Raw genomic sequence first — 205,116 nt, 5'->3', positions numbered from 1 at the left:
GGCCGAGTGGGATGCCGGGGCGCTCGGTCTGCCGGGGATCTTCGTCGGTCTGACCCGTCATGGGTGTCGCGATCTCGCCGGGGGCGACCGAGTTGGCCGTGATGCCGTAGCGGCCGAGCTCGAGCGCGATGGTCTTCATGAGTCCGCCGAGACCGTGCTTGGCGGCGTCGTAGGCGCTCGACCCGACGCGCGGTTGGTGTTCGTGCACGCTCGTCACGGCGATGATCCGGCCGCCGTGGCCGGACTGCACCATGCGCGCGGCTGCCCGCTGCAGGCACACGAACGCGCCGTCGAGGTCGGTGGCCACGGTGTGCCGCCAATCGGCGAGCGACATCTCGAGGAACGGCGCGTTGTCGCCCGTCCCCGCATTGTTGACGAACACGTCGACGCCGCCCAGCTCGTCGGCGAGCGCATCGATGACCGAGCCGGCGGACTCCAGATCGGTCGTGTCGAGGTGTCGCACCGCCGCCGTGCGACCGAGCGCCCGCACCTCCTCGGCCGTGCCCTGCGCGCCCTCTTCGTCGGCGTGCCACGTGATGCCCACGTCGAGACCCGCTTCGGCGAGAACGACGGCCGTGGCCTTGCCGATGCCCGAGTCGGCGCCCGTCACGATGGCGACGCGCGGTCGGAACTCGGGCGAGCGCTCGACCCGGACTCCGGCATCCGCGCCGCTCTCTTGGCCGTCACTCATTCGCCGCTCACCGCCTGGGTGACGGCGGTCGGGGCGTCGAAGTCCTGCTCGGGCAGACCCTTCAGCGCGTCGAGCACCTCGTCGCCGGCCCCGTTCTTCTCGGCCGCCGCCACCAGGTCGTCACGGTTGGCGGGGTAGTCGACGCCGCCCAGGTGCTTCTGCAGTTCGATCGGATTGACCGTCATCGTTTCCTCCTCGGATCGACAAATTGATGCCACCAGAAAACCCCCGAACGGGTGACAGCGAAAGACCCTTGACGAACCGGCGGTGGCGGCTTTAATCGCCTCGGCGCATGATGGGCCGAATCCGCTAGCCCATCCACGGGGATTTCTCGCCCCCTTTCGCGGGTCGCGGCGTGCGCAGTACCGTCTAACCGGCCTCGAGGCCACGCCCCACACGAAAGACGACAATCATGAGCGACAAGACACGCCCCGCCGCCGGCCCGGGTTCCTCCGTCTCGGCCTCCGACACCGATTCGGGCTCCGGCTCGAACTCCGGCTCCAAGCTGAAGCAGGGCATCACGGGCCCGCTCCTCTTCCTCTTCATCCTGGGCGACGTGCTCGGCGCGGGCATCTACGCCCTCATGGGCAGCCTGTCGGCGGATGTCGGCGGCGCGCTCTGGGCCCCGCTCGCCGTCGCGCTCCTCCTCGCACTCCTGACGGCGGGCTCCTACGCCGAACTCGTCACGAAGTACCCCAAGGCCGGCGGAGCCGCCATCTTCGCCGAGCGTGCCTATAAGCAGCCCCTCATCTCGTTCCTCGTCGGCTTCAGCATGCTGGCCGCCGGCGTGGTCTCGGCCGCCGGTCTCGCGCTCGCTTTCGCGGGCGACTACCTGTCGGTCTTCATCGACCTGCCGCCCATCCCGACGGCCATGGTCTTCCTGCTGCTCATCGGCGCCCTCAACGCGCGCGGCATCTCGGAGTCGATGAAGAGCAACCTCGTGATGACGATCATCGAGCTCAGCGGCCTCGTCATCGTGATCGTCGTCGTGGCCGTCATGCTGGGGCGCGGCGACGGCGACGTCAGCCGCATCGGCGAGTTCCCCGAGGGTTCCGTGCCGGCCCTCGCCACGCTCAGCGCCGCCATCGTGGCGTACTACTCGTTCGTGGGCTTCGAGACCTCGGCCAACGTGGCCGAGGAGGTCAAGAACCCGAGCAAGGTCTACCCCCGAGCTCTCTTCGGCTCGCTGGCCACGGCCGGTGTCGTCTACATCCTCGTCGGCCTCGCGAGCGCCATCGCTCTGCCGCCGGCCGACCTCGAGGGCTCCTCCAGCCCGTTGCTCGACGTCGTGGCCGCGACCGGCGTGGGCATCCCCAACTGGATCTTCAGCCTCATCGCCCTCGTCGCCGTCGCCAACGGCGCGCTCCTCACCATGATCATGGCCAGTCGCGTGACCTACGGCATGGCCGAGCAGGGCCTCCTGCCGAGCGTTCTGGGCAAGGTGCTGTCGAAGCGCAAGACGCCGTGGACCGCCATCCTGTCGACCACCCTCGTCGCCATGCTGCTGACCCTCGTCGGCGATGTCTCCACGCTCGCCGAGACCGTCGTGCTGCTGCTGCTCTTCGTGTTCATCAGCACCAACGTGGCCGTGCTCGTGCTGCGCCGCGATCCGGTCGAGCACGACCACTTCCGCGTGTGGACCTTCGTGCCCGTGCTGGGCGTCGCCTCGTGCATCCTGTTGCTCACGCAGCAGAGCCCGCAGGTGTGGCTGTTCGGCGCCATCCTGCTGGCCGTGGGTGCCGTGCTCTACTTCGCGGCTCGTTTCACCCGCAACCGACAGGATGCCTCGGCGCGACGCGACGTCTGAGCCGACGAGCCGCCCGCGCCGCGGGCGCTTCGGTCGCGGGCGCCTCAGTCGCGGGCGCCTAAGCCGAGGGTTCGACGCCGAGGGCCGCGGCCAACCCGCGTCGTGACGCCACCCCGAGCTTCAGGCGCGCCTGGTAGAGGTGCGACTCGACGGTGCGCACCGACAGGAACAGCGTCTGCGCGATCTCGCGGTCGCTGCGTCCCGTGGCCGCGAGGGTCGCGACCTCGAGTTCGCGGCGGGTGAGAGCGGCCGCGGTCTCGGGTTCGACGATGGGCACCGGCAGGGCACCTTGGTCGCTGGCGCGCCGCCACTCCTGTCGTTCGGCGTGCGCACGGCTTTGCTGGGCGGCCGCATGGCCCCCCAGAGAGGCATGGATGACCGCAGCGTGACGCGAGGCATCGGCGGCGAGCCCGAACGCGTTCATGCGCGCAAATCGACACGCCGCTGCATCCAGCCGGCCCGGATCGCCCTGGACAAGGGCACGCGCGTAGGCCGCCTTGGCGTGCAGAAGCGGCGCGTCGGTGAGCGATGCGACACGCTCGAGGCGGTCGACCACACGCTCGCTCTGCGCCCCCAACCGGAAGAGTTCGAAGATGCCCCACGCGCCGACGGCGCTCCCCATCGGGTCATCCTGATCGAGCATGAGCGTGATGGCGCGATCCCGTTCGGTGCGGGTGTCGGCCCCTTCGCCCGGAACGAATGCGAGGATGGCGTTGAACCAGGCGTGCTGACCCTCGAGCGTGGTGCGCCCGATCGAGGCGGCCAACTTGCGCCGTGTCGCGGAGGCGTCACCCCGGCGTGCGGACACGAGGGCGAGCTGCACGAGCATCCAGGGTCGCCATCCCGCGATGTCGAAGGGGTCGAGGCGCTGCTGGGCGCTGCGCAGCTCGACCGTGGCGCGGGCGTCGTCCCCCTCGTGCAGCGCCACGAGCGCCGCGACCATGCTGATGGCCGCGAGCAGATAGCGATCGTCGAGGGCGTCGGGGCGCGACAGCAGCTCGACCGTGCTGTCGCTGGCGAGGCCCACGTCGAAACCGGCTGTGCACCGGATGACGGCCTCGGTGCCCCGCACCTTCGCGCGGTAATCCACCGACCCGAAGGCGACGGTCGCGGGCGAGATGTCGTCGATCAGAGTGTCGAGCACGTCGATGGCGTCGAGCGCCCGCTCGCAGCGGCCGGTGTGGCAGAGCAACAGGGCCGTCAGGCATCCGGCGACGATGCGGGTGGCGAGATCGGCCGAGGGGTCGCGCAGCAGGGGATCGCCGAGTCGGATGGCCGCCTCCTGGTCGCCCGTCACGTTGGCGCGCACCACGGCGACGCCCGTCGCGAGACACGGGCCCGCGAGGCCGTCATCCACCCACGAGGTGACGATGTCGAAGAGGCGGCCGAGTTCGGTTTTCGGGTCGGGCAGAGACACGGCCAGCTCGGACCACCAGATGACGAGACGGGCGAGCTCGGGCTGGGTTGCGCCGCGCACATCGGCCTCGGCCAGCACGGTCAGGGCTGAGCGCTGACGACCCCGCTGGGCGAGAGAGCGGGAGCGCTCGACATCCGCCAGGACCGACGTGTGCAGGCGCCGACTGCGCAGGGCGAACCGTTCGGCGCGCACATACTCGCCCTGGCGGTTCGAGCCCGACGCGGCGGCCAACAACACTTCGGCCACACGCTCCTCGCCCCACTCCGCGAGGGCAGCGGGCTCTTCGTCATACCCCCACTGCCCGGCGATGGCGATGGCCTGGGCAGGGCTCGGCAGGTGATCGAGGTCGCGCAGGATGGACTCACCGAAAGCGCCCGTGACCTGGTGCACGCGGTCGGGGTCGGCGATCTCGAAGGCCGCACCGGCGAACAGGGCTCCTGGCACGACGAGCTGCGTGGAGGCATAGTCGGAGGCGATGAAACCGTGCTGTGACAGCACGCGCAGATCGCCACGGGACACCGCGGCTCCGAGCACGCCGAGCGGGATCGCCCCGGTCACGTGCAACGCAGCGAGCGCCGTCAGCTGCCGCTCGGTGAGCACGCGCAGCTGGTGCTCCAGCAGGTCGAGGATGCGGGGCGACTGGGCCGGCAGGTTCGAGAACGCGGCGATGGGCGATTCGCTCGGGTCGAGCGCGTGCACGGCCGCCGCGAGCTCTTTGATCAGCTGGGGCGAACCGCCGCTGTTGGCGAAGATCAGCGCACGCGACACGGTGTCGAATACGGCGTCGGGCATCACCTGTGCCAACAACTCGTCGGCCTCGCGGGCGGTGAGGGGCGCCACGTCGACGCGTTCGGCACCGCGCTCGATCCACAGCTCGTTGATGGCCCGCACGGTGTCGCGGTCGTAGCGGTGATCGCCTTCGGGTGCACTTCCGGACGCACTCCCGAGTGCCACCGGGGTGGAGGTCAGCAGGAGCGCCACCGTCCCGGCCTCGGCCAGTTCGGTGAGGCGGCGCATGATGCGCGGGTGCAATGTCTGGGCGTCGTCGACGTGGACGACCACGGGCGCAACGGATGCGGGCGGCCCCGCCTCTATGCGTTCGGTGATGACGCCCAGCGCATCGTCCAGCCCTCCGGCCCGGGGCGATCCGTCGAGCGCCGTCGTGCCGTCGCGCTGCAGGCCGAGCAGGGTGACGGGTTCGATGCCCTCGGTGCGCAGCAGTTCGGCCACGGCCGACGCCAGGTAACTCTTGCCGAAGCCGAATTCGCCGACGATCACGACGCTGCGGCCCGCCATCAGACACTCCGAGAGCCTCCTCGGGTTTTTCCCCCGGCCCACCATGCGATGGCTCCCCGGCCACCGTCTGACGGATATCGGAGCCGTCCCTCGCTCTGCGTCATTCATCGCACTCGTCCCCCAAAGACTCGCACTCGGGTATTGCTCCGGTGCGGCGACGCTGCTGCCCCTGAGCCTGTTTCTTTCACCCCAGTATGCCGAGAATTTATCCCGATTATCTCGTCCAAGTACTGAGTTCGACCACTGAGTTGTCCCAGTAGTGCGTGGCGAATTCGGAGAACACGGGCCCGGCGGCCGCCAGAACTGCGGGGGCGAGCGGCCCCGACACGGGGGTAAACACGGAGAACGCGGGGACAGTATGGTCGGCCGCGCTCCGAAACCAGAAGCTTTCCTCAGCTACCCCGTCCGGGGTGGCACACGTGATGTGACGCAGCTCGACGACGGGCACGTCACCGTGCATCAGCAAGGGGAAAACCATGGCTCAACACGTTTCCGCACCGCGCAGCTCCCGTCGAGGAAAGGTCATGGCCATCGCGGCCGGCGGCCTCGTCATCGGGCTCGCGACCGCCGCCACCCTGGCCGCCTGGACCGACACCGAATGGGTGTTCGGCGGCAACGCCGCGGGCGACGGGCCCGGCGTCGGCACCAGCGCCTTCGAGGTCGAACAGAACGTCACGGCACCGTTCGCCGCCGCGGGCTTCGTGCAGGACGAGGAGAACCCGGGCTCGCCGCTCACGTTCGGCCTCGACGCCCTGAGCCTCAGCCCCGGCGACTCCGTCTACGCGCCCGTCGCCCTGCGCACGGTCGACGGTTCCATCGGCGGCACCATCGACCTGCAGTCGGCCGTCGCCGCCGACGGCATCACCGTGACCGACGCCGACGACGTCCTCTTCGGAGCCCTCGAGCTGCGCGTCGCCGTGAACGCGACCGCCGTCACCTGCGACGCCGGCGCCTTCACTGCCACCAGCACCATCGCCGACGGCACGCTCGCCGCCGCCGAAGGAAACGCCGCTCAGGCCCTGACAGCCGACTCGGGCAACACCCAGTACTACTGCTTCGAGCTGACGCTGCCCGATGCACCCACCCTGCCGACCGGCACCACTCTCGACGACCTGCAGGGTCGCACCGTGGCGCCCGCGTGGGAGTTCGCCGCGGAATCCGAGTAACCCGCATCATCCGCTGAGGCACATCACACACGAGCACGACGAGACGGGCGGGACGGACACCATGAACACGGTCGGTACGACTGCCACGCACGACCGTGACGGGTCGGATGTGGGCGGCGAGACCCCCATCGCCCCCGCATCCGCCCCCCTCCCGACCCGTCGGTCGCTCTCGGGCCGCGCACCCCGGCGCCCCCGCGCCAACGGCTCGCGCGCCACCCGCCTCATCAAAGAAGTCCTGCTCCTCATCGCCGGGATCGGCGGCATCCTGTCGATCCTGTGGCTCATCGCCTCGCTCGTCTTCGGCCTCTCGATCGTGATCTTCATGACGGGTTCGATGTCGCCGACGCTGCCGACGGGCGCGGCCGCCATCGTGAAGGATGCCGTGCCCGCCGCCGAGTTGCGGGTCGGGGACGTCGTCACGGTCCCCCGCGAGGGCCAGCCGCTGCCCGTGACCCACCGCATCGTCGACATCTCCCCCGTCGACCCGCTGTCGGGTGCCGGACCGGAGGCCCGCGAGCTCACGCTGCGCGGCGACGACAACGACACCAACGACCGCGACACCTACATCGTCACCGCCGCCGACCGCGTCATCGTCGGGGCTCCGTTCATCGGTCACGCGCTCACCATCATGCAGACACCGATCTTCTTCGGCGCCCTCACCCTCGGGGTCATGCTGCTCGTCATCTGGGCCTTCTGGCCCGTCCGTACATCCTGAGGAGGATTCGTGCACACCATCGGCGCATCGACGAAGCTGCACCGAGCGTGGAGCCCGCTGCGGCTCGTGCTCGCCAGCGTCGCCACCCTCGTGCTCGTCGCCGGGGCCAGCCTGTTCTCGGTTCGCGCGTTCGCCGTGCTGAACGACGTGCCCGAGACGGGCATCCCCGGTTATCTCTCCCTGCGGTCGGATCCCCACCCCGCGCAGTTCCTCGAACTTTCGCCCGGCTCGCCCGCCCGCTGGCAGATCGCCGCCGATCTGCGTGATGCCGAGACCGCCCGGCTCACGCTCGAGATGCGCAAGGACGGCGAACTCGTCGACCACCCGCGCGGCCTCGAAGTCACGGTCGAGCGCTGCGACGCCGAATGGACAGGTTTTCCGGATGCTCCCACGTGCGCCGCCAACCCGGTGCTCGTCACTGAAGCCACACCGCTCGACGACTACTCGTCCACGAGCCCCGTCTTCGACCTGGATGGCCTCACCGCCGCCTCGGGCACATACCTGCTCGTGACGCTCGCCGTCGAAGACTCGCCCGAGGCCGCGGCCGACGAGAGCCTCATGAATCTCACGGGGGACATCGCGTTCGCCCTCACGGCGACGGGTGACAGCATCGGGGCCACGCCCACGCCGACACCCACGCCGAGCACGCCCCCGACGCCCGGCCCGAGCGCCACGCCCGGCGCCCCCGCCCAACCCGGGCAACCTGCCCAGCCCGGCCAGGGCGGCCAACCCGGCGCCAACGGCCGCTCGCCCCTCGCGGCAACGGGCGTCGACATCGTCGCCCTCGTAGCTCTGGGCGCTGGAGCCATCGGCCTCGGCCTCGTGGTCTCGTCGGCCCGCACGGCCGGCCGACGCAACGCCGCCGCTGCCCCCACCGGCGCCCCCCTCATCACCGACGACCGAGGAGACCTGCGATGACCCGCACGACACCGTCCCGGCACGGGCTCGCCCCGGCACCCCGCTCCCTGCGGGGCCGGCTACGCAGCGTCACCGCCAACAACCGCCTGCTCGGCTCGCTCGCCGGGGTGGCCGCCGCCGCCCTCGTGGTGGCCACCGTGCCCGCCACCGTCGGCCAGACCGTCGCGTCGTGGGGTGACAGCGAGTGGGTGCACGCCCCCGCCGTCGGCACCTCGGCGTTCGACTGCGGCACCGACACGAACTACCGCACCACGTCGTCCGGCACGTTCCTGAGCGGCCAGCTGCTCGGCATCGACCTCGACGACATCGCCGAGCTGAGAGACATCCGCACCGTGCGCGAACCCGGCCAGCCCGCCGTCGTCGACCCGCCGAACGCCGTCGATCTGGGCGGCACCAACCCCGAGGTCAGCACCTACGCCAACCCGCTCGCCGTGAGCGCGCTCGACGACCTCGTGGTGCTCGACCTCACGGGCCTCAGCGTCGGCCTCCCCGCCGGTTCGACGGGCGCCGTCAACCAGTACAGCCAGTCATCCACGCTCGGCACCTCGGCGGGTGCGGCGGGCCTCGTGACCAACTCGGGCGGGGTCGGCGTCACCTCGAGCACGCCCGACTCCGAGCTGCCCGAACCCGCCACACTGCAGCTCTCGAACGTTCTCGGCCCCCTCACGGGCGTCGGTGATGTCTCCCTCGAGGTCGGCGCGGTCGCGGCGTCATCGGCCCTCGACTGGTGTGCCACCCGCGAGAGCGACGAATGGGGCGACGGCAGCGTCACGGGCGTCACGCGCGACTACGGCATCGCCGGGCTCGACCTCGTCGTCGACAGCCCCCTCGTCTCGGGCCTCGTCACCGAGGTCAACGACACCGTCACCGATCTGAACACGGCCGTCACGGCACTGTCCGGTGTGAATGGCGGCATCGCCAACCTCGTGCGGGCACAGGTCGCCGCCAACCTCCCGGGGCTGCTGGGCGTCAACCTCGGCGGCAACGTGACCATCAGCAACCTCAACCTCACGGGCGCCGTGCAGAACCTGCTGACCACGCCGCTCACCGACGGAACCGTCACCATCGATCTGAGCGCCGGCACCGTGTCGGTCGACCTCGCCACGCTGCTGGGCGACGGCGCCGACGGGCTGAACGAGCTCGCCCCCAACACCGAGCTGCTCATCAACAACGCCGTGCTCAACCCGCTCGTCGACCGGGTCGGAGACCTGCTGGATGCCTGGACCACTCAAGTCACGCAGGCCCTCACCACGGCCCTCGACAACGCCACGGTCACCATCGACCTCGCGGGCGCCGTGCGCATCCTCGGCACCGGCCCGAACAGCGGCCTGCAGGTGGCCACGCTCGACGTAGACGTGAACGCGAGCATCGCCTCCATCCGCGCCGGCACCGCACCCGTCGTGGTCAACACGGATGTCGTGGGCGCCGTGACGGTGGTCAACATCATCCTCGGCGGGCTCGGCCTCCCGACCATCACGACCATCCTGAGCACCCTCACGTCGGGCCTGACCACGGGCCTCCTGGCCCCGATCGCCGCCACGCTGAGCACGAACCTCTTCGGCCTCGTCTCGACGCTCGGATCGACGCTCGCCACCGCGGTGAACCCGATCCTGACGGCCGTCGGCGGTGTGTTCAACGCCCTGCCGAGCGTGCTGTCCCTGGGCGTCAACGTGCAGCCCGATCAACCGAACCCGTTGCCTGGCAGCACCTTCGACCCGGGTGCGGTGCCGCTCGAGAGCCCCGAATACGCGGTCTCGGCACTGCGCATCGGCCTCGTCGACGCGGCCGCCCCCACCAACGGGTTCGTCTACTTCTCTCTCGCTACGGCCACCGCCGGGCCCACTGTCGCACTCCCCTAGCGCGTCGGGCGCGGGGCACGCGATTGAGAGAAGATCGGCGGGCCGGATGCTGGGCGAACAGCCCCGCATCCGGCCCGCCTTTTCGTGCGAGACGAACGGGGCTAGGCGTACTCGATGCCGTAATCGCGCAGATCCGGGATGTCGTCCATCTCGAGCGGCCACGCCGGACGGCTGGGGTCGAGTTTGCGGGTCTCGCGCTCGAATGACGCGATCGCCTCGGCATCCACCGGGTCGTCGATGCTGTCCGAGACGGGCGTCGAGAAGATCTGACTGGCGGGCCCCACGAGCAGGTGCGCCTGGCCGCGCGTCCCCTCCTCGGTGAGCACGGGAATGGTGATGACATCGGATTTGCCGGCATTGGCGAGGGCGCGGGCATAGCGGAGGACGGCCTTGCAGAGAAGATCCCCCGTGAGCAGCTGACCGCCCGAATAGTGAATACGTCGCATACGAAAATTGTCGGAGAGGGCCGTGTACCTCACAAGGGGGTAGAGACGTGCGAGTGGCCTCCGCTAGCGACGGCCGATTTGGCCCTCTCGCAGCCGCGTGTTAGTTTTCTCGCGGACATGTGACTGGTCATGCAGGCAGGATCCGACAATTCGTGCACGTTGCGCGAGGTCGGGTCCTTTTTTTGTGCCCAGAACAGTCCTGACAACCCCGGTTCAAGGAGGATCCATGACGACCACAGAGAGCGCGCAAGCGATTTTCGACAATGTCGGCGGTGCCGCCAACATCTCGAAACTGCAGCACTGCTCCACCCGACTGCGCTTCGCGTTGGTCGACGACACCCTGGCCGACGAGGCCGCACTGAAGGCCGTTCCCGGCGTCATCGGCGTGGTCAAGGGCCCGCAGACGCAGGTCATCGTCGGCAGCAAAGTCGCCGAGATGTACACGGCGGTCGAGAAGTTGCGCACGTCGGGCGGCCCCGCTGCCGGCGCTGCGGCGGATGGCTCGGGCGCGGGTGGCTCGGCCACGACGGGCAGCGCGGCATCCGGTGGCCCTGGCGGCCGCAAGCCGTTCTCGTGGAAGCGCACGGGTTCGGTCTTCATGGACTTCGTGGTCAGCGTCTTCACGCCCATCATTCCCGCCATCGCCGGCGCAGGAATCTTCAAGTCCCTGCTCGTGCTCGCGTCGGCCCTCGGCTGGCTCGACCCGGCCACCGACAACTTCAAGCTGCTGAGCGCCATCCCCGACGCCGTCTTCGGCTTCCTGCCGCTGCTCGTCGCCTACACGACCGCCAAGAAGCTCGACGTGAACCGGCCCGTTGCCCTCGGCCTCGTCGGCCTGCTGCTGTTCCCCGCGTTCACGGCGCTCGTGGCGCAGGAGGGCGGCGTCTCGCTCTTCGGCCTCACGGTGCCCAACGTCAACTACAACGCGCAGGTGTTCCCCGCCATCATCTCGGTCGTCGTGCTGTGGGGTGTCGAGCGCCTGTTCACCAAGATCACGTGGGCGCCGATCCGCACGTTCTTCGTGCCGCTCATGGGCTTCATCATCGTCGCGCCGCTCATGATCTTCGTGCTCGGCCCGCTCGGCTATGGCCTCGGCACGCTGCTCACGGGCGCCATGTTGGGCCTCTACAACACGCTCGGATGGGTGGCCGTGATGCTGCTCGCCGGCGTGCTGCCGCTCATCATCTCGGTCGGCATGCACAAGGCGTTCATCCCGCCGACGCTCGCCACGGTCGCGGCATCCGGCAAGGACTCGTTCTACCTCGTCGCGTCGCTCGCCCACAACATGAGTGAGGCCGGCTCGAGCTTCGCGGTCGCCCTGCGCACCAAGAACCGCACGCTGCGCGCCACCGCTATCTCGGCCGGTGTCTCGGCCCTCTTCGGCATCACCGAGCCCGCCCTCTACGGTGTCACGCTGCAGAACCGACGCGCCCTCATCTCGGTGGTCGCGGGTAGCATGACCGCCGGTGCCTACCTCGGCCTCACGCAGGTGTCCGCCTTCGCCGTGGTCAGCCCCGGTGCGGCCAGCATCTCGATGTTCATCGACGGCGCCAACCCGTGGAACTTCCTCAACGCGCTCATCGGCCTCGTCATCGCCATCGCGGTCTCGTTCACGGTGTCGGCCATCCTGTGGCGCGACTCCGACTCGGGCACCGTGCGCGCCCTCGAGAACGCCAACGGCGGGCGGGATGCCGCAGCCACGGGCACCTCGACCGCAGCCGTCCCCGCCGCATCCGTCGTCGCCGGCACAGCAGCACCGCGCCACGCCGCCTCGGACGCCGCCGTTTCGAACACGGCCTCGTCGGCCAACGCCGACGCCGACGCCGACGCTGAGGCCCCCGCGGCCGACGCCTCGGCCGCCGCGGCCGGCACCACCATGACGGCCCTGCTCAGCCCCCTCACGGGCGAGGTCGTGCCGCTCGACAGCGTCGACGACGCGGTCTTCTCGGCCGGCATCCTCGGCCAGGGCGCGGCCGTGCGACCCACCGACGGCGCCGTCCGCGCCCCGCTCGGCGGCACCGTCACGGCGCTCATGGACTCGAAGCACGCCGTGGGCATCCGTGGCGACAACGGCGTCGAGGTGCTCGTGCACGTCGGCCTCGACACCGTGCAGCTCGAGGGAGCCCCGTTCACCGCACACGTCTCGATCGGCGACCGCGTCGACGCGGGCCAGCTGCTCGTCACGGCCGACCTCGACGCCATCCGCGCGGCCGGCTACGACACCATCACACCGGTCGTCGTCGTCAACAGCGACGACTACACCGTCACGGTCGACCAGACCGGGGCCGTTCAGGCGGGCGAACCGCTCGTCTCGGTCACAGCGAAAGAGAAGGAGAACGCCCATGGCGCTGCCTAAAGGTTTCCGTTGGGGTGGCGCACTCGCCGCCAACCAGGTCGAGGGCGCGTGGCGCGAGGGGGGCCGCGGGCCGGCCGTCTCCGATGTCGCCACCTACAAGCCCAAGGCCGACCCCAAGGAGTACGCGCTCCACCACGTCAACACGGTCGCGAGCATCACGGCCGCCCTCGAGGACGACGACACGGTCTACTACCCCAAGCGCCGCGGCATCGACTTCTACCACCGCTACCCCGAAGACCTGGCGCTGTTCGCCGAGATGGGCTTCACCACCCTGCGCGTCTCGATCGCGTGGACCCGCCTCTACCCGACGGGCGAGGAACTCGAACCCAACGAGGAGGGCGTCGCCTACTACCTCGCACTGTTCGAAGAGATGCAGCGCGTGGGCATCGAGCCCCTCGTCACCCTGTCGCACTACGACCCGCCCATCGCCCTGGCGCTGAAGCACAACGGCTGGGTCGAGCGCCGCACGATCGAACTCTTCGAGCGGTTCTCGCGCACATGCTTCGAGCGCTTCGGTCACCTCGTGAAGATGTGGCTCACGTTCAACGAGATCGACGGCATGATCCGCCACCCGTTCACGTCGGGCGGCATCATCGAGGAGACCGTCGAGGGCAGCGTGCTGCAGGCGTCGTACACGGCCCTGCACCACCAGTTCGTGGCATCCGCGTCGGCCACCCGCATGCTCAAGGAGCTGTGGCCCGAGGCGCAGATCGGATGCATGCTCACCATGTTGACGACCTACCCCAACACCTGCCACCCCGACGACGTGGCCGCCACCCAGGCCAAGGAGCGCCTGCTCTACCTGTGCACCGACGTGCAGGCCGCGGGCGCCTACCCCTCGCTCGCGCTCAACGCGCTGGGCCGCATGGGCGTCGAGATCCCGTTCGTCGAGGGCGACGTCGAGCTGTTGCGCGAGCATCCCGTCGACTTCATCTCGTTCAGCTACTACATGACCATGACCGAATCGGTGAACCCCGACGCCGAGCGCACCCCCGGCAACACGGTCCTGGGCGTGAAGAACCCGTTCCTCGAGTCGAGCGAATGGGGCTGGCAGATCGACCCCGTCGGCCTGCGCATCTCGCTCATCGACCTCTACGACCGTTACAACAAACCGCTGTTCATCGTCGAGAACGGTCTGGGCATGCGCGACGAGCTGACGGATGACGGCAGGGTGCACGACCCTTACCGCATCGACTACTTCCGCCGGCACTTCGAGCAGATGATCCAGGCCGTCGATGAGGGTGTCGACCTCATGGGCTACGTGAGCTGGGCTCCCATCGACCTGATCAGCGCATCGAGTTCTCAGATCTCGAAGCGATACGGTTTCATCTACGTCGATCAGGACGACCTCGGCAACGGTTCCGGCGACCGGCTGCGCAAGGATTCGTTCTTCTGGTACCAGAAGGTCATCGCCTCGAACGGCACCGACCTGGAGTAGTCGCCCCGCCGCCCGGTGCGGTGGGTGTCGATGGAGTCACGCATGCAGATCATCAAGAAGGTGCTCAACTCGTCCGTCGTGCTCGTCGAAGACGAGCGCGGCGTCGAGCGGGTGCTGCTCGGCAAGGGCATCGGTTTCGGTCAAAAGGCCGGAACCGCCCTGCCGTCGACCGCCGCGGACCAGGTGTTCGTGGCGCTCGACGACTCCGACCACCGCAACCTCGTCGAACTGCTCGCCCAGATTCCCGCCGAATACGTCGAACTGACGCGCGCCATCGTGGCGGATGCCGAGGCCTCCGGTCTCGAGCTCGACCCGCACATCTACCTGACGCTCACCGACCACCTGCACTTCGCCGTCGACCGGCAGCGTCGGGGTCTGTTCGTGGCCAACCGCCTCGCGTGGGAGATGCGCACCGTCTACCCCACCGAACACGCCGTCGGGGTGCGCGCGGTCGACCGGCTGCGCGAGCGCCTGGATGTCGAGCTGCCCGCCGAGGAGGCCGCCAACGTGGCCTTCCACCTCGTCAACGCCGAGGTCGGCAAAGTGGGCATCGACTCGCAACGCGTCGTGCAGCTCATCGCGCAGGTCACCCAGATCGTGTCGCACACGAGCGGCGTGCGCGTGAACCGCGACGACCTGCACTCCTCGCGGTTCGTCGCGCATCTGCAGTACTTCGCCGAGCGGTTCTTCGCCGGCAAGCTGCTCACGAGCGAGGACGACTTCCTGTTCCGCAGCCTGAGCGAGCGCTACCCAGCGGCCGTCGCCTCGGCCGAGCGGGTCCGCACCTTCGTGCGCCACGAATATGACGCCGGCCTCCCCAACGAAGAGGTCGCGTTCCTCGCCCTGCACATCGCACGGGCGTCATCCGAATAGATTTGATCACAGAAGAAAGGCACCACCCATGGCACAACGCACCACCACCGTCGCCTCGTCCGTCGGCCTGCACGCCCGCCCCGCCGCCGTGCTCGCCAAGGCCGTCGCCAAGACCGGCCACGAGGTCACCCTCACGGCCAAAGGCAAGACCATCGACCCGAAGAGCCTGCTCTCGGTCATCGCGCTGTCGATCGGCCACGGCGACGAGGTCACCCTCGACGTGACGGGCGACGACGCCGAGCGTGTCGCCGACGAACTGCAGGCCCTGCTCGAGTCGGACCTCGACGCCTAGTGCCCTCCGTCGCGCGCATCCATTTCGTCCGGCACGCCGAGACGCTGTTCAACGTCAACCGCCAGCTGCAGGGGTGGTGCGATTCGCCGCTCACCGAACGCGGTGAACGCCAGGTCGCCGCGCTGGGCGAGTGGATGCGTGGGGTGCCGCTCACGGCGGCGTTCATGAGCGATCTCACGCGCACGCGCACCACCATGGCGGGCGCGCTGGTCGGCCACCCCGACCTCGATCCCGTGCCCATGACGGCGCTGCGCGAGTGGCACTACGGCGGATGGGAAGGGCAGCCCAACCCGGACATGTGGACGCCCGTCTACGCCGACCACGGTTTCACCTACAAACCCGGTTCGGGCAGCTGGCCCGCGCTCACGACCGACAGCTTCGACCACGTGATCGACTCGATCCACGCGCACGACCCGCTCGGCCGGGCCGAGACATCCGCTCAGGTTCGCGCGCGCGTCGAGACGGCTTTCGAGACCATCCTGGCCGAGGCTCGCTCGGGTTCGGGCGACGTCATCGTGGTCACGCACGGCACCATGCTGGGCAGCCTCCTGCGGCATCTCGTGCCCACCAATGTGGCGCCGCCGTCGGGTTATCCCAACTGCGGCATCGTCACGGCCACGGTCACCTGGCCCGACGCCGACGCCCCGGATGACGCGGCCTCAGCTGCTGCGCTCAGCTACACCGTCACGCTCGCCGACGTCGACGGGTCGAACGCGACCCCCGCCTGACCGGGTTCGCAACGCTCGGGCGGCGAGGCCGAGCGCGGCGACGACGATCGCGAGGGCGACGTAGCGCAGCGAGACGCCGGGCTCGAGAAGCGCGGCCTGGAAGACTTGTAGGCCGTATTCGAGCATCTCTGCGGGGTAACGGGCGAGGCCGCGGGAGCCGATGGACGACGTGACCGCCGTGAAGGTGACCGGGCCGATCCACAGCACGAGGAGGCTGAAGAGGGCGGCCACGATGCGGCCCGCCGACCCGAGCCCGCACCAGGCAATCGTGAGCCCGACGACGATGGCGGGGATCCACACTGAGGCCGACTGCAGGAACGCGAGGAACTCGGGCGGGACCGGCTGAAGCGTGTGCGGCAGAATGAGGCCGCTCAGCCAGGGGCCGAGCGCGACGGCGGCGAGGCTCGTGCCGACCAGGACGCCCGCGGCGGGGGCGGCGGCGATGAGGCCGAGCACGAGCATCCCGATCACGATGGATGCCACGGCACCGCCCGTCAGGCCGTAGAAATAGAGCTCGGTGGCGCTGGTTTCGCGCAGACCGTCCTCGACGACGGAGGCGGTCTGGATGACGGCGATCAGCTGCACGAGCAAAACCCCGACGGCCACCGCTGCCGTTCCAAATCGCGGCCGGTGCTGCTTCGTCAGGCGCGCGACGAGACCGCCGAGCGCCGAACCCACCGCGATCACCCCGATGAGCAGCGTCACGAAGTACTGGCTGAAGGGCAGCAACACGAACGGCATCGGCTCGGCGAGCCCGGCCCCCTCGTCGGCCCACAGGTTCTGCAGCGGCAGCCGCATGCCCGTGATGATCCAGGGCAGAAGCCCCACCACGGCGGCCCCGACGCCCATGAGCACGTAGAGCCACACGTTCCAGGTCTTCGCCGTTGTGGTGGCGGTAGCGGTACCCGCAGCGGTCACACTCATATCGTCAGAACTCCCCCGGTCATGCACGCCGTCAGCCTAGCGGCCGTGACGCCTGAGGCGACCCGGCCAGCAACTGCGTTTCCGTCCCGTGAGTATCCGAGTTACTCATAAACTCGGCGGCGCTTTTTATGAGTAACTCAGTTACTCATAATCTCTGGGCTGACGGTTATGAGTAACTGGGTCAGTCGGCCCAGGCCTGGCGCTCGGAGCGGATCGCCTCGCCCGTCTCGGCGGCGCGGTGCATGAGCATCCCCAGGTAGTGGTCCTGGCTGGCCTCGGCGAGGCTGTAGAGCGCGGGGCCGCCCGCGATGTGGTCGCGCATGCGCACGAGGCAGCTGGCGATGGCGATCTCGTCGTCGTTGAGGCGGGCGGGTGCGAACTCGTTGACGTACTCCCACGACGAGCCCACGAGGATGCCGCGCAGGAACATGCCCTCGAGGTTGCCGCCTTCGCCCGTCGCCACGCGGCGGAACTCGGTGAACACGGGCGTGCGGAAATCGTCGAGGTAGGCGAGGTCGAGGTTGTTGATCTCGCCGCGGTCGCCACGGATGAGGATGCGGTTCGCGCGGATCCACGAGAAGTACTGCTCGTCGGCGAAGTCATAGACACCGAGGCGGTCGCCGAAGTCGAGGCGGGCCGAGAGCTGACGGGCGGTCACGTGCGACTCCTCGCGCGGGTCGCCGTCGCGGTCGGGCCCCTGCACGAGCGGCGACGCGAAGAGCGACGCGGTGATCACGGCATCCTCGAAACCGATGCCGAGCGCCCGCCGCAGCACACTCACGCCGTGATAGTCGTGGCACTGCGCGACCAGGGCCGAACTCACCGTGCCCAGGCGACCGGATGCCGCCACCCCGAGTTGCGCCCGCAGCAGCGGGGACAGGTGATACTGCTCGGCGACCTGGATGATTGCGCCCCCGAGCACGAGCTCGTGCAACCGTTCGAGCGCCGCGACGTCGGAGGCCGGCGGCGTCTCGGTGAGCACGGGAATGCGGCGTTCGGCGAGTTGCGCGATGATCGCGGGCGCGGCGTCGCGCGGCACGGAGACGACCACGAACTCGGGGGTCGAGGCATCCAGGAGCGCGTCGATGTCGGGAAAAGCTCGCACGTTCCACTCGGCTTCGATGGCGCGGGCCGTGTCGGGGTTGCGCGTGACGAGGCCCGTGACCTCGAAGCGGTCGGGCAGGGCGCGGGCGATGCGCAGGAAGAACTCGCTGCGCCATCCGCTGCCCACGATGCCGAATCGGATGCGGTCGCCGTTGTCGCTCATGCGTCCAGCCTAAAGTCGGTCGCCGGCTGGCGCGAGGTTCGGGCACCGGGCTGCCCGCGAGGTTCTCTCAGCGAGGAGGCCCGCTCAGGGGACGAGGCGTTGCGTGATGCGGGCGGATGCGGCATGCCACTCGACCTCGGCGAGCGCGCCGTTGACGAGCGGCAGCTGCGGCGGTTCGTGGCCGAAGTCGGCGTCGTACAAGACCGGGATGCCGAGGCCGCCGAGCGTGTCGGTCAGCGCCTGCAACCGCGGGTAGCCCGGGCTTTCGGGCGCCGGGGTGCGGCCGATGAGCACGGCATTGGCGTGGTCGAACCAGCCGGCGAGGCGCAGGCGGTGCAGCAGGCGCGCGGTTTCGAGGGTGTCGGCTTCGGCCGCCTCGAGGTAGACGAGCAGGCCCTCGGGGGCGTGGCGGCGGGCGAATCCGTCGAGGTCGCCGTAGGGGGTTCCAGGCAGGAGCGCGACGGTTTCCAGGCATCCGCCGATGAGTCGTCCCGCGACCGTGACGGGGTCGTCGCCGTCGAGGCGGCGCCAGCGCGTGGGCTCCTCGTAGGCGTCGTCGCGCGTGCGGGGTTCGGTGGCCCAGGGACCCCAGGGCCGGATGCGGCGGCGAGGGGCGGCCGATTGCACGAGGGTGGCCCCGGCCGGCGCGGTGACGACATCCATCCAGCTGGAGAATTCGACGGGCAGCTCGTAGGGCGTGTCCATGAGGTTTGCTCCATGCAGCGTGGCGACGCCTGTGGCGAGGGTGAGCGGCGTCATGAGCGTGGAGAGGTCGGAGTAGCCGATCAACCAGGTCGGGTCGACGGCCAATGCGTCGACGTCGAGGCGGTCGAGCAGGTCGACGGCGAGGTCGCCACCCCACGGCGGGATGACGGCGCGGACGGACGGGTCGGTCATCATCGCGGTGAGCTCGGCGGCCCGGGCCTCGGGCGGGCCCGACGTCACGCCGTTCACGCGGGCCAGCTCGCCGACACGTGTGCGGAAACCGTGCGCGGCAACCGCTTCGAGCGCCGCGTCGAGCCGGTCGTGCAGCGACCCGGGCACCCCCGAAGACGGTGTCGCTACGCCGACGAGATCGTCGGCGACGAGGGGGCGTGGATAGCGGATTCCGACCATCGCCACAGCCTAACGACCGGGCGCGGGCACGACGAAGGGTGCGTAGCCCGCGGGTGCCGGCTCGACGCGCAGATCGGAGAATACGAGCGTCAGCGTGTGCCCGTTCGCCTGCGCTCGGACCTCGTGAAACGGGATCCCTACCTCGGTCGACCAGGAGCGCGCGAGCTCGGAATCGGGTACGAACGCGAAACCGGGGTAGAGCGCCTGCCACTTCACGCCCCAGACATACCCGTCGAGGTCGATCCCGGTCGACACATCGATGAGGCGCTCGTCGAGCGAACCCGCCCAGCCGGCCGGGCTCAGGGCCGTCGCGACCTCGGCGCGCACGCAGTTCACGAAGAGGAACCGAAGGAAAGCCGTGGGAATGCCGGTGCCCGGCGCGGCACCGGTCTCGACCACGACCTCGTAATCCCTCATGTACGTCGTGAAGCCGTGGAAGACGATCGCCTCGTCGAACACGTCGTCGAATGCCGCCTGCATCTCCCCGATATCCATGAGCCCCAGGGTAAACCGCCGGATAAGAGCTGCGACGGCGTGTCGCCGCCGAGCCGGACCTCGGCGGGTGCCGGACCGATTGCTCGTGCCGGGAATGAGCGAGCGCGCGGCGTCCGTTACCTTTGACACACTGAGCGCGGCCGATGCCCGGGCCGCCGCCGACGAAGGGACCGCCATGTCCGCGAACAGCACGCCCTCCTCATCCGCCTCGTCTTCGCGGCCGGCGGGCTCACCGTCAGCTTCAACGTCGGCCGCCGATGCCGCCAGCCGCACGCTCGGGGTCGAGCTCAATGGCATCAACGTCGTGCACGAGAGCGAGCACAAGGGGCGCCCGCGCGACCTCTTCTGGCCGTGGTTCGCCGCCAACGTGTCGGTGCTGGGCGTGAGCTACGGCTCGTTCCTGCTCGGCTTCGGCATCTCGTTCTGGCAGGCCACCATCGTGGGCCTCATCGGCATCGTCGTGTCGTTCCTCTTCTGCGGCATCATCGCGCTGGCGGGCAAACGTGGCAACGCGCCGACCATGACGCTCAGCCGCGCGCCCTTCGGCGTCAACGGCAACCGCGTTCCCTCCGCGATCTCGTGGGTGCTCACAGTTGGTTGGGAGACCGTGCTCGCGTCGCTGGCCGTCCTCGCCACCGCCACGGTGTTCGAGGCGCTCGGCTGGGAGGGCGGCGTCGTCACGAAGGTCGTCGCGCTAGTGGTGGTCGCCGCGCTCATCGTGGGCGGAGGCATCCTCGGTTTCGAGTTCATCATGAAGCTGCAGATGTACATCACGATCGTCACGGGCGTGCTGACGGTGGTCTACATCGTGCTCGTCGCGCCGACCATCGACTTCGCGGCCGTCTCGGCCATCTCGGCGGGTTCGGCCCCCGCATTCATCGGTGCGCTCGTGTTCATGATGACCGGTTTCGGCCTGGGCTGGGTGAACGCCGCCGCCGACTATTCGCGCTACCTGCCGAAGTCGGCCTCCAGTCGCGGCGTGGTGTTCTGGACAACGTTCGGCGCCTCGCTCGCACCCCTGCTGCTGCTCTTCTTCGGCCTGCTGCTCGCGGGCAGCGACCCTGAGCTCAACGCCGCCATCGCCTCCGACCCGATCGGCGCGCTGACCACCATCCTGCCGATCTGGTTCCTCGTGCCGTTCGCCATCGTCGCCATCCTGGGCCTCGTCGGCGGCGCCGTGCTCGACATCTATTCGTCGGGCCTGGCGCTCCTGAGCACGGGCCTCAAGGCCCCGCGTTATGTTGCCGCCTCGATCGACGGCCTGCTGATGATCGCCGGTGCCATCTACGTGGTGTTCTTCGCCGCCGACTTCCTCGGCCCGTTCCAGGGGTTCCTGATCACGCTCGGCGTTCCCGTCGCGGCGTGGTGCGGCATCTTCATCGCCGACCTGCAGCTGCGCAAGAAGGACTACGCATTGGCCGAGCTGTTCGACCCGAAGGGGCGCTACGGCAACTGGAACGTGCGCGCCATCCTGCTCATCGTCGTCGGCGCGGTCGTCGGCTGGGGCTTCGTCGTCAGCTCGTCGCCCGGTTTCGAGTGGGAGGGCTACCTGCTGGGTCTCGTCGGCGGCAAGGACGGCGAGTGGGCCTACGCCAACCTGGGCGTGCTGTTCGCCCTCGTGATCGGATATCTGGGCACACTCGTCTTCGGCCGCGCCTCGGTGCGCCGCCAGGAGTCGCTGCCGACCGACAACGAGAAGATCTCGGGTGCGGCCGCCGAGGCCACGACGCCGACGGGGCTCGAGCGATGACCAGCACGCTCATGATCATCGACATGCAACGCATCTTCGGTGAACAGACGAGCGGATGGTTCACGCCCGAGTTCGCGGCCGCGTCGGAGGGTTCGCGCCGCCTGCGTGCCGCCTTCGGGCAACGCGTCGCCCTCACCCGGTTTGTCGCCCCGGCCGACCCGCAGGGCGCGTGGGTGCCCTACTACGAGGACTGGCCGTTCGCCCACGATCCCGCCAACGCCGCCCTCTACGAGCTGATGCCCGAGTTCCCGATCGACGACGCCACGGTCATCACGCGCACCACGTTCGGCAAATGGGATGCCGACACCCGGGTCGCGCTCGGCAACCCCGACAGCCTCGTGCTCACGGGCGTGTCGACCGACTGCTGCGTGCTTTCGACGGCCCTCGCCGCCGCGGATGCCGGGGTGCACGTGCGCGTGGCCGCCGACGCGTGCGCGGGCGCCAGTGCCGCCGACCACCAGCGCGCGCTCGACGCCATGGCGCTGTACGCGCCGCTCATCGAGCTGACGACGGTCGACGACGTTCTCGCCGACATGCGCTGAGACCGCAGGCGATCAGCCCCCGCGCCGGTTTCGGCCCGCCTCGGGCACATCGAACCGATTCGCCTCGACTACGCGCCGGAAGACCACGACGCCCACCTCGGCGGTGCCGGGGCGGGCGTCGTTTCGACAGATGCAGAGGTTACGCGTTCGCGCCTTCACGCGACTCGGTGGCCTCGGCCAGCGTCGGGTAGTCGGTGTAACCGTGCGGGCCGGGCGAGTAGAACGTCGACGGGTCGGGCTCGTTGAGCTCGGCATCCTGGGCCCAGCGCTCGGCCAGGTCGGGGTTGGCGATCGCGAGGCGACCCACGGCCACGGCATCGGCGTGGTCGCCGCCGACGAGCTCGAGGGCCTCGTCACGCGTCGTCACGACGCCGAATCCGGTGTTGGCGATCCAGTTGCCGCCGAAGCGGTGGCGCAGGTCTTGCACGAGCGAGCCAGTGGGTTCGGCGTGCAGCACGCTCACGTAGGCCAGGCCGAGGGGCGCGATGCCGTCGACGAGGGCCTCATAGGTGGCGCGCACGTCGGCGTCGTCCTTCTCCCAGACATCCTGGATGTTGTGGGCCGGCGAGATGCGGATGCCCGTGCGACCGGCACCGATGGCCTCGGCGATGGCCGTGGTGACCTCGACGCCGTAGCGGGCGCGGTTCTCGGGCGATCCGCCGTACTGGTCCTCGCGCACGTTGGCGACGGGAGACAGGAATTCGTGCAGCAGGTAGCCGTTGGCGCTGTGCACCTCGACGCCGTCGAAACCGGCGCGGATGGCGTTGCGGGCGCCGGCGACGAGAGCCTGCTTGGTGGTCTCGAGCTCGTCGAGCGTGAGCGCGTGCGGCACGGGGAAGGCCTGCTTGCCCGTTGGCGTGTAGAGCTCGCCCTCGATGGCGACGGCGCTGGGGGCGACGATGCGGTCGGTGCCCGTGATGTCGGTGTGGGTGACGCGCCCGCCGTGCATGAGCTGCAGCACGATGGTTCCGCCGGCGGCGTGCACCGAATCGGTGACGACCTTCCAGCCGGCGACCTGCTCGTCGGTCTCGATGCCGGGCTGGCCCGAGTAGGCCTTCGACTCCTGCACGGGGAAGACACCCTCGGTGACGATCATGCCGAGGCCGGCGCGCTGCGTGTAGTGCTCGACGACGATGTCGCCGGGAACGCCGTCTGCGCTCGAGCGCATGCGGGTCAGCGGGGCCATGGTGATGCGGTTGGCAAGGTGGAGGTCGCCGAAGGTGGCGGGCGAGAACAGGTCCATTGATGAAGCCTTTCGAGAGATCGGTACCAACGCTGAAACGCTCGCGCGGCATCCCTATTCCATGTCGGTGGGGTCTGTCAGAGTATTCACATGGCCCAGGATGATTCGGACGCGTTCGGTCGCCTGCCCGTGCGGCAGGTGCGCGAGCTGTCGGTCAAACCGATGGCGCGCACTCGCTGGCCGGCCACCCTGGCGCCCGTGCGGCAGCTGCTCGACGACGGCCTCGAGCTCGGCGCGATCACGGTGCTCGTCGGCGACAACGGCGCCGGCAAGTCCACGATGGTCGAGGCCATCGCCGCGGTCTACGGCCTGAACCCCGAGGGCGGGTCGACGAGTTCGAGATATCAGTCGCGCGTCGACGAATCCGGGCTTGCCGAGCATCTGCAACTCGTGCGCAACGGCGGCGCATCCAAGCGCGGCTTCTTCCTGCGCGCCGAGACCATGCACGGCTTCTTCACCTACCTCGAGTCGATCGGCGATTCCGGGGTGTTCCACGAGCGCAGCCACGGCGAGTCGTTCCTCGACATCGTGGTCGAGCGTTCGCGCATCAGCGGCCTGTGGATCCTCGACGAGCCCGAATCGGCGCTCTCCCTCCCCGGATGCCTGGCGCTCATCGGTCTGCTGCGCGATCTCGTCGCCCGGGGCTCGCAGATCATCCTGTCGACGCACTCACCCGTGCTGGCGGCCATCCCCGGTGCCGAGCTGTACGAGATCGGCGAGTGGGGCATCCGCGCCTGCGACTACGACGACCTCGACCTGGTGCGCAACTGGCGGGCGTTCCTCGACGCACCCGAGCGCTATCTACGGCACCTCGACGACTGACGCCGGCCCGGCGAAGGTCTGCAAACCCGTGACGCGCAGCAGCTCGAGCGTTTCTGCATCCCGGCTGCCGGGAACGGTCGTGTAGACGACGATGCGCAGGTCGCCGCCCGGCACCGCGAGCACATCGCAGTCGATCTCGATGGGGCCGACGGGTGTGCTCACGACCTTGCGGCTCGACCGGTGTTCCGCGATGCGCGCCGAACCCCAGCGCCGCTCGAACTCGGGCGAGGTAGACCGCAGGCGCGCCACGAGCGCAGCGAGCGAGGGGTCGCGCGGGTAGCGACCGACCGCGGCACGCAGGTCGGCCACGAGGTCGCTGGCGAATTCTTCCTCATGGGTGTCGTCGAACTCGACACCGTCGTGCCCGTGCGTGAAGTGCCGCCACACGAGGTTGCGTTCGAGGGCCGACTCGGCCGAGGGGTCGCCGTTGACGGCCGCCCAGAGCGGATTCCACATGATGATGTCGTGCGCCGCGCTGAAGACCGCGAGCGGCACATCGCCCAGCCGGTCGACCAGGCGTTGCACCCCGGGCGTGACGTGGCGGGGCACGAGGTCGCGCGAGGGCGGCGCGGCCCCCGCGACACGGTAGAGGTGGTCGCGCTCATCGACGCTCAGGCGCAGGGCCAGGGCTAGAGCGCCCAAGAGCTGGGGTGACGGATGCTGCGCCCGCCCCTGCTCGAGCCGCACGATGTAGTCGACGCTGACCCCGGCGAGCGCCGCCAGCTCTTCGCGTCGCAGACCGGCCGCGCGTCGCCCCGAACCGGCCGGCAGCCCGACATCCGCGGGGCTGAGCCGTTCACGCCAGGACCTCAGCACACTCGCGAACTCGCTCATGACCCCATCATGCCCCGGTCGCGTGGCCGGTCGGTGGTATCAGCAGTCCTACCGTCGACCAAGGCCTGTGCGCCGGGCCGATCGGGGCGCAGGCTGTGAACATGACAACGACACTCATCACCGGGGCCAACAAGAGCCTCGGCCTCGAAACCGCCCGCCGCCTGATCGACGCGGGCCACACGGTCTATGCCGGCATGCGCGACCCCGCCAACGGTGACGCCGCCCGGGCCCTCGGCGCCCACATCGTGCAACTCGACGTCACCGACCAGGCCAGCGTGGATGCCGCGATCGCCGCCCTGCCGAACCTCGACGTGCTCGTGAACAACGCGGGCATCCTGGGCACATCGTTCGGGGTCGACGACCTCGACGCCGACGCCATGCGCACCGTGCTCGAGACCAACGTCGTCGGAATCGTGCGGGTGACGCAGGCCGCGCTTCCGCTTCTGCGTGCGTCCGAGCATCCGGTCATCGTGAATGTCGCCTCGGGCGTGGGCTGGCCGCGATTCCTGTCCACCGAGACGGCCGACGAGTACCCGGTGAAGGCCGTGCCCTATGCCTCCTCGAAGGCCGCGGTCATCGCGCTGACGGTGCAGTACGCGAAGAATCTTCCCGACTTCCGCGTCAACGTCAGCGACCCCGGTTACACCGCCACGGACTTCAACGGCCACGGCGGCCATCAGACCGTCACCGAGGGAACCGATGCGACGGTCGCCCTGGCCCTCATCGGCGCCGACGGCCCGACGGGCGAGTTCCACAGCCGCCACGGCCGCATCGACTACTAGCCAATCAGAAGGTCTCAGCGCGGCGGTTCACCAGCCCCTTGACGCTGGCGAACTGCCGCGCACACTTGAAGGATGGCTCACAAACAACGCGCGGCGGCCTCCCCCGTGCCCGAAAGCAAGGTCTGCGCCTCCTGCGGCCGCGAGATGCAGTGGCGATCGAAGTGGGCCGACAATTGGGATGCCGTGCGCTATTGCTCGGACGCCTGCCGACGCCGCGGCGTCACCGACGTCGACCGCCGTCTCGAAGAAACCATCATCGAACTCCTCGACAAACGCGCCGCCACCTCCACCATCTGCCCGTCGGATGCGGCGCGGGCCGTCGGCACGAAGGACGACTGGCGCGACCTCATGGAGCCCGCCCGCCGCGCCGCCCGCCGCCTGGTCGAAGCGGGCGTCGTCGACATCACGCAGGGCGGCTCGGTCGTCGACCCCTCCACGGCTCGCGGCCCCATCCGCATCCGCCGCCACCGCGCCTGACCGGGGCTGGCTGAATAATTCGGCATACTCAAGCTCGCATTGGACCCGAGTAGTGTCGGGCCGACGGAACCCGTCGATGGCAGATGGAGGATCACGTGACACCCGCTGAAGAGATCGACGCGCTGATTGCGAAGCATCCCGATTGGCGCGGCGAGGTCTTGGCGCAGGCTCGGCAGGCGATCCTCGAGGTCGACTCCGCCATCGTCGAAGAGTGGAAGTGGATGGGCGCCCCGGTGTGGGAGGTCGACGGCATCCTCGTGGTCGGCAACATCTTCAAGACCAAGGTGAAGCTCGGCTTCATGTACGGCGCCTCGTTGGACGACCCCGACGGCCTGTTCAACGGCGAGCTGGGCGGCAATCAGCGCCGCTCCTACGAGCTCTCGGCCGGCGACACGCTCGACGTGCCCGGATTGCAGGGTCTCGTTCGCCGCGCCATCGAGTTCAACCGCGCGAAACGCGCCGCCAAGCCCGTCCGCGCTGCGAAGGCATCGCAGTAACGATCGACCTGGACTCGCGGCATCCCCGCGGACATTTCTCCCGACCCCACACCCGCGCCCCGCACTAGGCTGAGCGCACGCGCCAGGCGACCGACACCGGGGGTTTCACACGTGTATCTGTTCATCGTCATTCCCCTCGCGATCGTCTACGCCCTCGCCGTAGGTTTCATGACGCGCCGCCTGCTCGGCGCCCCGGTCGGATGGCCGCGCACCTTCGTCGTGGGACTCGTCGTCTTCGCCGCGAGCGTGCCGTTCACGCAGTACACGGCCGGCCAGGCCGGCCTGCTCGACGGTGCCGGCGGCCTCGATGTGCACCCCGTCGTCGCGCTCGCGTTCATCCTGCTGGCCTTCGGGTGGACCTTCGCGTTCGGCGTCGCGTTCCTCGTCGGCAGCGAAGCCATTTGGCCCACCGCGTCGGTGCCGAACCCCATCTACGCGTTCCAGGAGGCCGTTCACCGCCGCCGCCGCACGCAGCGCTACCTGCAGATCCTCGCGATCGCCTCGCGCCACGGCGTCGGGCACGCCATTCACGGTCACCCGCGCCGGCGCACCTCGGCGGATGCGACGGCCGGCGCGTCCGTGGCGACGAACCCCAGCAGCACGCCGTCGCCCTCCGGCGCCTCCCGCTCCCCCGACGCCATCGTCTCGTTCCTCAACGACGCCGGAGTCACCTTCGTGAAACTCGGCCAGGTCATGTCCACGCGCCGCGACCTGCTGCCCCCGCGCTTCATCGAGGCGTTGTCGTCGCTGCAGACGAGCGCCACGACGCTGCCGTGGTCGGATATCGAGCGCGTCGTCGAACGCGAGCTCGGCCGACCCCTCGGCGAGGTCTTCGCGTGGGTGGACCATGAACCTCTCGCCGCGGCATCCGTTGCCCAAGTGCACCGCGCCACACTGCTCGACGGCACCGATGTGGTGCTCAAGGTGCAGAGGCCGGATGCCGAGCGCCAGGTGCGCGCCGATGTCGACATCATTCTGCGCATCGCCGACCGCATCGAGGCGAAAACATCCTGGGGTGCCGAATTCGGGGCCGTGTCGCTCGCCAACGGTTTCGCCAAGACCCTCGAAGAGGAGCTCGACTACCGCATCGAGTTTGGCAACACCGAGATGATCCGCAGCGCCGTCGAGCACACGGCATCCCACGTCTTGTCGGTGCCGCGTGTGTTCGCCGAGGCGAGCAGCCGCCGCGTGCTGACGCAGGAGCGGGTCGACGGCATCCCCCTCGGCAAGGCGCAGGAACACCTGGCGAGCATGCCGATGGCAGACCGCCAGGCGCTGGCCGAGGCGTTGCTGGACGCCGTGCTGCAGCAGGTCATCGTCGAGGGCGTGTTCCACGCGGATCTGCACCCCGGCAACCTCATCCTGCGCGAGGACGGCACGCTCGGCATGATCGACTTCGGTGCCATCGGCGTGCTCGAGCGCAGCATGCGCGAGGCCCTGGCCACGCTGCTCCTCGCCGCGGCGAGCGAGGACGACGTCGCGACGACTGATGCCCTCCTGCTCGTCGTCACGGTTCCCGACGGCACCGACACGCAGGCCATGCAGCGCGAGATCGGAAAGGTGCTCACGTTGATGCGCCACCGCCGCAAGGGCGACGGCTCGATCTTCAGCGTGCTGCTCGACGTCATCCGCGCCTACCACCTGGGGCTGCCGGCATCCCTCAGCTCGGCTTTTCGCACCATCGTCACGCTCGACGGATGCCTCACCCTGCTCGACCCCGATTTCGATCTCGTCGATCACGCCCTCAAACGCGTGCCCCACTTCATGCGACATTTGCTCAGCCCCGAGCGACTGTTCGCGTCGGCTCAGGCGCAGGCCGCGACATCCCTGGCCACCCTGCGCAAGCTGCCGCGGCGCATCGAATCGGTGTCGTCGCGCATCGAGAACGGCACCTTCAGCGTGCGCGTGCGTTCGTTCGCCACGGGCGACGACCGCTGGTGGGTGTCCACGCTCGTCTCCGAGACGGTCGGCGTGCTCATCGCCATCACGGCCGTCGTGGTCGGCATCGTTCTCGTCGTGACCGATTCGGGGCCCTACATCGTGCCCGATGTGCGACTTTTCGCGTTCCTGGGGTCGACGATCGGGCTCGTCGGGTTCATCCTGATACTGCGGTCGTTGCGGCGGGTGTTCCTGACGAAGCCCCGCTAGCGACCCACGCCGATGGAATTCTGACCCCGAAGGGACGTTGTACCGAAGATGACAGTAATCATCGCAGGAGGACACGGAAAGATCGCCCAGCTCTTGGAGCGTCGACTGGCGGATGCCGGCCAGGAGGTCGTCGGAATCATCCGCAACCCCGACCACGCCGCCGACCTCGAGAAGGCCGGAGCGAAAGCCCTGGTGCTCGACCTCGAGTCGGTCGACGCCGACACGCTCGCCCAGCACCTGCAGGGCGCCGACGCCGTGGTGTTCGCGGCCGGTGGCGGAGCGAAGAGCGGTGCCGAGCGCAAGATGACGGTCGACCGCGACGGCGCGATCCTGTTGGCGGATGCCGCAGAGAAGGCCGGCGTCGACCGCTACGTGATCATCTCGGCCATGTCGGTCGATGGTTTCGACGTCGAGAAGTCCACGCTGCCCGTCGACGACAACGACGATGCCGCCGTGTGGGAGGTGTACCGCCGCGCCAAGAGCGAGGCCGACGCCGACATCCGCTCGCGCGACTTCGACTGGACCATCGTGCGCCCCGGCGCCCTGACCGACGACGCCGGAACGGGACAGATCACGACCGGCTCCACCGTCGACCGCGGCGAGATCCCGCGCGCCGATGTCGCCGAGATCGTCGCGACCGCCATTCTCGAGGGAACGGCCGTGCGCACGCAGTTCGAGGTCGTCTCGGGCGAGACGCCCATCTCCGACGCCCTGGCCGAGATCAAGTACTAAGCACGCATCGAGCTGGCCGGGCGGCTCACCATCGCCCGCCCGCCGACGAAAAAGGGACCGATCAAACGATCGGTCCCTTTTTTTGCGTTCAGATATGCCGGCGTTCAGGCCTGCGGCGGCTCCGGCATGATCTGCATACCGTTGGTGCTCGACGCCGAGATGAGCATCGATTCGGCCCACGCGCGGTTCAAAACGGGCTCGCGGCCGCCGAAGAAGAGGAAGTGCAGGGGGATGCCGGGGTGCAGCCAGATGGTGCTGCGGCCGCTGCCCTGATCGTGGCCGTGATCCCACGACAGCGTGAAGGTCTCGCCGCGACGCAGCTTGGTGACGATTGCCACCTTGAGGTGGGCCAGCAGGCGGTCCTCGAATTCGATTTCGGTGCTTCCGTCACCGTAGATCAATTTTCCCATCGTGCCGCGCCAGTCTCCTCATCAAACGATCGAACCAGGCTCCGGGGGTGGGCATGGGGGATCGAATTCCGATCTTATGGAGCCCGCTCCACTTCCAGAAATCTCGTCGCAAGGGGGCGAAATTTGAGGCACATTTGCTCTATAATCTCGGTTTGCAAGGCGCGCGAAACCTTCCGCTCAGACAGACGGCGGAATTCTCGGTGACCAGTGCGTTTTCGCGATTAACGTGGGTCGAGAGCCGGGCTGTTTTGGTAGTGCTCGAACATCACGCTCGTGCGCGTCGAGGCGACGGCCGGGTGGGCCGAGAGATGCGTGACGACGAAGTCACGCAGGTGGTCCGAATCGCGCGTGGCCAGGTGCACGATGAAATCTTCCGAGCCGCCCAGGAAGAACAGTTGCACGACGTCCGGCAGTGAACGCATCTCTTCGGTGAAGGTGCGGATCTGCTGGCGCGCACCGGCCCGGATGTTGACGCTGATGAGCGCCTGCAAGCCGAGACCGACCGCCGCGGGGTCGATGTCCGCTCGGAAGCCCCGGATCGCGCCCCGGTCGACCAGCGATCGAACCCGAGCCACACAGGTCGAGGGCGCGATGCCGACGCGTTCGGCCAGCTGATTGTTCGGCATACGCGCGTCACCGGCCAGCTGGGCCAGGATTGCGCGGTCGATATCGTCCAGGTCGCGCCCCTGATCTCGCCCGCGCTCCGGGCCCCGTTCCCGCACATTCTTCGGCGACACCGTCATCGAAACCCCTTCTCGCCGCACAAAGATGCGAATTGGATGCATCCCACCGCTGATTCTGCACAGTTTACGTCCGTGTAACGCAGAATCCGGAGCATAGATCTGTCGCGAACGACCGGCAACGACGCCGGCGCTGAGACGGCCTCTCGATTGGAGAAACGCATGCGCGTCGGCATCCCCACCGAAATCAAGAACAACGAGAACCGGGTGGCCATCACGCCCGCCGGGGTGCACGAGCTCGTGCGACTGGGTCACGACGTCATCGTGCAACGGGGCGCGGGTCTCGGCTCGTCCATCTCCGACGACGACTACACGGCGGCGGGAGCGACACTCGCCGAGACGGCCGACGAGGTCTGGGCCGCAGGCGATCTCATCCTCAAGGTCAAAGAGCCCATCGCCGAGGAGTACCCGCGCATGCGCTCCGGGCAGACGCTCTTCACCTACCTGCACCTCGCGGCCTCGAAGCCGTGCGCCGACGCCGTGCTCGCCTCGGGCACAACGGCCATCGCCTACGAGACCGTGCAGCTGCCGAACCGGTCGCTGCCGCTGTTGCAGCCCATGAGCGAGGTGGCGGGCCGACTCTCGACCCAGGTCGGCGCCTACCATCTGATGCGCGCGGCGGGCGGGCGCGGCATCCTGCTGGGCGGCGTGCCCGGAACTCAGAAGGCCAAGGTCGTCGTCATCGGCGGCGGCGTGGCGGGCGAACATGCGGCGGCGAATGCGCTCGGCATGGGCGCCGACGTCACCATCATCGACCTGTCCATCCCGCGGTTGCGCGACCTCGAGGTGCGGTTCGGCGGGCAGATCCAGACGCGCGTGTCGTCGACCTACGAGATCGCCGCACAGCTGCGCGAGGCCGACCTGGTCATCGGTTCGGTTCTCATCCCGGGCGCCCAGGCCCCGAAGCTCGTCACCGACGAGATGGTCTCGACCATGAAGCACGGTTCGGTGCTCGTCGATATCGCCATCGATCAGGGCGGATGCTTCGAGGGTTCACGCCCGACCACCCACGACAATCCCACCTTCGCCGTGCACGACAGCGTCTACTACTGCGTGGCCAACATGCCGGGTGCGGTGCCCGAAACATCCACTCGTGCGCTCACCAACGCCACGCTGCCCTACGCCATCGCACTCGCCGAGAAGGGCTGGAAGAAGGCGGTTTCGGATGACGCGGCCCTCGCGCTCGGCCTCAACGCGCACGCCGGTTCGCTCACCAACGCCCCGGTCGCGCGCGCCCTGGGCCTCCCGTCCATCTCCCTCGACGAGGCCCTCGCGCTGAGCTAGCGGACCGCACCGGGCTAGAGTCGCCCTTATGCCAGCGCCGTCGCCGTACGAAGCCACGATCCCCGAGGTTTTGGCGCTCCTGCATCCCCGTCTGCGCCTCTACTTCTCGTCCATCCCGCGTGGGTCGGTCGGCCGGGGCGACGGGGTCTTCCACACGGTCGGCACGCCGCGCCGGTGGATGTGGCCCGTGCTCGCGGTCTTGGCCCGGCGCGGCATCCTCTTTCCCGTGTGGCAGCGCGACGTGCCCTTCACGGTCGAGAACAGGCCCATCGCGGATGCGGGTGGGCACCCCGGGGTCGCGGCCACGCGCACGTTTCGGCTGGCCGGGCGCTCGGGATCGGCCCGCCGCGACCGCGACATGGTGGATGTCATCGCCGAGGAGAACGGCTCGCTGGTCGACCGCCTGGGTGTCGGAGCGCCGCTCTGGGCCCGGTTCGACGCCCGCGCCGACGACGGTGCACTAGCGCTTCGATCGAATGCCGTCGCCCTGCGCCTCGGCTCGCGACATCTCCGCATCCCTCGTGTCGTCGCTCCCCGCGTGACCCTTCGCGAGGCCTTCGACGAATCGAACGATCGGCAGCGCGTCGACGTCACCCTCTCACTCCCGCTCGTCGGGCTTGTCTACGAGTACCGGGGCACATTCCGCTACGAGATCCGCCGGACTGGCCGGGTTCTGAGGGTTCACACACCGCCACTGCCTAGAATCGGCGTATGTCTGGCGCACTGTGGTGGCTTCCCTCGCTCATCGTTTTCGGGGGCGCCGCCATCGCGGCCGTTCTGCTCGTGCGCGGTTTGCGCGCCCGAGGCCGCCGCGTCCTCCAGGCCGAGGGCCGCACTCCAGAGGCCCTCGACCAGCGCGCGGGCCTGGCGCTCGTGCAGGCCGACGACGTCGTGCGGCAGGCCGAGGACGAGGTCGGTTTCGCCGAGGCGCAGTTCGGCAAGTCCGATGCTGCCCAGGTGGCGCGCGCGGTGAGTTCGGCACGGCAGGCTCTGCGCGAAGCGTTCCTCCTTCGGCAGAAGCTCGACGATCATATTCCCGATACGGAATCCGACCGCACGCGCTGGAATACACGCATCATCGAGCTGTGCGCCACGGCCACGCGACTCGTCGAAACCGAGAACTCCTCGCTGAGCGAGCGACGCTCCGTGGAACGCGACGCCCCCGAACGACTCGCTCAGCTGACCGCCGGTCTCGCCGAAACCGAAGCTGCCCTCCCCGCCGCGCAGGCCACGCTCGACGCCCTCGCCCGACGATTCTCGCCCGCCGCGATCGGTGCCGCCGCCGACGCACCGCGCGCCGCCGCGGCCCTGCTCGCCGAAGCGCGACGATCGGCAGATGCCGCGACCGACGCCGTTTCACGTGGAACGCTCGCGGCGCCCCACCTCGACGCCGTCGCGCGCCACCTCGGAACGGCCCGCACCACGCTGGCGCAGGTCATGCACATCGCCGATACGCTGAACGGCGCCGCGACCGAACTCGAGAGTTCGCTCGCCGATACGCGCGCGGGCATCGCCGAGGCCCGCGCCGCGCGCGACTCCAACCCGTTGCCCGACGCGGCCGATCTGATCGGGGATGCGATCGCCGTCGCCCAGCGCGCGGCCGATGACGCCGAGACCCACGTTCGCGCCCTCGCTGCGAGCCTCCCCGCGTCGGGCGCCGGTAGCAACGACACAACGCCGATCGAGGCCGACGGAGACGCGGCGACCGATGCCGAGCGCGAACTCGTTCCCGTCGGCGCGCTCAATCCGCTGCCGGCCATTGGGCGACTGCGCGACGCATCCCTGCAGCTCGACCAGGCGTTGGCCGAGGCCCGCAGCAACGTCGAGCGCATCAAGAACGCACAGGCCGCCCTGCGCGGCGCGGTCTTCTCGGCCAACAGCTACATCGAGGTGGCCGCCGACTTCATCACGTCGAACCGGTCGCGCGTGGGCCCCGAAGCGCGCACGCGCCTCGCCGAGGCGGAACGCCAGATCGTGCTCGCCGGCGCCTCCGCCGACCCGGTCGAAGCGCTCGATATCGCTCGCCGTGCCGCGCGCCTCGCGCAGGACGCCGACGCGCTCGCCCGTTACGACGCGGGGCCGCGCCAGGCTCCGATCCGCGGCTGACGGGCGCGGCCCCCGCCGCTGAACGACTCGGCCACCACGGGGGCCTTCGCGACTGGGTCGCCGAGCGTTCCCCCTTCCGTCCTTCGACGAGGAATCCTTCGACAAATAAGTGTTGCGCGGCCCCGGCCGCACGCACCAGAATCAGCCGCAGGGCACGCGTTGCGCGTTCGCACGGGCGGCGGCCGAGCCATCCGCCGCGCCACCGCGCACCGAACGAAGGGCGAGACCATGGCCGTCATCTCACGCGGGTTCGGCGCACGCCGCCGCGAATCGACACCCGATCTGCCGCCCGGGCAGTTTCTCACCACCGACTTCCCGGTGCTCTCGGCCGGTCCCACACCCGAGGTCGACACCGCGGAGTGGGAGTTCCTCATCCGCACCGAGACGGGCGACGAGAAGAAGTGGTCGTGGGATGAGCTGCAGGCGCTGCCGCAGGAGACCATCGACACCGACATCCACTGCGTGACGCGCTGGTCGAAGCTCGGCACCACCTGGCGCGGCGTCTCGCTCGACACGCTCTTCGCCGAGGTCGAGACCAGTTACGACTTCACGATGGTGCACTCCTACGGCGGCTACACGACCAACCTGCCGCTCGAAGACCTGCTCGACGGCAAAGCCTGGATCGCCACCGAGTTCGACGGTGAGCCGCTCGACCCCGAGCACGGCGGCCCCGCGCGGCTCCTCGTGCCGCACCTGTACTTCTGGAAGAGCGCCAAGTGGGTTCGCGGAATCGTCATGCACGGCGACGACGACCCCGGCTTCTGGGAGCAGAACGGCTATCACACCTATGGCGACCCGTGGCAGGAGCAACGGTATTGGTGACCAGGGCCGAGTGGTTCGTGGGCACGGTGACCGAGGCGACGATGTTGACGCGTACGGGCCGACGCCTGCTCGTCGACGTTCCCGGCTGGCCCGGCAACCGCCCCGGCCAGCACCTCGACCTGCGGCTCACTGCTGAAGACGGCTACCAGGCGGTTCGCTCCTACTCGATCGCATCGTTCGGCCCCGGCCAGGCTGTCGAGCTGGCCGTCGACGAGCTGCCAGACGGCGAGGTGTCGCCCTACCTCGTCGAAGACGTCCTCGTGGGCGATCAGCTCGAGGTGCGCGGGCCGCTCGGCGGCTACTTCGTCTGGGATGTCGAGCAACCCGAACCCGTGCAACTCATCGCGGGCGGCAGCGGCAGCGTTCCGCTCGTCGCCATGGCCCGCGCCCACCACGCTGCGGCGAGCGTCACCCCGTTCCGCCTGCTCTACTCGGTGCGCACCCCGGCCGACGCCTACTTCGCCGACGAGCTGCTGTCCCTGGTCGACCCGTCGTTCGCCCTCGACTGGGTGTACTCGCGCGAAACCCCGAATGGATGGCCTCGCCCCGCCGGCCGTGTCACGCGCGAGTTGCTCGCCGAGACGACGCTTCCGGCATCCGATGCCCCCACCGTCTACGTGTGTGGCCCCACGGGTTTCGTCGAGGCCACTGCGAAGGCGCTCGTCGCCCTCGGCCACGACCCGCAACGCATTCGCACCGAACGCTTCGGAGGTTCGTGATGTCGTCTCACCCGTTCCCGCACCTGGCGGATGGTGTCACCTCGACCGTGGAAAATGTCGACGGTAACGCCCTGGCCGGGCCCCTCTCGGCCCTGTTCGCCGCCGACCTCACGACGGCGCTCGTCACGTGTCGCCACTGCGGCGACGAGGCCCCACTCGCCACGGCCGTCGTCGAGCGGGACGACACGGCCGACATCGTCATCTGCCGCGGCTGCACGCACACGCTCTTCACGCTGCACCGCTCCCCCGCCGGCCTGCGCCTCGACATCGCGGGCCTCGCGGCCCTCGCCTCCGGCCGCTACTGGTAGGTGACTAGGTCGGGCAGCGGCGCGACATCCCGCATCGTCTGGTCGGGCGTGAGCATGGGCTTGTCTTCGTCGTAGAAGTTCTTCCAGCCCCACGCCATGCCCTCGGGGGCGCCCTGGTGCAGCGCCCGCCACGTGGCCTGTTTGTCGGGCTGGCCACCCTGGCCATCGGCGTGGATGAGCATCGCCAGTTCGGGGTGCGACATGTCGAGCGTCTGCCGGTCTTGGATCATGGCGAGACGGAACTGGTGCAGCACGAACATCTTGGGCGGCAGGCCCTTCTCGTTCGTCAGCTGGGCGAGCCACGCCGACACTTCGTTGACCTCGGCGGCCGACACCGACCCGATCTGGCGCAGCGGCACCTGGTCGGGTTTCAACCGCCACTCGGGGTCGAGCGCCAGGCCCACGTTGGGCAGTTCGAGCAGCGACTGGTAGCGCTTGGCCTGGCTGAGGAAGTCGCTGCGGCCGGGCTGCAGGTCGAGCACGACGTATTGCCCGGCATCCGCGGCGGCCTGAATCCAGGGGCGGATGGTTTCGGGGTCGATCTCGTTGGAGTAGTCGCCGTCGGGGCCGGCGGCCCCCGCCGCAACGGTCGCGATGATCTCCATCAGGGGCACGACCGTTTTGTCGCTCAGGCTCTCGTAGGGCGCGGCGACGTCTTTCGCGCGCTGCACGGTGGCCGCGGCATCTTGCTCGCCGAGCACGCCGAGCGCACCCGTGCCGATGGCGCCGTAGAGGGCCACGAACTGGTGGCCGGGAAAGAGGATCTGGCCGCCGCCCGGCAGCTGGTAGCCGGTGCGAGCCGAACGCACCTTCCAGTCGAGCGCCTGCTGATCGGCGAAGGGGGCGCCCAGGGCGAGCACGGCGTCGTCGGGCGCGGCGGCGAGCGCCGTGATGGCGTCGGCGGATGCTTGTGGGTTGGCGTTCGCGGCGGGCACAGCGTGCACGGGCACACCGGCCGCGCGCGCGGTCGCCGCGGCGGCGAGCGCGCTGGGGTCGTCTGTCACGAGGGCGAGGGTCTTGCCGGCGGGTTCTCCGCGTTCGAGTCGGGGCGCGTCGCCGTCGGAGTCGGCGGACCCGGCGATGATGCGGCGTTCGCCCGCCTGCTCCGAGCCCGAGTCGTCTCCGTCGCCCGGAACATCGAGCTGGCGCGCATCCACCGCACCGTAGGTCACCACCGTGTGCGCCTTGAGGCGGTCGAGCTCGTCATCGACAGCGTTGGCCGGCTCGTCGTCGGAGCCATCTTCGGGCGACGCAGAGGAGGTCGACCCCGAGTCGCGAGTCGCCGCGCCCAGCAACAACGGCACACCCAGCTTCTCGGCTTCGGCGGCCCCGGCCCCTTGCGCGTCGGCATCGTCGTTCGCGGCCACGACGACCACGGATGCTTCGCCGAACAGCTGCCGGCTGGCCACGAGCGCGTTCGCCGCGGCATCCCCGTCGGCGACCGTGAGCGGATCGGTGGGTGCCGTGAGCACGGTGCGCGCGGCGGACGGCGTCTTCGGCCCCGTCGGGCTGGATGCCGTGCAGCCGGTCAGGGCCACGAGCCCTGCCAGGGCGGTCGCGGCGAGCGCGGTCGTCGTTCGGTTTCGGGCCATGGTGCACCTCCCAGGTCGCGTCAGCCATGCTACCGGCGGCCCCCGACGGGGTGGCAAACCCGGCCCCCGATCGCGGCGCGTCCACTAGCACGTCATCCGCATTCTTGACACCCCGCGCGCGAAGAGAAGCCCCGGCGTAGCGTCGATATCGATCTCGTAAACCGCACAACGCATAGGAGTATCACCATGACCCAAACGATCGAAACCGTCGACGTCAACGTTCCTCTCTCCGTCGCCTACAACCAGTGGACGCAGTTCGAGGAATTCCCGCACTTCCTCGAGGAGGTGGAGTCGATCACCCAGGTCACCGACACGCTGACGGTCTGGAAGGTCAAGGTCGGAACGGTCGAGCGCGAGTTCGAGGCGAACATCACCGAGCAGCACCCCGACGAGCGTGTCGCCTGGAACAGCACGGGCGGCGAGGTCGACCACGCCGGTGTCGTCACGTTCCACAAGCTGTCCGACACCGAGACGCGTGTCACCGTGCAGATCGACTGGGAGCCCAAGGGCCTGCTCGAGAAGCTCGGTTCGACGCTCGGCGTCGACAACCACGCCATCAAGAAGGACCTGAAGAACTTCAAGGAGTACATCGAGTCGAAGGGCACCCCCGACGGCGCCTGGCGCGGTGACGTCGAGGCCTAAACCTCGCACAGCACGACCACGGCGGCGGCGTCTCGTTTCGAACGGGATGCCGCCGTTCCGCGTGTCCCGGGAAAAACCCTCACGACGTGAGCCCCGCGGGTCTAGTGTGAACCCACCACAGCACCATCGGCGTTATCTGCCGCCCCGAGCGGCCCAGAGACAAGGATGCCCGCACGATGACCGACGCACCGTCCACCCGAACCCCCGGCCGTCCCGCGGTCCCTCCCCAGAACGGCGCGGGCAAGGGCCTCGCGGCTGGCACGCTCGGCACGGCCGGTTCGGTCGTCATCGGGCTCGCTTCCACGGCCCCCGTCTATTCGCTCGCCGCGACGCTCGGCTTCGTGGTGCTGGCGGTGGGCGCCCAGGCGCCGATCGCGTTCATCCTGGCCTTCATCCCGATGCTTTTCGTGGCGTTCGCCTATCGCGAGCTCAACCGCGAGATCCCCGACTGCGGCACGTCGTTCACCTGGGCCACCAAGGCTTTCGGGCCGTGGGTGGGCTGGATGGCGGGGTGGGGTGTCGCTGTCGCCGGCATCGTGGTCCTCGCCAACCTCGCCCAGATCGCGGGCACCTATCTCTGGCTGCTGATCGGCGACGGCTCGCTGGCCGAGAACGGTTTCCTCGTCACGGCCACGGGCGTCTTCTTCATCGCGGCCATGACGTATGTCAGCTACCGCGGGCTCGAGATCGGCGAGAAGCTGCAGGTGGTGCTGCTCGTCATCCAATACGCGGCTCTCGCCCTGTTCGCGATCCTGGCCATCGCGAGCGTCGTCAACGGCACGGCGCCCGACCCGACCATGCCGACGCTCGACTGGTTCAACCCGTTCGCGTTCACCGATGCGACGGGTTTCACCGAGGCCATCCTGCTCGCGCTCTTTATCTACTGGGGGTGGGATGCCTGTCTCGCGCTGAATGAGGAGACGAAGGATCCTCGCCGCATCCCGGGCCGTTCGGCCATCATCTCGACCGTCATCCTGCTGGTCACCTACGTGGGCGTCGCGGTCGCGGCCATGATGTACGCGGGCGTCGGCGAGTCGGGGCTGGGTCTGGCGAACCCCGACGGCTCTGATGACATCTTCTTCGCGCTCAAGGATGCGCTCTTCGGGCCGTGGGCGTGGCTGCTCGTGGTGGCCGTGCTCGTGTCGGCCGTGTCGTCGACGCAGACCACCATCCTGCCGACGGCGCGCGGCACGCTGTCGATGGCGGTCTACAAGGCACTGCCCGCGCGTTTCAGCGTTGTGCACCCGCGTTTCAAGACGCCGTCGTTCTCGACCCTCGTCATGGGCGCGGCGTCGATCGCCTACTACGTGATCATGACGGCGGTGTCGAGCAACATCCTCGCCGACTCCATCCTGTCGCTGGGTCTTGCCATCGCGTTCTACTACGCCATCACGGGTTTCGCGTGCGTCTGGTACTTCCGCCGCAACCTGTTCGACTCGTCGCACAACTTCTTCTTCCGCTTCCTGTTCCCGCTGTTGGGTGCCGTGCTGCTCACGGCCGCGTTCGTGAAGTCGGCCATCGACATGGTGAGCGTCGACTACGGCTACAGCACGCTGCTCGGCATCGGCGGAACCTTCGTCGTCGGCATCGGCTCGCTCGCGCTGGGCTTGGTGCTCGCGATCATCTGGTGGGCGTTCCCGGGCTCGAAGCGTTTCTACCGCGGCGAGAGCCTCAACCGCGAGACGCCCGTGCTGGTGCCGGACTCCCCCGATCTGAGCGTCACGACGCCCGACACCGACCACACCGCCCCGACCGCCCGCCCCGAAGGGAAGTAGTCCATGACCGAGCAACGCCTGCGCATTCTCATCGTCGGAGCGGGAGGCGTGGGCTCGGCGGCCGTGCGCATCGCCGTGCGTCGCCCATTCTTCGAGCTGCTCGTGGTGGCCGACTACGACCCGGCCCGCCCGCAGCTGCTGGTCGATGCGCTCGGCGACGACCGGTTGCGTGCCGCACAGGTGGATGCGTCATCCGCGGATGCCGTCGCCGCGCTCATCCGCGAACACGGCATCACGCATGTGCTCAACGCCGTCGACCCGCGTTTCGTGATGCCCATCTTCGAGGGGGCCTTCCAGGGCGGCGCCACCTACCTCGACATGGCCATGAGCCTGTCGGCGCGGCATCCCGAGCACCCCTTTACCCAGACCGGTGTCATGTTGGGCGACGAGCAATTCGCGGCGGCCTCGACCTGGTCGGATGCGGGGCGCCTGGCGCTCGTGGGCATGGGGGTCGAGCCCGGCCTCTCCGATGTCTTCGCGCGCTATGCCGAAGACGAGCTCTTCTCCGAGATCGAGGAGTTGGGCGTTCGTGACGGCGCCAACCTGACGGTCGAGGGCTATGACTTCGCGCCCTCGTTCTCGATCTGGACGACGATCGAAGAATGCCTCAACCCGCCCGTCGTGTTCGAGCGCGACCGCGGCTGGTACACGACCGAGCCGTTTTCCGAGCCGGAGGTGTTCGAGTTTCCCGAGGGCATCGGCCCGGTCGAATGCGTGAACGTGGAGCACGAGGAGGTCATCCTCATGCCGCGCTGGACGAACGCCCGCAAGGTGACCTTCAAATACGGTCTGGGCGACGAGTTCATCGACGTGCTGAAGACCCTCAACAAGCTGGGTCTCGACAAGACCGAGCCGCTCACGGTGAAGGGTGTGCAGGTGTCACCCCGGGATGTCGTGGCGGCGGCGCTGCCCGACCCCGCAACCCTCGGCGACAAGATGCGCGGGAAGACGTGCGCGGGGCTCTACGTCACGGGGCGCGGCACGGATGGCACCCCTCGGGCCGTCTACCTCTATCACGTGGTCGACAACGAGTGGTCGATGCGCGAATACGGTTCGCAGGCCGTGGTGTGGCAGACCGCCGTGAACCCGGTGGTGGCACTCGAGCTGCTGGCGCGGGGCGTCTGGTCGGGCGCGGGTGTGCTGGGCCCCGAGGCGTTCGACGCGCGGCCGTTCCTCGAGTTGCTGGCCCAGCCGGCACCGGCGGGCTACGGCTCACCGTGGGGCATGGAGGAGCGGGACGCGCCGGAGTCGTAAGCACGCCGAGCGGCGGGGGTTCGGTGCGTCGATGGGGGCGTGAGTGCGACGCGCCGACGTTCTCGGCACATTTCTTCCTTTGCGGACCTTGATATTCTAGAGTGACGCATATGAGCTACCCTGATGCGCCCCAACCCGCGACCCCTCGGCCCCACACGTCGGCCAAACTCCTCGCCGAAGCCGCCGGCACGTTCCTGCTCGTCTTCGCGCTGACCGGCACGGCCACCTTCTCGGCCTTCTTCGGCGTCGAGCCCTCCAACCCCCTCGGCGTCGGCTTTCTGGGCGTCGCCCTCGCCCTCGGCCTGGCGGTCATGATCGGCGCTTACGCGTTCGGCCCGATCTCGGGCGGGCACTTCAACCCCGCCGTCACGCTCGGTCTCGCGGCCGCCGGGCGATTCGCGTGGCGCGAGGTTCCCGCCTACATCGCGGCGCAGGTGGTCGGTGCCATCGCGGGCGCGGCCGCCGTGCTCGCCATCGCCTCGGGCGGGCCGCTCGGCTACCTCGAACGCACGCTCGTCGACGGTTTCGCGTCGAACGGCTACGGCGAGCTGTCCCCCAACCTGTTCTCGCTGTTCTCGGTCGTCATCGTCGAGGTCGTCGCCACGGCGCTGTTCCTCTTCGTCATCCTGGGTGTCACGCACGCTCGTGCCGACGCCGGGTTCGCGCCCATCGCCATCGGGCTCACGCTGACCGTGTTGCTGCTGGTCGCCATCCCCATCGACAACGCCTCACTCAACCCGGCCCGTTCGCTCGCCACGGCCGTCTTCGCCGGCACGCCGTGGCTCGTGCAGGTGTGGGTGTTCCTCGTGTTCCCGAGTCTCGGCGCGCTCATCGCGGGTTTCGTGTACTCCACCCTGTTCGACCGCGAGACACCCGCATCGAACGCCACCGCCCCCGCGGATCGTGCCGCTCCGGCGGCCTGGCAGCCCCCGGCACCCACGCCCGCACCCGCACCCGCAGCCGCAGCACAGGCTCCCGCCGCAGCGCCTGCGCCGGCCGCCACTCCCCCGGCCGCGACTCCCCCGGCCGCGGCTCCCCCGGCCACCGCGCCCGCGCCGACCCCCACCATCCACCCGGGCACGGCTTACGGCTCGACACCCCCGTCGGCCACGAAGCGATAACCCATGCCGGCCTCGGTGAGCAGATGCCGGGGCCGGGAGGGTTCGGCCTCCAACTTCTTGCGCAACTGCCCCATGTAGAGGCGCATGTAACCCGTGTCCTCGGTGTGGTGCGGCCCCCAGACCTCGGTCAGGAACGCGTCGCGCGTCACGAGTTTGCCCGGGTTGCGCAGCAGTAACTCCAGGATCTTCCACTCGGTGGGTGTCAGCCGCACGGGCGCCGAGGTGCCGTCGGCTCCGCGCCGCACGATGTGTTTGGCCGCGAGGTCGACGCGCACGTCTCCGAACTCGATGACGGGTTCGTCGGCCGCGGTGGGCTTGCGCCTCGTCAGGGCCCGGATGCGCGCCAGCAGCTCGTCGATCGAGAACGGTTTGGTCACATAGTCGTCGGCTCCGGCATCCAGAGCATCGACCTTGTCTGCGGCGCCCGTGCGACCCGACACGACCAGAATGGGCACCTCACTCCATCCGCGCACACCCTCGATCACGTCGATGCCGTCGAAATGCGGCATGCCGAGGTCGAGCATGATGAGGTCTGGATGCTGCTCGATGGCGGCATTGAGGGCTTCGCGCCCGTCGGCGGCGGTCACGATCTCATAGCCGCGCGCGCCCAACGTCACGCGCAGGGCCCGCAGAATTTGCGGGTCGTCGTCGGCGATCAGAATCTTCACGGGGTCTCCTCGATGGGTGCCGGCTGGGCGTCGCGGGCACCCGGCTCGCAGCCGAGTTCGGCCGCGGGCAGGGCCACGATCATGGTGAGCCCGCCGCCCGGGGTGTCTTCGGCCTCGAGGGTTCCGCCCATGCCCTCGACGAATCCCTTCGACAGGGCCAGGCCGAGCCCGAGACCCGTGCTGTTGTCGGTGTCGCCGAGTCGTTGGAACGGCACGAACACGTCGGCGCGCCGGTCGGCGGGAATGCCAGGACCCTGATCGCTCACGCGGATCTCGACCCGCCCCCCGAACGAGCTCCCCGCCACACGCACGCGGCTGCCCTCAGGCGAGTAGCGCACGGCGTTCGACAGCAGGTTCACGACCACGCGCTCGAGCAGCACCTGGTCGGCGAGCGCCGCGGGCAGCCCGCTCGGCAGGTCGAGTTCGACGTCGCCCGGCCCGAGGTCGAGCTCGTCGAGCGCGGGCAGCACGGCCTCGGCCACATCGGTCGGCTGCAGCGACACGGCCAGCACGCCGGCCTCGACCCGGCTCACATCGAGCAGGTTGGTGACGAGCACGGCCAACGATTCGAGGCTTTCGGATGCCGTGGCCAACAGTTCGTCGCGATCGGCCGCCGTCCAGGCCACCTCGGTCGACCGCAGACCGCTGACGGCGGCGGTCGCGGCGGTGAGCGGACGCCGCAGGTCGTGCCCGACGGCCGCGAGCAGCGCGCTGCGCATGCGATCGGCCTCGGCCAGCGAGCCCACCACGTCGGCCGTCTCGGCGAGTGCGTTGTGCTCGAGCGCCTGGTCGATCTGTGTCGTGATGACACTCAGCAGCCGCCGCTCCGAGGCCGCCAGGTCGGGGCCGTGCAATTCGAGGATGGCTCGGTCCCCCACGGGCATGGTGGTGACGCGATCGTCGGCGGCCGGTTCGCCGTCGGTGGTGAGAACCGCATGGCTCGATGCATCCAGCAACCGCACGCCCGTCAGCGAGAAGGCCTCGCGGGTGCGGGTCACGAGGGCCTGCAGGGCGTCCTGGCCGCGCAGAACGCTGCCGGCGACCGTTGCGAGCAGCTCGGATTCGGCGGCCGAGCGTCGCGCCGACCGACTGCGACGTGCGGCCTGATCGACCACAACGCTCACGAGCACGGCGATGACGATGTAGAGCAGCAGGGCGAGCAGGTGCAGCGGGTCGCCCACCGTCACGGTGTAGAGCGGTTGCACGAAGTAGTAGTCGAGGGTGAGACCCGAGAGCAGCGCGGCGAAGAGGGCCGGCCAGATGCCGCCGACCAGCGCGACGACGACGACCAGCAGCTGGTAGGACAGGACATCCGAGGTGATCGACTCGTCCGAGCGGAACTGCACGAGCAACCACGTGAGCAGCGGTCCACCCACGAGCGCGACGAGCGCACCCATGATGCGGCGTTTGGGGCTGAGCGATCCGCCGAGCCCCGGCAGCGTGAACCGCGAGCCGGCGGCGCCGTGCGTCACGATGTGCACGTCGATATCGCCCGATTCGCGGATGACGGTCTGGCCGATGCCCGGCCCCGTGACGGCCGCCGCCAGCCGCGACCGCCGGCTCACGCCGATGACGAGTTGCGTGGCATTGGACGCCTTCGCGAAGTCGACGAGGGCGCGCGGCACATCCTCGCCGATCACCTGGTGATAGGTGCCACCCAGCGTGTCGACGAGCGCACGCTGCGCCGCCAGTGCCCCGGGCTGTGCGTCGCGCAGGCCGTCCTGGCTGATGACGTGCACGGCCAGCAGTTCGCCACCCGACGACCGGGCGGCGATGCGCGCGCCGCGGCGCAGCAGCGTCTCGCCCTCTGGCCCACCCGTCAGCGCCACCACCACGCGCTCGCGCGCCTCCCACTTGTGGTCGATGCCGTGCTCCCGGCGATACCGCTTGAGCGCGCTGTCGACCTCGTCGGCCAGCCACAGCAGCGCCAGTTCGCGCAGGGCCGTCAGGTTGCCGAGACGGAAATAGTTCGAGAGCGCCGCGTCGATGCGTGCGGCAGGGTAGACGAGTCCGCCCGACAGGCGATCGCGCAGCGCCTCGGGCGCCAGGTCGATGACCTCGATCTGGTCGGCGCCGCGCAGCACGGCATCCGGAACCGTCTCGCGCTGCGGCACACCCGTGATCTGCTGCACCACGTCGTTGAGCGATTCGATGTGCTGGATGTTCACGGTCGAGACCACGTCGATGCCGGCGTCGAGCAACACCTCCACGTCGTGCCAGCGCTTCTCGCGGTCGTCGCCCGGCGCGTTGGTGTGCGCCAATTCGTCGACCAGTGCGACATCCGGATGCCGCGCCAGCACCGCCTGCGTGTCCATCTCGTCGAGCTCGACACCCCGATGCCCGACCTGTCGCCGCGGCACCACCTCGAGCCCGTCGACGAGTGCGGCGGTGGCCGTGCGGCCGTGGGTCTCGACGATCGCCACGACCACATCGACGCCCTGCTGCTGCAGCCGGTGCCCCTCTTCGAGCATCGCAAACGTCTTGCCCACGCCGGGAGCGGCGCCGAGCAGCACCCGCAGCCGCCCACGTTTCATGCGGTCATCAACCCATCTCGGCGACAGCGGCATTGAGCTGCAGCACGTTCACGGTCGGTTCGCCGAGGTAGCCGGCATCCCTTGCCTGAATCTTAGACTCGACCAGGGCACGCACGTCGTCGGCGCTCAGGCCGCGCTCGGTTGCGACCCGCTGCACCTGCAACAGCGCATATTCGGGGCTGATGTGCGGGTCGAGGCCGGATGACGAGGCCGTCAGCGCGTCGACCGGCACCTCACTGGCCGGCACACCGTTGAATTCGGCGACCTGTGCGCGACGCTCCTCGATGGCGGCGATCAGGTCGGCGTTCTCGGGGCCCAGGTTCGAGCCGGACGAGGACGCCGAGTCGTAGCCGTCGCCCGCGGCGCTCGGCCGGGGCTGGAACCACTCGGGCAGCGGGTTGCCGTCGGCGTCGCTGAACGACTGCCCGATGAGCGCCGAACCGACGGTCCGGCCGCCCACCTCTTCGAGCGATCCGTTGGCCTGGGCCGGCAGCACGCCCTGCCCGATGCCGAGGATCACGAGCGGGTAGGCGAGGCCCAGCACCACCGTGAAGACGAGCATCGCTTTCACCGCCACCCAATACTGTTTCGCTGCGTTCCGGGCCTGGCCCATGATTCCTTCTTCTTTCTCGGATGTTCTGTGACGGAATGTTCGTGTGTGTGTCGTCTGTGGCGAGCGCGGCCGGGTCAGAACCCGGGGATGAGGCTCACGATCAGGTCGATCAACTTGATGCCGATGAACGGGGCGATCACGCCGCCGAGGCCGTAGACCAGCAGGTTGCGCCCGAGGATGCTCGACGCACTCGCCGCGCGATACTTCACGCCTCTGAGCGCCAACGGGATCAGCGCGACGATCACGAGAGCGTTGAAGACGATGGCCGACAGGATGGCCGAGGCCGGCGAGCTGAGCTGCATGATGTTGAGCACCGCGAGGCCCGGGAAGACGCCCGCGAACATGGCCGGGATGATGGCGAAGTACTTGGCGATGTCGTTCGCGATGGAGAACGTGGTCAGCGCGCCGCGCGTGATGAGCAGCTGCTTGCCGATGCGCACCACGTCGATGAGCTTCGTCGGGTCGGAGTCGAGGTCGACCATGTTGCCGGCCTCCTTCGCCGCCGATGTGCCCGTGTTCATGGCCACACCCACGTCGGCCTGCGCGAGCGCGGGGGCGTCGTTGGTGCCGTCGCCCGTCATGGCGACGAGGTTGCCGCCCTCCTGCTCGCGGCGGATGAGTTCGAGCTTCTGTTCGGGCGTCGCCTCGGCGAGCACGTCGTCGACACCGGCTTCGGCACCGATGGCCTTGGCCGTGAGCGGGTTGTCGCCCGTCACCATGACGGTGCGAATTCCCATGGCGCGCAGTTCGGCGAACCGTTCCGCAATACCCTCCTTGACGACGTCCTTGAGGTGCACGACGCCGAGAATGCGTGTGTGGGATGCTGCGGCATCCGTCGGGGCCTCGCGCACGGCGACGACGAGCGGTGTGCCACCCGACTGCGAGATGCGGTTGATCTCCTTGTCGAGGCGCCCGGCCACGCCGGGGTTCACCTCGCCGGTTTCGCGCACCCAGGCGAGCACGGCCGAACCGGCACCCTTGCGGATCTGCTCGCCGGAGGGCAGGTCGACGCCCGACATGCGGGTCTGGGCGGTGAACGGCACGACGACGGTTCCCACCTCGAGTGCCGCGCCCTCCTCGCGCGATCCGAGCCCCTCGTTGCGGGCCAGGTCGACGATCGACTTGCCCTCGGGGGTCGGGTCGGCGTCGGAGGCGAGGGATGCGGCATCCGCCAGTTCGCCGAGCGTGACACCGCCGAGCGTCACGAACTCGGTCGCGCGCCGGTTGCCGTAGGTGATGGTGCCGGTCTTGTCGAGCAGCAGCGTGGTCACATCGCCCGCCGCCTCGACGGCACGGCCCGAGAGCGCCAGCACGTTGCGCTGCACGAGACGGTCCATCCCGGCGATGCCGATGGCCGACAGGAGCGCGCCGATGGTGGTCGGGATGAGGCAGACGAGCAGCGCGATCAGCACGGGCACGCTCACGGCCGCCCCCACATAGGACGCGATCGGGTTGAGCGTCAGCGCGACGATCACGAAAACGATCGACAGGCTGGCGAGCAAGATGTTGAGGGCGATCTCGTTGGGCGTCTTCTGCCGCGATGCGCCCTCGACGAGGCCGATCATGCGGTCGACGAAGGTCTCGCCGGGTTTCGACGTGATGCGCACGACGATGCGGTCGCTCAGGACGCGGGTTCCGCCCGTGACGGCGCTGCGGTCACCGCCCGATTCGCGCACGACGGGGGCCGATTCGCCCGTGATGGCCGATTCGTCGACCGAGGCGATGCCCCAGACGATGTCGCCGTCGCCCGGGATCGACTCCCCGGCGCGCACGATGACCGTGTCGCCGAGGGTGAGCTCGGCCGACGACACCTTCTCGGTGGGCGCGTGTTCGGCTGCGGCATCCGCGTCGGGGTCATAGCTGGTGACGCGTTCGGCCACGGTGTCGGTGCGGGTCTGGCGCAGGCTGTCGGCCTGGGCCTTACCGCGACCTTCGGCGACGGCCTCGGCCAGGTTGGCGAAGAGCACTGTGAGCCACAGCCACACGGCGATGGCCCACGTGAAGCCGCCGGGAACGCTCTGGCCGCCCGAGGTGCCGGCGCCGCCCACGAACGGTTCGGCGATCGCGATGAGCGTGGTCAGCGCCGCGCCCACCTCGACGATGAACATGACGGGGCTCTTCCACATGAGGCGCGGGTCGAGCTTGCGGAAGGCGCCGGGCAGGGCCTGGACGAGTTGCGCGGGCGAGATGGCGCCGACGCGGGGTGCCGGGGCTGCGCCATCCGGTGCCTTCTTCGCGCTGCGATTCGGGGCGCCGAGCTGACGGGCGTCGTGCGCGCCGTCGGCGGCCGGGGTGTTCTCGATCGTGTTCGAGCTGGACATGTTTATGACAACCCTTCCGCCAGGGGACCCAGCGCGAGTACGGGGAAATAGGTGAGTGCGGTGACAATGACCGTCACGCCGACGAGCATGCCGACGAAGAGCGGTCGGTGCGTGGGCAGCGTTCCGGCGGTCGAGGGCACCTTGTCCTGCGCCGCGAGCGAGCCGGCGAGCGCCAGCACGAGCACGATGGGGATGAATCGGCCGAGCAGCATGGCCACGCCCAGGGCCGTGTTGAACCAGGGCGTGTTGGCCGTCAGCCCGGCGAAGGCCGAACCGTTGTTGTTGGCGGCCGACGTGAAGGCGTAGAGCACCTCGGAGAGGCCGTGCAGGCCGGGGTTCCAGATCGACGTTCCCTCCACGTTGCCGCGCACCGCCGGGATGGCGAAGCTGAGCGCTGTTCCCGCCAGCACGAGCGTCGGGGTGACGAGGATGTAGAGGCTCGCGAGCTTGATCTCCTTGGGCCCGATCTTCTTGCCCAGCAGTTCGGGTGTGCGGCCAACCAGCAGGCCGGCCACGAAGACCGCGATCACGGCGAGGATGAGCATGCCGTAGAGGCCAGAACCCACGCCGCCGGGCGCCACCTCGCCGAGCATCATGTTGATCATGGGCATCATGCCGCCGACGCTCGTGTACGAGTCGTGCATCGAGTTGACGGCACCCGTCGACGTGAGCGTGGATGTCGAGCCGAACAGCGTCGACCCGATGATGCCGAATCGCATCTCCTTGCCCTCCATCGCCCCGCCGGCGAGTTGCGGCGCGGTGCCGGCTCCCCCGAGCTCGAGCAGCGTCAGGGCCGTGAACGACGCCAGGAAGATGGATGCCATGGCGGCGAGAATCGCGTAACCCTGCTTGTTGTTGCCCACCATGCTGCCGAAGGTGCGCGGCAGGCTGAACGGGATCACCAACATGAGGAACACCTGCACGAGGCTGGTCCACGCGGTCGGGTTCTCGAACGGATGCGACGAGTTCGCGTTGAAGAACCCACCACCGTTCGTGCCCAGCATCTTGATCGCCTCCTGTGAGGCAACCGGCCCGCCCGGGATCGACTGCGCGTTGCCCGCGAGCGTGTTCACGTCGGTGAACCCGTTCAGGTTTTGGATGACCCCGCCGGCGATGAGCACGACGGCGGCCACGGCGGCGAAGGGAAGCAGCAGCCGCAGGATGCCGCGGCTGAGGTCGACCCAGAAGTTGCCGATGGTGCCCGAGCGGCGACGGGCGAACCCACGCACGAGCGCGATGGCCACGGCGATGCCGACGGCGGCGGAGACGAAGTTCTGCACCGCGAGACCGGCCAGCTGCACGCTGTAGCCCATGGTCACATCGGGCGAATACGACTGCCAGTTCGTGTTCGTGACGAAGGAGACGGCCGTGTTGAACGACAGGTCTTCGGGGATCGCGGGGAACCCGAGCGAATACGGCAGGACCGCCTGGGCCCGCTGCAGCACGTAGACGAACAGCACGCCGACCGCTGAGAACGCGAGCACGCCACGCAGGTAGGCCTGCCACGTCTGCTCGGAGCGGGGGTTCACGCCGATCAGGCGGTAGAAGCCGCGCTCGACCCGCAGGTCGCGATCGGAGGTGTAGATGCGCGCCATGTATTCGCCGAGGGGCTTGTTCACGAGCACGAGTGCCGCAACGAGCGTGGCGACCTGCAGGATGCCGAACCAGGTGTCCATCAGAAGCGCTCCGGTTTCACGAGCGCCCACACGAGGTAGCCGACGGCTGCGACGGCCAACACGGCCGCGAGGATGTTGAAGACGATCACAGTCTCTCGACCCCCCGGGCGACCAGGGCGACGACCGCGAAAACTGCGATCACGCCGACGATATAGAGAACGTCGAGCACGGCAAGACTCCATCCAGGCTTCCTTCGCGCACCTCGCGGCACACGGGCACCCGTTCGGCGCCAGAGCCATCAGACACCCGCCCGCACCTCGCCTAAACGATCCTCACGTTTTCCTCACGCCCCCTCCCCCGCCCCTCACGAAACCAGAACGCTGAAGCCCGTTGCGCGCCCGTCACGCTGCCCCGTCCTGCCTCCTCCAGACCGTCTCGCCCTCTCGCCCCCGCGCCGGCGCCCGTGATACCCGTGCCGCGAGCGCCCCACCTTCTCGACGTCCGAATGCCCGCGCACCGCCCGAGCTCGCTTCACGCGATGTTCCACGTGAAACGTCCGGCCGGTCACCGCCAGGCCGCTCTCCCACGCGCACCGTGCGGACGCACAAGCGCCCGCCCTGCCTTCTCGGCAGAACGGGCGCTCTATATAAGGAGTCAGGCGGTATTACTCGCCGCGCCCCGTCTTCTTCTGCAGGCGATCGATGTGCTCGGATGCCTCGGCCTTCGTCATATCGGCCGACAACTCTTCGTCGGCTTCGCGGGCCAGCGTGTCGAGGTAGCTCTTCTGCGCCTCGGTGATCGGCTCGTCGCCCGTCACCCAGTCGCTCGGATCTTTGCTCGCGCTCGTGTCGGCGTCGGCTCCCCGACCGCCCAGGGTCTCACCACTGTTGTCTGTCATGCCCCCATGCTAAAACGCCCCACCGACATCCCCCAGGCCCTTGCGGAGCGCGCATTCCGCGGTACGAACATGCCGCGTGATGAACGGGCCGCGTGGTGAACGGGCCGCGTGGTGAATAGGCCGCGTGGTGAATGGGCCCCGTGGTGATGGGCCCCGTGGCGAATGACAGAAGGCCCGGCCGGTCTCCCGGTCGGGCCTTCTATTCACTGCGTACGATCTGTGCGCGAGGGGGGACTTGAACCCCCACGCCCTTTCGAGCACTGGCACCTGAAGCCAGCGCGTCTGCCAATTCCGCCACTCGCGCGATCGCGACACGCGAACGTGTCAACTCAGCGAGATTAGCACGTAGACTTCCTCCGCGCCATTTGGCGCAGGGGTCGCCCGGAGGCGGCTCGCAAATAGCCCCCGTCGGGCCGCGTTTCCGTTGCTCTGAACGCGTCTCTCAGTACATCCCACTAACATGTCCCTAGCCGTTTGAGCACGCTTTTATTGGATCGGGAGACCCGTGGGCATACTGGACAACTTCGAGAAAGGTCTCGAGCGCGCCGTCAATGGCGCCTTCGCAAAGACCTTCCGCTCGGGGCTGCAGCCCGTCGAGATCAGCTCCGCCCTCAAGCGCGAGCTCGACACCCGTGCCGCCGTCGTCACGCGCGAGCGCATCCTCGCACCCAACCGCTTTCGGGTGCGCATGGCGACGACCGACCTCACGCGCATGCAGGGCCTCGGCCCGGCTCTGATCGACGAACTCGTCGACGTCGTGCAGTCGCACGCGACCAAGCAGGGCTACCAGTTCGCGGGCGGCGTGCGCATCGACCTCGCGGCCGACGAAACACTGTCGTCGGGCATGGTCCAGGTCGATTCGCAGAATGTGAAGGGCCAGGTCAACTGGACGCCTGTCCTCGACGTCAACGGCAAGCGCTACCCGATCACGCAGAGCCGCACGGTCATCGGCCGCGGCAGCGACGCCGACATCACGATCGACGATTCGGGCACCAGCCGCAAGCACGTCGAGATCCTGTGGGACGGCACCAACGCCCAGGCACGTGACCTCGGCTCGACCAACGGTTCCGAACTCAACGGGCGCCCGTTCACGCAGGCCGCCCTCGAACCAGATTCGGCCATTCAGATCGGCCGCACGCGCATCATCTTCCGCATCCTGCCGCAGTCCGACGACGCAGGCCGCGCGAGCGCCGGCCGAGCCGACGATGTGACGCGCCTCAACGATGTGAACGACGGTTTCTGGGGGCCCGGCCGATGAGTGAACTGACTTTCCTGGTGCTGCGCATCGCCTTCCTGGTGTTGCTGTGGCTCTTCGTGTTCGGCGTGGTCTACGCGCTGCGCTCGGACATGTTCGGTCAGGGGACCCGCAAACCCACCGATGGCAAGGGTGCACGCGCGGCGGGTTCGCCCGCCGCTGCCGGCGCTGCCGGGGCTGGTGCTGGAGCCGGTTTGGCGGCCGCCAACGCCGCCGCCGCAACGGCCAGCAAGCCCAAACCCCGCCAACAGGCAGCTGCGCCGGTCGCGAGCGGCCGACGACATGAGGCCGCCACCATCCACAACACCACGCGGCTCGTCATCACGGCCGGGCCGAAAGAGGGGCTCGAGGTGCCCCTCGGGCGCGAGCCGCTCACGATCGGGCGGTCGAGCGACTCGACGCTCGTCATCCGCGACGACTACACCTCCTCACACCACGCCCGTCTCCTGCTCTGGAACGAAGACTGGATGGTGCAAGACCTCGACTCGACCAACGGCACCTATCTGGGCGGCAAGCGCATCGCCTCGCCCACGCAGATCACGCTCGGCACCCCGATCAAGGTCGGCGCGACGACATTCGAGCTGCGACGGTAAGCACAATGGCCTCAGGCAACAGCGCGGCGATCTCCCATGTGGGCAAGATCCGCTCGAACAACCAGGATTCCGGCTACGCCGGAAACCGGCTGTTCATGGTTGCCGACGGCATGGGCGGGCACGCGGGCGGCGACGTCGCCTCGGCCATAGCCCTCAAGCGCATCATCGAGGCGGATGTCCCCTACGAGACCGCCGCCGAAGCCGAACTCGCCCTGCAAGAGGCCATCACGGCGGCCAACGGTGAGCTGGCCGACACGGTCTTCGAGCATCCGGAGCTCACCGGCATGGGCACGACGGTCGACGCCATCGTCGTGGTCGGCGACGAGATCGCGCTCGCCCACATCGGCGATTCGCGCATCTACCTCTACCGCGACGGTGAGTTGTCGCAGATCACGGTCGACCACACGTTCGTGCAGCGGCTCGTCGACTCGGGCCGCATCACGGCCGAAGAAGCCATGGTGCATCCGCGCCGTTCGGTGCTCATGCGCGTGCTGGGCGACGTCGATTCCGCGCCCGAGATCGACACGCAGGTGCTTATGACGCATCCGGGCGATCGGTGGCTGATCTGCTCCGACGGCCTGTCGGGTGTCATCGACAACGACTCCATCAAAAAGGCCCTGGCCGAAGAGCTCCCGGCCCACCAGGTCGCGCAGAAACTCGTCAAAGACAGCCTCGACCACGGTGCGCCCGACAACGTCACCGTCGTGATCTACGACGTGGGCGCCGAGCCGACGCCGGCCGCGACATCCCCTGTCGTCGTGGGTTCCGCCGCGAAACCGCTCGCGTTCGAATCGCACGAACAGCGCCGCACGGGTTTGTTGCCCTCGCTGCGCCTGCACTCGGGCCGCGCCACGCCGTCCGGCCCCAGCCACTTCGAATCGGCCGCCGAAGACTACTACGACGAGTTGATCGAGGAAGATGCGCGCCGCGCCAAACGCCGGCGACTCACATGGCTGGTCGGCTCGATCGTCATCGCGCTCGCGATCATCCTCGCCGTTCTCCTGGCCTACGCCTGGACCCAGACCCGCTTCTACGTCGGGTCGGACACCAACACGGTCGTGATCTATCAGGGCATCCAGCAAGACGTCGGCCCCATCTCGTTGTCGCACCGGTATGAAGATACGGGTGTGCCCCTGTCGCTCCTGTCCACCTACGACCGCCAGCAGATCGAGGGCACCATCAGCGCCGAATCGCTGAAGGATGCCAAAGACATCGTCTCGAGGCTGCGCACCACGGCGGGGGGCACCGAATGAGCGCGGCAGACAACACACCGACGGTCGGCGTGAACCGCGCGTCGGGGCCCGTCGTCGACGTGCACAACCGCACGAACGAATTCCAGGCAGACACGGGCGTCATCCGCACCATGAAAAAGCTGCGGCTGCCCAAGAAGCTGCGCAACCGCGAGCTCGCCCTGCTCGTCTTCGCCTGCGTCATCAACCTCTCGGCCCTCGTGCTGGTGCAGTTGGGGGCCCTCGGCGCCGTCGAACCCGAGCTACTCATGCTGGGCGCGGGTCTCTGCGCGCTGGTGCTGGCCCTGCACGTGTGCCTGCGCTACGTCGCGCCCAACGCCGATCCGCTGCTGCTGCCCATCGCCACGGTGCTCAACGGCCTGGGCGTCGCCATGATCTACCGCCTCGACATCGCCGAGAAGTACTCGGGGTGGAGCGCCTTCTCCACACGCCAGATCGTGTGGAGCGCCATCGCGATCGTCGCCGCCATCGTCGTCATCCTGGTGGTGCGCAACCACCGCGTGCTGTTCCGCTACACCTACGTCTTCGGCCTGCTCGCGTTCCTCCTGCTGCTGTTGCCGCTCATCCCGGGCATCGGGCGCGAGGTCAACGGCGCGCGCGTCTGGGTCGGCATCGGAGGCGTCCTCAGCTTCCAGCCCGGCGAGATCGCCAAGATCGCCCTCGCCATCTTCTTTGCCGGCTACCTCGTGCGCACACGCGAGAGCCTGGCCATGGTGGGCAAGAAGTTCCTCGGCATGCGCTTCCCCCGCCTGCGCGACCTCGGCCCCATCCTCGTGGTCTGGGCGCTGTCCATGGCCATCATCGTCTTCCAGCGCGACCTCGGAACGGCCCTCCTCTACTTCGGTCTCTTCACGGTCATGCTCTACATCTCGACCGCGCGCCTCAGCTGGGTGCTCATCGGCCTCACGCTGTTCCTCGGCGGCGCGGCCATCGCCAGTCAGTCGCTCACCTACGTCAACGGCCGGTTCAACAACTGGTTAGATGCCTTCAGCCAGCAGGCCTACGACGCGCAGGGTGGCAGTTTCCAGCTGTTGCAGGGCATCTTCGGGCTCGCCCACGGCGGTCTGCTCGGCACGGGCCTCGGACAGGGTCGCCCCCAGATCACGCCTCTCGCCGAGAGCGACTACATCATTGCCAGCCTGGGCGAAGAGCTCGGCCTCGCGGGCGTTTTCGCCATCCTCGCCCTCTATCTGCTGCTCGTGTCGCGCGGCATCGCCATCGGCTTCTCGAGCCAGGATGACTTCGGCAAGCTGCTCGCCGTCGGACTCTCGTTCACGGTGGCCCTGCAGGTCTTCATCATGGTCGGAGGCGTCACGCGCGTCATCCCCCTCACGGGTCTGACGACACCCTTCCTGGCCGCCGGCGGATCATCGCTGGTGGCGAACTGGATCATCGTGGCGCTGCTCATGCGCCTCAGCGACAGCGTCAAACGAAACCAGGGGGTGTCGGCATGAACCGCGAACTCCGGCGCCTGAGCGTCGTCGTCCTGGCCATGTTCCTGGCCCTGTTCGGCAGCACGACGGTCATCCAGGTCATCCAGGCAGAGGCCCTCGCCAAGGATGCCCGCAACACGCGTGCCCTCTACGACTCCTACGACGTCGAGCGCGGCGCCATCCTCGCGAGTGACGGCACCGTGGTGGCGCAATCGGTGCCGACGGGCGACGAGTTCATGTACCAGCGGCAGTACCCGCAGGCCGACCTCTATTCGGCCGTCACGGGCTACTACAACCCCACGCAGGGGTCCACGGGCATCGAGCGCTCGATGAACGAATACCTGTCGGGCACCAGCAACACGCAGTTCTTCGACACGCTCAACCGCATCGTCGCCGGCCAGGCGCCCCGCGGCGCGGCCGTCGAACTCACGATCGACCCCGTCGTGCAGCAGGCAGCCTCCGATGCCCTCGGCGATCGCCGCGGAGCCGTCGTCGCCATGAACCCCACGACGGGCAAGATCCTCGCCATGGTGACGAGCCCCGACTACGATCCCAACTCGCTCGCGTCGCACGACTCGAAACAGGTTCTCGAGCAATACCGGGCGCTCAACGCCGACCCGCTGCAGCCGCTCATCAACCGCGCCATCCAGGGCAACATGAACCCGCCCGGGTCGACCTTCAAGCTGGTCGTCGTGTCGGCCGCGCTGTCCACGGGCGATTACACGCCCGACACCGAGCTGCCCAACCCGGTCTCCTACACGCTGCCCGGCACCTCCACCGAGGTCTTCAATTTCACGCGCGGCGCGTGCGGCCCGGGTGAGACGGTGACGATCGCCGAGGCCCTGCGCCAGAGCTGCAACGTGCCCATGGCCGAGCTCGGCATCAAGCTGGGCGACGACGTCATCCGAGCCGAGGCCGAGAAGTTCGGCTTCAACAGCGGCTTCGACATCCCGACCACCGTCGAGGGCAGTGTCTACCCCGACGACCTCAACGCACCGCAGACCGGGCTGTCGGCCTTCGGCCAATCCGATGTGCGCGCCACGCCCATGCAGATGGCCATGGTCTCGGCCGGCATCGCCAACGGCGGCGACGTCATGAATCCGAGCCTCGTCGACCGCGTCGTCGGCCGAAACTTCGAGGCCCTGCAAACGTTCGAACCCAGCGTCAAATCAACCGCGATCTCAGAGGATGTGGCCAAGCAGATGACCCAGATGATGATCGCCAACGTCGATACCGGCCAGGCCAACAATGCAAGAATAGAGGGGGTCGACGTGGCCGGTAAGACCGGAACCGCGCAGAACGGTGATGACGATCCGTACACGCTGTGGTTCACCGGTTTCGCGCCGGCTGCGAATCCCGAGGTCGCTGTGGCGGTCGTGGTGGAGAACGATGGAAACCTCGGGCGGCACAGCTCGGGCAACATCGTGGCTTCTCCGATCGCCAAGAAAGTCATGGAGGCGGTGCTGAACAAATGAGACCCACAGCAGGGCTCACCTTCGGTGGGCGATACGAGCTGGAGTCCCGGATCGCCATCGGCGGCATGGGAGAGGTATGGCAGGCCACCGACCAGGTGATCGGCCGCACCGTCGCGATCAAGATCTTGAAAGACGAATACCTGGGTGACCCGGGCTTCCTCGAGCGTTTCCGCGCCGAGGCCCGACACGCGGCGCTCGTCAACCACGAGGGCATCGCCAACGTCTTCGACTACGGCGAAGAAGACGGCAGCGCCTTCCTCGTCATGGAACTCGTCCCGGGCGAAGCCCTGTCGAGCCTGCTCGAGCGCGAAAACGTGCTGCCGGCCGACAAGGTGCTCGACATCGTGGCCCAGACGGCCGCGGCCCTGCAGGCTGCGCACGCCGCGGGTCTCGTTCACCGCGACATCAAACCGGGCAACCTGCTCATCACGCCCGACGGCCGCGTCAAGATCACCGACTTCGGCATCGCACGCATCGCCGACCAGGTTCCGCTCACCGCGACCGGCCAGGTCATGGGCACGGTGCAATACCTGTCACCCGAGCAGGCTTCGGGGCACCCCGCATCCCCGACAACCGACATCTACTCGCTCGGCATCGTGGCCTACGAGTCTCTCGCCGGCCGCCGCCCCTTCACGGGCGAGTCGCAGGTGGCCATAGCCATGGCGCAGATCAACGAGATGCCGCCCGACCTGCCCGTCACCGTCTCCGAACCGGTTCGCCGCTTCGTGATGTCGATGATCGCCAAGAAGCCGGCCGATCGTCCCTCCACGGCCGCCAACGTCGCGCGTGCGGCTCAGGCCCTGCGTCGCGGAGATATCACGGCGGCCACCATCGCCGTGCCCGCCATCGCCGGTGCGGCCGCGGGCTCCGATGCGGCCACCACGCTGCTGGCCGCCGGTGGTGCCGACGACGCGACACAGTTGCTCACGGCATCCGAGCCGCCCGTCACCACGGCACCCACGCCCATCGACCCCGAGAAGAAGAAGCGCAGCCCGTGGACGTGGCCGCTCATCGCCCTCGTCGGTCTGCTCGTCATCGTGCTCGTGCTGTCGCTGATCGCCCTGATGAACCAGAACAACGCGTCCACCGACCCCAGCACCACTCCGGCGCCCTCGGTGACCGAATCGCAGCCCGCCGAGACGCCGACGCCCTCCTCGACGCCCACCCCGTCGCTCATCGCGGTCGACCAGGCCGAGTTCGTGGGCATGACGTACGACGAGGCCGCCGCGCGCCTGCAAGAACTGGGCCTCGCCTCCAAGCGCGCCGTCGGAAGCTCTGCCTCGACCGCTGACGACGTCGGAAAGGTCTACTCGATCGAACCCGAGGGCAACCTGCCGCGCGGCTCGGTCGTCACGGTCACGGTCTACGGCGATATCGCGCAGATCCCCACGCCCACGACCAGCCCCACCATTTCGGGATGCTCGGGCGCCGCCTGCACGGTCGAGCCCGGGTCGACCGTCACGGTCACGTGGCCCACCTTCACGGGATGCCCGGCCGGCCAGGAGCTCACGGGCTACCGCCTGACCACCTCCGGCGGCGTCGTGCAGAACGCGCCCGGCGGAGCGGTCAAGTCGAACAGCGCGCAGGTGCTCATCAACGATGCCCCCGGAGCCTTCACGGCCTCCTACTCGGCATTCTGCAACGAGGGCGAGAGCTCGCAGTCCCCGTCGGCCAACGCCACGATCGCCGCGGCGTCGCAACCGACACCCACGCCGACTAATTGACCTAGTATCAAAAGCTAAGACGACCACGATCCTCTCCCCACGGGGAGGCCGGATCGTCGAAGAGAAGGAGTACCTGCGTGGCTGACGATCAACGCGTCCTCGCCGGACGCTATCTCGTCGGCGACCTCATCGGTCACGGGGGCATGGCCGAGGTGTTCCGGGGCACAGACACGCGCCTGGGGCGCACGGTCGCGATCAAGATCTTGCGCTCCGAGCTCGCCACCGACCCCGCCTTCCGCACCCGTTTTCGCCAAGAGGCGCAGGCCGCGTCGCGCATGGCACACCCCACCATCGTGCGGGTCTACGACGCGGGCGAAGAGACGACCACGGCCGACGACGGCCGCACGGTGCGCGAGCCCTTCATCGTCATGGAATATGTCGAGGGGCGCACGCTCAAGGCGATGATCTCCGAGGGCCCCATCGAGCAGTCCGAGGCCGTGCGCATCTCCGAGGGCATCCTCACCGCGCTCGAATACTCGCACCGCGCGGGCGTCGTGCACCGCGACATCAAACCCGGCAACATCATGATCACGCCCGATGGTCGCGTCAAGGTCATGGATTTCGGCATCGCGCGCGCCGTCTCAGACTCGTCGACCACGGTCGCGCAGACCACCGCGATCCTCGGCACGGCCGCCTACTTCTCGCCCGAGCAGGCGAAGGGCGAGACGGTCGACGCACGCACCGACCTCTACTCAACGGGCGTCGTGCTGTTCGAGATGCTCACGGGCCGCGCACCGTTCCGCGGTGACACGGCCGTCGCGGTCGCCTACCAGCACGTCAGCGAAACCCCCGTGAAGCCGTCCTCGGTCAACCCGCAGGTGTCGCCGGCGCTCGACGTCGTCGTGCTGCGCGCCCTGCACAAGGGCCGCAACGACCGCTACCAGACAGCCGCCGAGTTCAGGGATGACCTCGTGCTCGCGGGTTCGGGCAAGGTCCCGCTCTACCGCCGCCAGGAGGACGCCAGCACGGCGCTCTTCGGCACGGCCGTCCCCACGTCCACCAGCACCGAGCAGGCGCTCCGCCAGCTCACCACCGACACCACGGTCACGCGCACCCAGCGCCGACCCCCGGTCGTCTGGATCTGGGCCGGCATCGCCGCCGTGGCCGTCATGCTCGTCGCGGTCATGATCTGGGTGCTCACGCTGCCCACCGGTTCCACGCTCCCCACCGACACCCGCACCATGCCCAACGTGGTCAACGTGGCCGAACAAGACGCGCTCGACACGCTGAACGGGCTCGATCTCGTTCCCGTCGTGCAGCGCGAGGCAAGCGATACCGTCGACCCGGGCATCGTCATCCGCACCGACCCGGCGGCGGGCCTCAAGGTTCCGCGCGAGCAGAACGTGCGCGTCACGGTTTCCTCGGGCCCCGAACAGGCTGTGGTGCCTGAGGTCACAGGCCAGGGCACGGATGCCGCGGTGCAGGCCCTCCAGGCCGCCGGTCTCGTCGCGGGTTCCCAGAATAAAGAGAACTCTCCCACGGTGCCCGCCGACACGGTCATGCGCTCCGACCCCGCGGCCGGCACACCCGTCGGCAAGGGCAGCACGGTCAACCTGATCGTGTCATCCGGCCTCGTGACCATTTCGGATGTCCGCGGCCAAATCTTGTCGGTCGCCACCGAGATGATGTCCGACCCGGCCGTCGGCCTCACGGTCGCGCCCAAGCCCGACCCCTCGTGCCCTGCGCAGGCGAACAGCCCCGTCACGAACCAGTCACTGGCTCCCGGAGATGTGCCCCAGGGTTCGACCATCGAACTCAGCTACTGCTCGGGTGGCGCGCCCTCGACGCCCTCGGCACCGGCGCCCGACGAGGGCTAGCGACGCCGGCTATCGACGCCCTAAAGCTGAACGAGCGGGCTGAGTCCTCGCGCCGTCACGGCGGCCTCGGGCAGACCGGATGCCGCGAGCCAGTTGCCCAGCATCTGATACCCGCCCTGCGTCAGCACGCTCTCGGGGTGGAACTGTACCCCGTAGATGGGTGCGCTCTCGTGTTGCACGCCCATGATGACGCCGCCCTGTGTGCGGCTGGTCACGGCCAGCTCGGCGGGCGTCGTGCCGTCGACGACGGCCAGTGAGTGGTAGCGCGTGGCAGTGAACGGCTGCGGAACGCCGTTGTAGATCACGCTGTCGTCGTGCTCGACGAGCGACGTCTTGCCGTGCATGAGCTCTTCGGCCACCGTCACGGTGGCGCCGAACGCTTCGGCAATGGCCTGGTGGCCGAGGCACACGCCGAAGAGGGGTGTGCCCGCTTCGAGAGCGGCGTGGACCATGGGGATGGAGACGCCGGCATCCGACGGTTTGCCGGGGCCGGGCGACACCAGAACGGCGTCGTATTCAGAGAGTTTGGCGGAAGAATCGCCGGCTGCGAACGCGTCGTTGCGCAACACCTCTGTCTCGGCGCCCAGCTGCTGCAGATAGCCGTTGAGCGTGTAGACGAAGCTGTCGTAGTTATCGATGACGAGTACTCGGGTCATGCGGTCAACCTCCTACGGTGACATCCGTCGCGTTGGTGAGCTCTTGAACCCAGGGGAAGACCCACGTGACGAGGCTATACAACACGATAGCGACGATCACGAGCACGATCAGCAGCCGGATCCACCAAGGCCCGGGCAGGATGCGCCAGAACGCTCCGTACATGTGTTGTCCTCTTCTTACTGGTTCTTACTCGATGAGTGTGGGGGCTACTTCTGCGCCGCGAGTTCGGCGGGCGGGCCGGCGTCCGTCGGCCGCCACGAGTCGAAGACACCGTAGGCGACGATGCGCTCGGCCGTCGAGAGCTTGGGGTTGCAGCTCGTGAGCGTGATGAACGAATCGGTCATCTCGGTCACCTCGGTCTGCGGCACCGGGTTCAAGACGTCGACGGCCTTGGGCGTGACGTACTCGAGCGTGCGGAACTTGTAGGTGTACCAGCCATCCTTCGTCTGCACGATGATGGAGTCGCCCACCTGCAGCTCGGCGATCTGGTTAAGGGGCTTGCCGTAGGTGTTGCGGTGGCCGGCCAACGCGAAGTTGCCGTTCTCTCCGAGCACCTGCGTGTCGGGGTAATGCCCGATGCCGATCTTGTCGAGCGTGCGGGCCTTGCTCACGCCGCCAGCGATGTTCTGGTGATACTCCGAACCGAAACGTGGAACCTGCAACACCGCGAACGTCTCGCCATCGACAGGTTCGGGAGAAACGGGAGGTGCCCCGAAATCGGTCTCGTCGGACCTCGGCAGGTCACCCAGGTCGCCGGTCCAGCTCTCGCTCAACTGCGCAGCGGCGCTGTCCTGCTCCGCACGCACCACGATGTCGTTCCACCACAGCTGCCACACCAGATACAGCATGACGAGCAGCCCGGCGGTGAAGAGGAGCTCGCCGAGCACGCCGAGGAACGTCACCTTGGGCGGCCGCTTGGCCGTCTTGCGGGTGCGACGCTCGCGGCGGGTCACAGGTGTGCCGTGGGCAGTGGTCATGGTGGCGATTCTACCGAGCGCACGCGACGCAAACCCTGCGAGTGCCGTGGGAGCGTCGGTGGCGGGCAGCAGAAGCGTGTCCCGACCAGCACCGTTCACTCAGCGAAGGGGTCGCTCCTCCCGCTACAATGGGCGGCATGGCACGCACCAAGCAGAACACCAAGCCCCTGGCATCCGACACCGAGCGATCGGGCGAGCAGGCTCCGAACCCCGTGTGGTTCAAGCCGGTCATGTTCGGCTTCATGCTCGTGGGCCTCGCGTGGATCATCGTCTTCTACGTCAGCCAGGGCGTTCTGCCCATCCCGGCGCTGGCGTCGTGGAACATCGCGGTGGGCTTCGGCATCGCATTCATCGGCTTCCTCATGACCACCCGCTGGCGCTAGCGAGCCAAGCCACACACGCTTTCGCGCTGCCGAACTTCAGCCGCCGCATCCTGACACCGGGGTGCGGCGGCTTTTTCGTGCCATCGGCGCGGCGTGGGAGTCCCCCGAGCCCATACCGCAATTACACGCGTGTAATTATCCCCAGTGTTAATAAACCTGTGGATAACTTTGTGGCGGTCTACACGAAGACGAACGTCAGGCTCACGGCAACCAACACGACGGCCACGGCGATGAGCAGCGCGATCTGCGTGTTCTTCTGATTGCGTCGACGTGTCTCGAACAGGATGAGGCCGATGATCGCGCCGACGACGAGCCCACCGAGGTGAGCCTGCCACGAGATTCCGAAGCCGGGAACGAAGCCGATCACGAGGTTGATGCCCACCAGAACGAGCAGTCCGGTCATATCGCCGCCGAGCCGCCGCTGGATCACGAGGAACGCGCCCATCAAGCCGAAGATTGCGCCCGATGCACCGACCACGCCCTGGAACGGGTTCGCGAGGAACATGACGGCCAGCGACCCGCCGAACGCGGACATCAGATAGAGCGCCAGGTAGCGGACCCGCCCGAGCATGGGCTCGAGGATGCGGCCGAAGAGGAACAGCGTGTAGAGGTTGAGCGCCAGGTGCAGGAAGTTGCCGTGCACGAACGCGGCGGTCAGCATGCGCCACGGTTCGAAGGCGACCCCCGTGCCGGGCATCGAGTAGGCGCCCGCATACGACAGCGCGTTCGTGACCAGGTTGCCCGTCACCAACTGCAACACATAGACCACGGCGCAGATCGCGATGATGGCATAGGTGACGACAGGTGCCTCGGAAGACGCGGTGAGGATGGTGGGGCGCACCTGTCGCGGCGCCGATCGCCGCTGCTCGGCCATGCACTCGGGGCACACCACGCCCACGGCGGCCGGCGTCTGACATTCGCCGCAGATGGTGCGACCGCAACGCTGGCACAGCACGAAGCTCTGACGATCGGGATGCCGGTAGCAGAAGTTGTCGCGGTCGGGTTGGGCCTGGCTCATGCGAACCTTCAGCTCCTCGAGGTTGGGGCGGATCGACGACGTGCGGTAAGAAAAACGGCCCCGGTGCCGAACCCGACCGCCCGAAGGAGGAAGGAGTCGGCGCCGAGGCCGCGGAAGCGCTGGACGCGCCGGCCGGGGCTTACGCCTCGGTGACGGTGACGTTCTGGATGACGATGTCGTCGAGCGGACGGTCGCGTGCGTCGGTGGGGACGGCGGCGAGCTTGTCGACGATCTTGCGGCTGGCATCGTCGGCGACCTGGCCGAAGATGGTGTGCTTGCCCTGCAGCCACGTGGTCGGGCCGACGGTGATGAAGAACTGCGAGCCGTTGGTGCCCTTGCCGCCGATGGTGCCGGCGTTGGCCATGGCCAGGATGTAGGGCTCGGTGAAGCCGAGCTCAGGGTGGATCTCGTCGTCGAACTGGAAGCCGGGGCCGCCCGTTCCGGTGCCGAGCGGGTCGCCGCCCTGAATCATGAAGCCGGGGATGATGCGGTGGAAGATCACACCGTCATAGAGGGGGCGCTTGGTGGGCTGACCGGAGGTGGGGTCCACCCACTCGATGTCGCCCGTTGCAAGCCCGGTGAAGTTCTTCACGGTCTTCGGTGCGTGGTTGCCGAACAGGTTGACGACGATGTCGCCATAGTTGGTGTGGAGCGTTGCGACAGCGGTGTGCGATGACATGTTCCTAATTCTTACACATGCCCACCTGCGCAACCCATGTGCCCCTCCGAGCATTCAATGGCAAGATGGGGGCATTCGTCCGCACGAAATCGATGATCGATGGAGGTCAGCAGTGAGTCTGTCACGCAAGCGCAAGAAGGAGCTGAAACGGCTCAAGAACCACGCCAACGATCTGTGGCAGTCGCAGCAGGAAATCCTTGACCACGCCAACGCCGTCGCGCGAGAAGCAGGCCGTCAACTGGGAAATTACAGCCGCGAGCAGGTCGCTCCCGTGGTCCGCGGTGCCTACGACCAGCGTCTCGCCCCGGTCGTCGACCGCGGCGTCAAGGTCACGCACAAGGTGGCCGACGAGGCCAACCGTGCATTCAACAAGAACGTTCTCCCCGCTGTAGGAACGGCGCTCGGCGCAGTCCTCAGCGTCGGCGACATCGCTAAGGACACCCGTGTTCGCTCAGCGCTGAACCGTCTGCAGGGCAAGCCTCCCGTCAAGAAGGGTCCCGGTGCGGGCACGGTCATCGCGATCGGTGTCGGTGTCGTCGCCGCTGCCGGCGTGGCCTACGCCGTCTGGCAGACTTTCCGCGCCGACGACGAGCTCTGGGTCGCCGAAGAAGAGCCGGTTCTGCCGAACCTGTAAGACGCTGACCGGCCGCTCCACCAGATCGCGGCCGTCACACCGAAGAAGGGCGCATCCTCATCGAGGGTGCGCCCTTCTTCGTATTCTCGCTGCGCCGAGGTCAGGGTGTCTCGTCGAGCATGCGCATGGCGACATCCACGAGCCCTACGCGCTTGAGCGTCGGCAGCGCCGAGAGCGGGTGCCAGGCGGCATAGTCGGTCGAGCCATCCTCTTCGAACGTGAGGTCGCCACCGGTCACGTGCGCTCGGTAGAGGATGCGGATGGCGTGCAACGGGCCCTCCGCCGCCGGGTCGAGCCGACGCGTCGCGGGCACGACATAGGAGTCGATGCCGATGAGACCGTCGAGTTCGGCTTCATAACCCGTCTCTTCGAAGATCTCACGAACCGCAGCATCCGAGGGATCTTCACCGGGGTCGATGCCTCCACCGGGGAGCGTCCAGCCGTCGTGCCCACGCTCGTTCCAGTGGGCGAGCAGGATGTTGTCGCCCTCGATGATCACACCGTATGCCGCAACCCGAATGTCCATGCGCACAGCCTACGCGGGCATCCCGAGGTCAGACGCGGGGATACCTCACTCGCCGGAGCTACTGCCCCTGCGCCCGCAGCATGTCCTCGAACGACATCTCGAGCGCGAACGGGTCGGCCTGAGGCGTGCGCGGAGACGAGCCGAGCACGGCGTCGGCCAGCTCGCCTGCGGCGCGCGCGATGCGGGAGGGCAGGTCGGCCACCGTGTCGGCACCGTCACCCCAGTCGGAGCTGGCCGCGAACACACCGGTGCTCACGGGCGCCGCGTGCAAGTAGGTGAACAGCGGGCGGATGGCATAGTCGATCGCGAGCGAGTGGCGCGACGTGCCGCCGGTCGCCCCCAACAACACGGGCGTGCCGACGATCGCCTCGCGGTCGAGGATGTCGATGAACGACTTGAACAGACCGCTGTAGCTCGTGCTGAAGATGGGCGTCACCGCGACGATGCCATCGGCCGCCGACAGGGCGTCGAGCGCCTCACGCAATTCGGCCGACGGAAAGCCCGTCAACAGGTTCTTGGTCACATCGAGCGCGTGGTCCCGGAGCTCGATCACACGAACGGATGCCTCGACTCCGCTCTCGGCCAGACGTGACACCGTGGCATCCGCGAGTCGGTCGGCCAGCAGGCGCGTGGACGATGGGTTGCTCAGCCCGGCGCTCAGCACGACGATCTTCTTCTCGGTCATGACGGCCCTCCTTAGGCCACGACGCGCTGGGCGTCGCTAGAACGTGAGTCAGTGTCAGTCGATGCCGCAGCGTCGCTCTGTGCGCCTGCAGCGCCCGCGGCGTCCGCATCGGCTTCGGCGTTGTTCGAGGCTTCAGCGGCCGCGAGCTCGGTGTCGCGAGCAAGGACGAGCGCCTCGTGCGTCGGACCCTCGGGAACGTGGGCGGGGCGCAACTTGGCGAACTCGGCTCGCAGCACGGGCACGACTTCCTCGCCCAGCAGGTCGAGCTGTTCCATGACGATCTTCTCGGGCAGGCCGGCGTGGTCCATGAGGAACAGTTGGCGCTGGTAGTCGCCGAAGTATTCGCGGAACTCGAGCGTGCGGTCGATGACCTGCTGCGGGCTGCCGACGGTCAGCGGCGTCTGTTCGGTGAAGTCCTCGAGCGACGGGCCGTGTCCGTAGACGGGCGCGTTGTCGAAGTAGGGGCGGAATTCGCGCACGGCGTCTTGCGAGTTCTTGCGCATGAACACCTGGCCGCCGAGGCCCACGATCGCCTGGTCGGCGCGGCCGTGGCCGTAGTGCTCGAAGCGCTGACGGTAGAGCTGGATCAGGCGCATGTAGTGCTCCTTGGGCCAGAAGATGTTGTTGGCGAAGAATCCGTCGCCGTAGTAGGCCGCCTGCTCGGCGATCTCGGGGCTGCGGATGCTGCCGTGCCACACGAACGGCGGCACGTCGTCGAGCGGACGGGGCGTCGAGGTGAAGCCCTGCAGGGGCGTGCGGAAGTGCCCCTCCCAGTCGACCACGTCTTCGCGCCACAGGCGGTGCAACAGCGCATAGTTCTCGATGGCCAGGGGGATGCCTTGGCGGATGTCTTTGCCGAACCACGGGTAGACGGGCCCCGTGTTGCCGCGGCCCATGATGAGGTCCACGCGGCCACCGGCGATGTGCTGCAGCATCGCGTAGTCTTCGGCGATCTTCACGGGGTCATTGGTGGTGATGAGCGTCGTCGAGGTGGACAGGATGATGCGGTCGGTCTTCGCCGCGATGTAGCCGAGCATGGTGGTCGGCGAGGAGGGCACGAACGGCGGGTTGTGGTGCTCACCGGTCGCGAACACGTCGAGGCCCACCTCTTCGACCTTTTGCGCGATGCGCAGGGTCGACTGGATGCGCTCACCCTCGGTCGGTGTGTACCCGGTCGTGGGATCGGTGGTGACGTCGCCCACCGTGAAGATGCCGAACTGCATGCTCATCGCCTCTTTCCATGTCTATGCATTTGCATACAAACACTCCAACGCCCGCCACGCAAATCTATTCCCGCCCCTCGCGGCGGCGCAGCAAATTTCCCGGTAGAGGGACCGCTCGAAGCGTCGCACCCAGATCGTCACGTTAAGCGACGAAACCCGCCGGGTGGGGACCGGCGGGTTCAGAAATATGTACGCCCGCCGGACGGGGGCCGGCGGGCCATAGGCACGTGGAGACGAGGGGAATCGAACCCCTAACCCCCTGCTTGCAAAGCAGGTGCTCTGCCAATTGAGCTACGTCCCCGTTGGGGATTGTTGTGATTGGTGAGAATCAGTGACGTTCCCCGAGTGGGGCTACCAGGACTTGAACCTGGGACCTCTTCGTTATCAGCGAAGCGCTCTAACCGCCTGAGCTATAGCCCCGTCTGGGCAGGTTAGACATTACCGGATTTCCGTGGGATTCGTAAATCGGCGCTGCGCCTGGCCCGTTTGTGGTCAGTTGTTGGTGAATCCGACCAGTAGACCGCCCGTGATCTTGACGCTCAAGTTGTAGAGAGCGGCCGTGATCGCGCCGAGAGCGGTGATGACGACGAGGTTCAGGATGGCGAGCACGACGGCGAAGCCCATGACCTGTCCGAGGCCGAAGAGGTCGGTGAGGGTCATGCCTTCACCGGCGACGGTTTCGTAGAGCTTGTCGATCTCGCCGAACAGACCTGTGCGGTCGAGCACCGTGTACACCAGGAAGAAGAACACGATGGTGATGACGGCGAGGGCCACGGCGACGAGGAAGGACAGCTTCACGGCCGACCAGAAGTCGATGTAGACCAGCTTCAGTCGCACCTGCTTGGTGCTGGGTCGCTTGGTCGATTTCTTGGCCAGCTTCTCGGCAACAGTACTCATGTGGTTATTCTTCCTTCTCCGCCTCGGCGACCGGCTCGATCTCGGCTGCGGGAACATCTGCTTCCGCTACTTCGAGATTCCGGTCGCTGTTCTTCGCGAGGGCGATGATTCTGTCTTCTTCGGCGAACCGAGCGAAGACAACCCCCATGGTGTCGCGGCCTTTCGCCGGAACTTCGGCCACGGCAGACCTTACCACCTTGCCTCCGGCGAGAACCACGAGCACCTCGTCGTCCTCCTGGACTATCAGGGCACCCGCAAGTTCTCCGCGGTCTTCACTCAGTTTGGCGACCTTGATGCCGATTCCGCCTCGGTTTTGCAGGCGGTACTGGTCGACCGAGGTGCGTTTGGCGTAGCCGCCTTCGGTCACGACGAACACGTATCCTTCGTCACTGACGACGGATGCCGAGAGCAGCTCGTCATCCCCGCGGAAGTTCATTCCGATCACACCCGACGTCGACCGGCCCATGGGGCGCAGTGTCTCGTCGGACGCCGTGAAGCGGATGGACATGCCCTGGCGCGATACGAGAAGCATGTCGGAGTCTTCTTCGACGAGCAGCGCACCGACGAGTTCGTCACCTTCGCGCAGGTTGATGGCGATGATGCCACCCGAGCGGTTGGTGTCGTATTCGGTGAGAGCGGTCTTCTTGACGAGGCCGTTGCGCGTGGCGAGCACGAGGTACTTGGCGGTCTCATAGTCGCGGATGTCGAGGATCTCGGCGATCTCTTCGTCGGGCTGCATGGCGAGCAGGTTGGCGACGTGCTGGCCCTTGGCGTCGCGGCCGGCCTCCTGCACCTCGTACGCCTTGGCGCGGTAGACGCGGCCCTTGTTGGTGAAGAACAGCAGCCAGTGGTGCGTGGTGGTGACGAAGAAGTGGTCGACCACGTCATCCGCTCGCAACTGGGCGCCCTTGACGCCCTTGCCGCCGCGGTGCTGCTGGCGGTAGTTGTCGCTGCGCGTGCGCTTGATGTAGCCACCGCGCGTGACGGAGATGACCATCTCTTCTTCGGGGATGAGGTCTTCGACGCTCATGTCGCCGTCGTAGCCGAACATGATCTCGGTGCGGCGGTCGTCGCCGAAACGGTCGACGATCTCGGTGAGCTCTTCTGAGACGATTTCACGCTGGCGCTCGGGGCTGGCGAGGATGGCCTTGAACTCGGTGATCTGGCGTTCGATCTCGTCGTGCTGGTCGATGATCTTCTGGCGCTCGAGGGCCGCGAGGCGTCGCAGCTGCATCTCGAGGATGGCGTTGGCCTGCAGTTCGTCGACCTCGAGCAGGTCGATCAGGCCCTTGCGTGCGTCGTCGACGGTGGGCGAGCGGCGGATGAGCGCGATCACGTCGTCGAGGGCGTCCAGCGCCTTCAGGTATCCGCGCAGGATGTGGGCGCGGGCCTCGGCCTCGCGCAGGCGGTAGGTGGTGCGGCGGACGATGACTTCGATCTGGTGGGCGACCCACGCGGTGATGAAGCCGTCGAGCGCGAGGGTGCGCGGCACACCGTCGACGATGGCGAGCATGTTGGCGCCGAAGTTCTCTTGCAGCTGGGTGTGCTTGTAGAGGTTGTTGAGCACGACCTTGGCGACGGCATCCCGCTTGAGCACGATGACGAGGCGCTGGCCCGTGCGACCCGAGGTTTCGTCACGGATGTCGGCGATGCCACCGATCTTGCCGTCTTTCACCATGTCGGCGATCTTGATCGCGAGGTTGTCGGGGTTGACCTGGTAGGGCAGCTCGGTGACGACGAGGCAGGTGCGACCCTGGATCTCTTCGACGCTGACGACGGCGCGCATGGTGATCGAGCCGCGGCCCGTGCGATAAGCGTCGTGGATGCCTTTCACGCCGAGAATCTGCGCGCCGGTCGGGAAGTCGGGGCCCTTGACGCGCTGCATGAGCGCCTCGAGCAGCTCTTCGCGGGGGGCTTCGGGGTTGGCCAGGTGCCACAGGGCACCCTCGGAGACCTCGCGCAGGTTGTGCGGCGGGATGTTGGTGGCCATGCCGACCGCGATGCCGACCGAACCGTTGACGAGCAGGTTCGGGAACCGAGAGGGCAGCACGGAGGGCTCTTGTGTGCGGCCGTCGTAGTTGTCCTGGAAGTCGACGGTCTCTTCGTCGATGTCGCGCACCATCTCGAGGGCGAGCGGCGCCATCTTGGTTTCGGTGTATCGCGGGGCGGCGGCGCCGTCGTTGCCGGGCGAGCCGAAGTTGCCCTGGCCGAGCGCGAGCGGGTAGCGCAGGCTCCACGGCTGAACGAGGCGCACGAGCGCGTCGTAGATGGCGGAGTCGCCGTGCGGGTGGAACTGGCCCATGACGTCGCCGACGACACGCGCGCACTTGGAGAAGGCCTTGTCGGGGCGGTATCCGCCGTCGAACATGGCGTAGATGACGCGACGGTGCACGGGCTTCAGACCGTCTCGCACCTCGGGCAGCGCGCGACCCACGATGACGCTCATGGCGTAGTCGAGGTAGGAGCGCTGCATCTCGAGCTGCAGGTCGACCTGGTCGATGCGGCCGTGCTGGTTGAAGCGCAGCGTTTCGGCGGCCTCGGCCGCGGCGTCGTCGGCTTCGCGGGTGGAGGCCTGCTCGTCGGCGTCGCCGGTCGTGGGGGTTTCGTCAGCCATGTCTTCTTTTCTCGTTCGCTTCGTCTAGCTCAGTACGCGGTCGTCGTCATCGTGCGGGCGAACCCGTTAGATGTCGAGGAACCGCACGTCTTTCGCGTTCTTCTGAATGAATGTGCGGCGGCTTTCGACGTCTTCGCCCATGAGCGTGGAGAAGATCTCGTCGGCGGCGGCGGCGTCATCGAGCGTGACCTGCATCAGTGTGCGGGTCTGGGGGTCCATGGTGGTTTCCCAGAGCTCTTTGTAGTCCATCTCGCCGAGGCCCTTGTAGCGCTGGATGCCGTTGTCTTTCGGGATGCGTCGGCCGGCGGCGATTCCGTCGGCGAGCAGTGCGTCGCGCTCCCGGTCGCTGTAGACGTATTGGTGCTCGGCGTTGGTCCACTTGAGACGGTAGAGCGGCGGCTGCGCGAGGTAGACGTAGCCCTGGTCGATGAGCGGCCGCATGTAGCGGAACAGCAGCGTGAGCAGCAGCGTGGTGATGTGCTGGCCGTCGACGTCGGCATCGGCCATGAGCACGATCTTGTGGTAGCGCGCCTTGTCGGGGTTGAAGTCTTCGCCGATGCCGGCGCCGAACGCCGTGATCATGGCCTGAACTTCGGCGTTGCCGAGGGCGCGGTCGAGGCGCGCCTTTTCGACGTTGAGGATCTTGCCACGCAACGGCAGGATCGCCTGGGTCTCGGGGTTGCGCCCCTGCACCGCCGAACCGCCGGCCGAGTCGCCCTCGACGATGAAGATCTCGGAGATGGACGGGTCTTTCGACTGGCAGTCCTTGAGCTTGCCGGGCATGCCGCCACCCTCGAGCAGACCCTTGCGGCGCGCGGTCTCACGCGCCTTGCGGGCCGCGAGGCGCGCCGTGTTGGCCTGCATGGCCTTGCGGATGATCTCTTTGGCCTGCAGCGGGTTGCGACCGAACCAGTCGCCCAGCTGATCGCCGGCGACCTTCTGCACGAACGCCTTGGCCTCGGTGTTGCCGAGCTTGGTCTTCGTCTGGCCTTCGAACTGAGGCTCGCCGAGCTTGACCGAGATGACGGCGGTCAGGCCCTCGCGCACGTCTTCACCCGACAGGTTGTCGTCCTTCTCTTTGAGGATGCCTTTTTCCCGGGCGTACTTGTTCACGAGCGAGGTGAGCGCGGCTCGGAAGCCTTCTTCGTGCGTGCCACCTTCGTGCGTGTTGATGGTGTTGGCGTAGGTGTGCACGCTCTCGGTGTATGCGGTCGTCCACTGCATGGCCACCTCGAGCGCGATCTTGCGCTCGGTGTCTTCGGATTCGAAGGAGATGACGTCGTCGTGCACCATCTCGGAACGCTTGGCCTGGTTCAGGTATTCGACGTAGTCGACGAGGCCGCGCTCGTAGAGGAACACGTCGGAACGCTCGGCGTTCTCCTCGACCGTGACGTCTTCGCCCTCGGTGGCCGCGTCTTCACCGGTCTCGACGACGACCTGGCCGGCGCGCTCGTCGCGCAGGGCGATCTTGAGGCCCTTGTTCAGGAACGCCATCTGCTGAAAACGCGTGCGCAGCGTGTCGTAGTCGAAGTCGACGGTCTCGAAGATGTCGTCGTTCGGCCAGAACGTGATGGTCGTGCCGGTCTTGTCCGACGCCTCGCCCTTTTCGAGGGGCGCGTCGGGCACACCATTCTGGAAGCTCTGACGGTAGACGTTGCCCTGGCGTCGCACCTCGACATCCAACTTCTTGGAAAGGGCGTTGACGACCGAGCTGCCGACGCCGTGCAGACCACCCGATACGGCATATCCGCCGCCGCCGAACTTGCCGCCGGCGTGCAGGATGGTGAGCACGACTTCGACGGTCGACTTCTTCTCGACGGGGTGGATGTCGACCGGGATGCCTCGACCGTTGTCGATCACGCGGACGGCGCCGTCGGCGAGGATCGTGATGTCGATGGTGTCGCAGTAACCGGCGAGGGCCTCATCGACGGAGTTGTCGACGATCTCGTACACGAGGTGGTGCAGACCGCGGGGGCCCGTCGAACCGATGTACATACCCGGGCGCTTGCGAACGGCTTCGAGCCCCTCGAGAACCTGGATATCGTTGGCGCCGTATTCGTGCTGCGTCGTACCGCTTTTCGGTTCTGATGACATATGAAATTGGGCTCCAAACCGTCTGTTACTCGACAGTCGATTCTATCAGTTGAGTCCCAGTTCACGGGCGTATTTGGCGATCTGAGCCACTATTTTCGCGTGGGTGACCTGTTTTGTCCGGTTATCCGTAGGTATCGCGCACGCCGCGCCCTTGAACCGATCTGAGGCCCCGTTTGAAGGATGGGACGTCCGGCCCGAGAAAGCGGATGCTCTGAACCCCGGCTTCGGGAAAACGCTTCACGATGTGGGTCATGATCTCGACGCGCATCATGCGCAGCTGCGTGGCCCACGCAGTGGAGGCGCACTGCACGATGAGCACGCCCTCTTCGACGCCCACCGGGGTGGAGTGGTTGGCGGTCTCTTCGCCCGCCAGCTCGGCCCACCGATCGACGAGCTCGCTCTGCGCGAGCGGTGAATCCCAACCGAGTTCGGAGGTGAGCGACATGACCACGTCGCCGAGGCCGCGGGGCTCGCGGCCCTTGCCATAGGGCACCGTGTCGGCATCCACAGTCTCGCGCCGTTTGCGTCCCTTATATCTCGGGCGTTCGCCGGCGAAGATCTCTTTGAAGTGCTCGTAGACCCTTACGGCCTCGGTGTTGTCAGCCACGGTCGGCCCCGGGTTCCGCGTCGGCGCCGGCGGCGGCGGCGGTCGAGGGTTCACTCGAGGGTTCACTGGAGGCTGCCGCGCTGGCCGTCGCGTTATCGTTCGAGGCTGCCGCGTCGCTCGTTCCGACGATCTCGCCCGCGGCGATCCGCACGGTGCGCGCCGTGAGCTGCTCGGGCACATCGTCGAGCACGGCCGCGGTGATGAGCACCTGTTCGTAGCCGGAGATGGCCTCGGCCAGGCGGCGGCGGCGCGACTGGTCGAGTTCGGCGAACACATCGTCGAGGATCAACACGGGATCGCCCAGGTTGGATTCGCGGCGCAGCAGCTCGGCCGACGCCAGCTTGAGCGATAACGCGAACGACCAGGATTCGCCGTGGCTCGCGTATCCCTTCACCGGTAGGCCGTTCAATTCGAAGAGGAGGTCGTCACGGTGCGGTCCGACGAGCGTGACTCCGCGGTCGAGTTCTGCGCGGCGACGCTCGGCGATGCGGCGACGGAAAGCCTCGGCGACCTCGGCCGGTGTCGGCAGAGCGGCACCGGAACCGCCGGTCGCGGACGCAGTACTGTCGACGCCATTCGACGCCGGCCCGAACTCAACCAAACCGCCAGACGCAGCGGATGCCGGAGCCGGGGCGTTCGGAAAACCGTCGTCGTCGGCATCCACACCGTCGACCGACATGATGAGACTGATGCGAGGCCCGTGGTCTTCGCCCACGACGGAGCGATAGGCGGCCTGGAGCGGCGCGGCCATCTCGGCCACCAATCGGCTGCGTGCACCGATGATCTCGGTGCCCAGCGTGATGAGTTTGTCGTCCCACACCTCGAGCGTCGACAGTTGAGACTCTTTCAACCCCGACCCGCGGGCGGACTTGAGGAGCGTATTGCGCTGGCGCAGCGTGCGGTCGTAGTCGGCATAGACCCCGGCCATGCGCGGTGTGCGCAGGACGATGAGTTGGTCGGCGAACTTGCGCCTGGCCGATGGGTCGCCGCGCACGATGCCCAGGTCTTCTGGTGCGAACAGCACGCTCGAGAAGTAGCGGGGCAGCTCGCGCGGTTTGATCTGGCCGCGGTTGACCTGTGCCCGGTTGGGAGTGGAGCGGTTGATCTGCACCTCGGCCAGCAGGTCACGCCCGTTGTGTTCGAGGCGGGTGCGGATGATCGCGGAGTCACGGCCGGCCCGGATCATGGCCTGATCCGACGACACCCGGTGCGAACCGAGGGTGCTCAGGTATCCGATGGCCTCGACCAGGTTGGTCTTGCCCTGGCCGTTGCGACCGATGAAAAGGTTGGTGCCGGGCGCGAGTTCGACATCGGCCGCCGCGTAGTTGCGGAAATCAGAGAGGGTAAGGTGCCGAACGATCACGCCGTCACCTTACCCTCGTCATCCGTCACTGGAACCTCGGCCCCAGCGGCAGAGGTGTTAGTCGTTCGCCTTGACCGCGTGGCCGCCGAACTGGTTGCGCAGGGCCGCGACCGCCTTCATGGCGGGCGAGTCGTCCTGGCGCGACACGAAGCGCGCGAAGATCGACGCGGCGATCGTCGGAACGGGCACGGCGTTGTCGATGGCTTCCTCGATGGTCCAACGGCCCTCGCCGGAGTCTTCGACGTAGCCCTCGATCTTGGCGAGCGTCGGGTCTTCCTTGAGTGCACGCACGAGGAGTTCGAGCAGCCAGGACCGCACGACGGTGCCGCGCTGCCAGGCCTCGAAGGTTCCGGGGACGTCCTTGATCAGGTCGCTGCGCTTCTCGAGCAGCTCGTAGCCCTCGGCGTAGGCCTGCATCATGGCGTACTCGATGCCGTTGTGCACCATTTTGGCGTAGTGGCCGGCGCCGACCTCGCCCACGTGCACGAAGCCTTCTTCGCGGGGGCCTTCGGGTCGCAGCGCGTCGAACACGGGCATGACGCGCTCGACCTGCTCGGCCGAACCGCCGACCATGAGGCCGTAGCCGTTGTCGACACCCCAGACTCCGCCAGAGACACCGGCGTCGATGTAGTCGATGCCCTTCTCGGCGAGCAGGGCGGCGTGCTTGAAGTCTTCGGTGAAGCGGCTGTTGCCACCGTCGATGACGAGGTCGCCGGCTTCGAGGTGCCCGTTGAGCTCTTCGATGACCGAGTCGGTGATCTGACCGGCCGGAACCATGACCCACACGGTGCGGGGTGCCGGCAGGGCCTGGACGAGCGCTTCGACCGTGGGCACGTCGGTGACATCGGGGTTACGGTCGAAACCGGTCACCTCGACGCCGGCCTCGCGCAGGCGGGTGCGCATGTTGTTTCCCATTTTGCCGAGACCGATGAGGCCAATGTGCATTGCAATCACGCTTTCTTCTGTTGACTTAGCGCAGCAGCAGGTTGGGCTGCAGCAGGTACTTGTAGCTGTCGGCGCCCGGCTGGTCCTTCGAGCTCTGGCTCGTGATCAACATGGGTCCCGGCTTGTTCGTGTTCTCCGACTTGGTGAACGAGAAGCGCACGAATTCGCTGCGGACGGCGTTCAGACCGTCGATGAGGAACTGCGGCTTGAGTGAGAGCACGATGTCGTCGCCGGTCAGGAGAGCGTCGATGCTCTCGGATGCCTGCGCATGTTCGCTGCCGACGGCCTCCATGATGAGTCCGTCGATGGTGAAACTGAAGCGGAGCGCAGCTTCGCGCTCGAGGACGAGGGATACGCGGCGCACGGCCTCGATCAGCTCGGCCGTGTTGATGACCGCGTAGTTCTCGGTGTTCTCGGGGAACAGGCGGCGCACGGGCGGGAACGAACCCTTGATCAACAGCGAGGTGACGGTCTTCTTGTCGGCGCTGAAGGCGATGAGTTCGCGGTCGTCTTTGTTGGTGAAGCTGACCGAGATGGTGCCGGAGTGCCCGAAGGTCTTGCCGACCTCTTGCAGGGTCTTGGCCGGGACGAGGGCCGTGAAGTCGCCGCCCTCGGATGTCCCGTTGTCCCAGTCGATGTTGCGCACGGCGACGCGGTATCGGTCCGTTGCGACCAGGCCGAGCGAGTTGTTCGAGACTTCGAGCTGCACACCCGTGATGACGGGGGTCACATCGTCGCGCGACGCGGCGACGGCGACCTGGGCGACGGCCGTTGCGAACTCTTCGGCGGGAACGAGGCCCGACTGTTCGTCGACCTGAGGAACGCTGGGGTACTCCTCGACGGGCATCGACAGGAGCGTGAAGTTGGCCGACCCACACGAGACGAGGATGCGGTTCTCGTCGGTGCTGAACTGCACGGGGGCGTTGGGCAGGCGGTTGGCGATATCGGCCAGCAGACGACCGGAGACGAGCACCGTTCCGGCTTCTTCGACATCGGCCTGGATCTGAGTTTGTGAGGAGACCTCGTAGTCGAAGCTCGAGAGCACGAGACCGTCTTCGCGGGCGTCGATGAGAACACCGCTCAGGATCGGAAGGGTCGTGCGCTGGGGCAGGAGCTTGACGGCGAACGAGACGGCTTCGCTGAAGACATCTCTGTTGACGCTAAATCGCACAGTGGTTCCCCTGTCATTTCGAGGTACGAGTCGTCACCATGTTAGCCGGATGCCTGGATTGCTGTAGTTCCACGAACCGACGTCGTTCGGCCCGGCCGCAAAAGGTTGTCGGCCAGAGAAATGTTTAAAGAACTGTTAATGGTGTTAACGCCTGTGGATAATGTGGATAACTCGGTGGAGAGCGCTCAAACACTGGGAACTACAACCGTGTGACTTGTTGACAGGGTGTGAAACGGGTGGGGATGCCGGTGCCGAAGAATTCCGCACAAACACGGGTCTATTCACAGGCCGTGGTCGAGTTTCAACAGACACGCCCGGAGTAATCCACAGTTATCCACAGGTTGTCCACATTGTGTAACACGGCCGTAATTCGCTTCTCCCCAGCCTGTGGATTACTTCTTAGCCTGTGGATAACTCGAGGCGAATCGCCGCGTTTCGGCACCTGTGCGGACGCAATCGTGAGCATGGCTTGTGTGAAACGGGTTCAAGACCGTCAGCGGCCGGCATCCCAAAAAAATTCGAGGCAATCGCGATCTTCCGGTGAAACGTCGTCATCCAGCCCCCGAAGCGCGGTCCCCAGGTTCTCGAGGGGTCGTCGTCCGGGCGCTCAGGATCGTTTCTGGAGAACGTTTTGGTCGTTCTGACGTCGCCGACGGGCGCTGGAACCGCGCAGACGAATGGCCACACAGACAGCGGGGCCGGCAGAGCACGCCGGGGAGGGCGTCGAAGTGCCTCTAGTTTCGGCGCGTGCCGGCGCACATCGAGGCACGTCAGGGAACATCGAGGCACGTCGAAGCAACGAGGTGCCTAGAGCGACGCTGAGACGTGTCAGCGTCAGGAGGGAGCGCAACGAACGGGTGGCCCTGCGGCGCAACAGATCAGTTATTGAAGCGGTGACCCTGCTTGATGCGGCTGGTTAGTTCGGTGACCTGGTTATAGATGGAACGACGCTCCTGCATGAGGTCGCCGATCTTCTTGTTCGCGTACATGACCGTGGTGTGGTCTCTGTTGCCGAACAACTGGCCGATCTTCGGCAGCGAGAGGTTCGTGAGCTCACGACACAGGTACATGGCAATCTGGCGCGCAGTGGCTACGGCTTGGGAGCGAGAGGAACCATAGAGATCGTCGACCGTGAGCTTGAAGTAGGCCGCGGTCGTATTGATGATGTCGACGGGCGCAATCACATTGTCGTCGTCGAGCGTGACGAGGTCCTTCAAGACCGTCTGCACGAGCACCATATCGATGGGCGTGCGATTGAGGCTCGCGAACGCGGTGACGCGAATGAGCGTTCCTTCTAGTTCACGGATGTTCGACGACACCTTGGTGGCGATGAACTCGAGCACCTCATCCGGAATCTGCAGTTTCTCGCTCTGCGCCTTTTTACGCAGGATGGCGATCCGCGTCTCGAGGTCGGGCGCTTGCACGTCGGTGATGAGGCCCCACTCGAAGCGCGAACGCATGCGGTCTTCGAATCCGGTCAGGGCCTTCGGGGGCAGGTCGCTCGTGATGACCACCTGCTTGTTGTGGTCGTGCAGCGTGTTGAAGGTGTGGAAGAACGCTTCCTGCGTCTCGGCGCGACCCTGCAAGAACTGGATGTCGTCGATCAGCAGGATGTCGATGTCGCGGTAGCGCGCCTGGAACACCGAACCGCGGTTATTCGCGATGGAGTTGATGAAGTCGTTCGTGAACTCTTCGCTACTCACATAGCGCACACGCACACCGGGATACAGGCTCATCGCATAGTGACCGATGGCGTGCAGGAGGTGGGTCTTGCCGAGCCCCGACTCGCCATAGACGAACAGCGGGTTGTATGCCTTGGCGGGAGCCTCGGCTACCGCGACCGCTGCAGCGTGGGCGAACCGGTTCGACTGACCGATCACGAAGTTGTCGAACGAATACTTCATGTTCAGGCGCGTGTCGTTTTGCCGGGGCGGCAGAACGGGTTCGGATGGCGCCATGCCGCCCGCTCCCGCATTGACACCGTTGATGCCGCCCATGCCGTTGCCGGGGAACTGCGACTGCGGAGTGTCGATGTAGCCCTGCGGCTCGGAAGCTGCCACCGCGGCGGCCGTCTCGGCATAAGCCTCGTACTCTTCCTCGATGATCTCTGGGTTCACGACCACCGCAAAGGTGCTCGCGCCGTATTGACCTTCGAGGGATGTCAGCGCCTGCAGAAGCGGAGCACGCATGCGCATGTTCAGCTGGCCCGCGGTGAATTCGTTGGGCACCTCGAGGTAGACCGTGCCGGCCATGACGCCCTTGGGCACCACCAGGTTGAGGAAGCCGTGGAGCGGCGGAGTGATGCGTTCGTCAGTGGCGAGTACGCCGAGCACGTCTTGCCACATGCGCGTGGTTGGATCGGTAGCGTCTGACATACATCCTCGGGAAGTTATTCACAGGTTTATCCACCGATGCTCGCACATGCCCGCAATGATCGGGAACTCGGCGCAGAAAGCTGGGGATAACTTCCCCAACGGTAACCACCATGGAGTGATCCGGCCAAATTTACTCCACGAGGCCCCGCGTGTCAGCATCCGATTTCCCCGTGAGTTCGTCCATAATCGTAGATTGGTCTGCCCTCGGTTTGACCGCACGGCTTCGAGGCCGTAGTTTTAATCAGTTGACGTATGCCTCCGGGCGCTAAATCTTTCCCTGTGATCCCTATGTCGCAGTGAGATCCCAAGTGGAGTGAAAACTATGAGCAAGCGAACTTTCCAGCCGAACAACCGTCGTCGCGCCAAGGTGCACGGCTTCCGTCTGCGTATGCGCACCCGCGCCGGCCGCGCCATCCTCGGCGCCCGTCGCCGCAAGGGGCGCACCGAGCTCTCCGCGTAACAGCGCAGCTACGGTTCTCCGTGCTCGCCTCCTCGCATCGAATCACCCGCGGCGACGACTACCGACGTGTAGTGCGACGCGGCAAGAGGCGCGCGGCGGCGAATACGGTCACCTACATCACGATGAACCCGAATGGCGGACTCCCGCGGTTCGGGTTCATTGTTGCAAAAAACGTAGGTAATGCGGTTCACCGCAATCGTGTCCGCCGACGCCTAAAGGCAGCGGCCTATGCGCTCGTTCCCACTGTTGCCGAAGGAACGGATGTGGTGGTGCGCGCTTTGCCGCAAGCATCCGATGCATCGTTCAGCGATCTGAGCGCCGAGCTCGCCCGCGCCATGGCACCGAAGGATGCGCGATGAACGCCGTCGTCGATTCGGTACTGCTCCTCCCCCGCAACTCGGCCGTGGCGGCGCTCAAGGCTTATCGCACAGTGATCTCACCGCTTTATGGCGAGGTGTGCAGGTATTATCCATCGTGTTCTGCATATGCAGTCGCGGCGATCCAGCAGCACGGTGTGGTGATCGGATCGGCGCTCGGAGCCGCTCGTATCGCACGGTGCCACCCGTGGGCGGCCGGCGGGGTCGACGATGCGCCCGCAAGAAAGAACTTCCGTTACGACGTCACCCCGCACGGGTTCGTCATTACGAACAGCCAGAGAAAGGCGTAACCCCGCAATGGACCTTCTGTCGACCATCCTCTGGCCACTCAAATGGGTGGTCGAGCTGTTGCTCGTCGCCTGGCACTGGGTGTTCAGCGCCATCGGCCTCGACCCGGCAGCCGGTCTGACGTGGGTTCTCTCGATCGTCGGGCTCGTGCTCGTCGTTCGTGCCGCGCTCATCCCGTTGTTCGTGAAGCAGATCAAGAACCAGCGACGCATGATGGAGGTCGCGCCCCAGCTGAAGAAGATTCAGGAGAAGTACAAGGGCAAGAAGGACCAGTTCTCGCGTGAGGCAATGAGCCGCGAGACCATGGAGCTTTACAAGAAGACGGGCACCAACCCGCTCGGCTCGTGCCTTCCCCTCCTCGTGCAGATGCCGATCTTCTTCGCCCTGTTCTCGGTGCTGAACGATGCTCAGCATTCCAAGGAGGGTGTCGGACCGCTAAACGCCGAGCTCGCCGACCAGTTCGGCGATGCGTCCCTGTTCGGCTTCGCTCCCCTGCACCTCAGCTTCTCGGGTGCCATGAACGCCGTAGGCGGCCCCGAGGTCGGGGTCATGATCGTCGCAGCCATCATGGTCGTGCTGATGACCGCCTCGCAGTTCATCACCCAGCTGCAGATCGTCTCGAAGAACATCTCGGACGAGACCAAGGCCAGCCCGATGTTCCGCCAGCAGAAGGTCCTGCTCTACATCCTGCCTTTCGTCTTCCTGTTCTCCGGTTTCACGTTCCCGCTGGGCGTCATGTTCTACTGGCTGACCTCCAACATCTGGACGATGGTTCAGCAGTTCCTCATCATCCGCAACATGCCGATGCCCGGAACCGAAGCGGCCAAGCAGCGCGAAGAACGGCTGGCACGCAAGGGAAAGCTCGTTGTCGAGTCCCCGTCGGCCGAGACCGTCGTCGTGCAGGAGAAGAAGCCCACGCAGCGCCAGCAGCCCATGGGCAAGAACCGTGCCAAGAAGACCGGCGGCGCCCCCGGCTCCCCCAACATCAAGAACGGAAGCTAGACGGATGTCTGACACCACCCACGCCGAGGAACGCGTTCTCGACGAAGCCCCCACTCTGTCCCAGCTCGAAGAAGAGGGCGAAGTCGCGGCCGACTACATCGAAGAGTTCCTCGACATCTGTGATTTCGACGGCGACCTCGACATCGACGCTCGCAACGGACGGGCCTACGTGGGCGTCACGGCGACCGACAACAGCAGCCTTCGCGTGCTGGCGAAGACGGATGTCGTGAACGCTCTGCAGGAGCTCACGCGCCTTGCCGTCCAGAGCAAGACTGGCGCTTTCTCGCGACTCATTCTCGACATCGGCGGTTCGCGCGAGGCGCGTCAGCAGGAGCTGACCGAGCTCGTCGAGCGCGCGATCGAACAGATCGAGGCCGGCGCGCAGTCGGCGGCCCTGCCTCCCATGTCGAGCTATGAGCGCAAGCTCGTGCATGACGTGGTCTCCGAGCGCGGCTTCGTGTCGGAGTCCGAGGGTGAAGGTCGCGACCGTCACACCGTGATCACGCGCTCCTGACGTGGCACTCTCTCCCCAGATCCTCGAGGCGCTCGAGCCTGAGCCCGCAGCGGCAGGAACGGTCATCGGCGATCGTCTCGATGCCGTGCGTGCTTTCACGCACAACCTTGCGCAGCACGGCGAGGAGCTCGGTCTCATCGGACCGCTCGAACTCCCCCGTCTGTGGACCAGACACATCCTCAACTCGGCCCTGTTGGGCCCGCTGCTGAGGCCCGGTTTGGTGGGCGATATCGGTTCGGGCGCAGGCCTGCCCGGTCTTGTTTTGGCGCTGCAGCGTCCTGACGTGCAGTTCGTGCTGGTCGAGCCGATGGAGCGCCGCACGGACTGGCTGTCGTCGCAGGCGCGAGAGCTGGGTCTTGAGAACGTCGAGGTGCGTCGTGCTCGTGCCGAGGAGTCTGGTCTCGAAGGTCAGCTCGACCAAGTGACCGCGCGCGCGGTCAGTGCTTTCAAGAAGCTTCTTGCGTTGACTGCTCCCCTGGTGCGTGACGGCGGTGAGCTCGTGCTCCTCAAAGGCGCAAACGCTCAGGCCGAGATCGACGCCGCCGTTCGCGAGATCAAGAGATACCGTGTGAAGGATGTCCGAGTGGAGCTTCTGGGCGAGGGTGTCGTCGCTGAGCCCACCCGTGCGCTGCTGGGTACCGTTCGCTAATAAGCGATGGGGTTGTCCGGGTGGCCGCGGTGGATACGCATTGGGTGCGCCTGCCCGGTGCATCCACCCGTTCTATATTGACGGATTCGATGCCTTTTATTGGCCCCTCATCAGGGTTTTACTGTCCGCGTACGAGGTTGGAGTAGTGGACTTCATTTAGCCGTTCGCGTGCGAGCGTGGGCGAGCACTTCGCCTCCCTTCGGTATTCGCCAGACTGCTCGCGGTGTACGTCTCGCATGGTCAGTCGCCGTCGTCGTGACGTGGAGACCGCGGTCGATCTCAACATCGTATGGAAGCCCCCCCGGCCGCAGGACTAGTGCAGGTGTGGTCAGCTACTGACGGTGAGCGGTTTTCCGAACCGGCGATCCGGCGTTCCCAGCAGCATGTTTCACGTGAAACATGGGCGATGGGTCGCGGTACCTCAATCCGAGTGACGCGCTCTGTCGGGACGATTCGGCTGGCCCTGGGTTGATCGCGTTTTACGGACTGACGGTGGGGATCTCGTTTGAGTGGTTCGCATGGCTCCGTTCAGTTTCACAGAGCCGTTTCACGTGAAACATCCGAGTGGGATCCTGGTACCTCGATCCGAGTGATACACCCTGTTGGGATGGTTGGGATGGTTCGGATGTTCGCTGATTGACCGGGGGTTACGCACTGGCATTGAGGATCTTCTTCGAGCGCTGCGCGGAGTCGGTTGCGGTTCCCCCAGGCCTGCTTCACGCGAAACAAGGGCGGAGGCTGTGAACAATGAGTCGTGCATAGGACTCCAATCGGAGGACTCCGATCGATGCATGTGAGGTGCGGGGCTCGGGCTGACTCGAAAAGCATTAGGGTTCTCGCGGTCGAAGCGGAAACTCCGTATTGCCGGGCCCGGATTCGGGTTGGACAACGTGTCGGCGGGCAATTCGTCGAATTCGCGAACGGTCACTGGGTTGACTGGACAGGCGACGTCAAGCGGGCGGTTTCTACGTATGCTCAGTCGACACCAGAGCCCGTTCTCTTTATGGCGTCATTCCGAGGAGGCCTTCATGTTTCACGTGAAACATATCTGGGGGCGCGGCGCGCTGGCTGAGAAACATGATCCGGCGCCCATATTGCGGAGAGTCACTGGCCGTGCGCCGCGCGCGAGAGAGGCTCGCCCACAGGGCGGGGCAGGGCAGGGCGGCGTTCGGCAGCCGAGCAGTCGACAGGTGATACCCCTCTCCTGTGTTCGGCTGACATCTTGCAAGCGGTTCCGCTTGTCGAGACAAGGGGTCGAAGCGGATTTACGACTGTAAGGACGGTGTCATGTTGGCATGGCTAGGCGACTTGTGCCGAAAAAACCGGGCTGAGATTGATTCTAAGAGCTCCTCGGTTGAACTGACATCAACGAGAATCGCGCCTTCTGGACCGAATATCGACGCTCCCGACCTCGAATCGGATGCCTGACCGTAAGTCTGAGCGTCCGGTGGCGACGGTCATCGGTGCTGTCCGGTACGGTTGATATGACCCCGACACAAGAAGGTTTCACGTGAAACAATCAGAGCCAAGCGGCGACGACATGAGCTTCGGCTCATTCGAGGATTCCCCGCTGGCGCGCGAGCTGGCCGACCTCACGAAGCGACGCAAGCGCGTCGCGGATGTGACGGCACCGCTCCCCCGCACGACCCGAGTCATCACGGTGTCCAACCAAAAAGGCGGTGTGGGTAAGACCACGACGGCCGTTAACGTTGCGGCTGCGATGGCCAAACTGGGTGCGCGCGTTCTAGTGATCGACCTCGACCCTCAGGGCAACGCCTCGACGGCCCTTGGAGTGCAGCATCACGCTGATGTGCCGAGCGTCTACGACGTCCTCATCGACGACTTTCCTCTCACGGAGGTCATCCAACAGAGCCCCGAGTTCGACACGCTCTTCTGTGCGCCCTCCACAATTCACCTGGCTGGAGCGGAAATCGAACTCGTATCGCAGGTAGCGCGCGAGCACCGTCTGCGAACGGCTGTCGAAGACCTGCAGCGCACCGTCGAGCAGCCCTATCACTACATTTTCATCGACTGCCCACCGTCTCTCGGTCTACTGACGATCAACGCGTTCGTGGCGGCATCCGAAGTCATGATCCCGATTCAGTGCGAGTACTACGCGCTGGAGGGATTGAGTCAGCTGTTGGGCAGTATTGAGTTGATTCAGAAGCACCTCAACCCGGCGCTTTCCCTGCAGACGATCCTGCTGACGATGTTCGATGGGCGCACGAATCTGGCCAACCAAGTGGCCGACGATGTGCGCAGCCACTTCACCGACAAGGTGCTGCAGGCGGTCATTCCCCGTGCCGTGCGCATCTCTGAGGCGCCCAGTTTCGGCCAGACCGTCATCTCGTACGACCCGTCATCGCTCGGTGCAATCTCCTACCTCGAAGCGGCCAACGAAATGGCGCGCCGGTACGGCGACAAACTCACAACTTCCCCGCAGAACTAAGGAGCGCAACAAACATGGCGACGAAACGAACAGGACTCGGCCGGGGCATCGGCGCCCTGATCCCGACCGCTCCCGAAGGCTCTGCCGCACGGCCGGTTGATGTGTTCTTCCCGCAGAGTGATGCGTCGAAGGCCACTGCCGCGGCCAAAGCTGCTTCGGCGGCAGAGCAGGCGGAGGGCGATTCAGTCACTTCGGCTGCGGATGAGAATCCGAGCCCGGAGACCAACAACTCGTCGGACCTCGTGGCCGTGCCCGGTGCACGGCTCGCGAGCATCGCGCAGTCCGACATCGTCCCCAACGCCGTTCAGCCGCGGACCTATTTCGACCCTGAGCACATGTCCGAGCTCATCCACAGCATCCGCGAGGTGGGTGTGCTGCAGCCGATCGTCGTGCGCTCACTGCCGGGTTCGGAAGGCAAGTACGAGCTGATCATGGGCGAGCGTCGTCTGCGCGCCTCGCAGGAAGCCGGCCTGACGACGATCCCCGCGATCGTCAAGGACACCGCCGACGAGGACATGCTGCGCGATGCTCTTCTCGAGAACCTGCACCGGTCCCAGCTGAACCCGCTCGAAGAGGCCTCGGCCTACCAGCAGCTGCTCGAAGATTTCGGCATCACGCAGGAACAGCTGGCTGAGCGCATCGGACGATCACGCCCGCAGATTTCGAACACCCTTCGCCTGCTCAAGCTGCCCGCAACCGTTCAGAGCCGGGTAGCATCCGGTGTGCTGAGCGCCGGTCACGCGCGCGCCGTCCTCGCCGCCGGTGATGTCGAGGCCATGCAGAAACTCGCCGACAAGATCGTGAACGAAGACCTGTCGGTGCGCGCGGCCGAGGCCGCCGTGAGCCAGTCCTCGGCGAAGAAGAGCAAGCCGTCGGCCGGCAGCCGCCGCGGGGTTCTGGATGACATCGCCGATCGTCTCGGCGACCGGCTCGACACGCGCGTGCGCATCGGGCTCTCCGCCAAAAAAGGCCAGATCGCGATCGATTTCGCCACTATCGGCGACCTCAACCGTATTCTCGGAATCCTGGGCGAACCCGGTTACGGCGACACGGCAGCTTCGGCAGAGAAGAAGTAGTACAACCAGCTGAACAGGCGTAGTAGGAGGCGGCCGTGGTGAAAACCAGGCCGCCTCTTGTCATGGCCCTGGCGTAGAACCGTGCTCACCCGTCAGGACTTGCGTCGCTACCGTCGACAGGGGAACGTGCGACACTCGCGCTCACCATCCCAATCGGGAATCGGCATGTTTCACGTGAAACACGTCAGGCACCCACCGATGAATCGGGGGCGCCTGACGTGGTGAAGGAGGAGCGGAGTGTCAGCCGCGGGCCGCGAACTCCGCGAGGGCCCCATATGTTTCGGCGAGCGAGCGGCCCGCCGCCTCGATGGCCTGGGGGAAAAGCGATGTCTCGGTCGTGCCGGGAATCATGTTGGCCTCGAGGAACCACACGTCACCCGACGCATCCACGATGACGTCGATGCGTGAGACGTGGCGCAGACCCAGAACCTCGTGCACCTGAAGGGCGACCGCGGATGCGCGAGCCGCCACCGCGTCCGAGACTCGAGCGGGTGCGTAGAACGTGGTCTCGCCCGCGTTGTAGCGCGCCTCGAAACTGTACACACCCGAGACCGGCTCGATCTCGACCGCCGGAAGTGCCTCGGGCCCGTCGCCAGTATCGATGATCGAGATCGCCAGCTCGGTACCTTCGATCTTTTGCTCGACCAGCGCTACATCGGAGTATGTGTAGGCATCGACGAGTGCGCGCGGTAGGTCGGACTCGTCCGCCACGATCGTGACGCCCTGCGCCGAGCCACCCTGCGCGGGTTTCACAACCGACGGTGTGCCGATAGCAGCCGCCAGTTCGACGATCACTCCCCCGGCACCGAGTTCGCGGAAGGTCTCGCGCGGCATGCTGATCCAGGGCGCGGTCTTGATCCCAGCGCGGTCGACCAGGATCTTCGCCGTGGGCTTCGACCAGGCCAGGGAGGCCGCGTGCGGGCCGCTGCCGAGGTAACGGATGCCGCGGGCACCGAGCAGGGCCTGGAGAGCGCCATCCTCACCACTGGCGCCGTGCAGGGCCGGCCACACCAGGTCGGGTCCCGCCTCGAGGATCGCGGCTAGGGTGCCGGCACCCGGATCGAGCAAGCGCACGCGGTGACCGGCGGCCACGAGCTCATCGGCGACGCGGCGGCCAGAACGCAAAGAGACGTCCCGCTCGTGGGAGATGCCGCCCGCCAGGACGACGACGGACAAAGAGTTCTCGGATGACATCGATCGGCCTCTCGGGGATCAGTTCAGGTTCGGCGGGGGTGTGCTGACGTGGCGATCGTTCGAGCGCGACTCGAGCATGCCGGTGCCCGCAAACGTCTCGAGCAGGTCGATCTCGCCGTTGATCACGGTCGCGAGGCGACGGATGCCGACGCGGATGTTCTCGGGCGTCGGGTGGCAGAACGACAGACGCATGGCGTGACGACCGCGGCCATCGGCGAAGAACGCGGTGCCGGGGGTGAACGCCACGAGCTCTTTCACCGCGCGTGGCAGCATCTGCTTGGAGTCCAGCTGATCGGGCAATGACAGCCACACGTAGAAGCCGCCGTTCGGGTCGGTCCACGAGAGGTCGGGCAGGTATTCGGCCAACGCCGACACCATGGCCTTCTTACGCTCGTGGTAGACCCCGCGGAAGGTGTCGATCTGGCCCTTCCAGTCAGCCGTCTTCAGATACTCGGCGACCGTCAGCTGGCTGAACGCGCTGGGCGACAGGATGGCCGACTCGGCGGCGAGGATGAGCTTTTCGCGAATGGCGTGAGGCGCAAGCACCCAGCCCACGCGGAAACCCGGGGCCAGGGTCTTGGAGAACGAGCCGAGATAGATGACACCCTCGTCGTCGATCGAGCGCAAAGCATCCGGAGCAGGTCGATCGAAGTAGAGCAGGCCATAGGGGTTGTCTTCGACCACGAGAATCTCGTTGGCCCGGCAGATCTCGAGAATCTCGGGGCGTCGCTCGGCGCTCAGCGTGATGCCGGCCGGGTTGTGGAAATTCGGGATGGTGTAGAGGAACTTGATGCGACGGCCCTGGCCGCGCAGCTGCGCGATCGTCTGTCGCAGCGCATCGGGGATGAGGCCATCGTCGTCCATGGCGACATGCACGACGGACGCCTGGTAGGACCGGAACACCCCGATCGCGCCGACATAGCTGGGGGCTTCGGCAAGAATTACGTCGCCCGGGTCGATGAAAAGTTTGGTGACCAGATCGAGCGCCTGCTGCGAACCCACCGTGGTCACGACGTTGTCGACGGTGCCGCGGATGCCCTCGAGCGCCATGACATCGAGGATCAGCTCACGCAGAGCCGGCTGGCCGGCACCCGAGCCGTACTGCAATGCCGCGGCGCCCTGCTCGCGCATGACGCGGGCCATGGAGTCGGTGATGACATCGTGCGGCAGGGCCGAAACGTTGGGCATGCCGCCGGCGAGTGACACCACCTCGGGGCGACTGGCCACGGCGAAGAGGGCTCGAACCTCGCTAGCGGACAGGCCGGCGGTGCGCTCGGCGTAGTTCGAATACCACGGGTCAAGGTTGTTCCCGACGGAGCGGGGGGTGCCTGGTTCTTCCACGTCAAATCCGTTCTGATCTCTTCACATGCTATCGGGGCTTCTTGGGTGCTTAAACAAAAGTGACCCGCCCGGCAGATTGCCGGACGGGTCACTCGAGTGCGTCAGGCTATGCCAGGAAGGCGGCCAGGTCGGCCTCGAGGGCGGCTTTGGGCTTCGCACCCACGATGGACTGCACGACCTCGCCACCCTTGAAGACCTTCAGGGCGGGGATGGACGTGATCTGGTAGTCGACGGCGAGTTGAGGGTTCTCGTCGACGTTGACCTTGACGATGTCGAGCTTGTCGGTGTTCTCAGAGGCGATCTGGTCGAGGATCGGCGAGACCATGCGGCAGGGACCGCACCAGGCGGCCCAGAAGTCCACGAGGACCGGCTTGTCGGACTGCAGCACTTCCTGGTTGAAGGACTGCTCGGTTACGGCGCGTGCGCTCATTGTTATCTACTCCTTGTTGGTGGTCGGGTGAGTCTGAACGGCTCGACGTGCGAGCCGGGGATGGTGGCGGCCGGGGAACGCGGCCGGGCCGGTTAGGCGCCGACGGTGGCCGCTTCGCTCGCGCTGGCAGCGGCTCGAGCGCTGGCGCTCTCGACGGCCTCAGCCTCGGCTTCGGCCTCGTGCTCCGCCGGCGCATCGAGGTGGGCCTCGGCCTGCTCGAGCTCGGCGAGGTAGCTCTCCATGTCGAGGGCGGCCACGGTGCCAGAGGCTGCCGCCGTGATCGCCTGGCGGTAGTGCGGGTCGATCACGTCGCCCGCGGCAAAGACGCCCGCGAGGCTCGTGCGCGACGAGCGCCCGTCGACGGCGATGACGCCATCGGAGGTGAGCTCGAGCTGCTGGTGCACGAGGTGCACGCGGGGGTCGTTGCCGATCGCGACGAACAAGCCGCCGAGCGGCAGAACCTGCTCGGAACCGTCGACCGTGTTGCGCAGCGTGACCGACTCCACGGCGTTCTCGCCGTTGATGCCGACGACCTCGTTGTTCCAGAGGAACTCGATCTTCTCGTTCTGGAAGGCACGCTCCTGCATGATCTTGGAGGCGCGCAGCGAGTCCTTGCGGTGGATGACGTAGACCTTCGATGCGAAACGCGTCAAGAAGGTGGCTTCTTCCATGGCCGAGTCGCCGCCGCCGACGACCGCGATCGTCTTCTCCTTGAAGAAGAAACCGTCACAGGTGGCACACCACGAGATGCCGCGGCCGCTCAGACGCTCCTCGTCGGCCAGACCGAGCTTGCGGTAGGCCGAACCGGTGGCGAAGATGACCGAACGGGCCTCGAGGGTGCCGCTATAACCGGTGGTGACCGTTTTGACGGGGCCGTCGAGCGACACCTCGGTGACGTCGTCGAGGATGACTTCGGTGCCGAAACGCTCGGCTTGCTCCTGCATCTTGAACATGAGGTCGGGGCCCTGGATGCCCTGCGGGAAGCCGGGGAAGTTCTCGACCTCGGTCGTGTTCATGAGCTCGCCGCCCGCCTCGACGCTCGACGCGATGAGGACGGGTTTGAGGTTGGCACGTGCGGCATAGATGGCCGCGGTGTAACCCGCGGGACCCGAACCGATGATGATGACGTTACGCACGACGGATGCTCCTCGCTTTTGTGCTCGTGACGGCTAAAACACATCCTAGCCGCGCAGTATTCCGAGGCGCCTGAGCGCCCGGGCGGAGGCTCAGCGACCGAGTCGGCGCAGCACCGGGCGCAGGGCTTGGCGCAGCTCGGGCACCCGGAAGATCGCGAGGAAGAGGACATACACGAGCGTCATGACGGCCCCGATGATGCCCATCGAGACGAGTGCCCCGAACGCGCTGCCGACGGCGAAACCATCCGGGGAATCGATGCCGAGCACGATGCCGACGACGCCACCGGCGACCGCGGCCGGGACGGCAGAGAAGCTGAACAACAGGACGCTGTTGACGACGTGTTGCACATCGAGACCGTTCAGGCGCTGGCGGAGGAGGAAGAACGCCAGGAACATCTGCAGCGTGCCGGCGACGGTGCTCGTCAGCGTCAACCAGAAGGCGATGACATCCGCGGGCAGCAGCAGCGCGACCGAGGCCATGACCGAGAACAGCACGACCTGGAAGACCGTGAAGAAGAAGGGGGTGCGGGTGTCGCCGAGGGCGTAGAACGCGCGCTGCACGACGAACAGGATGCAGAAGGGCACGAGCCCCAGCACATAACCGACGATCAGCAGCGCGAAGTCGACCGTCTCGGCATACGAGCTGGAGAACAGGCTGGCGAAGGGGTACGAGCAGACGATGAGCCCGGCCGCCGCCAACACGATCAACAGCGACACCTGGCGAATGGATGTCGAGACATCCGACCTGAGGGCCACGAAGTCACGTTCGCGCGCATGCTCGGACATCTGCGTGAAGTAGGCCGTGGTCAGCGACACCGTGATGACCGAATGCGGGAGCATGAAGATGAGCCAGGCGTTCTGCAGCGCCAGCACCGACGGACCCTGGCCCGAAGCCACGTTGGCGGTCTGCGACTGCACGAGACCCGCGAGCTGCGTGGCGATGATCATCGCGAAGGTCCAGCCGGCCAGGCGACCGGTCGCGCGGAGGCCCACGCCGCGCCAATGGAAGTCGGGGCGGAAGTGCAGGCCCACCCGGCGCCAGAACACGAACAGGATGACGGCTTGCACGGCGACGCCCACGGTGGCCGATCCGCCCAGCACCGCGATCATGTCGGGCGTGAAATCGCCGGCCTCGCGGGGGCTCACGGCCTCGGCTCCGTAGACGACCTGGAAGACGACGAGTCCGGCGATCGCGACGACGTTGTTGAGCACGGGCGACCACGTGAACGGACCGAAGATCTTGTGGGCGTTGAGGATCTCACCGAGCACCGTGTAGAGACCGTAGAAGAACAGTTGTGGGATGCACCAGTAGGCCAGCGCGATCGTCAAGGCCATCTGGTCGGGCGGCAGGGTTGCGGCGACCAGTCGCACGAGCACCGGAGCGGCGAAGGTGGCGACCACCGTGGCGCCCGCGAGCACAACGATCGCGATGGTCAACAGTTTGTTGATGTAGGCGTGGCCGCGGTCGGCATGCAGGGTGGCGCGAACGATCTGCGGCACCAGGATCGCGCCCAGAACACCGCCGGCGATGATGGCGTAGACGGTGTTCGGCAGTTGGTTCGCGTTGGCGAAGGCGTTGCCGCCGACACTGATCTGGCCGAGCGTGGCGGTGAGGATGATGGCCTTCACGAAGCCCAAGAGGCGCGAGACCAGCGTGCCGGAGGCGAGCAGGGCGCTGGCCCGGCCGATGCTCGACGAACGGTTGCCGCGTGCGGGGCTGGCGGCGTCAGTCATTGCTGTCCGGCTTTCCGGGATCCGCGGGATCCGTGGGTGCGCCGGATGCTGCGGGCGCATCAGGCGCATCAGGCGCGTCGATCCGCTCGACCGTCGGGGATGTCTCGTCGGCCCGTCGTTCGGCGCGGCGCTTCAGGATGGTGCGCACCAGGCCTCCGACGAACAACAACAACACGAACGTGCCGAGGATGATGGCGCCGATGCCCTCCCAGTCGGCGCGCACGACCACGGGAACGAAGGCATCCGAGGCCACACGCACGCCTGTGGCGCTGAACAGCTGCAGGCGCACCGTGACGTCGCCGTTGCCGAGGCGCGCCTCGACGGGCACCGAGACGGTCTCGCGAGAGTTGGCCGGCACCTTCTTGGTGACCGAACCGTCGATGTCGAGACGGGGGTTGCTGGCGCTCGCGTCGAGCCGCACGGTGATGGGATAGCCCAGGTCGTTGCGCACGGCGAAAGGCAGCGACGCCTGCCCGCTGATCATGGTGATCTGGCTGGTCGTCGCCAGTTGCACCGATTGCAGGGTGCGAGAGCTTTGCTCGCGGTGCTTGTCGACCGCGGCGTCGAACGTGTCGGGTGTCTCCTGCCATCCGATCCCGGTGAGGGCCAGCAGTTCGGCGCGTTCTCGGCCGGTCAGCAGCTCGGGCTGGTCGAGAACGGTCGCGAAGTCGGCGAGGCGCGATTCGTTCTTCCAGCGGTCCTCGAGCGAGGACAGTCGGTCGGTCGGTTCGCCGGCGTCCACGATGGCGGTTTCGACGGATGGCTGAGACCGCGCGTCGTCGAGCGTGGCGACACGCGTGCCGGCCAGGCTCTGCAACGAGCCGATGGCTTCGCCGACCCGGAACGAGGTGGGCGGAACGCCGCGGTCGAGCGTCAGCAGCACGACCGTACCGTCGGATGCGGCGTTGCTCGACAGCACCGCTAGGCGCGAGGACAGGGCGTTGAGCGCGTCCTGCTGCTGGTCGGGCGTCACGGCGGTGACGGTCGCAGCGCGGAATTCGGCCGAGGCGGGGGCATCGGACACCAGCAGCGACGCGTCGCCGACACGTGCCGATGCGGATGCGGTGGCGGCGGCATCCAATTGCGTGTTCGTGCTCGACAGGATGGTCTGCGTGGCGCCGGATGCCTGGAAGACGGGCAGGTCGCCCGGCATGACGCTGGTGTCGGCTGGCCACAGTATGCCGTCATCGGTATATGGCCAGTCGACCAGTTGGGCGAGGTCGGGCAGTGCGGGAGATCCGTCGGGCTGAGCGGTCGCCGTGGGGGTCGCCGCCGGTGCATTCTGGGCGTCGTCGGTGCCCGCGGCCGAGGGCTCCGTGGGTTCGGCTGGTGCGGCAGGCGGCGGTGTCATGCCCGCAAAGTCGGCGGCGTTCATGCCGTAGAGAAGCGAGGTCGGCTGCATGAGCGAGCCGAGGTTCATCTGCGACTGAGCGGCAGGGTCGGCGTCGGCATATTGCAACGCGAAGGTCTCGTTGGTGGCCGATTCGAGGCGTTCGAGCCAGGTTGTGGCCGATTCGGGGGCGGCCGTTCCCAGCGCGCGGATGGACGCGATGATGCGGGGGTCGATACCGATCGCGACGGGCCGGTCGCGCACCCCGTCGAGCTGACGTGTGAGCACGCCTGAGGGCCCGGTGTAGGTCTCGAGCAGCTCGGCGGGAATGAGGCCGTCGGCGCTCGCGGGCACGGTCAGAGGCACGGCGACGGCGACTCCGACGGTGGCCGGCGCCGGGGCCGGGGTGAAGATGAAGGTGTCTCGAGATTCGGCGGTGGCGGCGCCAGACGAGAAGGCGGCGCGAATCGGGTAGACGCCGTAGTCGCCGGGCAAGGCCAGCGAGTCGGCGGGCACGAGAACCGCCTCGGTCGAGAAGGATGCTCCGGGCGAGATCTCGTCGACGTCGATGCTCGTGATCTCGTGGTCGGTGCGGATGCCGGCGACCAGCTGATCGGCCTCGGCGGCGCCCTCATCCCCCGCCCCCGGGTTCGTCCCCATCCACGCGTCGAAGGCGTCGGTCGCGTCGATGCGTGACGTTCCGGATGACAGCACGAGACGACCAGCGGGGATGGTCTCGGCCGTTCGGTTCGTCACCGACGCCATGACGGTCATGATGCCGCCCGGCGCGACGGGGCTGCCATTGAGGTGCAGGTTGGCTGTGATGTCGTCCGCCTGGGCGACCGCGGGGGCTATCGCCGACGCCGATGCCGACGCGGATGTCGACGCGGACACCGATGCGGAATTCGCGACCGACGCCACTCCCCCGGGACTCGCCACGGCGATGGCCGCCGAGGCCGGGCCGCCGACGATCAGGGACGCCGAACCGACTGCGAGGGCGAGCACCTGGCGCAGTCGTGCTGCTGATCGGAATGGGTTCATAGGCTGCCTGCCGGCGAGCGACGTTCGAGCCGACATAACTCCCGATTCTAGGGCGACTCGCTGTGCGCCGCCCCCACGGCGCGCGAACCGTGATCCGAAGCATGCTCAGGCGCGACGAATGCGCCCCATCATGGACCAGGCGGCCCTCATGAGTGACGGATGCTCGAGCGCGATGCGTCGCAACAACTCGTACTCCACGTCATCCGCGTTCTGTCGGTGCTGTGCAGCGTCGGGCAGCGAGCTGAGCCCCGCCAGCCGCGCCATGCCGTGTTGGGCTGCCAAACCGGAGTCGTGCAATTCGTCGTCGCGGATGGCGGCGACCACCAGCTCGTCGGCACTCGGCAGTTCGTGCACGAAATCCGCGGGGTCTTCACCCTGACGCGACCGGTGCTCATAGAGAACGTAGAGTTCGAGCCGAGCGTCGGCGCGCATTTTTTCGAGTTGGTGTGGCGCGATCTTCACAATGCGGCCATGTTACGCCCGACATCCGACACTCTGATCGGTCGAACATGGGTCGAATCGTGCTCGAACATCCGCTTCCGTCTTTTGTGTGGCGTTCACCGAATGTTCGGAATAGTCTGCTGAGCTAGGTATTACGAAGGCTTGGGCAGTGGGCTTGGGCCGCTCGACGAATGGGACATCCTGTGGATCTCCGAACGGCCGAATACCCGAGGCCGGACCATTTCATTCTTCACGTGAGTGATACTCACCTGCTGGCCGGCACCAAGCGCCTCTACGGGCAGGTCGACAGCACCGAGTACTTGCGCCGACTCTTCGTCGAACTCGAGGCGTCGCGCGGCCGCCCCGAGGCCATCGTCTTCACGGGCGATCTCGCCGATCGAGGCGAACCCGAGGCCTACCAGCGCCTGCGCGAGATCGTCGAACCGGCCGCCGCCCGCATGGGTGCGCGCGTCATCTGGGTCATGGGCAACCACGACAACCGCGAGAACTTCCGCGAGGGGCTGTTCGACGAGGTGCCGACCATGCGCCCGGTCGACCGCGTCTACGACATCAACGGTCTGCGCGTGATCACGCTCGACTCCACCGTTCCCGGCCTGCACCACGGCGAGATCGCCGACGAGCAGCTCGACTGGCTGGCCGAAGAACTCTCGGTGAAGGCGCCGCACGGCACGATCCTCGCCATGCACCACCCGCCGCTGCCCAGCGTGCTCGACCTGGCCGTGAGCGTCGAGCTGCGCGATCAGGGCGGCCTGGCCGAGGTGCTCGAGGGCACCGATGTGCGCAGCATCCTGGCCGGTCACCTGCACTACTCGTCGAGCGGCACGTTTGCGGGCATCCCCGTATCGGTCGCGTCGGCCACGTGCTACACGCAAGACCTCACCGTGCCGACGGGTGGCACACGGCCTCAGGATGGCGCGCGGGCGTTCAACCTGGTGCACGTCTACCCGTCCACCGTGCTGCACTCGGTGGTGCCTCTCGGCGAGTTCCCAACGCTCGGCTATGTGGATGCCGACGAGAGCGCCAGCCGTCTGTTGCGGGCCGGCGTCACGATCGGCGGACCCGTTACTCGTGCACCGACCCGCGAAGAGCCGTTGATCGTGCCTCAGCCGACTTCGGTGCCGGTGCTTCGCTGACCGCGGCTTTCTCCCACGGCGCCACGATCGGGAAGTAGCGCTCGAGGAAGTCGGTCACGGCTTCTGTGCGCGTTTCGACCGAGATTTCGGGCTTCGACCCGTCGTTGAGGCAGAACATGTCCTGGTTGCGACGTTTCAGCAACCGGTCCATCTGTCGCAGCGACGACTTCAGGGTCGTCTCGATGTACTTCACCTTGGCGTCGGTCTGCACGACGGCCTTGCCCGTCATGAGCGCGTAGTAGTGGTAGAGCGAGTTGGTCACCGAGATATCGGTCGCCGAGCGGAAGCGGCTGGCAGCGGTCTGCTTGAACTCGGTGGGGAACTCATTCTCGAGCTCACGCATGACGCTCTTGCGGAGCGGCGCGGCCGAGTGCTCGAGGTGGCGCGTGGTGACCTTGCCGAAGCGGTCGCGCAGCAGTCGACGGTTCACGCGCGCGGCGTTCTCGAAACCGCTGCGCGACGGGTCGCTGTCGCCCAGGCCGATGCGCGTGTGCGCTTCGACGAACTTGGTGACGCCGCCGGGAGAGAAGAACAGCTGCGGGCCGATCGGGCGCCCGAAGAACATGTCGTCGTTCGAGTAGAGGAAGTGCTCGGCCAGCCCGTCGATGTAGTGCAGCTGCGATTCGACGGCGTGCGAGTTGTGCGTGGGCAGCACCGAGGTGTCGGGGAAGAACGTCTCGCTCGGCACGATGGTGACGAGGGGATGCTCGGCCAGCCACGCGGGGCGCGGCGAGTCGGTGGCGATGAAGATGCGGCGCACCCAGGGCGCGAACATGTAGACGCTGCGCAGCGCGTATTTGAGCTCGTCGATCTGGCGGTAGCGGGCCTCGGAGTCGTCGCCGTCGCCGACCACGTAGTTCTTCATGCGCTTGGCGCGGGCGCGTTGGAACTCGATGTCCGAGCCATCCACCCAGCTGAAGACCATGTCGATGTCGAAATTCAGGTCACTCGCGAGCGGGGCGAACATGTTCTCGAGCGTGGGCCAGGTGCGGCCGAACATCTCGACGGTGTCTTCGACGGCTTCGGAGCGCGGCAGTTCGCGGCGCATGAGCGCATTCTCGGTGGGCGCGACGATCTCGTCGTCGCCGAAACGCCAGAGCTCGAGCTGCAGGGCCGTCTCGGGTCCGTAGCGCAGGCGGCCGAGCGGTTCGACGCGCGGGCGGTAGAGGCGGAAGATGGCGGCCTTGCGGGTGTCGGAAAGGGCTCCGTCGGCGAGCAACACGGGCTCACCGGCATCCCGATCGACGGTTTCTGAATAGAAGGGCTCATTGGCGAACGCGTCGGCGAAGGCGGCCTGCAGCGCGCGGCGCTCTTTGCGGTCGACGGCGATCACGAGGCGGTCGTTGTCGCCACGAACCAAGAGGTATTGGATGCCGGCGGCCTCGAGGGCTTCGCGCACGGCGATGAGGTCTTCGATCATCGAGTCGCGAGGTGTCAGGTGGCCGTTGAGCAGGGCGAACTTGCCTTTGCGCTGCACGATGTCGTCGCGCTCGAGGCGGCGCGGGCGGGTGCTGTTGGCGATGAGGACGAGTTCGGGGGCGGTAGAGATCTGCGATTCCGGCAGGCTCGGGGCTGAGCGCGTAAACGAGGATCCATCTCCTCCGCTTGACTGCGTGCTGGCTTCTGTTGTCATCTGCGTCCCCCTTCCGGTGCGGGTGTTGTGCGAGCGGTTCTCGGGTCGAGTCCGTCCGCCTGCGGTGGCCGCGAGGCCTGTTCCGTGTGCTGTAAACGAGTGGTGCTCACGATGCGCGCCGTTCGGCGGGAGCATCGTCATTGTGTGGCGGGCCGACCGGTGGTCGGATGTCCGCGGCGGCGGAGCTTCGGCTCTCCCCGCCTCGACGTCGTCGTCGCTGCCCTGCACCCTGTCTGGCGCGCGATCGGTGGGATGCGGTGCGCGGACGAGTTCGGGCTCTGTGCTCATCATACGTGCACTGTTCGGTGCGTCGAGTGCGGGGGCATGCAGTTGAATAGTGAGGTGACTGACACCCTCATCGACCGCCTGGCCGCCGACCTCGAGACCTCCGATTTCTCGGTCGGCACGCTGTCCGAACTGTGGGGCGAGCGGGCCGAGCAGGCTCTGCACCGCGGCGAGCGGGTTCCGGCACGTCGTGCGCTCGCTGCTCGACGGGCTGCACAGGGGCCGCAGTACGCGGAGCCGGCGGTCACTTTGGCCTCCCTCTTTCTCTTGGGCGTACCCGTTGACGCGTCGGCGCTCGCCGTAGCCCTTCCGACCCTGGGCCTCGACGGCGCCGTCGACCTGGGCCTCATCGCCATCGACGGCGGCCAGGCGCGCGCTCTCGTCGATCTGCGTCCCTACAGCTTCGTCGACGCGGCCGGCGCCGGCAGCTGGTGGATCGTCTCCGACCTCGGCGAGATGGTGCTCGAGGGCGCACTCACGACCGATCACGTTCTGGGCGTCGGCGGAGCATCCCTCACCTTGAGCGGTCTCATGGTGTCGCGGCCGGTGGAACGCGTGCTCGACCTGGGCACCGGATGCGGCATCCAGGCCCTGCACGCCGCTCGCCACGCCGGGCACGTCGTCGCCACCGACATCTCGGCCCGCGCGCTCGAGATCGCCGCCCTGAACGCGCGGCTCAACGGTGTGCACAACATCGAGTTCCGCCTGGGCGACATGTTCGAACCGGTCGAGGGCGAACGCTTCGACCAGATCGTGACGAACCCTCCCTTCGTCATCACCCCCAGACGAGCGGATGTCCCGGCCTACGAATACCGCGACGGGGGCCGCATCGGCGACGGCATCATGCGCGAGGTCGTCACGGGTGTCGGCCACCATCTGAACCCCGGTGGCATTGCACAGATGCTCGGAAACTGGGAGTACCGGGTGGGCGAAGACGGTTTCGACCGCGTGCGGGGCTGGGTGCAGGCATCCGACACGCCCTTGGATGCCTGGCTGATCGAACGCGAACGCCAAGACCCCGCCGCCTATGCCGAGACCTGGATCCGCGACGGCGGCACGCGCAGTGGAACCCCCGACTTCGACCGTCTCTATGACGCCTGGCTGGATGACTTCGCCGACCGCGGCGTCGAATCGGTCGGTTTCGGCTACCTCACGCTGCGCCGCGCCCCGCAGATCGAGCCCGAGCCCCTGCGACGCTTCGAACGCATGCCCGACGCCCTCGCCGCCTCATCGGGCCTCGGCACCCACATCGCCGCCGTGCTCGAGGCCCACGACTGGATCGCCGCGCACGACGACGACGCGCTCTGGCGCTCCACGCTGCAGGTGGCGCCCGACGTCACCGAGGAACGCAACTACTGGCCGGGCAACGACGACCCCTCGACCATCACCCTGAAGCAGGGCGGCGGTTTCGCCCGAACCGTCAAGCTCGATACGGCGCTCGCCGCCCTCGTCGGCGCATCCGATGGCGAGCTGCCGGTCGGCGTCATCGTCGAGGCCATCGCTCAGCTGCTCGAGGCCGATGTGCCGGCCCTCCGCCAGGAACTCCTGCCCCGGTTGCGCCAACTCATCCTCAACGGCTTCGTGCAGCCCCTCGCCTGACCACTGAGCACTGAGCGCCTGAGCACCCGAGCACCGAGCCCACCGGCCCCCGCGCCGCCCGCTACGATTGGGGGCATGGTGAGCATGGCGGATTCTTTGGCACGCCTCGGCGCACTCGCACAGTCCCCCATCGTGGCCCGGCTCGCCGAGGCATTCGATGCGGCGGGGTTCGAATTCTCCCTCGTCGGCGGGCCCGTGCGCGATGCCATGCTCGGCCGTGAGGTGCACGACCTCGACTTCACGACCAACGCGAGCCCCGACGAGATCCTGGCGGTCATCGCGCCCCTGTCCGACGCGCACTGGGACATCGGCCGCGAGTTCGGCACCATCGGCGCCCGGGTCAGCGCGCGCGATGCATCTGGCGCCACCCTCACCGACCAGGTCGAGATCACCACCTACCGCGCCGACGCCTACGACGGTGTCACGCGCAAACCCGTCGTGGCCTTCGGCGACACCCTCGAGAGCGATCTCGCCCGCCGTGACTTCACGGTCAACGCCATGGCCTTGCGCCTGCCGCAGATGGCACTGGTCGACCCGTCCACGGGCGTCGAAGACCTGCTGGCCGGCGTCCTGCGCACCCCGAGCACGGCCGACGTCTCGTTCGGCGACGACCCTCTGCGCATGCTGCGCGCCGCCCGCTTCGCCGCCCAGCTCGGTTTCACTCCGAGTGACGACACGGTCGAGGCCATGCGCCGCCGCGCCGACAGCCTGTCGATCGTCAGCATCGAACGCGTGCAGGGCGAGCTCACCAAGCTGCTGTGCACCGACACCCCGCGCCCGGGCATCCAGCTGCTCGTCGACACGGGCCTCGCCGACCTGGTGTTGCCCGAGATTCCCGCGCTGCGCCTCGAGGTCGACGAACACCACCACCACAAAGACGTCTACGAGCACTCGCTGACCGTGCTCGATCAGGCCATCGACTACGAGAAGCAGCGGCATCCGGGCACGCCCCCCGATCTCACCCTGCGCATGGCGGCCCTGCTGCACGACATCGGCAAACCGGCCACCAAGAAGCTCGAGTCGGGCGGAACCGTCACGTTCTATCACCACGACGTGGTCGGCGCGAAGCTCGCCAAGAAGCGTCTCAGTGCCCTGCGCTACGACAACGACACCATCAAGAACGTGTCACGCCTCATCGAGCTGCACCTGCGTTTCTTCGGTTACTCCGAGGGCGCCTGGAGCGATTCGGCCGTGCGCCGCTATGTGCGCGATGCCGGGCCGCTGCTCGAGCGCCTGCACATGCTCACGCGCGCCGATGTCACAACGCGCAACCGCCGCAAGGCCGACCGACTGGGTTTCGCCTACGACGACCTCGAGCAGCGCATCGCCGAATTGCGCGAACAAGAAGAAATGGATGCCGTGCGCCCCGACCTCGACGGCAATCGCATCCAAGAGGTCCTCGGTATTCCTCCGGGGCGCGAGGTCGGCGAGGCCTACAGGTGGCTGCTCGAATTGCGTCTCGACAACGGACCGCTCGGTGAGGAAGAAGCCATCCGCCGCCTGCGCGCGTGGTGGGCCGAGCGCTCCGCCTGAAAGTTCGTGCAATCTTCTTCACACCGCTCCCCCTGCGGCGTAGTTTGATGCCATGAGCCACGAGAAGAACGACGACGCTGTCGAATACGAAACCCCGGGCAACCCCGTCCACGAGCAGCAGGAGGGCGACGTCGAGTACACGACGCCCGGCAACCCCCACCGCGATGACGACGACGACAACGACGGTGCGGATGTCGCCACCCCGGGTGTCCCCATCGCGGACGCCCAGCACGAGGCCGAGAAGCACGTGCCGCACGCCACCCCCGGCAACAACTCGGCGATCTCCGAGGACTGACCCCAACTCCTTCCCAGCGTCGGCCGCTCGGGCCGCGCGGTGTTTCACGTGAAACCCCGCGCCCTCGGGCGGCCGTCGTGCGTTACCTGGCGCCCCCATCCGCTCCTGTCCTACAGTGGAGGGAAGTCATAACGGTCAACGGAGAGGAACATCGATGTCGGATCGTCCCAACGACGAAGAGCTGATCGGCCCCGGAAGCACTGCGGATGCCGCCCCCACCTCGCTCGGTCACCCCAGCGAGGCCGACGGCGAGGATGAACCCGCTCTCGGTGCCGGCGAAGGGTCGACCGGTCGCACGCAGCTCGCCGACAAGAACTTCACCCCGACCGATTTGAGCTGATCTGGGGCGGTTTTCAGCCGACTTTACGGTGCGCCTGATAATTTGACCCCTTTGTAGCCCGACGCGCACGATGTGCGCGGTCGGCATCGCGAAGCGGCCGCGGCACCCCACCGCGAGCCTCTGAGAGCACCGCCTGGCGATTACTCGCCGGCGTGCCGCGATGACACACACCCGATAGAAAGCTCCCCATGCGTCACAAACTCCTCCAGTCGGCCGCGGTCGCCCTCACCGCAGCCCTCGCGCTCGCCGGATGCTCGGCCGGCTCCTCCACGTCATCCGATTCGGCCGATTCCAGCGCCGACACGACCGTGACGTTCCGCCTGTGGGACGAGACGGCCGCGGCATCTTACGAGAAGTCGTTCGCCGAGTTCGAGAAGCAGAACCCCGGCATCGAGGTCGACGTCGAGGTCGTGCCCTGGGCCGACTACTGGACCGAGTTGCGTGCCGACGTCGCCGAGGGCAAAGCGGCCGACGTCTTCTGGATGAACAACTCCTACTTCGGCAATTACGCCGACAGTGGCAACCTCATCGACGTCGACACGGCTCTGGGCAAGGACGCCAAGAAAGACTGGACCCCGTCCGTCGTGAAGCAGTTCACGCGGGACAAGACCCTGTGGGGCGTGCCGCAGACCTACGACGCGGGCATCGCCGTCTACTACAACAAGAAGCTGCTCGACGAGGCCGGCATCGACCCGTCGACGCTCGCAGACCTCGAGTGGAACCCCGACGAGGCGAAGGACACCTTCTTGCCCGTCGCCCAAAAGCTCACGAAGGACACGTCGGGCCGAGACCGCCTGAACGGTGAGTTCGATGCCAACGCGATCGCCACCTTCGGCACCAACCTGGGCTACGACCTGCAGGCCATCCTGCTCCCCTACATCGGCTCCAACGGCGGCCAGTTCCAAGACGGCGACAACTTCGACTTCGCTGATGCCAAGACGACCGAGGCCGTCGAGTATGTCGTCAAGGCCGTCAACGACAAGAAGGTCGCGCCCCCGGCATCCGACACCAACGACAACTCGGACTTCAGCCGCGACGCGTTCCTCGAGGGCAAGATCGCGCTGTTCCAGTCGGGCCTCTACAACCTCAAGAGCATCGACGAGGGCGCCGACTTCGAGTGGGGCGTCGCACCCGCGCCCGCCGGTCCCGCCGGCAACGTCACGGTCACGAACGGCATCGTGGCCGCCGGCAACGCGCAGAGCGAGCACCTAGACGCCACCAAGAAGGTGCTCACCTGGCTCGGCTCGACCGAGGGTGACACCTACCTCGCCACCGACGGCGCCGCGCTGCCCGCCGTCGACTCGGCCCAGAAGGTCTTCCTCGACTACTGGAAGAAACAGGATGTCGACGTCACCCCGTTCCTCGACGCCGTGAAGGCCGCGAAGCCCATCGAATCCCCCTCGGGCGTCAACTACGCCGCCGGGTTCGCCGCCTACGACCCCATCTTCAAGCAGATCTTCGCGGGACAGACCCCCGTATCCGATGGCCTGAAGAAAGCTCAGGACGCGGCCAACGTCGCCATCAACAAGTAGGTAATCGGGCCGGAGTCGGCTACGATAGGCAGGTTGCCTGGGCTACGTCTAGCCGGGCACGATGCCACAACCCTCCTGTTGCAGAGAGTCTGCAACCGTTAAGTCCGAAGGAGGTGGGTTAATGACGCATCAGTACGAACTCATGGTTATCTTGGACCCCGAGATCGATGAGCGCACCGTCGCTCCGAGCTTGGACAAGTTCCTCAATGTCATCCGCAACGATGGCGGATCGATCGACAAGGTCGACATCTGGGGCCGTCGTCGTCTCGCTTACGAGATCAACAAGAAGACCGAAGGCATCTACGCCGTCGTCGACTTCACGGCCACCAGCGAAGCCACGCAGGAGCTCGACCGTCAGCTGAAGCTGTCCGAAGCCGTCATGCGCACCAAGGTGCTGCGGGCCGAAGAAGCCATCGCTCAGGTCGCTTTCGAGCAGAAGCGCTCCGAAGAGAAGGCTGCCCGCAAGGCACAGAGCGCCGCCAAGAAGGACGCCTAGTCCCCATGGCCGGCGAAACCGTAATCACCGTGGTGGGCAACCTCACGAGCGACCCGGAGCTGCGTTACACGCAGAACGGCCTCGCGGTTGCCAACTTCACCATCGCTTCCACCCCGCGCAGCTTCGACCGCGCGGCCAACGAGTGGAAAGACGGCGAAGCGCTGTTCCTGCGTGCAAGTGTCTGGCGTGACTTCGCCGAGCACGTCGCCGGATCGCTCACCAAGGGAAGCCGTGTCATCGCCACCGGTCGCCTGAAGCAGCGCTCGTACGAGACGAAAGAGGGCGAGAAGCGCACCAGCATCGAGCTGGAGGTCGACGAGATCGGCCCCTCGCTCCGCTATGCGACCGCTCAGGTTCAGCGCGCCCAGTCCTCCGGAGCCCCTGGTGGCGCCGGCGGCGGTGGAGGTCGCGGACCGGCAGCCGTCCAAGACGAGCCGTGGGCCGCAAGCGCCCCCGCTCAGTCGTCCTCGTCAGGCGCCGACAGCTGGAACACTCCCGGCTCGTACGGCGACGACACCCCGTTCTAAAACTTTAACGAAGGAAACCTACTATGGCTGGAAAGTCTGGCGGCTCAAGCCGCAAGCCCGCCCGCGGTAAGGGCGCAAAGGTCGTCGCACCCGCAAAGGCGATCCGCGTCGGCGTTATCGACTACAAAGATGTCGCAACGCTCCGCAAGTTCATCTCCGAGCGTGGCAAGATCCGTGCTCGTCGCATCACCGGCGTCTCCGTGCAGGAACAGCGCCTCATCGCCCGTGCCGTGAAGAACGCCCGCGAAATGGCGCTCCTCCCCTACGCCGGCTCCGGCCGCTAAGGAGCAACCCCATGTCGAAATTGATTCTGACGCACGAGGTCACCGGCCTCGGTCAGCCGGGTGACGTCGTCGACGTCAAGAACGGCTACGCCCGCAACTACCTGGTTCCCCAGGGCTTCGCTGTCACGTGGAGCCGCGGTGGCGAGAAGCAGATCGAGCAGATCAAGGCGGCTCGCGCCGCTCGTGAGCTCGCGACGCTCGAAGAAGCCCAGGACCTCAAGCAGAAGCTCGAGAACAACAAGGTCAAGCTCACGGTCAAGGCCGGGGCCGAAGGCCGTCTGTTCGGTTCCGTGAAGACCTCCGACATCGCCAACGCGGTTTCCGCGTCGGGCGTCGGCGAGGTCGACAAGCGCAAGGTCGAGATCCCCAACCCGATCAAGGTCGTCGGCGAGCACACCGCCACGGTGCGCCTGCACGAAGACCTCTCGGCCACGATCACCCTTCAGGTGGTTGCAGCCAAGTAACACCACGAAAGCGGGGGTCCGGGTATGTGCCTGGGCCCCCGCTTTTGCGTGCGCTCGAGTGAGTGTCGCTCAGTCGGTGGCCTCGCCCGCGACCTCGTCCGAGTCATCCGGGTCGACCTTCTTGATGACCTCGTTGTCCTCGTCGGCAACGGGAGCCGTCGCCTCGTCCTCTCGCAGGTAGTCGCCCGATGCGATGTCGTCGTCGTGATGAGACATGTGTCGTCCTCTCGTCGTGATGCGGTGCTCGGCTGTGCAGCCGTGCGGTTCGACGCTAAGTGCCCGCTCTCGGGCGCGCAATGGGGTTGTTAGCGCATCATCCGAGGTCTGTCGAGCCGTAGACCGTCGTTTGCGCGTCATCCGATCATGGAGACGTGGCCGCGACGCCTGGCCGCCCGAGGAGGATGACGATGAGCCCCGTATCGCTGTGGAACGCACACGCCCCCGAATTCGTGAGCGACCCGTTCGTCGTCGAAGATCGTGCCGACGTCATCGTGGTGGGTGCGGGCCTCACGGGCCTCATCACGGCCACCCTGCTGGCCCGCGCGGGCGTCGATGTGCTCGTGCTCGAGGCACGCACGCCCGGGGCCGTGACATCCGGAAACACCACCGCCAAGATCAGCGTCCTGCAGGGCACGAAGCTGTCGACCATCCTGTCCCACCACTCCGAGAAGCTGGGCCGCGCGTATGTCGAGGCCAACACCGACGGGCAGGCCCTTCTGCTGGCCCTGTGCGCCGAGTGGGGAGTCCCGGTGGATATCCGGGACTCCTACACCTATGCGGTGTCCGACAAGGGGCTCACACAGGCGCGCAAGGAGTTCGAGGCCAACGAGAAGCTCGGTCTGGGTGTCGCGTGGGTCGAGACATCCGAGCTGCCCTATGACATCAAGGGTGCCGTGCGAATGCCTGACCAGGCGCAGTTCGACCCCATGGACTTCATCCCCGCAGCCATCGCCGACATCCGGGCGCACGGCGGCCGTGTGGTGTCGGGCGTGCGCGTGACGGGCGTCGACGTCGAATCGCCCACCCTCGTCGAGACCGAGCGTGGCGACGTGCACGCCGAGAATGTCGTCTTGGCGACGGGCATCCCGATCCTCGACCGTGGCGGCTACTTCGCCAAGGTCGCCCCCACACGCTCCTATGCCATCGCCTTCACGGGTGCCTCGACGATCCCCCAGGGCATGTACCTCTCAGCCGACACCCCGAGCCGTTCGGTGCGCCAGGCGACAGTGGATGGCGTGGACTACCTCGTCGTCGGCGGCAACGACCACCCGGTCGGCCGCGGTGGTTCGCAACGCGAGAAGGTCGAAGACCTCGTGAGCTGGACGGAGGAACACTTCCCGGGTGCGGAGGTCGCCTACTCGTGGTCGGCCCAGGACTACAGTTCGCACAACCAGATCCCGTTCGTCGGGGCGCTCCCCCGGGCGCGCGGCAAGGTCTACATGGCCACGGGCTACGACAAGTGGGGCATGACCAACGCGGCCGCGGCATCCCTGCGTCTGACGGCCGAATTGACGGATGCCGAGCAGCCCGGCTGGGCGAAGGTGTGGGGCACCCGCATTACGACGCCTTCCGACTTCGCCGAGGGTGCTCTGCACAACGCCGAGGTCGGTGTGGAGATCGTGAAGGGGTGGGCGCATGTGCTCACGGGTGCGCCCTCCGAGGCCCCGGCCGAGGGCGAGGGAGTGGTCACGCGCGCCTCGGATGGACTCGCTCCCGTCGGAACCTCCACGGTTGATGGAAAAACGTGTGCGGTCAGTGCCGTGTGCCCGCACCTCGGGGGTGTCGTGTCGTGGAACGACCAGGAGAGGACCTGGGACTGCCCGTTGCACGGTTCCCGCTTCACGGCGCAGGGTCATCTGCTCGAGGGGCCGGCAGTGAAGGGTCTTGCGGTGCACGAATAAAGTCGCAACGGGAGGGGCCGGTCGGCGGCCTATTCCGCCAGAAAGTCGTCGCCCGGCGTCGCTCGTGTTCGAGCCGCCGGGCGTCGTCGTGCGGGCACACGTGAGCTGTCGTACACCTGGGATGAGTTGCGCGTCAAGTCGATCTATGCACAGGTTAACGGCACGTTGTGAACATTCAAGGTCTGATCGAAAGAGTTTTCCACCGCCCCCCTGTGCACTCTAAATACCCTGTTCAGAAGCAATTTAATTCTCGAAAGTTTCTTGTTATCCACAGTTTTCCACACAGGTTGTGCACACAGCATCCGGCGTTTCGCCCATGTTATGCACATAGTTATCCACAGGCATATTTGCTGTGGAGAGACGGCTGTCCCTAGTGTGGGGCAGCGCCTCGTTCCCGAGCGAAGACGTGAGAACGAATCACCGATCCCGCACTGTCAGCGGTCGGAGGTTTACTAGAGCCGACGCCGCACCCGAAGCGACACGCTGCTCCAGCATCCGTTGATCGTTCCGCGCCTGTGGCGCCCCGAAAACCACGTGTGCACCAGGGAAGGAGACCAGAGTGTCAATCGCCCACCTCGGCCTCGCAGATGATCGCTCGGGCTCGAACCCGTCCTACGGTTCAGACCGCACCCCGCCGCACGACCTGCTGGCCGAGCAATCCGCCCTGGGCGGCATGCTCCTCTCGAAGGACGCCGTCGCCGACGTCGTCGAGGTCGTGCGCGGCCCCGACTTCTACGTGCCCAAACACGAGATCATCTTCGACGCCCTGCTCGCGTTGTACTCGCAGGGCGAGCCCACCGACGTCATCGCCGTCACCGACGAGCTCATCAAACAGGGCGAGCTGTCGCGCGCCGGCGGCGCTGACTACCTGCACACGCTGACGAGCCTCGTGCCCACGGCCGCGAACGCCGGGTTCTATGCCTCCATCGTCGCCGAGCGCGCACTGCTGCGCCGCCTCGTCGAAGCAGGCACGCGCATCGTGCAGATGGGTTATGCCGGCGAGGGCGAAGTGCTCGACCTCGTCAACAACGCCCAGGCCGAGATCTATGGCGTCACCGGCTCGACCGAGAGCGAAGACTACGTGCCGCTCAGCGACGCCGTGGGCGCAGCGTTCGACGAGATCGAGGCCGCCAGCGGAACCGACGGCCAGATGGCGGGTGTTCCCACGGGCTTCATCGAGATGGATGACCTCACCAACGGTTTCCACCCGGGCCAGCTCATCCTGGTCGCCGCCCGCCCGGCATTGGGTAAGTCCACGTTGGCTCTCGACTTCGCGCGCGCCGCCGCCATTCACAACGACCAGCCCACCATCGTCTTCTCGCTCGAAATGGGTCGCAGTGAGATCGCCATGCGACTGCTTTCGGCTGAGGCATCCGTGCCCCTGCAGAGCATGCGTAAGGGAAACGTCGACCAGCGCGACTGGACCAAGCTCGCGTCGACGCGCGGAAAGATCAACGACGCTCCCCTCTACATCGACGACAGCCCCAACATGACGCTCGTCGAGATCCGCGCCAAGTGCCGGCGCCTCAAGCAGCGCGTGGGCCTCAAGATGGTCGTCATCGACTACCTGCAGCTCATGACGAGCGGTAAGCGCGTCGAGAGCCGCCAGCAGGAGGTCTCCGAGTTCTCACGTGCGCTCAAGCTGCTCGCCAAAGAACTCAAGGTGCCCGTCATCGCGCTGTCGCAGCTGAACCGTGGCCCCGAGCAACGTGCCGACAAGATGCCCGCCATCAGCGACTTGCGCGAGTCCGGTTCGCTCGAGCAGGACGCCGACATGGTCATCCTGCTGCACCGTGAGAGCGCCTACGAGAAAGACAACCCGCGCGCGGGCGAGGCCGACCTCATCGTCGCCAAGCACCGTAACGGCCCCACGCGCACCGTCACCGTGGCGTTCCACGGCCACTACTCGCGCTTCGCGGACCTCGCGCCGGGCATGTAGCTCGGCGCGCGCCGTCTCCCGCGCGATCGGCACACCGCCCCCGCTCAGCGCGAGCGCGTAGGATGGATGCATCCCCCCCCGACGAGAAATGAGGCGCCGCACGTGGCACGATCCGCTGTCGCTGAGCCCACGAGCTCGCGTTACTGGATCGCTCTCGTGGTCCGTGCCGTGCTCGCGCTCGTCATCGCCGCCGTCGTGACCTTCTCGGCCGACCACTCCCCCGAATTCGGGCTCACGGTCTTCGCCCTGTTCGCGCTTCCTTCGGGCATCGCAACAGCGGTCCTGGCGCGTCGTGCCGAAGCGGGCAGCCACGTCGACGCGCTGAGCATTCGTCTCATCATGATTTCGGGTGCCCTCACGGCCGTCGCCGGCATTATCGCGTTGATCGTGCGCAGCAACGGCACCAGCGCGCTCATGTGGCTCATCGTCCTCTGGGCCGCCATCACGGGCGCCACCGAGTTCATCGCCGGCGTGCGCGCTCGCAAGACGCTCGCCGCCGCCCGCGAATGGCTCGCCGCCGGAGCCTTCGGGCTCATCCTCGCGATCGCCGTGCTGCTGGTGCCCGGCGGCCTCGACCAACACTTCGTCGGCCCCGACGGCGTCGAGCGCTCGCTCACGTCCGCGGTCGTCACCGTCGGCATGTTCGGCGCCTACGCCGCCGTGCTCGGCGTCTACCTGCTCATCGGCGGGCTCTCCCTCAAATGGGGCGCCTCGGCCGATCGACGCACCGAAGCTACACCCGTGGAGTCCTCCTCATGAGCAAACCGTCCCGTCGCGAGATCCTGAAACCGATCGAACTTCTCGTGATGGCCGCCATCGCGGCCGTTTTCACCGGCGTGATCGTGCTCATGTCCACGCGGGAGCCCGTCATCGCCCTCGTTGCCTTCGGCGTGGCGTTCGTGGTCACGCTCGTCGTCATCGCCATGTTCGTGTTGTCGATCAAACCCGACGACATCGAGCGCCACGAGATCGACGACGAAGACAACGAGTCCCCGGTCTCTCCTCACTAATCACTGGCACACACAGAAGAAGCCCCGACCGCATCCAGTCGGGGCTTCTTCCTATTCAGCGTTCAGAACTCAGGCCTGCGGCAACCGGTCCACCAGCTCGTCGGCCAACCCCACGTACGTGGCGGGCGTCAGCGCAACCAGACGCGCCTTCGCGGCATCCCCGATGTCGAGCTTCTCGACGAAGGCGACCAGGTCGTCGCGCCCGATGCGCTTACCCCGGGTCAGATCCTTCAGCATGGCGTAGGGGTCGTCGATCGACGAACGCCCGGCAACCACCTCGGCGCGGATGACGGTCTGGATGGCCTCGGCGAGAACCTCCCAGTTGTGGTCGAGGTCGTAGGCCAGGGCATCGCGGTCGAGGTCGATCTCGCGCAGGCCGCGCGCCAGGTTGTCGAGCGCCAGCAGCGAGTGCCCGAGACCCACGCCGATGTTGCGCTGCGTGGTCGAGTCGGTGAGGTCGCGCTGCAGCCGCGAGGTGACGAGCGTGGCCGCCAACGAGTCGAGCAGGGCGCTCGACAGCTCGAGGTTGGCCTCGGCGTTCTCGAAGCGGATGGGGTTGATCTTGTGCGGCATCGTGGACGAACCGGTCGCACCGGCGACGGGGATCTGCCGGAAGTAGCCGATCGAGATGTACGTCCAGATGTCGGTCGCCAGGTTGTGCAGCACGCGGTTGGCGTGCGAGACCCGGTTGTAGAGCTCGGCCTGCCAATCGTGCGATTCGATCTGCGTGGTCAGCGGGTTCCACGTGAGCCCGAGCGATTCGACGAACTCCTGCGAGATGGTGGTCCAGGATGCGTCGGGGTCGGCTGCCACATGTGCCGCGAACGTTCCCGTGGCGCCCGAGAACTTGCCGAGGTATTCGGTGCCCTCGATCTGAGTCTCGATGCGGCGCAGGCGCCAGGCGGTGACCGCCAGCTCGCGGCCCATGGTGGTGGGCGTGGCCGGCTGCCCGTGCGTGCGGCTCAGCATGGCGTCGGCGCGGAAGGCCTGCGCCTGACGGGTCAGCTCGGCGATCACGCCGCGGTAGGCCGGCAGCCACACCTCGCGCACGGCCAGCGAGACCGTCAGCGCATAGCTGAGGTTGTTGATGTCTTCGCTCGTGCAAGCGATGTGGGTCAGCTCGGCGATGGACGCCAGCCCGAGTTCGTCGAGGCGGTGCCGCACGAGGTATTCGACGGCCTTCACGTCGTGGCGCGTGACGGCTTCCTTCTCGGCCAGCCAGTCGATGTCGGCCTGCGAGAACTCGGTGTAGAGCGCGCGCAGGCTCTCCTTCTGCGCCGCCTCGAGCGGCGACGAGCCGAACATGCTGTGGTCGGTCAGGTAGATCAACCATTCCACCTCGACCTGCACGCGTGCCCGGTTGAGACCGGCCTCGCTCAGGTATTCGCCGAGCGGCTGCACCGAGGCCCTGTAGCGGCCGTCGAGCGGGCTGAGCGGCTGAGGGGGAAGTGAGGTCATCGGAGGGCTCCCTGTCGGATGGCGGGTTCGAGTTGGCGGAAGAGGTGCTTGCACGCCTGCTCAATCATCCCAAGAACCTGGTCGAACATCGCATCGTCCGAATAGTAGGGGTCTGGCACGTCTGTGAGGTGCGCCTGCCGCGAGTCGAAGCTCAGCAGCATCTGCACCTTGCTGCGCTCGCCTTCGGTGGGCGCCCAGGCCTTGAGGATGCGGTCATGGCTGCGGTCGAGGGCCACCACGAGGTCGAGTTTGCCGAACTCACCGGGATCGAACTGTTTCGCGCGGTGCGCCGAGCCGTCGTAGCCGCGCCGGGCGAGAGCTGCCACGGTGCGGTGGTCGGCCTGCTCACCCACGTGCCAGTCGCCCGTGCCGGCCGAGGTGGTGACGACGTATTCTTCGAGCCGCGCCGCGCGCACCAGCGAGCGGAACACGACCTCGGCCATGGGCGAGCGGCAGATGTTGCCGGCGCACACGAAACTGACGCGGTAGGGGACGATCTCTTTCTGCGGGGGCTCGGCGTCGAGGTCGGCCGTCTGGCCGGTCAACTCAGCGTCGACCTTCGTTCAACTGGGGCTTCAGGATGGCCCCGAAGATCCAGTTGATGATGCCCAGCACGAGGGCGCCGAGCACACCCCACCAGAAGCCGTCGATGGTCAGCCCGAAGCCGAACCACGACGTGACGCCGGCGGTGATGAGCAGCAGGATGCCGTTCACGATGAACGAGATGAGCCCGAGCGTGAGGATGTAGAGGGGGAACGCCACAATGCGGATGAGTGTGCCGATGATCGCGTTCACGATTCCGAACACCAGCCCGACCACCAGATAGGTGACGACCGTGGGCAGGATGCCGTCGTCATAGGGGGTGACATGCACGCCGGCCACGATGAGGGTCGTGAGCCAGATCGCCACGCCGTTGATCACGATCCGTATCAAGAATTTGCCCATGGAACCCACTATCCCATCGGCCTCCCGTCGTGACAAAGCTGTTATTCGCCCGCTGGCCGTATTCCGTGCTCGGAATCTCAGCGCCGTAGAATCGCACAATGACCTCCGCCGAACGACGACCCGTCAAGTTGCGCCCGGAAATCGTCGCCCTGCCCCCGTATAAGCAGGGCAAACCGGCTCCCGTCGACGCCTACAAGTTGTCGAGCAACGAGAACCCTTACCCTCCCCTAGACGGTGTGATCGAGCAGGTCGTGCGAGCGACTTCCTTCAACCGCTATCCGGATGCCACAGCGCTCGCCGTGCGCGAGGTGCTGGCCGAGCGCAATGGCGTTTCGGTCGACGAGGTGCACATCGGTGCCGGTTCGGTGTCGATCATCAGCCAGCTCATCAGCGCGGCCGCGGGAGCGGGCGACGAGGTCGTCTACCCCTGGCGCTCGTTCGAGGCCTACCCGGGTCTCGTCACGGTCGCGGGGGCGACGAGCGTGCAGGTCCCACTGAAAGCGGATGATTCGCTCGACCTCCCGGCGCTCGCCGAGGCCGTGACCGAGCGCACGCGTGTCGTCATCGTCTGCTCGCCCAACAACCCCACGGGCACGGTTGTCGGCGCGGCCGAGTTCGCCGATTTCATGGAATCCATCCCCGACGACCTGCTCGTCCTCCTCGACGAGGCCTACTACGAGTTCATCGACCGCGAAGACGCCGTCGACGGTCTGGCGCTCACGGGTCGCTATCCCAACCTCGTGGTGCTGCACACCTTCTCCAAGGCCTACGGGCTGGCCGGGCTGCGCATCGGCTGGGCGATCGGGCCCGTCGACATCCTCAACGCAGCGCGCGCGAGCGCCATCCCGCTGTCGGTCACCGAACCCTCGCAGGTCGCCGCCCTCGCATCCCTCGAGCGCGACTCCGAGCTGGCCGAGCGCGTGTCGCACATCCGCGCTCGCCGCAATGTCATCCGCGACGGCTTCCTCGACCGCGGCCTGCGCGTCCCAGAAGCGCAGGGCAACTTCATCTGGCTGGGCGCCGGTGACGAGACCGACCGCGTGCAAGACATCCTCTTCTCCCACGGCATCGTGGCGCGCGCCTTCCCCGGTTCCGGCGTGCGCATCAGCATCGGCGAGGAGGAGTCGATCGTGAGCCTGTTCCGCGCGGCCGACGAGATCGCCCAGCTGCTCCCTGCCGCACATCCCCTCTCGACGTTAGGTTAGAACGGTGACAGTACCTCTTCATGAACAGGCTTCGCCTGCCGTGCAGTTCTTGTCGACGGACGGCGTTTTCAGCGTCTCCGAGCAGAGCGAGCAGTACGCTCCCTACCTCGAGCGTCTGACCGAGGCCGACCACCGCCGGTTCTACCGCGACATGTCGGTCGTGCGCGCATTCGACGTCGAGTCGGCCAACCTGCAGCGTCAGGGTCAGCTGGCGCTCTGGGTGCCGAGCTTCGGGCAGGAGGCCGCCCAGGTGGGTTCGGCCCACGCCGCCCGGCCGCAAGACCACCTGTTCCCCTCTTATCGCGAGCACGCCGTGGGCTTCGTGCGCGGCATCGACCTGCTCAACGTGCTGCGCCTGCTGCGCGGTGTCACGCACGGCGGCTGGGATCCGAAGGACCCGACCAACGGCAACTTCCACCTCTACACGCTCGTCATCGGTTCGCAGACGCTGCACGCCACGGGCTATGCACTCGGGCAGAAGCTCGACGGCCGCACCAACACGGGCAACCCCGAGACCGACGAGGCCACCATGGTCTACTTCGGTGACGGTGCCACGAGCCAGGGGGATGTCAGCGAGGCGCTCGTCTTCGCGTCGAGCTACCAGACCCCGCAGGTGTTCTTCCTGCAGAACAACCACTGGGCCATCTCCGTGCCCGTCACGACGCAATCGCGCACCCCGTTGCACCGCCGCGGCGATGGCTTCGGCGTGCCCAACGTGCAGGTCGACGGCAACGACGTCCTCGCGAGCTTCGCGGTCACGGCCAAGCATCTCGACGATGCGCGCTCCGGTCAGGGCCCGCAACTCATCGAGGCGCTCACCTACCGCATCGGCGCGCACACCACGAGCGACGACCCCACTAAGTACCGCACGCAGGAAGAGCTCGACTCGTGGGTGGCCAAAGATCCCATCGCGCGCTTCGAGGCCTACCTGCGCTCGCAAGATGCCCCGCAGTCCTTCTTCGACGATGTGGATGCCGAGGCCAAAGACTTCGCGTCCGACATCCGTCGCCGCACCCTGGCCCTCGAGACGCCCGACATGAGCCTCATGTTCGACCACGTCTACTCCGAGCCGCACCCGCTCCTCGAGGAACAGAAAGCGTGGCTCACCCAGTACGAGAACTCGATGAACGGCGGGGAGTCCGCATGAGCGACACGATGACCAATACTCAGGCCGCCGGCGGCAGCGGAGCCGAGGCCCCGCGCGGCGTCGAGAACCTGCCCATGGTGAAGGCCCTCAACGCCGGGCTGCGCCAGGCCATGCTCGACGACCCGCGCGTGCTCATGATGGGCGAGGACATCGGTCGCCTCGGCGGCGTCTTCCGCGTGACCGAGGGCCTGCAGCCCGAGTTCGGAACCGACCGCGTGCTCGATACGCCCCTCGCCGAGTCCGGCATCATCGGCACGGCCATCGGTCTGGCCATGCACGGTTTCCGCCCGGTGTGCGAGATCCAGTTCGACGGTTTCATCTACCCCGGTTTCGACCAGATCACGTCGCAGCTGGCGAAGCTCACCAACCGGCACGAGGGTCAGCTCAGCATGCCCCTCGTCATCCGCGTGCCCTACGGCGGGCACATCGGCGCGGTCGAGCACCACCAGGAGAGCCCCGAGGCCTACTTCGCGCACACGCCGGGCCTGCGCGCAGTCAGCCCGTCGACACCCAACGACGCCTACTGGATGATTCAAGAGGCCATCGCCTCCAACGACCCCGTCATGTTCTTCGAGCCCAAGAGCCGCTACTGGCCGAAGGGTGAGGTCGACTTCTCGTCCTCGGCCGTGCCGCTGCACGCGTCGCGGGTCGTGCGCACGGGCACCGACGTCACGCTCGTAGGCCACGGCGCCATGGTCACGGTGTTGTTGCAGGCGGCCGAGCTCGCCGCCGCCGAGGGCACTTCGGTCGAGGTCGTCGATCTGCGCTCCCTCTCCCCTGTCGACTACGGTCCCGTCGTCGACAGCGTGCGCAAGACCGGCCGCGCTGTCGTCGCGCAGGAGGCTTCGGGCTTCGCCTCGATCGGATCCGAGATCGCGGCCACCATCACCGAGCGCGCGTTCTATTCGCTGGAGGCGCCCGTCCTGCGCGTGTCCGGGTTCGACACGCCGTTCCCGCCCGCCAAACTCGAGGGTTTGTTCCTGCCCGACGCCGACCGCATCCTCGAGGCCGTCGATCGGTCGTTGGCCTACTAGCCCGGCAGGCCACCACCCAGTCGGCCTCGCGCCGGCGATCCCCGCTTCACCCGCACCGCCCCGAGCGGCACGCACGCACCGAATGGACTAACTCATGAGCGAGATGCGCTTTCCTCTTCCCGATGTGGGCGAGGGCCTGACCGAAGCCGAGATCGTGTCGTGGAAGGTCGCGCCCGGCGACCACGTGGCGCTCAACCAGGTGCTGGTCGAGATCGAGACGGCCAAGTCGCTCGTCGAGCTGCCGTCCCCGTTCGTCGGAACGGTCGGCGAGATCCTCGTCGACGAGGGCACGACGGTCGACGTGGGCACGCACATCGTCACCATCCAGTCGGGCGAGTCGGCGGATGCCGCAGCCACACCCCCCGCATCCGGCCCCGCTTCCTCTGCCACCGCCCCCTCCTCCGGTTCGGGCGGCGACAGCTCCTCTGCGGGCGCTGCGGGCGCAGCCGGCGTGGGCGACATCCCTTCGGCTGCAGCGGCCGCCGGTCCCGCCGAGAGCGCCCAGTTCCGCATGGCGGGCACGGCCGACGTCCCGGCCACACTGGCACAGGCGGAAGCGCAGGCCGAAGCCTCCGCATCGGCCCAGCAGTCCGTCTCCGACACGCGCGACTCCATCGCCTCCGAGGAGCCCAAACAGGGCAGCGTCCTGGTCGGCTACGGCACGGGCGGCCAGGTCTCCAGTCGCCGCACGGCCACCTCACGTCAGAACCTCCGCCCCGCTCCCCCGGCTTCGGTGCTGGCATCGGTGCCGGCCGCTGCGGCCGTCCCCATCATCGTCAAGCCGCCCATCCGTAAGCTCGCCAAGGACCTGGGTGTCGCGCTCGACACGCTCGAGGGCACCGGTCTCGCGGGCGAGATCACGCGTGACGACGTCGTGCGCGCGGCCAGCCAGCCGAAGGTCTTCCGCAACATCGAGACACCCGAGTGGGCGCCCGAGCGCGAGGAGCGCATCCCCGTGAAGGGTGTGCGCAAGGCCATCGCCAACGCCATGGTGCAGTCGGCCTACACGGCTCCCCACGTGAGCTTGTTCGTGGATGTCGATGCCACCCGCACCATGGAATTCGTGAAGCGGTTGAAGGCATCCACCGACTTCGCGGGCGTCAAGGTGTCGCCGTTGCTCATCATGGCCAAGGCCATGATCTGGGCCGTGCGCCGCAACCCGATGGTCAACGCCGCGTGGACCGACGAAGAAATCATCGTGCGCCACTTCGTCAACCTCGGGGTCGCCGCGGCCACCCCGCGCGGCCTCATCGTGCCCAACGTGAAAGACGCTCAGGCGATGACGCTGCTCGAACTGGCCCGCGCCCTCGAGCAACTCACCCTCACGGCGCGCGACGGCAAGACGCAGCCCTCCGATATGCAGCAGGGCACCATCACGATCACCAACATCGGTGTCTTCGGCATGGACACGGGCACGCCCATCCTCAACCCGGGTGAGGTGGCCATCGTCGCCCTCGGCACGATCAAGCAGAAGCCGTGGGTGGTGGACGGCGAGGTGCGCCCCCGTTTCGTCACGACCCTGGGTGCCTCGTTCGACCACCGCGTCGTCGATGGCGACGTGGCCAGCCGCTTCCTCGCGGACGTCGCGGCCATCATCGAAGAGCCGGCGCTGCTGCTCGACTGACGCCCCTCTTCCGCGCTCGAAAGCGCCTCGAAGATAACGGTAGAGCAACAATGACGTTACCCTGATCAGCGACTGATTCGGGGCTTCCTGAAGCCTCGAGCGCAGTGTCATTCGACCCGTATCGATGTCCCCCGAATAGGCGACACCGCCGCCCGTCGTTAGGCTGGACGACGGTCATGACGACCACACACCCAGTCCGCGACCGGGGTGCAGGGCCTCCGGGTCCGCGTGCCGCGGTCGTATGGTCCAGGGCGTTCTGGCCGGCTCCGAAGCAGCCAGACCGCGAACCCGTATCGCCGCGCCGAGTCCGTTCCGCAACGACTCGCGCGCCGCTTGATGTGGCGGGTTCCGACGCGCGCCCCGAGACCCGGCCGTGAGAAACGAAATGCGTTGCCCGCGCCCGGCGTCGGCAACGCGCTGGAGAACACGTGTCAGAAATGGTTGCCGTCAGCGCACGGAATCTATTCAAGGTATTCGGTCGAAAACCGCGGGAGGTGGTGAAGCGCCTCGCGGCGGGAAGTGCGCGCGACGAGCTGACCGGCCTCGGCACAGCCGCGGTCATCGACGCCTCGTTCGAGGTGAAGCAGGGCGAGATCTTCGTCGTCATGGGGTTGAGCGGTTCGGGCAAGTCCACGCTCATCCGCATGCTGAACGGTCTGCTCGAACCGACCTCGGGAGCGGTCGAGGTCATGGGTTCGCCCATCTCTGGCATCTCCGACGCCCAGTTGCGCGAGGTGCGCAAGAAGAACGTCTCGATGGTCTTCCAGCACTTCGCCCTCCTCCCCCACCGCAGTGTGCGCGACAACGTCGCCTACGGTCTCGAGATTCAGGGCATGCCCCTGGCCGAGCGCCGCGAACGGGCCGAGCGCATCATCCAGCGCGTGGGTCTCGACGGGTGGGCCGACAAGCTGCCGGCGCAGCTCTCGGGTGGCATGCAGCAGCGCGTCGGTCTGGCCCGCGCGCTCGCCGCCGACACCGACGTCCTGCTGATGGACGAGGCGTTCTCGGCTCTGGACCCGCTCATCCGGCGCGAGATGCAGGAGCAGCTCGTCGAACTGCAGGCCGAGCTCGGCAAGACCATCATCTTCATCACGCACGATCTCAACGAGGCCATGTTCCTCGGCGATCGCATCGCCGTGATGCGCGACGGCCGCATCGTGCAGGTCGGCACGCCCAACGACATCCTCACCGACCCGGCCAACGACTATGTGGCGCAGTTCGTCCAGGATGTCGACCGCGCCCGTGTGCTTACCGCCGCGGGTGTCATGGAGCCCGCCCGTTCGGTCGTCTCGGTGGCCGCCGGCCCGCGCGCCGCCCTCCGTGCCATGCGCGACCTGCAGACCTCCGCGGCGTTCGTCGTCGGCCCGGGTCGTCGCCTCCTCGGCGTGGTCCGCGACAAGGACGTGCTGCGTCTGGTCAAGGCCAACGAAACCGACCTCAGCACGATCATCCGCAACGACGCCGCCACGGTCACGGGTGACGTCCACCTGACCGACCTGTTCGAGAGCGCCGTCGAGAGCCCGCTGCCCGTCGCCGTGCTCGACGCCGAGAACCGTCTGCTCGGCGCCATCCCACGCGTCACTCTGCTCGCCGCGCTCGGAAACGTGCCGACGACGACATCCGAGCTCGACACCATCGACCCAGCGCCCAGCGTCTCGGTCGAGACCATCACCGAGACTTTGCGCGTCACGGCCCCGAACAGCAGCACAGAAGGGACCCTCGTATGAACGAGTTCCGCATTCCTCTCGGCGAGTGGGCCGAAAGCGTCGTCGATTTCATCACGGATGTCTTCGGCGGCTTCTTCTCCGTCCTGCGAGCCATCTTCGCCGCCCTCTACGACGCGGTGGACCTCGTGCTCGCGGCTCCCCCGTTCTGGGCCATCATCATCGTCGCGGTCGCGCTGGCGTTCTTCGTCCGCGGCTGGAAGTTCGCGCTCGGCTCGGCCGTCGGTTTCCTCCTGATCGTCGGCGTCGACCAGTGGGACAACGCCATGGATACCTTGGCGCTCGTCCTCGTGGCCAGCGCCATCGCGATCGCGATCAGCGTGCCGGTCGGCATCCTGGCGGCGCGTTCCGACACGGCGTCCAAGATCATCAAACCGATCCTCGACTTCATGCAGACCATGCCGGCCTTCGTCTACCTGATCCCGGCGCTCATCCTGTTCCGTGTCGGTGTCGTGCCCGGAATCGTGGCCACCATCATCTTTGCGATGGCTCCCGGTGTGCGGCTCACCGAGCTCGGCATCCGCGGTGTCGACAAGGAGGTCGTCGAGGCCGGTCAGGCGTTCGGGGCCTCCCCGGGTCGCATCCTCCGCCAGATCCAGTTGCCGCTCGCGATGCCCAGTATCTCGGCGGGCATCAACCAGGTCATCATGTTGTCGCTCTCGATGGTTGTCATCGCGGGCCTGGTCGGTGCTGGCGGTCTGGGCGCCGAGGTGGTCGCGAGCCTCGGTCGCGTCGATGTGGGTCTCGGCTTCGAGGCGGGTCTCGCGGTCGTCATCCTCGCCATCTTCCTCGACCGCCTCACGGCATCCTTCGGCACGCGTCGCGCTCGCCGCCCCTCTCGCTCGGAACGCGCAGCGGATGTCGCATCTCCCGCCCCCTCGAGCGCCCCTCTCCCCCCGGCCCCGGCTTCTGACGCCCGCACCCCGGCAGCTGCGTCGCGCTGACCCCGCGGCGCCCCTATACCCCCACCCCCGTCTTCTCTGACGGGACGAAAGGAAACAATGAAGAACCGCACCACAGCAACCCTCGCAACCGTCGCGCTCGCCGGAATGGTCGGCCTCGTCGGCTGTTCGTCCGGCACCGCCGAAACCCTCGACAACGGCGACCAGAAGGATGTCACGATCGCCGTCTTCCAGGGCTGGGACGAAGGGGTGGCCGCCAGCTACCTCTGGAAGGCCGTCCTCGAGGAGAAGGGCTACGACGTCGAACTCGAGGATGCCGACGTCGCCCCCGTCTATGAGGGACTCTCTTCGGGCGACTATGACCTCGTCCTCGACACGTGGCTCCCCCAGACCCACAAGACCTACATGGACCGTTACGGCAAGGATGTCACCGACCTCGGTGCCTGGAACGACGACGCCAAGCTCACCATCGCCGTGAACGAGGATGCCCCCATCGACTCTCTCGACGAATTGGCCGCGAACGCCGACCTCTTCGACAACCGTCTCATCGGCATCGAACCGGGCGCGGGTCTCACCGAGGCCACGCAGGAGAAGGTCATCCCCGGCTACGGTCTGGAAGACATGGAGTACCTGACCTCGTCGACGGCCGCCATGCTCTCCGAACTGAAGTCCCGCACGGATGCCGGCGAGAACGTCGTCGTCACCCTCTGGACTCCGCACTGGGCCTACGACGCCTTCCCCCTCAAGGACCTCGCCGACCCGCAGGGCACGCTGGGGGATGCCGAGAGCATCCACTCGGTATCCAGCAAGCAGTTCGGCGACAAGTTCCCCACGCTCGAGGGATGGATCAAGAACTTCACCATGGACAGCGACCAGCTGTACTCCTTGGAGAACGCCATGTTCAACGAGAACTCCAGCGACGACTACGAGCCCATCGTGGCGAAGTGGATCGAGGACAACCGCGACTACGTGGATTCCCTGACGAAGTAGTAGCGCAGACGTAACACCCCCAGGGTTCACTACCCGCTTGAAAGGCCGTACTCACTGAGTGCGGCCTTTCTCGTTCAACAGAGCGGCAGCGTTGCCCGCGTATCCCCGCCATTCCGCGGATACACGGGGCAGCCGGGGCATCCCGAAAATTCTTCAGAAGTTTTTCCAGAATCACTTTTCCCCGGTAAACAACCCATTCCTGTCCTCATCGTGCCCGTCGAAAAGGCCCGTGTGACAGAAATGGCTTTTACGGCCTCTGAATCTGTCGTACAGTAGACAAGTTGCCGGGGACGGAAGCCGAAAGGCCCAGAACCGAAGTCAACCAAAACCCCCGCTGAGAAGCACAAAATCCGATTACGGATCATCGTGTCAGCGTGGAAAACCCACACAACGAAATCTTCGATGTGAATCAGTCTGCCTGAAAATGACAAACCGGTTCGATTTGACAAGACTTCAAGATGTGGTAGGTTAGAGAAGTTGCCCTGATGAACTGCCTTCGGGTGGGTTTGTTGGGAGCGTCTGATCTTTGAGAACTCAACAGCGTGCACAATGTCAAATGCCAAATAACCTCGGCATCCTTTTTAGGGTGTTTGAGATTTCTTTGAGATTGAAAATGAATGTCAGTTGATATTCGGATTTGGTCAGATTGAACTCGTGTGGATTGTTCGCCTATTCCGGTGGCTTTTCGCACATCTGAATGTGCCGTCGCTTCTTTGGGAGTGGCTGGCAAATAAACATTTACGGAGAGTTTGATCCTGGCTCAGGACGAACGCTGGCGGCGTGCTTAACACATGCAAGTCGAACGATGAAGCCCAGCTTGCTGGGTGGATTAGTGGCGAACGGGTGAGTAACACGTGAGTAACCTGCCCTTGACTCTGGGATAAGCGCTGGAAACGGCGTCTAATACCGGATATGACAACCGACGGCATCGTCTGGTTGTGGAAAGAATTTTGGTCAAGGATGGACTCGCGGCCTATCAGCTTGTTGGTGAGGTAATGGCTCACCAAGGCGACGACGGGTAGCCGGCCTGAGAGGGTGACCGGCCACACTGGGACTGAGACACGGCCCAGACTCCTACGGGAGGCAGCAGTGGGGAATATTGCACAATGGGCGAAAGCCTGATGCAGCAACGCCGCGTGAGGGACGACGGCCTTCGGGTTGTAAACCTCTTTTAGCAGGGAAGAAGCGAAAGTGACGGTACCTGCAGAAAAAGCACCGGCTAACTACGTGCCAGCAGCCGCGGTAATACGTAGGGTGCAAGCGTTGTCCGGAATTATTGGGCGTAAAGAGCTCGTAGGCGGTTTGTCGCGTCTGCTGTGAAATCCCGAGGCTCAACCTCGGGTCTGCAGTGGGTACGGGCAGACTAGAGTGCGGTAGGGGAGATTGGAATTCCTGGTGTAGCGGTGGAATGCGCAGATATCAGGAGGAACACCGATGGCGAAGGCAGATCTCTGGGCCGTAACTGACGCTGAGGAGCGAAAGGGTGGGGAGCAAACAGGCTTAGATACCCTGGTAGTCCACCCCGTAAACGTTGGGAACTAGATGTGGGGACCATTCCACGGTCTCCGTGTCGCAGCTAACGCATTAAGTTCCCCGCCTGGGGAGTACGGCCGCAAGGCTAAAACTCAAAGGAATTGACGGGGGCCCGCACAAGCGGCGGAGCATGCGGATTAATTCGATGCAACGCGAAGAACCTTACCAAGGCTTGACATATACGAGAACGGGCCAGAAATGGTCAACTCTTTGGACACTCGTATACAGGTGGTGCATGGTTGTCGTCAGCTCGTGTCGTGAGATGTTGGGTTAAGTCCCGCAACGAGCGCAACCCTCGTTCTATGTTGCCAGCACGTAATGGTGGGAACTCATGGGATACTGCCGGGGTCAACTCGGAGGAAGGTGGGGACGACGTCAAATCATCATGCCCCTTATGTCTTGGGCTTCACGCATGCTACAATGGCCGATACAAAGGGCTGCAATACCGCAAGGTGGAGCGAATCCCAAAAAGTCGGTCCCAGTTCGGATTGAGGTCTGCAACTCGACCTCATGAAGTCGGAGTCGCTAGTAATCGCAGATCAGCAACGCTGCGGTGAATACGTTCCCGGGCCTTGTACACACCGCCCGTCAAGTCATGAAAGTCGGTAACACCCGAAGCCAGTGGCCTAACCCTTGTGGAAGGAGCTGTCTAAGGTGGGATCGGTAATTAGGACTAAGTCGTAACAAGGTAGCCGTACCGGAAGGTGCGGCTGGATCACCTCCTTTCTAAGGAGCATATGGCGCCTCTTCGTTGAGGTGTCCAGAGCCGCGATCGAGACGAATGTTCTCGCGTGGTGCTCATGGGTGGAACATTGACATTGACATCATCGTGAACGTGTTCACGGCGAGTACGTCTTCTTCGGGAGATTGGAAAGCTGTGGCAGGGGAGTGGTGGTGTATGCACGCTGTTGGGTCCTGAGGGACCAGAAACGTGAAGGCCTCCTATTGAGGGGGATTTGCGGGACTGACTCTTACGGACCTTTTTGGTCTGGGACCTGGGTTGATCGGCATTACTAGCCGGTTGGGCAGGTACCGCCCGTACTTTGAGAACTACACAGTGGACGCGAGCATCTTAGATGCGGAACTTTATGTTCCGTGTCTTGATAAACACAATGATTTATCCAACACTTCGGTGTTGGTGATCCATTGGTCAATTTCTTACGAGAAATTCGATTCGAACTCATGTGATTTCAAGTTTCTAAGAGCAAACGGTGGATGCCTTGGCATCTGGAGCCGAAGAAGGACGTAGTAATCTGCGATAAGCCTCGGGAAGCTGATAAACGAGCTGTGATCCGAGGATTTCCGAATGGGGAAACCCCGCCAGGCCCTTTGGGTGACCTGGTGACTCCCGCCTGAATATATAGGGCGGGTAGAGGGAACGGGGGGAAGTGAAACATCTCAGTACCCTCAGGAAGAGAAAGCAAAAGCGATTCCGTGAGTAGTGGCGAGCGAAACCGGAACAGGCTAAACCGATTATGTGTGATATCCGGCAGGAGTTGCATGGTCGGGGTTGTGGGACTTTTCTTTTCTGTCTGCCGATGGAGAAGGGTTAGAGCGCTGTATAGACGAATGATTTTGAATGATCAGTCAGAGAGGGTGCGAACCCCGTAGTCGAAATGCAGTTATCGCCCGAAGAGTATCCCAAGTAGCACGGGGCCCGAGAAATCCCGTGTGAATCTGTCAGGACCACCTGATAAGCCTAAATACTCCCAGATGACCGATAGTGAACAAGTACCGTGAGGGAAAGGTGAAAAGTACCCCGGGAGGGGAGTGAAATAGTACCTGAAACCGTTTGCTTACAAACCGTTGGAGCCTCCTTGTAGGGGTGACAGCGTGCCTTTTGAAGAATGAGCCTGCGAGTTAGCGATATGTGGCGAGGTTAACCCGTGTGGGGTAGCCGTAGCGAAAGCGAGTCTGAATAGGGCGATTCAGTCGCATGTCCTAGACCCGAAGCGAAGTGATCTATCCATGGCCAGGTTGAAGCGACGGTAAGACGTCGTGGAGGACCGAACCCACTTCAGTTGAAAATGGAGGGGATGAGCTGTGGATAGGGGTGAAAGGCCAATCAAACTTCGTGATAGCTGGTTCTCTCCGAAATGCATTTAGGTGCAGCGTTGCGTGTTTCTTGCCGGAGGTAGAGCTACTGGATGGCCGATGGGGCCCAAAAGCTTACTGACGTCAGCCAAACTCCGAATGCCGGTAAGTGAGAGCGCAGCAGTGAGACTGTGGGGGATAAGCTTCATAGTCGAGAGGGAAACAACCCAGACCACCAACTAAGGTCCCAAAGCGCGTGCTAAGTGGGAAAGGATGTGGAGTTGCACAGACAACCAGGAGGTTGGCTTAGAAGCAGCCACCCTTGAAAGAGTGCGTAATAGCTCACTGGTCAAGTGATTCCGCGCCGACAATGTAACGGGGCTCAAGCACGCCACCGAAGTTGTGGCATTTATATTTTAGCCCGGCCCACTTGTGGGTCCAGGCGTATGGATGGGTAGGAGAGCGTCGTGTGGCGAGTGAAGCGGCGGTGTGAACCAGCCGTGGACGCCACACGAGTGAGAATGCAGGCATGAGTAGCGAAAGACGGGTGAGAAACCCGTCCTCCGAAAGACCAAGGGTTCCAGGGCCAGGCTAATCCGCCCTGGGTAAGTCGGGACCTAAGGCGAGGCCGACAGGCGTAGTCGATGGACAACGGGTTGATATTCCCGTACCGGCGAAGAACCGCCCAAACTAATCCAGTGATGCTAAGAGTCTGAATCCTTGTCACTGATCCCTTCGGGGTGACGGTCAAGGCCTAGCGCTCGACCCTATGCTGGTGCGGTTAGCGTATTAACAGGTGTGACGCAGGAAGGTAGTCGGTCCTAGGCGATGGTTGTCCTAGGCCAAGGTTGTAGGCCGAGAGATAGGCAAATCCGTCTCTCATCAAGGCTGAGAACTTAAGGGGAGCCCGTAAGGGCATGATCCGATGATCCTATGCTGCCAAGAAAAGCATCGACGCGAGGTTCTAGCTGCCCGTACCCCAAACCGACTCAGGTGGTCAGGTAGAGAATACTAAGGAGATCGAGAGAATCGTGGTTAAGGAACTCGGCAAAATGCCCCCGTAACTTCGGGAGAAGGGGGGCCTAAGGCGTGAATGGACTTGCTCCAGTAAGCGCTGCAGGGCCGCAGAGACCAGTGGGAAGCGACTGTTTACTAAAAACACAGGTCCGTGCTAAGTCGCAAGACGATGTATACGGACTGACGCCTGCCCGGTGCTGGAAGGTTAAGAGGAACGGTTAGCCGTAAGGCGAAGCTGAGAATTTAAGCCCCAGTAAACGGCGGTGGTAACTATAACCATCCTAAGGTAGCGAAATTCCTTGTCGGGTAAGTTCCGACCTGCACGAATGGCGTAACGACTTCCCAGCTGTCTCAACCGCGAACTCGGCGAAATTGCACTACGAGTAAAGATGCTCGTTACGCGCAGCAGGACGGAAAGACCCCGTGACCTTTACTACAGCTTGGTATTGGTGTTCGGTGTGGCTTGTGTAGGATAGGTGGGAGACTGTGAAGCGGGCACGCTAGTGTTCGTGGAGTCATCGTTGAAATACCACTCTGGTCACTCTGGATATCTAACTTCGAACCGTAATCCGGTTCAGGGACAGTGCCTGGTGGGTAGTTTAACTGGGGCGGTTGCCTCCCAAAAAGTAACGGAGGCGCCCAAAGGTTCCCTCAACCTGGTTGGCAATCAGGTGGCGAGTGTAAGTGCACAAGGGAGCTTGACTGTGAGACTGACAAGTCGAGCAGGGACGAAAGTCGGGACTAGTGATCCGGCAGTGGCTTGTGGAAGCGCTGTCGCTCAACGGATAAAAGGTACCTCGGGGATAACAGGCTGATCTTGCCCAAGAGTCCATATCGACGGCATGGTTTGGCACCTCGATGTCGGCTCGTCGCATCCTGGGGCTGGAGTAGGTCCCAAGGGTTGGGCTGTTCGCCCATTAAAGCGGTACGCGAGCTGGGTTTAGAACGTCGTGAGACAGTTCGGTCCCTATCCGCTGCGCGCGCAGGAAATTTGAGAGGATCTGACCCTAGTACGAGAGGACCGGGTTGGACGAACCTCTGGTGTGTCAGTTGTTCCGCCAGGAGCACCGCTGATTAGCTACGTTCGGGATGGATAACCGCTGAAAGCATCTAAGCGGGAAGCCGGCCTCAAGATGAGATTTCCATGCCTTCGGGCGAGAGGCTCCCAGCCAGACGACTGGGTTGATAGGCCGGATGTGGAAGAGAGGACTAAAGACTCTCGGAGCTGACCGGTACTAATAAGCCGATAACTTGATAATCACCCACCCCCTTTGAGGGGTGAAGCATGAAATTCGTATCGAATGACATGATGCTACGCGTCCACTCTGTGGTTCTCGATGTACGGTCGAGAACAAAGCAACACAACATAACTGAACAGCTACACCCGTTCAGAACCCCACAACACCCGTGTTGTGGAAGGTCACGGGTGAAGTCTTCGGAACATGAACTGATCGTATGATCCCTAATGTTTCGGCGGCCATAGCGAGAGGGAAACGCCCGGTCACATTCCGAACCCGGAAGCTAAGACTCTCAGCGCCGATGGTACTGCAGGGGGGACCCTGTGGGAGAGTAGGACACCGCCGGACTTAACATTGAAAATGGCCACCCAACACGTTTGGGTGGCCATTTTCGCTTTAACACCACCAGATGAGGTCGCCGAAAGGCGGCCTTTCCGTCGTTAATGAGCTCGAGCTTCCAGCCGCCCCCAGCGCCACCAGCGATTTTGATTACGGTTATCAATAAGGTAGCGTTTTCGGTATGAAGAAGACTGCTCTGGGCGCCATCGTAGCCACTCCACTGGTCGCCGCACTCATCCTGTCGGGATGTTCGTCGACGGGTGGAAGCACGGCTGACTCAGGCAAGGTGCAGATCGTGGCATCCACCAATGTTTATGGCGATATCGCCAAGCAGGTGGGTGGGGACGACGTCGAGGTGACGAGCCTCATCACGAGCGCCGCCCAAGACCCGCACAGCTACGAGGCGAGTGCGCAGGACCGCCTGGCGGTATCCCGCGCAGACGTGGTCATGGAGAACGGCGGCGGCTACGACCCATTCGTCGACACGCTTCTCGAGGCCGGATCGACCGAGGGTGTCGTGGTGATCAATGCATCCGAGCTGTCGGGACTGATGCCCGGGCACGAGGGTGAAGAGCACGACCACGAACATGAGGACTCGACATCCAGCCCGGCCGCCGAGGGGAAGAGCACCGAGGCCGCCGAGGATCACGAGGGGCATGACCACATCGAGGGCTTCAATGAGCACGTGTGGTACAGCTTCTCGGCGATGGATGAGGTGGCGCACGAACTTGCACACGAGCTCGGCGAGAAGGACGCGGCGAACGCCGAGACCTACGAGAAGAACTATGAGGCGTTCTCAGCGCAGCTGAAGGAGCTCGAAGCATCCGCCGCGGCTCTGAAGCCTCAGGCCGACGGCAAGGGTGCCGCGATCACCGAGCCGGTGCCGCTGTACCTGCTCGAGGAGATCGGGCTGCAGAACAAGACGCCCGACGCGTTCAGCGAGGCCATCGAAGAAGGCACCGACGTCTCGCCGTCCGTGTTGCAGGAGACGCTCGCGATCTTCAGCAATCACGAGGTGGCGCTGCTCGCTTACAATGAGCAGACGAGCGGGCCTGAAACGGCTGATGTCGAGAAGGCGGCGAAGGATGCCGGCATCCCGGTCGTGTCCTTCACCGAAACCATGCCAGAAGGTGACACCTACGTGAGCTGGATGACCGCAAACATCGACGCTGTCTCGGACGTGCTCCAGTAGTGAGCCATCCGCACGAAGACCTGGGCGCCACCGCCGAAACGGCCGGTGGCGCTTCGGCGCGCCCCGCATCGTCTGGCGGCATGGGCGAAGGCACTGCGCGATCGGGGGCAGGCGACGCGAACCTGGGCAGGAAGTCGGGGGCCGCGACATCCGCTCTGCAATTGAGTGGGGCGAAGCTCGGTTTCGGCGGGCGGACGCTGTGGGACGGGTTGGATCTCGACGTGCGGCCCGGGGAGTTTCTCGCCGTGCTGGGGCCCAACGGTTCCGGTAAGACGAGCTTGCTGAAGACCATTTTGGGTCAGCAACAGCTGGACGCGGGGAGCGTGCGGGTCGGTGGGCACCATGCGCGCCGTGGGGACCGGCGGATCGGGTACATCCCGCAGCAGAAGTTGATTCCCGCGGGAACGCCCATGCGCGGTCGGGACCTGATTGCGCTCGGCGTGAATGGACATCGATTCGGCATTCCGTTCACGGGTAGGCGGGAGCGCGACGAGGTCGACCGGTTGCTGGCCGACGTAGGCGCCACAGCATACGGCAATGACCCCGTCGGAGTGCTGTCGGGCGGTGAGCAGCAGAGGCTGCGTGTCGGCCAAGCGCTGGCGGGCGACCCATTGCTGCTGCTCTGCGACGAACCCCTGCTCAGCCTGGATCTGCAGCACCAGCGTGGCGTGAGCGAACTCATCGATCGACGCCGGAGGGAGCACGACACCGCCGTCGTGTTCGTCACGCACGACGTGAACCCTGTGCTGGGCATGGTCGACCGAATCCTGTACTTGGCCGGTGGGCAATTCCGGGAGGGGACGCCGGACGAGGTGCTGCGCGCGGACGTCTTGTCGGAGCTGTACGGCACCCCGGTGGATGTGCTGCGTACGGGCGGACGCGTGGTCGTGGTCGGAATCCCCGAGAGCGAGCCTCAGCATCACCACGATTCGGACGTCAGCGGCGGACTCGGTGGCGTGCCACCGCGGCTGCCCGATGTGCAGAGCGGCGGCGGACGATGAGCGGGGCAGTGAGCGTACTCGGCGTGGTCGCCGCCGTGGGCGGTGCCCTGAAGATGGATGATTCACTGTGGGGGCGCCTCTTCAACTTCGAGAACTACGGCGAGCTACTCGGCCTGGTGCAGAACTCGATCATCGCGGGTGCGGTGCTCGGCATCGTCGGCGGGTTGATCGGCGTGTTCGTGATGCAGCGCGACATGGCGTTCGCGGTGCACGGGATCAGCGAGCTGTCGTTCGCCGGAGCATCCGCTGCCCTGCTCTTCGGGGCGAACGTGGTGGCGGGTTCACTCGTTGGGTCGCTTGTCGCCGCCATCTTGATCGGGCTGCTGGGGTCGAAGGCGCGCGATCGCAACTCGATCATCGGCGTGCTCATGCCCTTCGGGTTGGGACTCGGCATCCTGTTCCTGGCGCTGTACCCGGGGCGCAGCGCCAACAAATTCGGGCTGCTGACGGGGCAGATCATCTCGGTCGACGACCCCCAGCTCGGCATCCTCATCGCCATCAGCATCGTCGTCATGGTGGCTCTGCTGCTCATGTGGCGACCGCTCACGTTCGACAGCCTCGACGCGGATGTCGCGGCGGCCCGAGGCGTGCCCACCCGCGCGGTTTCGCTCGTCTTCATGGTGTTGCTCGGCCTCACGGTCGCGGTGTCCGTGCAGATCATCGGTGCACTCCTGGTGCTGGCGCTGCTCGTGACGCCAGCCGCCGCGGCGCTGCGCGTGTCCGCATCGCCCGTCCTCGTTCCGCTTCTCTCCATGATCTTCGGGTTTGTGTCAGCGGTCGGCGGTATCCTGTTGGCGATCGGTGGTTCGCTGCCGATCAGCCCCTACATCACGACGATTTCGTTCGCGATCTACGTTGTCTGCCGGGTCATCGGTTTGAGGACGAGCGCGCGGGCCGGCCGGATGCATCGGCAGAACGTCGGCGCCTGAGCTGGAATGCCGGCGAGGTGCCTGCATCCGGATCGGATCGAGTGCGGCGATAAGCGTTCCATCCCGGGGCGGAGCTAAGGAGACATGATGGTTGCGAAAAGGAACACCTGGCAGCGCGAGGCCGTTCGCGGCGCGCTCGACCAGAACGAGGGTTTCATCAGCGCCCAGAGCCTGCACTCCTCGCTCCGCGACACCGGATCACCCATCGGCCTGGCCACGGTGTACCGCGCCCTGGCCGACCTGCAGGCCGAAGGCGAGGCCGATTCGCTGCAGTCGCCCGAGGGGGAGAGCCTCTACCGCGCGTGCGAGTCGACCGCTCACCACCACCACTTGATCTGCCGCAACTGCGGGAAGACGGTCGAGATCGAGGCGACGGAGGTGGAGCAGTGGGCGCACCGGGTCGCCGGCGAGCACGGGTTTACCGAGGCGCAGCACATCGTCGACATCTTCGGACTCTGCGAGGTCTGCTCGCAGAAGGCGGCCGCGGCCCACCCCTCCGCCCGCTAGTCCGGCGACGAGAGTTGCGGCATCCGGGTGTCTGCGTCTAAGCTTGATGTTTGGCTGGGTGGATTCCGCCGCCTAGACCGCACATATACCCCTTTTCTTTCAGATCAGGGATGAACTGTGCCGACAAGAGATCTTGGGCAGAGCACTCGCTCTGCGGTAATTGGAGGAAACCATGGCAGCAAACTGCCAGGTGACCGGCGCCACTCCCGGCTTCGGGCACAACATTTCGCACTCGCACCGACGCACCAAGCGTCGTTTCGACCCGAACATTCAGAAGAAGACGTACTACGTGCCGTCCCTGCGTCGCAACGTGACTCTCACGTTGAGCGCTAAGGGCATCAAGGTCATCGACGCACGCGGCATCGAGTCCGTCGTCAAGGACCTCCTGGCCCGTGGGGAGAAGATCTAATGGCAAAGCACCAGGACGTACGTCCGATCATCAAGCTCCGTTCGACGGCTGGCACCGGTTACACCTACGTGACCCGCAAGAACCGTCGCAATGACCCCGACCGTCTCGTGCTCAAGAAGTACGACCCCGTAGTGCGCAAGCACGTTGAATTCCGTGAGGAGCGCTAAACATGGCTAAGAAGAGCAAAATCGCCAAGAACGAGCAGCGCAAGGTTATCGTCGAGCGTTACGCCGCCAAGCGCCTCGAGCTGAAGAAGGCGCTCGTCGACCCGAACGGCACCGACGAGTCCCGCGAGGCCGCACGCCTCGGCCTGCAGAAGCTTCCCCGCGACGCTTCGCCCATCCGTCTGCGCAACCGCGACGCGGTCGACGGTCGTCCCCGTGGACACCTCTCGCGCTTCGGCATCTCGCGCGTTCGTTTCCGCGACATGGCGCACAAGGGCGAGCTACCCGGCATCACCAAGTCCAGCTGGTAATCAGCAGGCATTCACGTTCCGAAAGGGCGATCGACATCACGTCGGTCGCCCTTTCGGCGTTCCGGCGCCTCCACGTTTGCTGGGACACGCCGACGGAAAACGCCTTTTAGGCCCAATGAACCGCGAAAACGCGGGGAATCCTGGTACATTCGAGGCGGTCGATGAGACCGGTAAGGATGTGACCCAGGTCGCATCGATTCGTCTACAACAAACTCGCTGTGCAACACAGCACGTCCGAGGAGGACAACTCAATGGCTGATAAGACGCTTAACAAGACCGAACTGGTTGCCAAGGTCGCATCCGAGTCCGGCCAGAGCCAGGCCGCCGTCAGTGGCGTCCTCGACTCCCTTTTCTCCGTTCTCGCCGACTCGGTGAAGAACGACGTCAAGGTCACCATCCCGGGCTGGCTCGCCGTCGAGCGCACCTCGCGCGCTGCCCGCACGGGCCGCAACCCGCAGACCGGCGCTGAGATCGCCATCCCGGCCGGCCACTCGGTCAAGGTTTCGGCTGGTTCGAAGCTCAAGGCTGCCGTCAAGTAGTCTCACCTGCACTGTTCGGAAGGGGCGTCGCGAGAGCGGCGCCCCTTCTGGCGTTAACGCACGGTTTGCGTGCAGGCCGCGCGGTTTGTGTGCCGGCCGCGCCGTTTGTGTGCCGGCCGCGCGGTTGAGCTGCGGGCAGGGAACGCTCGGGTGAAGAGCGTAGGCTTATCTGGTGCCACGCCTACCCCGTATCGCCGCGCCCGCGGCCCTTCTGGTGGTCGCATTCCTCGCGCTCATCGCCGCACTCGCCTATGGCGGGGGTGCGACGGCGCAGTTGCTCGCCGACCCGGGCGCTCTCGTGCGCTGGGGGCTGCCGGCATCCAAGATGCTCGTCAACATCGGCGCGGCCGTGATGATCGGATCGGTGGCGCTGGCACTCTTCGCGCTCAGCCCGAAACGCGACGAATACGGGCATGCGCTCGACATCGCCGCTGCAGGCGCCGGCTTCTTCACCGTGGCATCCGGTCTGACGGGTTTCTTCACCTTCCTGAGCGTCACGAACACGGCGCTGTCGTTCGACGACTCCTTCGGCGCCAAGCTCGGGCTGTTCTTCACGCAGGTCGAGGTGGGCCAGGCCTGGCTCGCCACCACGCTCATCGGCGCGACGGTCACGGTGCTGTGCTTCGCCATCCGTGGGCAGACGCTCATGTTCTTCGTGGGGCTGCTGGCCGTTGCCTCGCTCATCCCCATGGCCCAGCAGGGGCACGCGGCCGGCACCTCCGGCCACAACGCGGCCATCACGGCGCTGGGGCTGCACCTGCTGTTCGCGGCCGTGTGGCTGGGCGGCCTGATCACCCTGGTCTTCATTCGCAAAGACCTCGAGCAGGGGCGACTCATCGCGGTGCTGCGACGCTACTCCACCCTGGCGCTCGTCTGCTTCATCGTCGTAGCGGTCTCGGGCTACGTGAGCGCCGAACTGCGCATCGGCAGCCTCGACCGGTTGCTCACCCCGTACGGCGTGCTGGTGCTGGTCAAGGTCGCGGCGCTGATCGTGCTGGGCATGTTCGGCGCGCTGCACCGCAACTGGGTGATCGACCGCATGGCCGCCGCGAGCACGTCGGTGACAGCATCCATCACCGCTCGTTTCTGGTGGCTGGCAACGGCCGAGCTGGCCTTCATGGGTGTGGCATCGGGTGTTGCCGCCGCATTGGCCCGCACGGCGACGCCCGTAGGCGAAGAGGTTCCGCCCGAGCAGACGCCCGCGCAGCTGCTCACCGACGAGCCGCTGCCGGCGCCCCTCACCTTCGTGCGTCTCTTCACGACGTGGGACTTCGACCTCATCTGGGTGCTCGTGTGCGCCTTCGGCATCTTCTTCTACCTCGCCGGCGTGCGACGCCTGCGCAAGCGTGGGGATGCCTGGCCCGTCTACCGTTCGGTGCTGTGGGTGCTCGGCATGCTCGTGCTGTTCTACCTGACCAACGGTGGCATCAACGCCTACCAGGACTACCTGTTCAGCATTCACATGCTCGGTCACATGGGCCTCACGATGGCCGTGCCCGTGCTGCTGGTGCCGGGAGCGCCCGTCACGCTGGCCATGCGGGCCATTCAGAAGCGGTCGGATGGCTCACGCGGCGCCCGTGAGTGGATCCTGTTGGCCGTGCACTCCAAGTTCGCCGGTGTGATCGCGAACCCGCTGGTGGCGGCCGTGCTGTTCGCGGGCTCGCTGTGGGTGTTCTACTACACGCCTCTGCTGCGCTGGGCCATGACCGACCACTTCGGACACGAGTGGATGATCATCCACTTCCTCATCGTGGGCTTCCTCTTCGTGCAGTCGCTGATCGGCATCGACCCGGTGCCGTACCGCTTGCCCTATGCGTTCCGGCTGTTGTTGCTGCTGGCGACCATGGCGTTCCACGCGTTCTTCGGGCTCGCGATCATGTCCAGCACAGGGCTGTTCCTCGCGGACTGGTTCGGGGCCATGGGGCGCACATGGGGTGACACGCCGCTGATCGATCAGCAGACCGGTGGTGGCATCGCCTGGAGCGTCGGCGAGATCCCGACCGTGGCGCTGGCGATCGTCGTCGCCATCCAGTGGGCGAAGAGCGATACGAAGGAACAGAAGCGCGTCGACCGCAACGCCGACCGCACCGACGACGCCGAGCTCAAGGAGTACAACGAGCGGCTCGAGAAGATGGCGGCGCGCGACTCCCGTTAGCGAGGGCTAGTTGCGGCGGGAGCTGGGGGCCGGTTCGGTGACGACCGTGACCTTCTGATCGCCCGTGACGAAGACCGAGCCGACCATGTCGAAGTCGACGTCGTCGTCGAGCTGCTTGACCGAGCCGTCGAAGAGTGACTGGACGGTGACCTCGATCTGCGCGGTGCCGGGCGTCGACGGGATGCTCCAGGCATCCTCACCGGCCTCGATCTCGATCTCGGGGTATTCGGTCATGGACCAGGCCGCTTCGCCCTGCACGCGGTCGTCGATCGTGGTGCCGAAGGGGCAACCGGTGGGCAGGAGGACCGTCTGTTCGGCGCAGGCGTCGAGTTGGTCGTCGACGGCCTTCTGCACGGCGTCGACGAACGCGTCGGTGGGGGCCGTGGTGACCGTGGCTTCGTCGACGGCGGCCGGCTTCTCGACGAGGAGCTTGTCGGGGGAGGCCGTCAACAGGTCGGACTCGTGGTCGAAGGTATAGCGGCCGGGGGTGAAGACCTGCAGGTTGACCACGTTGTCGAAGGCCGGCTGTTCGCCCTTCGGGGCTACCTGACGCGTGTCGACGTCGAAGCCGTTGGCGCGGAACGACGTCGAATGCTCAACCGTGAGGTTGACGACCGAGAGCGGGCTCGTGTGAAAACGCCAGGCGGGGATGAGGGGGAACCGGGTTCCGGCCGATTCGACGTCGAAGGTCGACTCGCCGAACACGCCGCCCGCGTTGTAGGAGTAGCGCACCTCGTGGCGGCCGTTGCCGCGATCGGTGTCGGAGACGAGCTCGATGTCCGTGAGGGTGCCGAGGGCGGCGCGGCGGAGGAGCGCATCGGAGGCGTCGGCGGGCAGCTCGTCGGCGGCCAGCTGTTTGGCCGAGACCGCGACCCCGGGCACCGCGAGGGCGGCTGCGGCATCCCGCGCGGTGAGGTGGCCGAGGTAGGTGCGCACGAAACCGGCTGCCGAGTAGAAGTCGCGGTTGAGGGCGCCGATCGTGGCGCCCACGGCTGCGAGGAGGAGGGCGGCGACGACGATGAGGGCGATGACCGTGCGGCGGCGGGAAGCGGGGGTGCGCGGCGCGGGGGCGGGGGCGGAGCCGTAGGGCGGCTGCGGGGGGCCCGCGGGGGGCATGGACGGGCGGGGCGGAATGGGCGCGCCGGCGGCGTACGGGCCCGCTGGCGCACCCGGCGCCGGCGTCGGCGCGGCGGAGGCGGGGTCAGTCGGGCGGTCGTTGCTCACCCGGCTATCATAAAGGAGCCCGATCGCCGCACTACGAAGGCAGCCGTGAAGAACAAGATCACCCTCTCCGCCGAACAGCAGGCGGTGTTCGAGCGGATCGAGGGCACGCGTGAGAATCTGTTCATCACGGGCCGCGCCGGCACGGGCAAATCGACGCTCCTCAACCACCTGTCGTGGAACACCGAGAAGCAGATCGTCATTTGCGCGCCGACCGGGGTGGCGGCCCTCAACGTGGGTGGCCAGACCATCCATTCTCTGTTTCGGCTGCCCATCGGTTTGATCGCCGACCACGATCTCGACCAGCCCGACAACGTGCGCAAACTGCTGAACAGCATCGACACGCTCGTGATCGACGAGGTCTCGATGGTCAACGCCGACCTGATGGATGGCATCGACCGCAGCCTGCGCCAGGCACGGCAGCGCCGCCTCGAACCCTTCGGCGGCGTGCAGGTGGTGCTGTTCGGCGATCCCTACCAGCTGGCACCCGTGCCCGGCCGCGGCGACGAGCTCGAGTACATCAACGACAACTACCGCTCGTTCTGGTTCTTCGACGCGAAGGTGTGGCAGGAGACCCCGCTCAACGTGATCGAGCTGGGGCAGATCCACCGGCAATCCGACGACCACTTCAAGTACATGCTGAACGCCGTGCGGCACGGGCAGGTGACGGCCGAGATCGCCGGCGTGCTCAACAGCACGGGCGCGCGCACGCCCCCCGACGACGGCACCATTACGTTGGCGAGCCGCAACGACGCCGTCAACCGCATCAACCACGCCTCGCTCGCCAAGCTGCCGGGCCGCGCGCTGACCGCCAAAGCCGAGGTGTCGGGCGACTTCGGCAAGGGCGCCTACCCGGCCGATGAGGCGCTCGAGCTGAAGGTCGGGGCCCAGGTCATGTTCCTGCGCAACGACGCGGGCGGCGGGGGCGACGGGCAGCGCTGGGTGAACGGCACCATCGGGCAGGTCACCAAGATCGACGCCAACGTCTGGGTGGATGTCGAGGGCCACGAGTTCGAGGTCGAACCCGTCGTCTGGGAAAAGTACCGCTACACGTACTCGGCCGCGACGAAGCAGCTGCGCAAAGAGATCGTTGCGGAGTTCACGCAGTTCCCGTTGCGCCTGGCGTGGGCTGTGACCATCCACAAATCACAGGGCAAGACGTATGACAGTGCGATCGTCGACCTCGGGGCGCGCGCCTTCAGTCCCGGCCAGACCTATGTGGCGCTGAGCCGGTTGACCGCGCTCGAGGGGCTTTACCTCACGCGGCCGCTGCGGCCCTCCGACGTGATCGTCGACAAGGACGTCGAGCGGTTCATGCGGGGCATCGAGCGCTAAGAGCGCGCACTCGGCGCCGTCTGGAGGTGGCCTTCGAGGAAAGCGCGCCTGGCAAGGCCGACACGCGCCACGGCCGTGAGCACGCGTCCTCTACGGGGAGAGGACGCGGGGAGCGCAGCTAGGCGACGACGGCTTCGGTGGACGTGCCCTCACGGACGGCCTTCTGCTCGGCCAGGTCGATGAAGAGCTCGGTGTTGAAGCGGTAGGCGAGCATGACCTCGTCGATGACACGGTCGCGCTCGGCGTCGTCCCACGGCACGGCGTCGAGCTGCGCGCGGTAGACGTCTTTGAACTCGCGGGGCTTGGCGATATCGCCGAAGAGGTAGAAGCCGACGCCGTTGGTGTCGAAACCGAACTGGCGCTGCATGAGCGTGCGGATGATCTGGCCGCCCGACAGATCGCCGAGGTAGCGCGTGTAGTGGTGCGCGACGAAACCGCCGGCCCAGGTGGCACCCACCTCGTTGATGCGAGCGACGTAGGCGCGGGTCGTGACGAGGGGTTCGATGCGCTCGAGCCAGTCGTCGCCGATGAGGAAGCGCAGATCTTCTTCGATGGCGGGCAGACGCGTGAGCTTCGAGGAGATGAAGGGGGCGGCAACCGGGTCGTTCTTCATCTGCTCGGCCGAACGCTCGATGGCCTCATAGATGAAGTAATGCTGTGCCACCAGGGAGACGTAGTCGTCGCGTGTGCCCTTGCCGCTCATGAGATCGCCCATGAAGTCGGCGCCCTCGCTGGAGGAGTGACCCGTGCGGGTGCGCTCGCGGAGGGCGGCGGAGAAGGGGATTACGGGTGTCATGGCGGCTCCCAGAGACAAAGCGAAGTTAGGTAAGGCTTAGTTTAGTGGGAGGGGAAGTGTCGTTGTCCAGTGGTCGGGCGAAAACGAAGCGGGCGCCATCCTGACCCGAAGTCTGGATGACGCCCGCTGCGCCGGACACCGCGCGGCCGAAACCGCGGATGCCTCAGTGGTTGCTATGACCCCCATCGGTCACGTCGAATCCGTGCGAGCCGTGAGGCACGGCGTACTGGCCGGCATTCGTGGCGGCCAGTGCCGGCGTGACCATGCCCGAGACGAGCAAAGCGCCGAACACCAGGCCGAGAACGTAGCGGCCCGCCTGGGGCTGACCCGCCGCCGCATCCGCCCACGTCGACGACGACACGGATGCCGCAGCATCCGACTCGCGATCGAAACGTCGGCGGGCCACGGCGAGCGACCCCGACACATACAGATTCAACAGGGACCCGACTGCCATCGGGAGGAGGGGAACGGTGGAAGCCAGGGATGAACTGCCCGCCACGATCGAAACCGTGAGAAGCAGCGCCCAGAGCGCGACCGGGATCAGTGAGGCCACCATGACGGTGCGCGGCAACACAGTGTGCGCACGAGCCATGATCGACAGGCCCCACACGATCTCGGCCACACCGAAACCGATGAGGAAGATCGCCAGGGGGAGAGGGGAGCCCGCGCCGATGGCGAGGTGCACGAGACCAGCCCCCAAGCTGGCCAATGCCATCCAGATTCGCGTCGTGTGAGACACGGTGACTCCTCTCTCCGTTATTCCTGGCCGAATCGTGATGCTGTGTGCCGGTTAGACGGCAACCGAACGGGGCGTGGCCTTGTCGGCGGCGAGACCGACACCGAGCAGCACGATGGCGCTGGCGAGGTGCAGGAAGTGGTCGGCCGTGTTCAGGGCGAGGATGTTAAGGCTGGTGCCGACGAGGAAGAACCCGACGATACCGAGCAGCAGGTAGACGGCACCGATGGTGACGTTGACCGACTTGGCGGCGGCCGTGTTGGACAGACCGGCGATCAACAGGGCGGCACCGATGAGCAGGTGGGCGATGTTGTGCAGCGGGTTGACCTCGAAGATGCCGAGCAGCAGGCCACCCTCGGTGGCGATGAAGCCGACGCCACCGGCGACGACGAAGCCGAGCAGGCCGACGAGCAGGTAGACGGCACCGAAGATGGTCGCCACGAGGCGGTTAGGTGATGTGCGCATTTGAGTTCCTCCAAATAACTGAGTGCAACGGTTGTTTGCACATGCTATTCATTCGGAGGACTCACAGAATAGGTTTGGTGCCAATTCATGGGGGGCCTGGCGTGTACGCGGGGGCGTGTGGTAGGCGCGCTAAAAAAGCCCGATCAAGGGATGATTCGGTTGGAATCGCTTGGTGCAGTGCTCAGTCGTGCGGGCGGGGCGTGACGCCGAGCTTCTCGCACGCACGGTCGTAGAGGACGACGATCTCTCGACGAATTTCCGAGCGTTCCGTGATAGCGCCCGACCAGGGCACCCGGACGTCGGCCGTGGCCGTTCCTGACCGCACCTGCCAGAGACCGCCGTCGCCGTCGAGACCCGTCATCGTGGCGCCATCCGCTGCCTCTGTCGCAAAAGCACGTGCGATGAGCAGGTTGTCTTCGGGGTGGTCCTCGTTCATGTGCTTCAGGACGGCATCGACGATCGCGGGCTCGAAGGAGAAGGTCATGGGTGCGATGTTAGCCCGTGGCGGGATGTCGGGGGAGGGTGGCGGTTGTGGGGCGGCGGTGGCGCGGCATCCATTCATAAGGTGTGGACATGACGATCGAGCCTGATACCAAGAACTGGACCTGGGTGCTGGAGCGGCGGTGCGACGAGTGCGGTTTCGACTCGTCGGCCACCCCCTATGACGCGGTGCCCGGCCTCGTGCGCGAGAACGCGCAGGCGTGGCCCGCCCTGCTGCAGCGCGCCGATGTGGCCGAGCGGCCGGATGACGCGACGTGGTCGGCCCTCGAGTATGCGGCGCATGTGCGCGACGTGTTCCGCCGGTTCGACACGCGGTTGGCGCTCATGCTCGAAGAGGACGCGCCCGAGTTCGAGGACTGGGATCAGGACCGCACGGCCGTGGAAGAGAACTACGCCGCGCAGAACCCGGCTGTGGTGGCGCGGGAACTCGTCGCCGCGGCCGAGCGCGTGGCGGCCGACTTCGAGCGTGTGCCCGCCGAGCTGCGCGACCGCACGGGGCTGCGGAGTGACGGCTCGCGCTTCACGGTGGAGACGCTGGCGCGGTACTTCGTGCACGACCCGGTGCACCACCTGTGGGATGTGACGCGCTGAAAAAAGAGAGCGGATGACGGGAATCGAACCCGCGCTATCAGCTTGGGAAGCTGAAGTTCTACCATTGAACTACATCCGCGAAGAGTCGGGCCGGGGCCCGGGGCGGCGCTCGCCGCAAGGGTGAGCGCTTCCGACATCCTAGCAAGTGTGTCAGCGGGGGCGGCTCGGCCGTCGATAAACTGTGCGCGTGCTGCTATCCGACAGGGACATCAAGACTCAACTGGCCTCCGGGCGCATCGGGCTCGCGCCCTCTGACGACGCGATGGTTCAGCCATCCAGCGTCGATGTGCGCCTCGACCGCTACTTCCGCCTCTTCGACAACCACAAGTACCCGTTCATCGACCCGGCCGAAGACCAGCCAGAGCTGACGCGTCTGATCGAGACGAAACCCGACGAGCCCTTCATCTTGCACCCCGGCGAGTTCGTGCTGGGCGCGACCTATGAACAGGTGACGCTGCCGGATGATGTGGCCGCCCGCCTCGAAGGCAAGAGCTCGCTCGGTCGGCTCGGCTTGCTCACGCACTCGACCGCCGGCTTCATCGACCCCGGTTTCTCGGGCCACGTCACGCTCGAGCTGAGCAACGTGGCGACGCTGCCCATCAAACTGTGGCCGGGCATGAAGATCGGGCAGCTGTGCTTTTTCCAGCTGTCGTCGCCGACCGAGAAACCGTATGGTTCGGCCGAGTACAGCTCGCGCTATCAGGGGCAGCGCGGGCCCACGGCATCCCGCTCGTCGTTCAACTTCCACCGCACCGATGTCAGCGTGACCGACGCGGGAGCGACCGGGGCCTAGACCGCGTGCAGGGCCGCCATGACGCCCGGCAGCTGCAGCGTGAGCCACGGGCTGAACGCGAAGGGCGTGGCCTCGACGGCCGACAGCAGCGTGTGCGGCTCGGCCCAGAAGTATTCGGCGACCTCGTCGGCGCTCGGCTGCAGCGCGCTCGCATCGACGATGGCGCGGTAGACGGGGCAGATCTCGTTCTCGACGACACCCGAGGCGTCGACCGCGCGATAGCGGAAATCGGGCAGCACGGCCTCGAGAGAAAGCAGCGCGCCGGCGGGGATGCCGAGCTCCTGTTCGGCGCGTCGGTGCACCGCCTCGGTGAGGTCCTCGCCCGGGCCGGGGTGGCCGCAGAACGAGTTCGTCCACACACCCGGCCAGGTGAGCTTCGAGAGCGCCCGTCGGGTGACCAGGATGCGGCCGGCCTCGTCGAACACGTGGCACGAGAAGGCCAGGTGCAGGCGGGTATCGAGATCGTGCACGGTGGCCTTGTCGGCGACGCCGATCGGGGCGCCGTCCTCTGCGAGGAGCACCACTTGTTCGACGGACGAAGTCATACCCCTATTCTGCGCCACGGCAAGGGGTGCTCCAAATGGTCAGCCAGCGTACTAATTTCTCAGAACGATGAAGTAGCCTCAAAAGCATGGACCACCCCGATCTGGTCGAGAGCTCCTCTCGCGGACTGCAGCACGCGGAAGAGGCACTGGAACGCTACTTCGTGCTCGCGAAACGCCGCGCAGAACAGTGGGGCGACGGCTACCTCAAACTGTGGAACGTCATCGAGCAGAACACCTCGGGCGGCAAGCGTTTTCGGCCCCGTATGGTGATGACCGCCTATGTGTCGCTGGGCGGGGACGACCTGCCCGCCGCGGGACAGCTCGCGGCCGCCTACGAGATGCTGCACACGGCCCTCATCGTGCACGACGACGTGATCGACCGGGACTTCGTGCGCCGCGGCATCCCCAATGTTTCTGGCAGCTATCGCGACCAGGCGACGACCGCCGGGTTTGCCACCCCCGCCGCCGAACACCGCGGCATGTCGGTGGCCGTCATCGCGGGCGACCTCGCCCTGTCGGGCGCCTATGGCCTCGTCGATCGCACCGGCGCGGATGACGTGACCCGCCTGCGTCTGCGCGAACTGCTCGACGGCGCGGTGTCGGCCTCGGCCGCGGGCGAGCTGGCCGACGTGGACTTCTCGCTGCGCCCCGAAGCCCCGACCGTCGACGAGGTCGTCGACATGGAACGGTTGAAGACGGCCGTGTACTCGTTCGAGGCGCCCCTGCAATCCGGAGCCGTTCTCGCCGGCGCCGACGACGCGACCGTCACGGCTCTCGGCGAATTCGGCCGGCTCATCGGCATCGCCTACCAGATCGTCGACGATGTGCTCGGGGTGTTCGGCGACGAGCGTTCGACCGGCAAATCGACCATCGGCGACCTGCGCGAGGGCAAGCGCACCGTCCTGGTGTCCTACGCCTCGACGTGCGAAGAATGGATGCGCGTGCGCGAACTGTTCGGATCGCCCGCCCTCGAGGAGGACGGCGCCGAGAAGATCCGCGCGGTGCTCGAGGAGTGCGGCGCGCGGGCATACACCGAAGCCCTGGCGCGCGACTATGCGAACCGGGCCTGGGAGGCCCTGACGTCCCCGTCGATCCCCGACGCGACGCGCGACGAGCTGCGACCCATCGTGGCGAACGTGCTGGAGCGTGCGCGATGACGCCGCCGAAAGCCCCACGCTCGGGCCAGCCGCTGACGGGCCGCCGCCTCTATGACGAGGTCGCCGTGCAGACCGCCGCCGTGGTGATCAAGCACTACTCGACGTCGTTCGGGCTGGCCACGCGGTTGCTCGGCACGAGCGTGCGCGTGCACGTGCAGAACATCTATGCGCTGGTGCGTCTGGCCGACGAGATCGTGGATGGCGTGGCATCCGATGCCGGCCTCGACGGTGCCGCGGTGTTGGCCGAACTCGACGCGCTCGAGGCCGAGACCGACCGGGCCGTCGAACGCGGGTACAGCACCAACCTGGTCGTGCACGCCTTCGCGCTCACCGCCCGCCGCGTGGGCATCACGCGCGAGCTGACGGAACCGTTCTTCGCGTCGATGCGCGCCGACTGCTCCGAAACCGAGCACACGCCCGAGAGCTTCGACGCCTACGTCTACGGCTCGGCCGAGGTGGTGGGGCTCATGTGCCTCAAGACCTTCCTGCATGGCCACCGCATCTCGCCCGAGCAGGAACGACGGCTCGTGGATGGTGCGCAACACCTCGGAGCCGCCTTCCAGAAGGTCAACTTCCTGCGCGACCTGTCGGCCGACTTCGATGTGCTCGGCCGCAACTACTTCCCCGGCGTGCACCTCGACGCCTTCAGCGACGCCGACAAGAACCGGCTCGTGGCCGACATCGATACCGATCTGGCCATCTCGGCGGCCGTGCTGCCCGAGCTGCCCGACTCGAGTCGCCGCGCCGTGGTGCTCGCGCAATCGCTCTTCGCCGAACTGAACGAACGCATTCGTGCGACCCCCGCCGCCACCCTCGCCAGCACGCGCGTGCGTGTGCCCAACCCCGTCAAGGCGGCGCTCGCCGCGCGCGCCGCGGCCGGAAGGATGCCCCGATGATCGAGATCACCGAGAACGAACGGGTCGTCGTCATCGGAGGCGGCATCACGGGACTCGCCACGGCCGCGCTGCTCGCGCGCGACGGCAAACGCGTCACCCTGCTGGAACGCGGCGACACCGTGGGCGGCCGCGCCGGCCTGCGTGAACGCGACGGTTTTCGCTTCGACGCCGGCCCCAGCTGGTACCTCATGCCCGAGGTGTTCGACCACTTCTACAAGCTGCTAGGCACGACGAGCGCCGAACAGCTCGAGCTGACGCCGCTCGACCCCGGGTATCGCGTGTTCTTCGAAGGGCGGGGGAGCGACACCCTCGACATCCGCTCGGATCGGGAGAAGAGCTTGGCCCTCTTCGACGAGATCGAGCCGGGGGCCGGCACGCGCATGGCCGAATACCTCGACTCGGCGGCCGACACCTACGAGATGGCGAAGAAGCGCTTCCTCTATACGACGTTCCAGTCGTTCCTGCCGCTCCTGCGACCCGATGTTCTCTCGCGCACACCCAAGCTGTTGCGGCTGCTGGCCGAACCGCTGTCGACGTTCACCAAGCGCTATGTCGAAGACCCGCGCCTGAACCAGGTGCTCGGCTACCCCGCCGTCTTCCTCGGTTCGTCGCCGTATTCCACACCCAGCATGTATCACCTCATGAGCCACCTCGACCTCGAAGATGGCGTGCTCTACCCGCAGGGCGGCTTCGTGCGGCTCATCGAGACGATCGCCGAGCTGGCCCGCGACGAGGGTGTCGAGATCGTCACGAACGCGGATGTCACAGCCATCCTCACCGCGGGCGGTCAGAGCCCGGCCGCAACCGGTGTGGCCTATGTGGATGCCGACGGCGAGGCGCGCACGCTCAACGCCGAGATCGTCGTGTCGGCTGCCGATCTGCACCACACCGAGACGCAACTGCTGCCGCCGCACCTGCAGACCTACCCCGAGAAGTACTGGAACAAGAAGACTTCCGGCCCCGGCGCTGTGCTGCTCTATCTGGGCGTGCGCGGCGAACTGCCCGAGCTGCTGCACCACTCGCTCTTCTTCACCGAGGACTGGGCCGACAACTTCGGACGCATCTTCGGCGAGCCGACCTCGGTTCCCGACCCCGCGTCGATCTACGTGTGCCGGCCGAGTGCGACCGACGACACCGTGGCGCCCGAGGGGCACGAGAACCTCTTCGTGCTCATCCCGATCCCGGCCGACCCGAGCATCGGCGGCGCCGGAGATGACCGGGTGCGCCAGATCGGCGACGCCGCCATCCGTCAGATCGCCGAGTGGGCCGGCATCCCCGACCTCGAGGAGCGCATCGTCGTGCGCGAAGAGGTGGGGCCGGCCGATTTCGAGCGGGACCTGAACTCGTGGAAGGGCGGCGTGCTCGGGCCCGCACACATCCTGTCGCAGAGCGCCTTCTTCCGGGCCGGCAACGTGAGCAAGAAAGTGACCGGGCTGTACTACGCCGGCGGGTCGTCGATCCCCGGCATCGGGTTGCCCATGTGCCTGATCAGCGCCGAGCTGGTGCTGAAGCGCGTGCACGGCGACACCTCGACGGGTCCGTTGCCCGAGCCGTTGATTCGACGCCGACAGCGCTGAACCGAATGGGGCTCATCTACCTGGCGGCGCTCGCCGTCTCGCTCACGGGCATGGTCACGCTCGACCGGCGGTTTCACCTCTTCTTCTGGCGCGGGCCCGTGCGTGCGGCCGTGATCCTCGTGGTGGGCGTCGCGTTCTTCCTGGTGTGGGATGTCTTCGGCATCACGTTGGGCATCTTCTTCCGCGGGGAGACGAGCTTTATGACGGGCATTCTGGTGGGGCCGGAGTTGCCGCTCGAGGAAGTGTTCTTCCTGTGCCTGCTGTGTTACTTCGCGATGAACCTGTTCGCCGGGGTGGGGCTGGCGTTGGCGGCCGCGGCGGATCGACGTCGAGCCGCGGGTGCCTCGGGTGCTTCGGGTGCTTCGGGGGCCGACGGAACGGCGCGGCCGGGGGGAACGCGATGACGTATTGGTTGCTCAACCTCTGGTTCTTGGTGCCGGCGGCGATGGTGTTCGTGGCAGCCGTCCTGGTGGCGTCGCGGCGCGGCGGCGCCGGGCGTTTCGTGGGCGCCGTGGCCGGGGCTCTCCTCATCCTGCTGGCCTTCACCGCCGTGTTCGACAACGTGATGATCGGCATCGGGCTTGTGGCCTATGACCCGGCCCGCATCAGCGGCGCATTCCTGGGCGCGGCGCCGCTCGAGGACTTCGCCTACGCGATCGCGGCCGGGCTGCTGCTACCGTCGCTGTGGGTGCTGCTCGGGAGGCGCAATGAAAACCGTTAGAACGCTGCTGCTGTCGTCGCGCCCGATCAGCTGGGTGAACACGGCTTTTCCGTTCGCCGCGGCCTATCTGCTGACGACCGGGCGCCTCGACGTCACCTTCTGGGTGGGCACGATCTATTTCCTGGTCCCCTACAACCTCGCGATGTATGGCATCAACGACGTCTTCGACTACGAGTCGGATATGCGCAACCCGCGGAAGGGCGGCGTCGAGGGCGCCGTGCTCGACCGGCGGCTGCACCGCGTGACGCTCGTGGCCGCCGTGGGATCGAACATACCGTTCCTGGTATATCTCGTGATCGTGGGTTCGCCGCTGTCGTGGCTGGTGCTCGCGGTGAGCGTTTTCGCGGTCGTCGCCTACAGCGCGCCGGGGCTGCGGTTCAAGGAGCGCCCGTTCATCGACTCGCTCACGTCGAGCACGCACTTCGTCAGCCCCGCCGTCTATGCGCTGGCCCTCGCGGGTGCGGATCTCGGCGACCCCCAGCTGTTGTCGCTGCTCGCCGGCTTCTTCCTGTGGGGCATCGCGAGCCACGCATTCGGAGCGGTGCAAGACATCCTGGCGGACCGCGAGGCCGGCATCGGCTCGGTCGCGACCGTCATCGGGGCGCGGCCCACCGTGCGCATGGCGGTGCTCTTCTACCTTGCGGCCGGCCTGCTCATGCTGCCGACCATGTGGCCCGGGCCGCTCGCCGCGCTGCTCGTGCTGCCGTATGCGGCCAACGCCGCGGTTTTCTGGAACGTGACGGATGCCACGGCCGAAACGGCGAACCGCGGATGGCGGCGCTTCCTCACGCTGAACTACCTCACGGGCTTCCTCGTAACCATGCTCATGATCTGGTACTGGTTCCTCATCACCCCTTACGACTTCGCGTTCGTCGGTGGCAAGGGCTGACCTGACCGCAGAGCCCCATCGCTAGGATTGCGGGATGGCCAAGGCACCCACCGTCTATGACGTTGCCGCGCACGCCGGGGTGTCGATCGCCACGGTGTCGCGCGTGCTCACGCGGCCCGACGACGTGCGCGCCGCGACGCGCGAGAAGGTGCTCGCCTCGGTGCGCGAGCTGGGTTACGTGCCGTCCGGGGCGGCCCGCGGACTGGCCGCCCGGCGCACGGGTGTGCTGGGCCTGTACTTCCCGGGCTTCGACGCCATGGATGAGATCGACGACGCCGTGTTCACGGGCGTCGACGATGCCCCGCACGCGACGGGTGCCGAGCTCGTGGACGACATCGGCGGAGCGGCCGAAGTGCGCCCCCTGAACCTCTACTTCGACGAGGTGCTGCGCGGCGCCGAGCTCGAGGCCTGGCGCCGTGGTTTCGTGCTCATGGTCGGCATCGGCCGGGGCGACAACGCCGAGCAGACTGTGCGCGATATGGCGGGTCGCGTCGACGGCCTCGTGATGCTGGCCCAGAGTGTGCCCGATGACGTGCTGGCGCGGTTGTCCCGCCGCGTGCCCGTCGTGGTGGTGGCCGGGCCGCGGCGCGACGACTCCTACGACCACGTGTCGGTGGCCAACACCGAGGGTATGCGCGCGCTCACCGAGCATGTCGCCGCGGGCCTCGAACCCGATGAACTGCTCTACCTCTCGGGGCCGGCCGACTCGCCCGATGACGCCGAGCGGTGGGAGGGGTTCTGCCAGGCCCTCGAGGCCCGGGGCGTCGACGCCTCGACCGTGCCAATCCTGCGCGGCGACTTCACGCGCGAGGCGGGCCGCTCGGCCGCGGCCGAACTGGTGGCGGGCGAGCGGATGCCGCGCGCCATCGTGTGCGCGAACGACCAGACCGCTCTGGGGCTCATGGAGGCGTTGCAGGCCCGCGGCATCCGCGTGCCCGAAGACGTCCTGGTCACGGGTTTCGACGGTATCGAGGCCGGTGCGCTCGCGACCCCGCGACTCACCACGATCCGTCAGCCCATGGACGACCTGGGGCGCGCGGCCATCCAGGTGATGGCCCGCCGGCTCGACGATCGCGAGCAGGCACCGCTCTCGATCCGGTTGCCCGTGAAGGTGCTGCTGCGCGAGTCGTCCGAACGCCGCTAGCGATGCGGCGGGCCCGCGGGTCGTGCAGGCCGCCTCGACATCCGCTCTCGGTATCTGCTCTTGCGTTTCATGAATGTATGCGCTTACACTCAGTTTTGTGGACGCGCCCCCGAGCGTCCGCCGGCAAAAGATCGTCGAGCCCCACAACAGCGCAGCCCCCACGGACTGCCTCGTGACAGAGAAGACATGAGGACGAAACGGTGTCAATGACGCACACACCCCGGCGCGAATCCCGCGCCGACCATCCAGTCCGGTCCGGCCCCCGCCGACCCCGCCGACGCGCGCGTGCCGCGGCCGTCGCACTGCTCACGGCCGTCGCGCTCGTCGCATCCGGCTGCAGCATTCAGATCGAGAGCCAGCCCGACCCGTCGATCCCCGACGACACCATGCTCATCGGCGCCGACAACGGCTCGCCCATGTTCGAGAAGAACTTCAACCCCTACCTCGCGAACAAACGCATCGGCGCGTTCTACATCTATGAGCCGCTGACGGTCATCAACAACCTCGACGGCAAGGGAACGCCGTGGCTCGCGGCATCCACCGAGCAGCCCGACGCATCGACCATCGTGTTCACGCTGCGCGAAGGCGTGAAATGGTCGGACGGCAAGGCCTTCACGGCCAAGGACGTCGACTTCACGTTCCAGCTGCTGAAGAAATACCCGACGCTCGACATGCTGGGCGCCTGGCAGTACATCGACACGGTCGAGACATCCGGCAAAACCGTGACGATCCACCTGAGCCAGCCCGATGTGCCCGCGGCCAACCTCATCGCCCAGACCCGCATCGTGCCCGAGCACATCTGGAAAGACGTGAAAGACCCGGGCACGTTCCGCAACCTGGAGCCCGTCGGCACGGGTCCGTACACGCTCGGCAACTTCGCGCCGCAGCAGTACACGCTCGACAAGAACAAGCGCTACTGGCAGGCCGACAAGGTCGCCGCCGAGCACCTCGTGCTGCCCGCCAGCAACACGCAGCTCGACACGGTCTCGAAAGGGTATGACTGGGCCTACCAGTACATCTCCGACGTCGAGGGCACCTGGGGGGCCGCCAATAAAGACAACAAGTACTGGTTCCCGCCGGGCGGCACCATCGCCATGCTGCCGAACCTGACAAAGGCTCCGTTCAACGACGTCAACTTCCGCCAGGGCCTCTCCCACGCCATCGACCGCGACAAGATCGCCGACGCGGCCACCGAGGGGTACATGCAGGGCGCCGGCCAGAACAACCTGCTGCTGCCCAACCAGAAGGACTACCTGAGCCCCGACCTGCCGAACGACGGCAAGGTCACGCAGGACACCGCCTTGGCGCTCGAATACTTCGCGAAGGCCGGCTACACCCCGCGCGACGGCAAACTCGTCGACGCCGCGGGCAAACCGCTCGAGTTCTCGCTCATGACGGCAAACGGCTACACCGACTGGCTGCGCGCCGTGCAGCAGATCCAGAAGCAGCTCGGCGACATCGGCATCACCGTGAAGGTCGTGCAGCCTCAGCCCGCCGCCTACCAGCTCGCCATGCGCAACGGCGAATACGACATGACCATCGGCGCGATCGGCGGAACCGGTGACGTCTACCGCGACTTCAACGGCCTGCTGTCGAGCGAGTTCGTCGTGCCGGCGGGCGAGGAGGCGACGAACAACTTCGAACGCTTCTCCGACCCGGCCGTCGACGACATCCTCGCCAAGTTCCGCGTGGCCATCGACGAGAAAGACCAGCTCGACTACGGCTACCAGCTGCAGAAGGTCATGTACGACCAGGTGCCCGCCATCGGCGTGTACTACGGCGGCTCATGGGGCCTCTACAACACGACCAAATTCACCGGATGGCCGACCGCCGAGAACCCCTACGCGTCGCTCATGACCTACGAATCCACCCCGCTCCTCATCTTCACGTCGCTGAAGAAAACCCAGAAAGACGGTGAGTGATCCGTGGCCTACGCACTCCGTAAAGTCGGGCTGCTGCTGCTCACCCTGTGGGCGGCCGTCACCCTGAACTTCCTCCTGCCGCGGCTGATGCCGGGCACCCCGGCCGACGCCGCCATCGCCAAGCTGTCGCAGAACGGCCCCGTCTCGGAGGCCACGCGCGCGGCCATCGAAGCCCAGCTGGGTCTGCCGACGGGCAACCTGTGGCAGCAGTACGTGGACTACCTGCGCCAGGTCGTCACCCTCGACTTCGGCACCTCGTTCACGTTCTACCCGCAGCCCGTCTCGGAGCTCGTCACCCAGGCGCTGCCCTACACGATCATCCTCGTCGGCACCGTCACCATCGTCGCCTTCGTGCTCGGCACCCTGACCGGTGTGCTCGCGGCCTGGAAGCGTGGCACCTGGCTCGACGCCCTGCCCACCCTGACAGGCACCTTCGCCAGCGCGTTCCCCTACTTCTGGACCGCCCTGCTGCTGCTCTTCTTCGCTGGCTATGTGTTCCACTGGTTCCCGACGTCTGGCGCCTATGGGCCGACCGCCACGCCGGCCTTCGACTGGGCCTTCATCAGCGACGCGCTCTATCACGCGGCCCTGCCGGCGCTCACGATTCTCGTCACCTCGCTGGGTGGCTGGATCCTCGGCATGCGCAACGCCATGATCAACACGCTCGGCGACGACTACGTGACGTTCGCCGAAGCCAACGGTCTGAAGAGCCGCACGGTCGCCCTGCGCTACGCGGCCCGCAACGCCATCTTGCCGAACCTCACGGGCTTCGGCCTGGCACTCGGCGGTGTGGTGGGCGGCTCCATCCTGGTCGAGCGCGTGTTCAACTACCCGGGCATCGGCTACCTGCTCTACAACTCGGTGGTCAACCAGGACTACCCGCTCATGCAGGCCCTCTTCCTGATGATCACCGTGAGCGTGCTCATCGCCAACTTCCTCGTCGACATCTTGTACGGCGTTCTCGACCCTAGGACCCGCCGATGACCACCACAGAGCAGATCAAGACCGTGTCGGATGCGCCGGTCGGGCGCCCGAGTCGCTGGAAGACCGTTGCCCGCATCGGCTCGACCCTGTGGTCGAACTGGAAGTCGCGCCTCGGCCTCATCATCCTGGGCCTCTTCATCCTGGTGGCCATCTTCGCGCCGCTCATCGCGCCCTACGGGGCCTCGCAGGACGGCTTCGAACGATCGTCGGATGCCTCGGGCGCACACTGGCTGGGCACCACGGCGGCCGGCGAAGACGTGCTCTCGCAGCTGATCTACGGCACCCGTGTGAGCGTGTTCGTCGGTTTCGTCGCCGGCTTCTTCTCCACCGTCGTCGCCGTGCTGATCGGTTTGAGCTGGGGCTACGCGCGCGGCTTCATCGCCGACGTCATCAACTTCATCGTCAACCTGTTCCTCGTCATTCCGGGCCTGCCGCTCATGATCGTCATCGCGGCTTACCTGCAGAACGGCGGCATCGCGATGATCATCGCGGTCATCGTCATCACGGGATGGGCGTGGGGCGCCCGCGTGCTGCGCAGCCAGACACAGTCGTTGCGTTCGCGCGACTTCGTGACGGCCGCCCGGTTCTCGGGCGAGAGCGCCTTCCGCATCGTGTTCCGCGAGATCCTGCCCAACATGACATCGCTCATCGTCGGCAGCTTCTTCGGGGCCGCGACGGCCGCCATCCTCGCCGAGGCGGGCCTCGAGTTCCTGGGGCTCGGCGACTCGACCACCGTGTCGTGGGGCACCATGCTCTTCTGGGCGCAGAACTCGAACGCGCTGCTGACCGGCCAGTGGGTGCTGCTCTTCGCCCCCGGCCTCTGCATCGCCCTGCTCGCGACGAGCCTCACCTTGATCAACTTCGGCGTCGACGGGATCTCGAACCCGCGCCTACGAGAGGGTTCCAAATGACGAACACGGATGCCGTGACCACCCCCGCCCCATCGTCCTCCGAGCCGCTGCTCGAGGTGCGCGACCTGTCGGTCGTCTACGAGTCGCACGACTCCGAGCCCGTTCAGGCCGTCGACCACGTGTCGTTCCAGCTGAAGCGCGGCGAGTTCGTCGGGCTCGTGGGGGAGTCGGGGTCGGGCAAGTCGACGCTGGGCTTCGCGCTCACGCGGCTGCAGAAACCGCCGGCACGCACCAACGGCGGGCAGATCTTGTTCGGCGGCGTCGACATCCGCGAATTGGGTGCCGAGCAGCTGCGTGAACAACGCCAGGGCGGTTTCGCGATGGTGTTGCAATCGGGCATGAATGCGCTCAACCCGGTGCGCACGATTCGCAACCACTTCGTCGACATCTTCAAGGCGCACGGGCATGTGCCTCGCGCCCGCTGGGCCACGCGCGAGGTCGAGCTGGTGACCAAGGTGGGCCTGAAGCCCGAGGTGCTCGACCGCTACCCGGGCGAGCTGTCCGGCGGCATGCGGCAGCGCGTGTCGATCGCGCTCGCGCTCTCGCTCGAACCCCAGCTCATGGTGTTCGACGAGCCGACCACGGCGCTCGACGTGCTCGTGCAACACGCCGTGATGGACACCATCATGGCGCTGCAGAAGAGTGAGAACTTCACGGCCGTGCTCATCAGCCACGACCTGGGCATCGTGCTCGAGGCCACCGACCGCGTGCTCGTCATGCACGAGGGCCGCATCGTCGAGGACGCGCCGTCGATCGACATCCTCGAACGCCCGCAGGATGACTACACGCGCATGCTGCTGAGCCACTACGCCGACCCGCGCGCCGAGGTCGTCGAACTGCCCGGTTTCGTCGACCTGGCCACGCGGAAGGCTCGCGGAACGACGCGCGCCGACGTGGCCAGCTCGCCCGCCTCGGTGCGCACGCGCGGGGCCCGCTCCGCCGACTCGCCCATCGTGGTCGACGCCGTGTCGAAGGTGTACCCGCCGCCGCGCCGGGGCGAGAAGCCCGTGACCGCCGTCGACAACGTGTCCTTCACGCTCGAACCCGGGCAGTCGCTCGCCCTCGTGGGCGCGTCGGGCTCGGGCAAGTCGACCATCGCCAAGCTCATCACGGGCGTCGAGAAGCCGACCTCGGGGGCCGTGCGCTTCGGCGACCTGCAGATCGACAAGCTGGGCCGCCGCCAACTGCGCTCGCTGCACTCGAACGTGCAGATGGTGTTCCAAGACCCGTATGCCGCGCTCAACCCGCTCCACACGGTCGAGTACACGCTCACGCGACCCGTGCTCAACTTCACCGACCTGCGCGGCGACGCCGCCCGGGCCCGCGTGCTCGAGCTGCTCGAGACGGTGGGGCTCTCGCCCGTCGAGCAGTTCGCGGCCAAGCTGCCGCATCAGCTGTCAGGCGGGCAGCGGCAGCGCGTGGTCATCGCGCGGGCGCTCGCGAGCGACCCCCAGGTGCTGATCGCCGATGAGCCCGTGTCGATGCTCGACGTCTCGCTGCGCGCCGGTGTGCTGGCCCTGCTCGAAGACCTGCGCGAACAGTGGGGCGTCTCGATGCTCTACATCACGCACGACCTGCTGAGCGCCCGGCTCGTGACCGACAACATCATGGTGCTGAACCAGGGTCGCGTGGTGGAGCGCGGGGTGACGGCCGATGTGCTGCGGAACCCGACCGATCCGTACACGATCGAGTTGCTCGATGCCGTGCCCAACCCGGCGCGCGCGAAGCGGGGTGCTGCGTAGTGACGGGCTTTCGGCAGATCGCTCCCTTCGGGGCGCTCCCGGTCGGTGAGGGCGTCTCCGTCGTCGCGCTCCCGGCCGCGGTCGGCGAGCTGACGGCGTTCCACGTGAAACCCTCGGGCCAGTCGCGCGGGAAAGTGCTGATCGTGCCCGGGTTCACCGGCTCGAAGGAGGACTTCCGCACCTTCGTGCCCCTGATCGCCGAGCGCGGGTTCGAGGTCTTGGCCTACAGCCAGCGCGGTCAGGCCGATTCAGTGGCACCCGTCGGCGTCGAGAACTACGCGCTCGCCGACTTTGCGCGGGATGCCATCGAGGTGGCCGGGTTCGTCGGTGACGGGCAACCCGTGCACCTGCTCGGCCACAGCTTCGGCGGATGCGTCGCGCGCGCGGCGGCCATCGCCCAGCCCACGGCGTTCCGCAGCCTGACGCTGTTGTGCTCGGGCCCGAACGGATGGCCGGGGCGACACCAGGACACGACCGACGCCGTCGCGGCGGGTGGCAGTGCCGGGCTCTGGTACCGCGACAACCCCGACACGCTCGGGGTATCCGACGCCGACCTCGACCCCGAGCTGGCGTTCCTGCGGCTGCGCGCCGAACGCACGTCGAGCGACAACCTGCTCGCGGCCGCCGACATCTTGCGCAACGACCCCGACACGACCGAGGAGTTGCGGCAGGCCCGCATCCCGACGCTCGTGGCCCACGGGGAGCACGACGACAAGTGGCCCATCGACTGGCAGCGCGACATGGCCGAACGGCTGGGCGCGCAGTACGCCGTCATCCCTGGTGGCGCGCATTCGCCGCAGGTCGAGGCGCCAGAGGCCACGGCCGACACCCTCGCAGATTTCTGGGGCGCGCACGCCGCGGCGTGACGCCCCCTCCCGTCCCCAACCATCAGCTCAAGGAGAATCGTGAAGAGCTTCCCGAACGGATTCCTCTGGGGTGCGGCGACCGCCGCGCACCAGATCGAAGGCAACAACATCAACAGCAACTGGTGGGTGATGGAGCACGCCGAGAACTCGAACATGGTCGAACCCTCGGGTGACGCCATGGACAGCTACCACCGCTACCCCGAAGACATGAAGCTGCTGGCCGATGCCGGGCTCAACTCCTACCGCTTCAGCATCGAGTGGGCCCGCATCGAACCCGAACGCGGCTTCTTCTCGCGCGCCGAACTCGACCACTACCGCCGCATGGTCGACACCGCGCGCGACCTGGGCCTCGACCCCACCGTCACGCTCATGCACTTCACCGTGCCGCGCTGGATGTTCGACGACGGCTTCTGGCGAGCGGATGACGCCGCCGACCTGTTCGCGCGCTACACCGAGGCCGTGCTGCCCATCCTCGACGACGTCACCTACGTGTGCACCATCAACGAGCCCAACATCGCCGCCATGCTGGCCGGTGGCGAGGATGCCTCGAACCTCGTCGCCTTCGGCCTGCCGAACCCCGACCTCGGCGTGGCCGACACGTTGCTCGAATCGCACCATCGCTCGCGCGAGGTGCTCTCGCAGCTGTCGCACGTGAAGAGCGGCTGGACGGTCGCCACGCAGGCGTTCCACTCCACGGGCGAGCCCGGCGCCGACGAGAAGCTGCACGAATACGGCTACCCGCGCGACGACTGGTACCTCGAGCAGTCGGCGGGCGACGACTTCGTCGGCGTGCAGGCCTACACGCGCACGTTCATCGGGCCCGAAGGCCCCCTGCCGGTCTCGGAGGAGGTCGAGACCACGCTCACGGGCTGGGAATTCTTCCCGGATGCCCTGCAGCTGGGTGTGCGGAGCGCGTGGGAGAAGAGCGACCACACGCCCGTCATCGTCACCGAGAACGGTATCGCCACGGCCGACGACACGCGCCGCATCGCCTACACCGAGGGTGCCCTCTCGGGCCTGCACGCGGCCATGGAAGACGGTGTCGAGGTGCTCGGCTACCAGCACTGGTCCGCGCTCGACAACTATGAGTGGGCGTCGGGTTTCCGCCCCACGTTCGGCCTCATCGCCGTCGACCGCGAGACGTTCGTGCGCACGCCGAAGCCGAGCCTCGCCTGGCTCGGGGATGTCGCGAAGCGCGGCGGTCTCGCCTGATCGCGTTCGACTGAGGCCCGGCCTCACGCACGTCGGCGGCCGCATCCACCCGGATGCGGCCGCTTCTGCGTTGAGCGGAACCTAGTTCGCTGCGTCGTGACGGCGTCGGCTGTGGCGCGCCGCGAGGAGCCCGAGTGTGAGTGTCAGCCCGCCGATGAGCGCGGCGACGGCCAACACGATCTCAGACGGACCTGTCAGGGAGAGGAACGGGCGAGCGTGGTGCGGCCATTCGGTGGCCGGGTGCACGTTCGACGCGTCGGCGAACGGGGCTGCGGTGCCCGGCCACGGGGAGACGAGGCCCGGCACGGGGGCGAACGGATCGTTCGGGCGCGGCGCGGCGGGGCCGGCAGTGTCGGGGGTCGGGTCGGTCGGCGTGCCCGGTGACGGCACGGCGGTCGGATCGGGGGTATCGGTCGGATCGGGGGTATCGATCGGTGTCGATGTCGGTGGCGGTGTGGGTGTGGGTGTGTTCGACCCTGTTGCGACAGGTGTCGGTGTGGGGGTGCTCGACGGTGTCGCGGTCGGTGACGGCGTGGCGGTCGGGACCGGCGTCGGCGTGGGCGTAGCCGAAGGCGTCGGGACGACGGTCGGAGTGGGCGAGCTCGTCGGGCTCGGCGCCGGAGTTGCGCTGGGCACCGGAGTGGCCGTTGGGCTGGGCGACGCGGTAGCCGTCGGGCTTGCGGTGGGCGCGGGTGTCGACGTGGGCGTCGGGGTGGGGGCGAGTGTGGGTGTTGGTGTGGGCGTGGGCGTCGGAACCACGGCGACGAGCGAGAGTGTCGCACCGCGCGCCTCGACGCCATCGTCGGCGCGCGAGCTCAGTGCGACGGAATCGCCCACCCCGTCGGTATCGGCGGCCGTGCACGCCCACGTGCCATTCGCGGCGACGACGGCCCGGCACAGCGCATCGGCCGGGGCCGCCGCACCTCCGGGCCCGGAGCTCGAGCCATCCGAATCGGGTTTCGCGCCGCCCGCGCCGACGACGGGTTCTGGAGTGCCGCCCACCGAGACGATCGCGCCCGGTTCTGCCGTGCCTTCGAAATCGACGGGCCCGGCCGGGAGGGGATGACCCGCAGCGGGGGCGGTGAAGGCCGGAGCCTCTGGTTCGGCACTCGAGCCGAAGATCTGGGCCTGCATGAGCGGCCGGATGGCGTTCTCGAATCGCTCGTCGACGAAGTAGCCCTTGAGCGCGTCCCCCCGCTCGGCGTTGAGGATTGCTCCCATGATCATCGACTGGTCGAGCGACAGGTAGCGTTTCGCCACGGTGCCGCTGCGCACGGCGACGGCGTCGTAGAAACCGCCCGGGCCGTAGGACTCGAACTGCGCGCGCAGCCGGCCCAGGTTGTCCAACACTCCCGCGCGGTCATAACCGAGGGCCAGGAAGCTGGCGTGCGGTGTGACGACGCCGTCGCCGAACGTCGGAGCCGGGTTGGCGCCGGTGTTGCAGTCGGCGTGATCGCGGTCGACGTTGGTGCGCTCGCGATCTGAGTGATAGCCGTCGTCCTTGATGCCCAGCTCGTCGACCCCGTATTCGGCATACCCGCCGAACGGGTCACTCGCGGGCGAGAAGCCCCAGAAGCCGTAGCCGGCCTCATCGATGCCGTGCTCTTTCTGGGCCCGCACGGTCAGCGGATGATTGAGTCCCCACGATCGCGGCCCCCACGTCGCCTCAGGCACGAACAGGTCGGGCATGAGCGCCTCGAACATACTGCCGCCCCACCCGGGCACGATGCTCATGCCACGGTAGCGGTAGGTGCCCTCGAAGACTGTGATGCCGTCGTAAGTGCGCGAGACGCCGTGCGGTTTGTGCTCCTGCCAATCGGCGTCGCAGCCCGGCGACATGGTGCGCAGCGTGCCGTAGAACGCGTTCGCGGGCACCTCGCCCTTGTCGATGCCCAGGTAGGTGGTCATCCGCGTCTCGCTGACGGTCGTGTCGTAGGTCGAGCAGTTGTAGAAAAGGGTCTCGGTCTGGCCGCTCTGAAAGTTGCCGGGGATGCTGCACTCGGCCGGCGAGGTGGGCCAGAAGCCATTGCGGTTGAGCCCCGTGCCGCGGGCGCTTGCGGCCTGAGGATCGTAGAAGACCGAGAAGTCCATGCTGTCGTAGAGGGCCGTCGCGCGCGCCGCGAGCGGAGCTTCCGCACCCACGACCACGCGCAGTGCCGCGGCCAGCCAGGCGTTGTCGACCGAACTGGCGAACGGCGGTTTCGACGACCCGTCGGGGTTCGTGTCGATCACCGGTTGCCCGTCGACGGGCCGATACCAGTTCCAGAACATGCCGCTCGCGGCGTGTCGCGGCATGGTCTCGAGGGTGCCGAGCGTGGCGGCCAACCGCTCGCTCGCCTCGCCAGGCGTGATGATGCCGAGGTCGCGCGCCGCGATGGTCGACCAGAGGTAGCCGCCCACGTTGGTGGTGGACGTGTAACCGGACCGGGAATCGTGCGCGAGATCACCCGCGATGCCGTCGGCCGTGAGGCCCGTGCGCTCGTCGGTCATGGCGACGAGAGATGACCAGGTGTCGCGGGCCGTGGCCTCGAGGAGCGGGTCGGAGAGTGCGGTGCTGCGCGCCTGAGCGGGCCCGGCGGCGAGGCCGAGGATCACGGCGCCCGCGGCCACCAGGCTCGCGACCCGGTGGCGGAGGGGGGATCTGGTCTTCACGGCAGCTCCTTCGGTTGGCCGGCAGCCGGCGACACGCGGCAGGTTGGCGAACCCTAGCGCACGCGCCGATGCTCAGACCGTATCAGCTAACATGCTCACGCACCAGAATGTGAATATCAGAAGTTCAACCGTTTACCGAAGGAGCTGCGATGTTCACAGGACTCAGTGCTTTTGCCCCCACCCCGCTCACCGAGGCGGCTATCGGCGAAGCGGAGTACGCGCGCCTGATCTCCCGCCTGGCGCGGGCGGGTGTCGACTCGATCGGTGCACTCGGCTCGACGGGCAGCTACGCCTACCTGGACCGGGCAGAACGGGCGCGTGCCGTGACGGTCGCGGTGCGGCACGCCGACGGGGTGCCCGTGATAGCGGGGGTGGGCGCATTGCGTATGCGCGACATCCTGCATCACATCGAAGACGCCCAGGAGGCGGGGGCGGCGGCGGTCATTCTCGCGCCCATGACCTATGAAGCCCTCTCGGATGACGAGGTCTTCGCGCTCTACGAGGAGGTGTGCGCCAACCTGTCGGTTCCCCTCGCCGTCTATGACAATCCCGTGGCCACACGCGTCACGTTCAGCGACGAGTTGCACAGCCGCGTCGCCCAGCTGCGGCCCGTCGCCGCCATCAAACTGCCGTTGCCGGCCGCCGGCGTGGATGTCCTCGCCGCCCGCGTCGCGCGGTTGCGCGCGCTCATCCCCGCCACCGTGGCCATCGGCGTGAGCGGCGACGACGCGGCCGCCGCGGGCCTCTCGGCCGGATGCGACCTCTGGTTCAGCGTGCTCGGCGGCACGCTCCCGGTCGAATGCCTCGAGCTCGTGCGGGCCGCGCGGGCCGGCTCGGCCGACGACGCGAGCGCTGCGTCCGCTCGGCTGCAACCGATCTGGCAACTGTTCGCCCGCTACGGCACCTATCCTGTGGTCGCGGCCCTCACCGAGCAGCTGGGCCTGGTGCGGCGGATGAATCTGCGCCGTCCGGTGCGGCCGCTCGACGCCGAAGGGATGCGCCTCGTCGCGGAAGCGCTTACGGTCGCAAACATCTCGCTCTGACGGCGATGAGGCGCGCCCCATCGGCTCGCTGAGGCATCCGTGCACGCGATTGTCGCCGGAGCGCACACTCCGACGATCCGGGCCGAGAGAAACGCACAACCGTGCAGTTCTCGGGGCCTCTCCGCGGTTTTCCGGCGGATAGCATCGACAGGGCGCCAGAAACATGGGCGCGCTCGGAATCAAAGGAGATGCACAGCAGTTCATGGATACCTCATCCGCCGGCCGATCGGCCACCCCCTCGCGTCCTCACAACGACGCCCCGGCAACGGGCTCCGGCTCGACATCGCCGCTCCCATTCATCCGCCGCAACAACTTCTGGCTCGCCCTCTCGCTGCTGCTCTGCCTCGTCTCGGCCGTCGGCGCATTCTTCGTGCAGACCAACGGTGCCACCGTGGCCGTCAAGGACATGCGCTGGGAGACCAGCTCGGGCCGTGAACTCAGCGCCCTGCTGTTCAAACCCGACACCGCGACCGCCGAGAACAAGGCCCCCGTCATCGTCGTCAGCCACGGCTGGTGGAACTCGCGCGAGATGCAGGACGCCAACTACGTCGAGCTCGCCAAGCGCGGCTACGTCGTCATCTCGATCGACATGTACGGCCACGGCAACTCCGACCCGCTGCCCCTCGGCGGCGAGTCCGAGAACGGCACGGGCATGTACGACGCCGTGAAGCTCGCGGCCCAGCTGCCCTACATCGACCCCGCCAAGATCGGCATCGAGGGCCACTCCAACGGCGCCCGCGCGGCCAACTACTCGGTCATCGCCGACAACCAGGCCGAGACGCCCCTCATCTCGGCCGTGCTGCTGGTCGACAACGAGGCGTTCTACTCGGACCTCGAAGACCCCACCACCTACGTCAACAACTACGGTGCCCGGGATGTCGGGCTCGTCGCCGATCAGTACGACGAGTTCTTCTTCCGCAGCTACGACGCCGACGGCGCCGCCATCACCACCCCGCGCGAATTCGTCGGCACGCCCAATGCGCAGTCGTTCCTGCACTTCGGCGAGGGTGACAGCACCGACAAGCGCACGGCCGGCGAGTACTACGAGCAGTCCGTCGACGGCGACGACGCGGTGCGCGTGCTCTACACGCCCGCGCAGACCCACCCGTGGGGACCGTTCTCGAAACAGACCACCGAGTACACCATCGACTTCTTCGAGAAGACGCTCGGCGCCCCCAGCCCCCTGGCCGCCGATTCGCAGACCTGGCAGATCAAGGCGTTCTTCAACGCCATCGGCCTGATCGGCTTCGGCATGTTCCTCGTGGCCTTCACCAAGGCCCTGCTGGGCACGCGCGCCTTCGCCGGACTGCGACGCACCGAACCGTTCCAGCTCAACCCGTCCACCCGCAAGGGTCTCTACTGGTTCTGGGGTGCACTGGTCGTCTCGGCGCTGTTCTCCGGCTGGAGCTACATCGCCCTCAGCCAGTCGACCGCGCTGGCGCCCATCATCTACAACTCGGCCCCGACCTTCATCGTTCAGGGTGCGCCGTTCTTCATCGGGCTGTGGGCAGCCATCAACGGTGTGTTCAGCATCGTCGTCATGGTCGTCTCCTACCTGCTGTTCGGCCGCAAGAACGGACAGAACCTGCGCGAGGTCGGCATCCTGCCGGGGTGGAAGGCCATCCTGCAGTCGATCGGTCTCGGCCTCGTCGTGGTCGTCGCCGCCTTCGGCATCGTGTTCCTCGTGGACTACTTCTTCAAGACGGACTTCCGCATTTGGGTGCTCGCGGTCAAGGCGTTCACGCCCGACAAGGTGTGGATCGCGGTGCTCTACCTGCCCCTATTCCTCGTCTACTACGTGGCGAACTCGGTGGCCATCAACAGCTTCAACCGCTTCACGATTCGCAAGAAGGAGTGGGTGAACACGGCGATCCTGGCGCTGTTCAACGCGCTTCCCGTGCTCGTGCTCGTCATCGCGCAGTACTGGACGTTCTTCGTGACGGGCGACCTGATCCCCGGATTCGCCGGCATCTTCGGCATCTGGCTGTTCCCCGTGATCGTGATCCTGGCCGCGGCGGCTGTGATCTCGCGCAAGATCTACCGCGCGACGAACAACCCCTACCTTGGCGGTTTCATCATCGCCTCGGTCGTGACGGTCATCTCGGTGACCAACACGCTGACGTTCGTGAGCTAGCTCGCACCCCTCGGCGCTGACAGGAAGCCCCCTTCGGTTCTCCGGCAGGGGGCTTCGTCGTGTCCGCGTGCGGGGCGGGGTCAGCCGGGGAGGGCGAAGGCGGCGCGGAACAGGCGGCGGCCGCGCGTCGCGACGTCGGGGCGGTCGCGTTCGTCGGTGCGTGACAGCAGGACGGCCAGCATGGCGATGGCGAGGAGGACGTCTTCCGTCTCGACGTGGTCGGCGATGCGGCCGGCCGCCTGGTCGCGCACGAGGAGCGCCTCGACGATGGCGGTGGCGCGCGTGCGCAGCGGTTCGGCGAGCGGGTCGTGACGATGCGTGGTCATGACCTCGACGAGGGCCGTCGAGGCGAGGGCTTGTTCGGTGAGGGCGTCGAACAGGGTGCTGACCGTGGCGTCGTCGTCGGCCACGAGCACCTCGAGCTCGGCGATGTTGTCGTCGAAGACCGCCACCGCGAGCGACAGGCGATCGGGGAAATGCCGGTAGAGGCTGCCCTGACCGACGCCGGCCCGGCGCGCGATGGCCGAGAGTGGTGCCGCGAAGCCCGATTCGGCGAACACCTCGCGCGCGGCCGCGATGAGCGCGCGGCGATTCTCGGGGCCCGCGCTGGGGCCGCGATTCGCTTTCGGCGTGGAGGGCATCGGTGTAGCATAACAACCGGACAGTGCTGTCCGGTATGACTCGCTCCACCGAGACGAAGGAATGATCGTGACCCAGAACGCCCCCCACCTCACCGCCGAGACCACCATCGCCGACTGGCTCGACGACCCGATCGGCGGCGCCCTCTTCGCCGAGCTGCTCGCGCAGGGCGGCCAGACGCCCGACTCGCTGCGACCCGTGCGCAACCTCACGCTCGGCCGCCTCGTGGCCATGAGCCAGGGCGCTTTTCCGCAAGAGATGGTCGACGTGCTCGTGGCCCGTGCCGCGGCCGGCGATTTGCCGAGCACCGAAGGGGCAGCGGCCGCAGCACCCGTGCCCGCTCAGCCCGCACGCCCCCGTGCGCCCCGCGTCGACTGGGTCGAGAAGGTCACCGAGGGACGCTTCACCGGCAAGACCGTCGTCGTCACGGGGGCCGGCTCGGGCATCGGGCGGGCCGTGGCCTCGCGGGTCGCGCGCGAGGGCGGCCGTGTGGTCGCCGTCGACATCTCGACCGAACGCCTGGATGACTTCGCCGCGAGCCTGCCCGACGCCGACATCGTGTCGGTCGCCGGCGACATCACCGACGACGCCTCCGTCGCTGCGATCGTCGAGGCCGCGGGCGACCGCATCGACGCCCTCGCCAACGTCGCCGGAATCATGGACGACATGACACCCGTGCACGAGATCTCGGACGACATCTGGAACCGCGTCTTCGCCATCAACGTGACCGGCACCATGAAGCTCATGCGCGCCGTCGTGCCCGTCATGCTGCCGCGCGGTACGGGTTCGATCGTCAACGTCGCGTCCGAGGCGGCGCTCCGCGGATCAGCCGCCGGTGCGGCTTACACGGCGTCGAAGCACGCGGTGGCGGGACTCACGAAGTCGAGCGCCTTCATGTACACGGGCACCGGCATCCGCGTGAACGCCGTGGCCCCCGGGCCCACCATCACCAACATCGAGGCGCGATTCGGCTCCCAGCTCGGCGCCGAACGCGTGCGCCTGGCCATGGCAGCCATGCCGGATGCCGTGGAGCCCGACGCCCTGGCCGCGTCGATCACGTTCCTGCTGAGCGACGATGCCGTGAACCTCAACGGCGTGATCCTGCCCTCGGATGGTGGCTGGTCGGCCGTTTAGATCCGCGCGAGCGCTGAACGCCGCCGCACCGTCACTTCACGGTGCGGCGGCGTTTGCGGTCGCTGCGGTAGATGCGCAGTCGGCCGGGCACCATGACGATCGACACGGGGAAACCAGCGGGCGCGGCGTCGCGCACCTCGCCGTCGTGCGCGAACGCCACCGATGCGTCGACCCGGAAATCCATGGTCGTGCGGGTCTCGGTGTGCACGGCGAGCAGAGTTCCCACGCCGGGAACCGAGCGCAGCCAGGACGAGAGATAGCTGCCGAGCGCCAGGTTCGCGAACACGCGCAGGCGGGAGGCCGAGACATCCGCTCGAATCGACCGGATGTCGAGCAGGTTGTCCGAGAGCGACCGCCGCGACAGCGGGATGATGTTGCGCGGGTGGTAGCGGTTGACGCCCACGAACAGCGTCCACGACCGGACCGGTCCGTCCTGGCGCCGGAACTCGACCGGCTGGCTGCGCCGCAGGACCTTGTGCCCGGCCACGAGTGCCGCCGGCCATTTGCCGATCTTGTCCTCGAGCTTTTCTCGCTCCTCGACGAGTTCGGGGTAGACGCCGATCGACGCGGTGTTGAGCACCGTGATCGGGTCGTCGCCGTCGATGCGCGCCTCGGCGACGTCGACCGTGGTGCCCTCGCCGCGCTGCACGGCCTCGATGGTGTCAGCGAAGCTGTCGATTCCCGCGGCACCCGCGAAGTGGTTGAGGGTTCCGCCCGGGAACACCACGAGGGGCAGGTCGGCCGTGCGCGCGGCATGCGCCGCCACCGCGACCGAACCGTCGCCGCCCGACATGCCCAGCGCGAGCACGCCCTGCCGCCCGGCCGCCTCGCGGAAGAGATCGGCCAGGTCGTCGCGCGGCGCGAGCACGTGGATGTCGGCGCGGGGGAGTGCGCGCCGGATCTGCTGCTCGGGGTCCGGCCCGAGCGCCGCCGACGCGCGGCCGGAACCGGACGACGGGTTGACCACGACGAAGAGTCCGTCGCCCTCGTCGAGCACGGGCAGCGAGACGCGCGGGCCCGGGTCGCGACGGCGCAACTGGTGACGCGTCGGCACGAGGGCGCGGCCGACGAGCGCGACCCCGACGCCGATGGCGAGGCCGCCCACGACATCCGAGGCCCAGTGGGCGCCCGTGTGGATGCGCGAATAGGCGACGGCGGCTGTCAGGGGCGCGACCACGGCGCCCGCGGCGGGTGACTCGAGCGCGACCCCCGCGGCGAAGGCGGCCGCGCTCGCCGAGTGTCCGGAGGGGAACGACGGCGACGTGGGGGTGCGGCGCAGGCGTCGGCCGACGGGCACATCGGAGAGGAGGGGCCGGTCGCCGCCGAAGAGGCTCTTGCCGACGAGGTTGCTCACGGCGCTCGCCACCGCGAGACCCGCGAGGCCGCGCACGGCACCGCTGCGCGAACGCCCGCCGACCAGAAACAGGACGCCGCCGATGGCGAACCAGAGCTTGCTGTGGTCGGCCGCCTGTGACAGGCGGGAGAGGGCTGAGTCGACGCCCGGGGGCGTCGCATGCGTGTTGATGCGAGAACCGATCGTGCGGTCGAGGCTCAGCAGCCAGTCCGGCAGCACCTGGGCGCGGCGCTGGGTGTGGACGGGGCGGAGGACGCGCGGCAGAAGCATCCACCCAGGGTAGGTGGCGCGGCCTCGATCGCGCTGAGGGTTGCGGAGAGTGCGCGGGCCTGCTGGAAGGGGCTCAGTTGGCGCCGGCCGGCGGGTTGACCGCCAACTCGACGCGGTCGGCGAGGTAGGCCGAGAAGGGGGTGGCGGTGTCGGCGGTGGCGCGCGGGTTCCAGCGCACGAGCGCGGCCCCGCCGTGCAGGAACAGCGGGCCGTCGGCGTCGTGCAGCGCCTCGGCGGCGAGCTCGATCACCTCGGCGTCGTAGTTCACGCTCTCGCCCTCGGTGAACTTGCCGCGGGAGGCGGCCGCCCGGTATTCGCGCCGCGTCTCGGCCGAGAGCGACTGGTAGGCCGGCCGACCCGGCTCGACGGCGCGCGTGAGCGAACCCGTGCGATAGAGCGTGCCGTCCTCGCCCAGCAAGAAGACGCCCAGACGCCAGACGCGACCGATGGGCGTCATGACCGCGTTGCGTTTGATCAGCAGGGTGCGGTGCTCGGGCACATACTGCGCGAGCGCCTCTGTGCGGGCGCCGGCGGCGCTCAGTCGCTCGACGGCGGCCGCGATCGTCGCCCGCAGCTCGCCGATGGTGGTCTCGTCGATGGCCCTCTCGTCGTCATGCTCGGTCACCCTCGAAGTTTAGGCGCGCGCCGGGCACATACGATCGAGGGATGACCGTCATCGTGAAGGAAGCGGCACTCGCCGACCTCGATTCCCCCACCCTCTACGCCATCCTCAAACTGCGGGTCGACGTGTTCATCGTCGAGCAGCAGAGCGCCTACCCCGACCTCGACGGGCTGGATGCGGCATCCGACACCCTGCTCGTATGGGCCGAAGACGAACAGGGTCACGTGCTGGCCACCATCCGCGTGCTGGGGCTGGGTTCACCGGTGCAGCGCATCGGGCGCGTGGCGACGGCGGCGGATGCTCGGGGCCGGGGTCTCGCGGCCGTGCTGATGCGCCGCGGCCTCGAGCTCACGGCCGACGCCGACACCGTTCTTCTGGGGGCGCAATCGCACCTCGAGGGCTGGTACGGCCGGTTCGGATTCGCGCTCGACGGGGAGCCCTACGACGAGGACGGAATCCCGCACATCCCGATGAGCCTGAAGCGGTAGGCCCGACGCGCCGAGCTGGAAGCGCTGGGCCGGAAGCGCTGAGGTGCGACCCCGGAGACGGGTTCCCCGAACGTTCACCGGCAATCCGCCGGGTGGTTGCCTCGGACGTCTGGCCGATTCATTCGTTTCCGGCACAGTGGGACCGTCGGGAGGAGTTTGTCGTGAGCGCGTCACCTCTCACCGAACCCACCGCGACGGTCGGTGCAGCCAGCCCTGCTCGATCGCGCGAGGCCGCTGACGAGCCCGAGGTGACTCGTGCCGGGAGCGGACGCCGGGGCCTCCGCGATCCCGGCTCACTCCCGAGATTCCGCACGGCCCTCTCTCGACGTGCTCTGATCCCCTGGGCGATCGGGCTCCTCGCCGCCGTCGTCTCGGCCGCCGGATCGGGCAACGCGTCGTATTGGGGCGACGAGGCCGCGAGCGTCATGTCGGCCGAGCGCAGCATCCCCAACCTCTTCGCCCTGCTTGGCAATATCGACGCCGTGCACGGCAGCTACTATCTGTTCCTGCACTTCTGGACCGGTCTCGTGGGCACGGGTGAATTCGCCGTGCGCCTGCCGAGTGCCGTGGCCGCTGGTGTCGCCGCGGCGGGAACCGTCATGCTCGGCCGACAGCTGCTCGGTGGCCGGGCGGCGATCGTGGCCGGGCTGGTCTTCGCCGTCATTCCGCAGGTCACCATGATGGGTCAGGAGGCGCGCTCCTACGCCTTTGGCATGGCCGCCGCCGTCTGGCTGACCAACTGGCTCGTCGCCCTCGTGCGCCGCGGCGACCTGCGCCCCCGCATCTGGGCGCTCTTCGGGGTGGCCGTCGCCGGGTGCCTCTACCTGTTCCTCTATCTCGCGCTCCTCGCCCTCGTTCACGTCGCCGTGTTCATCGCTTTCAAACCGGGCGCGCGGATGTGGCGGGCCTGGGCTCGTTCGCTGGTTCTCGCCGCGGTGCTCGCCGCCCCCGTCGTCGTCTTCGGCCTCGCGCAGCGCGGACAGATCGGCTTCCTCGCCCGCCGCAACTACGCCACGCTCGAGTCGGCGCTCGTCGGCCAGTGGTTCGGATCGGCCCTCTTCGCCGTCGCGGCCTGGGCGCTCATCGTCGTCGGTCTCGTGGCGGCCATCCGCTCGGGTCGGCGCGCGGCGCTCGTGCTCGGGGTGTGGGTCATCGCGCCGACCGCGCTACTTTTCCTCGGCAATGCCCTGATCACGCCCATGTACAACCTGCGTTACGTCGCTTTCTGCACGCCCGCCGTTGCGCTGCTCATGGGGTTCGGTGTCACGGCGCTCGCAGCCTTCGCCCGACGGGGCGATACGAGGGCCGGCTGGATGCTGCCCGCCCTGGCCGTCCTGCTCGTCGCCGCGCTCGCCGCCCCCGTCTACCTCGCGCAGCGTGGCCCGTATGGCAAGGACGGCGGCAGCGATCTGCGGCAGGTGGCCGACGCGATCGCGCGCAATGCATCCCCGGGCGACGCCGTCGTCTTCGCCGAGGACATCAAACCGTCGCAGAAACCGCGCCTGTCGATCGACCTCTACCCCGATCGTTTCGCGGGGCTGACCGATGTGGCCCTCGTGACGCCATTCCTCGCACGCGACCAGCTGTGGGATGTCGTGCGCCCCCTGCCCGAGGCCGCCCCCGCGTTGCTCGAGCACGACACCGTGTGGGCCGTCGAACGCGAGGGGCGCTCACTCGAGGACATTGCCGAGTTGCAGCGGCTGGGCTTCTATCCGCAGCAGATGATCCAGGTCAACCGCAGCGTCATCTACCGCATGGTGCGCACGCCGCCCGAGCTGCCCTGAGCGCTGCACTCTGAACCCGAGCCCTCAGGCATCCTCGTTGGATGACTCGGGCACGTGGCGGATGCGATCGGACAGGTAGGACACGACGGTGCCCGAGACGACGCCGACGATGATGATGCCGCCGATCATGAGCAGCACGGCGCTGAACCGGCCGGCCGCGGTCACGGGGTACATATCGCCGTAGCCGACGGTCGACAGGGTTTCGCAGGCCCACCAGATCGCGTCGCCGAAGTCCCGGATGCGGGCGCCCGGGGCATCCCGCTCGGCCTGCAGCGTCGACAGCGACAGGAAGTACACGTAGAAGACCGCGTAGGCCGCCGCGACGATGATGATGCGGGTGCGCACGGCGGCCCCGCTGCGGCGCTGCAGATAGGGGATGTCGCGCAACAGGTCGAGCACGCGCAACGCCCGGAACACGGGCAGCAGGACCGACAAGAGGTCGACGACGTTGTGGCGGACGAACATCCATCTGTGCCCCCTCGGCGTGAGGGCGAACCGCACGATGTAGTCGACGAGGAAGCAGGCCCAGGCGATGGCGAGGACCGCGAAGATCGTGCGATGCGATTCGGGCGGAAGATCTTCGGCGAGCACATAGACCGAATAGCCGACGACGAAGGCGAGCCCGAGCGCCACGAGCGGCCAACGCGCCGCGTTCTGCCAACGCGAACGCAGGTGCAGGCGGCGGGCCGCGGCCGGTGACGGGTGGGCGTTCATGGCTACATCAAACACGACGAGGGGTCTAGCGCGCGACGGCCGCCGTCGCCTCGATCTCGACCAACTGGTCGTCGTAGCCCAGAACGGTGACACCCATGAGTGTGCTCGGCGGCTGGTGCGGCGCGAAGGCGTCGCGCACGACCTGCCACGCGGTCACGAGGTCGGCCTGCTGCGACGAGGCGACGAGCACGCGTGTGCTGACGACATCCGCCGGGGTTGCGCCCGCTGCATCCAGCGCGACGACGAGGTTCTCGAAGGCCCGGGCCGCCTGCGCCGCGTAGTCGCCGGGCGCGACCGTTTCGCCGGCGGCATCGAGTGGGCAGGAGCCGGCGAGGAAGATGAGCCGGGCGTCGGCGGGAATCGTCGATGCGTACGCGTATTCGGCGACGTCGGACAGGCGGTCGGTGTGGATGAGCGAGACGATGCTGGTCATGTCTTCCTTGGTGGCGGCGCGTGCGGCGCGTGTGGTGCGCGGACCTGCGAGCGTCACGGGTCCGACTTCAGCTTAGAAGCCGACCGCTCGGGGCGGCGGAGCGGCCCGCGGCCGTCGGCCGGCGTGACGACCGATTGCGCCGGGCCGGGGCGCGCGCTACTGTGTGAACAAACGTTTGATCACCGCCATCCACCGCTCGCAGTGTCGCGAGAAAAGAGAGAACATGTCCGACGATTTCGTCAAACCGCTCGAGGGCGTGCTCGTGCTCGACTTCAGCCAGTTCCTGGCCGGGCCGGTCGCCGCCATGCGCCTCGCCGACCTGGGTGCGCGCGTCATCAAGATCGAGCGGCCGAAGGGTGGCGACATCGGACGGACCCTCGCCTTCGCCGGTCGTACGGCGGACGGCGACACCATCTCGTTCCACGCCATGAACCGCAACAAAGAGGGCATCACGGCCGACCTAAAGAACCCCGACGATCTGGCGCGCGTCAAGGAACTGGTCGCGCAGGCGGATGTCATCATCCAGAACTTCCGCCCCGGCGTGATGGAACGTATCGGCCTCGACTACGACTCGGTCGCCGCCATCAACCCGCGCATCGTCTATGGCTCGGCCAGCGGCTACGGCGACGAGGGCCCCTGGAAGGACCGCCCCGGGCAAGACCTGCTCGCCCAATCGGTGTCGGGCCTGCCCTGGCTCTCCGGCTCGGCCGACGACGGCCCCGTGCCGGTCGGTCTCTCGATCGCCGACCACCTCACCAGCTGCCACATCGCTCAGGGCGTGACGGCGCTGCTGTTCCGCCGCGAACGCACGGGCCGCGGCGGTCACGCCCAGACGAGCCTGCTCGAGGCCATGCTCGACCTGCAATTCGAGCTGCTGTCGACGCGGCTCAACGACCCGACCGTCACCGTCACGCGGGGCGGCGCGCACTCGGCCCACGCGTTCCTCTCGGCGCCCTACGGCACCTACCCGACGGCCGACGGCTATCTCGCGCTTGCCATGAACCCGATCCCCGTGATCGGAGAACTCCTCGGCATCGACGAGCTCGTGGCCCTGACCGACCCCGACGCCTGGTGGTCGCAGCAGAAAGAGATCGAAGCGCTGCTGGCGGCCCATTTCGCGACGCACACGACCGCGCATTGGCTCGACATCCTCGACCGGGCGGATGTCTGGTGCGCGCCCGTGCTGACCCTCGACGAGCTGGTCGAACACGACGGCTTCGAGGCTGTGCGCATGACGCAGAGCGTGGTGCGGGATGCGGCGCACACCGCCTCGGGCGCCGACCTCACGCTCACCACCACGCGCAGCCCCATCCGCATCGACGGGCGCATCCTGACGAGCGAGACCCCGGCCCCCAAGCTCGGGCAGCACAACGACGCCGTGCGCGCCGAGTTCGGCATCGGGGCGCACGGCATCGCTCCCGGCGAGCCATCCTCGGATGCGACCGCCCCGCAGCCGGCGGGGGCCGCGCGATGACGGTCATCCTGCGCGGCATCACGTGGGAGCATCCGCGCGGCTACGACTGCCAGGTGGCCTGCTCGACGGCCTTCGGGCTGCTGCACCCTGACATCGTCGTGCGCTGGGAGTATCGCTCGCTGCAGGCCTTCGCCGATGCGCCTATCGAGGACCTCGCCGACCGCTACGACCTGCTGGTGATCGACCACCCCCACATTCCGCTCGCGGCCTCAGCCGGTGCCTTCGCGCGCCTCGACGGCGCCGGGTTCGACGACGAGTTGGCCGCGCTCGCCGGCCAAAGCGTGGGTCGTTCGCACGAGAGCTATGCGCACGACGGGCACCAATACGGCCTGGCCTCGGATGCCGCCGCCCAGGTTTCGGCGCACCGCCCCGACCTGCTCGCCGCACCGCCCACGACCTGGGATGAGGTGCTCGAGCTGGCCGCTGACGGGCGCGTCGTCTGGCCGCTCAAACCGATCGACGCCTATTCGAGCCTCATCACGATCGCCGGCAACCGGGCGTCGACCGGGCACGGGGAGGCGCCGACATCCCGGCCCGGTCACTTCTTGGCCGAGGAGGACGCGCTCGCGGCGCTCGCCGATATGCGACGGCTCGCCGAACTCGTGCCGGCGGTGAATCTCGAGCAGAACCCTATCGAGGTCGCCGAGATGCTGGTCTCCGACGACCCGTCTGCCTATGCGCCGCTGCTGTTCGGCTACTCGAACTACTCGCGCGTCACCTTCCGGCAGCATCGGTTGCAATACGGGGATATCCCGACGGTCGCGCCGGCCACCCAGGACTCGCCCCGCTCGGTCTCCGGCTCGCTTCTCGGCGGCGCCGGAATCGCCGTCTCGGCGCACACATCGCACCTCGACGAGGCCCGCCGCTACGCGTTCTGGGTGGCCTCGGCCCACGCCCAGCGCTCGGTCTACTTCGACGGCGGCGGGCAACCCGGCAACGCCGCGGCCTGGGACGACGACCGGCTCAACCGCGAGACGCTCGACTTCTTCCGCGGCACGCGTCGCACGCTCGAAGCCGCCTACGTGCGGCCGCGCACCCCGGGCTATATCGAGTTCCAAGACCGCGTCTCGCCGTGGGTCACCGAAACGATAGCCGCTCGGATGCCGGAGGCCACCCTCGCCCGTCGCCTCAACGAGGCAGCCGCCGAACTGCTCGACGTCGCCGCCACCCCGCCGAGCCTGCTCGACCAGCCCGACCCGACCGATCTGCCCCTGGAGGCATCCCGATGAACACCGTCGACCGCTACTTCGAGGACTACGAGATTGGCGAGACGCGCACTTCGGTGGGCCGCACGATCACCGAAACCGATATCGTGCTGCACGCGGGCCAGACGGGCGACTTCTTCCCCCACCACATGGACGCCGAGTGGACGGCCACGCAGCCGTTCGGCCAACGCATCGCCCACGGAACCCTGATCATGTCGGTGGCCGTTGGCATGACCGCCGGAGACATCAACCCGCAGGCGATGAGCTATGGCTACGACCGGGTGCGATTCATCCGACCCGTCTTCATCGGCGACACCATCACGGTGACGGCCGAGATCACCGAGAAGACCGACCACACCAAACGCCCCGACACGCTCGGCTATGTGCACGAGAAGGTGAGCGTCGTGAACCAGACGGGCGACACCGTGCTCGTGCTCACGCACCTCTACCTCAGCAACAAGCGCGCACTCGCCGCGGCCTAGCGCCAGCGGACAGGGGCAGCCAGCGCCGAGCCGTCGGCAGCGACTCGAGCTGGCGTGGCACTACCGCGCACGGAGCTTCGTGGGCCCATGAATTCGGCGCGCAAAGCTCTCGCAACCGGCAGCGATGAGGATGATTTCACTGCCGTTCCGACCACTCCCTCAATGCCGCCGATCACGTCCTCAGAAAAGCTTCGTGAGCGCCGCCAAAACGATTCGTGGGATGTCACTCGCCTCGGCGTGTCCGATCAATGCCGTTTCGGGATAGTCAGCGGGGGGCATCGCCCGTGGCGGCGGGGCGGTCGGGATGATTGGACCACTCGCTCCACGAGCCGGGGTAGAGCGCGGGGTCGAAGCCCGCGAGTGTGAGGGCGACCGCATTGTGCGCGGCGGTGACGCCCGAGCCGCAATAGGTGGCTACGGGCGTGTCTTCGGCGATGCCGGCGGCCGCGAAGCGCTCGCGCAGCGCTTCGGGCGAGAGGAAGCGGCCTTCGGCATCCACATTGTTCGCGGTCGGTGTGCTGACAGCCCCCGGGATGTGGCCGGCGCGGGGGTCGATCGGTTCGACATCGCCGCGATAACGCTCCGCGGCGCGCGCGTCGAGCAGAGTGCCCGATGACGGCCACAGGGACGCCTCCTCGATGTCGATCGTGGGCAGGTGCCCGGGGGAGAGCGTTACTGTGCCGCTTCGAGAAGCCTGGCGGCGCGATGCGGCCGGCTGCGCGGCATCCGCGTCGTCGTCGTCGCCGGCGGCCCCGGCGCCGGTCTCGAGCGGAAGCCCCGCGGCCGTCCAGGCGCCCAGCGCCCCGTCGAGCAGCCGCACATCGGCCACCCCGGCCCACCGCAGCAGCCACCAGGCGCGCGCCGACGACATATTCTTCAGATCGTCATAGACGACGATCGCGTCCCCGTCATCCACGCCCCAGCCGCGGGCCGCCGCCTGCAGCGCCTCGATCGACGGCAGCGGATGCCGACCGTCCACGGGTGCCTGGCCCGCGGGCACATGTGCGGCCAACTCGTTCTCGAGGTCGACATAGACGGCCCCCGGAATGTGCCCCTCCGCGAACGCGGGGCGACCGTCGGGCCGGTCGAGCCGCCAGCGCACGTCGAGAACGCGCACGGGGGCGCCGTCGAGGGTGCCGGCGTCGAGCGCCTCGGCGAGTTCGGGAGCCGTGATCAGGATGTTGCGCATATGTTCCACTCCACCAGTTTCTCGCGCGCCAGACGCTTCGCGGTGTGAGACTGAAGGAATGTCACGTACCTCGAAGAAAGCGGCCGTCGCCGCGCGCGAAACGACCCGTTCGCTGGGCGCCACGGTCAAGGCCGCGACCGCCAATCCTCCGCGCACCGTACCGCGCCTGCTCGGCCGCATCGTTCTCGGCTCGTTCCTGCTGTTCGCCGGCATCGGTCACCTCACGTTCGTGCGCGAGGAATTCCGTGCCCAGGTGCCCGAGTGGCTGCCCATCGACAAGGACACGGTCGTGGTGGCATCCGGCATCGTCGAGATCACGCTGGGCGGTGCACTGCTCGCGCTGCCGGGCAAACGCGTGCACGTCGGATGGATCGTCGCGGCGTTCTTCGTCGTCATCTTCCCCGGCAACATCTCGCAGCTGGTCACGCGCACCGACGCGTTCGGCCTGAACAGCGACGCCGCCCGAGGTCTGCGCCTCATCTTCCAGCCCGTGCTGGTGCTCTGGGCGTTGTGGTGCACGGGTGCGTGGCGCGCCTGGCGTAACCGCTCGCGCTGAGCCAAACTGACCACATGGCAACACTGAGTGACGTGGCGGCGCTCGCCGGAGTTTCGGTGTCGGCGGTCTCGCGCGTGCTCTCGAACGCTCCGGCCACGCGCGTGAGCGACGACACCCGCGAGCGCATCCACGCGGCCGCGAAAACCCTGGACTACCGGCCCAACTTCGCCGGGCGTGCGCTCAAGACATCCCGTTCTCAGGTGATCGCGCTCGTCGTGCCCGACTTGACCAACGCCATCTTCACCGAGCTCATGCGCGGGGTCGAAGACGCGGCGATCGCGCGCGACTACATGGTGCTGCTCGGCCGGGCCGAAGACATGCAGCCGGGTGGCGCCATGATCGAACGCCTGATCGGCGAGGGGCGCGTGGATGGCATGCTCGTGCAACTCGCCGAAGATGTGACTTCGGCCGATGTCGACCGGCTCATGGCGGGCCGCGCGCCCGTCGTGCTCATCAACTCGGTCGAGGCGGGGCATCCGGGGTCGGTCGTGCTCGACGACGAGCGGGCCGCGCGCCTCGGTGCCGAACACCTCTTGGCGCTCGGGCATCGCCGCATCGGGCTCATCACGGGTGTGCCCGAATCGTTCAGCGGGCAACGGCGCGCCGACGGTTTTCGCCAGGCGATGGCCGCGGCATCCGTCGACGTCGACGAGGCGCTCATTACGCGGCTGGGCTATGAACCGCGGGCCGGTCGCGAGGCTTTTCGCACACTCCTGACGGCGGATGACGCCCCTACCGCCATCCTGGTCGCCAACGTCAACGCGGCCATCGGGGCGCTCGCCGAGGCCCGGTCGCTCGGCATCTCGGTGCCCGAGGACGTTTCCGTCGTGGCACTGCACGACGCCTGGACCGCCGAGAACACGTGGCCGCCGCTCACCACCGTGCGGATGCCGCTCTACGAGCTGGGTCGACGCGCCGCCGAGGCGGTCTTCGCACGCATGGCTGGCGGAGCCGTCTCGGACGTGACGGTCGCCGATGTGGCCCCCGAGCTCATCGAGCGGGAGTCGACGGCGTCTCTCTGAGCTCGTCGCCCGTGCCGTCGTCGCCGTCCTCGCCCGAGTTCTCGTCGTCGCCCTCGCTCGTGTGCCCATCCGGCAGGATGACGGCGTGGATCTCGACGGCTCGGTCGAAGTGCGCAAAGGCATCCGCAAACCCGGCATGACCGGTCGCAACCGTCTCGATGCCGTCGGGCCCACGCTGGCAGATGCCGAGTGGCTCGTCGTAGTCGTCCAGCTCGGGCACGTCACTCACGCGGCGTCATCCTCCACCCGGTGGAGACCGGATTCGGGGTCGACAAGCCGCCCCCACCCCCGATACTGCGCCGTGCCATGGATCTCACCGGCGACCCTTTCTGCGTGTTCGTCTATTTCAGCGGAAGTCGGCCCCGGGTGTCGAGTCCGTTTGCACTTCTCGTGCGAATCCTTGACATTTCTTCTCTGACCGATGCGCCCGGATCGCGCAAGCCCCTTGGCCTCTTGCCCGACCCGGACTTGGCTAGATCGAGTGAAAGATCGTCAATGCTCGCGCCGCGTAGCGTGGCCGACACCTCACGAAAGGACAGAAATGCTCACCGCACTCGCTCTCAACTGCACCCTCACGCCGTCGCCCGCCGCGTCGAGCACCGAGAAGCTCACCACCGAGATGCTCGAGGCGCTCGCCGAACACGGCGTCACCGGGTCGCAGCTGCGCGTCGTCGACTACAACGTCACGCCCGGCGTCGAGAAGGACATGGGCGAGGGCGACGACTGGCCCGCCATCCGCGAGAAAGTTCTAGCCGCCGACATCCTCGTCTTCGTGACGCCCACGTGGGCCGGCCAGATGTCGAGCGTCGCCCGCAGCGTGATCGAGCGACTCGACGCCGAGCTGTCCGAACAGGATGCCGCTGGCCGCCCGATCCTGTTCAACCATGTCGCCATCGTGGGCGTCGTCGGCAACGAGGACGGCGCGCACGGAATCGTCGCGCACGCGTTCCAGGCCTTGAACGACTACGGCTTCACGATTCCAGCGCAGGGCGCGACCTACTGGAACGGCGAGGCCATGCACACCACCGACTACAAAGACCTCGACGAGACCCCCGACGCCGTCGCCAGCGCCACCTCCACGGCCGCCCAGAACGCCGCGCACCTGGCCGCTCTGCTGAAGGAACGCCCCTACCCGGCGTGATCCGAGCGTGCCGCTTCGCTACCGGGGCCCGATGGGTGACTGGAAGCGGAGCAGATAACCGTCTGGGTCGGTGACGAGGAACTGGCGCACGCCGAGCTCGGCGTCGCCGACCCGGTAGCTCTTCGTCTCTGGCGCCATGAAGAGGTCGATTCCCGCCGCAGCGAGGGCCGCGACGATGGGGTCGATATCGTCGACTTCGATCTGGAAGTTGATCCCTCGGCCCAGCGGTTTCTCGAGCGGACCCGTCACCCAATTGCGGCCGATACCGGCCTGCTCGAGCATGACGTGCGCCGACCCGCGCACGACGTAGGCGAAACCCTCGTCCGGCCGCGCGTATGTCACGGTGAAACCGCAGAGGTCGCGCCAAAAGGCGAGGCTCTCGTCGACATCGGTCACGAGCAGCTCAGGCACCAGGGCGGGTTCGAGCTCGCGCATCGGCGGTCGTTGGTCGTCAGAACTCATGGGGTCACCGTGCTGTCGTCAGTGCCTGCAGTGCCTGCAGTGCCTGCAGTGCCTGCAGTGCTTGCAGCGCCTGTGGCGCCCGACGGGTTCGCAGTGCCGGCCGTGCCGGCGACGTCGATGGATGGCTCGGGCGTCGCGATCAGGCGCATGAGCCGCTCGAGCAGCGGCAACGTGGCGCGGTCGGGGTCGAGCAACGCCTGAATGCGCAAACCGTCGATCATGGCGAGCACCATGGTGACCTTGTCGTCGGCAGAGAGTTCTTCGCTGTCGTGCGCGTTTGCCAGAGGCCCGGTGTGGAAGTGTTCGCGCATGCGTTCGCGTCGTGACACGAAGAACTCGTGGGCGGGATGCTCGGGGTTGGTGGCCGCGATCGTGATCGCGAGCCAGTTGCGCTGCTGTTCGGGATGTTCGAATTCGTCGCGCAGCACGCTGCTGAGCACCTGGTCGGCCGGCACGCGCGATTCCATGATGCGGCGGGCAAACTCCTCGTCGTCGGCGTCGCGTTGGGCGAGCGCGGCGAGCAGGAGTTCGTCTTTGGTGGCGAAGTGGCGCAGCAGGGCGCCGTGGGTCACGTTGGCGCGGGCCGCGATATCGCGCAAGGAGGCGCGTTCGTAACCGTGGTCGGCGATGCTCGCGCAGGCCGCGCGCACGATCTGGGCGCGCCGCGCGGGTGTCGCGGTGTAGGGCCCGCGGGGTCCGCGCGCAGAGGCCGCCCGCGTTTCTGCGTCGGCCTGCGGCGCTGCGGCCGTTGCGGATGCCTGGGCGGGTGTCGCGGTCATCAAAGGCCCCCTTTCGACACATCCCACAGATGTGACTTGCCAATTCTAACCAGTGTGGTTACAGTTGCGAAAAGTAACCACGGTGGTTACGTTTCGGCTGCTGGGGGGGCAGACGTCCGCGTGATAAAGGAGTCATGGTGACAACGAACGATCCCGACGCCCGAGCTGAGACCAGCGCGGGCATCGCCGCAGCCCAGCCCGTTCCCGGCGGCCGCGACCTCACCGACGACGGGCAGCAGACGCCCGACCCGGTCGCCCAGGAACCGCAGAAGCCCGTCAGCAAGAGCTACATCGTCTGGCTGATGCTCGCCAGCTTCGGCGGCTCGATGGCCATGATGGTGCCGCTCTCCTACGGCATCGCCCTGCGCGTCTCCGAGTTGGCACCGGGCCACGAAGAAGTGCTCGGCTACATCACGGGAACGGCTCAGCTGATCTACCTGGTCATCAGCCCGCTCGTCGGTCTCTGGAGCGACCGCACCCGTTCGCGCTTCGGCCGTCGCACGCCCTTCCTCTATCTCGGCATCTCGATCGGTCTCGTCGGCCTCGTCATCATGGGCCTCGCGCCCAACCTGCTCCTCGTCGGGGCCGGCTGGGTTCTCGGCATGATGGGCTGGTCGATCTCGGGGGCCGCCGTGCAGACCCTGCAGGCCGACAAGCTGCCCGACCGCCAGCGCGGAAGCGTCTCGGCCCTCACCAACCTGATGAACCAGATCGCGCCCGTGCTCGGCATCGGCGTGGCCTATGCCGTGTCGTCGAGCACGCTGCTCGTCTTCGTGGTTCCGGGACTCGTCGGCGCCATCCTCATCGCCCTGTTCCCGCTGTTCAAACCGGAGGGCAGCTCGAAGGACCTGCCGCACGGATCATCCGTCACCGTGGGTTCGCTCGTGCGCAGCTACGGCTTCAACGTGCGCAAATACCCCGACTTCGCCTGGAACTGGCTCGGGCGCTTCGTCTTCTTCGTCGGCCTCTACTTCAACACCACGTTCGGCACGTTCTTCTACGCCCAGCGGCTCGAGCTGCCGGTGCGGGAGGTGGCCGGCGTCGTCGCGACGGTCGGCATGCTCGGCGTCGTCGCGGCCGCCGGTGGGGCCATCCTCGGCGGGTTCCTGTCGGACAAGCTCAAGCGCCGCCGTCTCTTCGTGCTGATCGCCGCCGTCCTGTTCGTGGGAGGAGCCGTGGCCGAGGCCTTCGCCCACTCGTTGCCGCAACTCATCATCGGCGCCGTGCTCATGCAGATGGCCATCGCCGTCTTCGCCACCGTCGATCAGGCCATCATCTACGCCATCATCCCCGACCGCTCAGAGGCCGGTCGCTACATGGCCGTCGTGGCGTTCGCGCAGAAGATCCCCAGCGCCGTTGCGCCCCTCATTGCCTCCGTCGTCATCACGATCGGCGCGGTCGGCCCCGAGAAGAACTACACCGCGCTCTACCTGACGGGTGCCGTCTTCGCCCTCGTCGGTGGCGCCATCATCTTCGCCAAGGTGCGTTCCGTCCGATGAGCGAGGAGCACGTGCACATGAACGACGCAGGCTCCGACGCTCCCGGCATCTCGGACGTTCCTCACGGCCTCGCGATCGATTTCGGCGGCGACCAGTTCGCGGTCAGCGGTCCCAGGCCCCGCCTGTCGTGGAAACCCGTTTCGGATGTCGTGAGCTACGAGGTCGAGGCCGACATCGACGGCAGCCGGCACCTGTTCACCACCGCGCGCTACCGACACGTGGCGTGGCCATGGAAGCCGCTCGCGAGCCGTCAAGGCGTGCGGTGGCGGGTGCGCCCGCACGGAGGCGGCGGGTCGTGGTCAGCCTGGGCGGCTTTCGAGGCGGGCCTCTTCGACGAGGAGTGGTCGGGCGCGTGGATCTCCCCCCGCGAAAGCGTCGACGCGGGCCCCGGCCGACGCCCCGCCTACGACCTGTCGGTCGAGTTCGAGGTTCCCGCCGGCGTCGTGCGGGCCCGGCTGTACTCGACGGCGCTCGGCGTCTACACGGCGCACGTCAACGGCCATCGGGCGGGCGGTGCCGAACTGCTGCCCGGGTCGACGTCTTATGACCGGACTCTCTACGCGCAGGCATCCGATGTCGCCGTGGCGCTCACGCCGGGAATCAACCGGTTGAGCATCGAGCTCTCGGACGGCTGGTACCGCGGTCAGGTCGGGGCGTTCCGCCTTCCCGCGGGCTGGGGAACGACCACCGCTGCCCGGGCCGAACTGCACCTCGAACTGGCCGATGGCTCGACGCGCGTCATCCGCACCGACGGTGACTGGGTGTCGCGCCGCTCGCACACCGTGGCGGCGGACCTCATGGCGGGGCAGACCACCGACCTGAGCGCACCGGCCGACGCGCCGCAGCACGTCTTGCTCCCAGCCAGAGAGGCTCCGCGCATCGAGTGGTCGCCCGCACCGCCCGTGCGGGTCGTCGAGTCCCGCACGCCCGTCAGTGTGACGCAGACCGCACCAGACACCTGGGTGGTCGACATCGGCCAAAACGCCTCGGGATGGCTGCGGCTCACCGATCTGGGCCCCGCCGGCACCCGCACCACCATCGACTACGGCGAATACGTCGACGCCGCCGGAGACCTCGATACGTCGCACCTCGACGCGCAGAAACCCGGCGAGCCGAAGCAGGAGTTCGTGCAGCGCGACGTGGTGATCGCCGGCCCCGCTGGCGACGTCTTCGAGCCCCGCCACACCGTCCATGGTTTCCAATACGCCCGCATCACCCGCGAGGGCGCGTCCCTCGACCCCCGGTCCCTCACCATGCAGATCGTGCACACCGACCTGCGCCGCGCAGGGTCGTTCGCGTGCAGCGACCCCGATCTGAACCGGCTGCACGACATCGTCGACTGGAGCTTTCGCGGCAACGCCGTCGACGTGCCGACCGACTGCCCCACGCGCGAGCGCCTCGCCTGGACGGGGGACTACCAGGTCTTCGTCTCGACGGCCACGCGCCTCTACGACGTGCTCGGTTTCAGCCGCAAATGGCTGCAATCGGTGCGCGACGACCAGCTCGACGACGGGCGCATCGCCAACTTCTCGCCCGACGGCCGGCGCATCAAGCACCACCTCGACGACCAGTTCGCCATGATGACCGGTTCGGCCGGATGGGGTGACGCCATCGTCTCGGTGCCCTGGCATCTCTATGAGGCCTACGGCGACGAGCAGGTGTTGAGCGAGAACTGGTCGGCCATGCAGCGGTGGGTCGAGTGGGCACTCGACAAGGCGCGTACCGTGAGACATCCCGCCCGCGTCGAGGCCTCGCCCGAACCGGCACCGTTCGAGCAGTACCTCTGGGACGGCACGTTCCATTGGGGCGAGTGGACCGAACCGCAGGCCCGCGACGCCGACGGGGCGCGCATCGACCCCGTGAAGTCCAACCCGATGGCCTGGTTCATGGCCGACAAGGGTGAGGTCGGCACGGCGTACCTGTACTCGTCGACCCGCACTCTCGCGCGAGCGGCCGAGGTGCTCGGTCGCTCAGACGACGCCGTGCGCTATACGGCGCTCGCCGACGACATCCGCGACGCGTGGAGGAGCGCCTACCTGAACGCGGACGGCACGACCCGCACCGACACCCAGGCGGCCTATACGCGCGCCCTCGCCTTCGACCTGATCCCCGACGAGCTGCGGTCGGCGGCCCTCGACCGTCTCGTCGACCTCATCCGCGCGGCTGGCACGCATCTCGGCACCGGTTTCCTGGCGACGGGTTTCCTGCTGCCCGTACTGGCCGACGCGGGCCGAGCGGATGTCGCCTACGAGCTGTTGTTCCAGCGCACCTCGCCGTCGTGGCTCACCATGCTCGACCGGGGCGCGACCACCGTGTGGGAGGACTGGGACGGCATCGACGAGAACGGCGACGCCCACGAATCGCTCAACCACTACAGCAAGGGCACGGTGGCGCGCTTTCTGCACTCGCACACGCTGGGCCTGCGCCAGCTCGACGATTCGGTGGCCTGGGAATCCTTCGTCGTCGAACCGGTTCCGGGAGGCGGTCTCACGTGGGCTGAGGGTTCGCTCGATACCCCGAACGGCGTCATCCGCGTGCGCTGGGAGATCACGACCGGCTCGTCGCCGGCAGACGATGCGTCGGCCCGCATGACGATCAGCGTCGAAGTACCTCCCGGTTCGCGGGCGCGCCTGGTCTTTCCAGACGGCTCGGCGCGCGACGTGGGCCCCGGCAGCGTCACGGCCGAGGCGCCGCTGCGCCCCGACATCCTCGCCTCACTTTCACCTGCACCAGCACTCTCATTCGAAGGAGCATCATGACCGCTTTCCCCCACGGATTCCTCTGGGGCGCCGCCACCGCCGGCCACCAGATCGAGGGCAATAACGTGAACAGCGACTGGTGGGCGCGCGAGCAGCTCATGCCCGGCATGGAGCTCTCGGGCGATGCCTGCGACAGCTACCACCGCTACCGCGAAGACATCGATCTGCTCGCCGACGCGGGCCTCACCTCCTACCGCTTCAGCTTCGAGTGGTCGCGCATCGAACCCGTGCGCGGGCATTTCTCGCGTGCCGAACTCGCGCACTACCGCCGCATGATCGAGCACTGCTTCGATCGCGGCGTCACCCCCGTCGTCACGCTGCAGCACTTCACGACGCCGCAGTGGTTCGCCGAGGCGGGCGGATGGATGGCACCCGACGCCCCCGAGCGATTCCTGGCCTACGTCGAGCACGCCATCACGATCCTCGACGGCGTCGAATGGGTGGTCACATTCAACGAGCCCAACATGCAGGCCGCCATCATGACGGCCATGCGCCGCATGCAGGAATCGCAGAGCGGCGAGTGGCAGAGCCCGACGGTCGAAGGGGACGGCGAGCAGCAGACCCACAGCGACTTCCTGACCTACGCCGACCCCGAGATCGGCCGCATGTTCACGCGCATCCACCACCAGGCGCGCGAGCTCCTCCGTGCGCGGACGGACGCGAAGGTCGGTTGGACCGTTGCCGCTGGCGCGTTGACGGCTGCGCCGGGCGGCGAGCAGAAGTTGCTCGAGATCCGCTACGGCAAGGAAGACGTCTACTGGGAGGGGAGCCGCGGCGACGACTTCGTGGGTGTGCAGGCCTACTCCAGCCAGGAGGTCGACGCGCGGGGGTTGGTGCCGCATCCCAAGCTGCCCGACAACACCCTCGTCGGAACCTCCTACCGCCCCGACTCGCTCGCCATGGCCGTGCGCCACGCGTGGGACGTGACGGGCGGCGTGCCCGTGCTCATCACCGAGAACGGCATCGCGACGGCCGACGACGATCAGCGCATCCGCTACACGGCCGAAGCCCTGACGGGGCTCGCCACAACCCTGGGCGAGGGCATCGATGTCCGCGGATATCTGCACTGGTCGTTGCTCGACAACTTCGAGTGGGGTCACTGGGAGCCCACCTTCGGCCTCATCGCCGTCGACCGCGAAACCTTCCGGCGCACGCCCAAACCGAGCCTCGCGTGGCTCGGGGAGGTCGCCCGTCGCAATGCCATCGTGTCGGCCGCTGAGAGTGGCGCCAGCGTGAACGCCGAGGCCAGCGCATGACCTATCCCTTCGCCGACGCCTCGGCCACCCCGCTCGCCCGGTTGCTGTCGCTCGAGGGGCGGTCGGCCGTCGTCACGGGGGGCGCCCAGGGGCTCGGCAAGGCCATCGCGGTGCGGCTCGCCGAGGCGGGCGCGCACGTCGTCATCGGCGACCTCGACGGCGCGCGCGCCCAGGAGGCCGCGGCTGATCTCGTATCCCGTTTCGGTGGGCGCGCATCCGGCGTGACGCTCGACGTGACGGACGCGCGGTCCGTGGCGGCGACGGCCGCACACGCCGAGGAGCAGAACGGCCGCATCGACGTCTGGATCAACAACGCGGGCGTCTTCCCCAGCGTGCCCGTGCTCGACATGAGCGACGAACAGTGGGATGCCGTCTTCGCGGTGAACGCGCGCGGCGTCTTCACGGGTTCGCGGGAGGCCGCGCGCAGCATGTCCACGACGGGCGGCGGAGTCATCGTCAACGTGGCGTCGACCGCCGGTTTCCGGGGCACGGCGCCGGGTTTGGCCGCCTACGTCGGGTCGAAGCACGCCGTGCGGGGGCTGACGAAACAGACGGCGCTGGAGTTCGCGCCCCTCGGCATCCGCGTGCTCGGTGTCGCCCCCACGTTCGTGCCGACCGAGGGCAACCTGGCCGCCGCGGCCGCCCACGCGGGCGACGAACCCGTCGACATGGCGGTCATGACGAACAGCCTGATCGGCCGGCTCGGCACCCCCGACGACATCGCGCGCGTGGTGCTCTTCTGCGCCAGCGACGCGTCGCTCATCATGACGGGCAGCACGCTGCTCGCCGATGCGGGGCAGACGATCTAGCGCGGGACGGTGAGGATCTGCGCGCCGTCGTCGGTGATCGCGATGGTGTGCTCTGAGTGCGCCGTGCGGCAACCGGTGGCGCTCTTCAGGGTCCAGCCATCCGTGTCGGTGATGAGCCGGTCGGTGTCGGCCATGACCCAGGGTTCGATGGCGAGCAGCATGCCGGGGCGGAGCTTGAAGCCTCGTCCCGGCCGGCCGTTGTTGGGCACGGACGGGTCCTGGTGCATGGTGCTGCCCACGCCGTGGCCGCCGAATTCGGTGTTGACGCGGTAGCCGGCCGCCTCGAGCACGCCGCCGATGGTGTGCGAGATGTCGCCCATGCGCGTGCCCGGGCCGGCGATGTCGATGGCGGCCTGCAGGGCGTCGGATGTCGCGGCGATCAGCTTCTCGTCCTCGGGCCGTTTGGTGCTGCCCACGATGAACGACACGGCCGCGTCGGTGACGATTCCGCCCAGCGAGGCGGCGAAGTCGAGCGTGACGAGGTCGCCGTCGGCGAGGCGGTAGTCGTGCGGTTTGCCGTGCAGCACGGCGTCGTTGACCGAGGTGCAGATGGAGTGGCCGAAGGGGCCGCTGCCGAAGGAGGGCGCGTAGTCGACGTAGCAGGAGGTGGCCCCGGCCTGCGCGATCATCTGCGCGGCGAGACGGTCGATCTCGAGCAGGTTCATGCCGACGGTCGCGCGGTCGCGCAGGGTGCTGAGCACATCGCCGACGAAGTGGCCGCTGGCCTCGGCGCGCACGAGCTCGGTCTTGTCGAACAGTTCAATCACAGGGCATCCCTCACGTTTCGAATAACAATACCGGTAATACTATCCCGTGATTAGAATCGTGGGTATGGTTCGAATTCCGTTGGGTCCCGAAGAGCTCGCGCGCGGCCGGGAAGTCGGCTCGATTCTGCGCGCGGCCCGGGGCGAGCGCACGATGGTGGGCATCGCCACTGCCGCGGGCATCTCGCCCGAGACCCTGCGCAAGATCGAGACCGGCCGCATTGCCACTCCCTCGTTCTCGACGATCGCGGCGATCGCGAGCGTGCTTCACCTCTCGCTCGACGACCTGTGGGCCGCTGTCGATACCCGTGCCGAGACCGTCGCCGACCTGCCCGGCTACGAGCGCGCGTCTTAGCGACACGCGCACAAGGCGCATTCCCGGCCGTTTCGCGCGCTTCGCGCGCCGCGCGTCTCGCCCCTCGCGCTTCGCACACCGCGCGTCTCGCCCTCGCGCTTCGCACCGCGTGTCTTTCCCCTCCCGCGACGCCTTCTCGCCTGCTCTGGGCGCGTCGTCCCTCTTCTCGGCGAGCTCACGTCCGCCGGCGGTGATCCGTTCGGTTGCCCCTTCGGGCCGTCCCCGGTGCGCCCTCGGTGGCGCGCGGTGTCGGCGCGCCGAGAACTCGACGCGGCGATTGCTGCGAAACATCCGATGAATCCCGTACTGTAGGAGAAGCACTCACCCCGAGACGAAGGAGACACGAGGTGAAGCAACGCACCACGCGCGGCGGGCTCCGGCTCAGCGAGATCGGCCTCGGCACGGCCCAATTCGGCAACCTCTATCGCGAAACGACGGATGCTAAGGCGGCAGGAGCGGTCGAAGAGGCCTGGGCTCGCGGCATCCGCTATTTCGACACTGCGCCCCACTATGGCCTCGGGTTGTCGGAACGACGGCTCGGCGAGGCGCTGCGGCGGCACCCCCGCGACGAGTACGTTCTGTCGACGAAGGTCGGACGATTGCTGGAGCCCAACCCGGGCGGCGAGAATCAGCGCGACGACGACATCTTCGAGGTGAACGCCGCCACGCGCCGCCGCTGGGACTTCAGCGCCGACGGCGTGCGCCGCTCGATCGACGACAGCCTCGAGCGACTCGGCCTCGACCGCATCGACATCGTCTACCTGCACGACCCCGACGACCACGGCCAGCAGGCCATCGACGAGGCCATTCCCGCGCTCGTGAAACTGCGCGACGAGGGCGTCATCGGGGCCGTCGGCGTGGGAATGAACCAGTCGGCGCTGCCCACCGAATTCGTGCGGCGCACCGACATCGACCTCATCATGCTGGCCGGCCGCTACACGCTGCTCGACCAGGGCGCGTCGGCCGACCTCATGCCGGCCGCGCTCGAACGCGGCGTGGGCGTCGTGCTCGCGGGCGTCTACAACTCGGGGCTGCTCGCGACGGAGCATCCGCAACCGGGCGCCACCTTCGACTACGCCGAGGCGCCCGCATCCCTCATCGAGCGCGCCAACGCCATCGCCGCGGTCACCGAGCGCCACGGCGTGACGCTGCCCCAGGCCGCCATCGCGTTCGTGTTGCGGCACCCGGCGGTCGTGTCTGTGCCCATCGGCGCGCGTACGGCCCGCCAGGTGGGGAGCAACGTCGAGCGCTACGACGCACCCGTGCCCGAAGACCTCTGGCAGGACCTCACCGACGAGGGCCTGCTGCCTCCCGACGAAACCACCCCACAGAACCGAGAAACCCTATGACAACCATCACCGCCGCCGAGGTCGTCGACGTGCGCTTCCCCACCTCGTTGACCGCCGACGGCTCCGACGCCATGAACAAGGACGGCGACTACTCGGCGGCCTACGTCATCCTGCGCACCGACGACCCCGAGCTGTCGGGCTTCGGCTTCACGTTCACGATCGGCCGCGGCAACGACATCTGCGTGCTCGCCGCCGAGCAACGCGCGCTGCCGCTCATCGGTCTCAGGGTCGAAGATGTCGTTGGCGACCTCGGGGGCACCTACCGCTCGCTCAAATCCGATTCGCAACTGCGCTGGCTCGGTCCCGAGAAGGGTGTCGAGCACCTCGCCATGGCCGCCGTCATGAACGCCGTCTGGGATCTCGCGGCCCGCGTGGCCGGCAAACCGCTCTGGCGCCTGCTCGCCGATATGACGCCCGAAGAGCTCGTCGACGTCGCCGACCTGCAATACCTCTCCGATGCGCTCACCCGCTCCGAAGCCATCGCCATGCTCACCGAGTTGCAGCCCACACGTGAGGCCCGCATCGCCGAACTCGAGGCCACGGGTTACCCCTGCTACACGACGAGCGCCGGATGGCTGGGCTACTCCGACGAGAAACTGCGCCGCCTCTGCCAGGAGGCCGTCGACGCCGGCTACCGCCACGTGAAGTTGAAGGTGGGCGCGAACCTCGACGACGACATCCGCCGCTGCCGCATCGCGCGCGAGGTGTTGGGCGACGACGCCAACCTGATGATCGACGCCAACCAGGTGTGGGACGTGCCAGAGGCCATCGACTGGGTGAACGCGCTCGCCGAGTTCAAGCCGCTGTGGATCGAGGAGCCGACGAGCCCCGACGACATCCTGGGCCACGCTGCCGTGCGCCGCGCCGTCGCCCCCATCGGTGTGGCCACGGGTGAGCACGGCATGAACCGCGTGCTCTTCAAGCAGATGTTCCAGGCCGAGGCCATCGACTTCTGCCAGCTCGACTCGGCCCGGCTCGCGAGCATCAACGAGATCCTGTCGGTCTACCTCATGGCCAAGAAGTTCGGCGTGCCGGTGTGCCCGCACGCCGGCGGGGTCGGCCTGTGCGAGCTCGTGCAGCACCTGTCCATCTTCGACTACGTGGCCGTCTCCGGCTCGCTCGAGGGCCGCGTCACCGAATACGTCGACCACCTGCACGAGCACTTCGTCGACCCGTGCATCGTCGAGAACGGCGCCTACAGGCTTCCCACGCTTCCCGGCTACAGCGCCGAGATGCACGAGGCATCGCTCGCCGAGTTCGCGTTCCCGGCCGGCAGCTACTGGGCGGGGAGGTCGGCCGCGGCGTCGCTCGTCTCGGCCGGGTGAGTGTGCATGAAGTCCTCGACCGCGAGCAGGTGCGATCCCATCGCCAGGCGCGCGCGGTCGGGGTCTCCGGCCACGAGCGCGGCGAGGATGGCCCGGTGCTCGCGGTGCGTCTCGCGGATGGCGCCCTGCTCGCTGATCGCGCGCCACATGCGGCCGCGGATGGTGCGTGAGGACAGCGCCTCGATGAGCGCCGCCAGCGCGGGGTTCGAACTCGCGCGGGCGATGATGCTGTGGAACGCCAGGTCGGCGTCGAGCACGCGGCGGTGGTCGACGGGCTCGTCGCCCAGCGACATGTCCTCGATGCCCGCGAGCACGGCTTCGGCCTCGGCCAGCGCCGGGGGCTGAACGTGCAGCGCGGCTCGGGCGGCGGCCTCGGATTCGAGCACGCGTCGCACCGATTGCAGGTGCTCGGCGCCATCCGGGGTCTGCAGGTCGACCATGAAGCTCATGGGAGCGAGCAGCAGGCTCGAGTCGAGCGAGGTCACGTAGGTGCCGTCGCCCTGGCGGGTCTCGAGCACGCCCATGATGCAGAGCGCGCGCACCCCCTCGCGCAGTGATCCGCGCGAGATGCCCAGCTCGGCGGCGAGATCTTTCTCGACCGGCAGCCGCGAGCCGGCCCGCAGCGTGCCGTCGGTGATCATCTTCTTGATGCCGTGCAGCACGACGTCGGTCTGCGATCGGCCCGTCACCGCGAGGCGGGCCTGCGGCGAGCTGCCCGGAGCCGCCGAGTCGCCCTGCGTTGCCGAATCGCCCTGTGCTGTCATCCGATCATTCTAGCGACGGAGCGGGAAGCCGGCGGAAAACCGCTGCGATCGGCCCGCCCTATGGCTAGATTAGACATCCGGATGGCGTGAACGTCAGATGTATCCGCCTCCGGCCCACTCGGGGGCCCGACCCCGACGCGCTAACCCGCTGCCCCAACCCGCTGCCCCAACCCGCTGCCCCACCCCGCCGCCCGGCCCAACGAAGGAGTTGCCCGTGGAAACGATCGCCCTGCACACCCGACTCGCCCCCGGCAAGGAGGCGGACTACGACCGCATCCACGCCGTGATCCCGCCCGAACTCGACGCCGCCCTGCGCGAGGCCGGCGTGCTCGACTGGCGCATCTGGCGCTCGGGGCTCGACCTCTTCCACGTGGTGGACTGCGAGGATTACGCGGCCATGCGGGCGTTCCTGCGCGAGCATCCGGCGAACATTCCCTGGCAGGCGCGCATGGGGGAGTTGCTCGATGTTCCCGACGACTATTCGGGTGGTGACAGCGGTATTCCGCAGGTGTGGCAGCTGCCCGCCGAGCCCGTAGACGGGAGCATCCGGTGATCATCGACGCCCACCAGCACGTCTGGAACCTCGACCGCGCGAGCTACCCGTGGCTCGGGCCGGAGCACGGGCCCATCAACCGCACGATCGAGTTCGACGAGCTGCGCCCACACCTGCGCGCAGCGGGCGTCGACGCCACGGTGCTCGTGCAATCCGCCGACAACGACGCCGACACCGACTACATGCTGGATGTCGCGGCGCGGAACCCCGAGGTCGCGGCCGTCGTCGTGTCGGTTCCGCTCGAACATCCGCGCCGCGCAGCCGCCCGCCTCGACGAGGTGCGCCGCAACCCGCACGTCGTGGGTGTGCGCAACCTCATCCACGACCTGCCAGACCCCGAGTGGCTGCTGCGCCCCGATGTCGACGAGGGCCTCTCGGTTCTCGAACGAGCGGATGTCACGTTCGACCTGGTTTCGGTGCTGCCGCGACACCTCGAGCTGGTGCCGACGCTGGGGGAGCGGCATCCGAATCTCAGGATCGTGATCGACCACCTCTCGAAGCCGCCCATCGGCCTGGGCACGGATGATCGAGAGCCCTGGTGGTCGCTCATCGAACGCGCCGCCGAGAATCCGCTCGTGCACGCCAAGGTCTCGGGGCTCTACTCGGCCGTGCCCGGGCGGATGGCGGACTGGACGCCCGACGATATCCGCCCCTTCTTCGACCGCGCGCTCGCCCTCTTCGGCCCCGAACGGCTCATGTACGGCGGCGATTGGCCCATCTCAGTGCTCGCGGGCGACTACGAGCGCGTGTGGGAGGGGCTGCGCGAGGTCACCTCGGATCTCGGCGACACCGATCGCGACCGCATCTTCGGGGGCACGGCGGCGGAGTTCTATTGCATCGACACGGGGTTGCTCGAGCGGGCGGCCGCCGCATCCGACTGATTAGTCGAATGTCTGACGCTGAAAAGGTGCCGGAAGGCCCCAAATGGGGCTCCTCTAAACACGGAACAACCCTTTGCCGCCAGATTCATCTGATGTATGCTCGCAACGAGGACGCGATCTTCGCCCCTCACCTGATGTGAACAAACGATTGACCATGCGCATCCTGCTGATATAACGTTTGATCACGCCACACAGATCGGCCCTCACCCCGCGCGCACGAAGCAGTGCCCGCGGTCCCGTTCACACTGAAGGAGCGTCAATGAAGACCTCGAACTCCCGGCACCGCCGGGTTCTGAAAGGCGCTGCCGGAATCGGCGTCGCCCTCACCATGCTGGCCGTCACCGCCTGTAGCGGCGGCGGATCGACGGGCGGTGGCGCCGACGCGCAGACCGACTCGGGCGGAGCCATCACCGTCTGGGTCGACCCGCCCCGCGTTCCCGCGGCCGACGCCTTCAAGAAGGCACACCCCGAGATCGACGTCACGGTCAACCAGATCGACGGAACCGTCGGCGGCAAGAGCGTGCAGCAGCAGTTCGCCCAGTTCGACCAGGCCGGCAAGGGCTGGCCCGACGCCATCTTCTTCCCCTCGAACGACGACATCGCGTGGGCCACGAGCTCGCAGTCGAACTACGCCGCCGACCTCACCGACATCATGGCCGACACCATCGAGGGCTACGACCCGGCGGTGCTCTCCATGTGCAACTTCGACGACAAGATCCGCTGCCTGCGCAACGACGCCGCCCCCGACGTGTTCTGGTACAACAAGAAGTTCTTCGACGAGAACGGCTACACGGTGCCCGCCACGTGGGAGGAGTACTCCGAGCTGGCCGTGAAGATCGCCGCCGAGCACCCCGGCAAGATCTCGGGCTTCACGGGCGACGCCTACGCCCCCGACCGCTACCTGTGGGCCAGCGGCTGCCCCACCAACGACCGCAAATCCGAGACCGAGGTGCACATCAACCTCAGCGACGAGAAGTGCACCCGGGCCCAAGACCTCCTCGCCACCATGTACGACGGCAAGGCACTCTCCACGCTCGGCATCTTCGACGCGGATGCCGCGACCGTCGGCCCCGACATGGTCATGAGCCCCGGCGCCCTCTGGTGGGGCGACTACCTGTTCAACCAGACCTGGAAGATCCCGGCGGGCGAGATGTCGGCCGTCGCACCCCTGAAGTTCGACGGCGACTCGAAGCCCTCTGCCGGCAACGAGGGTGGCGGCCTGTGGGGCATGTCGAGCCACATCAAGGGCAAGCAGCTCGAGAACGCGCAGACCTTCATGAAGTTCGTGGCCACCGACCCGGCCTGGCAGGTCGACCTGTCGACCGGTCTTCCGGGCTACGGCCCGGTGCAGGATGCCTGGATCGAGAAGCAGAAGTCGGCCAACTACTTCGCCGACAACGACACCACGTTCGCGGCCTTCAAGGAAGCGGCCGCGGCCGTGCCCGGTGACCACTCCTACATGCTCTACAACACGGGTGGCATCTGGACCGAGACCATGGCCCCGTCGCTCGTCTCGGGCAACTCGTTCGACGACGCGTGGAAGAAGTTCAGCGACGAACTCGTCAACCAGGCGAAGACGTTCGGCTACACGATCACCGAGAAGTAACACGCGCGTCGAGGCATCCGGATTCCCCCGACCGGATGCCTCGACGCTGCGGCTCCACCGCACGACCACACCCCACTGCTCCAGCCCGCTTTTCCAGCGACACATCGAGGAAGATGTCATGAGCCAAGGCACCATCGCCCCGCCGCACGCGGAGGCCCAGCCCGAGCCACCCGGCCGCGGCCTGCGCACCAAACGCCAGAGCGCGGCCGGCCGCCGCAAGCTGCACCAGCGGGAGGTGCGCGGGGCCTGGACCCTGCTGAGCCCCTACATGGTGTTGCTGCTCATCGGCGGAATCATCCCCATCTTCTATGCGGTCTACACCGCACTGCAGCGACCGGCCACGCCCGTGCAACCCGAGGGCGGATTCGGCGGCATCTCGAGCTTCGTCACGGTCTTCTCCGACTTCCGCTTCTGGCAGACCTTCGGCAACATCTTCAGCGTTCTCATCGTCTGGCTGCCCATCATGATGCTCGGCATCGTGGGCCTCGCGCTGCTCGTGCACGCCAGCCCCGGGCGCTTCGGCAACACCATGCGGTTCCTCTATTACATCCCCGGTGCGCTCGCGGGTATCGCGAACCTCGTGCTGTGGGTCTACCTGCTGAACCCCGCCCAGTCGCCCATCGCCGGGCTCTGGAACGTCATGGGCCTCGACACCATCAAGGCCGTCGTCGCCACCGACGGCAACCTGCCCTTCATCCTGGCCGGCATGCTCTTCTTCCAGGGCATCGGCACGTGGATCGTGGTCGTCAACGGCGGCCTCAACGGCATTCCGGATGAGGTGCTCGAGGCGGCCTCGATCGACGGTGCCAACGCGTGGCACACCGCCTGGCACGTCAAGCTGCCCATCATCCGGCCCTGGATCGGTTATGCGGCGCTCATGAACCTGGCCTACGGGTTCCAGCTGTTCCTCGAACCGCAGCTGCTCGACCAGGTGTCGTCGAACGCCCTGCCCGACCAGACGACCCCCACCCAGCTCGGCTACGCATTCGCGTTCTCGAACTACAACTTCCCGGCCGCAGCGGCGATGTCCCTCATCCTGCTCGTCATCACCCTCGGAATCGGCCTGCTCATCGTGTTCCGCAGCGGCCTGTTCGGCGAGGAGGAGAAATAATGTCACTCGTCAAGGCCAAACCGCAGAAGCGCGCCAAGACCGCCCACCAGGAGGCGCTCGCCGGCCCCGTGGGCAGCAACCAGATGAGCGTTGGCCGGGTCGCCCGGGTCGCGACCATGCTCTTCGTCGCCGCCATCTTCATCGTGCCCATCATCGGCTTCGTCGCCATGGCGTTCCGCGACCAGGACGAGGTCGCGGCCGGCGAGGGCGGCATCCTCGGGCTCGGCGGCGTCTCGTGGGACAACGTCGTCTACAGCTGGTCGCAGGTCAACGGCTTCGGCCCGGGCGAGGGTGGCCTGTTCCTGCAGTGGGTCGGCAACTCCCTCTTCGTCGCCGTGATCGGAGCGATCCTCGCGGTCGTCGCCGCCATCCCCGCCGGTTACGCGCTCGCGCGCCTGCGGTTCCGCTTTCGCCGTACCGTGCTCTTCGTCACGCTGCTCGCCATGGTCATGCCCAACACGGTGCTCGTCATCCCGCTGTTCCTCGAGGTCAACGCGATCGGCGCCTCGGGCGAGCTGTGGCCCGTCGCCGTCATCATGGGGTTCTTCCCGTTCGGCGTGTACCTCGCCTACATCCACTTCATGACGACGATGCCTCAGGAACTGGTCGAAGCCGCGCGCATCGACGGGCTCAGCGAGATCGGCATCTTCTTCCAGGTGGCCACGCCCATCTCGAAGCAGGCCGTGGCGCTCGTCACGTTCTTCGCATTCGTCGCTAACTGGACGAACTACTTCCTGCCGCTCGCGCTGCTCAGCTCGGTGCAGGGCAACAAGACCATCTCGATCGGCCTGCAAGAGCTCATCGGTGCGTCGCCGCTGTTCAACCCGACGGTCGCGGCCGGCCTCAACGTGAAGCTCTACATGCCGCAGCTGGCGCTCGCCACGTTCCTCAGCATGATTCCGTTACTCATCGTGTTCATCGGCGCGCAGCGGTTCCTGATGCGCGGCCAGACCGTCGGCGCGGTGAAGGGCTAGCGGATGTCTGCACACACCGATCCCGTCGGCGCGCCCGCGCCTGCGTCCGCCGCCCCGGCCGAGGGCGCGCCGGGCCCCGGGGACGCCTCCGCGCCCGAGTTCGTGCCAGCCCCCGAACGTGCCGAGTTTCACCCGGCCGCTGCATACACACTCGCGTTGCCCTCGAACCCGCGGCCCATCGTCATCCTGGGTGCGGGCGGGATCGTGCGCGATGCTCACCTCCCGGCCTACCGCAAGGCGGGTTACCCGGTGTTCGGCATCTACAACCGCACGGTCGCGCGCGCCGAAGCGTTGGCTGCGGAGTTCGGCGTGGAGCGCGTGTTCGGGTCGGTGGCCGAGGCCGTGGCGGCCGCGCCATCCGATGCGGTCTATGACATCGCCCTCATGCCCGAGCAGTATCTCGAGGTGCTCGAGCAGCTGCCCGACGGTGCGCCCGTGCTCATTCAGAAGCCGCTCGGCAACCACCTGGCCGACGGGCGCGCCATTCTCGAGCTGTGTCGCCGCAAGAACCTGGTCGCGGCGGTCAACACGCAGCTGCGGTTCGCGCCTTATGTGGCCGCTGCCCGCGAACGCATTGCGCGCGGCGACATCGGCGAGCTCTACGACCTCGAGATCCGCGTGCAGGTGAACACGCCGTGGCAGATGTTTCCGCACGTGCTCACGCTCGACCGGCTCGAGATCAACATGCACAGCGTGCACTACATCGACCTCGTGCGGTCGTTCCTCGGCAACCCCGAGTCGGTCGCGGCGGTGACGGTGAATCATCCCGCCAAGGCGCACGCCAATTCGCGCAGCGACATCATCCTGTATTACCCCGGCCGGCAGATCCGCGTGGTCATCTCGACCAACCACGATCACGACTACGGCGAGAAATACGAGGAGAGCTACATCAAGTGGGAGGGGACCCGCGGTGCAATCCGCGCCCAGATGGGCCTGCTGCTCGACTATCCGACGGGTGGCGAGGACCGCCTCGAGGTGCAGTACGACGACGATCACGCCGCGGGTTGGCAGCCGATCCCGTTCGAGGGCAGCTGGTTTCCGGATGCCTTCATCGGCTCGATGGGGGCCGTGCAGCGTTTCGTCGGCGGCGACGTTTCCGAGCTGCCGACCAGTGTCGACGACGTGTTCGACACCATGGCCATCGTCGAGGCGGCGTATGACTCGTCGGCCGCAGGCGGCATCCGCCCGCCCTATCTCGCGGGAGGCTCGCACGCCGGCCTCGATGCGATCGCAGACCCGAACGTAGAAGAGGAAGAAAGAATATGAGATTTGCCCGTTTCGGAGTGCCCGGAAGCGAAACCCCCGTCGTCGAATCCGAGGGGCGCCACTTCGACCTGTCTTCGGTGACCCCGACGATCGACCCGGCTTTCTTCGCCACGCACGCGGCCGACGACTTCGCCACCGTGCGCACGGCGCTCGCCGACGGCACGCTGCCCGCCTTCGACGCCTCGGGCAAGCGTCGCGGCGCCCCGCTCGACCGGCCGGGCAAGATCGTCTGCATCGGCGTGAACTACTCCGACCATGCCGCCGAATCCAACCTGGCCGTGCCCACCGAACCCGTCGTCTTCATGAAGGACCCCTCGACCATCGTCGGCCCCGACGACGAGGTGCTCATCCCCCTGAACTCGACCAAGACCGACTGGGAGATCGAGCTGGGCGTCGTCATCGGCCAGACCGCGCGCTACCTCGCCTCGCCCGACGACGCGGATGCCGTGATCGCCGGCTACGTGGTGTCGCACGACGTGTCGGAGCGCGAGTTCCAGCTCGAGCGCGGCGGCCAGTGGGACAAGGGCAAGAGCTGCGAGACCTTCAACCCGCTCGGTCCCGTGCTCGTCACGCGCGACGAGGTCGGCGACCCCCAGAACCTGCGGCTGCGCCTGAGCGTCAACGGCGTGGAGCGACAGGATGGCTCGACCGCTGACATGATCTTCGGCATCCGACACATCGTCTGGTACCTGTCGCAGTTCATGGTGCTGCGCCCAGGCGACCTGATCAACACGGGCACGCCAGCGGGTGTCGCGCTCGGCATCGAGGGCACGCCCTACCTGCGGGCGGGCGACGTGGTCGAGCTCTCGATCGACGGCCTCGGCGACATGACCAACACCTTCGCGGATGCCTCGGCCACAAGCCCGGCCTCAGCCCCCGCCTCCCCCACCACTCTCGAAGGAGCCGCACGATGAGCACCACCGAATCCACCCCGGCCGGCGCCGCCGACGACACCGGCGCGACCGACCCCTCGTCTGGCACCGGTTCCGCCTCGCCTTCTGCCCCACCCTCCGACTCCTCCTCGTCGACGCCCGGCGAGCTGTTCGGCCTCGTCGCCGCCGTCACGGGCGGTGCCTCGGGCATCGGCCTGGCGACGGCGCAGCTGCTGGCTTCGCGCGGAGCCCAGGTCGTCGTGCTCGACCTCAACCCGCAGGATGCCCCCGCCCCGCTCGTCGGCATCGCCTGCAACGTGGGCGACCGCGCCTCGGTCATCGACGCCATCCGCGAGATCGAGTCGCGTATCGGGGCCCTCGACATCGTCGTGAACAACGCCGGCATCTCGGCCATCGGCACGGTCGAGGACAACGACGACGACGAGTGGGCCCGCGTGCTCAACGTCAACGTCGTCGGCATGGCGCGCGTCTCGGCCGCGGCGCTACCGCTCCTGCGGGCCTCGTCGCACGCTGCCATCGTCAACGTCTGCTCGATCGCGGCGCTCAACGGCATGCCGCAGCGTGCGCTCTACGGTGCGACCAAGGGGGCCGTGCTGGCTCTCACGTTTGCGATGGCCACCGACCACGTGCGCGAGGGTGTGCGCGTCAACTGTGTCAGCCCGGGCACGGTGGCGACGCCGTTCGTCGACCGCATGTTGCAGAACTTCCCCGACCCCGTGGCTGAGCGCAAGGCCCTCGACGAGCGCCAGGCCATCGGCCGCATGGTGTCGCCCGAGGAGGTCGCCCACGCGATCGCCTATCTCGCGTCGCCGGCTGCGGCATCCACCACCGGAACGGCGCTCGACGTCGACGGCGGTGTCACCCACCTCCGCGTGCGACCTCGGTAGCAGCGGTTGCTCCCGGCAGGGGTGCCGGGTGCGGCGGTCGGTCTAGCTGGAGGCCGACCGCCTTTTCGCGTGCCTGGAGTTCAACGCCTCAGCGCTTGAGGCGACGGCCGACGGGGATGAGGAGCGCGAGGCCGATCAGGACGACGACGATGATGCCGAGGATTCCCCAGTACTGCGCGCCGCCGATGGTCACGCAGATCGCGAAGGCGGTCGGGGCGAGGAACGAGACCGCGCGGCCCGTGGTGGCGTAGAGACCGAACACTTCGCCCTCGCGGCCGGCGGGGATGACGCGTGCGAGGTAGGAGCGGGACGCCGATTGCGCGGGCCCGACGAACAGGCAGAGCGCGAGGCCGAAGATCCAGAACACGGTCTGCCCGCCGTCGTGCAGGAAGAACACGGCGAACCCGGCGACGACGATGCCGATGAGGGCCACGATGATGACGGGTTTCGGCCCGACCTTGTCGTCGAGCAACCCGACCGTGATGGTCGATATCCCGGCGACCACGTTGGCGGCGATGGCGAAGATGATGACCTCGCCGGGGCTGAAACCGAACGACCCGGCCGCCAGAACCCCGCCGAACGTGAAGACGCCGGCCAGGCCATCCCGGAAGACGGCGCTCGCGAAGAGGAAGTAGACGGTGGTGCGGCTGTCTTTCCAGAGGTGGCGGATGTCATCGGCCAGTCGTCCATACGACGCGAAGAAGCCCACTTTTTCCCGCCGCGCGCCGACGCCCTTGTATTCGGGGACGGCGAACAGCACCGGCAGCGCGAAGATGCCGAACCAGGCGGCGGCGATGAGCATGGAGACGCGGACATCCATGCCGTCGTCGCTCGTGACCCCGAACAGGCCGACGTCGGGGCTGATGAAGCCGAAGTAGACGACGAGCAGCAGCACGATGCCGCCGATGTAGCCCATGCCCCAGCCGAAGCCCGAGACGCGGCCGAGGGTTGCGGGGGTGGAGACCTGCGCGAGCATGGCGTTGTAGTTGACGCCCGCGAATTCGAAGAATACGTTGCCGGCGGCGACGAGCAGCAGGCCGAGCCACAGGTAGTTCTGGTCGGGCTGCACGAAGAAGAGGGCGGCCGTGATGGCGACGACGATGTAGGTGTTGACGCCGAGCCAGAACTTGCGGCGGCCCGAGCTGTCGGAGCGCTGCCCGGTGACGGGTGCGAGTAGGGCGATCAGCAGCCCGGCGCCGGCGAGTGCCCAGCCGAGCTGCGCCGACACGACGGTCTCGCCGCCGAACCCCTCGGCGGTGGTGAGGTAGACGGTGAAGACGAACGTGGTGACGACGGCGTTGAACGAGGCGGAACCCCAGTCCCACAGGCCCCAGGCCAGCACGATTCGTTTCGGCACGGCGGCCGGCGCTTCGGCCAAAGCCGGCACGAGGGTGGGGGCACCGCTGCCCGCGAGTTCGCTCATGAGCACAGGCTACTGCGCGCGGGTTTCGCCACGGCGACCCCCACCCGAACTTTCGTCGACATAATCTTCGTTGGCCAAGGCGATCGATATCTGCCGCGCGATCGGCCGCCGACGGTTCATGATCCGGCGCGAGGTCGTTCCCTCAGGAGTTGAGGGATTCTTGATGTGCTACCGATCCACCATCCAAGCCGCGGTGACACGTACTCGCTGGTTGTGATGAGTCGCTGATAGGCGCGATGCAGATCGCACGTATGGATCGGCTCATGATGCGCCACGCGGTTCCGGAGCCGCACAAGATGAGAAACCTCGGCGTGGAGCGTCTTCCGCTTAGCCAAAGGGTAGGCAGCCGCCAGCCCTCCCCGCCAAATGAGACGGTTATAGCCTTCAGACAGCAAACTCGACCAAAACCCGAACGTGAGCTCCGCGATAATCCGGCCTTCATCGTCGTATGTTTCAGTGTCGGTAGACGCTCGCCGACGCGCTAGGTTCACGACGCGCGGACCTTGTCCCTGAAGTGGAAAATGGGGATTGTCGAACCAGGGCGGCCCACCTGGGTCGACCAGTTCTTTTTTGGACTGCATTGCTTCATGCGCAGTGTTGCGAAACCCGATTTCGAAATAGTGCATCGATTCGAAAAGTGCAGCGGAAATTTGCACGTTCCAGCGGTAAAGCTCAAAGGCAAGAGCGCGGTCGCCTTTGGCGGCAGCCTTGTATTTCGCCAATCGCTCCGGGCCGATGAGTCGATGGATGTCCTTCCGAGTCGGCCCAAATGTGCTCATGCCCTGCGCCCCCTTCGTTCGTGACAAATTTCGTCGATTGTTCTAAGCTGTTCGTGAGAGCCCCGGGATTCACGGCGTACCAGCTTCGGCTAGGGAAACCCCCCGGGGCCTAATTCGTTAAGTGCCGAGACAATGCCTCTTGAGCACAGTGCCCGCATCGCCTTGCGCACAGTGCCCGCATCGCCTTGCGCACAGTGCCCGCATCGCCTTGCGCACCTTGCCAGCATCGCCTTGCGCACCTTGCCAGCAAGGACGTCCTTAGTAGTCGGCGCGAGATTCCGGCAGTTCGGGGCGCGCATCAGATATCGAGGCGTCAGGGCCCATACAGAGAGCCGGCAGAGGTTGGGCCGCGCACGTGGCGTCCCCACCCGGTGCGCGGCCCTCGGCGGGTGCCATGTTCCACGTTAGGGCAGCAAAACGGCCGCAGTTCGAGGGGTCGAACTGCGGCCGAATTGGTGCGAAAAGATTAGTTGTCGCGCAGGGGGCGACCCGATGCATCCGTGGCGAACGACTGTGCCTTCACGAGAATCATGATGCCCTCGATGAAGCCCCAGAGAGCGCCGAAGCCGAAGGTGAAGATGGTCACCAGAATCTGGGCGATGCCGATGCCCACATAGCCGAGGTAGAAGCGGTGGATGCCCAGGCTGCCGAGCAGAATGCCGAGCAGGCCGGCGACCAGGCGGCTCTTGGCCTCGGGGTCGTAGTAAGCCGGCGGGTAGGCGGGCTGACCGTAAGGCTGCTGCTGCGGGTGGCCATAACCCTGCTGGTTCGGGTCCTGCGGGTAGCCCTGCGGCCCCGGGCCCTGCTGGGGGTAGCCGTAACCCTGCTGATCGGGCTGCTGCGGGTAACCCTGCGGCGGATATCCATAACCCTGCTCGGGCTGCTGGCCGGCGCCGTTCGCACCCTCGGGGTCGTGCTGCGGGGTCTGGTTGTTGTCGCTCATGCGGTCATCCTAGCGAGACGCCGTAACGCCGAGGCGGATGATTACCCTCACAATCGGATGTTGCGCCGAAGTTGAGTCGGCAAGGCTCAAGATTCGCCGAGAGAACTTGACGCTCGCAGCCATCCGAGTAAACTTGAGTCATCGGCGCTCAACTACTGAGCAGCCGGAGAAACTTGTTCCACCCCCTAAGGAGATAAACACACATGGCTCGAGCAGTAGGAATCGACCTCGGAACCACCAACTCTGTGGTGGCCGTCCTCGAAGGTGGAGAACCCACCGTCATCGCCAACGCCGAAGGTCTGCGCACCACCCCCTCGGTCGTCGCTTACACCAAGGATGGCGAGACCCTCGTCGGCGAGACCGCCAAGCGTCAGGCCGTCACCAACGTCGACCGCACCATCGCGTCGGTCAAGCGCCACATGGGCACCAACTGGACCTTCGCGGTCGACGACAAGAAGTACACGCCGCAGGAGATCTCGGCCCGCATCCTGGCCAAGCTGAAGCGCGACGCCGAGCAGTACCTCGGCGACACGGTCACCGACGCCGTCATCACGGTTCCCGCCTACTTCAACGACGCCGAGCGTCAGGCCACGAAGGAAGCCGGCGAGATCGCGGGCCTCAACGTGCTCCGCATCATCAACGAGCCCACCGCCGCCGCCCTGGCCTACGGCCTCGACAAGGGTAAGGAAGACGAGCTCATCCTCGTCTTCGACCTCGGTGGTGGAACGTTCGACGTCTCGCTGCTCGAAGTCGGCAAGGACGAAGACTTCAGCACCATCCAGGTGCGCTCCACCTCCGGTGACAACCGCCTCGGTGGAGACGACTGGGACCAGCGCGTCGTCGACCACCTGATCAAGCGCTTCAAGGAGTCGACCGGTGTCGACGTCTCGAACGACAAGATCGCGAAGCAGCGCCTCAAGGAAGCCGCCGAGCAGGCCAAGAAGGAACTCTCCTCCTCGACCAGCACGAGCATCCAGCTGCCCTACCTGTCGCTCACCGAGAACGGCCCCGCCAACCTCGACGAGACGCTCACGCGTGCCCAGTTCGAGCAGATGACCTCCGACCTCCTCGACCGCACCAAGAAGCCGTTCGAAGACGTCATCAAAGAGGCCGGCGTCAAGGTGCAGGACATCGCGCACGTCGTGCTCGTCGGTGGATCGACCCGCATGCCCGCCGTCTCCGAGCTCGTCAAGAAGCTCACGGGCGGCCAGGAGCCCAACAAGGGTGTCAACCCTGACGAGGTCGTCGCCGTCGGCGCCGCCCTGCAGGCCGGCGTGCTGAAGGGCGAGCGTAAAGACGTTCTGCTCATCGACGTCACCCCGCTGTCCCTCGGCATCGAGACCAAGGGTGGCATCATGACGAAGCTCATCGAGCGCAACACGGCCATCCCGACCAAGCGCAGCGAGACCTTCACGACGGCCGACGACAACCAGCCGTCCGTCGCCATCCAGGTCTTCCAGGGTGAGCGCGAGTTCACGCGCGACAACAAGAACCTCGGCACCTTCGAGCTCACGGGTATCGCTCCGGCGCCCCGCGGCGTTCCGCAGGTCGAGGTCACGTTCGACATCGACGCCAACGGCATCGTGCACGTGTCCGCCAAGGACAAGGGCACCGGCAAGGAGCAGTCGATGACCATCACGGGCGGCTCGTCGCTCGCGAAGGAAGACATCGAGCGCATGGTTCGCGAAGGCGAAGAGAACGCGGCCGAAGACAAGAAGCGCCGCGAGCAGGCCGAGACGCGCAACACGGCCGAGCAGCTCGCCTACTCGATCGACAAGCTCATCAAGGAGAACGAAGACAAGCTCCCCGCCGACGTCAAGAACGACGTGCAGGGCGATGTCGACGCCCTCAAGTCGGCTCTCGCCGGTGACGATGAGGATGCCGTGAAGACCGCCTACGACAAGCTCAACGAGTCGCAGGTCAAGCTCGGCGAAGCCATCTACGCGCAGGCTCAGGCCGACGAGTCCGCTCCGGCCGCCGACGAGTCGGCACCCACCGAGCAGGAGACCTCCTCTGACGAAGACGTCGTCGACGCCGAAGTGGTCGACGACGAGGACGACAAGAACGAGAAGAAGTAAGCAATGACCGACCAGAACCCCACCCCCGAAAACGAGGGGTCTGACGACCCCATCGTCAACGACAAGCGCAAGATCGACCCCGAGACCGGGGCGGTTCGCGAACCGGGCGAGGGTCAGGTTGGCGGGGCGTCGGGCACCACGCCCGGCGCCCAGGACGACCAGGCCGTCGCCGACGTGCCGGGCCCCGACATCGAGGCTGAAGAGCTCATCGAAGCCGAAGGCCCCGACGTCGAGACCTCTCTGAGCGACGCAGACCTCGACTTCCTGTCGGGTCAGTCGAGCGCAGAAGATCTCGCCAACGAGCGCCTCGTCGACCTGCAGCGAGTCACGGCCGAATACGCGAACTACCGCAAGCGCACCGAGGCGAACCGCGAGGTGGAGCGCGAGCGCTCCGTCGGCGACACCGTCAAGGCGCTGCTTCCGGTGCTCGACGACCTCGACCGGGCGCAAAAGCACGGCGACCTCGAAGAGGGCGGCCCGTTCACGACCATCGCGCAGAAACTGCGTGCGGCCGTCGAACGCCTGGGCGTGACCCCGTTCGGTGTCGCCGGTGAGGCCTTCGACCCCACCATCCACGAGGCGATCTTCCAGCAGCCGAGCCCCGACGTCACGAGCGAGCAGATCGCCGATGTCGTCGAGACCGGCTACTACGTCGGCTCCACCCTGTTGCGCGCGGCCAAAGTGGTCGTCGCCGTCCCCGCTGGGTAGGCGCGATGGCAAGTCAAGACTGGTTCGACAAGGACTTCTACAAGGTCCTCGGCGTGAAGAAAGACGTCACGCCGGCGGAACTGAAGAAGACATATCGCAAGCTGGCCCGGCAGTACCATCCTGACTCCAACCCGGGAGACACCAAGTCGGAGTCACGCTTCAAGGAGATCAGCGAGGCCTACTCGGTTCTCAACGATCCCGAGCAGCGCAAAGAATACGACCAGATCCGCGCCATGGGCTCGGGGGCACGCTTCACGGCCCCCGGCTCGGGCGGCGGCAACGGCGGTTTCGACGACGTCTTCGGTGGCATGTTCGGCGGCGGTGCCCGACAGGGGTACAGCTACCAGCAGAACGGCTTCGAAGACATCCTCGGTGGCATGTTCAACAACGGCGGCGGCTTCGGCCAGCCGTCGGGCGGCTACCGCGGATTCGGCGGGCCCAGCCGCGGCCGCGACGTCACGGCGCACACCACGATCGACTTCATCACCGCCACGCAGGGCGACACCATCACCCTGCAGGGCGCCGACGGCAAGTCGATCAAGGTCAAGATTCCGGCCGGCGTGAGCGACGGTCAGAAGATCAAGCTGCGCGGCAAAGGTCAGCCGTCGCCCGACGGCGGTGAGCCGGGCGACATCGTGCTCACGGTGTCGGTGCGCAAGCATCCGGTGTTCGAGCGCGACGGGCTCAACCTGCGCGTCACGGTGCCGATCACGTTCGTCGAGGCCACCCTCGGCGCCACGATCGAGGTTCCGACGCTGGGTGGCGACCCCGTGAAACTGCGGGTCGCACCGGGCACACCGTCGGGTCGCGTGCTGCGCGTCAAGGGTCGCGGCGTCACCACCTCCAAGGGCACCGGCGACCTGCTGGCCGTCGTGCAGGTGGCCGTGCCGTCACACCTCAGCGCCGAAGCACGCGAGGCGCTCGAAAAGTTCCACGCCACCGAACCCGCCGAGAACCCGCGCGAAGATCTGCTGCAGCGGGCCAAGGGCTAAAGGCACCACTGCGTTGGGCGGTGCACCAGAGAATGTCGACACGAGTCGTCGTTCACCGGTGCGCCGCCCCTCGCGCATCCACGACACGCCGTTGAGAGAGGACACCGATGGACGAGAATTCCCCCGTTTTCGCGATCGCGATGGCGGCTGAACTGGCCGGGATGCACCCCCAGACCCTGCGCCAATACGACCGCCTCGGGCTGGTCTCGCCCACCCGCACGGCGGGCAAATCCCGCCGCTACTCGATGCGCGACGTCGCCCAGCTGCGCGAGATCGCCCGGCTCAGCGCCGAAGGTGTCAGCCTCACCGGAATCTCGCGCATTCTCGCGCTCGAGAACCAGGTCACCGAACTCACCGGCCGTGTCAGCGAACTCGAACACGCGCTCGCCGACGCCCTGCTGCGCACCCCCGGCCGACGCATCTTCGCCGCCGGCGCCGCAGGAGATGTGGTCTCGCTGCGCAGCGGAACCCGCGCCCAGCGACGCACCGAACTCATGGTCTGGCGACCCCGCGGAGGGTCACACCCCACCTCCTGAGTGGTGAAACTTCGGTAGGTCACAATGTTAGCGTGTGCGAAAGCAGCGCCGACCGAGACCGGAGAAGCCCATGACATCCGCCGCCACGCCCGCCCCCGAGTTTTCGCCGGGCCCGCACCCCGCCGCGCTCGCCCTCACGGCTCATGCCGCCCGGGCCGTGGCACGACGTCGGGTCATCGCGGCGGCGGCACTACTGCTCGCCACCGTCATCAGCGTGTCCGGATGCGCGGCCGCGAAGCCCGTGGCTCCCGCCATCCCCACGACTGTGCCCTCGCCGACGTCGCCCGTCGTCGACCGCGCCGTGCTCGAGGGCGACGTGCACAACACGCTCACCACGTCGGATGACGACACCGTCACGCTCGTCGAATATGCCGACTACCAGTGCCCGCCGTGCGCCCAGATCTCGGGCTTCGTCGAGCGCATCGCGAACGAATACGACGGCCGCATCACGATCGTGGTGCGCAACTTTCCGCTCGAGATGCACGACAAGGCCGTGACGGCCGCGCGCGTGGCCGAGGCGGCTAGCCGGCAGGGCAAGTTCGCCGAGATGTACGCGGCGCTGTTCAGTGGGCAGCAGTCGTGGAAGGACCTGCCCGAAGCGGAGGCGCTGCCCATCTTCGCGGGGTATGCCGCGGGCCTGGGTCTCGACATGACGCGATACGCCGCCGATCTCGTCTCGCCCGAGGTGGCCGCCGTCGTGGAGAAGGACCTGGCCGACGGCACGCTCTCGGGTGTCGAAGGCACGCCCACGCTCTTCCTCAACGGCCAACGCATCAACCTGTGGACGTACGAGCAGATGAAGTCGACGATCGATCGCGTTCTGAGCGAGTAGGCGTTCGGCCGCGGCTCCTGCGGGAGCGTGCGGCGGCTAGCCTGGAGTGTGCCCGAGTTCGACTTCGACGCCCTGCGCCGCGCCCCCGATGTGGAGGCGCCCAACCTCTTTGCCGTCGACCCGACCGACCGCTTCATCCTCGACGAGGCCGCCGAGCTGATCAAGGCCGCGCCCGCCGGTTCGGTCGTCGTCGCGAACGATCGCTACGGCGCGCTCACCCTCGGCGCCATCGCCGTTCACGGCGCTCACGAGGTGCGTGTGCACCAGGACGCCTACTCGGGTGAGCTTGCGCTCCGCCGCAACGCTGAAGCGCAGGGCATCGAGTCATCCGCATTCCGGTCCATGGATGTCGAACCCTCCCTCGTCGACGGCGCCCGCGTCGTCCTCCTCCAACTCCCCCGCCAGCTGGATGCCCTCGACGAACTCGCCGCCCTCATCGCGCGCACGGCCGCCCCCGACGTCGTCGTCATCGCCGGCGGACGCATCAAACACATGAGCCTGGCCATGAACGAGGTGCTCTCGAAGCACTTCGGCGACGTGCGCGTGTCTCGGGCCCGCCAGAAGTCGCGCCTGCTGATCGCGAGCAAGCCGCGGGTCGCGGGTGCGGCTACCGCGGATGCCGACGGCGACGGGACCACGACCGGGGCGGCCACAGGCGATGACATCAAGGGTCGATCCTCTCTCACCCTCGCCTCCCGCCACGACGACGCCCTCGACCTCTGGGTCGCCGCCGCCGGCGCCGCTTTCGGTGGCACGCGCGTCGATATCGGCACGCGCTACCTGCTCGAGTTTCTCCCGGACATGGCGCCCGACGCACGGCACGCCATCGATCTGGGTTGTGGCACCGGCATCCTGGCGACCTCGCTTGCCCGCGCCCGGCCCGAACTGCGCGT

Annotated in this window: 191 protein-coding genes, 4 tRNA genes, 3 rRNA genes and 1 pseudogene (1 of these 199 running past the window's edge); 126 read left to right on the top strand and 73 right to left on the bottom strand. The window is 67.1% G+C overall.

The features are described from left to right. Both ACZ6IE_RS14690 and ACZ6IE_RS14685 read right to left on the bottom strand, forming a co-directional pair. Positions 1 to 691, bottom strand: a 691-nt coding sequence (locus ACZ6IE_RS14690) for an SDR family oxidoreductase (RefSeq protein ID WP_464608562.1), incomplete at its 3' end; no start/stop codon positions are given. Further along, positions 688 to 876: a DUF2795 domain-containing protein gene (locus ACZ6IE_RS14685; RefSeq protein ID WP_464608561.1), complete on the bottom strand. Its 189-nt coding sequence runs from the start codon at positions 874 to 876 to the stop codon at positions 688 to 690. The genes ACZ6IE_RS14685 and ACZ6IE_RS14690, both read right to left, overlap by 4 nt. A gap of 227 nt (positions 877 to 1,103) precedes the next feature. On the opposite strand from ACZ6IE_RS14685, the gene ACZ6IE_RS14680 reads away from it, so the two are divergent. Continuing rightward, positions 1,104 to 2,498 (top strand): APC family permease, encoded by a 1,395-nt coding sequence (locus tag ACZ6IE_RS14680; RefSeq protein WP_464608560.1) that lies wholly within the window; start codon positions 1,104 to 1,106, stop codon positions 2,496 to 2,498. A gap of 58 nt (positions 2,499 to 2,556) precedes the next feature. Here the strand turns inward: ACZ6IE_RS14680 and ACZ6IE_RS14675 are convergent, their stop codons facing one another. Beyond that, positions 2,557 to 5,211, bottom strand: a complete 2,655-nt coding sequence (locus ACZ6IE_RS14675) for a helix-turn-helix transcriptional regulator (protein WP_464608559.1) — start codon at positions 5,209 to 5,211, stop codon at positions 2,557 to 2,559. Positions 5,212 to 5,687: 476 nt separating this feature from the next. Here ACZ6IE_RS14675 and ACZ6IE_RS14670 point away from each other — a divergent pair, with 476 nt between their 5' ends. The 4 genes from ACZ6IE_RS14670 (at position 5,688) to ACZ6IE_RS14655 (ending at position 9,869) form a co-directional block, all read left to right on the top strand. Beyond that, on the top strand, positions 5,688 to 6,377 hold the full coding sequence (locus tag ACZ6IE_RS14670) for a SipW-dependent-type signal peptide-containing protein (protein WP_464608558.1): 690 nt from the start codon (positions 5,688 to 5,690) through the stop codon (positions 6,375 to 6,377). Between the two features lie 61 nt (positions 6,378 to 6,438). Next, positions 6,439 to 7,092, top strand: coding sequence for a signal peptidase I (locus ACZ6IE_RS14665; RefSeq protein WP_464608557.1), 654 nt, complete (start codon positions 6,439 to 6,441; stop codon positions 7,090 to 7,092). Positions 7,093 to 7,101: 9 nt separating this feature from the next. Beyond that, positions 7,102 to 8,010: a hypothetical protein gene (locus ACZ6IE_RS14660; RefSeq protein ID WP_464608556.1), complete on the top strand. Its 909-nt coding sequence runs from the start codon at positions 7,102 to 7,104 to the stop codon at positions 8,008 to 8,010. Then, entirely contained in the window at positions 8,007 to 9,869 is a 1,863-nt protein-coding gene (locus ACZ6IE_RS14655; protein ID WP_464608555.1) for a choice-of-anchor G family protein, read from the top strand. Before ACZ6IE_RS14660 ends, ACZ6IE_RS14655 begins: the two co-directional genes overlap by 4 nt. A gap of 101 nt (positions 9,870 to 9,970) precedes the next feature. Here the strand turns inward: ACZ6IE_RS14655 and ACZ6IE_RS14650 are convergent, their stop codons facing one another. After that, positions 9,971 to 10,315, bottom strand: a complete 345-nt coding sequence (locus ACZ6IE_RS14650; RefSeq protein ID WP_464608554.1) for a hypothetical protein — start codon at positions 10,313 to 10,315, stop codon at positions 9,971 to 9,973. A 226-nt stretch (positions 10,316 to 10,541) separates the two neighbouring features. Between ACZ6IE_RS14650 and ACZ6IE_RS14645 the strand changes: the two genes are divergently transcribed. The 5 genes from ACZ6IE_RS14645 to ACZ6IE_RS14625 are packed head-to-tail and all read left to right on the top strand — an operon-like array spanning position 10,542 to position 16,002. Further along, positions 10,542 to 12,671, top strand: a complete 2,130-nt coding sequence (locus tag ACZ6IE_RS14645; RefSeq protein ID WP_464608553.1) for a glucose PTS transporter subunit IIA — start codon at positions 10,542 to 10,544, stop codon at positions 12,669 to 12,671. Continuing rightward, positions 12,658 to 14,109 carry a glycoside hydrolase family 1 protein gene (locus ACZ6IE_RS14640; protein ID WP_464608552.1) on the top strand — a complete coding sequence of 484 codons (1,452 nt, stop codon included), beginning with the start codon at positions 12,658 to 12,660 and terminating at the stop codon, positions 14,107 to 14,109. Before ACZ6IE_RS14645 ends, ACZ6IE_RS14640 begins: the two co-directional genes overlap by 14 nt. A gap of 42 nt (positions 14,110 to 14,151) precedes the next feature. Beyond that, the gene (locus ACZ6IE_RS14635) at positions 14,152 to 14,982 is read left to right on the top strand and encodes a PRD domain-containing protein (RefSeq protein WP_464608551.1); all 831 of its coding nucleotides are present in this window, start codon (positions 14,152 to 14,154) and stop codon (positions 14,980 to 14,982) included. A 28-nt stretch (positions 14,983 to 15,010) separates the two neighbouring features. After that, the gene (locus ACZ6IE_RS14630) at positions 15,011 to 15,274 is read left to right on the top strand and encodes an HPr family phosphocarrier protein (RefSeq protein ID WP_079726361.1); all 264 of its coding nucleotides are present in this window, start codon (positions 15,011 to 15,013) and stop codon (positions 15,272 to 15,274) included. After that, a complete protein-coding gene (locus ACZ6IE_RS14625; protein ID WP_464608550.1) occupies positions 15,274 to 16,002 on the top strand; it encodes a histidine phosphatase family protein in 729 nt (242 codons plus the stop codon). Before ACZ6IE_RS14630 ends, ACZ6IE_RS14625 begins: the two co-directional genes overlap by 1 nt. On the opposite strand, the gene ACZ6IE_RS14620 is transcribed toward ACZ6IE_RS14625, so the two are convergent. The 4 genes from ACZ6IE_RS14620 to ACZ6IE_RS14605 form a co-directional block, all read right to left on the bottom strand. Continuing rightward, entirely contained in the window at positions 15,934 to 16,920 is a 987-nt protein-coding gene (locus tag ACZ6IE_RS14620; RefSeq protein WP_464608549.1) for a hypothetical protein, read from the bottom strand. The genes ACZ6IE_RS14625 and ACZ6IE_RS14620 overlap by 69 nt on opposite strands. A gap of 187 nt (positions 16,921 to 17,107) precedes the next feature. Next, entirely contained in the window at positions 17,108 to 18,193 is a 1,086-nt protein-coding gene (locus ACZ6IE_RS14615) for a Gfo/Idh/MocA family protein (RefSeq protein ID WP_464608548.1), read from the bottom strand. Between the two features lie 84 nt (positions 18,194 to 18,277). Then, the gene (locus tag ACZ6IE_RS14610; RefSeq protein ID WP_464608547.1) at positions 18,278 to 19,309 is read right to left on the bottom strand and encodes a S66 family peptidase; all 1,032 of its coding nucleotides are present in this window, start codon (positions 19,307 to 19,309) and stop codon (positions 18,278 to 18,280) included. A 9-nt stretch (positions 19,310 to 19,318) separates the two neighbouring features. Beyond that, on the bottom strand, positions 19,319 to 19,804 hold the full coding sequence (locus ACZ6IE_RS14605; RefSeq protein ID WP_464608546.1) for a YxiG-like protein: 486 nt from the start codon (positions 19,802 to 19,804) through the stop codon (positions 19,319 to 19,321). Positions 19,805 to 19,979: 175 nt separating this feature from the next. Between ACZ6IE_RS14605 and ACZ6IE_RS14600 the strand changes: the two genes are divergently transcribed. Both ACZ6IE_RS14600 and ACZ6IE_RS14595 read left to right on the top strand, forming a co-directional pair. Then, the gene (locus ACZ6IE_RS14600; RefSeq protein ID WP_464608545.1) at positions 19,980 to 21,554 is read left to right on the top strand and encodes a purine-cytosine permease family protein; all 1,575 of its coding nucleotides are present in this window, start codon (positions 19,980 to 19,982) and stop codon (positions 21,552 to 21,554) included. Beyond that, the gene (locus tag ACZ6IE_RS14595) at positions 21,551 to 22,096 is read left to right on the top strand and encodes a cysteine hydrolase family protein (RefSeq protein ID WP_464608544.1); all 546 of its coding nucleotides are present in this window, start codon (positions 21,551 to 21,553) and stop codon (positions 22,094 to 22,096) included. Before ACZ6IE_RS14600 ends, ACZ6IE_RS14595 begins: the two co-directional genes overlap by 4 nt. A gap of 139 nt (positions 22,097 to 22,235) precedes the next feature. Here ACZ6IE_RS14595 and ACZ6IE_RS14590 read toward each other — a convergent pair whose 3' ends face one another. After that, positions 22,236 to 23,339 carry an alkene reductase gene (locus tag ACZ6IE_RS14590; RefSeq protein WP_464608543.1) on the bottom strand — a complete coding sequence of 368 codons (1,104 nt, stop codon included), beginning with the start codon at positions 23,337 to 23,339 and terminating at the stop codon, positions 22,236 to 22,238. A 90-nt stretch (positions 23,340 to 23,429) separates the two neighbouring features. Here ACZ6IE_RS14590 and ACZ6IE_RS14585 point away from each other — a divergent pair, with 90 nt between their 5' ends. Then, on the top strand, positions 23,430 to 24,161 hold the full coding sequence (locus tag ACZ6IE_RS14585; protein WP_464608542.1) for an AAA family ATPase: 732 nt from the start codon (positions 23,430 to 23,432) through the stop codon (positions 24,159 to 24,161). Here ACZ6IE_RS14585 and ACZ6IE_RS14580 read toward each other — a convergent pair. After that, positions 24,141 to 24,995, bottom strand: coding sequence for a helix-turn-helix transcriptional regulator (locus ACZ6IE_RS14580; protein ID WP_464608541.1), 855 nt, complete (start codon positions 24,993 to 24,995; stop codon positions 24,141 to 24,143). The two genes, ACZ6IE_RS14585 and ACZ6IE_RS14580, sit on opposite strands and share 21 nt — an antisense overlap. Before the next feature lie 101 nt (positions 24,996 to 25,096). Between ACZ6IE_RS14580 and ACZ6IE_RS14575 the strand changes: the two genes are divergently transcribed. From ACZ6IE_RS14575 to ACZ6IE_RS14555, 5 genes are all read left to right on the top strand, one after another. Beyond that, a complete protein-coding gene (locus tag ACZ6IE_RS14575; RefSeq protein ID WP_464608540.1) occupies positions 25,097 to 25,777 on the top strand; it encodes an SDR family NAD(P)-dependent oxidoreductase in 681 nt (226 codons plus the stop codon). A gap of 72 nt (positions 25,778 to 25,849) precedes the next feature. Continuing rightward, a complete protein-coding gene (locus ACZ6IE_RS14570) occupies positions 25,850 to 26,254 on the top strand; it encodes a DUF3253 domain-containing protein (RefSeq protein ID WP_464608539.1) in 405 nt (134 codons plus the stop codon). Between the two features lie 95 nt (positions 26,255 to 26,349). Beyond that, a complete protein-coding gene (locus tag ACZ6IE_RS14565) occupies positions 26,350 to 26,751 on the top strand; it encodes a DUF1801 domain-containing protein (RefSeq protein ID WP_464608538.1) in 402 nt (133 codons plus the stop codon). A gap of 111 nt (positions 26,752 to 26,862) precedes the next feature. Beyond that, complete coding sequence (locus ACZ6IE_RS14560; RefSeq protein WP_464608537.1) at positions 26,863 to 28,899, top strand: ABC1 kinase family protein; 2,037 nt, start codon at positions 26,863 to 26,865, stop codon at positions 28,897 to 28,899. A gap of 48 nt (positions 28,900 to 28,947) precedes the next feature. Further along, positions 28,948 to 29,631: an SDR family oxidoreductase gene (locus ACZ6IE_RS14555; RefSeq protein ID WP_464608536.1), complete on the top strand. Its 684-nt coding sequence runs from the start codon at positions 28,948 to 28,950 to the stop codon at positions 29,629 to 29,631. A 104-nt stretch (positions 29,632 to 29,735) separates the two neighbouring features. Here ACZ6IE_RS14555 and ACZ6IE_RS14550 read toward each other — a convergent pair whose 3' ends face one another. Beyond that, positions 29,736 to 30,041 (bottom strand): DUF7882 family protein, encoded by a 306-nt coding sequence (locus tag ACZ6IE_RS14550; RefSeq protein ID WP_464608535.1) that lies wholly within the window; start codon positions 30,039 to 30,041, stop codon positions 29,736 to 29,738. A gap of 221 nt (positions 30,042 to 30,262) precedes the next feature. Then, positions 30,263 to 30,784: an Lrp/AsnC family transcriptional regulator gene (locus ACZ6IE_RS14545; RefSeq protein ID WP_464608534.1), complete on the bottom strand. Its 522-nt coding sequence runs from the start codon at positions 30,782 to 30,784 to the stop codon at positions 30,263 to 30,265. A 159-nt stretch (positions 30,785 to 30,943) separates the two neighbouring features. Between ACZ6IE_RS14545 and ald the strand changes: the two genes are divergently transcribed. The 6 genes and pseudogenes from ald to ACZ6IE_RS14515 all read left to right on the top strand — a co-directional run bounded on the left by ald (position 30,944) and on the right by ACZ6IE_RS14515 (position 36,020). Beyond that, entirely contained in the window at positions 30,944 to 32,065 is a 1,122-nt protein-coding gene (ald, locus tag ACZ6IE_RS14540) for an alanine dehydrogenase (protein WP_464608533.1), read from the top strand. Between the two features lie 28 nt (positions 32,066 to 32,093). Continuing rightward, positions 32,094 to 32,648: pseudogene (locus ACZ6IE_RS14535) on the top strand (DUF4166 domain-containing protein); the annotation flags it as partial. Between the two features lie 128 nt (positions 32,649 to 32,776). After that, complete coding sequence (locus ACZ6IE_RS14530) at positions 32,777 to 34,171, top strand: coiled-coil domain-containing protein (protein ID WP_464608532.1); 1,395 nt, start codon at positions 32,777 to 32,779, stop codon at positions 34,169 to 34,171. Between the two features lie 228 nt (positions 34,172 to 34,399). After that, a complete protein-coding gene (locus tag ACZ6IE_RS14525; protein ID WP_464608531.1) occupies positions 34,400 to 34,993 on the top strand; it encodes a sulfite oxidase-like oxidoreductase in 594 nt (197 codons plus the stop codon). Continuing rightward, positions 34,990 to 35,712, top strand: a complete 723-nt coding sequence (locus ACZ6IE_RS14520; RefSeq protein WP_464608530.1) for an FAD-binding oxidoreductase — start codon at positions 34,990 to 34,992, stop codon at positions 35,710 to 35,712. Before ACZ6IE_RS14525 ends, ACZ6IE_RS14520 begins: the two co-directional genes overlap by 4 nt. Beyond that, the gene (locus ACZ6IE_RS14515; protein WP_464608529.1) at positions 35,712 to 36,020 is read left to right on the top strand and encodes a DUF6510 family protein; all 309 of its coding nucleotides are present in this window, start codon (positions 35,712 to 35,714) and stop codon (positions 36,018 to 36,020) included. Before ACZ6IE_RS14520 ends, ACZ6IE_RS14515 begins: the two co-directional genes overlap by 1 nt. On the opposite strand, the gene ACZ6IE_RS14510 is transcribed toward ACZ6IE_RS14515, so the two are convergent. Continuing rightward, positions 36,011 to 37,612: a hypothetical protein gene (locus tag ACZ6IE_RS14510; RefSeq protein WP_464608528.1), complete on the bottom strand. Its 1,602-nt coding sequence runs from the start codon at positions 37,610 to 37,612 to the stop codon at positions 36,011 to 36,013. The two genes, ACZ6IE_RS14515 and ACZ6IE_RS14510, sit on opposite strands and share 10 nt — an antisense overlap. 186 nt (positions 37,613 to 37,798) lie before the next feature. On the opposite strand from ACZ6IE_RS14510, the gene ACZ6IE_RS14505 reads away from it, so the two are divergent. The 4 genes from ACZ6IE_RS14505 (at position 37,799) to ACZ6IE_RS14490 (ending at position 42,404) form a co-directional block, all read left to right on the top strand. Then, a complete protein-coding gene (locus ACZ6IE_RS14505) occupies positions 37,799 to 38,254 on the top strand; it encodes an SRPBCC family protein (protein WP_077054591.1) in 456 nt (151 codons plus the stop codon). A gap of 176 nt (positions 38,255 to 38,430) precedes the next feature. Next, a complete protein-coding gene (locus ACZ6IE_RS14500; RefSeq protein WP_464608527.1) occupies positions 38,431 to 40,029 on the top strand; it encodes an APC family permease in 1,599 nt (532 codons plus the stop codon). Between the two features lie 18 nt (positions 40,030 to 40,047). Further along, the gene (locus ACZ6IE_RS14495; RefSeq protein ID WP_464608652.1) at positions 40,048 to 41,283 is read left to right on the top strand and encodes a saccharopine dehydrogenase family protein; all 1,236 of its coding nucleotides are present in this window, start codon (positions 40,048 to 40,050) and stop codon (positions 41,281 to 41,283) included. Between the two features lie 110 nt (positions 41,284 to 41,393). Then, complete coding sequence (locus ACZ6IE_RS14490) at positions 41,394 to 42,404, top strand: aquaporin (protein ID WP_464608526.1); 1,011 nt, start codon at positions 41,394 to 41,396, stop codon at positions 42,402 to 42,404. On the opposite strand, the gene ACZ6IE_RS14485 is transcribed toward ACZ6IE_RS14490, so the two are convergent. The 8 genes from ACZ6IE_RS14485 to ACZ6IE_RS14450 form a co-directional block, all read right to left on the bottom strand. After that, positions 42,368 to 43,072: a response regulator gene (locus tag ACZ6IE_RS14485; RefSeq protein WP_464608525.1), complete on the bottom strand. Its 705-nt coding sequence runs from the start codon at positions 43,070 to 43,072 to the stop codon at positions 42,368 to 42,370. The two genes, ACZ6IE_RS14490 and ACZ6IE_RS14485, sit on opposite strands and share 37 nt — an antisense overlap. Next, positions 43,069 to 45,606 carry a DUF4118 domain-containing protein gene (locus ACZ6IE_RS14480; protein WP_464608524.1) on the bottom strand — a complete coding sequence of 846 codons (2,538 nt, stop codon included), beginning with the start codon at positions 45,604 to 45,606 and terminating at the stop codon, positions 43,069 to 43,071. The genes ACZ6IE_RS14485 and ACZ6IE_RS14480 overlap by 4 nt, the downstream gene beginning before the upstream one ends. A gap of 7 nt (positions 45,607 to 45,613) precedes the next feature. Beyond that, entirely contained in the window at positions 45,614 to 46,219 is a 606-nt protein-coding gene (gene kdpC, locus ACZ6IE_RS14475; RefSeq protein ID WP_464608523.1) for a potassium-transporting ATPase subunit KdpC, read from the bottom strand. A gap of 74 nt (positions 46,220 to 46,293) precedes the next feature. Continuing rightward, entirely contained in the window at positions 46,294 to 48,540 is a 2,247-nt protein-coding gene (kdpB, locus tag ACZ6IE_RS14470; protein ID WP_464608522.1) for a potassium-transporting ATPase subunit KdpB, read from the bottom strand. Between the two features lie 2 nt (positions 48,541 to 48,542). Next, positions 48,543 to 50,216: a potassium-transporting ATPase subunit KdpA gene (gene kdpA / locus ACZ6IE_RS14465; RefSeq protein ID WP_464608521.1), complete on the bottom strand. Its 1,674-nt coding sequence runs from the start codon at positions 50,214 to 50,216 to the stop codon at positions 48,543 to 48,545. After that, a complete protein-coding gene (kdpF, locus tag ACZ6IE_RS14460; protein ID WP_464608520.1) occupies positions 50,216 to 50,305 on the bottom strand; it encodes a K(+)-transporting ATPase subunit F in 90 nt (29 codons plus the stop codon). The genes kdpA and kdpF overlap by 1 nt, the downstream gene beginning before the upstream one ends. 515 nt (positions 50,306 to 50,820) lie before the next feature. Continuing rightward, positions 50,821 to 51,054: a DUF3072 domain-containing protein gene (locus ACZ6IE_RS14455; RefSeq protein ID WP_077054599.1), complete on the bottom strand. Its 234-nt coding sequence runs from the start codon at positions 51,052 to 51,054 to the stop codon at positions 50,821 to 50,823. 220 nt (positions 51,055 to 51,274) lie between these two features. Next, positions 51,275 to 51,358 (bottom strand) — tRNA-Leu (locus ACZ6IE_RS14450). Between the two features lie 201 nt (positions 51,359 to 51,559). Here ACZ6IE_RS14450 and ACZ6IE_RS14445 point away from each other — a divergent pair. The 7 genes from ACZ6IE_RS14445 to pknB all read left to right on the top strand — a co-directional run bounded on the left by ACZ6IE_RS14445 (position 51,560) and on the right by pknB (position 60,601). Continuing rightward, complete coding sequence (locus ACZ6IE_RS14445) at positions 51,560 to 52,312, top strand: FhaA domain-containing protein (protein ID WP_464608519.1); 753 nt, start codon at positions 51,560 to 51,562, stop codon at positions 52,310 to 52,312. After that, entirely contained in the window at positions 52,309 to 52,902 is a 594-nt protein-coding gene (locus ACZ6IE_RS14440) for an FHA domain-containing protein FhaB/FipA (protein WP_464608518.1), read from the top strand. The genes ACZ6IE_RS14445 and ACZ6IE_RS14440 overlap by 4 nt, the downstream gene beginning before the upstream one ends. A gap of 5 nt (positions 52,903 to 52,907) precedes the next feature. Further along, positions 52,908 to 54,155 carry a Stp1/IreP family PP2C-type Ser/Thr phosphatase gene (locus ACZ6IE_RS14435; protein ID WP_464608517.1) on the top strand — a complete coding sequence of 416 codons (1,248 nt, stop codon included), beginning with the start codon at positions 52,908 to 52,910 and terminating at the stop codon, positions 54,153 to 54,155. 110 nt (positions 54,156 to 54,265) lie between these two features. After that, the gene (locus ACZ6IE_RS14430) at positions 54,266 to 55,606 is read left to right on the top strand and encodes an FtsW/RodA/SpoVE family cell cycle protein (protein WP_464608651.1); all 1,341 of its coding nucleotides are present in this window, start codon (positions 54,266 to 54,268) and stop codon (positions 55,604 to 55,606) included. After that, positions 55,603 to 57,060, top strand: a complete 1,458-nt coding sequence (locus ACZ6IE_RS14425; protein ID WP_464608516.1) for a peptidoglycan D,D-transpeptidase FtsI family protein — start codon at positions 55,603 to 55,605, stop codon at positions 57,058 to 57,060. The genes ACZ6IE_RS14430 and ACZ6IE_RS14425 overlap by 4 nt, the downstream gene beginning before the upstream one ends. Continuing rightward, positions 57,057 to 58,784 (top strand): serine/threonine protein kinase, encoded by a 1,728-nt coding sequence (locus ACZ6IE_RS14420; protein WP_464608515.1) that lies wholly within the window; start codon positions 57,057 to 57,059, stop codon positions 58,782 to 58,784. Before ACZ6IE_RS14425 ends, ACZ6IE_RS14420 begins: the two co-directional genes overlap by 4 nt. 77 nt (positions 58,785 to 58,861) lie before the next feature. After that, positions 58,862 to 60,601, top strand: a complete 1,740-nt coding sequence (pknB, locus tag ACZ6IE_RS14415; RefSeq protein ID WP_464608514.1) for a Stk1 family PASTA domain-containing Ser/Thr kinase — start codon at positions 58,862 to 58,864, stop codon at positions 60,599 to 60,601. Positions 60,602 to 60,621: 20 nt separating this feature from the next. Here pknB and ACZ6IE_RS14410 read toward each other — a convergent pair whose 3' ends face one another. Genes ACZ6IE_RS14410 through ACZ6IE_RS14400 form a run of 3 tightly spaced genes read right to left on the bottom strand, consistent with a single transcriptional unit; the run spans position 60,622 to position 62,235 of the window. Next, positions 60,622 to 61,257 (bottom strand): anthranilate synthase component II, encoded by a 636-nt coding sequence (locus ACZ6IE_RS14410; protein ID WP_464608513.1) that lies wholly within the window; start codon positions 61,255 to 61,257, stop codon positions 60,622 to 60,624. Between the two features lie 4 nt (positions 61,258 to 61,261). Continuing rightward, complete coding sequence (locus tag ACZ6IE_RS14405; protein WP_179100253.1) at positions 61,262 to 61,420, bottom strand: hypothetical protein; 159 nt, start codon at positions 61,418 to 61,420, stop codon at positions 61,262 to 61,264. A gap of 44 nt (positions 61,421 to 61,464) precedes the next feature. Continuing rightward, positions 61,465 to 62,235 (bottom strand): class E sortase, encoded by a 771-nt coding sequence (locus ACZ6IE_RS14400; RefSeq protein ID WP_077054607.1) that lies wholly within the window; start codon positions 62,233 to 62,235, stop codon positions 61,465 to 61,467. Between the two features lie 137 nt (positions 62,236 to 62,372). Between ACZ6IE_RS14400 and ACZ6IE_RS14395 the strand changes: the two genes are divergently transcribed. After that, positions 62,373 to 62,618: a cell division protein CrgA gene (locus ACZ6IE_RS14395; protein ID WP_077055528.1), complete on the top strand. Its 246-nt coding sequence runs from the start codon at positions 62,373 to 62,375 to the stop codon at positions 62,616 to 62,618. A gap of 178 nt (positions 62,619 to 62,796) precedes the next feature. Here ACZ6IE_RS14395 and ACZ6IE_RS14390 read toward each other — a convergent pair whose 3' ends face one another. Beyond that, positions 62,797 to 63,636 (bottom strand): rhomboid family intramembrane serine protease, encoded by an 840-nt coding sequence (locus tag ACZ6IE_RS14390; protein ID WP_464608512.1) that lies wholly within the window; start codon positions 63,634 to 63,636, stop codon positions 62,797 to 62,799. A gap of 139 nt (positions 63,637 to 63,775) precedes the next feature. Further along, on the bottom strand, positions 63,776 to 64,315 hold the full coding sequence (locus tag ACZ6IE_RS14385; protein ID WP_077054609.1) for a peptidylprolyl isomerase: 540 nt from the start codon (positions 64,313 to 64,315) through the stop codon (positions 63,776 to 63,778). A 112-nt stretch (positions 64,316 to 64,427) separates the two neighbouring features. On the opposite strand from ACZ6IE_RS14385, the gene ACZ6IE_RS14380 reads away from it, so the two are divergent. Further along, positions 64,428 to 64,949: a hypothetical protein gene (locus ACZ6IE_RS14380; protein ID WP_077054610.1), complete on the top strand. Its 522-nt coding sequence runs from the start codon at positions 64,428 to 64,430 to the stop codon at positions 64,947 to 64,949. Between the two features lie 100 nt (positions 64,950 to 65,049). Here ACZ6IE_RS14380 and ACZ6IE_RS14375 read toward each other — a convergent pair whose 3' ends face one another. The 13 genes from ACZ6IE_RS14375 to dnaA form a co-directional block, all read right to left on the bottom strand. Further along, complete coding sequence (locus ACZ6IE_RS14375) at positions 65,050 to 65,475, bottom strand: NUDIX hydrolase (RefSeq protein ID WP_464608511.1); 426 nt, start codon at positions 65,473 to 65,475, stop codon at positions 65,050 to 65,052. 58 nt (positions 65,476 to 65,533) lie between these two features. After that, positions 65,534 to 66,160 carry an FMN reductase gene (locus ACZ6IE_RS14370; protein WP_464608510.1) on the bottom strand — a complete coding sequence of 209 codons (627 nt, stop codon included), beginning with the start codon at positions 66,158 to 66,160 and terminating at the stop codon, positions 65,534 to 65,536. An 11-nt stretch (positions 66,161 to 66,171) separates the two neighbouring features. Continuing rightward, positions 66,172 to 67,383, bottom strand: a complete 1,212-nt coding sequence (locus ACZ6IE_RS14365; RefSeq protein WP_464608650.1) for an LLM class flavin-dependent oxidoreductase — start codon at positions 67,381 to 67,383, stop codon at positions 66,172 to 66,174. 228 nt (positions 67,384 to 67,611) lie between these two features. Then, a tRNA-Ala gene (locus ACZ6IE_RS14360) sits at positions 67,612 to 67,684 on the bottom strand. Positions 67,685 to 67,729: 45 nt separating this feature from the next. Beyond that, positions 67,730 to 67,803 (bottom strand) — tRNA-Ile (locus tag ACZ6IE_RS14355). Positions 67,804 to 67,875: 72 nt separating this feature from the next. Next, positions 67,876 to 68,280, bottom strand: a complete 405-nt coding sequence (locus tag ACZ6IE_RS14350) for a DUF3566 domain-containing protein (protein ID WP_077054613.1) — start codon at positions 68,278 to 68,280, stop codon at positions 67,876 to 67,878. 4 nt (positions 68,281 to 68,284) lie between these two features. Continuing rightward, positions 68,285 to 70,894, bottom strand: coding sequence for a DNA gyrase subunit A (gene gyrA, locus ACZ6IE_RS14345; RefSeq protein ID WP_464608509.1), 2,610 nt, complete (start codon positions 70,892 to 70,894; stop codon positions 68,285 to 68,287). Positions 70,895 to 70,960: 66 nt separating this feature from the next. Continuing rightward, positions 70,961 to 72,988, bottom strand: coding sequence for a DNA topoisomerase (ATP-hydrolyzing) subunit B (gyrB, locus tag ACZ6IE_RS14340; RefSeq protein WP_464608508.1), 2,028 nt, complete (start codon positions 72,986 to 72,988; stop codon positions 70,961 to 70,963). A gap of 121 nt (positions 72,989 to 73,109) precedes the next feature. Further along, positions 73,110 to 73,595 carry a DciA family protein gene (locus ACZ6IE_RS14335; RefSeq protein WP_179100230.1) on the bottom strand — a complete coding sequence of 162 codons (486 nt, stop codon included), beginning with the start codon at positions 73,593 to 73,595 and terminating at the stop codon, positions 73,110 to 73,112. Next, positions 73,588 to 74,958 carry a DNA replication/repair protein RecF gene (locus ACZ6IE_RS14330; RefSeq protein WP_464608507.1) on the bottom strand — a complete coding sequence of 457 codons (1,371 nt, stop codon included), beginning with the start codon at positions 74,956 to 74,958 and terminating at the stop codon, positions 73,588 to 73,590. The genes ACZ6IE_RS14335 and ACZ6IE_RS14330 overlap by 8 nt, the downstream gene beginning before the upstream one ends. Positions 74,959 to 75,015: 57 nt before the next feature. Next, on the bottom strand, positions 75,016 to 75,903 hold the full coding sequence (gnd, locus tag ACZ6IE_RS14325) for a phosphogluconate dehydrogenase (NAD(+)-dependent, decarboxylating) (protein ID WP_464608506.1): 888 nt from the start codon (positions 75,901 to 75,903) through the stop codon (positions 75,016 to 75,018). Between the two features lie 25 nt (positions 75,904 to 75,928). Further along, on the bottom strand, positions 75,929 to 77,074 hold the full coding sequence (dnaN, locus tag ACZ6IE_RS14320) for a DNA polymerase III subunit beta (RefSeq protein WP_077054618.1): 1,146 nt from the start codon (positions 77,072 to 77,074) through the stop codon (positions 75,929 to 75,931). Positions 77,075 to 77,952: 878 nt separating this feature from the next. Beyond that, entirely contained in the window at positions 77,953 to 79,326 is a 1,374-nt protein-coding gene (dnaA, locus tag ACZ6IE_RS14315; protein WP_464608649.1) for a chromosomal replication initiator protein DnaA, read from the bottom strand. Between the two features lie 445 nt (positions 79,327 to 79,771). Here dnaA and rpmH point away from each other — a divergent pair, with 445 nt between their 5' ends. The 8 genes from rpmH to ACZ6IE_RS14275 all read left to right on the top strand — a co-directional run bounded on the left by rpmH (position 79,772) and on the right by ACZ6IE_RS14275 (position 86,264). Beyond that, on the top strand, positions 79,772 to 79,909 hold the full coding sequence (gene rpmH, locus ACZ6IE_RS14310; protein WP_010204566.1) for a 50S ribosomal protein L34: 138 nt from the start codon (positions 79,772 to 79,774) through the stop codon (positions 79,907 to 79,909). A gap of 20 nt (positions 79,910 to 79,929) precedes the next feature. Next, positions 79,930 to 80,268 carry a ribonuclease P protein component gene (rnpA, locus tag ACZ6IE_RS14305; protein WP_464608505.1) on the top strand — a complete coding sequence of 113 codons (339 nt, stop codon included), beginning with the start codon at positions 79,930 to 79,932 and terminating at the stop codon, positions 80,266 to 80,268. Beyond that, a complete protein-coding gene (yidD, locus tag ACZ6IE_RS14300; protein WP_464608504.1) occupies positions 80,265 to 80,576 on the top strand; it encodes a membrane protein insertion efficiency factor YidD in 312 nt (103 codons plus the stop codon). The genes rnpA and yidD overlap by 4 nt, the downstream gene beginning before the upstream one ends. A 7-nt stretch (positions 80,577 to 80,583) precedes the next feature. Then, positions 80,584 to 81,576, top strand: coding sequence for a membrane protein insertase YidC (gene yidC / locus ACZ6IE_RS14295; RefSeq protein ID WP_464608503.1), 993 nt, complete (start codon positions 80,584 to 80,586; stop codon positions 81,574 to 81,576). A 4-nt stretch (positions 81,577 to 81,580) separates the two neighbouring features. Then, positions 81,581 to 82,090, top strand: coding sequence for a Jag family protein (locus ACZ6IE_RS14290; protein ID WP_077054623.1), 510 nt, complete (start codon positions 81,581 to 81,583; stop codon positions 82,088 to 82,090). A 19-nt stretch (positions 82,091 to 82,109) separates the two neighbouring features. Next, positions 82,110 to 82,739, top strand: a complete 630-nt coding sequence (rsmG, locus tag ACZ6IE_RS14285) for a 16S rRNA (guanine(527)-N(7))-methyltransferase RsmG (RefSeq protein WP_464608648.1) — start codon at positions 82,110 to 82,112, stop codon at positions 82,737 to 82,739. Positions 82,740 to 84,279: 1,540 nt separating this feature from the next. Next, positions 84,280 to 85,188 (top strand): ParA family protein, encoded by a 909-nt coding sequence (locus tag ACZ6IE_RS14280; protein WP_464608647.1) that lies wholly within the window; start codon positions 84,280 to 84,282, stop codon positions 85,186 to 85,188. 14 nt (positions 85,189 to 85,202) lie between these two features. Beyond that, positions 85,203 to 86,264, top strand: a complete 1,062-nt coding sequence (locus ACZ6IE_RS14275; protein ID WP_464608502.1) for a ParB/RepB/Spo0J family partition protein — start codon at positions 85,203 to 85,205, stop codon at positions 86,262 to 86,264. Between the two features lie 240 nt (positions 86,265 to 86,504). Here ACZ6IE_RS14275 and ACZ6IE_RS14270 read toward each other — a convergent pair whose 3' ends face one another. The 7 genes from ACZ6IE_RS14270 to ACZ6IE_RS14240 all read right to left on the bottom strand — a co-directional run bounded on the left by ACZ6IE_RS14270 (position 86,505) and on the right by ACZ6IE_RS14240 (position 94,902). After that, on the bottom strand, positions 86,505 to 87,458 hold the full coding sequence (locus tag ACZ6IE_RS14270; RefSeq protein WP_464608501.1) for a D-alanine--D-alanine ligase family protein: 954 nt from the start codon (positions 87,456 to 87,458) through the stop codon (positions 86,505 to 86,507). Positions 87,459 to 87,476: 18 nt separating this feature from the next. After that, positions 87,477 to 88,799 carry an aminotransferase-like domain-containing protein gene (locus ACZ6IE_RS14265; RefSeq protein WP_077054628.1) on the bottom strand — a complete coding sequence of 441 codons (1,323 nt, stop codon included), beginning with the start codon at positions 88,797 to 88,799 and terminating at the stop codon, positions 87,477 to 87,479. Positions 88,800 to 88,905: 106 nt separating this feature from the next. Continuing rightward, on the bottom strand, positions 88,906 to 89,229 hold the full coding sequence (trxA, locus tag ACZ6IE_RS14260) for a thioredoxin (RefSeq protein ID WP_077054629.1): 324 nt from the start codon (positions 89,227 to 89,229) through the stop codon (positions 88,906 to 88,908). Between the two features lie 92 nt (positions 89,230 to 89,321). Next, the gene (gene trxB, locus ACZ6IE_RS14255) at positions 89,322 to 90,365 is read right to left on the bottom strand and encodes a thioredoxin-disulfide reductase (RefSeq protein ID WP_464608500.1); all 1,044 of its coding nucleotides are present in this window, start codon (positions 90,363 to 90,365) and stop codon (positions 89,322 to 89,324) included. A 90-nt stretch (positions 90,366 to 90,455) separates the two neighbouring features. Further along, positions 90,456 to 92,099, bottom strand: coding sequence for a murein biosynthesis integral membrane protein MurJ (murJ, locus tag ACZ6IE_RS14250; RefSeq protein ID WP_464608499.1), 1,644 nt, complete (start codon positions 92,097 to 92,099; stop codon positions 90,456 to 90,458). Further along, positions 92,092 to 94,470, bottom strand: a complete 2,379-nt coding sequence (locus ACZ6IE_RS14245; RefSeq protein ID WP_464608498.1) for a DUF6049 family protein — start codon at positions 94,468 to 94,470, stop codon at positions 92,092 to 92,094. Before ACZ6IE_RS14245 ends, murJ begins: the two co-directional genes overlap by 8 nt. A 105-nt stretch (positions 94,471 to 94,575) precedes the next feature. Next, positions 94,576 to 94,902 (bottom strand): hypothetical protein, encoded by a 327-nt coding sequence (locus tag ACZ6IE_RS14240; protein WP_464608497.1) that lies wholly within the window; start codon positions 94,900 to 94,902, stop codon positions 94,576 to 94,578. A gap of 200 nt (positions 94,903 to 95,102) precedes the next feature. Between ACZ6IE_RS14240 and ACZ6IE_RS14235 the strand changes: the two genes are divergently transcribed. After that, a complete protein-coding gene (locus ACZ6IE_RS14235; protein ID WP_464608496.1) occupies positions 95,103 to 96,065 on the top strand; it encodes a phosphodiesterase in 963 nt (320 codons plus the stop codon). On the opposite strand, the gene ACZ6IE_RS14230 is transcribed toward ACZ6IE_RS14235, so the two are convergent. Then, positions 95,995 to 97,698, bottom strand: a complete 1,704-nt coding sequence (locus ACZ6IE_RS14230; protein ID WP_464608495.1) for a stealth family protein — start codon at positions 97,696 to 97,698, stop codon at positions 95,995 to 95,997. The genes ACZ6IE_RS14235 and ACZ6IE_RS14230 overlap by 71 nt on opposite strands. Positions 97,699 to 98,022: 324 nt before the next feature. Between ACZ6IE_RS14230 and ACZ6IE_RS14225 the strand changes: the two genes are divergently transcribed. The 9 genes from ACZ6IE_RS14225 (at position 98,023) to rplI (ending at position 105,053) form a co-directional block, all read left to right on the top strand. Beyond that, positions 98,023 to 99,582: a DUF7059 domain-containing protein gene (locus ACZ6IE_RS14225; protein ID WP_464608494.1), complete on the top strand. Its 1,560-nt coding sequence runs from the start codon at positions 98,023 to 98,025 to the stop codon at positions 99,580 to 99,582. Between the two features lie 75 nt (positions 99,583 to 99,657). Next, complete coding sequence (locus ACZ6IE_RS14220) at positions 99,658 to 101,115, top strand: CCA tRNA nucleotidyltransferase (protein ID WP_464608493.1); 1,458 nt, start codon at positions 99,658 to 99,660, stop codon at positions 101,113 to 101,115. A 52-nt stretch (positions 101,116 to 101,167) separates the two neighbouring features. After that, positions 101,168 to 101,410 (top strand): hypothetical protein, encoded by a 243-nt coding sequence (locus tag ACZ6IE_RS14215; RefSeq protein WP_464608492.1) that lies wholly within the window; start codon positions 101,168 to 101,170, stop codon positions 101,408 to 101,410. 154 nt (positions 101,411 to 101,564) lie between these two features. Beyond that, a complete protein-coding gene (locus tag ACZ6IE_RS14210; RefSeq protein WP_464608491.1) occupies positions 101,565 to 101,750 on the top strand; it encodes a hypothetical protein in 186 nt (61 codons plus the stop codon). Between the two features lie 188 nt (positions 101,751 to 101,938). Then, entirely contained in the window at positions 101,939 to 103,282 is a 1,344-nt protein-coding gene (locus ACZ6IE_RS14205) for an ABC transporter substrate-binding protein (protein ID WP_464608490.1), read from the top strand. A gap of 121 nt (positions 103,283 to 103,403) precedes the next feature. Continuing rightward, positions 103,404 to 103,778 (top strand): 30S ribosomal protein S6, encoded by a 375-nt coding sequence (gene rpsF, locus ACZ6IE_RS14200; protein ID WP_077054641.1) that lies wholly within the window; start codon positions 103,404 to 103,406, stop codon positions 103,776 to 103,778. Between the two features lie 5 nt (positions 103,779 to 103,783). Beyond that, positions 103,784 to 104,305, top strand: coding sequence for a single-stranded DNA-binding protein (locus ACZ6IE_RS14195; RefSeq protein ID WP_077054642.1), 522 nt, complete (start codon positions 103,784 to 103,786; stop codon positions 104,303 to 104,305). Positions 104,306 to 104,328: 23 nt separating this feature from the next. Continuing rightward, on the top strand, positions 104,329 to 104,589 hold the full coding sequence (rpsR, locus tag ACZ6IE_RS14190) for a 30S ribosomal protein S18 (RefSeq protein ID WP_077054643.1): 261 nt from the start codon (positions 104,329 to 104,331) through the stop codon (positions 104,587 to 104,589). 11 nt (positions 104,590 to 104,600) lie between these two features. Beyond that, a complete protein-coding gene (gene rplI / locus ACZ6IE_RS14185) occupies positions 104,601 to 105,053 on the top strand; it encodes a 50S ribosomal protein L9 (protein WP_077054644.1) in 453 nt (150 codons plus the stop codon). 69 nt (positions 105,054 to 105,122) lie between these two features. Here rplI and ACZ6IE_RS14180 read toward each other — a convergent pair whose 3' ends face one another. Further along, positions 105,123 to 105,269, bottom strand: coding sequence for a hypothetical protein (locus ACZ6IE_RS14180; protein WP_464608489.1), 147 nt, complete (start codon positions 105,267 to 105,269; stop codon positions 105,123 to 105,125). 191 nt (positions 105,270 to 105,460) lie between these two features. Here ACZ6IE_RS14180 and ACZ6IE_RS14175 point away from each other — a divergent pair, with 191 nt between their 5' ends. The 4 genes from ACZ6IE_RS14175 (at position 105,461) to ACZ6IE_RS14160 (ending at position 109,903) form a co-directional block, all read left to right on the top strand. Further along, a complete protein-coding gene (locus ACZ6IE_RS14175; RefSeq protein ID WP_464608488.1) occupies positions 105,461 to 106,954 on the top strand; it encodes an FAD-dependent oxidoreductase in 1,494 nt (497 codons plus the stop codon). Positions 106,955 to 107,513: 559 nt separating this feature from the next. Next, positions 107,514 to 108,893 carry a replicative DNA helicase gene (gene dnaB, locus ACZ6IE_RS14170; protein ID WP_077054646.1) on the top strand — a complete coding sequence of 460 codons (1,380 nt, stop codon included), beginning with the start codon at positions 107,514 to 107,516 and terminating at the stop codon, positions 108,891 to 108,893. A gap of 102 nt (positions 108,894 to 108,995) precedes the next feature. Further along, on the top strand, positions 108,996 to 109,652 hold the full coding sequence (locus ACZ6IE_RS14165; RefSeq protein ID WP_464608487.1) for a DUF308 domain-containing protein: 657 nt from the start codon (positions 108,996 to 108,998) through the stop codon (positions 109,650 to 109,652). After that, positions 109,649 to 109,903 (top strand): hypothetical protein, encoded by a 255-nt coding sequence (locus tag ACZ6IE_RS14160; RefSeq protein WP_464608486.1) that lies wholly within the window; start codon positions 109,649 to 109,651, stop codon positions 109,901 to 109,903. Before ACZ6IE_RS14165 ends, ACZ6IE_RS14160 begins: the two co-directional genes overlap by 4 nt. A 69-nt stretch (positions 109,904 to 109,972) precedes the next feature. Here ACZ6IE_RS14160 and purB read toward each other — a convergent pair whose 3' ends face one another. The 3 genes from purB to ACZ6IE_RS14145 all read right to left on the bottom strand — a co-directional run bounded on the left by purB (position 109,973) and on the right by ACZ6IE_RS14145 (position 112,306). Next, positions 109,973 to 111,361, bottom strand: a complete 1,389-nt coding sequence (gene purB / locus ACZ6IE_RS14155; RefSeq protein WP_464608485.1) for an adenylosuccinate lyase — start codon at positions 111,359 to 111,361, stop codon at positions 109,973 to 109,975. Beyond that, on the bottom strand, positions 111,358 to 111,804 hold the full coding sequence (locus tag ACZ6IE_RS14150) for a low molecular weight protein-tyrosine-phosphatase (RefSeq protein ID WP_083710153.1): 447 nt from the start codon (positions 111,802 to 111,804) through the stop codon (positions 111,358 to 111,360). The genes purB and ACZ6IE_RS14150 overlap by 4 nt, the downstream gene beginning before the upstream one ends. 103 nt (positions 111,805 to 111,907) lie before the next feature. Further along, complete coding sequence (locus ACZ6IE_RS14145; protein ID WP_077055531.1) at positions 111,908 to 112,306, bottom strand: phage holin family protein; 399 nt, start codon at positions 112,304 to 112,306, stop codon at positions 111,908 to 111,910. Between the two features lie 98 nt (positions 112,307 to 112,404). Between ACZ6IE_RS14145 and ACZ6IE_RS14140 the strand changes: the two genes are divergently transcribed. The 19 genes from ACZ6IE_RS14140 (at position 112,405) to ACZ6IE_RS14050 (ending at position 134,300) form a co-directional block, all read left to right on the top strand. After that, the gene (locus tag ACZ6IE_RS14140; RefSeq protein WP_464608484.1) at positions 112,405 to 113,511 is read left to right on the top strand and encodes a histidinol-phosphate transaminase; all 1,107 of its coding nucleotides are present in this window, start codon (positions 112,405 to 112,407) and stop codon (positions 113,509 to 113,511) included. A gap of 4 nt (positions 113,512 to 113,515) precedes the next feature. Beyond that, the gene (locus ACZ6IE_RS14135; protein WP_464608483.1) at positions 113,516 to 114,658 is read left to right on the top strand and encodes a thiamine pyrophosphate-dependent dehydrogenase E1 component subunit alpha; all 1,143 of its coding nucleotides are present in this window, start codon (positions 113,516 to 113,518) and stop codon (positions 114,656 to 114,658) included. Positions 114,659 to 114,732: 74 nt separating this feature from the next. Beyond that, entirely contained in the window at positions 114,733 to 115,692 is a 960-nt protein-coding gene (locus ACZ6IE_RS14130) for an alpha-ketoacid dehydrogenase subunit beta (protein WP_464608646.1), read from the top strand. 94 nt (positions 115,693 to 115,786) lie between these two features. Continuing rightward, positions 115,787 to 117,316, top strand: a complete 1,530-nt coding sequence (locus ACZ6IE_RS14125) for a dihydrolipoamide acetyltransferase family protein (protein ID WP_464608482.1) — start codon at positions 115,787 to 115,789, stop codon at positions 117,314 to 117,316. 437 nt (positions 117,317 to 117,753) lie between these two features. After that, positions 117,754 to 119,043, top strand: coding sequence for a quaternary amine ABC transporter ATP-binding protein (locus ACZ6IE_RS14120; RefSeq protein WP_464608645.1), 1,290 nt, complete (start codon positions 117,754 to 117,756; stop codon positions 119,041 to 119,043). Continuing rightward, positions 119,040 to 119,984 (top strand): ABC transporter permease, encoded by a 945-nt coding sequence (locus ACZ6IE_RS14115; RefSeq protein ID WP_464608481.1) that lies wholly within the window; start codon positions 119,040 to 119,042, stop codon positions 119,982 to 119,984. The genes ACZ6IE_RS14120 and ACZ6IE_RS14115 overlap by 4 nt, the downstream gene beginning before the upstream one ends. Positions 119,985 to 120,041: 57 nt before the next feature. Next, complete coding sequence (locus ACZ6IE_RS14110; RefSeq protein WP_464608480.1) at positions 120,042 to 120,932, top strand: glycine betaine ABC transporter substrate-binding protein; 891 nt, start codon at positions 120,042 to 120,044, stop codon at positions 120,930 to 120,932. 737 nt (positions 120,933 to 121,669) lie between these two features. Continuing rightward, a 16S ribosomal RNA gene (locus ACZ6IE_RS14105) occupies positions 121,670 to 123,191 on the top strand. 462 nt (positions 123,192 to 123,653) lie between these two features. Continuing rightward, positions 123,654 to 126,775 (top strand): 23S ribosomal RNA (locus tag ACZ6IE_RS14100). A gap of 210 nt (positions 126,776 to 126,985) precedes the next feature. Then, positions 126,986 to 127,102 (top strand): 5S ribosomal RNA (gene rrf, locus ACZ6IE_RS14095). The 16S, 23S and 5S rRNA genes sit together here, the layout of an rRNA operon. Before the next feature lie 172 nt (positions 127,103 to 127,274). Next, complete coding sequence (locus ACZ6IE_RS14090) at positions 127,275 to 128,285, top strand: metal ABC transporter solute-binding protein, Zn/Mn family (RefSeq protein WP_464608479.1); 1,011 nt, start codon at positions 127,275 to 127,277, stop codon at positions 128,283 to 128,285. Further along, the gene (locus ACZ6IE_RS14085; protein ID WP_464608478.1) at positions 128,285 to 129,286 is read left to right on the top strand and encodes a metal ABC transporter ATP-binding protein; all 1,002 of its coding nucleotides are present in this window, start codon (positions 128,285 to 128,287) and stop codon (positions 129,284 to 129,286) included. Before ACZ6IE_RS14090 ends, ACZ6IE_RS14085 begins: the two co-directional genes overlap by 1 nt. 53 nt (positions 129,287 to 129,339) lie before the next feature. Then, positions 129,340 to 130,215, top strand: a complete 876-nt coding sequence (locus ACZ6IE_RS14080; RefSeq protein WP_464608644.1) for a metal ABC transporter permease — start codon at positions 129,340 to 129,342, stop codon at positions 130,213 to 130,215. Positions 130,216 to 130,302: 87 nt separating this feature from the next. After that, positions 130,303 to 130,722, top strand: coding sequence for a Fur family transcriptional regulator (locus tag ACZ6IE_RS14075; RefSeq protein ID WP_464608643.1), 420 nt, complete (start codon positions 130,303 to 130,305; stop codon positions 130,720 to 130,722). 172 nt (positions 130,723 to 130,894) lie between these two features. Beyond that, positions 130,895 to 131,131, top strand: a complete 237-nt coding sequence (gene rpmB, locus ACZ6IE_RS14070) for a 50S ribosomal protein L28 (RefSeq protein WP_077054656.1) — start codon at positions 130,895 to 130,897, stop codon at positions 131,129 to 131,131. After that, positions 131,131 to 131,298 (top strand): 50S ribosomal protein L33, encoded by a 168-nt coding sequence (gene rpmG, locus ACZ6IE_RS14065; protein WP_077054657.1) that lies wholly within the window; start codon positions 131,131 to 131,133, stop codon positions 131,296 to 131,298. Before rpmB ends, rpmG begins: the two co-directional genes overlap by 1 nt. 2 nt (positions 131,299 to 131,300) lie before the next feature. After that, complete coding sequence (rpsN, locus tag ACZ6IE_RS14060; RefSeq protein ID WP_077054658.1) at positions 131,301 to 131,606, top strand: 30S ribosomal protein S14; 306 nt, start codon at positions 131,301 to 131,303, stop codon at positions 131,604 to 131,606. 251 nt (positions 131,607 to 131,857) lie between these two features. Next, a complete protein-coding gene (locus ACZ6IE_RS14055) occupies positions 131,858 to 132,145 on the top strand; it encodes an HU family DNA-binding protein (RefSeq protein ID WP_077054659.1) in 288 nt (95 codons plus the stop codon). Between the two features lie 172 nt (positions 132,146 to 132,317). Beyond that, positions 132,318 to 134,300, top strand: coding sequence for a bifunctional copper resistance protein CopD/cytochrome c oxidase assembly protein (locus ACZ6IE_RS14050; protein ID WP_464608477.1), 1,983 nt, complete (start codon positions 132,318 to 132,320; stop codon positions 134,298 to 134,300). Between the two features lie 6 nt (positions 134,301 to 134,306). Here the strand turns inward: ACZ6IE_RS14050 and ACZ6IE_RS14045 are convergent, their stop codons facing one another. After that, a complete protein-coding gene (locus ACZ6IE_RS14045) occupies positions 134,307 to 135,524 on the bottom strand; it encodes a hypothetical protein (RefSeq protein ID WP_464608476.1) in 1,218 nt (405 codons plus the stop codon). Between the two features lie 45 nt (positions 135,525 to 135,569). On the opposite strand from ACZ6IE_RS14045, the gene ACZ6IE_RS14040 reads away from it, so the two are divergent. Further along, a complete protein-coding gene (locus ACZ6IE_RS14040; RefSeq protein ID WP_077054660.1) occupies positions 135,570 to 136,856 on the top strand; it encodes an ATP-dependent DNA helicase in 1,287 nt (428 codons plus the stop codon). A gap of 118 nt (positions 136,857 to 136,974) precedes the next feature. Here ACZ6IE_RS14040 and ACZ6IE_RS14035 read toward each other — a convergent pair whose 3' ends face one another. From ACZ6IE_RS14035 to ACZ6IE_RS14020, 4 genes are all read right to left on the bottom strand, one after another. Then, a complete protein-coding gene (locus ACZ6IE_RS14035) occupies positions 136,975 to 137,652 on the bottom strand; it encodes a biliverdin-producing heme oxygenase (protein WP_464608475.1) in 678 nt (225 codons plus the stop codon). Between the two features lie 163 nt (positions 137,653 to 137,815). After that, a complete protein-coding gene (locus ACZ6IE_RS14030) occupies positions 137,816 to 138,391 on the bottom strand; it encodes a hypothetical protein (RefSeq protein ID WP_464608474.1) in 576 nt (191 codons plus the stop codon). Between the two features lie 51 nt (positions 138,392 to 138,442). After that, on the bottom strand, positions 138,443 to 138,853 hold the full coding sequence (locus tag ACZ6IE_RS14025; protein ID WP_464608473.1) for a DUF4383 domain-containing protein: 411 nt from the start codon (positions 138,851 to 138,853) through the stop codon (positions 138,443 to 138,445). Positions 138,854 to 139,034: 181 nt separating this feature from the next. Next, the gene (locus tag ACZ6IE_RS14020) at positions 139,035 to 139,337 is read right to left on the bottom strand and encodes a DUF2470 domain-containing protein (RefSeq protein ID WP_464608472.1); all 303 of its coding nucleotides are present in this window, start codon (positions 139,335 to 139,337) and stop codon (positions 139,035 to 139,037) included. An 89-nt stretch (positions 139,338 to 139,426) separates the two neighbouring features. Here ACZ6IE_RS14020 and ACZ6IE_RS14015 point away from each other — a divergent pair, with 89 nt between their 5' ends. Beyond that, a complete protein-coding gene (locus ACZ6IE_RS14015) occupies positions 139,427 to 139,945 on the top strand; it encodes a DinB family protein (RefSeq protein ID WP_464608471.1) in 519 nt (172 codons plus the stop codon). 8 nt (positions 139,946 to 139,953) lie between these two features. Here the strand turns inward: ACZ6IE_RS14015 and ACZ6IE_RS14010 are convergent. Beyond that, a tRNA-Gly gene (locus tag ACZ6IE_RS14010) sits at positions 139,954 to 140,024 on the bottom strand. 108 nt (positions 140,025 to 140,132) lie between these two features. Here ACZ6IE_RS14010 and dcd point away from each other — a divergent pair. Continuing rightward, complete coding sequence (dcd, locus tag ACZ6IE_RS14005; protein WP_464608470.1) at positions 140,133 to 140,738, top strand: dCTP deaminase; 606 nt, start codon at positions 140,133 to 140,135, stop codon at positions 140,736 to 140,738. Here the strand turns inward: dcd and idi are convergent. Continuing rightward, positions 140,735 to 141,283: an isopentenyl-diphosphate Delta-isomerase gene (idi, locus tag ACZ6IE_RS14000; protein ID WP_079728842.1), complete on the bottom strand. Its 549-nt coding sequence runs from the start codon at positions 141,281 to 141,283 to the stop codon at positions 140,735 to 140,737. The two genes, dcd and idi, sit on opposite strands and share 4 nt — an antisense overlap. A gap of 86 nt (positions 141,284 to 141,369) precedes the next feature. On the opposite strand from idi, the gene ACZ6IE_RS13995 reads away from it, so the two are divergent. The 13 genes from ACZ6IE_RS13995 to ACZ6IE_RS13935 all read left to right on the top strand — a co-directional run bounded on the left by ACZ6IE_RS13995 (position 141,370) and on the right by ACZ6IE_RS13935 (position 155,304). Beyond that, positions 141,370 to 142,440, top strand: coding sequence for a polyprenyl synthetase family protein (locus tag ACZ6IE_RS13995; protein ID WP_464608469.1), 1,071 nt, complete (start codon positions 141,370 to 141,372; stop codon positions 142,438 to 142,440). Then, positions 142,437 to 143,336, top strand: a complete 900-nt coding sequence (locus ACZ6IE_RS13990; RefSeq protein ID WP_464608468.1) for a phytoene/squalene synthase family protein — start codon at positions 142,437 to 142,439, stop codon at positions 143,334 to 143,336. Before ACZ6IE_RS13995 ends, ACZ6IE_RS13990 begins: the two co-directional genes overlap by 4 nt. Beyond that, complete coding sequence (gene crtI, locus ACZ6IE_RS13985; protein ID WP_464608467.1) at positions 143,333 to 144,913, top strand: phytoene desaturase family protein; 1,581 nt, start codon at positions 143,333 to 143,335, stop codon at positions 144,911 to 144,913. The genes ACZ6IE_RS13990 and crtI overlap by 4 nt, the downstream gene beginning before the upstream one ends. Before the next feature lie 5 nt (positions 144,914 to 144,918). Continuing rightward, positions 144,919 to 145,317, top strand: a complete 399-nt coding sequence (locus ACZ6IE_RS13980) for a lycopene cyclase domain-containing protein (protein WP_464608466.1) — start codon at positions 144,919 to 144,921, stop codon at positions 145,315 to 145,317. Next, the gene (locus ACZ6IE_RS13975; RefSeq protein WP_464608465.1) at positions 145,314 to 145,634 is read left to right on the top strand and encodes a lycopene cyclase domain-containing protein; all 321 of its coding nucleotides are present in this window, start codon (positions 145,314 to 145,316) and stop codon (positions 145,632 to 145,634) included. Before ACZ6IE_RS13980 ends, ACZ6IE_RS13975 begins: the two co-directional genes overlap by 4 nt. Then, a complete protein-coding gene (locus ACZ6IE_RS13970) occupies positions 145,621 to 146,523 on the top strand; it encodes a prenyltransferase (protein WP_464608464.1) in 903 nt (300 codons plus the stop codon). Before ACZ6IE_RS13975 ends, ACZ6IE_RS13970 begins: the two co-directional genes overlap by 14 nt. Positions 146,524 to 146,557: 34 nt before the next feature. Next, the gene (locus ACZ6IE_RS13965) at positions 146,558 to 147,667 is read left to right on the top strand and encodes a LacI family DNA-binding transcriptional regulator (RefSeq protein WP_464608463.1); all 1,110 of its coding nucleotides are present in this window, start codon (positions 146,558 to 146,560) and stop codon (positions 147,665 to 147,667) included. Between the two features lie 206 nt (positions 147,668 to 147,873). Beyond that, positions 147,874 to 149,589, top strand: a complete 1,716-nt coding sequence (locus tag ACZ6IE_RS13960; RefSeq protein WP_083709885.1) for an ABC transporter substrate-binding protein — start codon at positions 147,874 to 147,876, stop codon at positions 149,587 to 149,589. Positions 149,590 to 149,592: 3 nt separating this feature from the next. Further along, the gene (locus tag ACZ6IE_RS13955; RefSeq protein WP_077054675.1) at positions 149,593 to 150,573 is read left to right on the top strand and encodes an ABC transporter permease; all 981 of its coding nucleotides are present in this window, start codon (positions 149,593 to 149,595) and stop codon (positions 150,571 to 150,573) included. Next, positions 150,570 to 151,484 carry an ABC transporter permease gene (locus ACZ6IE_RS13950; RefSeq protein ID WP_464608462.1) on the top strand — a complete coding sequence of 305 codons (915 nt, stop codon included), beginning with the start codon at positions 150,570 to 150,572 and terminating at the stop codon, positions 151,482 to 151,484. Before ACZ6IE_RS13955 ends, ACZ6IE_RS13950 begins: the two co-directional genes overlap by 4 nt. Then, complete coding sequence (locus tag ACZ6IE_RS13945) at positions 151,481 to 153,226, top strand: ABC transporter ATP-binding protein (RefSeq protein WP_464608461.1); 1,746 nt, start codon at positions 151,481 to 151,483, stop codon at positions 153,224 to 153,226. Before ACZ6IE_RS13950 ends, ACZ6IE_RS13945 begins: the two co-directional genes overlap by 4 nt. Further along, entirely contained in the window at positions 153,226 to 154,092 is an 867-nt protein-coding gene (locus tag ACZ6IE_RS13940) for an alpha/beta fold hydrolase (RefSeq protein ID WP_464608460.1), read from the top strand. Before ACZ6IE_RS13945 ends, ACZ6IE_RS13940 begins: the two co-directional genes overlap by 1 nt. Before the next feature lie 39 nt (positions 154,093 to 154,131). Continuing rightward, entirely contained in the window at positions 154,132 to 155,304 is a 1,173-nt protein-coding gene (locus tag ACZ6IE_RS13935; RefSeq protein ID WP_464608459.1) for a glycoside hydrolase family 1 protein, read from the top strand. Positions 155,305 to 155,385: 81 nt separating this feature from the next. On the opposite strand, the gene ACZ6IE_RS13930 is transcribed toward ACZ6IE_RS13935, so the two are convergent. Next, positions 155,386 to 157,956 (bottom strand): glucoamylase family protein, encoded by a 2,571-nt coding sequence (locus tag ACZ6IE_RS13930; protein WP_464608458.1) that lies wholly within the window; start codon positions 157,954 to 157,956, stop codon positions 155,386 to 155,388. Between the two features lie 149 nt (positions 157,957 to 158,105). On the opposite strand from ACZ6IE_RS13930, the gene ACZ6IE_RS13925 reads away from it, so the two are divergent. Together ACZ6IE_RS13925 and ACZ6IE_RS13920 are read left to right on the top strand one after the other, a co-directional pair. Continuing rightward, positions 158,106 to 158,999 (top strand): dihydrodipicolinate synthase family protein, encoded by an 894-nt coding sequence (locus ACZ6IE_RS13925; RefSeq protein WP_464608457.1) that lies wholly within the window; start codon positions 158,106 to 158,108, stop codon positions 158,997 to 158,999. A 202-nt stretch (positions 159,000 to 159,201) separates the two neighbouring features. Next, entirely contained in the window at positions 159,202 to 161,133 is a 1,932-nt protein-coding gene (locus tag ACZ6IE_RS13920; RefSeq protein ID WP_464608456.1) for an alpha/beta hydrolase family protein, read from the top strand. Between the two features lie 80 nt (positions 161,134 to 161,213). Here the strand turns inward: ACZ6IE_RS13920 and ACZ6IE_RS13915 are convergent, their stop codons facing one another. Next, positions 161,214 to 161,774, bottom strand: a complete 561-nt coding sequence (locus ACZ6IE_RS13915; protein WP_464608455.1) for a TetR family transcriptional regulator — start codon at positions 161,772 to 161,774, stop codon at positions 161,214 to 161,216. Between the two features lie 61 nt (positions 161,775 to 161,835). Between ACZ6IE_RS13915 and ACZ6IE_RS13910 the strand changes: the two genes are divergently transcribed. Further along, on the top strand, positions 161,836 to 162,906 hold the full coding sequence (locus ACZ6IE_RS13910; RefSeq protein WP_464608454.1) for an SDR family NAD(P)-dependent oxidoreductase: 1,071 nt from the start codon (positions 161,836 to 161,838) through the stop codon (positions 162,904 to 162,906). Positions 162,907 to 162,937: 31 nt separating this feature from the next. Here the strand turns inward: ACZ6IE_RS13910 and ACZ6IE_RS13905 are convergent, their stop codons facing one another. Both ACZ6IE_RS13905 and ACZ6IE_RS13900 read right to left on the bottom strand, forming a co-directional pair. After that, positions 162,938 to 164,530, bottom strand: a complete 1,593-nt coding sequence (locus ACZ6IE_RS13905) for a phosphatase PAP2 family protein (protein ID WP_464608453.1) — start codon at positions 164,528 to 164,530, stop codon at positions 162,938 to 162,940. Positions 164,531 to 164,603: 73 nt separating this feature from the next. Continuing rightward, positions 164,604 to 165,155, bottom strand: a complete 552-nt coding sequence (locus ACZ6IE_RS13900; RefSeq protein WP_464608452.1) for a hypothetical protein — start codon at positions 165,153 to 165,155, stop codon at positions 164,604 to 164,606. Between the two features lie 41 nt (positions 165,156 to 165,196). Between ACZ6IE_RS13900 and ACZ6IE_RS13895 the strand changes: the two genes are divergently transcribed. Next, entirely contained in the window at positions 165,197 to 165,640 is a 444-nt protein-coding gene (locus ACZ6IE_RS13895; protein WP_464608451.1) for a GNAT family N-acetyltransferase, read from the top strand. Between the two features lie 161 nt (positions 165,641 to 165,801). Then, positions 165,802 to 167,424, top strand: a complete 1,623-nt coding sequence (locus tag ACZ6IE_RS13890; RefSeq protein ID WP_464608450.1) for a glycosyltransferase family 39 protein — start codon at positions 165,802 to 165,804, stop codon at positions 167,422 to 167,424. A gap of 24 nt (positions 167,425 to 167,448) precedes the next feature. On the opposite strand, the gene ACZ6IE_RS13885 is transcribed toward ACZ6IE_RS13890, so the two are convergent. Continuing rightward, positions 167,449 to 168,153: a potassium channel family protein gene (locus tag ACZ6IE_RS13885; protein WP_464608449.1), complete on the bottom strand. Its 705-nt coding sequence runs from the start codon at positions 168,151 to 168,153 to the stop codon at positions 167,449 to 167,451. Positions 168,154 to 168,163: 10 nt separating this feature from the next. Continuing rightward, positions 168,164 to 168,571: a RidA family protein gene (locus ACZ6IE_RS13880; RefSeq protein ID WP_464608642.1), complete on the bottom strand. Its 408-nt coding sequence runs from the start codon at positions 168,569 to 168,571 to the stop codon at positions 168,164 to 168,166. Between the two features lie 223 nt (positions 168,572 to 168,794). On the opposite strand from ACZ6IE_RS13880, the gene ACZ6IE_RS13875 reads away from it, so the two are divergent. From ACZ6IE_RS13875 to ACZ6IE_RS13865, 3 genes are read left to right on the top strand one after another with little or no spacing between them, the layout of a single operon-like run. Continuing rightward, a complete protein-coding gene (locus ACZ6IE_RS13875; RefSeq protein WP_464608448.1) occupies positions 168,795 to 170,045 on the top strand; it encodes a CaiB/BaiF CoA transferase family protein in 1,251 nt (416 codons plus the stop codon). Then, positions 170,042 to 171,274, top strand: coding sequence for an extracellular solute-binding protein (locus tag ACZ6IE_RS13870; protein WP_464608447.1), 1,233 nt, complete (start codon positions 170,042 to 170,044; stop codon positions 171,272 to 171,274). The genes ACZ6IE_RS13875 and ACZ6IE_RS13870 overlap by 4 nt, the downstream gene beginning before the upstream one ends. Further along, positions 171,271 to 171,732 (top strand): MaoC family dehydratase, encoded by a 462-nt coding sequence (locus tag ACZ6IE_RS13865; RefSeq protein ID WP_464608446.1) that lies wholly within the window; start codon positions 171,271 to 171,273, stop codon positions 171,730 to 171,732. Before ACZ6IE_RS13870 ends, ACZ6IE_RS13865 begins: the two co-directional genes overlap by 4 nt. A gap of 265 nt (positions 171,733 to 171,997) precedes the next feature. On the opposite strand, the gene ACZ6IE_RS13860 is transcribed toward ACZ6IE_RS13865, so the two are convergent. Then, positions 171,998 to 172,921, bottom strand: a complete 924-nt coding sequence (locus ACZ6IE_RS13860) for a sulfurtransferase (protein ID WP_464608641.1) — start codon at positions 172,919 to 172,921, stop codon at positions 171,998 to 172,000. A gap of 58 nt (positions 172,922 to 172,979) precedes the next feature. Here ACZ6IE_RS13860 and ACZ6IE_RS13855 point away from each other — a divergent pair, with 58 nt between their 5' ends. Beyond that, positions 172,980 to 173,477, top strand: coding sequence for a DoxX family protein (locus ACZ6IE_RS13855; protein WP_464608445.1), 498 nt, complete (start codon positions 172,980 to 172,982; stop codon positions 173,475 to 173,477). A 14-nt stretch (positions 173,478 to 173,491) separates the two neighbouring features. Beyond that, entirely contained in the window at positions 173,492 to 174,499 is a 1,008-nt protein-coding gene (locus ACZ6IE_RS13850; protein WP_464608444.1) for a LacI family DNA-binding transcriptional regulator, read from the top strand. Here the strand turns inward: ACZ6IE_RS13850 and ACZ6IE_RS13845 are convergent. Further along, entirely contained in the window at positions 174,468 to 174,728 is a 261-nt protein-coding gene (locus ACZ6IE_RS13845; protein WP_464608443.1) for a hypothetical protein, read from the bottom strand. The genes ACZ6IE_RS13850 and ACZ6IE_RS13845 overlap by 32 nt on opposite strands. Positions 174,729 to 175,040: 312 nt before the next feature. Here ACZ6IE_RS13845 and ACZ6IE_RS13840 point away from each other — a divergent pair, with 312 nt between their 5' ends. After that, positions 175,041 to 175,640, top strand: a complete 600-nt coding sequence (locus tag ACZ6IE_RS13840; RefSeq protein ID WP_464608442.1) for a flavodoxin family protein — start codon at positions 175,041 to 175,043, stop codon at positions 175,638 to 175,640. Between the two features lie 18 nt (positions 175,641 to 175,658). Here ACZ6IE_RS13840 and ACZ6IE_RS13835 read toward each other — a convergent pair whose 3' ends face one another. Both ACZ6IE_RS13835 and ACZ6IE_RS13830 read right to left on the bottom strand, forming a co-directional pair. Continuing rightward, the gene (locus tag ACZ6IE_RS13835) at positions 175,659 to 176,102 is read right to left on the bottom strand and encodes a bleomycin resistance protein (protein ID WP_464608441.1); all 444 of its coding nucleotides are present in this window, start codon (positions 176,100 to 176,102) and stop codon (positions 175,659 to 175,661) included. Continuing rightward, positions 176,099 to 176,881 (bottom strand): TetR/AcrR family transcriptional regulator, encoded by a 783-nt coding sequence (locus tag ACZ6IE_RS13830; RefSeq protein ID WP_464608440.1) that lies wholly within the window; start codon positions 176,879 to 176,881, stop codon positions 176,099 to 176,101. The genes ACZ6IE_RS13835 and ACZ6IE_RS13830 overlap by 4 nt, the downstream gene beginning before the upstream one ends. A 134-nt stretch (positions 176,882 to 177,015) precedes the next feature. Between ACZ6IE_RS13830 and ACZ6IE_RS13825 the strand changes: the two genes are divergently transcribed. From ACZ6IE_RS13825 to ACZ6IE_RS13810, 4 genes are read left to right on the top strand one after another with little or no spacing between them, the layout of a single operon-like run. Then, on the top strand, positions 177,016 to 178,380 hold the full coding sequence (locus tag ACZ6IE_RS13825) for an MFS transporter (protein WP_464608439.1): 1,365 nt from the start codon (positions 177,016 to 177,018) through the stop codon (positions 178,378 to 178,380). A 17-nt stretch (positions 178,381 to 178,397) separates the two neighbouring features. Next, entirely contained in the window at positions 178,398 to 181,139 is a 2,742-nt protein-coding gene (locus tag ACZ6IE_RS13820; RefSeq protein ID WP_464608438.1) for a family 78 glycoside hydrolase catalytic domain, read from the top strand. Beyond that, a complete protein-coding gene (locus tag ACZ6IE_RS13815) occupies positions 181,136 to 182,395 on the top strand; it encodes a glycoside hydrolase family 1 protein (RefSeq protein ID WP_464608437.1) in 1,260 nt (419 codons plus the stop codon). The genes ACZ6IE_RS13820 and ACZ6IE_RS13815 overlap by 4 nt, the downstream gene beginning before the upstream one ends. Further along, positions 182,392 to 183,204: an SDR family NAD(P)-dependent oxidoreductase gene (locus tag ACZ6IE_RS13810; protein WP_464608436.1), complete on the top strand. Its 813-nt coding sequence runs from the start codon at positions 182,392 to 182,394 to the stop codon at positions 183,202 to 183,204. The genes ACZ6IE_RS13815 and ACZ6IE_RS13810 overlap by 4 nt, the downstream gene beginning before the upstream one ends. Here ACZ6IE_RS13810 and map read toward each other — a convergent pair. Beyond that, positions 183,201 to 183,971, bottom strand: a complete 771-nt coding sequence (gene map / locus ACZ6IE_RS13805) for a type I methionyl aminopeptidase (RefSeq protein ID WP_464608435.1) — start codon at positions 183,969 to 183,971, stop codon at positions 183,201 to 183,203. The two genes, ACZ6IE_RS13810 and map, sit on opposite strands and share 4 nt — an antisense overlap. Positions 183,972 to 184,035: 64 nt before the next feature. Between map and ACZ6IE_RS13800 the strand changes: the two genes are divergently transcribed. The 3 genes from ACZ6IE_RS13800 to ACZ6IE_RS13790 all read left to right on the top strand — a co-directional run bounded on the left by ACZ6IE_RS13800 (position 184,036) and on the right by ACZ6IE_RS13790 (position 186,997). Further along, positions 184,036 to 184,323 (top strand): helix-turn-helix domain-containing protein, encoded by a 288-nt coding sequence (locus ACZ6IE_RS13800; RefSeq protein ID WP_464608434.1) that lies wholly within the window; start codon positions 184,036 to 184,038, stop codon positions 184,321 to 184,323. A 347-nt stretch (positions 184,324 to 184,670) separates the two neighbouring features. Then, on the top strand, positions 184,671 to 185,672 hold the full coding sequence (locus ACZ6IE_RS13795) for an aldo/keto reductase (protein WP_464608433.1): 1,002 nt from the start codon (positions 184,671 to 184,673) through the stop codon (positions 185,670 to 185,672). Continuing rightward, entirely contained in the window at positions 185,669 to 186,997 is a 1,329-nt protein-coding gene (locus tag ACZ6IE_RS13790) for an L-fuconate dehydratase (RefSeq protein WP_464608432.1), read from the top strand. Before ACZ6IE_RS13795 ends, ACZ6IE_RS13790 begins: the two co-directional genes overlap by 4 nt. On the opposite strand, the gene ACZ6IE_RS13785 is transcribed toward ACZ6IE_RS13790, so the two are convergent. Then, on the bottom strand, positions 186,949 to 187,761 hold the full coding sequence (locus ACZ6IE_RS13785; protein WP_464608431.1) for a FadR/GntR family transcriptional regulator: 813 nt from the start codon (positions 187,759 to 187,761) through the stop codon (positions 186,949 to 186,951). The two genes, ACZ6IE_RS13790 and ACZ6IE_RS13785, sit on opposite strands and share 49 nt — an antisense overlap. 214 nt (positions 187,762 to 187,975) lie before the next feature. Here ACZ6IE_RS13785 and ACZ6IE_RS13780 point away from each other — a divergent pair, with 214 nt between their 5' ends. The 8 genes from ACZ6IE_RS13780 to ACZ6IE_RS13745 all read left to right on the top strand — a co-directional run bounded on the left by ACZ6IE_RS13780 (position 187,976) and on the right by ACZ6IE_RS13745 (position 195,932). Beyond that, positions 187,976 to 188,314, top strand: coding sequence for an L-rhamnose mutarotase (locus tag ACZ6IE_RS13780; protein WP_464608430.1), 339 nt, complete (start codon positions 187,976 to 187,978; stop codon positions 188,312 to 188,314). Beyond that, positions 188,311 to 189,195 (top strand): amidohydrolase family protein, encoded by an 885-nt coding sequence (locus tag ACZ6IE_RS13775; RefSeq protein ID WP_464608429.1) that lies wholly within the window; start codon positions 188,311 to 188,313, stop codon positions 189,193 to 189,195. Before ACZ6IE_RS13780 ends, ACZ6IE_RS13775 begins: the two co-directional genes overlap by 4 nt. A 259-nt stretch (positions 189,196 to 189,454) precedes the next feature. After that, the gene (locus ACZ6IE_RS13770) at positions 189,455 to 190,801 is read left to right on the top strand and encodes an ABC transporter substrate-binding protein (RefSeq protein WP_464608428.1); all 1,347 of its coding nucleotides are present in this window, start codon (positions 189,455 to 189,457) and stop codon (positions 190,799 to 190,801) included. Between the two features lie 118 nt (positions 190,802 to 190,919). Next, positions 190,920 to 191,912, top strand: coding sequence for a carbohydrate ABC transporter permease (locus tag ACZ6IE_RS13765; RefSeq protein ID WP_083709895.1), 993 nt, complete (start codon positions 190,920 to 190,922; stop codon positions 191,910 to 191,912). After that, positions 191,912 to 192,886 (top strand): carbohydrate ABC transporter permease, encoded by a 975-nt coding sequence (locus ACZ6IE_RS13760; protein ID WP_079728806.1) that lies wholly within the window; start codon positions 191,912 to 191,914, stop codon positions 192,884 to 192,886. The genes ACZ6IE_RS13765 and ACZ6IE_RS13760 overlap by 1 nt, the downstream gene beginning before the upstream one ends. Before the next feature lie 3 nt (positions 192,887 to 192,889). Beyond that, positions 192,890 to 194,152, top strand: coding sequence for a Gfo/Idh/MocA family protein (locus ACZ6IE_RS13755; RefSeq protein WP_464608427.1), 1,263 nt, complete (start codon positions 192,890 to 192,892; stop codon positions 194,150 to 194,152). Continuing rightward, complete coding sequence (locus ACZ6IE_RS13750; protein ID WP_464608426.1) at positions 194,149 to 195,066, top strand: fumarylacetoacetate hydrolase family protein; 918 nt, start codon at positions 194,149 to 194,151, stop codon at positions 195,064 to 195,066. The genes ACZ6IE_RS13755 and ACZ6IE_RS13750 overlap by 4 nt, the downstream gene beginning before the upstream one ends. Beyond that, positions 195,063 to 195,932, top strand: a complete 870-nt coding sequence (locus ACZ6IE_RS13745; RefSeq protein WP_464608425.1) for an SDR family NAD(P)-dependent oxidoreductase — start codon at positions 195,063 to 195,065, stop codon at positions 195,930 to 195,932. Before ACZ6IE_RS13750 ends, ACZ6IE_RS13745 begins: the two co-directional genes overlap by 4 nt. Positions 195,933 to 196,020: 88 nt before the next feature. Here ACZ6IE_RS13745 and ACZ6IE_RS13740 read toward each other — a convergent pair whose 3' ends face one another. The 3 genes from ACZ6IE_RS13740 to ACZ6IE_RS13730 all read right to left on the bottom strand — a co-directional run bounded on the left by ACZ6IE_RS13740 (position 196,021) and on the right by ACZ6IE_RS13730 (position 199,077). Beyond that, on the bottom strand, positions 196,021 to 197,355 hold the full coding sequence (locus ACZ6IE_RS13740; RefSeq protein WP_464608424.1) for an MFS transporter: 1,335 nt from the start codon (positions 197,353 to 197,355) through the stop codon (positions 196,021 to 196,023). A gap of 116 nt (positions 197,356 to 197,471) precedes the next feature. Beyond that, the gene (locus ACZ6IE_RS13735) at positions 197,472 to 198,134 is read right to left on the bottom strand and encodes an Abi family protein (RefSeq protein ID WP_464608423.1); all 663 of its coding nucleotides are present in this window, start codon (positions 198,132 to 198,134) and stop codon (positions 197,472 to 197,474) included. 466 nt (positions 198,135 to 198,600) lie between these two features. After that, the gene (locus ACZ6IE_RS13730; protein ID WP_464608422.1) at positions 198,601 to 199,077 is read right to left on the bottom strand and encodes a TM2 domain-containing protein; all 477 of its coding nucleotides are present in this window, start codon (positions 199,075 to 199,077) and stop codon (positions 198,601 to 198,603) included. A 203-nt stretch (positions 199,078 to 199,280) separates the two neighbouring features. On the opposite strand from ACZ6IE_RS13730, the gene dnaK reads away from it, so the two are divergent. From dnaK to ACZ6IE_RS13700, 6 genes are all read left to right on the top strand, one after another. Then, positions 199,281 to 201,155: a molecular chaperone DnaK gene (gene dnaK, locus ACZ6IE_RS13725; RefSeq protein ID WP_077054710.1), complete on the top strand. Its 1,875-nt coding sequence runs from the start codon at positions 199,281 to 199,283 to the stop codon at positions 201,153 to 201,155. A 3-nt stretch (positions 201,156 to 201,158) separates the two neighbouring features. Continuing rightward, the gene (locus ACZ6IE_RS13720) at positions 201,159 to 201,863 is read left to right on the top strand and encodes a nucleotide exchange factor GrpE (RefSeq protein ID WP_464608421.1); all 705 of its coding nucleotides are present in this window, start codon (positions 201,159 to 201,161) and stop codon (positions 201,861 to 201,863) included. A gap of 5 nt (positions 201,864 to 201,868) precedes the next feature. Then, positions 201,869 to 202,855: a DnaJ C-terminal domain-containing protein gene (locus tag ACZ6IE_RS13715; protein ID WP_464608420.1), complete on the top strand. Its 987-nt coding sequence runs from the start codon at positions 201,869 to 201,871 to the stop codon at positions 202,853 to 202,855. Positions 202,856 to 202,962: 107 nt separating this feature from the next. Further along, positions 202,963 to 203,391, top strand: a complete 429-nt coding sequence (locus ACZ6IE_RS13710; RefSeq protein WP_077054713.1) for a heat shock protein transcriptional repressor HspR — start codon at positions 202,963 to 202,965, stop codon at positions 203,389 to 203,391. 70 nt (positions 203,392 to 203,461) lie between these two features. Continuing rightward, the gene (locus tag ACZ6IE_RS13705) at positions 203,462 to 204,223 is read left to right on the top strand and encodes a DsbA family protein (protein WP_464608419.1); all 762 of its coding nucleotides are present in this window, start codon (positions 203,462 to 203,464) and stop codon (positions 204,221 to 204,223) included. Positions 204,224 to 204,271: 48 nt separating this feature from the next. After that, positions 204,272 to 205,116, top strand: partial view of a class I SAM-dependent methyltransferase gene (locus ACZ6IE_RS13700; RefSeq protein ID WP_464608418.1) — the 5' portion only. The gene runs 367 nt beyond the window's last position; 845 of the gene's 1,212 nt are visible here — the first part of the coding sequence; the start codon lies at positions 204,272 to 204,274; its stop codon lies beyond the right edge, outside the window.

The organism is Okibacterium sp. AC114, assembly GCF_979253355.1.
The sequence above is the reverse complement of the archived record's forward strand: the minus strand, read 5'-3'. Positions and strand labels throughout refer to the sequence as shown.

Bases quoted from the DNA above. Each gene is read 5' to 3' on its own strand.
- ACZ6IE_RS14400 (WP_077054607.1), bottom strand. From the start codon at position 62,235: ATGACCACTGCCCACGGCACACCTGTGACCCGCCGCGAGCGTCGCACC.
- ACZ6IE_RS14430 (WP_464608651.1), top strand. From the start codon at position 54,266: ATGAAAAAGCTGCGGCTGCCCAAGAAGCTGCGCAACCGCGAGCTCGCC.
- rpmG (WP_077054657.1), top strand. From the start codon at position 131,131: ATGGCAAAGCACCAGGACGTACGTCCGATCATCAAGCTCCGTTCGACG.
- rpmB (WP_077054656.1), top strand. From the start codon at position 130,895: ATGGCAGCAAACTGCCAGGTGACCGGCGCCACTCCCGGCTTCGGGCAC.
- ACZ6IE_RS14150 (WP_083710153.1), bottom strand. From the start codon at position 111,804: ATGGCCGAGGTCGTGTTCCGCTCGCTGGTGCGCGCGGCGCGGCTCGAA.
- ACZ6IE_RS13835 (WP_464608441.1), bottom strand. From the start codon at position 176,102: ATGAGTTCTGACGACCAACGACCGCCGATGCGCGAGCTCGAACCCGCC.
- ACZ6IE_RS14505 (WP_077054591.1), top strand. From the start codon at position 37,799: ATGACCCAAACGATCGAAACCGTCGACGTCAACGTTCCTCTCTCCGTC.
- ACZ6IE_RS13945 (WP_464608461.1), top strand. From the start codon at position 151,481: ATGACGAACACGGATGCCGTGACCACCCCCGCCCCATCGTCCTCCGAG.
- ACZ6IE_RS14180 (WP_464608489.1), bottom strand. From the start codon at position 105,269: ATGTCTCATCACGACGACGACATCGCATCGGGCGACTACCTGCGAGAG.
- ACZ6IE_RS14650 (WP_464608554.1), bottom strand. From the start codon at position 10,315: ATGCGACGTATTCACTATTCGGGCGGTCAGCTGCTCACGGGGGATCTT.
- ACZ6IE_RS13855 (WP_464608445.1), top strand. From the start codon at position 172,980: ATGTCACGTACCTCGAAGAAAGCGGCCGTCGCCGCGCGCGAAACGACC.
- ACZ6IE_RS14585 (WP_464608542.1), top strand. From the start codon at position 23,430: ATGGCCCAGGATGATTCGGACGCGTTCGGTCGCCTGCCCGTGCGGCAG.
- ACZ6IE_RS14080 (WP_464608644.1), top strand. From the start codon at position 129,340: ATGGATGATTCACTGTGGGGGCGCCTCTTCAACTTCGAGAACTACGGC.
- ACZ6IE_RS14640 (WP_464608552.1), top strand. From the start codon at position 12,658: ATGGCGCTGCCTAAAGGTTTCCGTTGGGGTGGCGCACTCGCCGCCAAC.
- idi (WP_079728842.1), bottom strand. From the start codon at position 141,283: ATGACTTCGTCCGTCGAACAAGTGGTGCTCCTCGCAGAGGACGGCGCC.
- ACZ6IE_RS13750 (WP_464608426.1), top strand. From the start codon at position 194,149: ATGAGATTTGCCCGTTTCGGAGTGCCCGGAAGCGAAACCCCCGTCGTC.
- ACZ6IE_RS13735 (WP_464608423.1), bottom strand. From the start codon at position 198,134: ATGAGCACATTTGGGCCGACTCGGAAGGACATCCATCGACTCATCGGC.
- gyrA (WP_464608509.1), bottom strand. From the start codon at position 70,894: ATGGCTGACGAAACCCCCACGACCGGCGACGCCGACGAGCAGGCCTCC.
- ACZ6IE_RS14530 (WP_464608532.1), top strand. From the start codon at position 32,777: ATGTCTGGCGCACTGTGGTGGCTTCCCTCGCTCATCGTTTTCGGGGGC.
- ACZ6IE_RS14420 (WP_464608515.1), top strand. From the start codon at position 57,057: ATGAGACCCACAGCAGGGCTCACCTTCGGTGGGCGATACGAGCTGGAG.
- ACZ6IE_RS13895 (WP_464608451.1), top strand. From the start codon at position 165,197: ATGACCGTCATCGTGAAGGAAGCGGCACTCGCCGACCTCGATTCCCCC.
- ACZ6IE_RS14145 (WP_077055531.1), bottom strand. From the start codon at position 112,306: ATGGGCAAATTCTTGATACGGATCGTGATCAACGGCGTGGCGATCTGG.
- ACZ6IE_RS14015 (WP_464608471.1), top strand. From the start codon at position 139,427: ATGACGATCGAGCCTGATACCAAGAACTGGACCTGGGTGCTGGAGCGG.
- ACZ6IE_RS14125 (WP_464608482.1), top strand. From the start codon at position 115,787: ATGAGCGAGATGCGCTTTCCTCTTCCCGATGTGGGCGAGGGCCTGACC.
- ACZ6IE_RS14675 (WP_464608559.1), bottom strand. From the start codon at position 5,211: ATGGCGGGCCGCAGCGTCGTGATCGTCGGCGAATTCGGCTTCGGCAAG.
- ACZ6IE_RS14615 (WP_464608548.1), bottom strand. From the start codon at position 18,193: ATGAGCGACAACGGCGACCGCATCCGATTCGGCATCGTGGGCAGCGGA.
- ACZ6IE_RS14685 (WP_464608561.1), bottom strand. From the start codon at position 876: ATGACGGTCAATCCGATCGAACTGCAGAAGCACCTGGGCGGCGTCGAC.
- ACZ6IE_RS13875 (WP_464608448.1), top strand. From the start codon at position 168,795: ATGTCCGACGATTTCGTCAAACCGCTCGAGGGCGTGCTCGTGCTCGAC.
- yidC (WP_464608503.1), top strand. From the start codon at position 80,584: ATGGACCTTCTGTCGACCATCCTCTGGCCACTCAAATGGGTGGTCGAG.
- ACZ6IE_RS13705 (WP_464608419.1), top strand. From the start codon at position 203,462: ATGACATCCGCCGCCACGCCCGCCCCCGAGTTTTCGCCGGGCCCGCAC.
- ACZ6IE_RS13970 (WP_464608464.1), top strand. From the start codon at position 145,621: ATGAAAACCGTTAGAACGCTGCTGCTGTCGTCGCGCCCGATCAGCTGG.
- ACZ6IE_RS13975 (WP_464608465.1), top strand. From the start codon at position 145,314: ATGACGTATTGGTTGCTCAACCTCTGGTTCTTGGTGCCGGCGGCGATG.
- ACZ6IE_RS13950 (WP_464608462.1), top strand. From the start codon at position 150,570: ATGACCACCACAGAGCAGATCAAGACCGTGTCGGATGCGCCGGTCGGG.
- ACZ6IE_RS13830 (WP_464608440.1), bottom strand. From the start codon at position 176,881: ATGACCGCGACACCCGCCCAGGCATCCGCAACGGCCGCAGCGCCGCAG.
- ACZ6IE_RS14580 (WP_464608541.1), bottom strand. From the start codon at position 24,995: ATGAGCGAGTTCGCGAGTGTGCTGAGGTCCTGGCGTGAACGGCTCAGC.
- ACZ6IE_RS14595 (WP_464608544.1), top strand. From the start codon at position 21,551: ATGACCAGCACGCTCATGATCATCGACATGCAACGCATCTTCGGTGAA.
- kdpC (WP_464608523.1), bottom strand. From the start codon at position 46,219: ATGGGCCAGGCCCGGAACGCAGCGAAACAGTATTGGGTGGCGGTGAAA.
- ald (WP_464608533.1), top strand. From the start codon at position 30,944: ATGCGCGTCGGCATCCCCACCGAAATCAAGAACAACGAGAACCGGGTG.
- ACZ6IE_RS14230 (WP_464608495.1), bottom strand. From the start codon at position 97,698: ATGACAACAGAAGCCAGCACGCAGTCAAGCGGAGGAGATGGATCCTCG.
- ACZ6IE_RS13815 (WP_464608437.1), top strand. From the start codon at position 181,136: ATGACCGCTTTCCCCCACGGATTCCTCTGGGGCGCCGCCACCGCCGGC.
- ACZ6IE_RS14555 (WP_464608536.1), top strand. From the start codon at position 28,948: ATGACAGTAATCATCGCAGGAGGACACGGAAAGATCGCCCAGCTCTTG.
- ACZ6IE_RS14205 (WP_464608490.1), top strand. From the start codon at position 101,939: ATGCGTCACAAACTCCTCCAGTCGGCCGCGGTCGCCCTCACCGCAGCC.
- ACZ6IE_RS13910 (WP_464608454.1), top strand. From the start codon at position 161,836: ATGATCGTGACCCAGAACGCCCCCCACCTCACCGCCGAGACCACCATC.
- ACZ6IE_RS13960 (WP_083709885.1), top strand. From the start codon at position 147,874: ATGACGCACACACCCCGGCGCGAATCCCGCGCCGACCATCCAGTCCGG.
- ACZ6IE_RS14670 (WP_464608558.1), top strand. From the start codon at position 5,688: ATGGCTCAACACGTTTCCGCACCGCGCAGCTCCCGTCGAGGAAAGGTC.
- ACZ6IE_RS13800 (WP_464608434.1), top strand. From the start codon at position 184,036: ATGGTTCGAATTCCGTTGGGTCCCGAAGAGCTCGCGCGCGGCCGGGAA.
- ACZ6IE_RS14665 (WP_464608557.1), top strand. From the start codon at position 6,439: ATGAACACGGTCGGTACGACTGCCACGCACGACCGTGACGGGTCGGAT.
- ACZ6IE_RS13980 (WP_464608466.1), top strand. From the start codon at position 144,919: ATGGGGCTCATCTACCTGGCGGCGCTCGCCGTCTCGCTCACGGGCATG.
- ACZ6IE_RS14175 (WP_464608488.1), top strand. From the start codon at position 105,461: ATGAGCCCCGTATCGCTGTGGAACGCACACGCCCCCGAATTCGTGAGC.
- ACZ6IE_RS13915 (WP_464608455.1), bottom strand. From the start codon at position 161,774: ATGCCCTCCACGCCGAAAGCGAATCGCGGCCCCAGCGCGGGCCCCGAG.
- ACZ6IE_RS13880 (WP_464608642.1), bottom strand. From the start codon at position 168,571: ATGACCAGCATCGTCTCGCTCATCCACACCGACCGCCTGTCCGACGTC.
- ACZ6IE_RS14195 (WP_077054642.1), top strand. From the start codon at position 103,784: ATGGCCGGCGAAACCGTAATCACCGTGGTGGGCAACCTCACGAGCGAC.
- ACZ6IE_RS14645 (WP_464608553.1), top strand. From the start codon at position 10,542: ATGACGACCACAGAGAGCGCGCAAGCGATTTTCGACAATGTCGGCGGT.
- ACZ6IE_RS14370 (WP_464608510.1), bottom strand. From the start codon at position 66,160: ATGACCGAGAAGAAGATCGTCGTGCTGAGCGCCGGGCTGAGCAACCCA.
- ACZ6IE_RS13810 (WP_464608436.1), top strand. From the start codon at position 182,392: ATGACCTATCCCTTCGCCGACGCCTCGGCCACCCCGCTCGCCCGGTTG.
- rpsF (WP_077054641.1), top strand. From the start codon at position 103,404: ATGACGCATCAGTACGAACTCATGGTTATCTTGGACCCCGAGATCGAT.
- ACZ6IE_RS13755 (WP_464608427.1), top strand. From the start codon at position 192,890: ATGTCTGCACACACCGATCCCGTCGGCGCGCCCGCGCCTGCGTCCGCC.
- ACZ6IE_RS14215 (WP_464608492.1), top strand. From the start codon at position 101,168: ATGAGCCACGAGAAGAACGACGACGCTGTCGAATACGAAACCCCGGGC.
- ACZ6IE_RS14090 (WP_464608479.1), top strand. From the start codon at position 127,275: ATGAAGAAGACTGCTCTGGGCGCCATCGTAGCCACTCCACTGGTCGCC.
- ACZ6IE_RS13785 (WP_464608431.1), bottom strand. From the start codon at position 187,761: ATGACAGCACAGGGCGATTCGGCAACGCAGGGCGACTCGGCGGCTCCG.
- ACZ6IE_RS13710 (WP_077054713.1), top strand. From the start codon at position 202,963: ATGGACGAGAATTCCCCCGTTTTCGCGATCGCGATGGCGGCTGAACTG.
- yidD (WP_464608504.1), top strand. From the start codon at position 80,265: ATGAACGCCGTCGTCGATTCGGTACTGCTCCTCCCCCGCAACTCGGCC.
- ACZ6IE_RS13925 (WP_464608457.1), top strand. From the start codon at position 158,106: ATGTTCACAGGACTCAGTGCTTTTGCCCCCACCCCGCTCACCGAGGCG.
- ACZ6IE_RS13865 (WP_464608446.1), top strand. From the start codon at position 171,271: ATGAACACCGTCGACCGCTACTTCGAGGACTACGAGATTGGCGAGACG.
- dnaK (WP_077054710.1), top strand. From the start codon at position 199,281: ATGGCTCGAGCAGTAGGAATCGACCTCGGAACCACCAACTCTGTGGTG.
- ACZ6IE_RS14020 (WP_464608472.1), bottom strand. From the start codon at position 139,337: ATGACCTTCTCCTTCGAGCCCGCGATCGTCGATGCCGTCCTGAAGCAC.
- ACZ6IE_RS14480 (WP_464608524.1), bottom strand. From the start codon at position 45,606: ATGAAACGTGGGCGGCTGCGGGTGCTGCTCGGCGCCGCTCCCGGCGTG.
- ACZ6IE_RS14630 (WP_079726361.1), top strand. From the start codon at position 15,011: ATGGCACAACGCACCACCACCGTCGCCTCGTCCGTCGGCCTGCACGCC.
- ACZ6IE_RS14275 (WP_464608502.1), top strand. From the start codon at position 85,203: ATGGCGACGAAACGAACAGGACTCGGCCGGGGCATCGGCGCCCTGATC.
- ACZ6IE_RS14160 (WP_464608486.1), top strand. From the start codon at position 109,649: ATGAGCAAACCGTCCCGTCGCGAGATCCTGAAACCGATCGAACTTCTC.
- trxA (WP_077054629.1), bottom strand. From the start codon at position 89,229: ATGAGCGCACGCGCCGTAACCGAGCAGTCCTTCAACCAGGAAGTGCTG.
- ACZ6IE_RS13820 (WP_464608438.1), top strand. From the start codon at position 178,398: ATGAACGACGCAGGCTCCGACGCTCCCGGCATCTCGGACGTTCCTCAC.
- ACZ6IE_RS14680 (WP_464608560.1), top strand. From the start codon at position 1,104: ATGAGCGACAAGACACGCCCCGCCGCCGGCCCGGGTTCCTCCGTCTCG.
- ACZ6IE_RS14140 (WP_464608484.1), top strand. From the start codon at position 112,405: ATGACCTCCGCCGAACGACGACCCGTCAAGTTGCGCCCGGAAATCGTC.
- ACZ6IE_RS14390 (WP_464608512.1), bottom strand. From the start codon at position 63,636: ATGAGCCAGGCCCAACCCGACCGCGACAACTTCTGCTACCGGCATCCC.
- ACZ6IE_RS14455 (WP_077054599.1), bottom strand. From the start codon at position 51,054: ATGACAGACAACAGTGGTGAGACCCTGGGCGGTCGGGGAGCCGACGCC.
- ACZ6IE_RS13905 (WP_464608453.1), bottom strand. From the start codon at position 164,530: ATGCTTCTGCCGCGCGTCCTCCGCCCCGTCCACACCCAGCGCCGCGCC.
- ACZ6IE_RS14550 (WP_464608535.1), bottom strand. From the start codon at position 30,041: ATGGGAAAATTGATCTACGGTGACGGAAGCACCGAAATCGAATTCGAG.
- dnaA (WP_464608649.1), bottom strand. From the start codon at position 79,326: ATGGCCGGCACGGTCTACCTCGAGGTGCCCAACGAATTCACCGCGGGC.
- ACZ6IE_RS14515 (WP_464608529.1), top strand. From the start codon at position 35,712: ATGTCGTCTCACCCGTTCCCGCACCTGGCGGATGGTGTCACCTCGACC.
- ACZ6IE_RS14600 (WP_464608545.1), top strand. From the start codon at position 19,980: ATGTCCGCGAACAGCACGCCCTCCTCATCCGCCTCGTCTTCGCGGCCG.
- kdpA (WP_464608521.1), bottom strand. From the start codon at position 50,216: ATGGACACCTGGTTCGGCATCCTGCAGGTCGCCACGCTCGTTGCGGCA.
- murJ (WP_464608499.1), bottom strand. From the start codon at position 92,099: ATGACTGACGCCGCCAGCCCCGCACGCGGCAACCGTTCGTCGAGCATC.
- ACZ6IE_RS14365 (WP_464608650.1), bottom strand. From the start codon at position 67,383: ATGCAGTTCGGCATCTTCACGGTGGGCGACGTCACCACCGATCCCACG.
- ACZ6IE_RS13730 (WP_464608422.1), bottom strand. From the start codon at position 199,077: ATGAGCGACAACAACCAGACCCCGCAGCACGACCCCGAGGGTGCGAAC.
- ACZ6IE_RS14440 (WP_464608518.1), top strand. From the start codon at position 52,309: ATGAGTGAACTGACTTTCCTGGTGCTGCGCATCGCCTTCCTGGTGTTG.
- ACZ6IE_RS14025 (WP_464608473.1), bottom strand. From the start codon at position 138,853: ATGCGCACATCACCTAACCGCCTCGTGGCGACCATCTTCGGTGCCGTC.
- ACZ6IE_RS14055 (WP_077054659.1), top strand. From the start codon at position 131,858: ATGGCTGATAAGACGCTTAACAAGACCGAACTGGTTGCCAAGGTCGCA.
- rpmH (WP_010204566.1), top strand. From the start codon at position 79,772: ATGAGCAAGCGAACTTTCCAGCCGAACAACCGTCGTCGCGCCAAGGTG.
- ACZ6IE_RS14115 (WP_464608481.1), top strand. From the start codon at position 119,040: ATGAACGAGTTCCGCATTCCTCTCGGCGAGTGGGCCGAAAGCGTCGTC.
- ACZ6IE_RS14110 (WP_464608480.1), top strand. From the start codon at position 120,042: ATGAAGAACCGCACCACAGCAACCCTCGCAACCGTCGCGCTCGCCGGA.
- crtI (WP_464608467.1), top strand. From the start codon at position 143,333: ATGATCGAGATCACCGAGAACGAACGGGTCGTCGTCATCGGAGGCGGC.
- ACZ6IE_RS13920 (WP_464608456.1), top strand. From the start codon at position 159,202: ATGGATACCTCATCCGCCGGCCGATCGGCCACCCCCTCGCGTCCTCAC.
- ACZ6IE_RS14635 (WP_464608551.1), top strand. From the start codon at position 14,152: ATGCAGATCATCAAGAAGGTGCTCAACTCGTCCGTCGTGCTCGTCGAA.
- rpsN (WP_077054658.1), top strand. From the start codon at position 131,301: ATGGCTAAGAAGAGCAAAATCGCCAAGAACGAGCAGCGCAAGGTTATC.
- ACZ6IE_RS13770 (WP_464608428.1), top strand. From the start codon at position 189,455: ATGAAGACCTCGAACTCCCGGCACCGCCGGGTTCTGAAAGGCGCTGCC.
- ACZ6IE_RS14605 (WP_464608546.1), bottom strand. From the start codon at position 19,804: ATGGATATCGGGGAGATGCAGGCGGCATTCGACGACGTGTTCGACGAG.
- ACZ6IE_RS14350 (WP_077054613.1), bottom strand. From the start codon at position 68,280: ATGAGTACTGTTGCCGAGAAGCTGGCCAAGAAATCGACCAAGCGACCC.
- ACZ6IE_RS14235 (WP_464608496.1), top strand. From the start codon at position 95,103: ATGGGACATCCTGTGGATCTCCGAACGGCCGAATACCCGAGGCCGGAC.
- ACZ6IE_RS14130 (WP_464608646.1), top strand. From the start codon at position 114,733: ATGGTGAAGGCCCTCAACGCCGGGCTGCGCCAGGCCATGCTCGACGAC.
- ACZ6IE_RS14525 (WP_464608531.1), top strand. From the start codon at position 34,400: ATGGCCGTCATCTCACGCGGGTTCGGCGCACGCCGCCGCGAATCGACA.
- ACZ6IE_RS13965 (WP_464608463.1), top strand. From the start codon at position 146,558: ATGGCCAAGGCACCCACCGTCTATGACGTTGCCGCGCACGCCGGGGTG.
- ACZ6IE_RS14290 (WP_077054623.1), top strand. From the start codon at position 81,581: ATGTCTGACACCACCCACGCCGAGGAACGCGTTCTCGACGAAGCCCCC.
- ACZ6IE_RS13745 (WP_464608425.1), top strand. From the start codon at position 195,063: ATGAGCACCACCGAATCCACCCCGGCCGGCGCCGCCGACGACACCGGC.
- ACZ6IE_RS14120 (WP_464608645.1), top strand. From the start codon at position 117,754: ATGGTTGCCGTCAGCGCACGGAATCTATTCAAGGTATTCGGTCGAAAA.
- ACZ6IE_RS14035 (WP_464608475.1), bottom strand. From the start codon at position 137,652: ATGACACCCGTAATCCCCTTCTCCGCCGCCCTCCGCGAGCGCACCCGC.
- gyrB (WP_464608508.1), bottom strand. From the start codon at position 72,988: ATGTCATCAGAACCGAAAAGCGGTACGACGCAGCACGAATACGGCGCC.
- ACZ6IE_RS14225 (WP_464608494.1), top strand. From the start codon at position 98,023: ATGCAGTTGAATAGTGAGGTGACTGACACCCTCATCGACCGCCTGGCC.
- ACZ6IE_RS13995 (WP_464608469.1), top strand. From the start codon at position 141,370: ATGGACCACCCCGATCTGGTCGAGAGCTCCTCTCGCGGACTGCAGCAC.
- ACZ6IE_RS13760 (WP_079728806.1), top strand. From the start codon at position 191,912: ATGTCACTCGTCAAGGCCAAACCGCAGAAGCGCGCCAAGACCGCCCAC.
- ACZ6IE_RS14395 (WP_077055528.1), top strand. From the start codon at position 62,373: ATGGCACGCACCAAGCAGAACACCAAGCCCCTGGCATCCGACACCGAG.
- ACZ6IE_RS14210 (WP_464608491.1), top strand. From the start codon at position 101,565: ATGTCGGATCGTCCCAACGACGAAGAGCTGATCGGCCCCGGAAGCACT.
- ACZ6IE_RS14405 (WP_179100253.1), bottom strand. From the start codon at position 61,420: ATGTACGGAGCGTTCTGGCGCATCCTGCCCGGGCCTTGGTGGATCCGG.
- ACZ6IE_RS14570 (WP_464608539.1), top strand. From the start codon at position 25,850: ATGGCTCACAAACAACGCGCGGCGGCCTCCCCCGTGCCCGAAAGCAAG.
- ACZ6IE_RS14375 (WP_464608511.1), bottom strand. From the start codon at position 65,475: ATGGACATTCGGGTTGCGGCATACGGTGTGATCATCGAGGGCGACAAC.
- ACZ6IE_RS13715 (WP_464608420.1), top strand. From the start codon at position 201,869: ATGGCAAGTCAAGACTGGTTCGACAAGGACTTCTACAAGGTCCTCGGC.
- ACZ6IE_RS14490 (WP_464608526.1), top strand. From the start codon at position 41,394: ATGAGCTACCCTGATGCGCCCCAACCCGCGACCCCTCGGCCCCACACG.
- gnd (WP_464608506.1), bottom strand. From the start codon at position 75,903: ATGCACATTGGCCTCATCGGTCTCGGCAAAATGGGAAACAACATGCGC.
- rpsR (WP_077054643.1), top strand. From the start codon at position 104,329: ATGGCTGGAAAGTCTGGCGGCTCAAGCCGCAAGCCCGCCCGCGGTAAG.
- ACZ6IE_RS14410 (WP_464608513.1), bottom strand. From the start codon at position 61,257: ATGACCCGAGTACTCGTCATCGATAACTACGACAGCTTCGTCTACACG.
- ACZ6IE_RS14510 (WP_464608528.1), bottom strand. From the start codon at position 37,612: ATGGCCCGAAACCGAACGACGACCGCGCTCGCCGCGACCGCCCTGGCA.
- ACZ6IE_RS13870 (WP_464608447.1), top strand. From the start codon at position 170,042: ATGACGGTCATCCTGCGCGGCATCACGTGGGAGCATCCGCGCGGCTAC.
- ACZ6IE_RS13850 (WP_464608444.1), top strand. From the start codon at position 173,492: ATGGCAACACTGAGTGACGTGGCGGCGCTCGCCGGAGTTTCGGTGTCG.
- ACZ6IE_RS14425 (WP_464608516.1), top strand. From the start codon at position 55,603: ATGAACCGCGAACTCCGGCGCCTGAGCGTCGTCGTCCTGGCCATGTTC.
- ACZ6IE_RS14545 (WP_464608534.1), bottom strand. From the start codon at position 30,784: ATGACGGTGTCGCCGAAGAATGTGCGGGAACGGGGCCCGGAGCGCGGG.
- ACZ6IE_RS14500 (WP_464608527.1), top strand. From the start codon at position 38,431: ATGACCGACGCACCGTCCACCCGAACCCCCGGCCGTCCCGCGGTCCCT.
- ACZ6IE_RS14610 (WP_464608547.1), bottom strand. From the start codon at position 19,309: ATGGTCGGAATCCGCTATCCACGCCCCCTCGTCGCCGACGATCTCGTC.
- ACZ6IE_RS14385 (WP_077054609.1), bottom strand. From the start codon at position 64,315: ATGTCATCGCACACCGCTGTCGCAACGCTCCACACCAACTATGGCGAC.
- ACZ6IE_RS13840 (WP_464608442.1), top strand. From the start codon at position 175,041: ATGCTCACCGCACTCGCTCTCAACTGCACCCTCACGCCGTCGCCCGCC.
- purB (WP_464608485.1), bottom strand. From the start codon at position 111,361: ATGACCTCACTTCCCCCTCAGCCGCTCAGCCCGCTCGACGGCCGCTAC.
- ACZ6IE_RS14075 (WP_464608643.1), top strand. From the start codon at position 130,303: ATGGTTGCGAAAAGGAACACCTGGCAGCGCGAGGCCGTTCGCGGCGCG.
- ACZ6IE_RS14590 (WP_464608543.1), bottom strand. From the start codon at position 23,339: ATGGACCTGTTCTCGCCCGCCACCTTCGGCGACCTCCACCTTGCCAAC.
- ACZ6IE_RS13990 (WP_464608468.1), top strand. From the start codon at position 142,437: ATGACGCCGCCGAAAGCCCCACGCTCGGGCCAGCCGCTGACGGGCCGC.
- ACZ6IE_RS13765 (WP_083709895.1), top strand. From the start codon at position 190,920: ATGAGCCAAGGCACCATCGCCCCGCCGCACGCGGAGGCCCAGCCCGAG.
- ACZ6IE_RS13825 (WP_464608439.1), top strand. From the start codon at position 177,016: ATGGTGACAACGAACGATCCCGACGCCCGAGCTGAGACCAGCGCGGGC.
- ACZ6IE_RS14655 (WP_464608555.1), top strand. From the start codon at position 8,007: ATGACCCGCACGACACCGTCCCGGCACGGGCTCGCCCCGGCACCCCGC.
- kdpB (WP_464608522.1), bottom strand. From the start codon at position 48,540: ATGTCCAGCTCGAACACGATCGAGAACACCCCGGCCGCCGACGGCGCG.
- ACZ6IE_RS13720 (WP_464608421.1), top strand. From the start codon at position 201,159: ATGACCGACCAGAACCCCACCCCCGAAAACGAGGGGTCTGACGACCCC.
- ACZ6IE_RS14245 (WP_464608498.1), bottom strand. From the start codon at position 94,470: ATGAACCCATTCCGATCAGCAGCACGACTGCGCCAGGTGCTCGCCCTC.
- ACZ6IE_RS13740 (WP_464608424.1), bottom strand. From the start codon at position 197,355: ATGAGCGAACTCGCGGGCAGCGGTGCCCCCACCCTCGTGCCGGCTTTG.
- ACZ6IE_RS14280 (WP_464608647.1), top strand. From the start codon at position 84,280: ATGAGCTTCGGCTCATTCGAGGATTCCCCGCTGGCGCGCGAGCTGGCC.
- ACZ6IE_RS14575 (WP_464608540.1), top strand. From the start codon at position 25,097: ATGACAACGACACTCATCACCGGGGCCAACAAGAGCCTCGGCCTCGAA.
- ACZ6IE_RS14220 (WP_464608493.1), top strand. From the start codon at position 99,658: ATGGTGAGCATGGCGGATTCTTTGGCACGCCTCGGCGCACTCGCACAG.
- ACZ6IE_RS14435 (WP_464608517.1), top strand. From the start codon at position 52,908: ATGGCCTCAGGCAACAGCGCGGCGATCTCCCATGTGGGCAAGATCCGC.
- rplI (WP_077054644.1), top strand. From the start codon at position 104,601: ATGTCGAAATTGATTCTGACGCACGAGGTCACCGGCCTCGGTCAGCCG.
- ACZ6IE_RS14240 (WP_464608497.1), bottom strand. From the start codon at position 94,902: ATGCGCGCCGACGCTCGGCTCGAACTCTACGTTCTCTATGAGCACCGG.
- ACZ6IE_RS13860 (WP_464608641.1), bottom strand. From the start codon at position 172,921: ATGCGCAACATCCTGATCACGGCTCCCGAACTCGCCGAGGCGCTCGAC.
- ACZ6IE_RS14270 (WP_464608501.1), bottom strand. From the start codon at position 87,458: ATGTCATCCGAGAACTCTTTGTCCGTCGTCGTCCTGGCGGGCGGCATC.
- ACZ6IE_RS13790 (WP_464608432.1), top strand. From the start codon at position 185,669: ATGACAACCATCACCGCCGCCGAGGTCGTCGACGTGCGCTTCCCCACC.